This window comes from Rhizobium fabae, from assembly GCF_003985135.1.
GTDB classification, from domain to species: Bacteria; Pseudomonadota; Alphaproteobacteria; order Rhizobiales; family Rhizobiaceae; genus Rhizobium; species Rhizobium pisi.
In genome coordinates, this window is sequence record NZ_ML133657.1 from 1 (window position 1) to 228,299 (window position 228,299).

Genomic DNA, 228,299 nt, shown 5'->3' on the forward strand with positions numbered 1-228,299 from the left:
AGGCGCTTTACGCAGCCGCGACAAATCCCAACAGGATTTGCGCTGGACGCGGGGTGGAGCAGCCCGGTAGCTCGTCAGGCTCATAACCTGAAGGCCGCAGGTTCAAATCCTGCCCCCGCAACCAAATTCCAAATACACCATCATCGACACAAAAGCCCGCCTCGTGCGGGCTTTTGTATTTGGTAACGGGTCGAGGAGTTAACCCCTAATCAGGGACCCAAAAGAAGGCCAAGCCCACCAAGCGGCACACAGAACTTCGAAGCATGCCTTAGAAGCCAAAAGCCTAAAGAAACCCCGGGAAAATCAACACCTTCGAACCTGTTTTCTCAGCATCGATCAGGATCGGGAAACATCAGTCCTGCCTTACGGAGCCCATCGACGCGGCGGTTGAAGTCCTCGGGGTTTTGAAATGGGAGGACGCGGCGGCGGCGTTCGATGGAGAAATCGGGGTTTATCTGAAGCGCCTTCTCCCAGGCCTGCCGGCTCTCCTCCATTCGGCCGAGGTGGCCGTAACATGACGCAAGCAGCGCATAGGCTGTTTCCGATTGGGGATTTTGCTGGAGCCGTCGCTGAATGGCAACAATCGCTTGCTCATATTCGCCGAGAGAAAATCGCGCATCGGCGAGAAATTGGAGCAGAATTTCCGGATAGTGTGGGTCAAGCCGCATCGATGCGTCAAGTGTCTCAAGGGCATCTGCGGGATCGCCGGAGAATATCTGGATATGGGCCATCAGTATGAGGAGTTCGGCAGAGTTGGGCGAAAGCTCGAGGCCTCGCAGCACCTCTGCTCGCGCCCGGTCCAATTCGCGGTTCCACATGCAGGCCATGCCCAGTGCGAAGTGGCCGGTTGGCTGTTCCTCGGCCATTTCCACTGCTTGCTGCGCGAGGTCCATGCCCATCCGCAGCGAGGCTTCCGGATCGCTGCTCCAGGCGTTGACGTAGTCGAGCACGTGGGTGAAGGACATGAGCGCCAGGGCCGCTGCATATTCTGGATCGATGGCGATGGCATCCGCCGCCAGGCTGCGGGCCGCCATGTTTCCGGTTCGGGTGTGGGCCGATGCCTGCTCCCGGCCACGCAACAAGAACTCGTAAGCGCCGACATCGACCGGGCGCCCTTGTCCTAACCGGCCCTGGTCGCGGTGCGTGAGGTTCAGCCTGAGCGCCGCCACGATTTCCTGTGTGAGTTCGTCCTGAACCGCGAAAATGTCGGTGAGGTCGCGATCGAACCGGCTGGCCCAGATATGTCCGCCGTTGTTTGCGTCGATCAATTGGGCGGTGACACGCACCCGGTTACCGGCCTTGCGCACGCTGCCCTCAAGAACATAACGGACGCCAAGCGCCTTGGCCATGTCAGGCACGGAAGCTGTGACATTCTTGTAGACGAAAGACGAGTTGCGGGCGATCACATGCAACTCGGATAGTTTCGAGAGGTCGGTAATGATGTCCTCGCTGATGCCGTCGGAGAAATATTCCTGTTCGGCGTCACCGCTCATGTTGTTGAACGCCAGCACGGCGATGGAGGGTTTGTCAGGAACGACCCTAACCGAAGGCATTTCCGTTGCGACCGGCTGCGCTTTTACTGGCGGCACCAGGGTGCTTCCGATCCGAAGGGAATAGACCCGCATTGGTTCGGCGATATTCTTAAGACGGATCGGGCCGAGATCGGTCACCGCAAGATCAAGACGCGCCTTCACCTGGCGATAAGCATCTTCCGAGAGGCAGATGGCGCCAGGCTTGGCAACGCCCTCCAACCGGGCGGCAATATTGACGCCGTCACCCATCAAGTCGCCGTCGCTCTCCTCCACGACATCGCCGAGATGAATCCCGACCCGGAATTCGATGCGGTGCTCAGGCTGGACACCGGCATTGCGCTCGACCATGGCTGTCTGAACTTCGATCGCGCAACGGACGGCGTCCACAACGCTGCGGAACTCGATGAGGCTTCCGTCTCCGGTGCGCTTGACGACGCGGCCATTGTGCACCGCGATGGTCGGATCGATCAGATCACTGCGCAGTGTTCGCAGCCGCGCCAAGATGCGATCCTCATCCGCACCGGCGAGACGACTGTAGCCGACCACATCCGCGACCAGGATCGCCGCAAGTTTTCGCGCCAAGCTCATAGCTTTTGTTCCTTGTCGGACCAAAATAGCACAGAGTGGCCGTTAACGTCGCCGAATCCTACCGCGGCGGTGTAACGCGGTTTTGAGGACTTGAGCGGTTAATCTCCGTCTTTGAGAGAAAAGGCGAGCACATAGTCGCTGGTGTCCTTCGAATATGGCGCCCCGCCGACCGAAATCAGGACATATTGCTTGCCGGTCTTCGGCGAGATGTAGGTCATCGGCGTCGCACTCGAGCCGACAGGCAGGGGATATTTCCAGAGTTCGGTGCCGTTTTCGGCATCATAGGCGCGAATGTAATAGTCCTGGAAGCCGGCGAAGAAGACGACGCCGCCGGCGGTTGCCGACGTGCCGGCGTAACTCGGCAGGCCCATGGGCATCGGAAGATTGGTCTTGAACTTGAACGGTCCGAGCTCCTCGGCGGTTCCGGCCGGCACCTGCCATGCAATCTTACGGGTGTTCAGGTCGATTGCCGTGACGGTACCGAACGGCGGTTGCGTGCAGGGGACGCGGAGCCTCGAGGTCCACATCTCGGTGGTCATGCCGTAGGGCGTGCCCCGCTGCGGGGCTGATGGCCCGTGCGCGGTCGTCGTCAGGGCAAAATCGACATAGTCTTTGCGAAGAACGAGCGCAAAGAGGCTGGGCACGCGGATGTCATTCATAAAAACCCGGTTGTTGGGCAGGTCGACGGAGACGCTTCCCCAGTTGAGGCCGCCGAGATTTCCGGGTTGCTGGATCGCCTGCTGCGTTCCGATCGGCGTGAAATCGCCATCGTAGCGCATGTTTCGAAAGGCGATGCGGCAGGCCAGCTGATCGAACATCGTCAGGCCCCAGGCCGTCTGCTCGCTCACATGTTCCGCGCCGACCGTCGGCATGCCGACGGAATAGGGTTGGGTCGGAGACAATTTCTCTTCCGGCGCGCCTCCCTGCTGAGGCACCGGTTTTTCCTGAACCTCGGCAAGCGGCGTGCCGGTCTGGCGGTTGAGCAGGAAAAGTTGCCCATGTTTGGTGGTCTGCAGCAGAGCAGGCACGGTGGCGCCATTGCCGTCGGGCAGGTCGATCAGCGCCGGCTGGGACGGCAGGTCGTAGTCCCAGATGTCGTGGTGTACGGTCTGGAACTTCCATCTCTCGCGACCGGTCGTCACATCGAGCGCCACCAACGTCGCATTGTACTGGTCGGCGAAGGCGGGGCGGTTGGCGCCGTAGTAGTCCGGGGTGGTGTTGCCGAGCGGCGCATAGATGAGGCCGAGCTTGTCGTCGAATGCGGCTGTCGTCCACATGTTGGGCGTCGCCCGGGTATAGGTCTGGCCCGCCGGCGGAAGCTTGGTGATCTCAGGATTGCCGAGATCCCATGCCCATTCGAGCTCGCCGGTGATGACGTTGAAGGCGCGGATGACGCCCGAGGGCTCGCCTGTTTCCTGATTGTCGACGACCCAGCCGCCGATGACGATCAGATTGCGGGCAATCAGCGGCGCCGACGTCTGGAAATAATAGCCTGCCTTGACCTCGCCCATGCCCTGGGACAGCTGGACGGTGCCATTGTCTCCGAAGTCCTTACACGGTGCGCCGGTCTTGCTGTCGATCTCAAGGAGACGGGCATCGATCGTCGTCTGCACCAGACGCTCGTTGCAAAGGCCGTCGGCCGACTGAGCCTCTTTTGGAATCTTGTAATAGCCGAGGCCGCGACAACGTTGCCAATAAGGCGCGGTCGCCTTCGGATCGAAGGTCCAGCGGGGTTTCCCGGTATCGGCGTCGAGCGCTGCAATCACATCCGTCGGCGTGCAGGTGTAGACCGTATCACCGATCTGCAGGGGCGTGTTCTGATCGGCGCCCTCGCTCTTGCCGGTGCGATATGTCCAGGCGAGGTTCAGCCTGGAAACATTGCCGCGATTGATCTGATCGAAAGCTGAATAGCGATCCCCTGCCGTGCTGCGGCCATAGGATGTCCAGTCGGAGGGCGTGTTGTCGCCTTTGGCCGCTTTGTAGGCGCTGATGTCGGCCGACGGGCTAACAACCCCATGCGGCGTGAAAGTAAGGCTAAATCCCGCAGCGAACAGGACGGCGGCGAGCAAGGCGCCGCCATGGAAGATCCTGCGATTGGCGTTCGGCGAAAGCGACGGGGCAAAGAGAAGCGCGAAGCCCGCCAGCGCAAGCGGGGACATCACGCGGGCAAAGAGCGCCCAAAAATTGAGCCCCGACTCCCATAGCGCCCATGGAAGCGTGAAAACGGCGACGAGCAGAACGATAAGGCCGCCGGATGCCTTCCGGCGCCACAGCAGTAGCGCGGCAACCAGATAGGCAAGCCCGACGATCGCGTAATAGGGCGAGCCGCCGAGGCTGAGCAGCAAGGCGCCGGCACCCGCCAGCCCCAAGCCGATGAAGGCGAGAACAATTGAGAACAGGATAGCCAGAAATTTCATAGTCCCCTCATCCAATTCGCCGCCCGATCATCCTATTTCATCCCTGACCGTCGAATGGCCCCTCGGGAGGCACAGGGCCACTCGCTTGATGGTCGGGTATCCGTCTTCGGGAGAGCGGCGCTTTCCCGTTCAATTTTTTCCTGATGTACCTCTGGTCACTGACACGCGTCCTCGTTGCAGCAAGGATGCGACGGCCGCATTGCGGCGGCAGCTTGCCATTCCAAATTGCGTCAATACTTCTGAAAGGGGCACAGATGGTTCTCGGCGAAAAGCTTGATCTGGCGAACGGGAGGCCGTCAGGATTCGACTATATGCGATTATTGTTAGCTTTTTCAGTGCTTTGGATACATACGGCGCGCGTCACATATGGCGATGACCTCTTCCTCTGGGAGTCGCCCCTTCGTCCGCTCCTCAAGTCCGTGCTCCCGATGTTCTTTGTCTTGAGCGGGTTCCTGGTGGCGGGCAGTCTCGAGCGATCGAAGACATTGATCTCTTTCTTAGGTAACCGGTTTATCCGAATCTATCCTGCACTCACGGTAGAGGTATTGCTGGCTGCCTTTATACTCGGGGCGATCTATACAGAGTATGACCTGCGTGACTATTTTACCGATCCGCAGTTCTTTACATATCTAATGAATGTCACCGGACATATTCACTTCAATCTTCCCGGCGTGTTCCTGGATAATCCTGACGCGGCGATGGTGAACGGCCAGCTCTGGACAGTGCCCTTCGAGCTCGAATGCTACATGGTGATCGCCGCGCTCTTCGTGCTCGGCGTGGTCAGGCGGCGCGTCATCGCCCTCATCGCAACACCGGCATTGATCATAGGCTTCGCCATTGCGCGATACTGGAAACACGAAAGCGATTGGGGCGTCATGCCGACGACCGCATCGGGCAATCTTCTCATTTGTGCCTTTCTGGCGGGGGTGACTTTCTATCTCTACAAGGACAAGATTGTCTGGGATGTTCGAATATTGCTCGTCTCCGTGGCGGTCATAGTGGGCGCCTATTGGTTCACATCCTTCGGGGATTTCATTGCTATACCGGCAATGGGGTATGTCACCGTCTTCCTCGGTCTCACCTCGCCCCCCAAGCTCAGCATCCTGCGCGGCGCCGACTATTCCTACGGCGTCTTCCTCTACGGCTATCCGATCCAGCAGGCGTTCGTGGCACTCGGGCCCTGGGCGCATAATTGGTGGTTGAACGGCATTGTCTGCAGCATCGTCGCCACCTGCTTCGCCGCCTTTTCCTGGAGATTCATCGAAAAGCCGGCGTTGAAATTGCGCAAGCAAGTCACCTGGCTCGAAAATCTCAGCCTGCAGCGTGGTGCAAAACGGGAGTTGGCGGGCGCGGTCTCGAAATAGGCTTCCCGATGCGGCCGGAAACTCCGGCCGCACGAATTCCATCGCCGGTGCTTAACCGATACAAGATTCGCAGGGCTCGCCATCGTTGCGAGCCCTGTTTCGTTGATGCATGCCGGTCGCTCGGCGCGTCTCAGCGCTTACCGCGTAAGCCTATGCTCGCACTCACCTTTTCATAACCGTCAAATGAAGGTCCGGTTCGGCGGAAGAGGGCGGTGGTTGCATCTCCAGCTCTTGTATAATCCCGCAACAGGCAAATCTTTCCGGTCGCGACATCCCTAGATTTCCCGGTTTTGGACGGTCACGCTCCTTCGCCGGATGAATAGTCGAATATTCCCCGGCGTGGTTCGGTCGGTTTGTTCGCGACGTCTTAGCGATATTTTAACGATAACGGATAAAATACTTCGATCGAACTTCGTTTCGACTTTGAGTTTTGTCGTGTCATCGAAGCTGGCGGCGGCAGCTTGAAGGAGGTCTGAAGAGAGGAGTCGTAATGCTGAAGAGCGTGCTCGTCGTGATTGCCGTCTCCATCGCCGCCGGAGCGACCATTCGCGCCTGGGCCTTTGCGGCTTTTGCATTTCTGCTGGTCACGGCCTTGGGCATCGTGATCCTGCTGAAGGGTTCCTCTTGGACGGAAGCGGTCGTTTCCTGTCTCGAGGTACTTGTCCTGATGGAAATATGCTATCTGGCTGGCCTGTTCGCTTTTTCCTTGTGGGGGCATATTCAAAAGCGCCGGAAAAAGAACGCCATCGTCGACCGTTCGCCTGCGACCGGCAAGGGCCCTAACGGATGAGGCCATTGCTGTTAAACGCTGCTGAGCTGCGCGAGAGATGCCCAAGGCGCGGCGCGATCTTTTAGAGTTGCCTACCGCGCCTCAAGTCTTTCGTTTTCCTGCATGTCGTGATTGCGCGGCATACTCAGGAGTCCAGCCTGGGCAATAGCGCGTGCCGGGAAAGCAGGGCGGAGAGCGTCTTCGCCATGATCACGAAGTCCCATGCGAGCGTCCAGTTGGACAAATATTCGACGTCGAGGGCGAGCCTGTTCTGATAGCTAGCGTCCTTGCGCCCACCGGTCTGCCAATGGCCGGTCAGGCCGGGGCGGACGGCCATGTAGGCATAGGCATGCTCACCGTAACGCGGCAATTCTTCTCTGGTGATCGCGCGCGGCCCGACCAGGCTCATTTGACCGAGCAGCACGTTGATCAATTGCGGAAGCTTGTCGAGGCTCGATCGTCCCAGGATATCGCCGACGACGGTTGCCTGCTGGTTGGGCGTTGCATCGGCGCTTGCCGTGCGGAACCTGCGGCAACGGAACTCTTTTCCTTTGTAACCAACCCGAATATGGCAATTGAAGAGGGGACCCCGATCACTTAGCGTGATGATGGCTGCCACGGACAGAAGGAGCGGCGACAGCAAGAATAGGAGACCTGCGGCAACAATGATGTCCAATGCGCGCTTTAGAATTCTGCTGATTAGATGAGATTGAGATGAATTGAACGGACGCCTTTCCTGTCGAGCCCTGGCGAAATCCTGCCAAGGTTCGGTGAGGTTTATGCCCTGATTTTTTCCCGCCACCCGCGTCTCCATCGGCCATTCGCAGAAATCACAGCCAAAGCTTGTTTTAATGCAGGTTTGGTGTCTGTGACCGCGGTCATATCATAGAATAAATTCTTTACGCCTATAAGTAAATTTTATGATTATTTGAAATAATTCATCTTGCTTTCTTGTAGAGATAAGATACTTCCTGTTGCGTATTTTGTTACTCAACGTTGTTATTATGTTTTCTGGTTTATGCCTTTGGTTGTTGGCCGTATTTTATTGTATAAAAGTCGTCATTCACCCAAAAATGGTTTTCAATGTCAGAATTATGTATGATTTTTATTATATATAAATATGAGCAATCGTCACAATTATGTATAGTTTAAACACGAAATTTTTATATTATTATTATTTGACTTTCTAATTTAATATACTACGAATGCTGTCCGACGATAACAAGCCAGTTAGTCTTCGTGGGGTTTCGCGTATGGACGGGTTAATTAGCACCAGAGACAATAGAGCCGGAAGAGTCGCCGCCCGAATGGGCGAGGCGGTTACTTGTGGTTCTGGTGCTGAATACGGTGGCAGAGCGGATTTGGATCACGAGTTCCCGTTTTCCCGGTCGAGTGTTCGGAAATTTCGTCGTGGTGAAGTCATTGCCGGCGCCGGTGTCCTGATCGACATGTTTGCCCGCGTCCAGCGCGGGATGGTGAGTGCGAGCGCGCCCTTGCCCGATGGACGGGAGTTCATCGTCGAAATCATTCCGAAGGGCGGCTTGATCGGAGAGTTGGAGGTGTTGCGCAGGCAGTCTCTCAGTCTCGAATATCGGGCCTCGTCGGACTGCGAGCTGCATTTCTTCGACGGTCGCTTGCTGCGGGAGTTATGCGCAAACAATCCGCAATTTCAGGTGAATATCCTGTCGAAGGCGCTGGCGCGTGTTTCCGAACTCGAACTGCGCCTCATTTCCAACGCCGGGGCGAATCTGAAACAGAGGTTGGCCCGGACGCTGCTGCGCCTTTCCGCCCTGTATAGAATGGATGCGCAGAATAGCGGCGACGAACTCGTCATCTCCCAACACGATCTCGCCGCGACGCTGCCTGCCTCGCGCGAAAAGGTCAACCAGTGCCTGCGGCGCTTGCGCGAGGGCAAGGTGGTCGATGGGGCACAAGGCAAGATCCGCATTCTCAATCGAAAAGCGCTGGAAGCTTATGCCGAGGGCGTGTGATCCCAAGCTTGAGGCGCCGCCTCGATAAAGGCCAATGAAATAGCAAAATCTATTCGAAACCCGCCGCCTGGCGGGTTTCGTTGTTTAACGGCATGCGAGGGATAGCCGGTGGATGTGGGTTGAAGCCAAGCCGGCGCAGTGGAGCATATCGCCGAAACCGCTGTCGGATTCGGGCTGTATTCCTTAGACTTCGCTCTCCGAAGCATTCTTCCAGTATTGCCACCCTTCGCCCTGGATCAGTCCATGATCAGAGAGGTCCTTCCAGCCTTTGTAGGTGCCGGTGTCGTCATAGACGAAGTGATCGATCTCCTTACTCGAGGAATAAACGGCATATTCCTCCGTATGTTGGGCTCGGTGCGCCGCATCGGCGACCTTATGAACGAAGGTCGACAGGAACTTGAAGTGCAGGAGGGCGCCGGATACGCCGGGCGCTCCGCGCATCTCGCCCAAATTCAGGGAAAGCGGCCAGACCTGGTGCGACGACTTGAGGAACAGACGTTCGCCGGCCACATAGACCAGCGGTATCTTGTTGAGCGCGGGACCATCCCAGAGCCGGTCGTGGAAATAGACGCGCCCGCGAACGCCGCCCTTGATCCATATCGTCGAATTGCGTTTGTCGAAGTGCGCGACATAACCGGATCGGTCGAAGAGATTGCAGATCTCGAGCGGATTTCGACCGGGTTCGCAAATGTTTTCGACAACGGGAAGCGGGCTGTACATGTCGATCATGACCGAACGGAGGGAGCGGCCGCCCATGGATTCGATATAGCCAGTCAACTGATCGATCGGCCGGGTGTCGCAATGCGGATAGACCAGGAACTCGTCCGCATCGACGTAGAGGACCCATTTGTCCCGGCAATGACGGTTGATGACCTCGTTGATCCAATCGTTTCCGAATCTCGCCGCCTTGTAGGATCCGTGAGCGGAGATCAGGGAGACGTCATCGAAGCCGGACAGCAATTCGACGGTGCCGTCCGTCGAGCCGTTGTCGATGCAGATGAAGTGCTCGAAGCCGAGATCGCGATAATATTGCAGAAAGAATGCCAGCCGATGCCCTTCGTCGCGGATCACGCAGATGAGGACGTGGCGAGCCCGCTTGAGGTCGCTGCGCAGCAGGTCGTAGCGAAGCTGCCGGGCCTTGAGCGAGCGACGAAGGCGGGCTTTGACAAAATGGGAGATACTGGCGGCGGAAGCGCGATAGCTCATTTCAGGTCGAACCAACAATGCATCGTCATACGGCATAGTCGCCGACCAGCAGGCTCTGGACCCGCGGATTGGGTCCATGATTCTCAATCGCGTGGTGGATGCGTGCTCGTATCGACCGGTATTTATACAGCACCTTACGATCGAAGCTTATTCCGCGATACAGCGAGTTGTAAATCGGATGTGCTTTGCGCAGGTCGACATAGACTTGGCTTTCCGTGTCGGTCCACGGAAAGAAGGTTCCATGCCAGGGCTTCGGATGCGCCATATAATGGACGATCGACAAGGACGACATGTTCACGAGATGGAGGAACTGCTTGGGAAAATTCCAACGGTTCGATATGAGGATGAGCGAGGAGCCGCAGACGTAGTTCAATGCGCCCTGATCATGTTTGCCGTCACATGCTTCGGGATTTCTGGCAAAAAGCTCAAGCGCCTCCTGCCCGATCCAGCCGTTGCGATGGAACTTCAGCACTCCGGCGTTGAAATAGTGGCTGTCCTTTCCCGTGTCGAGAAAGTCGTGGATCGCCGTGTAATCGCGTGCCGCGAAAAATCTGCCCTCGGGAACGACAGCGCTTTCGAACGCGCCGAGATCGCTGACGATCTGGGTATCCCCATCGAGGTAGATGATCTGGGTATAGTTGGCAGGCAGGACTTCGCAGAGGACCAGTTTGGCCATCGTGCTGACGCTGATGCGGCCCTGAAAATGCGAACTGTCGAGCTTGCCGAGTGAGTCCTTCAGCGCTTCGGTCGCATCGATCAATTCGACCCTGCTTGCCGCAAGCAGTGCTTTCAGCTCTCCGAAATTGTCCAGATGCTCCGACATGAGGACGCAGACATCGGTTGCCGGGCTTGCGAATTTGCGAGCCTGAAGCGCCGAGAGGATAGTCGGAAACGAATACTCTACGTCCGTGACGTAGACGAGGCACTGATTGTTCATGTCATTACCCTTCCGGTTGCCTGCAACAGGAATGAACCGTTGTTGTCTTTCAGGTCGAGGGAACAGTTGTTGATTGAGCCGGCAGACCTGTCGTAAGACGGTCCGGTCCGGTATATATTGCGGGTGGCAGCCCTGCCTGTTGGATGGAGCAGCGTCTGGTTGCTGGCGGCTTTTGGGTGTTTCGTTGTTGAGATATTCGCCATGAAAAGTGCCTTGCCTGTCTCGAGGCAGTGTTTCGATATCTTGGCCCGCCGTAGGAGGATTTCTGCGCGGACCACTCTCGGGATGCAGAGGGAAGGAGGATTGTCATGCTGATCATCACACTCGTGGCCGCGCTGGTTTCGATCGCTGCGGGCGCTTTCATCCGGGCCTGGGCCTTCGCAATATTCGCATTCCTCGTGGCAATCGGCTTCGGCGGCGTGGCTTTCGCGGACGGGTCTTCGGTGATCGCGGCGACGCTTTCCGGCGTCGCCATCCTCGCTCTCATGGAAATCGGCTATGTCGCGGGTGTGTTCCTGTCGGGATTTGTACGGCGCAGCGCCAGATTGCGGGAAAACAGGTCCGCCCCAGACAATGTCGCTGCCACGAGTGAGCATCAGCAGAGCTGACGGCGGGATAAAAACTGCAGCGCATCCATCCAGAGACGGAGGGGCGCAGCTTTCAGACCGCTTGATTTCACCGGCAATCCTTGAAGGATGCATCGCCGCCGACCGGCCGGGCCGGCGCATGGCAGCGGCGCATTGCCGCCGTCTCTCGCCATGATGGAAGTTCGGGCCGGCCGTCATCGCGTTGCAAACGTCGGCGTTCTCGTAAGAGATGCCGATGCCTCCGGTGGACGCCGGGTTGCGAGTGTTCGAGTGGTTGGACGCCGCGCGATGTAGGGGCCAGTGAGGCAGCCCACCGCCAGACCGGCGGTGGTGCTGAACAGCAGGCCGAGATCGGTGCCGCTTCCTGAGATCGCCGCAGAGCCGATCTGCGCGATGGACGCCATGATGGCGGCGTTTCCGATCGCATGCGTCTCCCGATCGCCCGATATGCGCCGGCCGGACGACCTCACAAGACTATACAGGAAGGTGGCGAAGAGAAGGGTGCCTGATAATCCGACATTGGACAGCAATGCGGCGATGAAGCTTGAGGCTCGAACCGTGCCGAGCCCGGCGCCGAAGGTGGCGGTATCGACGAAGGCGATCAATGCCAGCGTGTTCCAGGCGGTGCGCTCTTCGCCGGATTGCGACTGAAGCTTGTCCGATACAGTGGTGTTGACGAGACCGGCGATGGAATCCCACGCATCGGGGACAAGGCTGAGCGCGACGATGGCGCAGGGGATCAGGAACAGCGTGATCACCAGGAACGTCACATGCGAGGCGGCGGTAGGGCCGCGGATCAGTCGTTTCAGGCAGAACAGCACGAACATGCAGACGGCGAAGATACCGGCAATATAGGCGGTGGTCGACGTGCACAGGACGATCGTCGGGCAGATGAGGAGAGTTGCAAGCCCCGCCATGCGGCTTTGAACGCGCTCCAACCAAAGCATGAGCGTGAAGGAGAAATAAGCCAATGCGATCGCGCCGTAGATGCTCGCCTCAGGAAAGGGGCCGACGATGCGCTTGAAGCCGTGGATCGCCTCGGCCGTATGCATCGTATAGTTCGCGTTCCTGATGATATCGAGCAGGTGCGACTGGCCGGTGAGGAAGGTTCCCCAATCGATGAGCGCGAAGGCAAAGCACACGATCGAGGCGATGATCAGCTGCTGCGCGATGAAACGGGCGTATCCGAGCCTTGCAAGCCCAGCTACGACGGCAAAGCAGGCGAGGTCGCCGAGCAGATAGACGGACTGGCTGAGATTAGACGAGCCTGGGGCGAGCGGAGCGGCCACCGTCGACATCATGCCTGATGGGTCTCGTGCGGAGGAATAGACGAGGGTCGCGCCGGCAAAGATGCGGGGCAGGAAGAAGGATGACACCACCGAAAACAGGATGTAGGCGGCAAACCAGAAACCGGGACCCGGATAGGCGAGGCTGGCGAGCGCGGCCTGCATCTGAACGGGGCGCAGCAGGACGGCCGCGACGAGAAAAAGCACCAGAAGATGGCTCGGCTGAATGCTGCTGCCGCCAAGCGCTGGCAGCTGGAGAGCCGCTGCGGCGCCCAGCAGCGTCAGCAGGCAAAGGATCACCATGGCGAAGCGCGCGCCGTTGACCATGCAGAGCACGCCAAGGAGCAAGGTCATGAAACCGATCGGTTCTATCGACATGCTTCCGATCCCGATCCTAGAGGTGAACCGCCGAAGCAGCGCTTTTGCCGAAGGCCGGCATCCATCTTTCGGCGTATCGCCCGGAGCGAAAGCCGCCAGCTGTTTTCGATGATCACAACAGCCTCCTAATTTGATCCCGTCTGGGATATCCAGCCGGGAGCCGGCCGGCTATCTCGCGCCACATCAGACAAAGGAGCTGTCGAGCTCTGTTTTTGCTGTGGGCTCTGCAGCTGCGGCTGGGAGGACGGCGTCTGAAGAGCAGAGTCCAGGCCGACCTCGACGAGATCATGCGGCAGCAAGGCGGTCTGCTCGTCCGCCACGATGTTGCGATAGGTTCCGTCGTCATTGCGACGGACGATCCTGTAGTTCTTCTGCGCCTTGCCGAGACCCGGCGCGTCTGTGCTGATCTGGGCGAGTTGAGCGTCGTAACCTGCCTGCTCGCTCAGAAGCTGGGCCACCTGGATATCGATCGCCGCCCTGCCGATTGCGAGATTGACCTGGTTCAGCAGTTCCTGGTTTTCGCTGTTCTGCCTATTGACGATGTTGATCTTGGAGCGGTCGGCTTCGCTGAGGCCCTGGCGAGCCGTGGTCAGGGCAACTTCGAGATCGATCAGGGTGCCTTGAGCGTCCGCGACCCAGCGGTCGACCGAAACCTGACGCGAGTTGCTGACCAGGCCTTTGCTCACAAGGCTGTTGACGTTGTCCAGCTCCTTCTGGGCAAGATCGATTTGCCGCTTTTGCGTGCTGATCTTGGCGGTAAGCGACTCGACCTGCTGCCCATAGAGACGGGTGAGGTCGTTTGCCGCTTCCACCTGGCTGTCGATATCGACGCGCCGCAGCCGCATCAGGTTCAACTCCTGTGCCTTCAGCTTGTCCACATCGGGTGTGCCGACGAGTTCGGCAGGGATCTCGAAACTCTGCTCGCCGGTGATCTCGGCGCGCAGGCGCGCTTGGCGCATCAGGAGATCGCGCCGGTTGAGAACGGCCGTTCGGTAGGCGCCGGCAGCCTGGATCCGGTCGCGCTCGAAGTAGGTGTTGTCCTCGCGTTCCCGCAGGAAGCCACCGGCGATGCTGACCGCCTTCATCACGGTCATGCCGGGTTCAAAAGGATAGCGCCCGGGCGTCTGGACGGTTCCGGTCAGGAAGATCGGCGCATGCTCGGCAATCTCCAGGGCGATATACGGCTTGACCGGAAGTTGAGCCTTCTCGGCCAGCGCGGTGGCAATGGCATCGGCAAGTTCTTCGGTCGTTTTTCCATTCGCCTGCACGTGACCGGCAATCGGGATCGAGAGATTGCCGGTATCGTCGATGGTATAGACACCGTCGAGAGCTTCCCAGCTGGCATAGCGGGAATCCGAGGACCGCCATTCCACGACGCGCAGCCTTACCTTGTCTTCCGGCACGAGGGAGAATGTCTGCGCGCGGGCGACGCTCCAGCCGGCCATGCAGGAGAATGCCAGCAAGGCAAGTGCCGCTGAGATGAGACGATCGGACAAGGAGGTGCGCTGCATTGGTCTATCTCCGTTTCGTTATGATCGACGGCGAAGGCATTTCGCGCGGGAGGGGGGTGGCGAATTCGAGAATGCGGGACGGAGAGGCACGGCCGATGAGAAGATCGGACAGCGCCAGCAGATTGCCGTTCAAACGTCCCCACCGGTCGATCAGGCGGTCGTTGGACAGAGCGCCCGAAACGTTGGCCAGAATGTTGCGGCCGATCTGCGCGATCGCGCGGCCCTTCGACATCGTGCCCTTGCGGATCAGGTAGGCGGGATTGGCAACCTGCGAATAGCCGAGCCTTCGGCCCGGCTGGCGCCCGGATCGGACGCCGAGATGCACTCCGCGGGCGCCTTCAACCCGCACGGACCTGCCGTAGCGGGCGAGGGACCTGCTGAAATCGACATCCTCGAGCCAGCCGTAGAGCGGCAACTGCTCGTCAAAGCTCACCGCATGCTCGATAACGGGCGAAAGGCGGACCGCCATGTTGCATCCATAGGCGTTATAGACATCCGTCAACTGTTCGGCCGCTTCACCGGCGGTTTCGAGAACCCGCAGCGCTTCCGACCTGTCGAGGCCGCCGTCGAGGATGCCGTCGGCGAGGACTTCGCCGGTGGCGATCACGATCTCGGGATTCGTCGCGAAGACGCTTGCCATCCGCGACAGGAAAGTCGCGGCCGGAATGAAGTCGTCGTCCAGGAAGATCAGGATATCCGTGTCAGCGGCGGCTGCCTTGATGATCCTGTTGCGCTGGGAGGTCAGGCCACGGCTGCCGACGATGATGTCCAGTCCGCGGCGGTCGCTGAGCCCGGCGGCATCGTCGATCGCGGGCACGCAGACGATAAGCCGTTCGGCCTGGTCCGGCAGGCCGGCGAGGTAGTCGACCGTCTCCCGCAGTGTCGAAGCGCGGCCCGCCGAAGCGATCCCTACGGCAATTCTCAAAGCACGCCCCGCCATGGCTTCGGGGCCGCAAGGAACCCGCGCCTGCCCGCTCGGGCCGTCCTGGCTGGCTTTTCCTGCCGAGGCTGAGGTCATGACTGCATTCTCTTCGGTGCATGGTTGATGATCGCGCCGAGGATTTCGGCGCCGACATTGCGCATGGTTTCGATGACGCGCGTGGTATCGTCGATCGAGGTGCGTCCATGCGAAGTGACCACGAGGACGCCATCCAGCTCCGGCGCAATGGCATTGGCATCAGGCGACGTGGAGAATGCGGAAATGTCGACGAATATCGCGTCGAATTCCTTCTTGAGGTCGGCGAAGCTCAACTGCGTGCGACGAGAACTCAGGCGAATGGCCGGCGTCACGGCTTCGACCTTGCCGAGGGGAAGGAACTTCAGCGTCGAGGTGAGCGGCAATGCGGCCGTCTGGATCAGCTCGCCATTGTCGAGAACATCGACAAGGCCGATGGAACTATGAGGGGCGATCGATTTGCTGAGCGAGGATTTCTGCGCGGCCGCATCGATCAGCAGCGTGTGCGCCCCTGATATCGACGACAGGACTGCGAGTTCGCGAGCGATGGTCGATGCTCCGTTGCCGGGATCGACGGCGACCACACCGATGACGACCCGGCGTTTGCGCCGAAGGCCGACGACCGTCGCGCTGAGTTCCGCCATGCCGGGAATGACGGGATAGGCGGCCGTGCTGCCGCTGCCCGTGCCGGCGGCGAGGAAACGCGTGGGGTGCCCATTGCGGGTCTTTGTCGACCTCGACAGCAAAGTGACGAAGGGCAGTCCATTCGCATCCGCGATCTGATGGGGGCGGATAATCCGGCGGTCACCGGCGTGCCGTATCATGGCAAGGGCCAGGCCGACGCCGAGGCCAACTGCGCCCGCAAAGGCGATGATGAGCGTGCTGCGCGGCCTTGCCTTCGAGAGGGGCAGCGTTGCCCGCGAGATGATCGTGGCGTCGGACACGGGATAGGTTATGCGCTGCTTGGCTTCGGTCAGCTGGGTCAAGGTGCTTTCATAAAGGGTGCGGCGGGCGTCCGTCGCGCTCTGCAGCTCCGCAAGCTTGAACTGATCGCGCGGAGCATTGGTGAAGGTGCTCAGGGCGCTGGCGGCATCGGCCAGCCCGCGCTGCTGTTCCCGGATGAATTTTTCCAGCCAGTCACTGTATTGCCGGGAGGCATCGGCCTTCATTGCAATATTCTTCTGGATATATTGCCTGGCGAGCGTATCAGCGATGTCAACGGCCTTCTGAGGTGTCGATGCCGCCGCCGATATCTCGATGATCGTCGAACTCCCGATCCGGCGTATTTCGACCATGTTCAGCAGCGTGGCGATCGCCCAGTCCTGGAGCCGTTCCTTCTCCGTCTGCGGCTGCGCGCCGCGCGTTCCCTTGCCTGTTGCGTCCTGCGGGGCCGTATCCGCCTGCAAAGAAATCCCCATCAGCCAATTCTTCGCCCTGTCCTGCAGCGAGGGCTCCTGATCGACGAACTCGGGATCGCTATCGAGATCGAGCAACCTTACCGTTCCGCCGATGACGTCGCTGGATTTGGCGATCTCAAGCTGTCCTTCTATGAAGGCGTCTTCCGCGAAGGCCCTCTGCGCTTCGGAACCGTTCACCTGGGGAAAGATCACAAGTTGCGTGCTGGCGACGAAACTCGGCACGGCGGTCAGCAGGTAGCCTGCTGCCATCGCGAGGAAGACGATGGTCGTCACCACGATCCACAGCCAGCGCATTCTGACAAAGAAGAGCATATCCCGCAGGGTCAGCGGCGAATTACCCCCGCCGTTGTTTGCCGGAGACAGGGATATCGGGGAGACGCCGCTGAAGATGGTGCTTGTGGTCATGTCGTCCTAATCCAAATGGCGAGATTACGGGATAACCCGGTGTCGAGTGACCAGGGATTGGCAGCTTGGAGGGGACGGGGGAGTAGCGTATCTTCCGATTTCCGGCATGATCGACAGCTCTCCCCTTGATGCTCAGTAAGAGCCGCGTTGTGAAAACAGAGCGGGAATGGTCTTCGCAAGGATGACGAAGTCCCGACCGAGCGACCAGTTGCTGACATAGTGAGCATCGAGGGAGACCCGGTACTCGTAGCTGACGTCGTTGCGTCCGCTGGTCTGCCAGTGACCGGTCAGGCCCGGGCGGACGGCCATGTAGGCCCACATATGCTCGCCGTAACGGGGCAATTCCTCGACGGTGACCGGCCGAGGGCCTACAAGGCTCATTTCGCCGCGCACGATATTGATCAGCTGAGGAAGCTCGTCGATGCTCGATCGCCTCAGGATATCACCGACGGCCGTGATCCTCGGATCGTCCTTCAACTTGCGCGTTTCCTCCCATTCGCTGCGCGCAGCCGGGTTGTTTCGCAGCAATTCGGCAAGCTGAGCGCTCGCATCGGTCTTCATCGTACGGAATTTGAGGCATCCGAACGGCGCTCCGCCGACGCCGATGCGGGTATGGGAATAGAAGACCGGGCCGCGATCGGAGAATTTCACGATCAAGGCGACGAGCAGCAGAAGGGGCGCAAGCAGGATCAGCGCGGTGATCGCGACAAAAAAGTCCATCGCACGCTTGAATGATCTGCCTGCCGCACGCGGCCGCGACGAATGGAGATCGCCGCCTTTCGCGGACCTTCCGATGCGCGACCAGCCCTCGAAACTATGTGCTTCCCATGTCATCGGTGGTCTCCAAAACGTTTAGTCAAGAACCGTGTAAAGTTTGCTGCGCCGCAACCTGGTTGTCTGTTACCAAGGTCATAATCCTTAAGAATTTCTTTATGCTACTAACCCGCATAAGAGAAATCTGATTACTCCTACTGGCCTTCTTTTCATTTCAATCAACGTTATAACCTACTCGGAGGTGATTAATCCGCGCGAATTCATTTATTATTTTGATGTCATCATTTTGATTATTGCTGCTTTTTAACTCACAAGGACATTTTAATGAGCAGCACTCTTCAATGAGCGATCATTATTTGGCTTCATCGAGGTTTTTAGCTATGAAAACAATGTATTTTTTTGTTTTTCACTAAATGTAGACTTCATCTTTACGCTTTCTTTCGGTGATGTTATTTGACTCCTATATTAATGCAATATAAATGATGCAGTGCAGCATAACCTATGGTCATTCCAGTACTGGGAGTCATGCGCATGGATGGGTTGACACACGTATCGGATCGTAGGTCCGGCATCGACAGGGTGGGGATTCCGGCCGGTGGGGGCATTCATCTCAACAGCCGCATCGTTCTCGATGACGAATTCCTTTCCTGCCGCTCGAGCATCCGGCGGTTTCGCCGCGGCGAGGTCATCGCCGGTGCCGGCGTCCTCGTCGATACTTTCGCACGCGTGCATTCGGGATTGGTCAGCGCAAGCACGATGCTGCCCGACGGCCGGGAATTCATCGTCGAGATCATTCCGAAATCGGGCCTCATCGGCGAGCTCGAGGTCTTGCGCAGGCAGACGTTGAACCTCGAATACCGGGCCAGTTCCAATTGCGAGTTGCATTTCTTCGAAGGCCGGCTGCTGCGCGACATGTATGCCAGCGATCCCTCTTTCCGGGAAAAGGTCTTCTCCAGGGCGCTGGCGCGTATTTCCGAGCTTGAGCTCCGGATCATTGCCAATGCCGCTTCGACCCTGCAGGCGAGGCTGGCCAGCACGCTGCTGCGGCTCTCCGCCGTCTACGCAAAAGATGCGGCCAACAACGTGGACGAACTGATCATCTCGCAAAACGACCTGGCCGCGACGCTGCCAGCGTCCCGCGAGAAGGTCAATCAGTGCCTGCGGCGGCTGCGGGAATGCAAGATCATCGACGGAGGGCAGGGTAAGATCCGCATTCTCAACCGCAAGGCGCTGGAGGCTTGTGCCAACGGCGTCTCGGTGAAGTGATGCGCCCGTCGTCGCCTGAGGCTCTGCGATCCGCCGCAAATGTCAGCCTTTTCCCCGGCCTCGGCAGGACAAAGATCGATCGCGTGGTCATCATCGACGACTACTCGACCGCAAGAGGCGGCGCGACGGCGCTGGCCGTATTATCGGCCAAGCTGTTTCGCGGCCTCGACATCCCCGTGACCTATATTTGCGGGGACGGCGCGGCCAATGCGGAGCTTGCCGCGCTCGGGGTCTCGATGGTCGGGCTGAACAGCCGCGACCTGCTCAGCGCCGAGCGCGCGAAAGCTTTCGTAACAGGCATCCATAATGGCGCCGCCATCCGCATGATGGCGAACTGGATCGCCGCAAACGATACGGCCAATACCGCCTATCACGTGCATGGCTGGCACCAGATCCTGTCTCCCGCGATTTTCAGGGCGCTGGCGCCGGTCGCCAGGCGATGCGTGGTCCACGCGCATGATTTCTTCACTGCCTGCCCGAATGGCGCTTTCTTCGATTATCAGGCGCAGCAGATCTGCCTTCGCCGCCCGCTCGGCGGAAGCTGCATTGCAACGGCCTGCGACAAGAGAAGCTATTCTCATAAATTGTGGCGGGCTGCGCGCGGCTCCAATATCCTCCGGCTTCTGAGGGATCGGGCCGATTTCGGCCGGATCATCCTGTTGCACGAGAAGATGGCGAGCTTTCTTGTCGGCGCCGGCTATAGCCCCGAACGGCTGACGACGATCCGCAACCCCGTTGCTCCCCTGTCGATAGAGCGCATCCAGGCGGAGGCCAACGACGAGTTTGTCTTCATCGGACGGCTGGACGAGGAGAAAGGCGTGGAGGACGCCGTGGGGGCCACGCGCAGGGCCGGCGTCAAGCTCTGCGTGATCGGAGACGGACCGCTGATGCCGCTGGTCGCGGCTTCAGGAGATCACGTCAGGGCCCTCGGCTGGCAATCGCACGCCGAGATCGGCCCGACCATCCGCAAGGCGCGCGCGCTGCTGATGCCGTCGCGCTATCCCGAGCCGTTCGGTCTCGTTGCCATCGAAGCGGCCCGGAGCGGCCTGCCCGTCATCATGTCGCGCAGCGCCTTCCTCGCCGAGGAGATGGAGAGGGCGGGCATGGCGCTTGCCTGCGATACGGCCGATGAAAAAGCCTTTGCCGATACTTTGACGCGATTCAGCCGAATGCCGGGGCATGAGGTCCGCGCCATGAGCGAGCGGGCCTTCCTGAGGTCGCCTGGTCTCGCCTCGACGCATGAGGAATGGCGCGACGCGCTTCTTGCCGAATATCACAACCTGCTTTTGACGAATGCGGTTCCCGAGCTGACAGACGGTGTGGCGATACAAGGAGTATTCAGTTGACCCTTAAAGCAACAGCCTCTCTTCCCGATGCGAGAGCCTTTCTCGCCGATGCGCCTGTCCTGGCGAAAAGACGTGTCGCCGAGGCCGGAAGCCAAAGCGACAGCAAGCAGCTTCGCGTCGCCATCGTGCATTATTGGCTCGTTTCGATGCGCGGCGGCGAGAAGGTCGTCGAAGAGCTGTGCCGCATGTTCCCGCAGGCGGACATCTTCACCCTCGTCTGCAATCGGGATCGCATCAGCGATTTCCTCAAAACGCGCAATATTCGCACCTCCTTCCTGCAGAAGATCCCCGGCGCGCAGCGCCACTATACCAAGATGCTGCCGCTGATGCCCTTCGCCCTCGAGCAGTTCGATCTGCAGGATTACGATCTAGTGCTGTCGAGCGAATCCGGCCCTGCCAAGGGCATCATCACGCGCGCCGACGCTCTTCATATCTGCTATTGCCATTCGCCGATGCGATACATCTGGGATCAGTTCCATGTCTACCGGCATGGCCTTCCCTGGGTGGGGCGCGCCCTGATGTCGATCACGGCGCCGATGCTGCGCGCCTGGGACGTTACGACAGCCTCCCGGGTCGACATGTTCGTTGCCAATTCCGACTATGTCGCAAGTCGTATCCGCCGCTTTTACGACCGGGAATCCGTCGTCATCCATCCGCCCGTTGCGACCGACGATTTTGTGGTGGGGAAGGGGAAAGGCGAATTCTATCTCTATGCGGGGCAGCTGACCGCCTACAAGCGGCCTGATATCGCCGTTCGCGCCTGCACCGAGGCCGGCCGGAAACTGGTCGTGATCGGCGAGGGAGAACAATTGCCCTATCTGAAGTCGATCGCTGGGCCGACCGTTGAGTTTCTCGGCCACCAGCCCTTCAACGTTCTGCGCGACCACCTGTCGCGGTGCCGCGCGCTGCTGTTTCCCGGCATCGAGGATTTCGGCATCCTGCCGGTGGAAGTCATGGCATCAGGACGTCCGGTTCTCGCTTTCGACGCCGGCGGCGCCAGAGAAACCGTTTCCTCGCCGCAGGTCGGCTTCCGCTTCGCCCAGCAGACCACGGAAGCCCTGCTGGAAACCATGGCAGCGTTTGAGGAGGTCGAGGACGATATCGATCCGCAGGCAATCCGCGCGCACTCGCTGAAATTTTCCTCCGCCGTGTTCCGCGACAGTCTGGCGGGCCTTATCGAGCAACAATTGTCCCATCATGGCGAGCGGTCGGCCGACGTCTTCAGAAGACGGCCGGGCTGAGGGGAAGGGACGGAGCCGCCTGCTGTGCTGCCGCGACCGAAACCGTCTCAAACCGCCGACGAGGAATGATAGCAGATCATGTCAAGCGTATCTCAGAGGACGGCGACGGCGAGCATCTGGACGATCAGCGGAAAATTCCTGGCGCGCCTGCTCGATTTTATCAGTCTCCTTGTCCTCGCAAGGCTTTTGAGCCCTGCGGATTTCGGCCTGGTCGCCATTGCGACCTCCGTCCTTGTCATCGTCGAGGCGGTCCTGGACCTGCCGCTGACGCAGGCGCTGATGCGCCAGCCGTCGCCCTCGGACGAGATGTTTGCCACCGCCTTTACCCTCAGCCTGCTTCGGGGGGCGGCCATCGGCCTGCTGATGATCGTCATCGCCTGGCCGATGGCCTTGATCTATCACGACACCCGGCTTTTTGCCCTTGTCGCCGTTCTCTCGATCGCGCCCGCCATGCGCAGCATGATCAGTCCGCGCATGGTCCTCTTCATGCAGCGTTTCGATTTCAAACGCGAGTTTGCGCTCGATCTCATCACCAAGGGATCGACGCTGCTGTTCGGCGTGGGAGTGGCGGTGACGACAGGCAGCTATTGGGGGCTGGCGATTGGAGCGGTTGCGGGACCCACCGCTGCGATGATCACCTCCTATGTCTTTGCGCCGATGCGGCCGGCGTTCAGCCTTTCCGAGTGGAAGCATTTCCAGGACATGATCAGCTGGAATACGGTGTCGCAGGTGCTGAGCTCGATCAACTGGCAGCTGGACCGGCTGCTTCTGCCGCGTTTCAGCGGGCTGTCGACCTTCGGCGCCTTCAGTGTCGCCGATAATATCGCGGGCATTCCGTACCAGACCTTCGTCGGGCCGCTGCTGCGCCCGCTGATGGCGGCATTCTCGGTCGTCGAGGATCGCCGCAATCTGGTGGCCGCCTATCTGAAGGCGACGAATGCGATCACCTTCGTCGCCGCGCCCGTTCTCATCGCGCTCGCCTTTCTCGCCGAGCCGACCGTGCGTCTCCTCGTCGGCGAGAAATGGGCATCGGCCGCGCCGATCCTGCAATGGCTGTGCCTCGTCAGCCTGCTGGGGCTTCCCACGAACATGATGCCGCCCCTGGCCATGGTCTTGAACAATACCCGTTATCTCGCTCTCAGAATGTTTATCGAGTTCGCCGTCAGGGTGCCGGTTACCATCCTGGGCATCGCCTATTTCCAGGTGGCCGGCGCGCTCGGTGCGCGGATCGTCGCGATTCTCGTCGCTTACGCCGCGTCGCTCATCATCACGCGGCGGCTGATCGGCGCGAGTTTTGCCGCGCAGCTGAGTTCCTTTTCCCGGCCGCTTATCGCGAGCCTGCCGATGATCGCTTTCCTGCTTTGGGTTGAGCCGACGCTCGCCGACATGCCGGCCGGCCTGAACCTTGTCGTCGGCCTGTCGTTTTGCGGTGGAGCGGCGGCAGCGATCTTCTGGGGCTTCGCGCTGCTGGTATGGCAGGTTGTCGGAAGGCCCGACGGTATCGAGACAATCGTCGTCCAAAGGCTCATGCCGCGGCGAAACGGAGTTCTCACCTCATGATCGAGACAGGTGCAGTCCAACGATTGGTTTGGCGTTTTCGGAGGAGTGGAATGCGTTACGGGATATCTTCCAAGGCATTGGGTTTGCTCATCGTTCTCGGTCTGGGGGCATTGCCCGGCCGGCCCAGCGTCGCCCAGGAACCGATCAACATGAATGCGTATCAGCTGACGTTCGAAGAGAATTTCGACAGTCTCGACGTCTCGGCCTGGGGAGAAAAAAGCTCGCGGTGGATCGCCCATACACCCTGGAACGGCGATTTCGGCGATGCCCGCTTCACCGACCCGGCCCCCGGCTTTCCGTTTACGACAGATCAGGGAATTCTGAAGATCGAAGCGCGCAAGGAGGCCGACGGAACCTGGCGCTCGGGCCTGTTGTCGGCGGTGAACCCGAAGGGCGAAGGGTTTTCTCAGCAATTCGGCTACTTTGAAGTGCGGATGAAGCTGCCGCCGGGCAAGGGCGTCTGGCCGGCCTTCTGGCTCATCGGGCTCGACCGGTCGAAATATACCTCCGAGATCGACGTGCTGGAATATTATGGACGCGCGCCCTATGAGTTCAGCATGGGCTTTCATATCTGGCGCCAAGCTCAGGGCGGCCAGAACTCGACCGGCGGCCATTGGCAAACGGTTCAGGACGGAATTTTGAACAGCGAATATCATACCTACGGCGTCGATATCCAACCCGACAAGACGAGCTTCTATTTCGACCGTCAGTTCATCTGGAGCTTCGACACGCCGAAGGAGTTCCACATGCCGTTTTATCCGCTGGTGAACCTGGCGCTCGGCTCGGGCTGGCCGATCGATGAAACGCCGAACCCTTCCATTCTGCTCGTCGACTATATCCACGTCTACCAGCGCAAGCCCGCCGTCGCGGCGAATTGACCGAGTGGCTCGCGGGCGTTCGACCGTTCTATTGCCCGCGACTGCAGCTGAGGCCGGTTTCCCGGTCGAACAGATGTATCGCCTCCTCGTCGAAGAAGAGGGTGAGTTTCTCGTTGTCGCGGATCGGCGTGCGCGGCGGCAGGCAGGCCATCAGGCGCTGGTTTCCTGTCAGGGCGGTGATGACGAGTTCCGGGCCGGTCAGCTCCGCGACCTCCGAGATCGCCTCGATCGACAGGCCGGCGCCATCGGTGCGAAACGCCTCGGGGCGGATGCCGAGGATGAGATCGCGGCCATTGCCGGCCGCCTCGCGGAAGCGGGAGGGCAGGGGCAGGCTGGTATCGGTGCCTGAAAGCACCAGCCGACCGTCACGCAGCGTCACGTCCAGCAGGTTCATCGGCGGCGCGCCGACGAAGGTGGCGACATAAAGCGTTGCTGGGTAATTGTAGATCTCCTCCGGCGTGCCGAGCTGCTCGATGCGGCCGTCGCGCATGACGGCGATGCGGCTTGCCAGCGTCATCGCTTCGATCTGGTCATGGGTGACATAGACGACCGTGGTTTTCAGCATCTGGTGCAGCCGCTTGATCTCGGTGCGCATCTCCATGCGCAGCTTGGCGTCGAGATTGGAGAGCGGCTCGTCGAAGAGGAATACCTCAGGCTTGCGCACCAGCGCGCGGCCGATGGCGACGCGTTGGCGCTGGCCGCCGGAAAGCTGGCTCGGTTTGCGGTCGAGGAGGTTTTCGATCTGCAGGAGCTTTGCGGCATCCCGCACGGCCTTGTCGCGCTCTGGCGTCGGCACCTTGCGCATTTCCAGGCCGAAGCCGATGTTCCGATGCACCGTCAGATTGGGATAGAGCGCGTAGGATTGGAAGACCATGGCGATGTCGCGGTCCTTCGGATGCACGCCGAGCACTGAACGCCCGCCGATCCTGACATCGCCGCTCGTCGCCTCGGCAAGGCCGGCGATGATGTTCAGGAGCGTGGACTTGCCGCAGCCGGAGGAGCCGAGCAGGACAAGGAACTCGCCGCTTTCCAGTGCGATGTCGATGCCCTTCAGCGTCTCGACCTCGCCATAGGTCTTGCGGATGTTCTCGATTTCGAGCGCGCTCATCGCACGGGCTCCTCAGGGGATGACGGACCATAATTGCGGGGAAGGGTGGAGATGGCGCGCGAGGCAACTTCGGTTCCTGCTGTCAGGCAGGAAGCCAGAGACTTTCCATCCGCGAGCGCGGCGAGGAAGGCGGCATTGAAGACGTCGCCGGCGCCGATCGTGTCGACCACCTTGACGAAGGGCGCGGCGACCGACACCGGCAGACCGTCCGACCCGATCGCGGTGGCTCCGTCCGACCCGCGCTTGACGACGACGATCGCGCCCTCCGGCATGTGCGACCGGATCTCGCGGGCGGCTTCGATCGGATCGGCGATGCCGGCAAGCGTCGTCGCCTCGACCTCGTTCAGCAGCGCGATGCCGCTGCGGGAAAGCCAGGCGCGTGTCGCCACACAATTCTCCTCCGTCCAGCCGTCGAGCGGCCAGCCCGTGTCGAGGGCGACGGTGATGTCATGGCGCTCGGCCCAGTCGAAGAAGGCGCCATATTCCTTTGTCAGATCATCGGTCAGGAACGCGCCGCAGAGAAGCGCGCAACCGCCACGGAGCCTTTCTCCGTCGATGACGGCGAAGACGTCCTCGAGGCTGAAGGGCGGCAGGTGGCCCGTCGTCGTGAAGAAGGTGCGTTCGCCGTCCGGATGGGTGATGCCGACGGAGAGCGTCGTTCTCTCAGGGCGCACCGACCACTTCTCGGACCGGTGGCCGAAGGCTTCGGCCAGCCACCGGCCGAACTGGTCGCTGCCGATATTGGCGGCGATCTCGAATTCGACCCCAAGGGCCTGCCAGGCGAGCGCGCTGTTGCCGGCGGATCCGCCGACCCGCAACTCGTCATGATCGACGATGATTTCGGTGCCGGCCTTCGGCCAGGGGGCGGCCGGTCCGAGGATCAGGTCGACGTTGACGTTGCCGATGACTGCAAGCGGCCGCATTCATTCGCTCCGGGTGATCTTGGTGGATCGAACCGGCGTTCCGGCATTCTCCACGCGGGCATCGGCAAAAGCGATCATCAGCCGCTGGGCAACCGGCAGCATGGCAAAGATTGCGGCAAGGCCCGTCGCCGGGGCGAAGCGGATCGTCACCGCGCCGGCGACCGGCGCCTGCCCGGATGCGTCGAACAGGATGACGGGGGCGCCGGTCTCGACGGCGGACAACGCCATAGCGGTCACGAGGCCGGCGGTCTCGTCCAGGCCGCGAAACAGCACGACGCCGATCTCCGGTCCCAGCATCTCCATGGGGCCGTGGCGCAGCTGACCGCCTTCGAGAGAAAAGCAGGGGCGGCGCGACAGCTCCGTCAATCCGAGCGCCAATGCCTCGGCAACTCCCTGCAGACGGCGGCCCGAGGTGACGACGGTCGCGACGTTTTGGAGGGCGGCGAGGGCGGCTGTGATGTCGGGATCTTCGGGATTCTCGAGGACGGCAAGTGCAGCTTGGGGGTCTTCGCCGAGAGCGGCAAGGATCGCGAGATGCAGAGCGAAGGTCACCGTCAGGCTGCGCGTGGCGGCAAAGGCGAGCTCCGTGCCGCCGGCGCCGACCAGCGACGGGGCGGTTCTTGCGAGGAAGGAGCTGCCTTCAAGCGTCAGGCCGAAGGTCTCCTGCGTGCCGCCGGTCTCGTCGAACCAGCGCACGACCTCGGCGCTTTCGCCGGATTGCGAAGTGACGAAGATCGTCCTGCCGGTCAACGGCAGCGGCTGACCGAGCTGCTCGGAGAGCGGCAAGGCGACCGCGTCGATGCCGAGCCTGCGATAGAGCGGCTCGACGGCGCGGTTGACGGCATGCGAGCCGCCCATGCCGATCAGCAGCAGCCGGCCGGTCCGCTTCAGCGATGCCGCGGCCTTTGCGGCCATCGGCCGGGCAGTCTCATAGGAGGCAATCGCATCGGCGTGCTGGCGCGCCATTTCCCGATCGATTGCCATCAGTCCAGACGGATGGATTCTTTCCTCGGTCATCTTCATCCCTTAACGCCGCCGCTGGTCAGCCCCGAAATCAGGGCGCGTTGCATGACGAGACCGATCAGCACCGGAGGCAGGGCGGCGAGCACGCCTGCCGTGGCGATCAGTCCGTAATCGGAAACGCGGCCGCCGGCGAGATCGGCAATGGCGACGGTCAGCGTCTTGGCGCGCTGGTCCGATGTGAAGAGCAGCGCATAGAAGAATTCATCCCAGGCCAACAGGAAGGCAAAAAGGCTCGAGGTCGCGACCACGGGGGCTGCGAGCGGCAGCGTGATGATCCTGAGCGTCTGGAACAGGCCGGCGCCGTCGATCATGGCGGCGGATTCGATCTCGCGCGGGATGGAATCGAAGCCCGACTTCATCAGCCAGGTGGTGAAGGGAGCGAGAATGGTGAGATAAACAAGGGCGAGGCCGAAGACGTTGTTCAGCATGCCGAGATGGGAGAGGCCCATATAGAGCGGCACGGCGAGCGCCACCGGCGGCAGCATGTAGGTCGCGATCACCATCGACAGCGACCATCCCACAGACGGCGTGCGCGACACGGCCCAGCCGGCCGGAATGGCGAGCGCAATGGCGGCGATCGTCGCCATGCCCGCCACCTCGATGCTGTTGCGCAGCGATGAGGTGAAGGCGGCGCCGGCACTGTTTTCGAGCGTCGAAAGCAGCACCTGGTATCGCGAGAAATCGACCGCCTGCGGCCACCAGCGCAGCGGCTTTGCGGCAAGGTCCGCGGCCGGCGAAATGCTCATGATGAACAGCCAGAGGATCGGCGCCAAGATGATGGCGGCAAGCAGAAGCGCGCAAAGGTGAATGAAGGCGGAAAAGAGCGGGCTCTGGCGTTCCATCAGGCGGCACTCCCGGCGGTCTTGCGCACGAGCGCCGCGTAGCCGGCGGCAAGCAGCGTCACCAGCAGCGTGACGATCAAGGCCAGCGATGCGCCCGATCCTGCGCGCTGGAAGGAGAAGGCTTCCTGATAGACCAGGACCGAGAGCGTTCGCGTGCTGTTGGCAGGGCCGCCGCGGGTCATGACCCAGATGATGTCGAACACCTTGAAGGCTTCGATAGTGCGCAGCACCAGGGCCACCATCAGGGGGCCTGCGAGATAGGGTAGGATGACGAAGCGGAACCGGGCGAAAGGGCCGGCGCCGTCGACGAGCGCGGCGGCAGTGATGTCGCGCGGCACGGCCTGGAGGGCTGCGAGCGCGATCAGCGCCACCAGCGGGAAATTCTTCCAGCAATCGGCGACGATGAGGGCCGCCAATGCGGTGCCCGGTTCGCCGAGCCAGGAGCGGTAGGCGTCGAGCAGGCCGAGCTGGGTCAGCGCGGCGTTCAGCGCGCCGTATTCCGGATTGTAGATCAGCCGCCAGAGCGTGGCGTTGACGACGGTCGGCAGCGCCCAGGGCAGGATCATCAGGGCGCGAAGCGCGGTGCGGCCGCGAAACTGCTGATTCAGCAGAAGGGCGGCAAGAACGCCGATCACCATTTCGGCGGCGACCGAGACGATCGCGAACCATGCGGTGGTGATGAGCGTGCGCTGGAAATTCGAGCCGGAGATCATCTTCACGTAATTGTCGATGCCGACGAAGCCGCCCTCGGTGCCGACGAGCTTGGCATCGGTGAAGGAGAGGCCGACGGTATCGATCAGGGGCCAGCCGATGACTGAGATCATTACCACGAGAAGCGGCAGCATCAAAAGCCACGCGCGGGTTGTCAGCCAAGTGCCCGACATCGAGGCGACCCTTCTTCATTCATAGGTTTTGGAGACCGGGCGGCTGGCGCCGCCCGGGGTTTCATGCCGGGCTCAGAGGCCGCTGTTTTCAGCCGCCGACTTCAGTGCGTCCTCGGGAGAGGACTGGCCGAGCAGCGATTCCTGGATCGCCTGCTGCAGCGCGGTCGAAAGCTCCTGATATTTCGGCGTCGTCGGGCGCGGATACATGGCGGCGAGGCCGACCTTGGCAGCGGAGATCAGTTCTTCCTGGCCCTTGGTGACGGCAGGGTCTTCGTACGAGGAGGCCCAGATCGGCAGGCTGAGTTTGGCATAGGCGTTCTGCGTCGCCTGCGAGGTCATGAAGGCGATGTATTTCCACGCTTCGTCGGGATGCTTGCTGGCCGAGGTGATGCCGAGACCCATCGAACCGTTTACGGCCGAGGCCTCGCTCTTGCCGGCAACACCAGGTGCCGGCACGACGCCGACCTTGCCTGCTACCTTGCTGTCCTTCGGGTCGTTGGCCATGTTGTACATGTAGGTCCAATTCAAAGCGAAGGCGGCATCGCCGTTTTCGAAGACCTTGCGCACGTCCTCTTCCAGGAATTCCTTGGAGTTCGGGTTGGTCAGGCCGGAGGTATAGCTGGAGACCATGTATTTCAGCGCATCGAGGCCGCCGCCGCTCTGGAAGGCCGGCTTGCCGTCCTTCAGGAAATCGCCGCCATAGGCGCTGACCAGGGTGGTGTAGTCGCAGATCGCAGCTTCGGCCTGTGACCAGCTCCAGGCGATCGGGGTGGCGAGCAGGCCCTTGTCCTTGATCGTCTTTGCCTGTTCGGTCAGCTCGTCCCAGGTCTTCGGCGGCGCCTTGATGCCGGCCTTTTCGAGGATTTCCTTGTTGTAGAACAGGTATTTGGTATCGAGGATCCACGGCATGCCGTAATATTTGCCGTCATACTGGACGGTGGTCCAGGCGCCCGGCAGCACGCCCTTCTTCATATCGTCGGTGACGCGCGAGGAGACATCGACTAGCACCTTGTTGGAGGCGTATTCGGCCGGCCAGATGACGTCGAAGAGGACGACGTCGTAGCCGCCGCCGGAACCCTGCGCCAGCACCGTCTTGTCGTGCAGGCCTTCATAGGGGACGAATTCGAGATTGACCTTGATATCGGGGTTCGCCTTGGCGAAGGCGTCGGTCATGGCGCGCACATCGGCCTCGCTGTAAGCGGCCTGCGCCATGAAAAGCGCGTTCAGCGTCGTTTCGGCGAAAGCATGCGGTGCAAGAGACGCGCCGATCAAGGCCGCGCCCAGAAGCGTCTTGTTAAAAGATTTCAGCATTGCAGCCTCCAGTTTTTGACATTCACCCATCGCCGAGGGCGGGCTTCGCCGCCATCGGTGTTCGAGAAGGCACGTGTTGAAAACGTGCCGGTCCATCATCTCGGAGCGTCGTCGGAGGCCTCACCGGGCTTCCTGCGTTCCCTGGGACTCTCCGGTCCCTTATTAAGTCAAATGTATTGACTTAATACTTCTTCAACATTCTAATGGAGTCAAGAGGCAATCGCACATGAATGACAGTCGCCCGATCCGGGCCAAGAGCGGCACCAATCACGAAGGCACCAGCGCGCATAACCGGCGCGTGATGATCGATGCTCTGAGGATCAACGGTGCGCTCTCTCGCGCCGATCTGGCACGGGCGACGCGGCTGACCAAGCAGACGGTGTCCAATATCATCGAAGAGCTCGAGCGCGACGGTCTCGTCGGTTCGAGGGACGCGGTGAAGAAGGGTCGGGGCCAGCCCTCGACGCCTTATGGGCTGGTGCCCCAAGGCGCTTTTGCGATCGGCCTGCAGATCGACCGGCATGTGACGCGGGCGGTTGCCGTCGATCTCGTCGGCAGCGTTCTCGTGCGTGCCGAGGCCGGCCTGCCGCCCGGAGGACCGTCCAGAGGGACGAAGGTCATCCTCGATCTCGTCGACGGCGTGCGTTCGAGGCTTGAAATCATTGCCCGGCAATCGGAAAGACGGCTCGTCGGCCTCGGTGTCGCCATGCCCGGGCCTTTCGGCGTTGACGGCAGCGGCGACGATCCATGGATGATGGCGGCCTGGCAACAGTTTCCGCTATTGGAAACGCTGGCTGCCGGCACCGGGCTCGATGTCGGCCTGCAGAACGATGCGGCAGCGGCCGCGACCGCCGAGCGCATGGTCGGAGCCGCCCATGGTCTCGACCATGCCGTCTGTCTCTTCGTCGGCTACGGCATCGGCGCGGGGCTCATTCTGAACGGAGAACTCTACGGCGGCGCCAACGGCAATGCCGGCGAGATCGGCATGGCGCTGCTGTTTGCCGACGGCAAATCGACACCGCTCGAACATCGCGCCTCGCTCGCGTCGCTCTACGAGCATCTCTCGGCCGATCCTGCGGATCCCGCACTTCATGCCCGCATCAACGACCTTGCCTTGAGGGGCGATCCAAGCATCCAGGCTTGGGTCAAGGCGGCAGCAGTGGACCTGCGCTGGAGTATCCATCTTATCGAAACGATCTTCGATCCACAGACGGTGATCCTCTGCGGCAGCGCGCCGGAGGCGCTGGTCAATAGCTTGATTGCGGCGGTCGGCCCGCTGCTGCCTTCGATCGCCGAACGGCGCGGCCGGACGCTGCCGCGCCTGCAGTCCGGCATGGCCGATCCCTGGTCGGTGGCGCTCGGTGCTGCCGCCGGACCGATCAGCCGAGCATTCGATCCGCGTTTTGCTGCAATTTTGAAGGATTCCCTCTGATTTTGCGCTGAAGCTGGGCGTTGCACAGCAGTGCAACGGCAAAAATGCGAATGTTTTCGCAAGTTTTCTCGCGACCGCTGCGCCAACAAAGGGGGCTTTGTTGCAATATAAGCAAATATTCTATATCTTCTAAAATTGCGGTTATTTGAATGGAGGCATATAGAATTGCCAATATATTTGGGAAGCTCGCAAAGCTTCTCCGAATATTTCTTGTGACGCTCCGAATAACGATTGTGTGTCAGTTTTGTGACAACTAGAATTCGAACGTTTCATGTCATGTAATATTCATTGGCCGTGGTAATTTGAACCAGCTAATAGGGCGTGCGCTGAAAGTGCGCGTCCATTTTACGTTCGAGGTTCTCATGCAAGCCAAGCTTCTCGGCGCCGTTGGCGCCCTTCTCGCTACAGCGTTTCTTGCCGGTCCCGCTGCCGCCGCCGATAAGACCAAGATTGACTTCTGGTTCGGCAATTCCGGTGACATTGCAAAGCGTGTCCAGGAACAGTGTGATCGCTTCAACCAGTCGCAGTCGGATTACGAAGTCGTCTGCACCAGCCAGGGCAGCTACGACGCTTCCCTGCAGAACACGATTGCAGCCTTCCGCGCCGGCAAGCAGCCGACCATCGCCCAGGTTTCCGACGCCGGCACGCTCGACATCATGCTCTCCGGCGCTTACTACCCGGCAAACAAGCTGATGACCGACACGGGCTATAACGTCGACTGGAAAGATTACTTCTCCGGCATCGCAAACTATTATGCGACGTCCAAGGGCGAGATGTATTCCTTCCCCTTCAACTCGTCGACCGCTCTCTTCTACTGGAACAAGGATGCCTTCGCCAAGATCGGCAAGGACCATGCTCCGACCACCTGGCAGGAAGCCGGTGAAGACTTCAAGGCTCTGAAGGACGCAGGTTATGCCTGCCCGCTCGGCTTCGACATCTCCAACAACGAAGTCTGGCAGTACATCGAGCAGTTTGAAGCCGTAAACGGCGAAGCGATCGCGACGAAGAAGAACGGCTTCGAAGGCCTCGACGCCGAGCTGGTGTTCAACAAGAACCCGCTTCTCGTCAGCTACGTCAAGGACCTCAAGTCCTGGTACGACAACAAGCTCGCCGTCATCAAGAACAAGGCCGTCGGCCAGACCTTCGTCGAAGCTTTCGCTGCCGGCGATTGCCAGGTCATCCTGACCTCGGTCGGCGATCACGGCAATATCGGCCGTACCGCCAAGCAGGGCATGAACTGGGGCGTTTCCATGCTCCCGACCTATGGCAATGCAACCCGTCACAGCTCCTTTGTCGGCGGCGCTTCGCTCTGGGTCCTGAAGGGTCATTCCGACGCCGAATACAAGGCTGCGGCTGCCTTCTTCAATTTCGTCGCAAAGCCGGAAGAAGCGCTGACCTGGTCGACCGTCACCGGCTATATCCCGGTTCGTAACTCCGGCTTCGAATATCTGAAGAAGCAGGGTTTCTACGACAAGGCCCCCTATGCCGGCCGCGAACTCGCCATTCAGAGCCTGACTGCTTCGCCTGCTGACGACACCGCTCCGCACGGCATCCGCCTCGGCGGCCTGCTGCAGGTCCGCACCGAAATCGCCAACAGCCTGCAGGCAATCTTCGTCAACAACGCCGATGTCCAGGCTTCGCTCGATGGCGCTGCCGAACGCGGCAACCAGCTCCTGCGCCGCTTCCAGCAGACCTACAAGAACGTTCAGCTTCCCTGATCGACTGACATGAGCCGCACCCGGCCCGCATTGCGCGAGCCGGGTGTGTCTTTGTACACTCCATGCCGGCCGCGGAGGCGACGTCGCCGCCCGGTCCTAAACCAGATCCGGACGAAAACGACCACTCATGGAAAAGCGCGTCACTTTCTCCTCGACGACGATCGGATTGCTCTTCGCGTTTCCGATGCTGCTGCTGATCTTTGTCTTCTTCTATTGGCCGAGTGCGCAGGCGCTGTATTGGGCGTTCACGCTCGAGCAGCCATGGGGTGGCGGCAATGCCTGGGTGGGTTTCGACAATTTCAAACAGCTGCTCGGCGATCCGATCTACTGGGACTCCGTCACCCGCAGCATGATATTCGGCTTCAGTTCGACCGCCATCGCCATGGGACTGGCGCTCATTCTGGCGCTGTTGACGGATCGTGAACTGCGCGGCCACAAAATCTACCGGTCGGTCTTCATCTGGCCCTACGCGATTGCGGCTCCCGCTCTCGGCCTCGCTTTCCGCTTCATCCTGGCGCCGGAGGCCGGCCTCCTGTCTGTTATCAATCACGTCTGGCCCGGCCTCTGGAACCCTGCGCTCGACGGCAAGGACGCAATGATCGCCGTTATCATCGCCTTTTCCTGGAAATATATCGGCTACAACTTCATCTTCTTCCTCTCGGCCCTTCAGGGCATTCCGCGCTCGCTGATCGAAGCGGCCGCCATGGACGGTTCCGGGCCGATGCGCCGCATCTGGGATATTCAGCTGCCGCTGTTGACGCCGACGCTGTTTTTCCTGCTCGTCATCAACATCACCGAAAGCTTCCAGGATTCCTTCGGTATCGTCGACGTCATGACGCAGGGCGGCCCGGCCCGCGCCACCGATCTCATGGTCTACAAGATCTATTTCGACGGCTTCAGAGGGCTCGACTATTCGGGCGCCGCAGCGCAGTCCATCATCCTGATGCTGCTGGTTATCCTGCTCACCATCTTCCAGTTCCGCTTCATCGAGCGGCGCGTGCATTACAAGTGAGGTCGCGGACATGATCGAACGCACGCCGATATTCAACTTCATCTGCTATACGCTTCTGGCGCTCGGCATGGTGATCGCGCTTCTGCCTTTCGTCATCGTCATCATCGCATCGACCCTCGATCTCGAGACGGTCAATCGCGTACCGCTACCGCTGACGCCAGGCTCGCATTTCTGGGAAAACATACAGACCGCCTGGGTTCGCGCCGATCTCGGCAACAAGCTGTTTCACAGCATCATCTTCGCCACGGCGGTCGGCGCGGGCAAGGTCATCCTTTCCTCGATGGCCGCCTTCTCGATCGTCTATTTCCGCTTCCGCGGCCGGTATGTGATTTTCTGGATCATCTTCATCACGCTGATGCTGCCGCTTGAGGTTCGCATCGTGCCGACCTATTCGATTGCGGCCAACGCGCTGCAGCCTTTCCAGGCGATCCTCGATATCACCGGCATAAGCTGGCTGGTCGCTGAGATCACCGGCATTCAGATCAAGCTCGAATGGGGGCTGCTGAATTCCTATCCCGGCCTCGTTCTACCGCTCGTCGCAACCGCAACCGGTACTTTCCTTTACCGGCAGTTCTACCTGACGGTTCCGGACGAGCTTGCCGAGGCCTCGAAGATGGACGGATCGGGCGCGGTCCGGTTCTTCTGGGACATTCTGCTGCCGCTTTCGCGCCCGAACATGATCGCGCTGTTCACGATCATGTTCGTCTGGGCCTGGAATCAGTATCTCTGGCCGTTGCTGATCACCACCGATCCGAATTTCGGCATTGCGGTGACGCAGCTCAAGACCCTCATTCCGTCCGAATTCGGTCTGCCCGACTGGAACGTCGCCATGGCCGGAACCCTTATCATCATGTTGCCGCCATTGGTGCTCGTCATTCTGATGCAGCGCTGGTTCGTACGCGGCCTTATCTCCACCGAGAAGTGAAGGAGTAGTCCTTTGGCACCGATCTCAATCCGCAATGTGAAGAAGAGCTACGGCAAGAATCCCGTCGTTCACGGCGTCGATCTCGAAATCCAGTCCGGCGAGTTCATCGTCATCCTCGGCCCGTCCGGCTGCGGCAAGTCCACGCTGCTGCGCATGATCGCCGGCCTCGAGGAAATCAGCGGCGGCGAAATCGCCATCGACGGGCGTGTCGTCAACCAGCTGGAGCCGCGCGAACGCGGCTGCGCCATGGTGTTCCAGAACTATGCGCTTTATCCGCACATGACCGTCGCCGAGAATATCGGCTACGCCTTGAAGGTAGCAGGCGTTGCGAAGGCGGAGCGCGCCCGGCGCATCAACGAGGTCGCCAAGGCGCTCAGCCTCGAACCGTTCCTCGAACGGCGGCCGGCCGCCCTTTCCGGTGGTCAGCGCCAGCGCGTCGCCATGGGCCGCGCGATGATCCGCGAGCCGAAGGTGTTCCTCTTCGACGAGCCGCTGTCGAACCTCGACGCCAAGCTGCGCATCGCCATGCGCGCCGAAATCCGTCGCCTGCACCGCCGCCTCGGCGCCACCTCGATCTTCGTCACGCACGACCAGACCGAGGCGATGACGCTGGCCGACCGGCTGGTGGTGATGAACGGCGGCAAGGTCGAGCAGGTCGGCACGCCGGAAGAAGTCTATCATCATCCGGTCTCGCGCTTCGTCGCCGGCTTCGTCGGCACGCCGGCAATGAACCTGCTCGAAGGCACGATCAACGATGAAGGCGTTTTCGTCTACGATCAGAGCCGCAAGATCGCGCTGCCGCGCGAACGCGCCGCGCCGCTGAAGGGCAAACGCGTCGTGCTCGGTATGCGCGCCGAGGCCGCCCGGCTGGTAGCTCCGGATGCGCCCGGCGCATTGGTGGCGACGGCCGATTTCATCGAAGAGCTTGGCGCGAGCCGCGTCGTCCACGCCGATTTCGACGGACTGCCCTTTGCCGTGGCGCTGACCGAGGCCGTGACCGTGAAATCGGGCGATCCGATCGGCATCGCGATCGATCACAACGCGATCCATCTCTATGCCGCCGATACCGGCCGGATCATCGAGAACCCCGCCGTGATCAGCGCCGGCGCCGTTCACGCCTGAGCGCGCCGCAGCCGCTCCTGCGTAGGCCCGATATCAGCGATGGATCGGGTCGATCCAGGGAACGTCTTCCGGCTTCTCGACCGGCTCGATATCGAGATTGACGACGACGGGTTCCTGGCCCGAACGGACGAGCACGCATTCCAGCGTCTCGTCGCGGCTGGCGTTGATCTCCTGGTGCGGCACGAAGGGCGGGACGTAGATGAAATCGCCAGGGCCGGCCTCGGCGGTATATTCCAGGTGCTCGCCCCAGCGCATGCGGGCCTTGCCCTTGACGACATAGATGATGCTTTCGAGATCGCCGTGATGATGGGCGCCGGTCTTGGCGTTGGCATGGATCGTCACCGTGCCCGCCCAGATCTTTTCGGCGCCGGCGCGGGCATTGTTGATCGCGGTCGCGCGGTTCATGCCCGGCGTCTGCGCGGTGTTCGGATCGAGCGAATTGCCGGGAATGACCTTGACGCCATGTTCGCGCCAGTCGACGTGATGATGCTCGGGGTCGTCGCTCATGCCTTGCCTCCATCTCGGATTTGGTCAGTCTAGGCGGGAGCTGTGCAGCCGCCAAGCAAAAGGAAAGAGCAGACCCGATGAGCCACCTTCCGCAGATCGACTACGACAGCGCTTCCGAAGAGGTTCGTGCGGCGCATGACGAGGAAATCAGGCTGCGCGGGCGCATGACCAACATGAAGCGGACGCTCCTGCATTCACCGGTCGCCCATCGCATCTATGCCGAATGGTTCACGCTGCGGGCTGAACTTGATCCCGCGATCAGCGACCGGGAGATCTGGATCTTTTCGCATGCGATCTCGAAGGCGGCAAAATCGAAGATCGCCATCACCTTCTTTCGCCGGGCATTGATCAGGAGGGGTTTCAATCCCGATGCTCTGGAGCTTTCACAGGAGGAAGTGCTGCTTGCCGCCTTCGGCAAGGCTGTCGTGGCCGATTCCAACGCCGTTCCGGCCGAACTCTGGGCGAAGCTGAAGGAGCGCTATCCAACCAAGGTGCTCGTCGATCTCGTTGCCTTTGCCGGCATCATGCTGGCGACCGCCGTCTTCAACAATGTCGTCGAAGTGGATTTCGACGCAGAGCTTGAAGTCTTTGCCGAAGGCGCGGGTTCACCCGCCTCCTGAATTTCAGCCGAGCGAAGCAATGGCGGTCCTGACCGCGTGCCCGCCAGGCTTGCGCGGCCGGTATTCGAGGCCGACGGCGCCGTCATAACCGTTGGCGAAGATCCAGCCGAGGCGGTGGGCGAGGTCGATGCTGCCGGAGCCAGGCTCGTTGCGGCCGGGATGATCGGCGACATGGACGTGGACGACACGGTCGAGACGGCCGTCCAGCACGTCTTCGGTCCGCTCGTCCATCACGGCGGAATGGTAGATATCGTAGACGATGCCGATCTCGGGGCGGGCGACATCGTCAATGATGTCGAGGCCTTCACGGGTCGAGTCGAGGAAATAACCGATATGATCGATGCGGATGTTGAGCGGCTCGAGGCCGAGGCGCACACCGCTGCCTTCAAGGACATCGGCGCCTGATTTCAGGGTTTCGGTGAGCGCCCGGCGCTGCTCTTTGCGGCTCAAACCAGGGAGATCGTCTCCTGCCTGGGCGATCAGCACGGGCGCGCCGAGGCGCCTGGCGACGGCAACGGAATCGGCAAGGCCCGCAAGCCAGGCCTGCCGGTTGGCGGCGTCGGTCAGCGCGATCATCGGTTCGGCGACGAGGCTGGTGACGGCAAGGCCGGTTTCTTTCAGCGCCGCCTCGATCGCGTCCAAATCCTTGTCGGTCCAGCGCCAGAATTCGACGGCGGTCAGGCCGCCGGCATGGGCGCGACGGATGCGATCGGCAAAGCTGTCGTCCTCTTCGGCAAACAGCCATTCTATGCAGGCGGAATAGCGTCGCATGAAACCTCCTCCAGGGGTGGCGCAGGCTGCGACAGATCGAAGCCTGCCGCAAGAGGCGTTCTTGTGCTTGACGCCCGGATTCATTGGCGGAACACTCCGCGCATCGTGCCGGATCACCGGCTGCTTCGGGAGGAACACATGGATCTGGGATTGAGGGGAAAGATTGCCGTGATAACCGGCGCGTCGGTCGGCATTGGGCTTGCGATCGCCGAGGGGCTGGCGGCTGAGGGCACCGACCTGGTGCTGGCGGCGCGTGGCGGCGAACGGCTGGAGGCGGAAGCCGCCCGCATTGCCGAGAAATATGGTGTCAGCGCCACCGCTGTTGTCGCCGACGTGGCGACAGCTGGCGGGACCGAGGCGATCATTGCGGCGGCGGCTGAAAAAGGCGGCGCCGATATCCTCATCAACAATGCCGGCACCGGATCGAACGAGACTGTCATGGAAGCGCCTGACGAGAAGTGGCAGGCCTATTGGGACCTGCATGTGATGGCCGCCGTTCGCCTCGCGAGGGGCATTGCGCCGCAGATGAAGAGACGCGGCGGCGGGGTGATCATGCACAATGCCTCGATCTGCGCCGTCCAGCCGCTCTGGTACGAGCCGATCTACAATGTCAGCAAGTCGGCGCTGATGATGTTTTCGAAGACGCTCTCGACCGAGCTTATCCAGGACAATATCCGCGTCAACTGCGTCAATGCCGGCCTGATCCTGACGCCCGACTGGATCAAGACCGCCAAGCAACTGACGGCCGAGACCGGTGGGAATTGGGAAGGCTATCTGCAGGCCGTCGCCAACGAACATGCCTCCTCCAAACGTTTCGGCACGCCGGAAGAACTGGCGAATGTCTTTGTCTTCCTGAGCTCGGAACGGGCAAGTTATTGCATCGGCTCGACCTATTTCGTCGACGGCGGTATGCTGAAAACGATCTGACCATAGCTGGTTGCCAAGATAAGCTATAAATAATAGCTATTTTGTTGTATGTTCACGCTTTTGGCGCTATTTGCCTGCTATTGGGCAGGATGAATACTGCGATTCCAAAAGGCGACGACGATGCTGACGAAAAAGGGAAAATACGGGCTGAAAGCACTGGTCGATCTGGCGCGGCTGGCGCCGGGTGAAACCGCCTTCATCAACGACGTCGCGGCCCGCAACAATATCCCGAAGAAGTTCCTCGATACGATCCTGCTCGAACTGCGCAACGTCGGCATCCTGCGCTCGAAGAAGGGGCCGGGCGGCGGATATTCCCTGTCGCGGCCGGCTTCTGAAATCCGCATCGGCCATGTCATCCGCACGCTGGACGGCCCCTTGGCGCCGATCCGCTGCGCCAGCCGCACGGCTTACGAGGCCTGCGACGACTGCGCCGATCCGGAAACCTGTCAGGTGCGGCGCTCGATGACCGATGTTCGGGACGCGATCGCCGACATTCTCGACAATATGACCCTCGAGCAATTCGTCGCAGACGGCGGCCGCATCGAGGCCGAGAAGGAAGAGTTCCCGATCTCCGCCGCCAGCTAAAGCGGCGGCAAGCGAACCTGAAAGATTACGGCGCGTCGGCCGGACCGCTTCAGGCCGCGCCGGGCTTCGACGTATATTCTCCGGCAGCATGCATCAGCTGATCCCGCGGCAGCGACAGTGCATGGATGCGGGCATTACGCCAATGCCGATCGAGATTGAGCCCGATGCCGGCCGATGTTTCCCCCGCAAGTTCGAACAGTGCGTTTGCGGTGCCGAGCGCCGTTTCCCCGGCAAGGATCGCCGCCGCCGAAGCGGAGAAATGCGCGTCCGCCATCGTTGCTCCTACAGGGTTGACCTGAGCGATGTCGAGCTTGCGGCCGGCCCGTTCAACGGCTGCCGCCGTCGTTTCGATGCGGATGGCGTGTTCGCCGAGCCGGGCAAAGACGGCGGTGCGGTCGCCGATCGCGGTCATCAGGTCGGTCCATGCCGCCCGCGCAATGCCGAGGCTCACGCCAGCCTTGAGCAGCAGGCCGAGCGAGATGCCGGTCGAATATCCCGAGGGGGCAGGTGCAATTGCATCGGCATTGACATGGAAACGGCCGACGATCGCCGTCGCCGATCCGTTCGTGCGCTGGCCGAAACCGTCCCAGTCGTCGACCACCTGGATGCTTTCGTCGCCGCGCGCGAGGTAGAGCGTCACCGGGCGGCTGGGCGGTGCGGTGGCGGCAGCGGCGATCCAGTCGGCGAAGAGAATGCCGGGCGCCTGGCGTGTGCGCCCGCTCAGCCGGTAGCCCGGGCCTTCGGCCGTCAGTTCGGTGCCGTCGATGAAGGTGGCGGCTGCGAAGCGGTCACCCTCCAGCACACGGGCAAACAGCGATGCCTTGAGATCCTCGGCGGCTTGCGTGCGGAGGGTTTCCAGCACGCAAAAATGGTTTTCCAGCGCCTCGCCGATCGAGGCATCGCCCTCGGCGATGATCGCAACGATTTCGGCAAGCAGGGCGTTCGAGACGTCGAGCCCCTGATGGTCGGGCGGAATGGTGATTGCCGTCAGGCCCGATGTCGATAGCGCGTCGAGCTCGGCATGGGGCAGGATGCGGTTGATGTCGCGTTCGCTCGCCTGCCGACGGAATGTGGCGGCAAGGTCACGTGCCGTCGAGATCGCCTCCTCTTCACTTTCGATGCGGTGCGCGGGAGGCCTCAGGCTGTCATGAAACTGCGATACCGTTCCCATCGGTCACTCTTTCCTCGACGCATACAGGAGTGAGGGATCGGCCCTCGAATGATAAGGTCGGTTTTTCTCCAAAACCGGCATGTGTTGAATTTTTTTACCCGCTTGATTGCCTTGTCCCACGCTCTACTTACGGTTAGTTCGGGTTATTCGATCGAGAGACATGATGAGCGACACTCTTGCTCGCAAAAGCGAGGTTTGGAAAATGGCACGCCAGCCGAGGCCGCGTCTGACGCTGGATATTGCCGAGACCCCGACCTATGCGATCGGCGACATTCACGGCCGGTACGACCTGCTCGTGAAAGCCGAGGAGGCAATCCTGCGCGACGGCGCGCAACTGCCCGGGCGCAAGCTGATCGTGACGCTCGGCGATTATGTCGACCGCGGCCCGGAATCGGCGCAGGTCATTTCCCATCTCATGGAGCCGCCGCCGGAGGGCTTCGATCGCATCTGCCTCGCCGGCAATCATGAAAACACCATGCTCGACTATATCGACGGCTGGGTCTCCTATGACGACTGGATGCGCATGGGATCGGCGGAGCTGCTCAAATCCTATGGCCTCGATCCGGAGCATCTGCCGCTGGTCTTTCCCTCCGGCGCGCAGCTCGACTCCTTCATCCGCCACTCGCTGCCGCGGACGCATATCGATTTCATGCGGGCGATGCCGGTCATGCTGGACACGCCCCACGTGCTGTTCGTGCATGCCGGCATAGATCCGGCACAGCCGCTCGCCGCGCAGACGGACGAAGATCTGGTCTTCATCCGCCATCGTTTTCTGGAAAGCCGGGTGCCCTTGCCGAAACTCGTCGTTCACGGTCACACGCCTAACGACGAGCCCGACATACGCTCGAGGCGGCTTAATCTCGATACCCGCGCCTTCCGCAGCGGCAAGCTCACCGTCGCCCGCTTCTGGCAGGGCCGGGTGCATCTTTTTTCCACCTGACTTCGCCGACCTAGACCATTTCCGTTTTTCTCCGAATCACGGAAATGCTCTATCTCTTTGTTTTCACGCAATTCCGGACGCAAAACCGCTATGCACTTTTGCTGGAATTGCTCTAAACCGTTTCCCTCTCGATCGGCACGGCTTCGACCGGCCTTTCAGCCGGCTGGCTGCGGCGCCAGCCGCGCAGCACGACGTAGAAGACCGGTGTCAGGAACAGACCGAAGAGCGTCACGCCGAGCATGCCCGAGAAGACGGCGGTGCCGAGCGACTGGCGCATTTCCGCGCCGGGGCCGGTGGCGATGGCAAGCGGCAGAACGCCGAAGATGAAGGCGAATGCCGTCATCAGGATCGGGCGCAGGCGAAGGTGGCTGGCCTCGATGGCGGCCTCCACCGGCGACTTGCCTTCCTCTTCCGCTTGTCTCGCGAACTCGACGATCAGAATGGCGTTCTTGGCGGCGAGGCCGATCAGTACGATGAGGCCGATCTGCGTCAGGACGTTGTTGTCCATTCCCCTCAGCGAGACGCCGATCAGTGCGGCAAGCACCGCAAGCGGCACGATGAGAATGATCGCCAGCGGCAGAACCCAGCTTTCATACTGCGCCGCCAGTGCCAGGAAGACGAAAACGACAGACAGGGCGAAGATGTAGATGGCCGTGTTGCCGGTGTGGGTCTCCTGATAGGCAAGCTCCGTCCATTCGAAGGTGGTGCCCTGCGGCAGGATCTTGGCCGCCAGCGCTTCCATCTTCTTGATCGCGTCGCCCGTTGATGTGCCCGGGGTCGGATTGCCCTGGAGTGGCACCGAGACGTACATGTTGTAGCGCTGGACAAGCGCCGGGCCGCTGGAATCCTGGATATCCATCAGGGTCCCGAGAGGCACGAGCGCGCCCGTCGCCGAGCGGACCTTCAGGGCGAGAATGTCCTCCTTGTCCATGCGGTACTGCCGGTCGGCCTGGGCGCGGACCTGGTAGACGCGACCGAACGCATTGAAATCGTTGACGTATGAGACGCCGAGATTGATGGAAAGCGCGTTGAAGATATTGGGGATCGGCACATTCAGGAAGCGCGCCTTGTCGCGGTCGATCGACAGGAAATATTGCGGGCTCGCATCCGAGAATGTCGTGAAGACGCCGGTCAGTCCCTCCGTGGTTGCCGCAGCCCCCATCATCTGGCGCGCGAGGCCGAGCACGCGTGTCATGTCGGCATTTTCAAGGTCGGAGATCTGCATCTTGAAGCCGCCGGAATTGCCGACACCGCGCACCGATGGCGGTGGGATGGCGATGATGAAGGCTTCCTGGATGCTCTGCAGCTTGCCGAAGAGCTCGCCGATGATCTTGTTGGCGTTCTCGCCGCCTTCTTCACGTTCGGCAAAGGATTTGAACGGCACGAAAACGACGCCCGCATTCGAGGCATTGGTGAACGTTGCCCCGCTGAAGCCGGCAAATTGCACGGCATTGCCGACGCCGGGCACGGTGCGGGCTATATCGCCCACCTTCTTGACGACGGCATCGGTGCGCGCAAGCGAGGCGCCGTCGGGAAGCTGCACGACGATGATCGCGTAACCCTGGTCCATGGTCGGGATGAAGCCCGAGGGAACTCTGGTGCCCATGTACCAGGTGGCTCCGAGCAGGCAGGCAAAGGCGACCATCGAGCAGGTCAAACCTATCCAACTGCTGACCAGATGCCGGACGATCCACGAATAGCCGGAACTCATCCGGTCGAAGCCGCGATTGAAGCCGTTTGCAAGACCAGTTCCGAGGCGTGAGGCGATACTCTTGCGCCGCGTTTCGTGATCATGGGCTTTGAGCAATATGCCTGCGAGCGCCGGCGAAAGCGTCAGGGAATTCAAAGCCGATATCGCTGTCGTGACCGAGATCGTAACGGCGAACTGCCTGTAGAACTGGCCTGAAATGCCGGGAATGAAGGCCGTCGGCACGAACACCGCGATCAGCACCAGGGAGATGGCGATGACGGCGGTCCCGACTTCGTCCATCGTGACATGGGACGCCTGTTTCGGCGTCATGCCGCGCGCCAGATTGCGCTCGACGTTTTCCACCACGACGATCGCATCGTCGACGACGATGCCGATTGCGAGCACGAGGCCGAAGAGCGTCAGCATGTTGAGGGAAAAGCCGAAGGCCAGCAGGATGGCGAAGGTCCCGATCAGCGAAACAGGGATGGCGACGATCGGTATGATCGCCGTCCGCCAGGATTGCAGGAAGACGAGAACGACGATCGCCACCAGGAGCGCCGCTTCGGCGATGGTTCTGTAGACCTCGTTAATCGAATCCGAAATGAATTCGGTCGTATCGTAGACGATGCGATATTCTAGGCCCTCCGGGAAATTCTGCGAAACCTCCTTCATGAGGGTCTGGACCTGATGCGCCGTATCCAGTGCATTGGTTCCCGGCCGGGCGAAAATGCCGAGGGCGACGGCGGGGTCGTTGTTGAGATAGCTGTTGGTGACGTAATCCTGCGCGCCGAGCTCGATGCGGGCGACATCCTGCAGCTGCACGAGCCGGCCCGATGCCGTCGATTTGACGATGACATATCGGAATTCGCGCGCGTCGGAGAAGCGTCCCTCCGTTCGCACCGTATATTCGAACGCGTTCTTGCCCGTTACGGGCGGCGCGCCAATCTTGCCGCCCGATACCTGGACGTTCTGGTCCCTCAAGGAGGAGACGACGTCGTCTGACGTCATGCCGTAGGCGGAAAGCTTTTCAGGATCCAGCCAGATGCGCATCGAATATTGGCGCTCGCCGAAGATCTGCACGTCGCCGACGCCGTCGAGGCGCACGAGCACGTCGCGGATACGGTTGCGGGCGTAGTTCGAGACGTAAAGCTGGTCATAACGATGCGAGGGCGACAGCAGATGCACTACCATCATCAGATCGGGCGAACTCTTGTCGGTGGTCACGCCGAGCCGCTGGACTTCCTCGGGAAGGCGCGGAAGCGCGATGGAAACGCGGTTCTGGACGAGCACCTGGACCTTGTCGAGATCGGTGCCGAGCTTGAAGGTGATCGTCAGCGACATGGCGCCGTCAGCGCTGGAGTAGGAGGACATGTAAAGCATGTCTTCGACGCCGTTGATCTGTTGTTCGAGCGGCGTCGAAACGGTGTCGGCGATGGTCTGCGGATCGGCGCCCGGATAGGAGGTGCGCACGACGATGGTGGGCGGCGCGATCTCCGGATATTGGGAGACCGGCAACTGCGTATAGGCAATGCCGCCGACGACGAGAAACAGGATCGAGATGACGGCCGCGAAGATCGGCCGGTCGACGAAGAAGTGCGCAAATCTCATTGTCCGCTCTCCGCGCCGGCAGTTTCGGGCGCAGTATCCTGCCGCTCTTTCGGCAGTTCGGTCATTTGAGGTGTGATCTTTGAACCCGGCCGAGCGCGGATCAGGCCATTGACGATGATCGTCTCGGTACCGTCGAGGCCTTCGCGGATGACACGGTAGCCGTAGAGACGCGGTCCCGGTCTCACGGGCTTGGTCGAAACCTTGCCCTCGGCGTCAACGACATAGACGACGCGTTCATTCTGGTCCGCGCCGATCGCCTCGTCGGGGACGAGAATGGCCTGGTATGTGTTGGAGGCTTCGACCTGGATGCGGCCGAAGAGGCCGGGCTGAAGGACGAGATCGGGGTTGGGGAAGCGGGCACGGAGACGAATGGTGCCGCTTTGATTGTCGACCCGGTTCTCGGCGAAATCGAGCTTTCCCTTGAACGGCTTGGCATTGGGATCCGAGATCGTGACGGATACATCCAGTCCGCCGCCGCCCTGCTGGAGCTCCTTGCCGAGCTTGCGCGCCGTGTCGGCGAAATTCAGCAGGCGGCGCTCGTCGACGTCGAAATAGAAATCGATCGGGTCGAGAGAAACGATCGTGGTGAGCACGGTCTGGTCGGTCTGTACGAGGTTGCCGGCCGAAACCAAGCGGCGGTCGATGCGGCCGCTGAGCGGGGCCTTGATCTCGGTATATTCCATGTCGAGAGACGCGCGATCGGCTGCGGCCTGCGCACCGCGGACATTGGCCTCGGCTGAATCGAATTCGCGGCGGCGATCGTCCAACGTCTGAGCCGACTGGCTGCCGCTCGAAGCGAGCGATTGCGTGCGCTTATACTGCGCATCGGCGTAGACCAGGGTGGATTGCGCCGATTCGAGCGCGGCCTTTGCCTGATTGAGCGCGGTTACGAACGGCCGCTGATCGATGACGAAGAGCAGGTCGCCCTGCTTGACCAGGGCGCCGTCCTGAAAATGGATTTCCTGCAGGTAACCGCCGACGCGTGAGCGAACGGAGACCTCGTCGACCGGCTCGAAACGGCCGATGAACTCGTCGCTGTCGATGACATCGCGCACAACAGGCTTGGCGACGGTGACGGGAGGAGGGGCGGCCGGTGCGCCCTGCGCCATTGCGGCGAGAGGCATGAAGGTTGCAACACAGCCAAGCACCAATATCCGTCGAAGCGCGTAAGTCATACCGGTCCCTCCAATCTCGACGGCCGATCGAACGCCGCCGAACCTAAGATGAAGTGATGCTATTCTTATCTTGCTGCTTTGAACGAAGGCCTTTGCCCCCGTGATTTCCCCCGGCGTCCAATCCTTGGAAAGGAAGGCCGGCACGCAATGCACATCGGAAAAATCGTAACGCTATCAAATTGGTTATAAACGGCAGCGGCGAAAAATAGCAAATGCCAATTGGGTGCTGTTCCTGAATCCATGCAAACGTCACGGGGCGGCGTGAGCTCTCGACGATCTCGTCGCAGCCGGCGACGGGACGGCGAACCCGGCCCGGTCAAGCTCCGGTTCCAGCCTGCGAAAGATATGATGGTCGATCTCATCGGCGTGGCGCAGGGCGCCAATCTGGGCGTTTTGCGACGATGACGTTGCAGCACTGCTTATCGAACGGACGATCGCACCAGCAGCAGCTGCAGCATGCTTTCGAAGAACATCATGAAGCCCTCCGATCTGGGGAAGGGAAGGCTGCAAGGCAACCCCGACCATAGCTGCGGCATTTTGGCCGCGATTGCTGAATCTGCCGCTCGCGCTCTTGTGCGATGCACATGCTCAATATATCTGCCGATATCATAAGTATGCTTATAAATAGCCAGCGCAGGTTTTCATGAACGCGACACCCACCCTCGGTTTCCTTCTCCACGACGTCGCACGGCTGCTGCGCAAGCGGTTCGAGCAACGGGCGAAGTGCCTTGGGCTGACCCGGTCGCAATGGCAGACGCTTGCGTATCTCTCGAACAACGAAGGCATTCATCAGGGCGGCCTTGCCGACATCCTCGAAGTCGAGCCGATCACGCTGGTGCGTATCCTCGATAAGCTGGCAGAGCGCGGGCTGATCGAGCGCCGCCAGCATCCGACCGACCGGCGCGTCTGGCTGCTCTATATGCGCGAGGAGGCGCATCCGCTGCTCGCCGAAATGCGCGAGCTCGGCGATGTTACCCGTGGGGAGGCGCTGGAAGGCGTTTCGACAGAGCAGCGCGAACAGCTTTTCCAGATTTTATCCACAATGAAGACGAACCTGGTCCAGGCATGCCGGACCCCGGTTGACGAGAACGAGCTGAACGATGGCTGATCACCCCCCCTTCCGCGTCGTCGCCGACGCCAAGTCCCCCGTCCAAGAAAACGAAGCGAAACAGCAGGAAACGGTAGCCGAAGCGCCTTCATCCAATTCAGCGCCGGCTGCCGCCGTGGCTGCGCCTGGCGGCATCAAGGTCCGCCGCCGGCGCAGTCTCACGCGGCCGATCCTGTTCGCCCTGCTGCCGGTGGCGCTCGTCGTCGGCGGTTATTACTACGTCAATGGCGGCCAGGTCATGTCGACCGACAACGCCTATATCCAGGCCGATATGGTCGGGCTCACCACCGACGTCTCGGGCATCGTCGATGAGATCAACGTGCATGAGAACGAGGCGGTCAAGGCGGGGCAAGTGCTCTTCAGCCTGCGGTCGGATTCCTTCAAGATTGCGCTCGATGGCGCCAAGGCTCAGCTCGGCGCGCAGCGCAACCAGATCATGAATACCAAGGCCAGCTATCAGCAGTCGCTCGCCGAGATCACGCAGGCGCAAGCCGATCTGCCCTATTATCAGGATCAGTTCGACCGGCAGCAAAACCTCGTCAACAACGGCAGCGCGACGCAGTCGGCCTATGACGAAGCCAAGCACAATCTGGAAGCCGCGCAGCAGAAGGTTACTGTTGCCAAGGCGGAAGCCGCAACGACGCTTGCCCAGCTCGGCGGCAATGCCGACCAGCCGGTCGAGGAAAATCCGCTCTACCTGCAGGCCAAGTCGCAGGTCGACAATGCCCAGCGCGAACTCGACCACAGCGTTGTCAGGGCGCCGTTCGACGGCATCGTCACCAATGTCAATGCGTTGCAGGTCGGCTCCTACCTGCAGGCTTCGCAGCAGGCCTTTTCGCTTGTTTCCACCAACCATCTGTGGATTGCCGCCAGCCCGAAGGAAACCGAGCTGACCTACGTCAAGCCCGGCCAGACGGCCGATATCTATGTCGACACCTATCCGGGTGTGATCTGGAAAGGCAAGGTCGAGAGCATCAGCCCGGCCTCCGGCTCCAGCTTTTCGCTGCTGCCGGCGCAGAACACCACGGGTAACTGGGTGAAGGTCGTCCAGCGCATTCCGATGCGCGTCAGCATCGAGGATACCGACGGCAAGCCGCCGCTTCGCGTCGGCATGAGCACGGTCGTCGATGTCGAGACTGGACATGCCCGCGGTCTGCCCGATTTCGTCAACAAGCTTCTGGGCCGGCCTCAGGGCAAGGACCATGAGTAACGCTTCCGCTTCCCCGGCGACGCCGGTCGCCAATCGCGGCGCGATCACCGCCTGCGTCATTCTCGCCGTCATCATGCAGGCACTGGACACGACGATCGCCAATGTCGCGCTGCCCTATATCCAGGGCAGCGTGTCGGCCTCCGCCGACCAGATCAATTGGGTGCTGACCTCCTATATCGTCGCGGCGGCAATCATGACGCCGCCCTCCGGCTTTCTTGCCGCCAAGTTCGGCCGCAAGCGGGTTCTGCTTGTCGCCATCGCGGGCTTCGTGGCCGCCTCCGTTCTCTGCGGCCTTGCGCAATCGCTGAACCAGATCGTCGCCTTCCGCCTGTTGCAGGGGCTGTTCGGCGCATCGCTGGTGCCGCTTTCCCAGGGCATCCTCCTCGACATCTATACGGTCGAGGAGCGCGGCTCGGCCATGGCCCTTTTCGGCGTCTCGGTCATGGTCGGGCCGGTCCTCGGGCCTGTCATTGGCGGCTGGCTGACCGACCATATCAGCTGGCGCTGGGTGTTCTATATCAACGTGCCGATCGGCGCGCTCGCCTTCATGGGTATCGTCGTCTTCGTCACCGAGACGAAAAGAGACCTGCTCGCCAAGCTGGACTGGTTCGGCTTCGGGATGATGAGCCTTGGCATCGGCGCGTTGCAGCTCTTCCTCGACCGCGGCGAACAGCTCGACTGGTTTTCCTCCGCCGAAATCATGCTCGAGGCGCTGATCTGCGCCTCCGCCTTCTACCTGCTGATCGTCCATACGCTGACGGCGGAGAAATCCTTCGTCAATCCGAAGCTGTTTCTCGACCAGAACTTCACGATCAGCATGATCTTCATCTTCGTGATCGGCATCACCTATCTCGCCTCGCTCGCGCTGATGACGCCCTATCTGCAGACGCTGATGGGCTATCCCGTGATCACCGCCGGGATCGTCATGGGACCGCGCGGGCTCGGCACCATGCTGTGCATGTTCATCGTCGGGCGGTTGATCGGCAAGGTCGATACGCGCTGGCTGCTGGTGCTCGGTCTCGGCCTCACCGCCTGGGCGATGTACGACATGACCAGCTGGACGCCCGATGTCTCGCAATGGACGATCGTTTCCGTCGGTTTCGTCCAGGGCGCCGGCCTCGGCTTCCTCTTCGTGCCGCTGACGACGATCGCTTTCGCGACATTGCCTGCTCATATGCGCGGCGACGGCACCGGCCTCTACAATCTGTCGCGAAACATCGGCTCGTCGGTCGGCATTTCGATCGTCTCGGCGCTGATCGTCGAGAACACGCAGAGCAATCATGAATCGATCGCCGCCTACGTGACGCCGTTCAACCACGCTTTCAACGCGGCGGCGGCGCAGGGCCTCAGCCCGCTGACGGCGGCCGGCCGCGCATCGCTCAACGAGATCATCACGCTGCAATCGACGATCATCGCCTATATGGACGATTTTAAGCTGCTGATGCTGATGTCGCTTGCGGTCATCCCGCTGGTGCTGCTGCTGCGCAAGCCGAAGGCAGCGCCCGCCGTCGACCACAGCGCAGTGATGGAATAATCAGCGGAACGGCTTGCTGAGATAACGCGATCCCTGAATGCCGAAGCGCCATGGTGCTTCGGCATTTTTGGTGATGCCGATGCGTTTTCCCGAGACGGTCGGCACCGGCGCCGACGGCGTGATCGCATAGGGCGGACGGTCGAGCAGCCTGTCGTTGATGGCGATATCGATGCCGAGCGCCTGGCAGAGCTTGCCGGGACCGCTGCAGAGCGCCGTCAGCATGTCGGTGCCGCGCCGCTCCATCATCGCGGGGATTCCTGTTTCCGGCTCCAGCGCACGGATGAGTGCCGCCGAGCCCGGATGACAGACGAAGTTCAGGCACCAGTACATGCCATAGATTCGGTAGATGTAGACGTTGCCCGGCTTGCCGTACATCGCGCCGTTGCGTTTTGTCGGGCCGCGGAAACTGTGCGAGGCCTCGTCATCGGGGTAATAGGCTTCGGTCTCGGTGATGCGACCGCCGACGCCATTGACGGTCAGGTGGCAGCCGAGCAGGTCGCGAGAGACGGCGATCGCGTCGCGTTCGAAAAACGCTCTGAGGCCTTCGCCGGCAAGTGCGCCAACGCCGATTGCACCTGATGTCGTTCCACCGTCGGTCATGGCCGAGGCAGATAACATTCGCCGTGCCCGTCGTCATCCCAAAACCGTTTCAAGCCATTGGGCAGCGGGATTAGCGGCCGGCATTCGGATCGCGCATCGGGATCGAGGATGAGGTGACCGAGACGGGGTCGCTTGCCGGGAAGGAATCTTCCAGACCCTCCTCCAGTTCCTCTTCGAGCAGGGCGGGATCCTTGTTGCGCGCGCCGTCGCCATGCAGGGGTTCGATTGCCGCGGCAAGCAGGGCCTTGGCCCGCGAGATGGCGTTCTCCGAGGTCAGCTCAGGCGTGCTTCGCAGCCTCACGGCGATGCTGTCTTCACCTTCCCAGCCGAATTCGACGACGAAGCCGTCTTCCGTCTGGTAGACGGTGATATCGTTGAGTGCCATGGCCGTTCTCCGAGGGCGCTCATATTAGCAAGGCGCGTTTTAGTGAAGCGCGTTTTCGGAATTTTGTCGAGCGAAGACCTTCACCAGCCAGTCGACGAAGACGCGCACACGCGGCGAAAGCTGGCGGTTGCGGGGGTAGAGCAGGGAGACCGGCGTCTGCGTCGGCGGAAAATCCGGCAGCACATGGACCAGAGTGCCCTCGGCAAGGTCCTTTTCGGCATGATAGCGCGGGATCTGGATCAGGCCGAGGCCCAGCCTCGCGGCTGAAACATAGCTTTCGGCGGCGTTGACGGCGACGGTTACGGGAATGGCGACGTTGCGTAGCGTGCCGTCGACGATGAATTCGAGTGGCAGCAGGCTGCCGGTGCTGCTGGAATGAAAGCCAACCATGCGATGGCCGGCAAGCCCGTCAGGATGCTGCGGCAGGCCATGGGCCGCGATATAGGCGGGGGAGGCGAGCGTGATCTCGTCCAGCATAGCGACACGCCTGATGATCATATCGCTATCCTCGGGCGTGCCGGCGCGCAGCACGCAGTCGATGCCTTCGCGCACCAGATCGACCAGCCGGTCGCCTTCGCTCATGTAGAATTCGATCTCGGGATAGGCCTCGAGGAAGGACGGCAGGCTCGGCAGCACGAAATGGCGTGCGAGCGTACCGTGTACATCGACGCGCAGCAGACCCTTTGGCCTGGCGCCGGCAAAGGCGCCCTCGGCATCCTCGATATCGGCAAGGATCGACAGGCAACGCCGGTAATGGGCCTCGCCGTCGAGCGTCGGGCTGACGTGGCGCGTCGTGCGCTGGAGCAGGCGTACGCCGAGGCGGGCTTCGAGCTGCTTGACCGCGTCGGTAACAGTCGAGCGCGGCAAGCCGGTGTCTTCCGCGGCAAGGGTAAAGCTGCGGCGTTCCACGATGCGGCAAAATACCCGCATGGCATCGAATCTGTCCATATTCTTTGTTCGCCATCGTCGGATAGTGATGCCGAAGAATGCCTGATTATCCGCCAAGAGAAAAGCGGCATCCTCCTCTCACGAAAACGCGCTGTGGCGCAGGTGAAGGAGAATGAAAATGGCCAGCGACGAAAACAAGGTAGCACTGGTGTCCGGCGCTTCACGCGGTATCGGCGCAGCAGTCGCCCGACGCCTTGCCCGGGACGGCTTCACCGTCGTCATCAATTATTCCGGCAGTGCCGCTCGGGCCGAGGAACTGGCGCGGGAGATCGAGCAGGCCGGCGGCAAGGCGCTGACGGCAAAGGCCGATGTCAGCGATGCGCAAGCCGTCCGCCACATGTTCGATGCGGCGGAAACCGCCTTCGGCGGCGTAGACGTGCTGGTCAACAATGCCGGCATCATGATGCTCTCCCCGCTCGCCGAGGCTGACGATGCCAACTTCGACCGCCAGGTCGCCGTCAACCTCAAGGGCACCTTCAATACGCTGCGGGAAGCAGCCAAGCGCCTGCGCGGCGGCGGCCGGATCATCAACTTCTCGACCTCGGTCGTTGGATTGAAGCTCGAAACCTACGGCGTCTACGCCGCCACCAAGGCTGCCGTCGAAACGCTGACGGCGATCATGGCCAAGGAGATGCGCGGCCGCAATATCACTGTCAACGCCGTCGCGCCCGGCCCCGTCGCGACCGAGCTTTTCCTCAACGGCAAGTCGGAGGAACTCGCCGCCCGCATGGCGAAGATGAACCCGTTGGAGCGCTTGGGCACGCCGGAGGACATCGCATCCGCAGTCGCCTTCCTCGCCGGGCCGGACGGCGGCTGGATCAACGGCCAGACGCTGCGCGCCAATGCCGGCATGATCTGACGGAGGCGGGCGGCTTCAGGCTACCGACGATCGTGGGAAGATGAGGAGCAAGCCGTCATCGCAATTATGTGAACGATGATTGCGGCGTTTCCATTTTACAATCTTTCGGAGAGTGCTTATAAAAGATTATCGCGAGAGAGTGGAATCCCTGCTGCTCTCTTTCGAACCTCCAGAGCCTGCCGTACCCTTCTGCGGGTGCGACAGGCCCGATGTTTAAAGTCATTGCGGCCCGCTGAAGGTTTCCCCTGCCTTCCGGGCCGTTTCTGTTTTGCCCTTAACGGTCGTTCAGTCTGGTCTCTGCCAGAAGTTTCACCAGCCAGTCGACGAAGACGCGCACCTTGTTGCTGAGGTGGCGGTTCGGAGGGTAGACGACGTAGAGCGGCAATGGATCGCGGCGCCAGTCCGGCAGGACCTCGACGAGTTCACCCCTGACGATCGGCTCGCGCGCCATGAAGATCGGCACCTGCGCGATGCCGAGCCCCGCCAGCGTCGCGGTAAGGTAGGTGCGGCTGTCGTTCACCGCGGCGATGTAGCGGGGGGTAATCTCGATCACCTCATTGTGCCGGCGGAACTCCAAAGGCACCGTGCGGTTGTTCTGGGCGCGGAAATAATTGACCGAATGGTGATCGGCCTCCAGATCCTCCGGCCGTTCCGGCATGCCGAAGCGCTCGATGTAGATCGGCGAGGCACAGGTGATCAGCTCGACCTCGGAGACGCGGCGCGCAATCAGCGACTGGTCGGCCGGTGTGCCGGCGCGCAGCGCGCAATCGACATTTTCCGCGAGGTAATCGACCGTGCGGTCACTGACGCCGAGGTCGATGCGGATATCGGGATAGCGCTGATAGAAATCGCAAAGGGCCGGAACGATGATCGAATCGGCAAAGGCGCCGGCCATTTCGACGCGTAGCCGCCCGCTCGGCAGGCTCTGCGAGTTGGAGAGACTGCCGTCGAGTTCCTCCAGTTCAGAAATGATCTGAGCAGCGCGCTCGTAATAAAGCGCGCCGTCCGTGGTCACCATGACCCGGCGCGTGGTACGGTTCAAAAGCTTGGTGCGCAGATGCGCCTCCAGGCCCTGGATAAGATTGGTCACCGTCGCCTTGGGCATTGCGAGCATGTCGGCGGCGCGGGTGAAATTGCCCGTCTCCACGACGCGGATGAAGACGCGCATTGCCGAAAGCTGATCCATCGGTTTTCAAATCCGCAGTTTGCATTGCACTATTATTCGAGAATTGGAACAGTGTTATCGCGATATCGCTTCTTATTCCCTGATCTGAATAACAATATCTTTTTTGTACAAAATGCAAGTGTCAGGCGTTGTCCGCTTATGGCTTGCACGCAAAAGAGACCGGGACCATGACGGTGGAATGGAAAGATGTGATGCTGGACAAGGTGGCCATCGGCCCCGTTTCCGCACGCATCTACCAGGGCGCCGATTACGGCAAGGGTCCGCCGATCGTGCTTTACCTGCACGGCGGTGCATTTCTAGACAGCGAGAAGAACGTCGACCGGCCGGTGGCAATCAGCCTCGCCAAATCAGGCGCCATCGTCGCCGCCGTCGATTACAGCACGCTCTCCGGCAATATGTTTCCGAAGGCGCTGGAAGTTTCCTTCTCGGTTTTCACCTATCTCGCCAACAAGCAGCGCGCCGGTCTCGGCGATCGCAAATCGCTGCTCTTCGTTGCGGGCGAAGAGGCAGGCGGCAACATTGCAGCCGGGGTGGCGCTGAAGGCGCGTGACCAGATGCCGGATGCGCTTGACGGTCAAATCCTGATTTCGCCGCTGCTCGATCCATTCATGGGCACCTCTTCCATCCGCAAGGCCGAAGCGATCGGCATGCGCCAGCGCTGGACGGAAGGCTGGAGCCATTATCTGAGCGGTGGCGGCTGCCATCCTTATGCGGCGCCCTGCCTCTGCTCGCGCATTTCAGGCGTTGCCCCCGCGCTGATATTTACAGCGGAGGACGATCCTCTGCATGACGAGACACTTGGTTACGGTGCCCGCCTGAAAAAGGCCGGCGTCGGCGTGCGCCAGCATGTCCTTCCCGCCGGGACGGGCTGGCCCTCGATTTATGGTGGGAAATCCGGGGAAGCGCCCGACTGGCAGGAACACGTCAGCCGTCATTTCGGAAGCTTCCTTCAGGACGTAAGCGTCCAACCGCAATTGCATTGAAGAAGACCTGATATTTCGGCGGTCTTGAGCCGCAAGGAGAGTACTGATGACGTCCAGAAGTAAACGCTGGGCCCTCGTGGGCGCCGGCTTAGGCCTTGTTGCGTCCGTTTCCGGCGCCGCATTGTTTTTCGAACTGCCGATGAGCGCGACCGCCACGGCCGCTTCCGCCCCCGCACAGGCTCCCGCTGTGCCGGTGACGGTCGCCGTCGTCGCCGCACGCGACGTGACAGCCTGGGAGAATTTCTCCGGCCGTCTCGAAGCGGTCGACCGCGTGCAGGTACGCTCCCGCGTCGCCGGCGCCATCCAGTCGGTGGCCTTCCGTGAAGGTGCGCTGGTGAAGCAGGGCGACCTGCTCTTCACCATCGACCCAGCTCCCTACCAGGCAAGCGTGGCGCAGGCTCAAGGCCAGGTCGCTTCGGCCGAAGCCAAGGTCAGCCTGGCGCAGACCGAACTCGACCGCGGCCATAGGCTTTCCGACAACCGCACCATCTCCCAGAGCGATCTCGATCAGCGCCAGAGCGCGTTGGCCGAGGCTCAGGCGGGGCTGCGTTCGGCGCAGGCCGCACTGCAATCGGCCCAGCTCGATCTCGATTATACGCAAGTGCGGGCTCCGGTTTCCGGCCGCATCGGCAAGATCGAGGTGACCGCCGGTAACCTCGTCGCAGCAGGTTCTGCCTCACCGGCGCTGACCACGCTCGTTTCGGTCGATCCGATCTATGCGAGCTTCAACGCCAGCGAAGAGATGGTGACGCGTGCCCTTGCCCAGCTTCCGCAGACGGACAGCGCCTTGCCTCCCGTCGAGCAGATTCCGGTCGAGGTCGGCACGCTGACGGACAGCGGCACGCCGATTAAGGGCAAGCTGCAACTGATCGGCAACGAGGTCGACGCCTCCAGCGGCACGATCGGCGTGCGCGCCGTCTTCGACAATCCCGGCGGGCGTCTCATCCCCGGCCAGTTCGTGCGGGTGCGCATGGGCCAGCCGAAGGCTGAGAACAAGATCGTCATCAGCGACCGTGCCGTCGGTACGGACCAGGACAAGCGGTTCGTCTTCGTCGTCGATGCCGAGAACAAGGTCGCCTACCGGCAGGTCCAGCTCGGCACACTGACCGACGGGCAGCGGGTGGTCGAAAGCGGCCTGAACGCCGGCGAGAAGATCGTCGTCAACGGCCTGCAGCGCATCCGTCCCGGTGCCGTCGTTGCACCGCAGATGGAAGAGAAGGTCGCGACCGCGCAGTAAAGACTTCGCCTTCCCCATCTCGGGGAGGGCCGATATCCGAAATGACATGACCCGCCGGCGGCTGACAAACCGCCGGAGAGGGACGTTGCATCCATGTTCACCCCGGAGAGGGCTTTGATATGAACATCTCCAGATTCTTTGTGGACCGCCCGGTCTTTGCCGGCGTTCTTTCGGTCCTCATCGTGGTTGCCGGCCTGATCGGCCTGCGCGCGCTGCCGATTTCCGAATATCCGGAAGTCGTGCCGCCGTCGATCGTCGTGCGCGCCACCTATCCCGGCGCCAACCCCTCCGTCATCGCCGAAACGGTGGCGACGCCGCTCGAAGAGCAGATCAACGGCGTCGAGGGCATGCTCTATATGTCCAGCCAGGCGACATCGGACGGCGTGCTCAACGTGACCGTCACCTTCACGCTCGGCACCGATCCCGATAAGGCGCAGCAGCTCGTCCAGAACCGCGTTTCGCAGGCCGAACCGCGCCTGCCGGCCGAAGTCCGCGCCCTCGGCATCACCACGGTCAAGAGTTCGCCCAACTTCATCATGGTCGTGAACCTCGTCTCCGACGGGGACAATCACGACATCACCTATCTTCGCAACTACGCGACCCTGAACATCAAGGATCGGCTCGCCCGCATCGCAGGCGTCGGTCAGGTGCAGGTCTTCGGCGCCGGCGATTACTCCATGCGTGTCTGGATCGACCCGCAGAAGGCTGCCGAGCACAATCTTGCCGCCAGCGACATCAGCAACGCGATCAGCTCCCAGAACGTTCAGGCCGCCGCCGGCATTATCGGCGCCTCGCCGAGCCAGCCGGGTGTGGATCTGCAGCTCAACGTGAATGCCCAGGGCCGCCTGCGCACGCCCGAGGAATTCGGCAGTATCATCGTCAAGACGGGCGCCAATGGCGAGATCACCCGCCTTCGCGATGTCGCCCGCATCGAACTCGGTGCCGCCGATTATACGCTGCGTTCGCTGCTCGACGGCAAGCCGGCCGTTGCCGTTGCCGTCCTCCAGGCGCCCGGTTCGAACGCCATCGAGATTGCCGACAATGTACGCGCGACCATGGATCAGCTGCAGCTCGCCATGCCCCAGGGCGTCAAGTACGAGATCGTCTACGATACGACGAAATTTGTACGCGCCTCGATCGAGAAGGTCATCGATACGCTGCTTGAGGCTATCGCGCTCGTCGTCCTCGTCGTCATCGTCTTCCTGCAGACGTGGCGCGCCTCGATCATTCCGCTGATCGCAGTTCCGGTCTCGATCATCGGCACCTTCGCGGTCATGTATGTCTTCGGCTTCTCGATCAACGCGCTCAGCCTGTTCGGCCTGGTGCTTGCGATCGGTATCGTCGTGGACGACGCGATCGTGGTGGTCGAAAACGTCGAGCGCAATATCGAGCAAGGCCTGTCGCCGCGGGCTGCCACTTACAAGGCCATGAAGGAAGTCTCCGGTCCGATCGTCGCGATCGCGCTGGTGCTCGTCGCGGTCTTCGTGCCGCTCGCCTTCATTTCCGGCTTGTCGGGCCAGTTCTATCGCCAGTTCGCGCTGACGATCGCCATCTCGACCGTGATTTCGGCCTTCAACTCGCTGACGCTCTCTCCGGCGCTGGCGGCCCTTCTGTTGAAGGGCCATCATCAGCCAAAGGATTGGCTGACGCGGTTCATGGACGCCATCTTCGGCTGGTTCTTCCGCGGCTTCAACCGCGTCTTCGGCGCGGGCTCGAATGCCTATGGCAAGGGTGTGGGCGGCTTGCTGTCGCGCAAGAGCATCGTCATGGTGATCTATCTGGCGCTGGTCGGTGCGACCTACAGCCTGTTCAGCACGGTCCCCGGCGGCTTCGTGCCGTCACAGGACAAGCAGTATCTGATCGGCTTCGCCCAGTTGCCGGATGCCGCAAGCCTCGACCGCACGGAAGACGTCATCAAGCGCATGACCGACATCGCGCTCGCGCAGCCGGGTGTCGCCAATGCGATCGCTTTTCCGGGGCTGTCGATCAACGGCTTCACCAACTCGTCCAATGCCGGCATCGTCTTCGTGACGCTGAAGGATTTCGAGGAGCGCAAGACGCCTGATCTCGCCGGTGGCGCCATCGCCATGGCGCTGAACCAGAAGTTTGGCGTCATCCAGGATGCCTTCATCGCCATGTTCCCGCCGCCGCCGGTCAACGGCCTCGGCACGACGGGCGGTTTCAAGCTGCAGATCGAGGATCGCGCCGGCTTGGGTAACCAGGCCCTCGACGAAGCAACCAAGGCAGTCCTTGCCAAGGCCTACCAGACGCCTGAGCTTGCCGGGCTGTTCTCCAGCTTCCAGATCAACGTGCCGCAGCTCTATGCCGATCTTGACCGCGCCAAGGCCGAGCAGCTCGGGGTTTCCGTTACCGACGTCTTCCAGACGCTGCAGATCTATCTCGGTTCGCTCTATGTGAACGACTTCAACGCCTTCGGCCGCACCTACAGCGTCCGTGTGCAGGCCGATGCGAAATTCCGCGCCCAGCCGGAAGACATCGGCCAGTTGAAGGTCCGTTCGGCATCGGGTCAGATGATCCCGCTTTCGGCCTTGCTGAAGGTCGAACCGAGCACTGGTCCGGAACGCGCGAACCGCTATAACGGCTTCCTCGCCGCCGATATCAACGGCGGCCCGGCGCCGGGCTTCTCTTCCGGTCAGGCACAGGCCGCCATCGAGAAGATCCTTCACGAGACCCTGCCCGCGGGCGTCGACTTCGAATGGACGGATCTGACCTATCAGCAGATCCTTGCCGGCAATTCGAGCATCGTCGTCTTCCCCCTGGCGCTGCTGCTGGTCTTCCTGGTGCTTGCCGCCCAGTATGAAAGCCTGACCCTGCCGCTTGCGATCATCATGATCGTTCCGATGGGTGTTCTGGCTGCGCTGACAGGCGTCTGGCTCACCGGTGGAGACAACAACATCTTCACCCAGATCGGTCTCGTGGTGCTTGTCGGTCTATCGGCGAAGAACGCGATCCTCATCGTGGAATTCGCCCGCGAACTGGAGTTCGAGGGCAGGACGCCGCGCGAGGCCGCGATCGAGGCCAGCCGCCTGCGTCTTCGCCCGATCCTCATGACCTCCATGGCTTTCATCATGGGCGTCGTGCCGCTCGTCGTCTCCACAGGCGCCGGCGCGGAGATGCGCGCGGCCATGGGTGTCGCGGTCTTCTCGGGCATGATCGGCGTGACCTTCTTCGGCATCTTCATGACGCCTGTCTTCTACGTGCTGCTGCGGCGGCTGACGGGCAACCGTCCGCTCGTCCAGCACAAGCCGGACGAACACAAGGAGGAAGAGGCGGAGGTCATCCGGCTCGCGGCGGAATAAACGGAATTCAACCTTCCTTTGTCGAGTAAATCGGGCGGGAACTTCGGTTCTCGCCCGTATCGTTTTCAAACCATTGGACAAAAATGCGCCACGTCCGTCAAAACGGTTTGCAACGCCTGATGAGGGGACTATCAAAGACGGGCAACAGTTGGAGGACTGAATGACAGCTTCGGGTAAAGGCCAGGACCGCAGGCGGATCGCCTTTCTCGGTGCCGGCCTGATGGGCGCGCCGATGGCTCGCCGGCTGATCGGCGTGGGTTTTGCCGTTACCGTCTGGAACCGCGATCCCGGCAAGGCCGCACCACTTGCGGCAGACGGTGCGGTCTGCGCGGAAACACCCGCAGATGCCGTTTCGGGCGCCGATGTCGTCATTACCATGCTGACCAATGCCGAGGCGGTGGGGAACGTGCTGTTCGAGCGGGGGGCTGCCGATGCGATCACGTCGGGTGCTACCGTGATCGACATGAGTTCGATCGCCCCGCATTTTGCCCGCGACCATGCGGCAAGGCTTGCCGAACGCGGCATCCATCATGTCGATGCGCCGGTTTCCGGCGGCGTCGTCGGGGCGGAAGCCGGTACGCTCGCGATCATGGCCGGCGGCGACAAGGACGTGATCGACGGACTTCAGGATATCTTTGCGCCGATGGGGCGCGTGATCCGGGTCGGCCCAAGCGGGGCAGGCCAGCTTGCCAAGCTTGCCAACCAGCAGATCGTCGCGGTGACGATCGGCGCCGTGGCCGAAGCGATGGTGCTGATCGAAGCGGGCGGCGGCTCGCCGGCGGCCTTCCGGGACGCCATCCGCGGCGGCTTTGCCGAGAGCCGGATCCTTGAGCTCCACGGCAAGCGCATGGTCGAGCGGCAGTTTGCGCCCGGCGGCTCCTCCAGCAACCAGCTGAAGGATCTGAACGCCGCCATGGAGACGGCGAAAGCTTTGGCGTTGACGCTGCCATTGACGGCGGCAGTGCACACAGAATTCGGTGCATTCGTCGCCAATGGCCATGGCGAGAAGGATCATAGCGGCCTGCTTCTTCATCTCGAAGAGAAGAACGGCCGGCCGGGAGGAAAGCAGTGACGGACAGCCAATCACCCAAACGGCGCCTTCGTTCGCAGGACTGGTTCGACAATCCCGATCACATCGACCTGGCGGCGCTCTATCTCGAGCGTTTCATGAATTACGGCATCACGCCGGAAGAGCTGCGCTCCGGCAAGCCGATCATCGGGATCGCCCAGAGTGGCAGCGACCTTACCCCCTGCAACAGGGTGCATGTCGAGCTCGCCAAGCGCGTGCGCGACGGCATCCGCGATGCGGGCGGCATTCCGATCGAGTTTCCGACGCATCCGATGTTCGAAAACTGCAAGCGCCCGACGGCGGCACTCGACCGCAATCTCGCCTATCTCGGCCTCGTCGAAATCCTTTATGGCTATCCGCTCGACGGCGTCGTGCTGACGACCGGCTGCGACAAGACCACGCCTTCTGCGATCATGGCGGCTTCGACGGTCGATATCCCGGCGATCGTGCTCTCCGGCGGACCGATGCTCGACGGCTGGCACGAGGGAGAACTTGTGGGCTCCGGCACGGTGATCTGGCGGATGCGGCGCAAATATGCGGCAGGCGAGATCGATCGAGAAGAGTTCCTGCAGGCAGCGCTTGATTCAGCACCTTCGGTCGGCCACTGCAACACAATGGGAACCGCCTCGACGATGAACGCGCTTGCCGAGGCGCTCGGCCTTTCGCTGACCGGGTGCGGCGCCATTCCGGCTGCTTATCGCGAGCGTGGCCAGATGGCCTATCGCACCGGGCGGCGCGCCGTCGAGATCGTGTTCGAGGACCTGAAGCCATCGGATATCCTGACGCGCGAGGCTTTCCTCAATGCGATCCGCACCAATTCGGCGATCGGCGGCTCGACCAATGCACAACCGCATCTGGCCGCCATGGCGAAGCATGCCGGCGTCGAACTCCATCCCGACGACTGGCAGGTCCACGGCTTCGATATCCCGCTGCTTGCGAATGTCCAGCCGGCCGGCGCCTATCTCGGCGAGCGTTATCATCGCGCCGGCGGCACGCCGGCGATCATGTGGGAGCTGCTGCAGGCCGGAAAGCTCGACGGCAACTGCCCTACGGTGACGGGAAGGTCAATGGCCGAGAACCTCGAAGGACGCGAGGCCAGCGACCGCGAGGTCATCCGGCCGTTCGGCGAGCCGCTGAAGGAGCGGGCGGGCTTCCTCGTTCTCAAGGGCAATCTCTTCGATTTCGCCATCATGAAAATGAGCGTGGTCTCGGAGGATTTTCGCCGGCGCTATCTCCAGGAGCCGGGGCGAGAAGGCGTCTTCGAGGGCAGGGCGGTGGTTTTCGACGGTTCGGAAGACTATCACAAGCGCATCAACGATCCTGAACTCGGCATCGACGAGAACACCATCCTCGTCATTCGCGGCGCGGGGCCGATCGGCTGGCCAGGTTCGGCCGAGGTCGTCAACATGCAGCCGCCGGACCATCTGCTCAGGAAGGGCATCCTCAGCCTGCCGACCATCGGCGACGGCCGCCAGTCAGGCACCGCCGACAGCCCCTCGATCCTCAACGCCTCGCCGGAGAGTGCCGCCGGCGGCGGCCTTGCCTGGCTTCTCAGCGGCGACCTCATCCGCATCGACTTCAATGAGGGGCGTTGCGATATGCTGGTCGAGGACGCCGAGATCGAGCGGCGCAAGGGCAACGGCATTCCGCCGGTGCCGGCGGATGCGACGCCCTGGCAGCGGATATATCGGCGCTCGGTCACGCAGTTGTCGGACGGCGCAGTGCTGGAAGGAGCAGCGGATTTCCGACAGATCGCCAAAACTCCGCCGCGGCACAACCACTGATCTGGAGGTTGGCGGCTTCAAGAGGTCGGACTGCAACCCCCTTGATCCAAAAGGGGAAAGCCGTAACGAACAGTTCACCTAGTAACTAGTTCGGCCCTTGAGACAAGGCTTCTTTAATGCCGGCTTGAGACCATATTGCCAGTATGGAAGTTGCCAAGGTTGAGACCGCGTTGCCAGAAAATAAGTCCACACGATCCGAACAAGAGTTTCAGGATCTTCTGCGCCGGCTCGAACTCGCCCTAGATGCATCCCAGATCGGTGTCTGGGAGCACAGCATCGCCAGGGACGGGATCCTATGGGATGCGCAGATGCACCGGCTCTACGAGACCGGCGAGACATGCCGGAATGTGCCGGCATGGTTCTGGTCGAAAGCGATCCATCCCGATGATCGAGAGCGGGCCGAGCGCGACTTCGAGCAGGCGATCGCGGCGCGCGGCGCTTATAATTCGCAATTCCGTATCGTGCTGCCGAGCGGCGAAATCCGTCATCTGCGCTCGCGCGCGCATTTCTACGTGGATGCGGAGGGCCTGCCCTCCTTCATCGGCGCCGAATGGGATGTGACCGCCGACGTGCAGCTCAATGCCGAACTTGCGCGGCAGAAGGTGGTGGCCGAGGCGCGAGCGCTGGCGCTCGAGGAAAGCAATGCGCGCATCGAACATGTCGCCGATCACGACTATCTCACCGGTTTGCCGAACCGGCGCCTTCTCGACAAACGGCTGGCGGAGCTGCCGTCCGACAGGGGCATCACGACGCTTGCCGTGCTGCATCTCGACCTCGACCAGTTCAAGCAGATCAACGACAGCCACGGCCATGCGGCGGGCGACGCGGTGCTGAAGGCGGCGGCTCTACGCATTACCGCCGCCATTCCTGGCAATGGCTTGGTCGCACGCGTCGGCGGCGACGAATTCGTCATCGTGCTGGTCAATTTCACCGATCTGGCCGAACTGAAGCTGATCACGGAGGACCTGCAGCGCCGGCTCAGGAAGAAGATCCGCTTCGGCGAGGAGATGTTGCAATCCGGCGCCTCGATCGGCGTTTCCTGGAGCGGCGATCGGCGGGCGCGCAACCTGCTTGCCGAATCCGACCTCGCGCTCTACCAGGCCAAAAAGCTCGGACGAAACCGCGTCGAATTCTTCACGCGGCAATTGCAGGAGGACCTGCGCGCCAAGCGCCGCCTTGCCGAGGAGCTGAAGCACGGGCTGGAGCGCGGCGAGATCGTTCCCTATTATCAGGTGCAGCTCGACGCCCGCACACGGCAGATTATCGGCTTCGAGGCGCTGGCGCGCTGGAAACATCCCGAGAAGGGCGTGCTCGCCCCCGGCATATTCCTGAAGATCGCCGATGAGCATGGGCTTTCGGCTGATATCGACGCGGCGATCCTGAAAAGTGTTCTCCAAGACCGGCTGTTCTGGCTGCTGCGCGGCGTTACGGTTCCCCGCATCGCCGTCAATATCTCGGCGTCGCGTCTTGCCGACCCGGCGCTGCTCGGCAAGCTCAGGAAACTCGACATTCCGCCCGGCGTGATTGCCTTCGAGCTGGTCGAGACGATCTTCCTCGACGACAGCGACGAGAAGCTGCTCGATCATATCGGCGATATCAAACAGATGGGCATCGACATCGAGATCGACGATTTCGGATCGGGCCATGCCTCGCTGATCGGCCTCGTCAAGCTGCGGCCGAAGCGGCTGAAGATCGACCGGCAGCTCGTCACCGAGGTCGTCAGTTCCGCCGAGCAGCGGCGTGTGGTGGGATCGATCGTGGAAATCGCCAAGGCGCTCGATGTCGAGGTGATCGCCGAGGGTGTCGAGACCGAGGCGCATGCCGTCGTGCTGGCGCAGCTCGGCTGCGATGGTCTGCAGGGTTATGCCTTCGGTTATCCGGCACCGGCGGCCGATATAGAGCGGCTCTATTCATCGATGACGGGCGGGATCGAAAAGCAGAAGACCGCGATGGGCGGCTGAAATGCTTTTCCCGCCGTTCAAACCGGATGAGACGGCATCTTTTCGGTGCGACGTTTTGTTCACATCGGCTGGAAGATAATTGGCGCGCAAGTAATTTTCTTGAGCTTGCAACGGCATTGTTTCATGGTAATGCGGAAACGAAGCTTTCTGCATTGCAACGAAAAATGATTATACGCGTCGTCAAGACCATGAGCGCGGGTTTTCTCCATCATTCGCAGGTGCAATCGGAGAGCTGGGGCCTGACAACTGCTTTGCTGTTGCCGGGATGGACTTGCGGGGCATTCAATCTGGGAAGGTCGCATGAATTCGGAATTTGCCGTTCGTTCAATGCGGCCCGGCGAACTGGAGCTCGTGCTCGAATGGGCGCGTCAGGAGGGTTGGAACCCGGGGCTCGATGATTCGCTCGCATTCATCGAAGCCGATCCGTCCGGATTTTTCGTCGGCTCCATCGGTGAGGTTCCCGTCGGCTCGATCTCGGTCGTCAAATATGGCGACAGTTTCGCCTTTCTTGGCCTCTACATCGTCCATCCCGATTTTCGCGGCAAGGGTTACGGCAAGGCGATCTGGGAGGCGGGCATCGCCACGGCGAAAGGCCGGACGATCGGCCTCGACGGCGTTGCCGAACAGCAGGACAACTACCGCAAAGCGGGCTTCGAGCCCGCCTATACCACCATTCGCTACGGCGGTGTCGCCACCTCCCAGCCCACCTCGACGCTCGCCGCGCAGCCGGTGCTGGATTCCCGCCTGGAGGGACTGCAGCGCTATGATTCGGCGATCTTTCCGCAGCCGCGGGACGCCTTCCTCGCCGCCTGGTGCACGGGCCGCAAGGGACGCCGTTCGGCGGTGGTGCGCAAGAGCCACAAGATCCGTGGTTACGGCACGATCCGCCGCTGTTACGAGGGCTACAAGATCGGTCCGCTTTTCGCCAACGATACCGACAGCGCCGCTGCGCTGCTTGCCGAATTGATCCCCGAAGCGAAGGGGGCTGCGATCTTCATCGACATCCCCACTGAAAACCGTGAGGCGGTAGAGCTTGCCGAAAGCCTCGGCCTTCAACCGGTGTTCGAGACCATGCGCATGTATCGCGGGCCGGCGCCGACGATCCCGCTGAAGCATGTCTTCGGCGTGACGACGCTGGAGCTCGGTTAGGCTCTAATCCACTGGTGAGGCGGGCACGGTCGGCGCGGAAGCTTTCGGCCGGCCCTTTTCGGCGATCGCGATGCCGCCGAGCGTCAATACCAGCGCGATCATGTGGAAAGACTGGAGCCGCTCGCCGATCAGGGCGACAGAAAGCAGCGTTCCGAATACCGGCACCAGATTGATGAAAAGGCCGGCCCGGTTGGCGCCGATCGCCTCGACGCCCTTGATATAAAGGATCTGGGCCAGCAGCGACGGGAAAATCGCGGTATAGAGGGTGATGCTCCAGCCGGCCTGGTCCGGCCATAGCGCGCTGCCCCGGCCGATCTCCCAGAGAAGCAGCGGCACCGAGGTCAGCATGGCGGCGAAGGCCGGGAATGCCATCAGCGTGCGCCAGTCGACCGGCGGTTTCCAGCGCAGAAAGATCGTGTAGAGCGAATAGGCGGCGATGGCGATCAGCATCAGCCCATCGCCACGGTTCAGCTGCAACTGCAGCAGCGTGGCGAGGTCGCCATGGGCCGCCGTGAGTGCGACACCCACCAGCGTCATGCCGAAGCCGAGACATTGCGCCAGCGAGATGCCGGTGCGGAAAAAGAAGAAATTCAGCAGGAAGATCAGCATGGGAATGCCGGCCTGCTCAATGGCGACGTTGATGGCCGTCGTATATTGCACCGCCGAGTAAAGCATGGCGTTGAAGAGGGTGTAGCCGATGGCGCCGTAGCAGAGGAGCAGCGGCAGGTTCTTCCTCGCGACCGGCCAGTCCTTCTTCAGCTGCGGCACCGAGATCAGGGCGATCAGCGAGACGGCGAGGAACCAGCGCAGGAAGGTCAGCATCATCGGGCTGATATGGCCGACCGCGAGCTTGCCGGCGACCGAGTTGCCGCCCCAGCAGAGGGTGGCGATGACGAGGCAGATATAGGCCGTGGCTTGCAAGAGCGTTTTCCCCGTCTTTTCGCGATCGCCGGGCAGCGTTTTCTCAGCGGCAATAGCCCGCCGGCTGCTGATTTGTCACGTAAAAAGCCCAATCGGCTGCGACAACAGGGTCGCTTTCCCAAAAACAAAGCTTTATAGATGCGCGGGTTTGGGCAGATGCGCGGTTCCGCGCCGGTAACAGGAAGAGTTTGATGACGAACGTAGTCGTGGTCGGTTCGCAATGGGGTGACGAAGGCAAGGGCAAGATTGTCGACTGGCTTTCCGAACGTGCGGATATCGTCGTGCGCTTTCAGGGCGGACACAATGCCGGCCATACGCTCGTCATCGACGGTACGAGCTACAAGCTCTCGCTGCTGCCATCCGGTGTCGTGCGTCCCGGCAAGATGGCGGTGATCGGCAACGGCGTCGTCGTCGATCCGCATGCCCTGATCGCCGAGATCGAAAAGCTCGCGGCCCAGGGTGTCACCATCACTCCCGATAATCTGCGCATCGCCGACAATGCGACGCTCATCCTATCGCTGCACCGCGAGCTCGACGCGATGCGCGAGGATGCGGCCTCAAACAGCGGCACCAAGATCGGCACCACGCGCCGGGGCATCGGCCCGGCCTATGAAGACAAGGTCGGCCGCCGCGCCATCCGCGTCATGGATCTTGCCGATCTCGACAGCCTTTCCGGCAAGGTCGACCGTATCCTGACCCATCACAACGCACTTCGCCGCGGCCTCGGCGTCGCCGAAGTCAGCCACCAGACAATCATGGACGAGCTGACCTCGATCGCCGATCGGGTGCTGCCCTTCCGCGATACCGTTTGGCTGCTGCTCGACAGGGAGCGCCGGAAGGGCGCCCGCATCCTGTTCGAAGGCGCACAGGGCAGCCTGCTCGACATCGATCACGGCACCTATCCTTTCGTGACTTCCTCGAACACGGTGGCCGGTCAGGCTGCCGCCGGTTCCGGCATGGGGCCGGGCTCGCTCGGCTATATCCTCGGCATCACCAAGGCCTATACAACACGCGTCGGCGAAGGCCCGTTCCCGACGGAACTGACCGATGAGGTCGGCCAGTTTCTCGGCGAAAAAGGCCATGAATTCGGGACCGTGACCGGGCGCAAGCGTCGCTGCGGCTGGTTCGACGCCGCGCTTGTGCGCCAGTCGGTCGCCACCAACGGCATCACCGGCATCGCGCTCACCAAGCTCGATGTGCTCGACGGCCTCGAAGAATTGAAGATTTGCGTCGGTTATATGCTCGACGGCGAACAGATTGATCATCTTCCCGCAAGCCAGGGAGCGCAAGCTAGGGTCGAACCGATCTATGTCACGCTGGAGGGATGGAAGGAATCGACCGTGGGCGCCCGCAGCTGGGCCGATCTTCCGGCACAGGCGATCAAGTATGTTCGCCAGGTCGAAGAACTGATCGGAGCGCCTGTCGCGCTCCTTTCCACCAGCCCGGAGCGGGATGACACGATACTTGTGACCGATCCGTTTGAGGATTAAGCTCACGGGTCACTATAGGGGATAGTTCGGGAGAGTGCCGGACTTCTTGAGAAAGTACTGATGGCGGATTTTATTGCAGTTATTCGGCGGGCCGTCGACGGCCTGGCTGAAAACACCCCAGAGATGCGGGTGAAAGTGTACGATCGTGCCCGCGGCGCAGTGCAGCGGCAGCTCGAGAACATGAAGCCGCGTCCGCCGGAAGCCATGCTGCAACGCCAGCTTGAAAAGCTCGAGGCCGCCATCCGCGAAGTGGAAGGCGAACATTCCGAGGCGCTGCCGCTCGACGAGCCGGTTGCCGCCGTCACGGAACCGGAATCCTCGGAGGAACAGGCGGTTCGCGCGGAAAGCGAACCGCTGCCTGCGCCTGTCGTCGAAGAACCGGCCTACGAAGCCGATGCGGAACCGCAGGCGGTGGAGGCTGCCGCCGAGCCCGATCACGTAGAAGCTGTCGCGCCGCAGGAAGCTCAAGAAGAGCTCACGGCCGAGGAGCATCTCTCCGAGGAAGCGCCGGGCATCCCTGAGACGGCGGTTGCGGCCGAGTCTGCGTCTCCCTCGGAGACGGAGACACCTGCTCCTGCCGAAACATACTGGCATCCCTCGCATGAAGAGGAAGCGCCGGCCGAGGAATGGCATGCGGGCGAGGCGCGCGACGTCGCTGCCGAAGCCGCGTCGGACGAGGGTGAGCGCTGGGAGCCGTCTGCCGAGCATCGCTCCGAGGAGGCCGGCGAATATCATCCCGACGAGCAGCATCCCGCAGAAGGCGAAGAGATTGCGGCCGAACCGGCGACGCTGGAAAGCGAGGAGCCGGCCGCCGAGAAGGCTTACGAGCCTGTCGAGTCGCTCCAACCTGTCACGCGCGGCCTCGACCATGCAGCCCATCGGTTGATGGAGCCGGTCGCTGAGTTCGATCGTCCGCAGGAATTCGTCGAGCACAGCCGCGAGGAGCCGCTGCAGGCCGATGCCGTAGCGCATTTCGATCCCATCTGGAGCGAGCCTGCCGCCGAAACGCCGGCTCCGGCGCCGAAGGATGCCGAGACCGAATGGGCCGAAGAGGAACTCCGGCAATATTCGGAAACGGCGCCGGTCACTGCCGACGCCTCGGCACGCGCCTTCGAAGAGGTGATATCGAGCCTCGAAAAAGTGGCGCCTGCGGCCGTCATGCCGGCCGCCAAGGAAAGTTTCTCCTGGGAGACGGCCGCCTTCGACGACCTGCCGCCGATCGAGGCTGGCAACAACAAGAAGACGCCGGTCGCTTCGCATTTCGACGATGTCGATATCTTCGCGGAAGTACACGACGGCAAGCCGGCGGCGCCTGCGGGCGGCGCGCCGAGCCAGGACTGGCGCGAGGCGAAGGCGCTGCGTGGCTACGATCGCCGTGGCTCGGTTGCCGCTGACGACGATGACACCAACCCGGGAATGGATATCGACCAGATGGTCGCTTCCAAACTGCAGGGCAAGAGTTTCCGCATGGAGCCGAAGCGCCGCCGCTTCGGCATCGGCACTGTGATCACGCTCCTCTTCGCTCTCATCCTGATCGGCGGCGGCGCCTATGCCGGCTGGACGAACAGGGAGGCGCTGGTGGCGATGGTCGACGGGCTTGTCAGCTCGGCCCCGACGCAGGCAACGAAGAACGAGGCGACGACGGCGCCGGCGAGATCCGAGACGCCGGTTGAGCCGAGTGCCACGACACCGGCCAAGCCGACGACTCCGCCGGGAGCGCAGAATACTCCGGCGCCGCCGGCACAGCCGAACCAGCAGGTGGCGTCATTGAACAATGACGGCGCGGCGGCCAATTCGAAGTTTACGCAGCGGCTGCTTGCCGACGGAACCGAAGTCGACAGTGGGCCGGCAACGGTGCCGGGAACGCCGACCGCGGAAGGCAAATCGGTCGCCGAACAGAATGTTGCCGCAGCCGATACGCCGCCTGCCAGCGCGCAGGGTGATGCAGCCCCTGCCGAAACGCCGACGCCGAACGGCCCGGCGGCATCGCCGCAGCAGACCGCACCGGTCGGCTCGTCGGAAAAGATGTTCCTCTACGAGGAGCGTATCGGCCAGAGCTCGCCGACGGCAATCGAAGGATCGGTCGTCTGGAGCGTGCAGCACGAGACAGGTCAGGACGGCCGGCAGGAGGCGACGGTGCAGGGTAATGTCACCGTTCCCGAGCGTAATCTCTCGGCTCTCGTCACCTTCAAGCGCAATTCCGATCCGTCGCTGCCGGCAAGCCATCTCGTCGAGATCGTCTTCTCGGTGCCGCCGAATTTCGAAGGCGGCAGCATCGAAAGCGTCCAGCGCATCTCGATGAAGCGCACCGAGCAGGATCGTGGTGACGCGCTGATCGCGGTTCCGGCCAAGATCACCGACGATTTCCACATGATCGCGCTCAACGACTATCCCGATGCGCGCAAGGCCAATCTCGACCTGATGTCGACCCGCAACTGGATCGATATCCCGATCACCTACCGCAACGGCCGCCGCGCGCTGCTGACGATGGAAAAGGGCGGCACGGGAACGGATGCGTTCAATACCGCGATCAAGGAATGGACAGCGCTCGGGGATGTCTCGACGAGCCAGTGATGGCTCTTCCGGAGATGCCGGCGTTGCCGGCAACGGACCGGGGTGCAGCAGAGATCGATCAAAAGAAAAGGCGGGCCGCAAGGACCCGCCTTCTTCAATTCTATGACGCGGCAGCTTATGCCGTGGCTTCGACGACGCGGACGGCCTTGGCGCGTTCCAGGGCTTCCTTGCGAACGGCATCCTGGACCTTTTCGAAGGCGCGGACCTCGATCTGGCGGACGCGTTCGCGGCTGATGTCGAATTCCGCCGAGAGGTCTTCCAGCGTCACCGGATCCTCGGCGAGGCGGCGAGCTTCGAAGATGCGGCGCTCGCGCTCGTTCAGCACGCTCATCGCTTTCGCCAGCATGCGCCGACGGGTGTCGAGCTCATCCTGTTCGATCAGCACGTCTTCCTGGCTGTCGTGATCGTCCACCAGCCAATCCTGCCACTGGCCGCTGTCGCCTTCGGCCGCCTTGATCGGCGCGTTCAGCGATGCGTCGCCGGAGAGGCGGCGGTTCATCGAAATGACCTCCTCCTCCGAGACCTTAAGCTTGGTGGCGATTTCCGAGACATGCTCCGGCTTCAGGTCGCCATCGTCAATTGCCTGGATGCGGCCTTTCAGCCGGCGCAGGTTGAAGAACAGGCGCTTCTGATTGGCGGTCGTGCCCATCTTCACCAGCGACCACGAGCGCAGGATATATTCCTGGATCGAGGCCTTGATCCACCACATGGCATAGGTGGCGAGGCGGAAGCCGCGCTCGGGATCGAACTTCTTGACGGCCTGCATCAGGCCGACGTTGCCCTCGGAGACGACTTCGCCGATCGGCAGGCCGTAGCCGCGATAACCCATGGCGATCTTCGCGACGAGGCGAAGATGGCTGGTGACGAGCTTGTGGGCGGCATCGCGGTCGCCGTGCTCGGCATAACGTTTCGCAAGCATGTATTCCTGCTGCGGCTCGAGCATCGGAAACTTGCGGATTTCGTCGAGATAACGATTGAGACCGGCTTCGCCGGCTGTAATGGACGGCAAGGTATTTCGGGCCATAGTGCACCCTCCTAAAGTGGATTCCGGTTCCCGATGAAAACGCGCCCCCGCGTTGAAAAGGCAAACCGGGACGTGCGGCTCTCTACCCAAGCCCGCACTAAGTCCATGTACAGATAAGTATGGCAAAACGGCGATTCAAGGTGCCACTCACGCAGGTGTGAGCGGGAAGAGCGGCGTCCGGAGCCGCCCTTTATCCCCGCAATGCCTCGACCAATTCCACCATGTCATCCGGCATCGGGACCTCGAAATGCATGACTTCGCCGGTGCGGGGGTGCTCGAATTGCAGCATGAAGGCATGCAGCGCCTGGCGGCCGAAACCGTTGACGACCTTGCGGATCTCTTCGGGCAGAAGATTGGCCTTGGTCTTGAAGCCGGCGCCATAGGCCGTGTCGCCGAGCAGCGGGTGACCGATATGGGCCATGTGGACGCGGATCTGGTGGGTGCGGCCGGTTTCGAGGTGGCATTCGACCAGCGAGGCGAGCGCAGTCGCGTCGGGTTTTTCCTGGAAGCGCTCGATCACCTCGTAGTGCGTGATCGCCTCGTCGGCGTCATGGCTGTCCGGGCGCTTGACGGCGCGGCGCGTGCGGTCGCCGGTGGCGCGGCCGAGCGGGGCGTCGACCGTGCCGGTCAACGTGCGCGGCCGGCCCCAGACGATCGCCTGGTAGGCGCGCTCCAGCGGCATGGTGCGGCCGTGATCGGCAAATTGGAGCGAGAGGTGGCGATGGGCGATATCGTTCTTGGCGACGACCATCACGCCCGTCGTATCCTTGTCGAGACGGTGGACGATGCCGGGGCGGCGCACGCCGCCGATGCCGGAGAGCGTATCGCCGCAATGATGGATCAGCGCATTGACCAGCGTTCCCGTCCAGTTGCCGGGACCGGGATGAACGACGAGGCCGGCGGGCTTCGATATGACGATGACGTCTTCGTCTTCGTGGAGGATATCGAGCGGGATATCCTCGCCCAGCGGCGTCGGGTCCTCCGGCTCGGGCAAAACGATCTCGAAACTGTCGCCGACGCGCACCTTGCGCTGCGGATCGGTGACGGGCGCGCCGCGCATGAAAACCTGGCCGTCCTTGATCAGCGCCTTGATGCGGCTGCGGGAAAATTCCTCGCCGACCTGCGCCGTCAGCCAGGCGTCGAGCCGGCCTTCGGCGGTTTCATCGGCGGTCAGGACTTTTCTAATGCCAGCTGCTTGTTTAAAGGGGTCGCTCAAGACGCTTCTTCTCCGAAGTATTTTTAGAACGGAACGCACAGATGACGACGATCGAGCCAGAAGACCAGGAAGAGAAGCCCCTTGATCCGGCGATGGAAAGTGTCCGGCGCAAGATGGTCCGCCTGCAGATCGTTTCCGGGGCCATCATGTTCGTGAGCCTTATGGCGGTCTTCGGCGCGGTTGTCTACAAGGCGATGCACAGCGACGCGAAGGATGCGGCCTCCGCTGTGACCGCCTCCGGCGTGCCTTCGGATGCGCCGCTTGCGGCAACCGTTTCCCTGCCGCTTGGCTTCACGGTGCGATCCACCTCGTTTTCGGCAGGGCAGATCCTGTTCTACGGCGAAACCGCCGAGGGCAAGAATAAGGCACTGGTTTTTGACCTCAGGACCGGCCGCACCGTCGCCGACGTCGCTGTCGTGGGCAATTGAGGCCGGCATGGCCGCTGTCCCGATCACAATCGATAGTGCCGACGATCCGCGCATCGCGGAATTTCGCGATATAAGAGAGCGCGACCTGACGGGCCGTGAGAACCGCTTCATCGCCGAAGGCACTGTCGTGCTCCGCATGCTTGCCGAGGCGCATGCGGAAGGCCGCGGCTTCTCAGCCGAGAAGATCCTGCTGCTGCGCAACCGCGTCGAGGGCGTGCGGCCCATCCTGGAGCGGTTTCCGGCCGATGTCCCGGTCTATGTCGCGGATGCCGATGTGCTCGACGGTGTGGTCGGTTTTCATCTGCATCGCGGTGTTCTCGCCGTCGGCCGGCGAGAAGACCGTGGCGAGGCAGCACTTCTCGATGCACTGCCGGAACGGGCGCTGGTGCTCGTCGGCTGCGGTATTTCCAACCACGACAATGCCGGCTCGATGTTCCGTAACGCGGCTGCCTTCCGGGCGGATGCGGTGCTCCTCGACGAAACTTCCTGTGATCCGCTTTATCGCAAGGCGCTGCGCGTCTCGGTCGGATCGGTGCTGAGCGTTGCCCATCGCAGGGGCGGCAAGGCATTGGATGTGCTTCTGGCGCTTGCCGAGCGGGGCTTTGCCATCTGGACGCTTTCTCCGAACGGCAAGACCGATATCCGCGCCATCCCGCCTTCGGCGCGCATGGCGCTGGTCGTCGGCACCGAGGGGGAGGGCCTGCCGGAAGCGTTGCTTGCGCGCTTCCAGAGCGCGCGCATTCCGCAGTCGGAAGAGCTCGACAGCCTTAACGCCGCGACGGCGACGGGGATCGCGCTGTTTTCCATGGCCTCCGCGATGGGGCGGATCTGAAGCGCACAGCTTCCATCAGGTCTGAACCCGCAAAACCTCTTAAAGCGGCGGATTGGCGATGATCGCGGCCGCCCTGTCGGCAAGGCTGACGCGATCGCTCGGGTTCTTTTCCGCAGCGTCCGGCAGAAGCGTGTGGATCGGCGACGAAGGGCCTTCGTTGATTGCGGTCAGCGCCACCATGTTGGCGGCGATTGAGGCAATCTCCTCGCGGATCGCGCCGTCGCGTCCGGTGACGGTCTTTGCCTTCTGCAGGCGCTCGGCAAGGGCGGCGCTGCGCTTGCGGACATCGTCGCCCATCTGCCCGGTGACAGCAGCGGTGTCGAGCGCGGAGTCGGCCGTCTCTTCGGCGGCCGTTTCCGCCGGCAGTTCCGCTGCCATTTTGGCAAGGCCGGCGTCGCGCAGCACCCGATTGACCTTGCGGATCTCGGCATTGGCAGCCTTCAACTGCTCCTTCAACTTGGCGATCTCCTGCTGGCGGCGGGCAAGCAGGTTTTCCTTCTCGGCGGCGGAAGCGCTCTCGCGCGCGGCCTTGTCCTCCAGGCGGATCACCATATGCTGCTGCTGCGTCAGTTGCTGTTCGGCATCTTTGGCGCGCTTCTGCAGCAGGACGACGTCCTGGCGCAGCGTGTCGCGTTCGTCGCGCAGCGCGTTGGCGCGGAATTTCAGGCTTTCGGCCTCGGTCTCGCGGGCGGCCAGGTCGATCCTCAGCCCGTCCGCCTGTTCGCCGAGCTTGTTCAGGCGCGTGCGCATCGTTGCCAGTTCGCTTTCCTTGTTGGCGGCGGACTGCTCGGCGATATGCAGATTGGTCTTCAACTGGCTGATATAGTTCTCGTCCTTGCGCAGATGCGATCGCTGCTCGGCCGCCTCGACCTGCATCTCGCCGATATGGGCCTGCAATTCACTGATCTCGGCGGCAAGCCTGCCGGCATCGACGGCGAGCGCATCGTGGCGCAGCTGGAGCGACAGGGATTTCTCGCGCTCACGCAGAAGGTCCTGGGTGGTGCGGGCATTTTCGGCGGCATAGAGCGCGCGCACCATATCCTTCTGGGCGCGGACCTCCTGCGGGCTCAGCGGCATCGTCGCCTTCAGCCGGTTCTCGGTATACCAGACAATGCGGCGGTGAACGGCGGGCGAGACCAGAAAGACGAGGAAGGCCGCGGTCAGGAAGCCCAATCCGAACAAGAGAGCATATTCGATCACGGCGCGGCCATCGATTCGCAGGTTGATACCAGAGCGGGATGATTTTAGCCCCGGTGGCCTGAAATCTAGATCCCGTTCTCAATTAAAGAGATGGAGCATGATGTCGTCCGAAAACCGCTCACGCTTTTCGGGCATTATGCTCCTGCTCAGCCATGATGATTAAGCATGCATGGCGCATATGGGCAAGGCCGCCGTTGGAACGGCGGCCGATTCCAGCGCCTTTGCGGCCTCAGAAGGGGTTCCAGGTCGGCGCCTGGGTGATCTTGAGATAGCCGACATTGATGCCGAGGCGGGCGCCGACGCCGGTGCGGATCGGCACAACAAGCACGTCGTTATTCTTGAGCAGCGTCATGCCGAAGCCGGCGATGACATAGGCCGAGCCGCTGACGCCGCCGAAACGGGCATAAATGCCGTTGATGGAGGGCAGGTCGTAGACTAGCATCATCACGCGCGAACCCTGGCCGCCATAGTCGATGCCGAGGGAAGGCCCTTGCCAGTAGAGCGGATGTTCGCCGGCGTTCTTGGTGTTCAGCTGGCCTTCGCCATAGGTGAGGCCGGCGATGAAGGCGCCGCCGCCTTCCTGTCCCAGGATATAGCCGTTCGGCAGGCCGTATTTCTGGAAGGCGCTTTCGACCACTTTGGCAAGTCCGCCACTGGTGGAGCCGAAGAAAGAGTGGCCGGCATCAACGATTTCCTGCATCGTATACTGGCCGTTATTCTGGGCGGCGGCGGGTCCGGCAATCATCAGCGAGGAGAAGACGATGGCCGAGAGCAGCCTGCAGAAATCGATGAATCGGTGCGGAAATCGAGTGCGCATGGTGTCATCCGTTCGTCGTTTGGCTGGGAGCGGGCAACCGCTCGCGGCGATTGGTGCATTTTGCGCCGATGATCTTAACAATCGGTTTACCAAATATGGTGTCATTATGGCGCCGAATACGATCGCAAACTTCGCGCAATTTTGATGAAGCATACTACCGGGCGCATGAGATTGCCGCCCCTCAGGAGACGATGATGTCCAACAACCCTAATCTCACCCTGTCCGGCCCGGATCTGGCCGCGCTTCTTTGCAGCCGCGTTTGCCACGATGTCATCTCGCCCGTCGGAGCGATCAACAACGGCCTGGAACTGCTGGATGAGGGCGGCGCCGATGCCGACGCGATGGATCTGATCCGCACCAGCGCGCTCAACGCGTCCGTCCGCTTGAAATTCGCGCGGCTCGCTTTCGGCGCATCCGGTTCGGTCGGCGCCTCGATCGATACCGGCGAGGCCGAGCGGGCGGCCAAGGATTTCGCTGTCGCCGAGAAGAAGACCGAAGTGATCTGGAACGGACCGCGCGCCATCGTCGCCAAGAACCGCGTCAAGCTGCTGCTCAATCTCTTCCTCGTCGCCTATTCCGCCATTCCGCGTGGCGGCGTGCTTGAGGTGACGCTCGAGAATCCTGAATTCGATGCCAGGTTCAAGCTCACGGCCAAAGGCAAGCTGATGCGCCTGCCGCCGAAATTCGTCGAGATCTCGACCGGCACGATCGAGGAGGCGATCGACGCCCATTCGATCCAGCCCTACTACACCGTGCTTCTGGCGCAGGAGTGCGGAATGACGCTCGATCACAGCGCCAGCGCCGAGGAACTGGTGTTTACGGCGGTGGCCGCCGCTGCCTGATTTTGGGGCGCAGACGGGGTCGGCGCCCGTCCGGTAACGATTCCTTAGCCAGATGGACCTATCATCCACGGTTGTAAGAGGCCCCTCGCTGCGACGAATGCGGGGGCAAAGGAGCGGCCATGCAAAGGTTCATGATCACCGATAATTCGGACATTGTCCGCAAGGTCGGCAAGCGCATTCTCTCCGAACTCGACTTTCTCGTCAGCGAAGCTTCCAACGCCAGCGAAGCTTTGCAGCGCTGCCAGGCGGAGTTGCCGGAATATCTGATCGTCGATTCCGGCATGGAAGGCGCGCTCGATCTCATCGCCGCCATCCGCGCCATGGAGGGCGGTAAAGAGGTCAAGATCTATTACTGCGTCGTCGAGGCGGATCTGAAGAAGCTGATGGCTGGCAAACGGGCCGGCGCCACCGACTTCCTGCTGAAGCCGTTCGATCGCAAGATCCTGACCGCCGTCTTCGGAAACCGCGCAATCGCGGCCTGAGAGCAGGCCTTTTCTCCTGGAGCAGGGTGCCGAAGTGCAAGCGCGCTCGGCTGCCGCAACCGTCCATTTTCTATCGAGATGCAGAGATTTCGGGCCGGTCCAGCCTCAAATCCTTCGTTATTCGGGCGGCGTCCTGTTGCGCCGGCAGAAACGAAAAATCCCGCCGGAAGGGCGGGATCTTCGTTATCCGATAAGGGGATCGGAAAATCAGGCGGTTTCGGCGTATTCGGCACCATCCGGCTCGCGAAGAACGTATCCGCGGCCCCAGACCGTCTCGATGTAGTTGGCGCCGCCTGCGGCGTTGGCCAGCTTCTTGCGCAGCTTGCAGATGAAGACGTCGATGATCTTCAGTTCGGGCTCGTCCATGCCGCCGTAAAGGTGGTTCAGGAACATTTCCTTGGTGAGGGTGGTGCCCTTGCGGAGCGAAAGCAGCTCCAGCATCTGGTATTCCTTGCCCGTCAGGTGAACGCGCTGGCCGCCGACTTCGACAGTCTTGGCATCGAGGTTGACGATCAGTTCGCCGGTCATGATGACCGACTGGGCGTGACCCTTGGAGCGGCGGACGATGGCGTGGATGCGGGCGACGAGCTCGTCCTTGTGGAAGGGCTTGGTCATGTAGTCGTCGGCGCCGAAACCGAGGCCGCGAACCTTGTCTTCGATGCCAGCCATGCCCGACAGAATGAGGATCGGTGTCTTGACCTTGGACAGCCGGAGAGTGCGGAGCACTTCATATCCGGACATGTCGGGCAGGTTCAGGTCGAGAAGGATGATGTCATAATCATACAGCTTGCCCAGATCGACGCCTTCTTCACCGAGATCGGTGGTATAAACATTAAAACTTTCTGATTTCAGCATCAACTCGATGCTCTGCGCCGTAGCGCTGTCATCCTCGATGAGAAGTACCCGCATAATTATCCCCTTTACCGCCGCCGAAAGGTGGTCTGGCCCCCTACACGATACCCGAACAAGCTACGTGATTTGGAAGCTGCCACGAAATGGTTAACAAATTCTAATTCACTCTGGCAAGGAGTATCGAATTTATTAAATAATTTTTCCATTTCTCTGTTTTCCAATAGGAATCTCAAAAAGGCTTTCCTTAAGTTTAACATTAGGAAACAGCGCTAAGTGATTCATCCGACTCGCCAATGAAAAGGTTCGAATTTCATGCCGCAGCATTTACCGACCCTTAAATCATCGGGCCTATCATTAACGATGCCCGTAAACGAAAGGTTACCAGCGGTAGGTTTTTGTTAATATCGCAGGAAATTTTTTAGCAAACCGTGTCAAAGCGGCGCGCAGGGCGGTTTCAAGTTGAGCCGGGGTCTCGCATCACGGGAGTAATGCGTATGAAGTCGCGAGAAAGTCTCGTTCGCCTGAAAGAGTTTCAGGTGAACGAAAAACGACGTCAGCTGCAGCAATTGCAGATGATGATGTCTGAATTCGAACGGATGACGAAGGATCTGGAGAGCCAGATCGTCGTCGAGGAAAAGAAGTCCGGTATATCAGACCCGAATCACTTTGCTTATCCGACCTTCGCCAAGGCTGCGCGTCAGCGGGCCGACAACCTGCAGGTTTCGATCAAGGAACTGAAGATGCAGGAAGAGACGCTGGAATTGGCGCTCGAAGAGATGCAGGCGGAATATGCAAGGGCGACGGCGCTGGAAGAGCGTGACGGCGGCGCCCGCGCTAGGGCGTAAGAGAAAAGGCGGGCGCCGGCCTCGGCGCCCTGGAGATCGCCACTGAGAAGCCATGTATGATGGGCGCGCTGTCCGTCATACATGGCTTTTGGTGTTTTCACCTTTTTGAGGTTCGCATGCCGCTGCCCAAAACCCGCAGCCGGTTTCAGGCGACGGGAATCAGTTCACGACATCCTTCCATTCGGGATGGTGCTGGGCCTGTGCCTTGAAGAAAGGGCAGAGCGGGATGATCTTCCAGCCGCCGGCGCGGGCTGCCTCCACAGCATGGAGCGCCAAGGCCTGGCCGACGCCCTTGCCGCGCAGCGCGTCGGGAACCGCCGTGTGATCGATGATGATGAGTTTCGGCGATGTTCTGGAATAGGTCATCTCCGCCTCGTGTCCTTCGAGTTCGGCGGCGTAGCGGCCACCAGAGGCGCCTTCTTCGTTTCGAATGTCCATTGTATTTCCTCATGAACGGATATCGTTGTCGCCGACCGTGACACGGTGGCGCAGTCGTGCCAAGTCGGTGAGGCAATTGCTAGAGGAAACGGAGTGTTCATGAAAAATGCTGGATCGACGCGGTTCGTCGTTATGGGAGCGCTTTCGATGATCCGCCCCGTTCTTCTCGTCGCTGCGCCCTTTCTCCTGGCGCTAGGCCTGATCTTGCCGCTGGTTCGTTTCGAGACGTTGTATTTCTTCAACAAGACGCCGTCGCTCATCGAAATCGTCCTGTCGCTCTGGCAGGGCGGGGACGGGCTGCTGGCGGCGATCGTCGCGCTGGTTTCGATCGTGCTTCCATTTCTGAAGATGATCAGCATCACCGCGGAGGCGATGGGGATCACCGCAGAAGCGACGGCTGCCGGCGGCGGGGCAGGCAGCCTGTTTTATCGTCGCGTCGTGCCGCATCTGTCCAAGTGGTCAATGATGGACGTGCTGCTGGTCGCGATCGTGATTGCGGCGGCGAAGACGACGGGTCTGGCAGATGCCTTCACGCAGCCTGGGCTCTGGTGCTACGCGGCCTCGTCAATGATTTCGGGCCTTCTTCATTCTCTTATGGGAGATGCGTCCGGCCCGAAATAAATGTCGGTGATGGCGGGTGATCAGTGGCGATATTGCTGGATGCGCGTGGTGCGCAAGCCGGCGAGGCCGTGACTGTTGATCGACGACTGCCAGGAGAGGAATTCTTCGACGGTGAGCGTGTAACGCTCGCAGGCCTCTTCCAAGCTCAACAGGCCACCGCGGACAGCCGCGACAACCTCTGCCTTCCGGCGGATCACCCAGCGCCGCGTGTTGGGCGGCGGAAGGTCCGCGATCGTCAGGGGGCTGCCATCGGGGCCGATGACATATTTTACTCGGGGACGTATCATTTCGGTCATTGGACTCTCTACACAACGCAAGACCACGAGCCCCACTCTAGCCTGCCACATTTAAAAATTGCCTAAGCCCATCGTAAGACTTTGATAACAAATTTAGATGCCCTCGCGCGCGACCGCTGATTTGGCAGGGCCGCCTGCCGCTACGTCAATTTGTGACGGTTGCATGGGAGCCATGCGGAATAAATATTACCTGGTTTGCCGGGAAAATTTTATAAGCACTTCAACATAAAACGGGCGCAAGACTTCGTCTCCGCTCTTCCCGCTGTATCGGTCCAGTTCGTGTTTTCGACGCTTCGTGTCCTCGAGATGCGGGCAAAAGCTGTCTTTGCCGATGCTTTGGCGCGAGCTTCTCGTCGCCGCCAGCGAGGCTGAGCCGAAGCGCGCCGTATGAGGATACGAAAATGAAAAGACGTGAGCGCGCAGTCGACGACTGCGCTGAAGATGCTGCGTTTTCGCCTTCGCGGGCCGATGCCGCCGGTATTACGTTCAAGGACTCCGGAGACCGGCTCGGCGAGATGGCGAAGCTTGCGGGCTTCGATTTCTATCTGCTCTCGGCCTTCCCGCGGGGCGACCGCACGGCCTTCGTCGAAAACCGGTTGAACAGCAACTGGCCGCAAAGCCTCGTCGGCTTCTACGAGGCGGCCGATCTCTTCTATTGCAGCAGGCTGGTGAGCGCGATGAAGCGGACGATCATGCCGATCTTCTGCGAGGATGGCCCCTTTGCGGGCAGTGCCGCCAACCAGGAAAACCGCCGGTTGAACACGCTATTCCAGATGCATGGGCTGAAGAACACCTATGCCTTCACGCTGCACGACGCTGACCTGAAACAATACATCTTCGCCTTCTCAGGCGGTTCTCCCATGCCCGCGCGGGAGCAGGCGACAGCGCTGCTTTATGGCTGCATGGAGCTTCTGGACAAGATCTCGCGCAGCGTCAGATCGGAGGAAGGGCCGTCGGAGGCGCTCACCCGGCGCGAAATCGAATGCCTGCGCTGGTCGGCTGCCGGCAAGAGCAGTGACGAGATCGCGATCATTCTCGATCTCTCGTCGCATACTGTTGCAGGGTATCTGAAGGGCGCGATGCGCAAGCTTGATTCGGTCAACCGGATGCAGGCGGTCGCCAGAGCATTTCGCTACCGGCTGCTCTGAAAGCCGCGTCGTAATCTTTCAGATTCGCTTCCCCCGCTTCGAATTCCCGCATCAATGCATATCGCCCAAAACCGCTGTGCAGTTTTGGGCGATATGGAGGAGAGCCGGTCTTTCTCGGAAAACTTAGAAGCCTTTTCCGCGGGTCAATTCGGACACGACGGTTCCGACGATGATGCGCATATCCATCCAGATCGAAAAATTCTGGACGTAGTAGAGGTCGCTGACGATACGGGCGCGCGCCTTGGCCGGACGATCGGTCGGGCCGCGCAGGCCGCGCATCTGGGCGAGACCCGTCATGCCGGGACGCATGGCGTGGCGCTGGTGGTATTCCGGTACGAGCTCTTCGTAAAGCATGTCGCTTGCGCGCATGCCGATGGCATGGCAGCGCGGACCGACGACCGACATGTCGCCCAGCAGCACGTTCAAAAGCTGTGGCAGCTCATCGATATTCGTGCGGCGCAGGATGGCGCCGATGCGGGTAATGCGCGGATCGTTCCTCACCGTCTGGGCGACACCTGAGGCATCGCAGAGGTCGGTGCGCATCGAGCGGAACTTGTAGACCTTGATGGTCTTGCAGTTCCTGCCCCAGCGAGTCTGCTTGAAGAGCACCGGTCCCGGGCTGTCGAGTTTGATCAGCAGGGCGACGAGGAGGAGAAAAGGAGCGAGGACGAGGAGGGCGCTCAACGACGAAACGATGTCGAACGCCCGCTTCAGGGCAAGATCCATCCACGGCGCCTGCGGCGCGTCGCTATGGATAACGGGAGTCTGCATCTTCAGGCTCGGCAGCTGGCGGCTGCTCGGCCGGAAGGAGTCAGTCGAAATGCTGTTGTTTAGTTCCGTGATGCTCAAGGATCGTACTCTGTTGTCTTCGAGGGGCGCGGCGGCAATAGGCGATCAATGGTTAACCCTGTCACCAGGGGTGCACTCAGGTCTTGGTAACCCTACTAAAACGGAAGAATGCGACAATTGTGTAATGCTGTCCAGAGAAATATCGCATCGCAACAAATCTTTCGCACTTGCGTTAAGTTGAGGCAACCTCATGATATTCCGTTAAGAATTGGAATTTCATCAAGGTTTTTAGGCCTTTGACGGGGGCTTCCAGGGGTGTGACGGCGTGCTGTTTCGACACCCGGTCGGTGCTCGTTAACCAATATTTTTAACCGGATCCGACACGAATTTTTTTTGGTGAGGGCGCTCGGTTGCCGTCAACCTGTGTCACAATGTGACAAAATCAAGGCAGGATCGGTGACCTCAGATGCAGAGAATCGGGTCGCGCCGAGAATCACTTGATCCGGCGCCGACCCTGCGAATCGCTCCGCGAGGGGCAGCGGCCTAAGCACGACAAGATGATATGAGGTGATCGCGCGGGAGTGATGCTGCGGCCAAGTGGCGGCAACGGAGCATCACGCGATAGAAGGATTGCGGCTTGGCTGCTTTCAGCGCTTGCTGCGGATGGTCACGCCGGCTCGAGAACGCGTTTCCTGCCGCCCCAGGAGATGAAGTTCGGGTTGGCGAAGTCGAAATCGGCCGCCGTTCCCGTCTTGCCATAAGTCAGCGGCGCGCCATCGAGCGTCACCGTTGAACCGCCGGCGGCGCGCAGCACCGCATCGCCGGCCGCCGTATCCCATTCCATCGTGCGGGTGAAACGTGGATAGACGTCCGCCTTGCCTTCGGCCAGCAGACAGAATTTCAGCGAGGAGCCGATATTGGTGCATTTGGAGATCGCATGGTGAGCAAGGAAGCTGCCGGTCTCCGGGCTGTTGTGGCGAAGGCTTGCGAGCGCCAGCCTGTCGTCCGGCTGTTCGCGCACGGTGATCGTGCTGCGCGAGCCGATCGTGAAATCGTCGGTGACGACAAGTCTTTCGGCGTGGCCGCGCTCTCCCGAGAAGGCAAGCCCGAGCGCCGGCGCGTAGACGACGCCGGCCACCGGGGCGCCGTTCTCGATATAGGCGATGTTGACGGTGAATTCCTGCCGTCCGTCGACGAATTCGCGCGTGCCGTCGAGAGGATCGACCAGGAAGAAGCCTCGGCCGCTGATATCGGGCACCTTGCCGGCTGCGACCGACTCTTCCGCCACGACGGGTATTTCGGGATAATCTCTGGCGAGATGGGCGAGGATGATGCGTTCGGCCTCCTCGTCGGCGGCCGTGACGGGACTTGCATCCGCCTTCATGGCGACGGGAAAGCCCTCGCGCAAGACCGTGATGATGGCCTTACCGGCTTCCAGTGCCGCCTTTTCAAATGTCCTCAGCATTGTCCTTTTGCCGTTCGCCGTGCGGCGAGCACCCCGCTGTCGCTCGTCCGCAAACCATCCCTGTCACGCCATATACCCGTCGAGAATTTATATGGTGTTTCCCGCCGCGCTTCGCACCCCTCATACATAATCCGGTGATGCTACCATAAGTTCCCAGCCTTGTCAGACGAGAGGCGAGCATTCAGTCGTGAAATGGCATTCGAAAAAGCATCCGCCCGAGGGTCTGAATTTGCGCCATCTTCCAATTCTGTGGAATAGCTTACGCGGCGAGCGGCGCAAGAAATCGGCGGCAATATCACCGGATGGTTAACCCGATGACGATTTCTGGCTAAAAATCCGCCTTTCGGTGCCGTTTTTCTGTGGATTTTGGTTCAAAACGAGCCATTTAGGCCTGTTCCACCAAGAATCTGTCGGAGTAAAGCCTTTTTGTCTTCACATTTTCAACGAAACCGCTATGCATGCGGCCTATGAGGTTCTCTGAAACGGAGAACCAATGAACCAAAAAGAGATGCAGCTTATTCGGCTCGCATCCAGGGGAAAACGACATATGGAGTATTTCGTCCAGCAGCTCTTCAATGGGCTGACGCTCGGATCCATCTATGGCCTTGTGGCTATCGGCTATACGATGGTTTATGGCATTATCGGCATGATCAACTTCGCCCATGGCGACATCTTCATGCTCGGTGGTTTCGCCGCTCTTATCGTCTTCCTCGTCCTCACATCCATCTTCGCAGGTCTCCCGGTGGCAGTTCTGCTGCTGGCGATGCTTGTCGTCGCGATGCTGATGACGAGTTTGTGGAATTGGACGATCGAGCGCATTGCATACCGTCCACTGCGCGGTTCCTTCCGCCTGGCGCCGCTGATCACCGCGATCGGCATGTCGATCGTGCTGTCCAACTTCATCCAGGTGACGCAGGGTCCGCGCAACAAGCCGATTCCGCCGCTGGTGAGCTCGGTCTATCAGTTCGGCAACATCTCCGTGTCGCTGAAGCAGATCGTCATCATCATCATCACGGCGGTGCTGCTCACGGTCTTCTGGTATATCGTCAACCATACCGCGCTCGGCCGCGCTCAGCGGGCCACGGAGCAGGACCGCAAGATGGCGGCGCTGCTCGGCGTCAATGTCGACCAGACCATCTCGATCACCTTCGTCATGGGTGCGGCGCTCGCTGCCGTCGCCGGCACGATGTATCTGATGTATTATGGCGTTGCCTCGTTCGCCGACGGCTTCACGCCGGGTGTGAAGGCATTTACCGCAGCCGTCCTCGGCGGCATCGGCTCGCTGCCGGGCGCCGTTCTCGGCGGGTTGATGATCGGCCTCATCGAATCTTTGTGGTCAGCCTATTTCACCATCGCGTACAAGGATGTCGCGACCTTCGCCATCCTCGCTTTCGTGCTGATCTTCAAGCCGACGGGCATTCTTGGGCGGCCGGAAGTCGAGAAGGTATAACGTCATGGCAAACATTGAGAATTCTGCAGGCAAGCCCGATGCCGGACTTGTCCGCAAGGGTCTTATCCAAGCCCTTTTCGCCGCCGTACTGGCGTTCGGCATGTTCGTTCTCTATGTCGGTCTCAAGACCGACCAGAATATCAGCAACGAGCTGGTCATCGTTCAGCGATGGGGACTGCTTGCGATTTTCGTCATAATCGCCGCAGTTGGCCGCTTCGCCGTCGTCATGTTTGCAGCAATACCCGGCCTGTTCGCCAGGACTATGCGAGTGGTGGTTCCTGTAGCGGTTCTGATGATCGTGGCCTACCTGGCTTACGTGTTCATTCGTGAACAGTTTTGGCTCGATCTGCTGATCCTGGGCGGCCTGGTTGTGCTGGCCGCATTGTTGGGTGTGCTGATCAAATACGTTCTTCTCCCGGCAGAAGAGAGGCGTCGGGAACGCAATGTAGAGGCCGAAAGACTTGGATTGCCGCTGGAAGCAAGCCCGTATGAGACCCATTTTCTGAAGGTCGTGCTGGCTCTGTTGCTGCTCTATCCTGTGATGGCTGTAGCGCTCAGAGGTCCTCAGGGTTCGTTGACGTTTGTCGACAATTTCGGCATTCAGATCCTGATTTACGTGATGCTCGCCTGGGGTCTTAACATCGTTGTCGGCCTTGCCGGTCTTCTCGACCTTGGTTATGTCGCCTTCTACGCCGTCGGCGCCTATTCCTATGCATTGCTGTCGAGCTATTTCGGCCTGTCTTTCTGGGTGCTGCTGCCGCTTTCCGGTATCTTCGCGGCACTCTGGGGTGTCATCCTCGGTTTCCCGGTATTGCGCTTGCGCGGCGACTACCTTGCCATCGTGACGCTCGCCTTCGGCGAAATCATACGCCTCGTGATCATCAATTGGACTGATCTGACGAAGGGCACCTTCGGCATCTCAGGCATTGCCAAGGCTTCGGTCTTCGGTATCTGGACCTTCGATGTCGGCAAGGTGAATAATTTCGCCAAGGTTTTCGGGCTGCCTTCGTCATCGGCCTATTACAAAATCTTCCTGTTCTACGTCATCCTGGCGCTCTGCATGCTGACCGCCTATGTGACGATCCGGCTACGCCGCATGCCGATCGGCCGAGCTTGGGAAGCGTTGCGTGAAGACGAGATCGCCTGCCGCTCACTTGGCATCAACACGGTGACGACTAAACTTACGGCGTTCGCTACCGGTGCGATGTTCGCGGGCTTTGCCGGCTCGTTCTTTGCAGCACGCCAGGGCTTCGTTTCGCCAGAATCCTTCGTCTTCCTGGAGTCAGCTGTCATCCTCGCCATCGTCGTGCTCGGCGGTATGGGCTCGCTGACCGGAATCGCGATTGCTGCGATCGTCATGGTCGGAGGTACCGAGGCGCTACGCAGTATGGACTTCCTGAAATACATCTTCGGTCCGACCTTCACGCCGGAACTTTACCGCATGCTTATCTTCGGCCTCGCCATGGTTGTGGTGATGCTATTCAAGCCGCGTGGTTTCGTAGGCTCGCGATCGCCGACGGCCTTCCTCAAGGCGCGTAAGGCAATCTCCGGAAGCTTCATCAAGGAGGGACACGGTTGATGAGCCCGGTCACCAATACGATGTCGAGCGACATTCTTCTCAAGGTCGAGCACCTGTCGATGAAGTTCGGCGGCCTGATGGCCATCAACGACTTCTCTTTCGAAGCCAAGCGCGGCGACATCACTGCGCTGATCGGCCCGAACGGCGCCGGCAAGACGACCGTCTTCAACTGCATCACCGGCTTCTACAAGCCGACGATGGGCATGATCACGCTCAACCAGAAGGGCGGCAAGCAATACCTATTGGAGCGTCTTCCGGACTTCCGGATCACCAAGGAAGCCAAGGTTGCGCGCACCTTCCAGAACATCCGGCTGTTTTCCGGCCTGACCGTTCTCGAAAATCTGCTCGTCGCCCAGCATAACAAACTGATGCAGGCCTCGGGTTATACGATCCTAGGCCTCATCGGCGTCGGTCCCTACAAGCGTGAAGCCGCCGCAGCAATCGAGCTCGCGCGTCATTGGCTTGAGAAGGCCGACCTGATCGATCGCGCCGACGATCCGGCGGGCGATCTACCCTATGGCGCCCAGCGCCGTCTCGAGATTGCGCGCGCCATGTGCACCGGACCGGAGCTGCTCTGCCTGGACGAACCGGCAGCAGGTCTTAACCCGCGGGAATCGGCGACGCTCAATGAGCTGTTGCAGAGCATCCGTGCCGAAACCGGAACGTCTATCCTTCTCATCGAGCATGACATGTCGGTGGTCATGGAAATCTCCGATCACGTCGTCGTCCTCGAATACGGCCAGAAGATTTCCGATGGCACGCCGGATCATGTGAAGAACGATCCGAAGGTCATCGCAGCCTATCTCGGCGTTGAGGATGAGGAAGTGGAAGAGGTGATCGCAACCGTCGAGCAGCTCGAAGGAGGCGCAAACTGATGAGCGCTGAAGTAATGACCGGTCAAACGCTCCTTCAGGTGAAGGGCGTCGAAACCTATTATGGCAATATCCGTGCGCTGGCCGGCATCGATGTTCATGTCAACAAGGGCGAGATCGTCAGCCTGATCGGCGCCAATGGCGCCGGCAAGTCGACGCTGATGATGACGATCTGTGGCAGTCCGCAGGCCCGTGTCGGTTCGGTCGTCTTCGAGGGCCGCGACATCACCAAGCTTCCGACCCATGAAATCGCCCGCCTGCGCATCGCGCAGTCGCCGGAAGGCCGCCGCATCTTCCCGCGCATGACGGTTCTGGAAAACCTCCAGATGGGTGCGGGCCTCGACAATCTCAAATATTTCGCCGAGGACGTCGAGAAGATCTTCACGCTCTTCCCGCGCCTCAAGGAACGCCACGCCCAGCGCGGTGGAACGCTTTCCGGCGGCGAGCAGCAGATGCTGTCGATCGGCCGCGCGCTGATGGCTCGTCCGAAGCTGCTTTTGCTCGACGAACCCTCGCTCGGCCTTGCGCCGCTGATCGTCAAGGGCATCTTCGAAGCGATCCGAAAGCTCAATGAACAGGAAGGGCTCACGGTTTTCCTCGTCGAGCAGAACGCATTCGCTGCGCTGAGGCTTTCGCACCGCGCTTACGTGATGGTGAACGGCAAGGTGACGATGAGCGGCTCCGGCAAGGAACTGCTCGCCAATCCCGAAGTCCGCGCCGCCTATCTCGAAGGCGGACGACACTAGTCGAAGGGAGAGTTTGACATGCAGGGACTTTTCTTCGAAAGCGATGACGGCGCCCGTCTGGTCATCCGCGCGATCGTCGCGCTCATCGGCTTCTGGACGGCCTGGCGAGCTGGCAAGGCGGTTGCGGACAGCTGGAGCAACTATCCGCGGGTGATCGTCTACACCTTCCTGCTTGCCTGGGCGATGCAGTTTCTCCACCACGCCCTGTTCAATGGGCCGATGCTCAGCACCCTCTATTACGCTATCGACTTCGTGACGCTGCTTGTCTTTTCGACGGCCGGCTTCCGCTTTCGCCGCACCAATCAGATGGTCAACAACTATTACTGGCTGTACGAAAAAACTTCCGCGTTCTCGTGGAAGGACAAACATTGACAGTCCGTTGAAACTAGGCATGAATTGCCTTCAGAGTGGAACAGCTTTCCTGGCGCAGTCAATGGTGGGTAGTGCGCCGGGCCTTGGACCGGAACCCGCCCAAAAATTGGGAGTAACAATATGAAGAAGTCTCTTCTGTCGGCAGTGGCTCTGACGGCGATGGTCGCCTTCAGCGGCAACGCTTGGGCCGACGTTCTTATCGCTGTCGCTGGTCCGCTGACCGGCCCGAACGCCGCATTCGGCGCTCAGCTCCAGAAGGGTGCCGAGCAGGCTGCTGCCGACATCAATGCTGCTGGCGGCATCAACGGCGAGCAGATCAAGATCGAGCTCGGTGACGACGTCTCCGACCCGAAGCAGGGCATTTCGGTCGCCAACAAGTTCGTTGCCGACGGCGTCAAGTTCGTCATCGGCCACTTCAACTCGGGCGTTTCGATCCCGGCTTCTGAAGTCTATGCCGAAAACGGCATTCTCGAAATCACCCCGGCTGCAACGAACCCGAAGTTTACGGAGCGCGGTCTCTGGAACACCTTCCGCACCTGCGGCCGTGACGACCAGCAGGGCGCCATCGCCGGCAAGTATCTTGCCGATCACTTCAAGGACGCCAAGATCGCCGTCGTTCACGACAAGACCCCTTACGGTCAGGGCCTTGCCGATGAAACCAAGAAGGCCATGAATGCCGCTGGTCTCACCGAAGTCATGTACGAAGGCATCAACGTTGGCGACAAGGACTTCTCGGCCCTCATCGCCAAGATGAAGGAAGCCGGCGTCTCGATCATCTATTGGGGCGGTCTGCACACCGAAGCCGGTCTCATCATCCGCCAGGCGGCCGACCAGGGCCTGAAGGCAACGCTCGTTTCGGGTGACGGTATCGTTTCCAACGAACTGGCCTCCATCGCTGGTGACGCCGTCGCCGGTACGCTGAACACCTTCGGTCCCGATCCGACACTGAACCCGGCCAACAAGGACCTCGTCGCGAAGTTCAAGGCCGCCGGTTTCAACCCGGAAGCCTATACGCTCTATTCCTACGCTGCGATGCAGGCGATTGCCGGTGCTGCCAAGGCTGCCGGTTCGCTCGATCCTGAAGCCGTTGCCACGGCCATGAAGGAAAAGGGTCCGTTCTCGACCGTTCTCGGCGACATCTCCTTCGACGAAAAGGGCGACCCGAAGATTCCTGGTTACATCATGTACGAATGGAAGAAGGGCGCGGACGGCAAGTACACCTACGTCCCGCAGGGCATGTAAGCTTAGCCGTCCTTTACGGGACAGGATTATCGAAGCCCGGTTTCGACCGGGCTTCTTTCGTTTTGTGGGCGTTTCAATTGCTCTCCGCCTGGGTTAACTCTTGCCATCGTTTTGCAGCATTGAGCGGAGCCGCCCATGTCCAAACCCCGTATTCTCGTCACCCGGCGCTGGCCAACCGCGGTGGAGACCGTCCTTGCCGAACGTTTCGACGTCACGCTCAATCGTGACGATATTCCGCTTGGTGAAAACGAGCTGCGGCTGGCGCTTTCGACCTATGACGCCGTGCTGCCAACGGTTTCCGACCGGTTGCCGGCCGCTGTCTTCGAGGGCGCGCCTGTCGTCACCAGGATCCTCGGCAATTTCGGCGTCGGCTATAATCACATCGATATAACAGCTGCTAAAGCAAGGGGCGTCGCGGTCACCAACACGCCGGGCGTGCTGACCGACTGCACCGCCGATATCGCCATGCTGCTGCTGCTTTCCGTTGCCCGGCGCGGCGGCGAGGGCGAGCGGCAGGTGCGCGCCGGTGACTGGAAAGGCTGGTGCCCGACGCATATGATCGGCACCAAGGTAACTGGCAAGACGGTCGGCATCATCGGCTTCGGCCGCATCGGCAAGGCCTTCGCGCAACGCTGCCATTTCGGCTTCGGCATGGATGTCGTGTTCTTCAACCGCTCGCCGGTCGATCCGTCCGAGGCGGCGCGTTATGGCGCGCGGCAGTTGGCTTCGGTGGAGGCGGTGCTGGCGATGGCCGATTTCGTCTCGCTGCATTGCCCTGGAGGAGCGGAGAACCGGCATCTGATGAATGCGGCGCGGTTTGCGGCGATGAAGCCGGGTGCTTTCCTCATCAATACCGCGCGCGGTGATGTGGTGGATGAGGCGGCGCTGATTTCAGCGCTGGAGAGCGGTACGATCCGCGGTGCGGGGCTCGACGTCTATGAGGCGGAGCCGAACGTGCCGGAGGCCCTGCGGCGGATGGAGAACGTTGTGGTGCTGCCACATCTTGGCAGTGCGACGGAAGAGACGCGGACAGCCATGGGCATGAAAGTGGTCGACAACGTGACGGCGTTTTTCGAGGGCAGGGATGTGCCGGATCGCGTGGTCTAGCGATCAGTCTTGGGTGACGTGAACGACACGCCACCCAAGATTTCGCTACATTTCATGCAGCACGTGCGTCGCCTTCACTGCCGCCGACGCCCGGTTTTCGACGCCGAGTTTCACGTAGATCTGTTCGAGGTGCTTGTTCACCGTGCGCGCCGACAGTCCCAATATCTCGCCGATATCGCGGTTGGCTTTGCCTTTGGCGATCCAGAGCAGCACTTCGGATTCGCGCTGCGTCAGCGAGAAGCGCTGGCGCAACACTTCGTCGTCGCTGCGCTGGCTGGCGGCGGTGAGGCGGAAGAGATATTCGTCAGGCCCGATCGCGCCGAGGAAGGCAAGCTGAAGGGCCGCCTGGCCGGCATGAGCGATCGAGATGATGCCGTCGCGCACCGCGGCCATGCGGTCGCGCATCCAGCCGGAAATATGGCGCACGACGATCTCCATGCCGTCGTCGCTGCCCATCGCGGCATTGACGAGCCGCGTTGCCTGCGGCGTCGACCAGTGGATCGCACCATCCCCTTTGACCGCCAGCAGATGGCGGCCGGCGGCGTCGAGGGCGACGCGGGCGCTCTGGGCCGAGCGGGCATTGCGCAAGTGGACGCGGATGCGGGCCCGCAGCTCGTCGATGTTGATCGGTTTGGTGAGATAATCGACGCCGCCGGATTCCAGCGCATGCACGACATGTTCGGTCTCGGTCAGTCCGGTCATGAAGATGACCGGCACCTGCGCCACGGCGGCATTCGCCTTCAGCCTGCTGCAGGTCTCGAAGCCGTCCATGGCAGGCATGACGGCGTCGAGCAGGATGAGATCGGGCGTGATGCGCTCGACGATACCAAGTGCTGCCGCGCCCGAGGTGGCGATCAGCACGGAGAAGCCGGATTGCTCGAGCGCGTCAGTCAAGAAGCCCAGCGCTTCGGCCGAGTCGTCGACGAGCAGAACGATGTCGCGGGGGAGGGCCGGCTCAGCCAATGGGTTCTACCTTTTCGTCGAAGTCGTGCAGGAAGGTCATGAAGCCGGCCAGGTCGAAGGCGGCGACATAGGCGCGAAGCGCCTCCGTGAATGGCCGATTTGCCTCTAGCTTGGCAAGATCCGAGAGCTTGGCTTCGATGCCCCTGATATAGCCGATTTCGCCGAGCCGAAGCAATTCCTGCACATGGGCAGCGCCCGGGCTCAGCATCGGCGCTTCAGTCTTTTCCACGATAACGGGGGCTGTGTCGGCATAGACCCATGTCAGACCGAGATGGAGGGCGAGCTTGTCGCGCAGCTGGCGGATGTCGACGGGCTTGCCGATTGCATCGTTGTGGCTGTCGTCGCTGTCGCTGAGAACCGCCGCGTCGCCGATATTGGCCGACAGCATCAGCACCGGGGCGGTCTGGCCGGCTTCGCGCAGGCGCGAGACGAGCTGCCAGCCGCTCATGCCGGGCATCAGGATATCGACGAGGAAAAGGTCAGGCATGATGCCTTCGATCAGCGTCAGGCATTCGCCGCCGCCTGCCGCCGTCAGAACGATGAAATCGAGCGGCGCCAGGATTTCGCGCATCATCTCGCGGTGATCCTCGTTGTCGTCGACGACAACGACCGTGCGGCGCGGGCCTTCATAACCGACGATGCGCTTTTCCTGCGGCGGAGCGGCGGGGCGCATGACGGCAGACAGCATCAGCCGCACGCGGAAGGTCGAGCCTTCGTCCTTGATGCTCGAAACAGCAATCTCGCCGCCGAGCGTGTTGGTGAGAAGCCGCGTGATGGTAAGGCCGAGGCCGAGGCCAGGCATCGGGCGCACGCTTTCGGCCTCGCCGCGCTGGAAGGGTTCGTAGATGCGTGTCAGGTCCTTCTCGGCGATGCCGCGGCCGGTGTCCGTGACGGTGAAAGTCGCAACCTGGCTGCGATAGCCGACATCGAAGGCGACGCTGCCCTCGTCGGTGAACTTGATGGCGTTGGAGAGCAGGTTGACGAGGATCTGGCGCAGGCGCTTTTCGTCGGTGCGGACGAATTGCGGCAAGGCCGGCGAACGCTCATGGGTGAAGGCGAACCCCTTTGCCTGCGCCTGCGGGCGGAACATGTCGACGATCTGATCGAGGAAATCCTGGATATTGATCTCGTTGGAATAGACCTGCAGGCGTCCGGCCTCGATCTTGGAAATATCCAGGAGGCCGTCGATCAGCCCGGAGAGATGTTCGGCGCTGCGGCGGATGACCTTGATCGAGGATTGGCGCGGCACCGGGATCGTCTCGTCGCGCTCGAGGATCTGGGCATAACCAAGCACGGCATTCAACGGCGTGCGCAGCTCGTGGCTGAGGCCGACGACATAGCGGCTCTTGGCGCGGTTGGCGGCCTCGGCGGTCTCTTTGGCGTTCTGCAAAGCCGCGTCGGTCTTCTTGTGGGCTGCGATTTCCTTGAGCAGCAGCGTATTCTGGCGCGAGGATTCCTCCTCGGCGACGACGCGGCTGTCATGGGCGAGCACATAGAACCAGCAGACGACGCCTGAGATCACCGAGAAGACGAAGAAGACGATCAGGATGGTGCGGTTGACGACCTCGGCCGTCTCCGGCGAGGCGGCGGCGACCTGATGGGCGATCATCGCGAGAATCGCGCCGATCGCAGTCAGCGCCAAGGCGACGGCGATGCCGTAGCGGCCGAGGCGCGTCGTCAGCTTGCCCAGAATGCCTTCCGGCAACAGCGTCTTGGCGACGGTGCCGACCTGCGCGTTGAAACGGGCGGCCGGTTTGCACATGTCGTGGCAGCGGCTGTCGAGCGAGCAGCAGAGCGAACAGATCGGCGCGGCATAGGCCGGGCACCAGGCCATGTCCTCCGGTTCGAAGGGGTGTTCGCAGACCGAGCAGGTGATGCTCGTCAGGTTCTTCCAGCTCTGGCGCGGCTTGCGGGCGAGATAGAACTTGCCTTTCGTCGCCCAGGCGAGCGCCGGCGTGGCGACCAGCGCGATGGCGAGAGTGATGTAGGGGGCGAGCGAGGCGGCAGTCCCGCCGAAGGCGCCGAAATGGGCGATCAGCGACACTGTCGCCGACAGCGTCATGGCGCCGAGGCCGACCGGGTTGATATCGTAGAGATGAGCGCGCTTGAACTCGATACCTGGAGGAGCAAGCCCCAGCGGCTTATTGATGAAGAGATCGGCGGAGATCGTGCAGAGCCAGGCCATGGCGATGATCGAGAAGATGCCGAGCGTCTCCTCCAGCAGCCTGTAGATGCCGAGCTCCATCAGGAGCAGGGCGATTGCGACGTTGAAGACCAGCCAGATGACGCGGCCGGGATGGCTGTGGGTCAGCCGCGAGAAGAAGTTCGACCAGGCGAGCGAGCCCGCATAGGCGTTCATTACGTTGATCTTCAGCTGCGAGACGACGACGAAGGCGGCCATCAACAGCAGCGCGGCATTGTGCCAGGGGACCATGTAGCCGAAGGCCGTCAGGTACATCTGCGCCGGGTCGGCGGCGCGGTCGAGCGGCACGCCTGACGTGAAGGTCAGCACGACGAGAAACGAACCGGCAAGCAGCTTCGGCGCGCCGATGATGACCCAGCCGGGACCGGCGAGGAAAATGGCGAGGCGATGGCGCCACTTGCGCTGCGGGTCGGGCGGCAGGAAGCGCAGGAAGTCCGCCTGTTCGCCGATCTGTGACATCAGCGCCAGGATGACGGCGGAGGCGGCGCCGAATTCGACGAGATTGAAATCCGCGACCGTGCCTGGAGGGCCGGAGGCGTGGCGGATGCCGGCGAAGGCGCGCCAGAGATCGAACTTTCCCCAGTCCATGAAGGCGATGAAGATGAAGGGCAGGATGTTCAGCACGATCCAGAAGGGCTGGGTCATCAGCTGGAACTTGCTGATCAGCCGCACGCCGTGCGTCACGAGCGGGATCACCATGACGGCGCTGATGATGTAACCGATCCAGAGCGGGATGCCGAGCGTCAGCTCCAGGGCGCCGGACATGATCGAGGCCTCGATTGCAAACAGCATGAAGGTGAAGCTTGCATAGATTAGCGAGGTGATGGTCGAGCCGATGTAGCCAAAGCCTGCGCCGCGCGTCAGAAGATCGATGTCGACGCCGTGGCGGATGGCGTAGCGGCTGATCGGCAGGCCGATCGCCAGCATGGCGATCGAAGCGACGATAATGGCGTAGAAGGCATTGGTGGTGCCGTAGGACAGCGTGATCGCGCCGCCAATCGCCTCCAGCGCCAGGAAGGAGATTGCGCCGATCGCCGTCTGCGAGATGCGCTGCGATGAGAAATGGCGGGCGCTCTTTGCGGTAAAGCGCAGCGCATAATCTTCCAGCGTCTGGTTGGCGACCCAGCGATTGTATTCGCGTCTTACCGGAATGATGCGTTGGCGTGCTGCCATGTCTTCCTTCCGGCATTCCGGTTGGGCCTATCGTCTCTCCGGCACTCTTGGCGGGACGGGCGGGAAAGGCAAGAGGCGGAGCGCCGGCAGATTCACAGAACAGCAATATTTTTGAAACCGGTCTGTCACATAAGGGCTCTAACTCTCCCGCCGTTCGTTCAATCATTTCGGGTATCATCATGTCTGCTTTAAGCCTTTTCCGCCTGAGCACCGCCCTTGTCTGCCTTGTTTCGATCGTGCCGTCGCTTGCCGCCGCCGAGCAGGCAACGGCGGCGAAAGCGCCTTATGCGCAGGCCGGAAACACGAACAGGCGTGGAGATGCCTGCTTCTCGACGGTGGACACCAATGCCGCCGTCCATCTTCTCTCCGGCTTCCTCGAAGTCTGGACCCCGCGCACGCCCTTCGTCGATGCCGGCGTTGAGGCACCGGCCAAGGACAATTGCCCTGCGGTGGCCAAGACGGATTGGGACGGCATTCCCTTCAGCAAGACCGATGGTCAGGTCGTCAACAAGCCAGTCCATGATGCGAACATCGCCTATGTCGTCAAGGCGACGAAGTCCCGGACGGCCGAGCAGGCGGTCGCCGCCTATCTCGACGATCGGCGCGGTAAGAATGCCAGCATCGTCGATGGCCTCGGCCCGCTGATGGATGCCTGGAAGGCGGGCTCCAAGCAGACCACCACGATTACCGAAGTGGCCGCCGATGCGACGACTGTCAAATACGACGACAAGGGGAACAATCGCGGCGCCGGCAGCAAGCCGGACACGGAAAACAAGACCGATGCCAATCCGGACATGGGCCTTGCCATCGATTTCATCAATGCCGCGAGCGGTGACGGCTCGACGGAGCCGGCCAAGCGCTATTTCAAATATGCCCGTCCCTATCGTTGGAGCCAGGATGTCTCGGTCGTCCCGACGCTCGAGCCCGCCAAGAACGGCAAGCCGGTCGAGGACGGCGGCTTCCCAAGCGGGCATACGGCAGAAGCCTGGCGCGATGCGCTCGCCATGGCCTATCTCGTGCCGCAGCGTTTTCAGGAAATGATCACGCGCGCCAGCGAAATGGGCGAAGACCGCATCCTTGCCGGCATGCATTCCCCCCTCGACGTGATGGGCGGCCGCATGCTCGGCACCGCCACGGTCGTCTACAATCTGAACAAGGCTGATAATTCAACGCTGAAGAGCGATGCTTACGCCCAGGCGCAATCCTGGCTCGTCGCCAAATCAGGCGTTGCGGATGCCGGGGCGCTTGAAGTCGCCGCCCATGCAGCGCCGCTTGCCGCGGACCGCTTCGCCGATCATGACGCCAACCGCGCTTACGTGCTGCAGCGCCTGAGCTATGGCCTGCCCACCATCCATGCGACCGATCAGCCGGCGCGCGTGCCGCAGGGCGCAGAAGCGCTTCTTGAAACGCGTCTGCCCTATCTCGACGGCGAGCAGCGCCGCGACGTGCTGAAGACGACGGAGATCGCCTCGGGCTATCCGCTGCTCGACGATGCGGAAGGCTACGGCCGCCTCAACCTGTTTGCCGCCGCCGACGGCTATGGCGCCTTCGAACAGGATGTGACGGTGACGATGGACGCTGCAAAGGGCGGCTTCAATGCGATCGATACCTGGCGCAACGATATTGGCGGCAAAGGCAAGCTGGTGAAGCGCGGTAGCGGCATTCTCGGCCTTTCCGGCGCCAACAGCTATGCCGGCGGCACCGTGCTGGAAGAAGGCGTGCTGGTGGCAGGCTCGCCCTCGGCCTTCGGCACCGGCGGACTGTCCGTGAACGGCGGTTCTCTCGTCATGGCGGCCGCTAAGCCCCTGACCGTAGGCGGTGATTACCAGCAGTTCGCCAATACCGCGGCGAAGCCGACGCTCGGTGCTGACGGCGCGGGCACGCTGGTCATCGCGGGCAAGGCGGCGCTCTCCGGTGACCTCGATGTGACGCTTGCCTCGGGCTACGCCCCGGCGCCCGGAACGAAGATCGAGATCCTGAAGGCCGGAGCCGTCAGCGGCATCTTCGACAGGTTCACCATCTCCGGCCACAGGGCGACCCTTTCCTACGGCCCGACATCGGTCACCCTGACGATCGGCGAATAGAACTAAAGGGCATCCCTTCCGTGGGGATGCCCTTCCTTGTCCTCGTCTGCCCGTTTGCCCCCTGCGCCTACGTCATTTGGCGTATGTGTTTTTGCGCTGCAGCACCCGATAGTCCCCTCGGCAACAGTTAATTTCCGTTTCCGGCCTGTTGCGGAACAAGAAGAGGGGAGTTCAATCAGATGAATCTCAAATCCACTATTACGGGCGCAGCGCTCGGCGCTGTTATGGCCGCATCGGCCGCCTTCCACGGTGCGGTAGCCGCCGACGACACGATCAAGGTCGGCGTGCTGCATTCGCTTTCGGGCACGATGGCGATTTCCGAAACGACACTCAAAGACGCCATGCTGATGCTCATCGACGAGCAGAACAAGAAGGGCGGCCTTCTCGGCAAGAAGCTTGAAGCCGTCGTCGTCGACCCGGCATCCGACTGGCCGCTGTTTGCCGAAAAGGCACGCGAGCTGATCCAGAAGGACAAGGTTGCCGCCGTCTTCGGTTGCTGGACGTCCTCGTCGCGCAAGTCCGTTCTGCCGGTTTTCGAAGAGCTGAATTCGCTGCTCTTCTATCCGGTCCAGTATGAAGGCGAAGAGTCTTCGCGCAACATCTTTTACACCGGTGCTGCTCCGAACCAGCAGGCCATTCCTGCTGTCGACTACCTGATGGAAAAAGAAGGCGTCAAGCGCTTCGTTCTCGAAGGTACGGACTACGTTTATCCGCGCACGACCAACAAGATTCTCGAGGCATACCTGATTTCGAAAGGTATTCCGAAAGAAGACATCATGACCAACTACACGCCGTTCGGCTTCTCCGACTGGCAGACCGAAGTTTCCAAGATCAAGGAATTCGGTTCGGCCGGCAAGAAGACCGCCGTCGTCTCGACGATCAACGGCGATGCCAACGTTCCCTTCTACAAGGAACTGGGTAACAAGGGCATCAAGGCAACCGACATTCCCGTCGTCGCTTTCTCGGTCGGCGAAGAAGAGCTTGCCGGTCTCGACACCAAGCCGCTCGTCGGCCATCTCGCCGCCTGGAACTACTTCGAGTCGGTCGAAAGCCCCGCCAATAAGAAGTTCATCAAGGACTGGCACGCTTTCACCAAGAACGACAAGCGCGTGACGAACGACCCGATGGAAGCCGCCTATATCGGCTTCAACGCATGGGTTAAGGCCGTCCAGGCCGCCGGCACGACCGACACCGACAAGGTTCTGGACACCATCATCGGCGTCAGCGTTCCGAACCTCTCCGGCGGCACTGCAACCGTCATGCCGAACCACCACATCACCAAGCCGGTGCTGATCGGTGAAATCCAGGCCAACGGCCAGTTCGAAATCGTCCAGCAGACACCTGCCGTCGTCGGTGACGAATGGTCAGATTTCCTGCCTGACTCCAAGGACCTGATCTCCGATTGGCGCAAGCCGATGTCCTGCGGCAACTTCAACGTTGCGACGGGCAAGTGCGGTGGCAAGGGTTCCTGAGTACGACCCCGATCCGATGATTGCCTGAAGGCTTCCGTCCGGGTTTGATCCCGGGCGGACGCTCTGTCCCAGCGATCGCGCCGCGAGGCCAACACTATCAAGGGCGAGAAAGCCGATGTATCGCGCCGTAAAGATTTTCCTCATCACGGTTTTCCTGACATTTCCGGGTCTGACGTTTTTGGGCCTGACAATCTCGAGCGAAGTCCAGGCCCAGGACGATATCCACGTGCTCATCGACGCGCTCGGCGTCGGCGACTTTCCGGAACGAGAAGCGGCCATCAAAGCGCTGGTCGCTTCCAAGGACCAGCATGTCAGCCAGATCCTGCAGCAGTTGAGCGACGGCCTTCTCTACGTCAATTCCGATGGCGGCCCGGTTCTCCTCCAGGGTGGTACGGATGACGAACCGACCTATTCCGATCCGATCACCGGCGAAGCCGCGGCCGATGTCGATCCGGATCTGATGACAAAGGTTAAGATCAACAACGCGCTTCGCGGCGTCATCAGCGCCGCCACCAGCCAGCTGACGCTGATGAGCCCGGACCGTTCCGCGCGGCTTGCCGCGGCGCAGGGTCTGCTGAAAGATGCTGATCCCGCCAATCTCGACCTGCTGAACTCGGCGCTTGCGGCCGAGAAGGACGCTGAGATCAAGAATACGATGGAAGCGGCGCGCGCTGTGCTGCTGCTCAAGACGGATGCGAGCGTCGAAGACAAGAAGGCTGCGATCGATACGATTGCGGCGCGCGGCAATCGCGATGCGCTGACCATCCTGACGACCACACTCGAAACCGCGCCAGAAGACCTGAAACCGGCGATCCAGGCGGATATCAGCTCCATCAATCGCAGTCTGGCGCTGTGGGATATCGTCCAGAACATCTGGTACGGATTGTCTCTCGGCTCGGTACTGCTGCTTGCCGCGATCGGCCTTGCCATCACCTTCGGCGTCATGGGCGTCATCAACATGGCGCATGGCGAAATGGTGATGATCGGCGCCTATACGACCTATGTCGTGCAGGAATACATAACCTCCGCCTTTCCGGAGCTTGCCGATTATTCGCTGGCCTTTGCCGTGCCTGCGGCCTTCGTCTTTACCGGCTTCGTCGGTCTGGTGATCGAGCGCGCGGTCATCCGCTATCTCTACGGCCGGCCGCTCGAAACGCTGCTCGCCACCTGGGGCGTGTCGCTGATCCTGCAGCAGGCAGTGCGCAGCATCTTCGGCCCGACCAACCGCGAGGTCCGCAACCCGACCTGGATGTCCGGCGTCTTCGATCTCGGCGGGCTCGCCATCACCTGGAACCGGCTCTGGATCATCGTCTTCTCGATGGTCGTGTTCCTGACGCTGCTGATGCTGCTCAAGCGCTCCGCCTTCGGCCTGCAGATGCGGGCAGTGACGCAGAACCGGCGCATGGCTTCCTCGATGGGCATCCGCACCGGTTGGGTCGATGCCTTCACCTTCGCGCTCGGCTCCGGCATTGCCGGCATCGCCGGCGTGGCGCTCAGCCAGATTGACAACGTCTCGCCGAACCTCGGCCAATCCTACATCATCGACAGCTTCATGGTCGTCGTCTTCGGCGGTGTCGGCAATCTCTGGGGCACGCTGGTGGGCGCACTCTCACTCGGCGTCGTCAACAAGTTCCTCGAGCCCTTCGCCGGCGCCGTGCTCGGCAAGATCCTGGTGCTCGTCCTCATCATTCTCTTCATCCAGAAGCGTCCGCGCGGGCTCTTCGCACTCAAAGGAAGGGCGGTGGAAGCATGATAACGGCCTTCCTTCTCCGGTCGCTCGATCGCAGGATCTCCATCGCCGTCGCCCTGTTGCTGGCGATCGCTATTCTCGTGCCGGTGCTGAATCTCGCAACCGGCCCGGCCCATCCGCTGCACATCCCGACCTATATCATGGCGCTGTTCGGCAAGTATCTGACCTACGCGCTGCTGGCGCTGGCGCTCGATCTCGTCTGGGGCTTCTGCGGCATCCTCTCGCTCGGCCATGGCGCTTTCTTCGCGCTCGGCGGTTATGCGATGGGCATGTACCTGATGCGCCAGATCGGCTCGCGCGGCGTCTATGGTGATCCGATCCTCCCTGACTTCATGGTGTTCCTGAACTGGAAGGAGCTGCCCTGGTTCTGGTACGGCTTCGACCATTTCTGGTTCGCGGCGCTGATGGTGCTCGTCGTGCCGGGCCTGCTCGCGTTCGTCTTCGGCTGGTTCGCCTTCCGCTCGCGTGTCAACGGCGTCTACCTCTCGATCATCACCCAGGCGATGACCTATGCGCTGCTGCTGGCCTTCTTCCGCAACGACATGGGCTTCGGCGGCAATAACGGCATGACCGATTTCAAGGACATCCTCGGCTTCAACATCCAGGCGGACGGCACGCGCGCAAGCCTCTTTGCCGCGACCGCGGTCTTCCTGGCGCTGTCGCTGGTGATCGCCTCGGCGATCGTGCGCTCGAAATTCGGCAAGGTGCTGGTCGGCGTGCGCGATGCGGAGAGCCGCACGCGCTTCCTCGGCTACCGCGTCGAGCATTTCAAGCTCTTCACCTTCGTCGTCTCGGCGATGATGGCGGGCATTGCCGGCGCGCTCTACGTGCCGCAGGTCGGCATCATCAATCCCGGCGAATTCGCACCGGCCAACTCGATCGAAGTCGTCATCTGGACGGCGGTCGGCGGACGGGCGACGCTGATCGGGCCGATCATCGGTGCGATCCTCGTCAACGGCGGCAAGACGATCTTCACCGGCCTCTTCCCGGAGATCTGGTTGTTTGCGCTGGGCGGCCTCTTCGTCGCCGTCACGCTGTTCCTGCCGAAGGGCGTCGTCGGCACGATCGCGCAATATCTCGGCAAACGGAAAGCCGTCTCCAATGCTGCCCCGCCCGCGGCGCAGGAAGACGATCTCGAGCCGAAAATCCAGGCAGCGGAGTGAGCGCCATGATTCCCGACGTCAAACCTAACAGCGTGCTCTATCTCAACGGCGTCTCGGTTTCCTTTGATGGCTTCAAGGCGCTGAATTCGCTCTCGATCGTCATCGAGCCCGGCGAACTCCGCGCCATCATCGGCCCGAACGGCGCCGGCAAGACAACGATGATGGACATCATCACCGGCAAGACCCGGCCCGATGAAGGCGAAGTCTTCTTCAACGGCACGATCGACCTGACCAAGAAGGACGAGGCCGACATCGCGCAGCTCGGCATCGGCCGCAAGTTCCAGAAACCGACGGTCTTCGAAAGCCATACGGTCTGGGACAATCTGGAACTGGCGTTGAACCGCCGTCGCGGCGTGTTCTCGACGTTGTTCTATCGGCTTTCGGGAGAAGACAAGGCGCGCATCGAGGAAATCCTCGAAACGGTGCGGCTGACCCACCGCCGCGACGAATTCGCCGCCAATCTCTCGCATGGGCAGAAGCAGTGGCTAGAGATCGGCATGCTGCTGGCGCAGGAGCCGAAACTGCTGCTGGTCGACGAGCCGGTGGCCGGTATGACGGATGCGGAAACGGCGGAGACGGCGATCCTGCTCAAGGATATCGCTAAGACCCGGTCGGTCGTCGTCGTCGAGCACGACATGGGCTTCATCCGCGACCTCGGCGTCAAGGTCACGTGCCTCGCGGAAGGCTCGGTGCTGGCGGAAGGATCGATCGATTTCGTCAGCTCCGATCCGAAGGTGATCGAGAACTATTTGGGGCGGTGAGGGATGATTGAACTCTTTGTTATCGCTGCGGGTTCGACCTCTCCCCAACCCCTCCCCACAAGGGGGAGGGGCTTAACCAAGCGGCTCGCTCACCGCTGCGATTGCCAGCTTTCTTATGATCTCCCGGGACGTGGGACGGTAGCTCCGAGTTTGTCCCTCCCCCCTGTGGGGAGGGGTTGGGGAGGGGTTTTTGCAGCTGCAACGCGCCAGGAGACGGCATCATGCTGACAGTCGAAAACGCAAACCTGCACTATGGCGCCGCCCAGGCGCTGCGTGGCATCTCCATCAAGGCGGAGATGGGCAAGATCACCTGCGTGCTGGGTCGCAACGGAGTCGGTAAGAGTTCGCTCCTGCGCGCTGTCACCGGCCAGCATCCGCTCTCGGCCGGCACCGTCACCTTCAACGACACCAGGCTCAACGGCCTGCCGCCCTTTGCCCGCGCCAAGCAGGGCATCGGCTATGTGCCGCAGGGGCGGGAGATCTTCCCGTTGCTGACTGTTAAGGAAAATCTCGAAACCGGCTTCGCGCCCCTTGGCCGCCGTGACCGCAACATTCCGGACGATATCTTCAGTCTCTTCCCGGTGCTGAAGTCGATGTTGTCGCGTCGCGGCGGCGATCTTTCCGGCGGGCAGCAGCAGCAATTGGCGATCGGACGCGCCATGGTGACAAGGCCGAAGATCCTCGTACTTGATGAGCCCACAGAAGGCATCCAGCCGTCGATCATCAAGGATATCGGCCGGGCGATCCGTTATCTCCGTGATTCCACAGGCATGGCGATCCTGCTCGTCGAACAGTATCTCGATTTCTGCCGTGAACTTGCCGACTACGTCTACATCATGGACCGCGGCGAGATCGTGCATGAAGGGCTTGCCGAAACGCTGGATACGCCGGAAGCGCGCCGTCATCTGACCGTCTGATCGGCAGATGCCGCTTTTTGCGGCAGAGGGTGCGGCGTCTGGCAAAACCTTCCGCCGCTGCCAAAGGTTTACCTGGACGGCATGGGAATTGCTTGCTTTCCGTCATCCGCGCGATTGAATGAAAACCGGTGGCGTGGCCGAAGAGGACGATATGACGATTGCGGCGGCGAGCACGAGACCGCAAAGAGCGGAAGGACGTGGGCATCTGGCGGCAAAGCTGTTCGATGGCCGCACGCGTATCCGCGAACTCTATCAGGAGGGCGCGGCAAAGATCCGCCTGCCCGATACCTTCGATGCTTCGATGGAAGCCGTGATCATCAATACCGCTGGTGGTTTGACAGGCGGTGACCGCATGGCCTGGAGCGTCGTTGCCGGCGCCGGTACGCGGATCGACGTCACCACCCAGGCCTGCGAGAAGATCTACAAGGCTTCGGCCGGCACGGCGGAGGTTTCGACCACGATCGAGGTCGGCGCGGGTGCCCGCGTCGACTGGCTGCCGCAGGAGACGATCCTTTTCGACCGCGCATCGCTGTCTCGCCGGCTGGATGTCGATCTTGACGAGAAAGCCGAATTTCTGGCCGTCGAAGCCGTGCTGCTCGGGCGCAAGGCGATGGGCGAGATGATGGAGACGGGGCTTTTCCGCGACCGCTGGCGTATCCGCCGGTCCGGCCGTCTGATCCATGCCGAGGAACTCAGGCTTTCCGATGGCGTGGCGGCCCTTGCCGCGCGCCAGGCCGTGCTCGGCGGGCAGGTGGCCTTTGCGACGCTGCTCTATGCGGGGCCGCTGGCGGAGGCCTATCTCGGCAAGGTGCGGCCGCTCGTCGAAGGGCCGATGGGCGGAGCGAGCGCCTGGAGCGACAAGCTCATCGTGCGCCTTGCCGCGCCTGACGGCTTCTCGCTCAGAAAAATCCTGATCCCGGTCATTTCCACCTTGCGCAACGGTGCGCCTGTGCCGAAAGTCTGGAATCTGTGAATTCAAGCACGCAGCAGATGGACAAGCGATGAACCTCACTCCGAGAGAAAAAGACAAGCTGTTGATTTCAATGGCGGCGATCGTGGCGCGCCGGCGGCTGGAGCGCGGCGTCAAGCTGAACTATCCCGAAGCGATCGCGCTGATCAGCGATTTCGTCGTCGAAGGCGCTCGCGACGGCCGCCCGGTCGCCGAACTGATGGAGGCCGGCGCCCATGTGATCGACCGCAGTCAGGTGATGGAGGGCGTTGCCGAGATGATCCATGACGTGCAGGTGGAGGCGACATTCCCCGATGGGACCAAGCTCGTCACCGTGCACGAACCGATCCGGTGAGGAGTTGATATGCTGGAACTCAGGCCCAATTGCGAGTGCTGCGACAAGGATTTGCCGCCGGATAGTGCTGAGGCGCGGATTTGCACCTATGAATGCACCTTCTGCGCCGATTGCGTGGACAACGTGCTGAAGGGTGTCTGCCCGAACTGCGGCGGCAATCTCGTCGCTAGGCCGGTTCGGCCGGTCGCGATGCTCGCCAAAAATCCGGCATCGACGAAGCGTGTGCTGAAAGCTGAGGGCTGCGCGCCCAAGGCGGCTTAAGGAGAATGAGATGATTCCGGGCGAGATCATTGCCGCAAGCGGCGACATCGAACTCAATGCCGGCGCGCCGACGGTGACGCTGGAGGTTTCCAATACGGGCGACCGGCCGGTGCAGGTCGGCAGCCATTACCATTTCGCCGAAACCAATGCCGGGCTTTCCTTCGACCGCGCGGCGGCTCACGGCAAAAGGCTCGATATTCCGGCCGGAACGGCCGTGCGCTTTGAGCCGGGGCAGACCCGCTCGGTGACGCTGATCCCGCTTTCCGGCAAGCGCGAGGTCTATGGTTTCCGTCAGCTGGTGATGGGCAAGCTCTAAACAAGCGGGAGGGACGCATGCGTTTGAATATCTGCCTCGTCGGGGTGGCGATGCTGCTGATTTCAGGCGCGGCTTCTGCCCAGGATATCGATTGCAAGAACCCCCAGACGCAATCGGACATGACCTCCTGCGAGGCGGCGCGCCACGAGACCGCCGACAAGGCGCTGAACGCGCAATATAAGAAAACGCGCGCCGCGATGGTGGCGATCGACAAGGATCTGGACGGCGATATGAAGGGCGCGGAGCAGGCGCTGGTCAAGGCGCAGCGCGCCTGGATCGATTATCGTGATGCCGAATGCGATGCCGCCGGCTTCCAGGCGCGCGGTGGCACGATGGAGCCCATGCTGGTCGCAGGATGCCTCGCCGATATCACGGACAAACGCACGAAAGAGCTGAAAGAGCTCGAAGATTCGATGAGCAACTGAGGTGGCGAGCAAGATCATGATCGTCGGCAATGGTGAGATCGGGGAAGGAGCGGCTGGCGTCATCGATGCTGCCGATTTCGTCATCCGCTTCAACGATTGCCGCTCCTATGGCGCCGGCGGCAGCTGTACCGATGCCGTCGCGGTCTGCAATACCGGCAGGCCGGCAAAGGCGATGCTCGGCTCTGAGCAATGGCGCGCCCATCCAGGCGTCGTCTCGGCCGCCGAGATCTGGAGCGTGCGCGACCCGGAAAAATTCGAGGCACTGCGGGCGCCGCTTGCCGTCTCGCATCCTGAACTCGACGATTTCTGCGACGATTATACAGATGCGTTCAGTGCATTTTGCGCCGAGACAGCTAAGACGCACCTCGTCATCGACAAGTCGGTACACGAGGCCGTGGATGCGGCGCTTTCGGCCTTTGATCCCGCACCTTACGTCGTGCCGAGCAGTGGCATGATCGTCATCGCCGAGGTGCTGAATAAATTTGCCGACGCCGAGGTAGTGTTGGCCGGCTTCGGTCACGCCGGCTGGGAATGGCACCCGTTCGGCGCCGAAAGGCAGCTTGTCGATACTTATGTTGCCGCCGGCCGCATAACGCGGCTTGACGGAAAAATGCTTGTTTCTTCCTCCTACGGAGCCTGATGGATGCCCTATAAGATCTCGCGCGCCGCCTATGCCGGCATGTTCGGACCGACCACCGGCGACAAGGTACGCCTTGCCGATACGGAGCTTTTCATCGAGATCGAGAAGGATTTCACGACCTATGGCGAGGAGGTGAAGTTCGGCGGCGGCAAGGTGATCCGCGACGGCATGGGCCAGAGCCAGGTGACGCGGGCGGATGGTGCGGTCGATACGGTCATCACCAATGCCGTCATCGTCGATCATTCGGGCATCTACAAGGCCGATATCGGGCTCAAGAGCGGGCGCATTGTTGCGATCGGCAAGGCCGGCAATCCCGACATGCAGCCCGGCGTCAACATTATCGTCGGCCCGGGCACGGAGGCGATCGCCGCCGAAGGAAAGATCGTGACAGCAGGCGGCATGGACAGCCACATCCACTTCATCGCGCCCCAGCAGATCGAGGAAGCGCTGATGTCAGGCATAACCTGCATGCTCGGCGGGGGCACAGGGCCGGCGCATGGCACGCTCGCCACCACGTGTACGCCCGGTCCCTGGCATCTCGCGCGCATGATCGAGGCCGCCGACGCCTTCCCGATGAACCTCGCCTTTGCCGGCAAGGGCAATGCCTCGCTGCCGGGTGCGTTACAGGAAATGGTGCTGGCCGGCGCCACCTCGCTGAAGCTGCATGAGGACTGGGGCACGACGCCGGGCGCCATCGACTGCTGCCTCTCGGTCGCCGACGAATACGACGTGCAGGTGATGATCCACACGGATACGCTGAACGAAAGCGGCTTCGTCGAGGATACGATCGGCGCCATCAAGGGCCGCACCATCCATGCCTTCCATACAGAAGGCGCAGGCGGCGGGCATGCGCCTGATATCATCAAGATCTGCGGCCAGCCGAACGTCATTCCCTCGTCGACCAATCCGACGCGGCCCTATACCGTCAATACGATTGCCGAGCATCTCGACATGCTGATGGTCTGCCATCACCTGTCGCCGTCGATCCCCGAGGATATCGCCTTTGCCGAAAGCCGTATCCGCAAGGAGACCATCGCAGCCGAAGACATCCTGCACGATATCGGCGCCTTCTCGATCATCTCGTCCGACAGCCAGGCCATGGGCCGTGTCGGCGAGGTGGCGATCCGCACCTGGCAGACGGCCGACAAGATGAAGCGCCAGCGCGGCCGGCTGAAGGAGGAAAAGGGCGACAACGACAATTTCCGCGTCCGCCGCTATATCGCCAAATACACGATCAACCCGGCGATCGCCCATGGTCTCAGCCATGAGATCGGCTCGGTCGAAGTCGGCAAACGCGCCGACCTCGTATTGTGGAACCCAGCCTTCTTCGGCGTGAAGCCCGATATGGTGCTGCTCGGCGGCTCGATCGCGGCAGCACCCATGGGTGATCCGAACGCCTCGATCCCGACGCCGCAGCCGGTCCACTACCGGCCGATGTTTGCCTCCTACGGCAAGAGTCTCACCAATTCCTCCGTCACTTTCGTCAGCCAGGCCTCGCTCGATGCCGGCCTGAAGGGCAGGCTCGGCGTCGCCAAGGAACTCGTGGCGGTGAAAAATACGCGCGGCGGCATCTCCAAGGCGTCGATGATCCACAACGACCTGACACCCGAGATCGAGGTCGATCCGGAGACTTACGAAGTCAGGGCAAACGGCGAATTGCTGACATGTGAGCCGGCGACGGTGCTGCCGATGGCGCAGCGCTATTTCCTGTTTTAGCCGGCCATTCCGTGCTGACCGGCATGCGCTGGCTAATGCGGATCATGGTCCTGCTCGTGGCTCTGGCTGCGGGCGGAACCTTCATTCCGCGGCCGCTGATTGCTCCTATCAAGGCGTCGTCCACGGAGGCGACGCAGCGGATTCTCCTGCTATCGGGACCGATTCATACCGATATCGCCATTCCGATCGACGAGGAGACGCGGGCGGCATTTTCCTTTCTGGACGATACCGGTTTTCCGCTCGGCCATCCGAATGCGGAATGGCTCGTCATCGGCTGGGGCGGCCGCGCCTTCTATCTGGAAACCCCGACCTGGGCGGAGCTGAAGCCGATGCCCGTGCTGCGGGCGCTGACAATCGACCGTTCGGTGCTGCATGTGGATCTCGCCGGTCATATCACCGAGCCGCAGCCGGCTGTCACGGCATTCGATATCAGCGACGATCAACTGGTGCGGCTGCGTCACTTCATGGTGGATAGCTTCGTCCGTGACACAGGCGAGATCGTACCGATCCCCGATGCGGGTTACGGCGAGATCGACCGGTTCTTCGAAGCCAAGGGATACTTCAACGCTCTCTTCGGCTGCAACACCTGGACCGCCGCAGCTTTGCGCTCGGCCGGGCTTCGAACCGGCTTATGGAACCCGCTTCCACAATCATTGCGTTTATCCGTCGGTGTCTACAATTGAAGCAACCGACGGCCATTCCGCTCTTAAACTAAATTGTGAATGGCACTCTCCATTCGGTTGTAAAAATCAGGGGAGAAACCAGTATTTTCCCCAGTTAAACCATTCTGGAACAGCCCCGCAGGACAGCGCAAAAAAGCGCTTTTATTTCAATTATCTAACTGTCTCTCTGTGCTGTCCGATTCAGGGATTGGACATCTGCATCCCCTGCTAGAAAAAATCTGTATACCGAATCGTCAGAAACCGTTCGAATTTTAACGAGTCGATTAAGACACCCGCAGCAATTGGGCTCTTATCAATGCCTTGCAACGCCGGGCAGGAAGGTTGATTCTCATGAGAAACTGGATGTCGCTGCAGGCCGATTTGGGCAACTTTCAATACCGCAGGAACGTCTATGTCTTCGCGCTGAAGATGAGCTTTCTCGCGGTCATTCTCTCCGGCGTCATCATCGCGCTGACGATACCGCCGCTCGGTTTTTTTGGGCTGTTGCCGATGACGCTGCCGCATGCGATCGGCTTCGCCGCCATTTTTTCCTGGCTCGTCGGCGGGACGGTCTCCGGCATGCTGTCGCTGGCCGCGGGGTTCACCATGCACGAGCTGACGCTGTCGCGGGCGGAGTTCGAAAAGCTCAGCCGTACGGACACACTCTCCGGCCTGTTGAACCGGCGCGCCTTCACGGAGGCGCTTGATGCCACCGAGGACAACGCCTCCCTTGTCATTTTCGACGTCGATCGCTTCAAGGCGATCAACGATCGCTTCGGCCATGCCTGCGGCGATGCGGTCATCATGGCGGTCTCGGCCGTGCTGACGTCGGCCTTCGACGAATTGTCCGTCGTCGCGCGGCTCGGCGGCGAGGAATTCGGCGTCATCGTTTCAGGCGAACCGCTGGAGGCACGGCTGGAACGGATTCAGGCCGTGCAAGCGCGCATCGCCGGCAGGCCGATCACGGCGGAAGGGCATAATATCGCCATCACCATTTCCGGCGGCGTCGCCGATCTCGTCGCCGGGCGCAGCAAACAGCAGGTCTATGCTTCGGCCGACCGGGCGCTCTATCTCGCCAAGGCGCTCGGGCGCAATCGCGTTGTGCACGAGCGGGAAGGTCTGCAGCATGCCTGGCACGGGCTTGCCGAAAACGGCTTCGGCACTGAGAGCCGGGGCACGGGCAGCGACAACGTGATGCAGGCCTACGGAATATAAAAGCCGAGACGCAAGCGAAAGGTCATTGGTGCTTGCATCGGGAAAGGCTATTTTGCATGGTCGTCGTCTCATCAAAACGGACATATCATGCAGCGCGTCACCTCATATCTTCCCGCCGGCACTCCTTCTTCCCATCCGACCGCCCAGGTCAAGCTGCCGCATGACCTGCGCCATCTTCGCCGCAAGCTCCTGCATCTGGAAAACGGCGAGATGGTCATGCTCGATCTCAAGGATCCGGTGCTTTTCGCCAATGGCGACCTGCTGGTGCGCGAGGACGGCGAACTGATCGAGATTCTTGCGGCCGACGAGAAGCTCTTCGAAATTCGCGGACGCGATCGCGTGCATCTCGTCGAGCTTGCCTGGCATCTTGGCAACCGTCATCTTGCCGCCCAGATCGAAGAAGACCGCATCGTCATCCTGCGCGATCATGTCATCCGCGCCATGCTGCAGGGACTGGGGGCCTCGGTGCTGGAGATCGACGAGCCCTTCCAGCCGGCGCGGGGAGCCTATCATTCCCAGGGCGGGCATTCGCATGATCATGGGCATGCCGCACATGGTCATGGACATAGCCATGCCCATGGGAACGAACACCACGATCACGTGCATGACCATGACCACAAACATGATCACAACTGCGACCATGACCACGACCATGGTCACGGGCATCACGGCCACAAGCACGACTGAGGCGCGATGACTGGGGATCGCGAGCTACAGGCATTGCTGCGCCTGACGGCATGGCTCTCGCCGGCCTTTCCGATCGGCGGCTTTGCCTATTCGGGCGGACTGGAGCGGGCGGTGGCCGATGGGCTGGTCACCGATGCGGCCTCGCTTGCGGCCTGGATCGGGACGCTGATCGGCCATGGTTCGGCCTGGAACGATGCCGTGCTGATGGCCGAAAGCCACAGGCGCCATGTGGATCCCGCGCTCCTTGCCGAAATCGCCGCACTCGCCGAGGCGCTTGCCGGATCGCGTGAACGCCATCAGGAAACGATGCTGCTCGGCGAGGCCTTCCTCGCGGCTGCGCGAGCCTGGCCGGACGGCGTGTTCGAAAGGTTGCCTCAGAAGGCTGCCTATCCCGTTGCTGTTGGGGCGGTGACGGGCGCGCATGGTATCTCGCCCGAGAAGGCGCTCGCCGCCTTCCTGCATGCCTATGCCTCACAGGCGGTTTCGGCGGGCATCCGTCTCGGCGTCACCGGACAGAAGGACGGTGTTGCGGTCCTTGCCGGTCTCGAAGAGCACATTGCGGAGATCGCCCGGCGGGCGACCGTCTCGACGCTCGACGATCTGGGGTCGGCGACGGTGCAGGCCGATATAGCGAGCCTGCGCCACGAAACCCAGGTGACGCGGCTGTTCCGCTCATAAGGGTCCAAAATTTCCGCGGGAGCTGCGTCATTTGACGGTGGCGCTCGCCGGCGGCGGCGCTATCATCGGGTTCGATTGGAGTGAGACACATGAAATCAAGAAACGGACCTCTGCGCGTCGGCATCGGCGGACCGGTCGGCTCGGGCAAGACGGCGCTGACGGAAAAGCTCTGCAAGGCGATGCGCGACGACTATTCCGTCGCCGTCGTCACCAACGACATCTATACGACCGAGGATGCCGAGGCGCTGGTGCGCATGCAGGCACTGCCTTCGGACCGCATCGTCGGCGTCGAGACGGGCGGCTGCCCGCATACCGCCATTCGCGAGGATGCGACGATTAATCTCCAGGCGATCGCCGGCCTCAACGAGCGTATCCCCGATCTCGACGTTGTTTTCATCGAATCCGGCGGCGACAATCTGGCGGCGACCTTTTCGCCTGACCTTGCCGATATCACTATCTATGTCATCTCCGTCTGCCAGGGCGAGGAAATCCCGCGCAAGGGCGGGCCGGGGATCACCCGCTCGGACCTGCTCGTCATCAACAAGAAGGATCTCGCACCCCATGTCGGCGCCGATCTCGAGGTGATGGACAGGGATGCGACGCGCATGCGCGCGAGCCGCCCGTTCGTGTTCTCAGACATGAAGCGCGGCGACGGTGTCAGCTCGATCGTCAGCTTCCTGAGAGAGCAAGGCGGGCTCTAGATTTAGCCCGAATTGACCTAGAGCGGTTCTCCGACGCGGGCGGCGGGCGTCCTTCTTTGACGAGCGCGTCAAGACGCGAGGCGCTTCCCTCCCCCGCCAGGGCGGAAAGCAGCATGGCGCAGCCGCGACATCCGCCGCGGCGCGGACACGCGGCCGGAATGCCGGCCTTGCCGTTCGGTTTGCACATGGTTCTTCTCCAGAAATGCTCGGCGATGCCACGGGCGGAGCCTCGATCCTCCGCCCGCAGCAATCCTTTCAGGCGGCCAGCTTCAGCGCGTCGGCAAGCATGGCGAAGTCGCCGGCCGAAAGCCCCGGACGGACGGCGAAGTCGATGACTGCCTGGAAGATTTCCGGCGGCGCATCCTTCTTCATGGCGCCCAGGAGTGCCGCACGCTCCGCCGGATTGATCGCCGGGATCATGAGGCGCATGAAGGCCATGCTCTTCTCCGGCGGCAGGGAGCCGATGATGCGCATTTCGATGCCGAATATTTCCTGGTCGGTGAAGTTGCGCCACAGCAGAGGGCCGGTCACCGCCTCCTCCTCATGCATATGCGCGAAGTCGTCGGCGATATAGGCGGCAAAGGCGAGATAAAGTTTGCGGCCGCAGGCGGACTTGTGCAGCGGCCAGGCGTTCTCCCAGGCGACAACAAGTTCTTCCAGCTCGCGGAAGGCGGTGCGGTGGTCGTCGTGCTGCTCGTCCAGCGTGACGGTCGAGACGCCTTTGGCGGCGAGCGCCACGTGGATATTGTCGTCCTCGTGACTGACGTGGGAGGCGGCAAGCATCAGATAATGGCGCAGATCGCCGATCAGGAAGACCGTCTCCTCGACATTCTGGAAATCGGCCGTGCCGAGGCGTCCGAGCAGGTCGCAGCCGGCCTTGCGCAGGCCTTTGTGTATCGCGCCGTAAATGTCGTAACGGCCGTTGAGATCGGGGATGCTGGTAAGCGAGAATTCGTGGCTCACGATGGTTTTCCTCTCGTTGGCCGGCGCCTCCTTATGTGCGCCGGGCTGATGGCCGTGAGATAACCGAGGCCTTTGCGAGACGCTTCCTAAAACCATCCTAAGCAATTGGAACGATTGCTAAGAATATCCTAACTAACTATCATCGCCTGACATCGGGGGGGAAAGCATTGTTGGGGCCGGAACTTGTGGAATTCATAGAGAGTCCCGTCATGATCCTGTTCGCGACGCGCGACGAGGCCGGCCGGCCGATGATTGGCCGCGGCTCCGGCGTACGCGTCGACCGGCAGAGCGGGCATCTGCACTTTCTCGCCTCCGGCAGCCAATGGCCTGATGCCGCGGGAGAGGCGCTGGCCGGCCGGCCGATTGCCACGACCTTTGTGCGGGCCGCCGACTACAAGGCCTACCAGATCAAGGGCCGGGTCCTGGAGGCGGGGCCGGCGGATGCCGCCTTCCGGGCACTGGGCCAGGCCTATGTCGCAGAACAGCTCGCGCGGATGCTGGCGCTCGGGGTCACCCGGATGCAGCTCTCGAGCACGCTCTCGGACCAGGAACTCGTCTGCATGACGATCGAGCCGCAGGAGATCTTCGAGCAGACGCCCGGACCGGGCGCCGGACGCAGGCTGACGCCGGAAGCCGTCGCATGATTCCGCTCGAAAGGCTACGGGACAGTTTCGAGGGTATCATTCCCTCCGTCATCGCCACCACCGATGCGGACGGAATGCCCAATATCTCCTATCTCTCGCACGTGCATTACGTAGACGAGACGCATGTCGCGCTCTCCAACCAGTTCTTCTCCAAAACCGCCACCAACGTGGCGCGCAACGGGCTCGCGACCGTGATGGTCGTCGACGGTTATAGCGGCCAGCAGCATGTGCTCGACCTGATGTTCGAGCGCTCCGAGACGGAGAGCGAGACCTTCGAGCGGGTGGCGATCCATCTGGCGATCCTGGAAAGCCGGATGACCGGAATCATGAAGCTGCGCGCCGTCGACATCTACCGGATGGAGGACTGTCGGGCCGTGCCGGCCGCCAATCCGCTGGTCGAGCCGGAGCCGCTCGTGCTGCCCGACCTGATGGGCAAGGTGGCGAGGCTGACGGCACGGATGTCAGCGTGCAGCGATCCGGAAACGCTGCTCGACGTGACGCTTGAGGGCCTCGGCAAGCTCTTCGGCTACAACCATTCCATGGTGCTGGTGCCGGACGGCGAACGCGGCGGGCTGACGACGATCGCCAGCCGCGGCTACGACCAATTCGGCTTCGGCGCCGAGGTTCCTCCCGGGCGCGGCATTATCGGCGTTGCGGCCGAGCGGCGGCGCAATGTGCGGATCACCGACTTGAGCCGCGGCCAGCGCTACATCCAGGCGGTGCGGACCATGGCGGGCGTCGAGGATGAGACGCCGATCCCGCTTCCGGCGCTTGACAAGCCGCTCAGCCAGATCGCGCTGCCGCTTGTCGCGCGGGGAAGGCTCGTCGGCGTGCTGTTTTCGGAATCGATCGAGCGCTTTACCTTCCGCCATCGTGACGAGGAGGCGCTGGTCGTGATCGCGGCGCATCTGGCCACCGCGCTCTCCTTCCTTTCCGAGGAACGCGAGCGGGGGGAGACGAACGGGCGCGAAAAGGCCGATGCGCCGGCCGACCCTTCCGGCAGCGTGCCCGCCGGCCGGCGCATCGCCGTGCGCTTCTACCCACGCGACGGTTCGCTGTTCGTCGATGACGATTATCTCATCCGCGGCGTGCCGGGGCGGCTGCTCCTGCATTTCCTCGAAGACTATGCGCGCACCGGCAAGCAGGACTTCCTGAACCGCGAGATCCGCCGCGACCGGCGCCTGCAGCTGCCTGATTTCAAGGACAATCTGGAGACCCGGCTGATCTTGCTGCGCCGGCGACTGGAGGAAAAGGCGGGCTCGATCATGCTCGAGCGCGTTGACCGCGGCCGCCTGCGGCTCATCCTCGCCGGCAGTCCCGAGATTGAGGTGGTGGAAGACTGACCGCGACGGGTTTCCCCTCCTGGCGACAAGGACGGTCAGACCTGCCGCAGCACATCGACGTTGCTGATTGCGATGGCCCGGCCGCGCACCGTCACACCTGCCGTCTTCAGCGTCGAGAAGGCGCGCGAGAGCGCTTCCGGCGCGAGACCCAGCTTGCGGGCAAGCAGGCCTTTCGGAAAAGGCAGCCGCAGCGAGGCGGCCGCACCGTTTTCGGTGCAGTGGGTCAGCAGATAATGGGCGACGCGCTGCGGCGCGGTCTGCATGCGGTCGCCCGCCGGACATTCCATCGTCGAGATTAGATGTAGCGACAGGCTGCGCATGATCGCCTTGCCGATCCGCGGGCGCTCCTCAAGCAAGGGTCGTATCTTGGCAAGGTCGAAGCACGCCAGCACGCTATGGTCCACTGCCTGTGCGCCGTAGCGATAGATCGCTTCGGCATGGATCAGGCATTCGGCGAAGCTGTCGCCGGGCTCGCAGATGCGGATATCGGCAAACCTGTTGTCGCCGTTGCTGCGATAGAGCCTGATATAACCGCTGAGCACGCAGTAGAAATAGGCGGCTTTCTCGCCCTCCTCGAAAAGGATCTCGTGCGGATCGCAGAGGCGGACGGTGGCGCAGGCGCGCAGCGCCGCGGCTTCGTCATGGTCGAGCCCGGTCATGATGTCGGCCTCGGCAAGCATGGTCATTTCATGCCCGCCGGATGTCGGCGTTCGCTCCATCTCCCAGCCTCCGGCAACAGCCTGTCTTTCCGATTTCCCGTGCATGCCGGCCAAGATAAAGGAGGGAGACGGCGGTGGAATTGATTTCGCTCAAATGCGAAAACGATCGGCAAAACGAAACGGGCCGGGAGATCGTCCCGGCCCGTCCGCTTTCTGGCGTTTGTTCACTCCGCCGCGAAGGGCGGCAAGCGAAGCACGTTGGTGTCGTTGGCGCTCTTGCGCTTGCTGTCCGGCTTTTCGATCGCAGTCAGGCGCTCGTCCAGCGCGTCGATGTCGCTCTGGTTTTCGCGGGTAACGCGGGAGAGATCCTCGCGCGAGAGCGGCAGGTCCTCCTCGTCCTTCCTGCCGACCAGGCGGCCGAACATCCAGCCGAGCAGGCGGGAGAGATCGTCCATGATCAGGAAGAAGGAGGGCACGACGACAAGCGAGAGCACCGTCGAGACGATGATGCCGCCGATCACCGCGATCGCCATCGGCGCGCGGAAGGAGCCGCCCTCGCCAACGCCGAGCGCGGAAGGCAGCATGCCCGCCGACATGGCGATCGAGGTCATGATGATCGGCCGGGCACGTTTGCGGCCGGCTTCGACCATGGCTTCGACGCGGGCCATGCCCTGGTGGCGCATCTCGATCGCAAAATCGACGAGCAGGATGGCGTTCTTGGTGACGACACCCATCAGCATCAGGATGCCGATCATGACAGGCATGGACAGCGGATTGCTGGTGAGAATCAGGGCGGCTGCGACGCCGCCAATGGCGAGCGGCAGTGAGAACAGGATGGTGAAGGGCTGGATCACGTCCTTGAAGAGCAGGATCAGCACGGTCAACACCAGCAGGAGGCCCATCAACATGGCGTTGACGAAGCTCTGCTGCATCTCGGACTGCACCTTGGTGTCGCCACTTTCGGCAAGATGCACCGTGGCCGGGATCTTGGCCTCGTCGACGATCTGGCGGAACCGGGCCGAAGCAGTGTCGAGCGCCACGCCCTGCGGCAGGTCGGAGCCGATCGAGACGACGCGGTAGCGGTTGTTGCGCTTGATCGAGCTGACGCCTTCCGAATAGTCGATATTGGCGACGCTCGAGAGCGGAACGGTGCCGCCGCTGGCGGTCTGGATCTTCAATGCCCGGAGGGCCGCAAGGTCGCGGCGCATATCGAGCGCAGCCTGGACGCGGATCGGGATCTGGCGATCGTCAAGCGAGATCTTGGCAAGGGCCGCATCAACATCGCCAATGGTGGCAACGCGGATCGTCTCGGAGATCTGTTGCGGAGTGATCCCGAGGCGGGCGGCCTCGTTCTTGCGCGGGTAGACCTGCAGTTCCGGGCGGGGCAGGGCGCCGTCGGCGCTGACATTGGCCAGCAGCGGGTCGGCGCGAAGCTTGGATTCCAGAATGCCGACGGCGTCGTTCAGGTCCTTCTCGTTCTTGGAGAGGAAGTTGAAGGAGAGGTCGCGTTCGCCGCGGTCGTTGAGCTTCAAGATACGAACGTCTGGAATATCGTGCAGCTTGGCGAAGACTTCCTTTTCGATACTCCATTGCGGACGTTCGCGGCCGTGGACTTCCACCTTCGGCAGCATCGGACCGATGACCGGGATATGGCCGAGCCCGTCGTTGACCATCTTCTTGATCAGCGATTGGTCGAGCTTGTGAAGTGCCAGCGTGATGGTCGCACGGCGCAGTTCGAGTTCCCCCTTCGGCGATGCGCCGCCGAGGACGAAGACGCTTTCGACGCCGTTGATGTCCTTGACCCTGTCGTAGATCGCATCCGTCGTCTTCTCGGTATCGTCGAGCCGTGCATTGGGCGGCAGCTCTACGGAGAGAACGATGCGCGAGGCATCTTCCGGCGGCAAAAAGCTGCCGGGAACCTGCATTAGCAGCAAAATGGAACCGGCCAGGAAACCGAATGCCACAAGCAGCGTCGCATAACGCGTGTACCAGCGCCCGGTCGTGCCGCGTATGAGGCGCGTGTATCCACGCATCAGCAGGCTGTCATTGTCGTGATGGTCATCGACGCCGTCTTCGGCGCGCATCAGATAGGCGGCCATCATCGGAGTGATGAGGCGCGCGACCAGCAGAGAGAAGAAGACGGAGAAGGCAACGGTCAGGCCGAACTGGATGAAATACTGGCCCGGAATGCCCGGCATGAAGGAAACGGGCACGAAGACGGCGATGATGGTGAAGGTGGTGGCGATGACGGCGAGGCCGATTTCATCAGCCGCCTCGATCGCCGCCCGATAGGGCGTCTTGCCCATCTTGATATGGCGGGCGATGTTCTCGATTTCCACGATCGCGTCGTCGACGAGGATACCTGTCGCCAGCGTCAGGGCGAGGAAGCTGACGAGGTTCAGCGAGAAGCCCATCATGTGCATGACCCAGAAGGTCGGGATCGCGGAGAGCGGAAGGGCGATGGCCGAGATCAGGGTCGCGCGCCAGTTCCTGAGGAACAGAAGGACGACGATGACGGCGAGCAGCGCGCCTTCGAGCAGTGTATGAATGGCGGCTTCGTAGTTGCCGTAGGTGAAATAGACCGAATCGTCGATCATCTCGATCTTGACGTTCGGGTTTTCGCTCCGAACCTTGTCGAGACTCTTGCCCACGGTTTCGGCGACGCTGACCTCGCTTGCGCCCTTCGAACGGAAGACGCCGAAGGTGACAACAGGTGTATCGTTGAAGCGCGAGAAGGATTTTGGTTCCTCGTAGGTATCCTTGATGGCGCCGAGTTCGGACAGCTTGACGAAGCGGCCGCTCGGCAGCGCAATCGTCGTGTCTGCAAGCTCGGCGACGTTGCGGGCATCGCCGAGAACGCGGATCGCCTGTTCGCTGCCCGCCACCTGGCCGCGGCCCGAGCCGAGGTCGACGTTGGTGCCGCGCAGCTGCTGGTTCACGCTTGCGGCGGTGATGCCGTAGGCGTTCAGTTTGTCGGGAGTGAGCTCGATGCGCACTTCGCGCTCGGCGCCGCCGTAACGGTCGACGCGGCCGATGCCGGCCTGGCCCTGCAGTGCACGCTTGATCGTATCGTCGACGAACCAGGAGAGTTCTTCCAGCGACATGTCGGGCGAGGAAACGGCGAAGGTCTGGATTGCCTGGCCCTCGACATCGACCTTGGTGACGATCGGTGCTTCGGCTGTGGCCGGCAGATCGCTGCGAATGCGGTCGATCGCGTCCTTGACGTCCTGTACGGCCTGTTCCGTCGGGACTTCCATCCGGAACATCACGTTGGTCTGTGAGCTGCCGTCAGTCACCGTCGACTGGATTTCATCGATGCCGGTGATGGAGGCGATCGCGTCTTCGATCTCCTTCGTCACCTGCATTTCGAGCTCGGCCGGCGAGGCGCCGCTCTGCGTCACGCTGATCGAAACGAGCGGCACGTCGATGTTGGGGAAGCGCGTGATCGGCAGCGAGTTGAAAGACTGCATGCCGATGAAGATCAGCAGGCAGAAGGCCAGAAGCGGCGCGATGGGATTTCGAATGGACCAGGCTGAAAAATTCATCGGATGGTCTCTTTAGTTGGAAGCCGAGGGCTGCTCATGCACCGGCGTGATGTGGTCGCCGTCGCGGACATAAGCGCCCGCCTTGGCGACGACCTCGTCGCCGGTCTTCAATCCACTGATGATCTCGACATAGGGGCCGTCTTGAATGCCGGTTTCGATCTTCGCAAATTTTACCACGCCGCCCTCGACCTTGCGGGCGGAAGATCCCTCGCTGCCGGTGAGAACCGCGGTCAGGGGAAGCGATACACCCTCGGCCTCGCGCACGATGATCTCGGCGCTGCCGTACATGCCGGAACGCGCCTTGCTGTCGTCGTCGATGGAGATGTGGACGAGACCAAGGCGGGTCACTGGATCGACGGTCGGCGACACCAGGCGCACGGCGCCGGAAAGTTTTTCACGGCTGCCGGAGAGCGAAACCGTCGCCTTCTGACCCGGCATGACCCTGACGATATCGCTTTCGGCGACTTCGGCGACAAGCTCGACATCACCGTCGCGAATGATGGTGAACAGCGGATTTCCGTTGCCGGCGGCAATGGCGCCGACCTTGGCATTCTTTGCCGCGACCGTGCCGGCGACCGGCGTCCTGACGGCGGTGCGGGCCAGCTTCAGATCCGCATCTGCGATCTGGCTGTCGAAGACTTTGAGATCGGCTTCGGCGACCTCTATCGCCTGTTCGGCGGAGACGACGCGGGCATTGGCGGCGGCGGCGGTCGCATCGGCCTGCTCGACCTGGGCGGTGGAAACCGTGCCCTTCTTGCCCATTTCCTGGGCGCGGGCCTGCTGCTGCCTTGCCTGTTCCGCATTGGCCTGCGCCTCGATGAGCTGGGCGCGCAGCTGGGCAAGGGTCGCCTCGCCCTTGGCCTTCGTCGCCATCATCTGGCTTTTCCCCAGCACCAGCGCGTCGTCGTTGAGTGTCGCCAGTGTGCTTTCCGCCTGGACCTTGTCGCCGACATCGGCCTTGAGCGTGCGGATCGAGAGTCCCTCGACCTGCGGCTGGATATAGACTTCCTCGACGGGCTTGACCGTTCCCGTGCCGATGACACGGTCGACGAGGGTGCGGTTCACCGCGGTGGTGACGACGATTGCCGGCAGGTTCTGCTGCGGCTTTGCGACCGGGGCTTCCTGCGAAAATGCGACGGATGCAGCGAGAGCCGCTGCAAAAAAAGTGGATGTTCCTAGAATTCCAAACGGCTTAAGTACCATGCGTCTTGGTCCAATCTTGTCACAAGGTTAGCCGAACTCGCGCGTCTGCCATTTCAGCTCGCGACCAGGCCACCGCCTTTCCTGCATTCTCAGGGGTATCCACACATCGTTTGCCGTCTTCATCCCTCGCCGGCAAATCGGCTTCTAGTTGGTATCGATTTGCTCGATATGCAAGCCCGGTGGAAAACAATTCCCCATGAGGCGATAATAATTACCATCATAACCTGAATCAATCATCGCAGGGTTATGCGAACATTACGATGATTGATCGAGCTTCTCCCCCAATGACGTTTGACTTGGGATAAATGCGACAGCTGCAAGGCGTTTTTATCATCTAAATGGGAAAAATAAAAAACGCGCGGAAATTTCTCCGCGCGTTTCGCTTCGCATCCTGGCGTAATTACTTGGCGGCGGCGTCGGTGACGTCGTGCGTCCAGGCGCCCGAGGGTTCCTTGCTGATGATCTTCTGGTCGAGTAGCGCCTTTGCCGTGCGGGCATAAAGCGCCTCGTCCAGCTTGCCGGAGCCGTCGCCGACGAGCTTGGCGACTTCGCCCATCATGCGCTTCTGGTGGTTCTCGTCCTGGCCACCATTGTCCATGACGATCTCGGCGGCTTCATCGGGGTTCTCGGTCGCATATTTCCAGCCCTTCAACGAAGCGCGGACGAACTTGACCATTTTCTCCTTGAAGGCCGGATCCTTCAGCTTGTCTTCCATCGCATAGAGGCCATCTTCCAGCAGGTCGTTGCCCATCTGGGTATAGTTGAAGACCGTCAGCTCTTCCGGCTTGAAGCCGGCATCGATCGCCTGCCAGTATTCGTTATAGGTCATGACGGAGATGCAGTCGGCCTGCTTCTGGACGAGCGGCTGTACGTCGAAGCTCTGCTTCAGCACGGTGACGCCGTTCGGCCCGCCTTCTGTGGACAGGCCCAGCTTGTTCATCCAGGCGAAGAAGGGATATTCGTTGCCGAAGAACCAGACGCCGAGCGTGTGGCCCTTGAAATCGGCCTCGGTTTTGACAGGCCCGTCCTTGCGGCAGATCATTTCCAGGCCGGACTTCTGGTAGGGCTGGGCGATGTTGACGAGCGGAACACCCTTTTCGCGGGCAACGAGCGCGCCGCCCATCCAGTCGACGATGACATCGGCGCCGCCGCCGGCGATCACCTGCTCGGGGGCGATATCGGGGCCGCCCGGCTTGATCTCGACGTCGAGGCCTTCTTCCTTGTAGAAGCCCTTGTCCTTGGCGACGTAGTAACCGCCGAACTGGCCCTGCGTGACCCATTTCAGCTGCAGCACCACCTTGTCGGCGGCCATCGCATGGGCTGCCGCAAGCGACATTGCGCTTGCCATCATTGCGACCATCAACTTTTTCATTTTCTTGTCCTTACCCTCTGAAGTTATGCCCGAGCCCTTTGCAAAGCCCGTGCGCGCCTAGCCACCACGGATAGACGGATGCCAGAAAGTCACCGCCCGTTCCGTCAGGGCGATGACGCCATAGAAGATCGAGCCGGCCAGCGCCGCAACGGCGATTTCCGCCCAGACCATGTCGACATTCATGCGGCCGATCTCGGTGGAGATGCGGAAGCCCATGCCGACGATCGGCGTTCCGAAGAATTCCGCAACGATGGCACCAATCAGCGCCAGCGTCGAGTTGATCTTCAGTGCGTTGAAAATGAAGGGCATCGCCGCCGGAAGCTTGAGTTTCAGCAGCGTCTGCCAGTCGCTCGAGGCATAGGTGCGCATCAGGTCGCGCTCCATGCTGCCGGAGGCGGCAAGGCCGGCGACCGTGTTCACCAGCATCGGGAAGAAGGTCATGATGATGACGACAGCGGCCTTCGACGGCCAGTCGAAGCCGAACCACATGACCATGACGGGGGCGATGCCGATGATCGGCAGCGCCGACACCATATTGCCTATCGGCAGCAGGCCGCGGCGCAGGAAGGCAATGCGGTCGGCCAGCACCGCCGCGACGAAGCCGCTGAGGCAGCCGACGACATAGCCGATCAGCACCGCCTTGAAGATCGTCTGCCTGACGTCGTCGCGGAGGATCGGCAGCGAGGCCATGATGCGTGTGCCGATGGCGCTCGGCGGCGGCAGCAGAATGAAGGGGACGCCGCCGCCGCGCGTGACCGCCTCCCAGAGAATGAGGATCCAGGCGCCGAAGATCGCCGGAATCAGGAGCTGGAGCGCCGACTTGCCGACAGCGGTAATGGGTTGCAGTTTCGAGAGCTCCGTGACGCATCGCCAGGCCAGCAGCCAGGAGGCGAAAAGCAACAGGAAGAAAGCCCGCGTTGCCGTCGCCTCGTTGCCGGAAAGAGCCGAAAGCAGCATCCAGGCGGCGCCATGCGCGCCGATGAACAGCACGGTGGCGCGATAGGCCGTCGGCTGCGGCGCAAAAGACAGGAGAGCGGCCGCGGCGACGATGATGAAGATGAGGCTCGCCGCGCCGTCGCTCACGGGTCGCGTCGCGCCCTCGCCCAGAAGGGGCAGGCTCGTCAGCGCCGCGACGCAGAGAAGGAGGGCGGTCACGCCCTGCCAGGAGAAGGTCAGATGTCTCATGCCGGCCTCCCTCCCATGGCGCGGTCGACGATCTTTCCCGCAAGGCCGACGATCGCGACGAGAACGCCGGCAAGCAGCGAGCCGACGACGAGCGCTGCCCAGATATCGATGGTCTGGCTGTAATAGGAACCGGCAAGCAGCTTCGAGCCGATGCCGGCGACAGCACCCGTCGGCAGTTCGCCGACGATGGCGCCGACGAGGCTCGCGGCGATCGCGACCTTCATCGAGGTGAAGAGGAAGGGGATCGACGCCGGAACGCGCAGCTTCCAGAAGGTTTGCATCGGGCTCGCATAATAGGTGCGCATCAGGTCGAGATAGATGATTTCAGGCGAACGCAATCCCTTCACCATGCCGACGGCGACGGGAAAGAAGGAGAGGTACGTGGAGATCAGCGCCTTGGAGACGAGGCGGGAGGCGTCGGAATCGAGGTTCAGGAGATGCGCCAGCGCATTGTCTCCGGTCAGCACATTGTAGGAGATGATGACGATCATCGGCGCGATGGCAAGGATCGGTATGGTCTGGCTCGCCACCAGCCAAGGCATCAGCGAGCGGTCCATGGCGCGGTTGTGCACGATCAGGACGGCGAGAAGAATGCCGAGCAACATGCCGAAGCCGAAGCCGAGCAGGGTGGAGGAGAGCGTTACCCAGCCGTGGTAGACGAGGCTGCGATTGCTCGAAAGGCTGCGCAGGACGGTATTCTCGTAGACGTTCTGCGCCACCTGATGCGGCGCCGGCAGGATCGGCTTCGGCTGCGCCAGCGTCTTGCCGATGAATTCGAAGGTCGTGGGCGTGGCGCCGGCGCGGCTGTCCATGTCGCGCTGGAACGGCGCATTCATGAGAACGGCGGCGATATACCAGATGGCTATGAGAGCGAGCAGGATGGTGGTGACGGGGACGATCTTGTTTTTGAAGGTGTCTGACTTCATGGGATTCGCCCCCATGTGGTGTCGAGAGGGTGCAATCGCCTAAACCTCATGGCTATGCCCCGTCCTCAGCCCCTCGCGAACGCGGTGAGCGATTTCCAGGAATTCGGGAGTGTCGCGGATGTCGAGCGGCCGTTCGGCGGGCAGCGTCGAGTCGATCACATCGGTGACGCGGCCCGGGCGCGGCGACATGACCACGATCTTGGTCGAGAGGTAGACGGCCTCGGGGATAGAGTGGGTAACGAAGCAGATCGTCTTGTTGGTGCGGGCCCAGAGCTTCAGCAGCTCTTCGTTCAGATGGTCGCGGACGATTTCATCCAGCGCGCCGAAGGGTTCGTCCATCAACAGCAGGTCTGCGTCGAAGGCGAGGGCGCGGGCGATCGAGGCGCGCTGCTGCATGCCGCCGGAAAGCTGCCAGGGGAATTTCTTCTCGAAGCCGGAAAGGCTGACGAGATCGAGCGCCTCGGCGATGCGCCTCGTCCGGTCGGCGCCACCATAACCCATGATTTCCAGGGGCAGGGCGATGTTGTTTTCGATGGTGCGCCAGGGATAGAGCGCCGGCGCCTGGAAGACGTAGCCGTAGGCGCGGGCCTTGCGGGCCTCCTCCGGTGTCATGCCGTTGATCGAGATCTCGCCCGAAGTGCTCTTTTCGAGATCGGCGATGACGCGCAGGAACGTCGTCTTGCCGCAGCCGGACGGGCCGATGAAAGAGACGAAATCGCCCTTGCGCACATCGAGATTGACATCGCTCAGCGCCCGCACCGGGCCGTCATTCGCCTGGTAGGTGAGACAGAGATCCTTGGCGGATACGACGGAGGGTGCTTGCATCAATGCGACCGATCTTGTTTTCGCCGCGGAAACGCGGTTTGCGTGCTATCATTACCGCCGGTTTTATCGACGATACATTCCATGGAGGATGAGGATGGACGTGACATCAAAGCCCACCTGCCACATCGTTCGCCCCAACCATGCCTATGACGGCAAGCAGGGGCTCAGCTATTTCCAGGGGATCGCGGCCGAGACGGTCGGCGCCAAGGGCATCTGCATGCACCTCCTGACGATCCCGCCCGGCGTCCGCGCCAAGGCGCATCTGCACGAGGCGCACGAGACGGCGATATACATGCTCTCCGGCGAGGCCCACACCTGGTACGGCGACCGGCTGGAACAGCACGTCGTCGTTCATGCCGGCGAACTGTTCTATATCCCGGCCGGTGTGCCGCATATGCCGGCAAACCTCAGCAGCACGCCGTGCACGGCGATCATCGCCCGCACCGATCCGAACGAGCAGGAAAGCGTCGTGCTTCTGCCGGAACTGGACGTGCTGGTGCCGGCGTGAGGTCATCGGCATGGAGGCGTCGATCCCCGGTTGATGGCCGTATCGTCATAGGGCATCGTCATACGCCGGTTGCCGGAATGCCTGTGCGTTCCACCTTGCGCGGAGAGGTGATCTCCTTCCAGGTGGACAATGCCTTGCTGACGGCCGTGACCGGCTCGCGCCTGACGAACTCGCCATGGCCCTCGCGGGTCTTGATGGTGCCTTCCTCGATCGCGACCACGCCGCGCGTCAGCGTGTAGCGCGGCAGGCCGGTCACTTCCTTGCCTTCGAAGACGTTGTAGTCGATCGCCGACTGCTGGGCCTTGGAGGAGATGGTCTTGGAGCGCTTCGGATCCCAGACGACGATATCGGCATCGGCGCCGACGAGGATCGCGCCCTTCTTCGGATAGATGTTGAGGATCTTGGCGATGTTGGTCGAGGTGACGGCGACGAATTCGTTCATCGTCAGCCGGCCGGTGTTGACGCCGTGCGTCCAGAGCATCGGCATGCGGTCTTCGAGGCCGCCGGTGCCGTTCGGGATCTTGGTGAAGTCGCCGACGCCGAAACGCTTCTGCGCCGTGGTGAAGGCGCAATGGTCGGTGGCGACCACCTGCAGCGAGCCGGAGGCGAGGCCAGCCCAGAGGCTATCCTGATGCTGCTTGTTGCGGAAGGGCGGGGACATGACGCGGCGAGCGGCGTGATCCCAATCCGGATTGGAATATTCGCTCTCGTCGAGCGTCAGGTGCTGGATCAGCGGTTCGCCATAGACGCGCATGCCCTTGGCGCGGGCACGGCGGATCGCCTCGTGCGCCTGTTCGCAGGAGGTGTGGACGATATAGACGGGGCAGCCGGCCATGTCGGCGATCATGATGGCGCGGTTGGTGGCTTCGCCTTCCACCTCGGCGGGCCGCGAATAGGCATGCGCCTCGGGGCCGTTATTGCCGTCGGCAAGCAGCTTTGCCGACATCGAGGCGACGACGTCGCCGTTTTCCGCATGCACCAGCGGCAGGGCGCCGAGCTCGGCGCAGCGCTGGAAGGAGGCGAACATCTCGTCGTCATCGACCATCAGCGCACCCTTATAGGCCATGAAGTGCTTGAAGGTGTTGATGCCCTTGTCGCGGACGATGGTCTCCATCTCCTTGAAGACCTGCTCGCTCCACCAGGTGACCGCCATGTGGAAGGAATAGTCGCAATTGGCCCGGGTCGACTTGTTGTCCCACATGGTCAACGCCTCGAGCAGCGACTGGCCGGGGGCGGGCAGGGCGAAATCGACCACCATCGTCGTGCCGCCGGAAAGGGCCGCGCGCGTGCCGCTCTCGAAATCGTCGGAGGAATAGGTGCCCATGAAGGGCATTTCGAGATGGGTGTGCGGATCGATGCCGCCGGGCATGATGTAACAGCCGGAGGCATCGAGCGTTTCATCGCCCGACAGGTTCGGGCCGATCTCGACGATCTTGCCGCCGTCGATTTTCACGTCAGCCTTGTAGGTGAGGTCTGCCGTGACGATGGTGCCGTTTTTGATGACTGTGGTCATGGCTGCTGTTCCTTTTCCCCGCGATCTTGTTGCTCTTATGGCTCGATTGCCATCGTGGGCGTGCCGTTTCTAAGGAGTTCCGCACCCTTGGCGATAAGGCTGTAGACGTCCGCCTCGCTCAACTCATCTGGCGCGTCATGCTCTTCCTCATAATACCAGTCGGGCTGCTCGACGGCATCGGTGCCGCCGACTGACAAGGACCAAAAACCATCGCTTTCGCGAAAGTAAAAATCCTTGCCGTCGATCAGTCCGGTTGACTGTACGGGTTGGCTGCCTTTGGGGCGTTCGATCAGTATGCCGGGCATGGAAGGGCCGAGTTTGATCCGAACGATGCCAGGCCCAGGCCCCGAGATATAATAGGTCTGGTGGGGCGCATCTGGGTCGCGGTCATCTGAATCGGCCAATTGAACACCAGAAGGTTTATATCGCCAGAAGCTCGATATCTGCGGAAGCTTGGTTCGCTCGCCTGCCATGTTGATGCCAATGTAGAAAACTGGCGCACCAGGGATATCGCTCCACGGCCCTTCGTTCACCGGCGTCACATTGGCATTGGCCCATGCAAGGTCTTCAGCAGTTCGCCGACTTCCGAACTTGAAGGCATCGGCATAATCGAGATAGGTCGTTGGCAAGTCCGACGCCATCACACCACAATCTCCGCCGTCTCCACAACCGCATGGAACAGCACATCGGCACCCGCCGTCGCCCATTCCTTGGAAATCTCCTCTGCCTCGTTGTGGCTGAGGCCGCCGACGCAGGGGCACATGACCATGGTGGCAGGCGCGACCTTGGCGGCCCAGCAGGCGTCGTGGCCGGCGCCGGAGATGAGGTTCATGTGGCTGTAGCCGAGGCGTTCGGCGGCTGATCGAACGGAGGTGACGAGCTTTTCGTCGAAGGTGACCGGCGCGAAATGGCCGATCGCTTCGATGGAGCAGCCAACACCCAGTGCGTTGCAGATGCCAGGCGCTTCCGCCTCGATCTTTGCCCGCATTCGATCGAGCTTGGCCTTGTCGGGCGAGCGGATGTCGACGGTGAAGACCACTTTGCCCGGCAGGACGTTGCGGGAGTTCGGCGAGAAGAACACCTGACCGACGCCGCCGACGGCGCCCGGCTGTTCGCCCATTGCGACACCCTGAACCATTTCCAGGATGCGCGACATGGCAAGGCCGGCATTGACGCGCATGTTCATCGGCGTGGAGCCGGTATGAGCTTCCTTGCCGGTCAGCGTGAATTCCAGCCACCACAGGCCCTGACAGTGGGTGACGACGCCGATCTGCTTCTCCTCGGCCTCGAGGATCGGCCCCTGCTCGATGTGGTACTCGAAATAGGCGTGCATCTTGCGCGCGCCGACCTCTTCGTCGCCGACCCAGCCGATGCGCTTCAGCTCGTCGCCGAAGAGATTACCTTCGGGATCCCTGCGATTATAGGCAAAGTCCAGGCTGTGCACGCCGGCGAAGACGCCTGAGGCGAGCATGGCCGGAGCAAAACGCGCGCCTTCCTCGTTCGTCCAGTTGGTGACGACGATCGGATGTTTCGTCTTGATGCCGAGATCGTTCATGGTGCGCACGACTTCGAGGCCCGCAAGCACGCCGAGCACGCCGTCATATTTGCCGCCGGTCGGCTGAGTGTCGAGATGCGAGCCGACATAGACCGGCAGGGCATCGGGATCGGTGCCGGGGCGGGTGGCGAACATCGTGCCCATGCGGTCGACGCCGATGGTGAGGCCCGCCTCGTCGCACCATGTCTTGAAAAGGCTGCGGCCTTCGGCATCCGAATCCGTCAGCGTCTGGCGGTTGTTGCCGCCAGCAATGCCGGGGCCGATTTTCGCCATGTCCATGAGACTGTCCCAGAGACGGTCGCCATTGACGCGCATGTTCTCGCCTGGTGCTGCCACCATTCTTATGCCCTCACCTGTTTGCGGCAGTCATGCGAAGTGGCATGCCCGCCTGTTCCCGTGGTCTCTTCCCGCGCCTCTTATTGGTTTTGTCGAGCGCCGGAAAATCGCCAGTTGCCTTTGTTTTTCATCTGGCGGATAATTTGACCGATTGGTAAACATTACAACTTCCACCGCCGGGCTCAAGACGAAAATCACGAAAATTGCCGATAAAAATGCGGGCAGTTGCTCAAGAAAGCGGCGGGAGCCTCCCTCAGCCGAAACTTGAGCGAAGAAGTTGAATTTCAAGGGGAAACAATAGCCGATGGCTATTCCGAGAGCAGCGAAGACCCTGAGGCGGACGCGAATCCAGGAGGAGAAGGAAGAGCAGATTCTGGAAGCGGCGCTCGACGTGTTTTCGGCACGCGGCTTTCGCGGCTCGACCATCGATCAGATCGCCGAAGTGGCCGGCATGTCGAAACCCAACCTGCTCTATTATTTCCGCACCAAGGAAGCCATGCACCGGGCGCTGATCGACCGGGTGCTCTACACCTGGCTGGAGCCGCTGCGCGCTTTCGATGCCGAGGGCAATCCGGAAGAGGAAATCCGCAGCTACATCAGACGCAAGCTGGAGATGGCGCGCGATTTTCCGCGCGAAAGCAGGCTCTTCGCCAACGAGGTGCTGCAGGGCGCGCCGCATATCGAGGACGAGCTGAAGGGGCCGCTGAAGCAACTGGTCGACGAGAAGGCGGAGGTCATCCGGGCCTGGGCGAAATCCGGCAAGATCGCCAAATGCGATCCCTACCACCTGATCTTCTCGATCTGGTCGACGACACAGCATTATGCGGATTTCGATGTCCAGGTGCGCGCCGTGCTGGGGCAGGAGCATTCCGGCGAAGGGCGCTTCGAAGATGCCGCGCGCTTTCTCGAACAGCTCTTCATCGGCGGGCTGCGGCCGGATCCTCGAGGAAGCTGACCGATTATCCTCTCTTGGAAAGCTGCATCACTTCTCGGCAGCAGCCCGCCATTGAACGAGCAGCGCCGAACGGTTCAGTCCATCATCGCCGGCAATCTGGCCACGAGGGTATCGATCGCAAGTCTCACCTTCGGCAGCATGACCGGGGAGCGCGGCCAGACGGCATGGGCATCGAAGACATTGGCCGTTTCAGGCTTCAGCACCTGAATGAGCCGGCCCGCCAGCACCTCCTCGCGGACCAGCCAGCAGGGCAGCCAAGCAAGGCCGCGCCCGGCGACGGCCGCATCGGAAATCGCAGCGAGATCGTCGAGCCGCAGACGCGCCTTCGGCGGTATCCGCCGCTGGGGATCGGCTGCCGTGGGAAAGATCCAGCCCCTGTCGTCATCGCCCCGCCTGTAGACGATGCCTTCATGCAGCGGAATGTCGAAGACCGTCTGCGGCGCACCATGTTTTTCCAGATAGGCAGGCGATGCGCAGACAGTCAGGCGGTGGCGGGCGATCGCCCGGCCCATCAGATCCGGGTTGTCCTTCAGAGGGCTGTTGCGGATGGCAAGATCGAAACCATCCTCGAGCAGATCGACGATACGGTCGTTGAAGGAGAGGTCGAGTTCGAGATCCGGATGTTCGTCGAGCAGGGTCTCTAGGATCGGCGCGATGCAGCGGCGGCCGAAAAGCACGGGCATGGAGATGCGCAATCGGCCACGCACGTCACGCCGGCCGGATTCCAGCATAGCTTCTCCGAGGCGAATTTCCTCGACCGCTCGCAGGCAGCGCTCGTAGAAGAAGCGGCCTTCCTCGGTGAGGCTCTGCATGCGTGTCGTACGGTTGAAAAGGCGCACGCCGAGGCGCTGTTCCAGACGTGCGATGGTCTTGCCGACCGCCGATCGAGTGAGATGGAGCCGGTCGGCGGCAGCCGAAAAGCCGCCGGCCTCGACGGTTTCGACGAAGATTGAGATACCCTTCAGCTGCTCCATTTTGTTTCCTTCATGGAACCATTCTGACGAATTAATATCGCAACTGGTGCGAAATATTCAACGATATGTTCTTGCTCCCTGCAATGGACAAGGAGCACTGCAATGCAGACCACACGGGAATGGCAGATCGACACGGTCGGACCGGATCGCCGGCTGACGATCGGCGAGCGCAGGCTTGAGCCTCTTTCGGGAAACAAGGTTCTGGTCCGCACGGAAGCCGTCTCGCTCAATTTTCGCGACAGGTTGGTGATGGAAAGCGGCATGGGGTTGCCGCTGCAATTTCCCTTCGTGCCGGCTTCCGATATGGCCGGCGTCGTGGAGGCCGTCGGTCCCGACGTTACCCGTTTCAAGGCGGGTGATCGGGTCATCTCGACCTTTTCGCCTGACTGGATCGATGGACGCGGATTGGGCGATGCGCGCACGCCGCCTTACAAGACGCGCGGCGGCTTTTATCCGGGCGTTCTCTCCCAATACACCGTGCTTTCCGAAGAATGGTATTCGCGCGCGCCTGACACGCTCGACGCGGCCCAGGCGAGCACCTTGCCCTGTGCCGGCCTGACGGCCTGGTTCGCGTTGATCGAACGCGGCGGCCTGAAGGCCAGCGACAAGGTATTGGTGGAGGGGACCGGCGGCGTGGCGCTCTTCGGCCTACAGATCGCCAAGGCGCATGGCGCGGAGGTCTTCATCACGTCAGGCAGCGCGGAGAAGCTCGAGCGTGCCCTTGCCCTCGGCGCCGATCATGCGATCAACCGTCATGAGGGTGACTGGGTCGATCAGCTCTATCAGTTGACCGGCGGCTACGGCGCCGACCACGTGCTCGAAATCGTCGGCGGCCCGCATCTCGGCCAGGCGCTGAAGGCGGTGGCGATCAATGGCCGTATTTCCGTCATCGGCGTGCTCGAAGGGTTCGAGGTCTCCGGCCCGGCCGGCCCGCTGCTGCTCAAGACGCCTGTCGTGCAGGGCATTTCCGTCGGCCATCGCCGCGCACTTGAAGATCTTGTGCGAGCAATCGACCAGACCTGGCTGAAGCCGGTCATCGACAAACGCTATGCCTTCGAAGAATTCCCGCAGGCACTCGACCATCTCTATCGCGGACCTTTCGGCAAGGTGGTCGTCGAGTTCTGACGATCGCGATTTCCCTTCTCCCCGGTCGGGGAGAAGGGAGGGCTGATCAGGCTGCTACGGGAACGCCCTGTTCGAAGGCAAAGCCTTCGTCGGCCCAGCCGGTCATGCCGCCGATCATCAGCTTGGCCTTGAGGCCGAGCTTGGCGAGGCGGAGGGCGGCCTTGTCGGCGCCGTTGCAATGCGGGCCGGCGCAATAGACAACGAAGAGCGTATCCCTTGCCCATTCCGACATGCGATGCGCGGTCATCTTGCCGTGCGGCAGGTTGATGGCGCCCGGAAGGTGGGACTGGGCAAACAGCGCCGGCGAGCGCACGTCGAGGAGAACGAAATCGCTCTTGCCGGCGGCAAAGGCGGCGTGGACATCCGAACAATCGGTCTCGAAGGCGAGCTTGGCGGCATAGTGGGCGGCGGCGATATCGGGTTCGGCGGCTGGGATTTCGGCAACGGGGCTTGGCATCGGTCTTTCCTTTGAGTGTTGGAATTGCCGCCTGGTATCGCCGATGCTAGAGCTTTCTGAAATTGGCCATCATGACGGACAGCGTAAAGATCATGCCAAACGTATCGCTACAGCAAACGAGAGGACCGCTGGTCGCAGCCCTTGCCTATGACGGGCTCTGCACCTTCGAATTTGGCATCGCCTATGAGGTCTTCGGACTGCCGCGTCCTGAGATGGGCGAAGGCTGGTATCGCTTCTCGGTCTGCGGCATCGAGCCGGGGCCGCTTCGCGCCGCCGGCGGATTGACCGTCGCCGTCGACAAGGGCCTGGAGGTGCTCGACGAGGCGGACCTGATCGTCGTGCCCGGCTGGCGGGGGATCGATGCGCCGGTGCCGGAGCCGCTCGCCGCGGCACTCAGGGCCGCGCATCGGCGCGGTGTGCGCATCATGTCGCTCTGCTCCGGCGTTGCGGTTCTTGCTGGCACCGGATTGCTCGCCAACCGCAGGGCGACGACACATTGGCGCTATGTCGCCTCGATTGCAGCCCGCTATCCCGATATCGCGCTCGATGCCGGTGTTCTCTATATCGACGAGGGCAGCTTGCTGACAGCGGCCGGCAGTGCGGCCGGCATCGATCTCTGCCTGCATGTGGTGCGCGGCGATTTCGGCTCGGAGGCTGCAAACAGCGTCGCTCGCCGCCTCGTCGTCCCACCGCATCGAGAGGGTGGCCAGGCGCAATTCATCAGCGCGCCGGTTCCCGAGGAGCGCGAAGGTATTCGCTTGGGCCCGCTGATCGAATGGATGCGTGAAAGCCTTTCCGAGGAGCAGCCGATCAGCCTGCTTGCCAGGAGGGCCGGCATGAGCATGCGCACCTTCCAGCGCCGCTTCGAGGCGACGACGGGTCTCAGCGTCGGCGAATGGCTGCTGAAGGAGCGGCTGCGCCATGCGCGCGACCTTCTCGAAAAGCAGCTTGCGGTACCGCTCGACGACATCGCGATATCAAGCGGCTTCGGCACGCTGGCGACGATGCGGCATCATTTCCGCAGGCGGCTCGGGACGAGCCCGAGCGCCTACAGGAAGTCGTTCGGCAATTGACACGCCTCAGGCTTGCATTTGTTTTTCGCTTCGCCTAAAGGGGCGGCATCATTTGTTTCTGGAAAGGGAGCGCACGATGACAAAAATCTCAGCACGCCCCGCGAGGGTTTCGGCTTAAGTCAGCCACGGGCTGATGCATGCCGGTTGAACATCGCTGTTTGTGGCGATGAAAGACCACTCATATCCAGAGTTCACTATCATGGGCAATCCTATCGGGAGCGGAAGCTCCCCGATGACGTCGGCGGCTCGTCCGGCGGTCATCAATCGTTTCTTTTCCGGTTCTGCCTGGATCGAAGGCGCGGCCTTGAACCAGCTCGACGAAATGTCCCGCCTGCCGGGCGTATTGGAAATCGCAGCCTTTCCGGACCTGCACCCCGGCAAATACGGTGCGACCGGCGTGGCGCTGTTGTCGTCCCGGCTGCACCCGCTGCTGATCGGCAACGACATCGGCTGCGGCATGTCGCTCTTCGCTCTCGATCTGCCGCTGCGCAAATTGAAGATCGACAGGGCCGTGGAACGACTCCGCCGGCTTGAAACGCAAGCAATCGGAGAAGCTGGCGACTTGCTCGCCGAGGCGGGTCTGCCCGTAGACCTCGCACCAGACGCCTTGGGCACGATTGGCGGCGGCAACCATTTCTGCGAGTTGCAGGCCGTGGAAACTCTTGCCGAAGGCGCAGGTGCAGCCGGTCTCGACGATCAGGGGCTATATCTGCTCGTTCGTTCCGGCTCACGCGCCCTTGGCGCTGCGGTCTTCTCGGAGACCGTGGCTGCTCATTCGGGGCTTGCAGCCGGTCTTGATCCCGGTTCGGAGACGGGTTCTGCCTGGCTTGCGAGCCATGATCGCTGCGTTGCCTGGGCATCGCTGAACCGGCGGCTCATTGCCGCGCGGGCCGCTGCGGCCCTTCGCGCCGATCTCAGCCTCATCGCCGATATCCCGCACAATCTCGTTCGTCGCAGCGATCGCGGGTTTGTGCATTATAAGGGCGCGGCGGCGGTCACAACAGGCGAACTCGCGCCAATTGCGGGATCGCGCGCCAGCCTCAGCCACCTAGTTGTCGCGGGCGCCGGCATCAGCCGCTCGCTCGGCGGCATCTCTCATGGCGCCGGCCGCAAATATGACCGCGCCACCATGCATGGACGCGTCGGCCGCAATCGGTCAGAACGCGAACAGCTGTTGCGCAATTCCTGGGGCGGTATCGCCATCTGCGACGATCGTGCTCTCGTCGTCGAGGAAGCGGCGTCGGCCTACAAGGATGCCGGGCAGGTGGTGAGCGATCTCGAAAATGAAGGTCTGATCGTCGGACTTGCCAGCTTACGGCCGCTTGTCACCTTCAAGAAGGCGGTTGACGAAGCGGAGGTCGAACAGCGCCGGCGAAAGCCCGACTATCGCAGGGAAGGAGGGCGCGGTCATGAGCGCTATTGATCTTCTCGTGACGTCGGGCAACGGGCCGGTGGAGTGCCGGATCGCGCTTTCTGCCCTTCTGGGCATCCTCGAACGCGAGACGATCGGGCTTGGCTGCTCTTTCGAGGCCAGCCTTGGTCCGATGCCGGACCAGCACGGTGCGAAGTCGGCGATCGTCAGCATTGATGGTCCAGGGGCGGAGCAGATCGCCGCCGGCTATTGCGGCACGATCCGGTTCACCTTCAAGAGCCCGACGCGTCCCGGTCACAAGCGGCAGAACTGGTACGTGGCGGTTCAGCGTATCGATTCCAGATCGGAGGGCGGCGAGGTGACGATCGATCCGGCCGATCTGCGTTTCGAGACGCTGAGAGCCGGCGGGCCGGGCGGGCAGCACCAGAATACGACTGACAGCGCGGTTCGCGTCCTGCATCGGCCGACCGGTCTCGTGGTGACGGCGCGTGACGAGCGCTCCCAGCACCGCAACAAAGCGCTGGCGCTCCGGCGTCTCGAAGCGATGCTGCACCAAATCGAGGCTGAGAAGCAGGAGGCGGCCAAATCCGGACGCTTCGTCGCCAACCGGACCATCGAGCGGGGCAACGAGGTCAAGACGTTCAAGCTGTGATCCGGCATATCGGTCTGACCACAATAACCGACGGCGCCCTTCTACAAGGGGCGCCGTCATCCTCAGTCACGGTCTCTAAAAATAGTGATCCCGCTCGATGCCGTCATAGCGGCCGGATTGCAGGCAGCAATTCTTGAAACCGCCTCCTGGAACCGCAGGGGCAGGGGTCGTTGCGCCCGAGTTTTTCGATGAGTTCGACGTTCCCATGAACGGTTTGCGAACCGGTCTTGACCCGGGCTTCGGATGGGAAGGATTTACGCCGTTTCGACGTGACCTCAAAAGCTGAGGTCGGTGAGGTGTTTGCGAGCCATGGCTGCCTCCTCTTCGTTGACACGCTGCGACGATGCAGCATGGTCGCGATAAATCCATTGCGAGTTCAGCGCAACGCCGCGGAGAGATCTTTTCCGCGGCGTTGCAAAGCCGTCACTCCGCCGCCTGGCGGGCCATCGGGTTGTTCGGGTGGGTCGTCCAGTTGGCGTAGTTCGGGTCGACGACCTTGCCGGTGCGCTTGTCGAGGGAGCCGGCGGGGAGCTGCTCCATGGTGATGCAGTTTTCGACCGGGCAGACGCTGACGCAGAGATTGCAGCCGACGCATTCCTCGTCCATCACCTCGAAATGGCGTACGCCATCGACGAAGTTGGTGATCGCCTGGTGCGAGGTGTCCTCGCAGGCGATGTAGCAACGGCCGCATTTGATGCAGGCGTCCTGGTCGATCTTCGCCTTGGCGATGTAGTTGAGGTTGAGATACTGCCAGTCGGTGACGTTGGGCACAGCGCGGCCGGTGATGTCGTCGAGGGCCTTGTGGCCCTTTTCGTCCATCCAGTCGGAAAGGCCCGATATCATTTCCTGCACGATTTTGAAGCCGTAGGTCATGGCCGCCGTGCAGACCTGGACGTTGCCGGCGCCGAGGACGAGGAATTCGGCAGCGTCGCGCCAGGTGGTGATGCCGCCGATGCCCGAGATCGGCAGGCCGTAGGTTTCCGGATCGCGGGCGATCTCGGCCACCATGTTGAGCGCGATCGGCTTCACTGCCGGGCCGCAATAACCGCCATGGCTGCCCTTGCCGCCGACCGTCGGGTTCGGCGCGAAGTTGTCGAGATCGACGGAGACGATCGAATTGATCGTGTTGATCAGCGAGACGGCATCCGTGCCGCCAGCCTTGGCGGCGCGGGCAGGGCGGCGGACATCGGTGATATTGGGCGTCAGCTTGGTGATGACGGGCATGCGGGTGTACTGCTTGCACCAGCGCACGACCATCTCGATATATTCCGGCACCTGGCCGACCGCCGAGCCCATGCCGCGCTCCGACATGCCGTGCGGACAGCCGAAATTGAGCTCGATGCCGTCGGCGCCGGTCTCTTCCACCAGCGGCAGGATGGCCTTCCAGGCCTGTTCCTCGCAGGGGACCATGATCGAGGCGATGAGCGCGCGGTCCGGCCAGTTCATCTTCACCTGCTTCATTTCGCGCAGGTTGGTCTGCAGGTCGCGGTCGGTGATGAGTTCGATATTGTTCAGACCGAGCAGGCGGCGATCGGCACCCCAAATTGCGCCGTAGCGCGGGCCGTTGACGTTGACGACCGGCGGGCCTTCCTCGCCGAGCGTCTTCCAGACGACGCCGCCCCAGCCGGCCTTGAAGGCGCGCTCGACATTATAGGCCTTGTCGGTCGGCGGCGCCGAGGCCAGCCAGAACGGGTTCGGGGATTTGATGCCGACGAAATTATTGCGGAGATCAGCCATTGTTCATTCTCCCCTTCAGGCAACCGCGACAGCCGGAGCGGCGGCTGCGGTGAGGGCGCGATGGATGGATTCGGCCGCGTCGCGACCATGGGCGACGGCAGAAACCGTGAGATCATCACCGCCGAAGACGCAGTCGCCGCCGGCCCAGACGCGGTCCAGCGAGGTATGTCCTTCGGCATCGACGGCGATACGGCCGGATTCCATCCGCAACGCGCCGAGGCTGGAGGCTTCGAAGGTCTGGCCGATGGCTTTCAGGATATGATCGGCGGTGATGACGCCGGTCTCGCCGGTGCCGGTGAGGCGGCCATCGACGAGCGCGGTATATTCCACCTCAATTGCAGCGACCTTGCCATCCTGAGAGAGGATGGATTTCGGGGCCAGCCAGTGACGGATGATGACGCCCTTGGAGGTGGCGAGATCCTGCTCGTATTCGGAGGCGTTCATATGCTCCTTGCCGCGGCGGTAGCAGATCGTCACTTCCTCGGCCCCGAGAAGCTTTGCCTGAACGGCGGCGTCGATGGCCGTCATGCCGCCGCCGAGAACGACGACGCGGCGGCCGACGGCGATATTGCCCTTGTCGTCGGCCTGGCGCAGGGCGGCGATGAAATCGACAGCATCATCGACACCCGGAAGGTTTTCATTGTCGACGCGCAGCGCATTGACGCCGGCGAGGCCGAGGCCGAGGAAGACGGCGTCGTACTGGCCCTGCAGGTCGGCGAGGGAGAAATCGCGGCCGAGCTGCTCACCGTGCTTTACCTCGATACCGCCGATGGAAAGGACGTAGTCCACTTCCATCTGCGCGAAGTTATCGACCGTCTTGTAGGTGGCGATGCCATATTCGTTGAGGCCGCCCGACTTGGGCTTTGCGTCGTAGATCACGACGTCATTGCCTTTGACGGCGAGGCGGTGGGCGGCTGCAAGGCCGGCGGGGCCGGCGCCGACAACGGCGATCTTCTTGCCGGTCGGTTCCGCGCGCTGGTAGAACTGCTTGTCGGCGGCCATTGCCGCATCCGTCGCATAGCGCTGCAGGCGGCCGATCTCGACCGGGCGCTCTTCGGCGGTGTTGCGCACACACGCCTGCTCACAGAGCTCTTCGGTGGGACAGACGCGGGCGCACATGCCGCCGAGGATGTTCTGATCGAAGATCGTCTTTGCCGAGCCGATCGGGTTGCCGGTCGAAATCTGGCGGATGAAGAGCGGAATGTCGATCGAGGTGGGACAGGCCGTCATGCACGGCGCGTCATAGCAGAAATAACAGCGATCGGCGGCGACCAGCGCCTCATGATTGTCGAGGCGCGGATGAAGATCGGAAAAATTAGCCTCATACTCGGCGGACGAAAGCCGGCCGGCATGAATCCCGGTTTCCAGTCGTTCCATTGAAGTTCCCTCATTATTGGTAAACGGCCTGTGAGGGGAAGCGTAACTCAGGTTTAAAAATTTATCAAACGGTAAAATTTTGACGAAATGCGCTTGCGGTACGGCATGTAAGCCCATGTTTTCATAGAGGGAAATTACCCGGTTCGGTTCGATGGGATAGCCAGGGATGCGGCGGGGGATGGGCATCGGAAAAAAGATTCAAAAAAGTCGAATTTTTTTTCGATGCGAGGGAACCAAAATAAGGCGTCGTCGTTATTGCGATATCCGGATGGTGATCGCATCGACCCAACATGCGCGCCCCCAACCCACCATCCGGACGTACTCACGGTCCCCTCCCGGTGAGTGAAGACAGCCGGTGCGCCGCCCTCGCACCGGCTGTTTTTCGTTCTCAGTCTTCTCTTCCGCCGGCCTTCACGCCCGCTTGAGAATCTCGAACTCGGTTTCCGGAATGGTCAGGCGATAGTCGATCCGGCCGGGAACAAGACTGAGTTCCGCCTTGCCGTTGACCGACGAGGGCACGACGCGCTCCAGCACGGTGCGGCCGAAGCTGTTGTCGCTGAATTCGTGAACTTCCAACTGATCCCGCAGCACTTCCGCCCAGGCGACTTCGATCGCCCTCCTGTCACCGAGCATGGCTTGGCGGCAATTCAGCGTGATAGAGGCCGCACCGCCTGATATCGCACCATAGGAGGCCGAGTTGACGATGAGCTCGTGGAGGGCGAGCCCGAGATGCACGGCGGCATTCGGCGTCAGATGGGCATTGATGCCGTAGATCGGCATGGAGCCGGCCGTTTCAGGCCAATAGGGGGCGAACTGCTTTTCGGCGAGTTCGAAGAGGAAGGCGCCGCGCCAGCTCGAATCCGTGATCAGATCCTGCGAGTTGGAAAGCGATTGCAGCCGTCCACGGAACTTGAGGAGGAAGCTGTCGAGAGAAAGCGTGTTGCGCGCCGTCTGGGTGGCGATGCCCTGGATGATGGCGAGAAGGTTCTTCGAACGGTGCGAAAGCTCGCGCAACAGCGATTTCAGCACTTTCTCGCGATGCCGGCTTTCGGTGATCTCAGTCATGACGGACAGGAGTCCGTAGGTGCTTCGTCCCCCGGTGCGCTGGATCTTCAGCTCATAGGTGCGTCTTTCGCCATCGACGTCGATCTCGACCTCGGCATTGTTGGGGATGCCGGTGTCCAGCACCTTATGTTTCAGCGCCGTCAGATATCGCCCATGGGCATCGCCAAAAAGGGCAGCGTCGCTGCCGCCGGGCACAAAGAGCGCTGCGAAATGCGGTGGCAGATTTTCGGCGTAGAAGATCGAAAGCCGGGCATCCTGGCAGAGGATGGAAATCCCGGCGCTGCCGAGTGCACGCTCCATCATTGCCGCTTTGCCTTCGAACGCGAGGGGCATGCCGGACAACGGTTCAGTCGTATTCACTCGGCCGCCTTTCCTTGTGACATCTCGAACGCCGCTGAAGGGAGCGCCCTTCCAGAAACCGCCTGCCAACTCTAGAACAAAGCGCTGCAAAAACCGTTAAAGAGGCCTACGCGTCCCGGTAGAACCGGAACGCCTGCTTGGTGATTTGGTTCCGAAGCCCGGAAAATTGCGTTTCAGGCGGCTACCTTGGTCGATTCATTGAAGAAAAGAGCCTGACTGATCAGCGCCTTGACCATGTCGGGATTGAAGGGCTTGGTAACAAGGAAAGTCGGTTCGGGGCGCTCGCCGGTCAGAAGCCGTTCCGGGAAAGCAGTGATGAAGATCACCGGCACGCTCGACGTCTTGAGGATGTCGTTGACGGCATCGATACCGGAGCTGCCGTCGGCAAGCTGAATGTCGGCCAGCACCATGCTCGGCTTGGTCTTGTTGTAGAGTGCGACGGCCTCGGCATGTGTGCGCGCAATGCCGGTGACGCGATGGCCGAGGCTTTCCACCATCTGCTCGATATCCATGGCGATCAGCGGCTCGTCTTCGATGATCATGATATCGGTTGCGACCTGACGGGAAATTTCCTGCGAGGCCTTGTCGAGCAGACGCATGACATCCTGTTCGTCGAGTTCCAGGATTTCCGCGATTTCGGCCACGCGGAAATTCTCCACGGCGGCGAGCAGGAAGGCCTGGCGTGCGCCCGGCGAAACCTTGGAAAGGTTGAGCGTGGCGCGCTGCTCCCAGGCATAGGGCGAGGTCGGCTCTGGAATCTGGACGGCGGTGGAACCAAACAGTTGTGTAAACAGTTTGTAGAGTGCGACCCGGTCATTCGCCGTATCCGGGAAAATAGACAGATCGGCGATGATGGCTTCAAGAACGGCAGCGACATATGCGTCGCCCGATGTCTGAGTGCCGGTAAGGGCCCGGGAATAGCGACGCAGATAAGGAAGGTGCGGCGCAATTCGAGTAGAAAGTGTCATAAATGGCTCCCGTATGCAGGCCGGTCTTGACTTCAATGAGCGGTTAACGCCGCCTTGATAAAAAAGTTCCGGAACAGCAGGAACTTTTTTTGTCGCGCCGCATTATCCCAGCCGACATAGAAAGGGCGTAGCATTTCGATCCATGCAGCGGTAGATGCCAGCGACATCGATAGTAATACACTCAGTATCGATGGCGTTAGTGGTTGCTGATATCATAATTATTCCATGCGCGCCCCTGGCAAAGACAACGGTGAGAAGACGAGTTGATGATTACACGCAATAAAGAGGCAGCGGATCAGCGGAAGCTGGAGCTGCGGGCAAGCGACATCCTGGACCCGAACAACCAGATCGGCGTGAAGCTGCGCTCGCTCTATGCCGCGGTACAGGAAGAGGCGATCCCCGACCGTTTTCTCGATCTTCTCGAAAAGCTCGACCATGCCGAGATGATGGCTTCCGCCAAGATGGCCGAATAGGACTCGTCGCATGGATGAAAAAGAGCAACCCAGCTTCAAGCGGGAATTGCTGGCGGCCCTCCCCAGCCTTCGCGCCTTTGCTATTTCGCTGATCGGCCGACACGACCGCGCCGACGATCTCGTTCAAGACACCATCATGAAGGCCTGGGCCAAGCAGGACCATTTCGAGATGGGCACCAACATGAAGGCCTGGCTCTTCACGATCCTGCGCAACGAACTCTACAGCCAGATGCGCAAGAGCGGCCGCGAGGTGCAGGACAGCGACGGGCTGTTCACGGAATCGATGGCGATGCATCCCGCGCAATACGGCGCGCTCGACCTGCAGGATTTCAAGAAGGCGCTGGACCAGTTGCCGCCGGACCAGCGCGAAGCGATCATCCTCGTCGGAGCCTCGGGCTTTTCTTACGAGGAAGCCGCCGAAATCTGCGGCTGCGCCGTCGGCACCATCAAAAGCCGCGTCAACCGCGCCCGCCAAAGACTGCAGGAATTGCTGCAGATTTCAGGCGAAGCCGATTTCGGCCCGGACGCGACGTCTGCGCCGCTGACGTCGAAGGCTTTTGCATTCTGAGGAGAGTTATATTTAGGAGGAGCGCACTACTTCTCCTCCCTCATTCCTGTGCTCGTCACAGGAATCCAGTGCGCCCAAGTCCTTGGGCGCGAAAGACTTTTCCCTTTGAGGTATTGTGGTTCATTCACGGCGCAGACGCGCCGTGGCTGGATTCCTGTGACAGACACAGGAATGAGGTGGGTGGGGTAGGCGTACCTGCCAAATCTTCCGCAGGTAATGTGAAGGGGAATATTCACCCCTCTCCGTTCTCGTGAAAAGTACGCGATAGTAGGAGAGCGAGTCCCATATCAATCATCCCGCTTCGACCCCACCAGATTAGCAGCAACAATCGCCGCAAGCACGCCGGCGGTGAGTAGCGGCTGGGCGCGGATGAGGCCGAGGCCGACGGTGGCCAGAGATTCGAGGGCTGCGCGGCGTTCACGGACGCGCCGCGCCTCCTGGGCGTTGATGACTGCCATCACCACCAGCACGATGATGCCGATGAGGAGCGCGCAGGCGGCAAGAAACAGGGCGGCGCCGATCGGGCCGTAGATGCCGGCGAGCCAGATGGCGCCGGCGGTGACGGCCAGCGCATAGGCGGTGAGGAGGAAGAGCACGGCAAGCGCGATGAAGATGCCGTTGCGCTTGGCGCGCGCAACGGTTCGATGCACGCTTGAGCCCGTCAACAGGCTGAGGATCGAAAAGAGCATTGCGCTTCCTCAGCGGCGAGCGAGAAAGGCGATGGCGAGGCCGACAGCGGCTGCCGCGCCGATCGTCGCCAAGGGATGCTTGCGCACGGTCTCGCGCATTTCGGTTGCACCGCGCTCATAACCTTGTTGCAATTCGCGCAGCAGATCCTCGCTGCGGCCGAGCAGTTCCTCGTAGCCGGCGCTTGCCTGGCCGCGGATCTTGTCGCCCTGATGGCGCGAGCTCTTGCTGACGAGGCGCGTCAGTTCCGCGAGTTCGTCGCGCAGAGCCTCGATCTGCTCCTCGATGCCGGATTCGAGATTGTGGAAAGTGCCGTTGCGGCGGCTGCGGCTGGACTGGAAAAGGGAATAGGTCATGGCTGTCTCCATTGGCTGGGGCGCGCGCAAGCCCGCCTGTTCTCTACGGGGGTCACGACCGTTCGTTGCATGTATGAGACCGCCCGGCATTGATCCAAATCACTGCCGAAAACGTGCCGGACGATCAAAAGTTCCGCCGGAGCGGCGGTCAGAGCCGGGAAACCGCGCTATGGGCGAGCACGAAAGGCGTGCCGGCGGCCGGTGCACGGTTGACGCGCAACGCGCAACCGAACACCGAGAGCATGGTCTCGTCGGTCAGCACGTCAGCGACGTTGCCGGCGGCGGCAAGGCGGCCGGATTTCATCAGCACGATGTGGTCGGCAAAGAGTGCCGTCAGGTTGAGGTCGTGCATGACGGCGATGACGCCGCCGCCCCGTTCGCAGAAATTCCGGGCAAGCGACATGATGGTCAGCTGATGGCTGATGTCGAGGCTCGAAACCGGTTCGTCGAGCAGCAGCCAGCAGGGCTTGCCGTCGACAACAGGCTCGGCGATCTGGCAGAGCACGCGGGCAAGCTGCACGCGCTGCTGCTCGCCGCCTGACAGTTCCTGGTAGAAGCGGCCTTCGAAGCCAGTCAGGTCGACGGCGGCAAGGGCGGCGGCTGCCGTCTGCTCGGCCTTATCGGGATGCAGGTTGAGACCCGATGTGAGGCCCATGCGGACGATCTCGCGCACGGTGAAGGGAAAGGAGATGGTGCTTGCCTGCGGCAGCACGCCGCGAATGGCGGCAAGCTGCCAGGGTTTCAGCCCGTTCACCTCGCTGCCGCCGATGCGCACCGAGCCCTGATAGGCAAGCTCGCCAGATATTGCCTTCATCGTCGTCGTCTTGCCGGAGCCGTTCGGTCCGGCGATTGCCGTCAGCTCGCCGGCTTTTGCCGTGAAGGCGACGTCGCTGACGATGGCTTTGCCGGAAAGGCGCACTGAGACGCCGGACACTTCGATCATTTCAGTCGCTCACAGGGCGAGGCGCGAACGCTGCCGTAGCAGGATCCACAGGAAGAACGGTCCACCGACCGCGGCGGTGATGATGCCGATCGGCAGCTCGGCCGGGGCGACCAGGATGCGGGCGAGCACATCGGCGAAGATCAGCATCGAGCCGCCGAGAAGGGCTGCGGCCGGCAGCAGGAAACGGTGGTCCGGACCGATTGCCATGCGCAGGATATGCGGCACGACGATGCCGACGAAGCCGATGCCGCCGCTGACGGCAACGGAGGCGCCGGTCGCCGCGGCGACGCCGACGATCGCGACGTTCTTCAGCCGCTGCACCGGCACGCCCATGTGAAAGGCAGCGGCCTCGCCGAGGGTGATGGCGTTGAGGCCGCGGGCCATGAAGGGCAGGGCGGTGAAGGACAGGAGGATGATCGGCCCGGCGGCGGCGATCTTCATCCATGTGGCGCCGGCAAGCGAGCCCATGCTCCAGAAGGTGAGGTCGCGCAGCTGCTGGTCGTTCGCCATGGTGATCAGCAGACCGGTCAGAGCGAGGGTGAGCGCGCCGAGCGCGATGCCGGCAAGCAGCATCGTCGCCACCGAGGTCTGACCGTGACGGGTGGCGATCCTGTAGAGCAGCAGCGTCGTGGCGAGGCCACCGCCGAAGGCGGCGGCCGGCAGGGCATAGATGCCGAAAAATGCGACGAGCGGGGCTGCGAGACCGCCGCCGAGGACGATCATGGTGACCGCGCCGAAGCTTGCGCCAGAGGAGACGCCGACGAGGCCTGGATCGGCCAGCGGATTGCGGAACAGGCCCTGCATCACCGTGCCTGAAACGGCAAGCGAGGCGCCGATCAGGAAGCCGAGGATCGCGCGAGGCAGGCGGATGTCGAGGATAATGATCCGGTCACGGGCGCTGAGCGCCGTCTCCGAGCCGGTCATGTTGGCGATGACGTCGAGGATCGAGGCATCGGAGGCGCCCGTCGTCACCGAAAACAGCAGCGAGAATACCGAGCCTGCGACGAGCAGGGCGATCGCCAGTAAGGCGAGCCGCCTCCTGTCGCCCGCCTGCCTGTTTTGGCGGATGTCTGCCATCGGGAAGTGTCGCCTTCGCTCCGGCATGGCTTGCGGCAGGGCCATGATCAGCCCCCGTAGATCGCCGTGTTCAGGTCACGCACGGCGGCTGCGGTGCGCGGGCCGAAGCCGAGCAGGTAGATGCCGTCCATCCGGATGATTGCCTTCTTCTCGCCAGCCGGCGTCAGCGCGATCGCCGGCTGCGCCAGCAGGTCCTCGTTTCTGGTGCCGGCGCCGCCGCCGCGGTCCATCATCAGGATGAGGTCGGGCTTGGCTTCGATGATTGCTTCGTCCGTCAGGGGCTTATAGCCGGGAAATGCGCCGACGGCGTTGACGGCGCCGGCAAGCTTGATGACGCCGTCGGCTGCCGTGCCGGTGCCTGATGCCATGATCCGGCCGTTCTGGGCGCTGAGGATGAAGAGAACGCGCTTGCGCTCGGCCTCCGGGCGCTTTTCCGCATCGGTGATCGCCGCGTCGAGATCGGCCGCGACCTTTTCTTCGAGCGCCTTCGCCTTGTCTTGCACGCCGAGCAGCGCGCCTACGCGGTTGATCTTGGCGATGATGCCGTCACGGGTGAAGGGGCTCGGCACGGTCTCGAATGGCACGCTGGCGTTCTTCAGCACGGTTAGCGCCTCCTGCGGACCGGAACCCTCGACGGCGATGATCGCCGTCGGGTTCATGGCGAGGATGCCTTCCGGCGAAAGCGCGCGCATGTAACCGACATCAGGCAGCTTCAGCGCTGCCTGTGGATAGGTGCTCGTCGTGTCGCGGGCGATCAGCCGGCTTTCCTCGCCGAGCGCATAGATGATCTCGGTGACGTCGCCGCCGACCGAAACCAGGCGCGACGTATCGAACCTTTTCTCCTCGGCATGGGCGGCCTGGACGAAGGCGAAGCTTTTGCCGGCCGGCGCCGTCGGGATCAGCGGCAGCGCCATGATGGCTGCGGTCAGGGCCAGTTCCCACGGGCGGATTCGGCGCAGTTTGTTACGCGTCGTCATCGTTGCGATCCTTATGCGGCCACGTTTGCCGCCCGCGGCAGGTTTTCCATGATCTCGCGCCACTCGGCGCGCTCGTCGGAGCCTTCCTGCCGCTTGCCGAAGAACTGGATGATCATCTCGCCGTCGGCATTGTAGGCCTCCAGCGAGGTGACGTGGCCGTCCTTGGTCGGCTTGCGCACGGCCCAGGTCTCGGCGATGTGATCCTGGCGCAGATGCAGGTGGAAGGTCGGGTCCATGATGTTGATCCACGGACCCATCGACTGCACGTTAAAGATCGGGCCGGAATGGATCTGGACGATGCCGTTATTGGCGACGAAGCACATGATCGGCAGGCCGGATTTTACCGAGGCATGCATCGTCTCAGCGGTCGCGGTGTTATCGAGCTTCCAGGCATAGTCGTCGCCGACGCTGCGCACGGCCGCCTGCCGGCCGATCTTCAGGCGCTTCAGCATGCCGAAGAACTCGTGGGTATCTGTGAGCTTGCTCCAGTTGTCGCGCAGCTCGTCGCGGCTGACGTCGGCGGTCTCGTCTGCGGTATTCGAGGTCTCGGCCTCGAGGAATTCCTGCGACTGGTCTTCGAGCTTCAGCTCGGCGACGATCGCGTGATAGGCCTCGACATTCGAATTCGGGCGCAGGTGCACCTTGTGCACGGCGTTACCTGCCTTGTCGAAATATTGCAGGCTGAGGCGCGCCTGGTCGCCATCCTTCTTGGAGACGGCGAAGCCATGCTCCCAGCGGCTTGGGAAGATGCGCAGGTCGATGTTCTCGCCGAGGACGATCGCGGCCTGCGCGCCGCTCTTGATGTTTTCGAAGACACCGATCTTTTCGTGCACGGCGCTTTCGTTGCGCGACAGCGCCATGACTTCGCCGAGGCGTTCCACGCGCTCGAGAAGCTTCAACGCGCTGCCGTCGATGCGGGTCACGCTGATGCCGGTTTCGGCGGCGACGAGGGCTGCCTCGGAAATCTTCAGCTGGGCGGCGATATCGCGCTCGCGCATCTTCGGATTCTCGGCGCGAAACGCACGGATTTCGGCCGGTGCCGGTCTTTTTTGTTCGGTCATATCATACCCTACTTATTGAGAATGAGCTTGCCCTGGCGGGTGATTTTCAGGCGGTAAACCAGCCCGTCGTGTCGAATCATGATCTCGTTCGTGCCGCGGAAAAGATCCACGCTTTCGACGATCCGGTGTTGCGCCGCCGGCTCCCCCGGCAGTGGTGCATGCTTAAAGGTATCTGGCTTTTCAACCATCATTTCGGCTGGCAATTCCGTGAGGCCGGGGTTTCCCGGTTGCGGTTACAATTAACTTGACTTTCTTACTCATAGTTTTTTAAAGACGCAATAGGAGACTAATACAGTCATGTTTTAAGATTGCTGATATCGCGACGATGCGGAGAAGGTTATGGCGGTTAGGTTTGCGGCTGTTGCGGCCGGCTTGGTGATGGCTGTTGCGAGCGTGTGCCAGGCGCAGGAGGCGGCATTCGCCACGTCTCTCGATGTCGAACTCAACGCGCTGGCACCCTCGCAGAAGGGCTGCATGATGACCTTTGTGGCGCTCAACAACCTTCCCGCGGCCATCAACAAGATCTCCTTCGAGCTCGCCTTCTTCAACGACAGGAATGCCGTTGACCGCATCACCGTTCTCGACTTCCGCGATCTGCCGCAGGGCAAGAAGCGTGTGCGCCAGTTCGACATGCCGAATGTCAAATGCGAGAGCGTGACCCGCATCCTCATCAACGACACGCCGGTCTGCGACGGGCCGGCAGCCGGTGAATGCATGAAGGGTCTCGTCACCCGCTCGCAGATATCCGTTCCCTTTGAGGGCTAAGAAGACGCCGGGGGGGCGAACCCCGGCGGACATGTTTCAGGCTGTCCGAGGCATCAACAATGGCGATTTCAGCGAAGTCCGGATCGAGACAGGTGCTCATCGGGGAGGCGGACGCCGGCAGCAGTCTGAACGATAATATTCCCGGCATGCATCCCGGCCACGAGCTTTCCGAGTTGCGCAACGCGCAGCGGCAGCCGGCCGGCGAAACGGTGATCCACTACGCGCGTTTTTCGCAGATATCCTCCTTTCCCGACCATCCGGAAACTGCACCTGTTGTTTCGGTTTCCGCGCCGCCGATGGATGCGGCGGTGGAAAAGCAGGAAGACGACAAGCAGCCGGTGCGGCGACGGGTGGCGCTGACCTGCGTTTGCTCGCTGATTTTTCACGCGGCATTTGCTGTAGTGTTGCTCAATGCCCTCCCGAACATGCGCGAGGAGGCGATCGAGGAAGCCGGCGATGCCGTAAGCGTTGTCATGTATGGCAACTCCGACGTCGACCAGACTGCCGTCGGCGAGACCGAGGTGACCGTGCAGGAAGAGATCATTCCGGAGGCTGTCGAGCCGGATGTGATCCAGCCGACCGAAACGGCCAGCATTCAACCGGAAGCCGTTCAACCGACCGAGGTTCCGCCGGTCGAGACGCAGGATCCGATACGGCAGGCTCCGGCTCCCGACGTGACGCGCGTTTCGCCGGAAACCATGGCGGCCGTCGAACCGGAGGTTCTGGTTTCCGAAATGCCTGCCGAGACTGCCGTCGCGCAGCCGATGTCGACGGTCGTTCCGGAGGAGCGGAAGCCCGCTGATGAAATTCCCCCGGAAGTTCAGCCTGTCGCCGCAGTCGAGCCCGAAGAGGTGAGTCTCGTCGAGACGGCAGAGGTCCAGCCAGAGCCGGACATGCTGCAGGAATTCGTGACGCCGATGCCGAAGCCGAAAGCGGTGGTGCAGGAAAAGCCGAAACCGGTTGAAAAGAAGCGTCCGCCGAAAAAAGCCTCGGGTTCGCAGGGCGAGGCGCAGCAGGATTCCGAGCGCGGTGTTGCCGAGGGTGACCGGTCGGCTCAATCCGATCGCAATTCGCGCACCGCCGGCAACAATGATGGAATCGGAACTGCAGCCTTTGCCAATTACGACGGGAAGGTCCGCAGCCGCATTCGCCGTGCGATCAGAAGTCCCCGCGGGGTCAAGGGAACTGTGGTCGTCACGTTTTCCGTGAATGGCAGCGGTGGCCTGACGTCCGTTCGCGTCGTCAACGGATCCGGCGTTCCCGAAATCGATCAGCTTGCCGTCAACGCGGTCCGGCGCGCAGCGCCATTCGGTCCAACGCCCGGTGGAAATGGACGGAATTTTACCTCCCTGCCGATCGCGATCGAATAAGATGATAAAAATAATCAACTTTATACTTTACTCCAAAAATCAAGTTTAATAAGGTCCGCTCGCACACGCAGGAATCGTGTGACGATCAACGAGCGAACGGGTGGCATATGGCTCGCAAGGGCAAGAAGGGTTCGAACCGGGAGGTCCGCGACAGCGCGGGTGAGGAGGCTGGCCAGCTATCCCTCGGGCGGTCCAAACTGGACGGCCGCAGTTTCCTCTATGTCGGCGGCCGTGACTGCCAGGTGGCGCATCTTCGCCAGATCGCCAGCAATTTCGGCGCCGAGCTCATTCATCACGACGGTGGCCTGCGCGAAGCGGTTTCGCGCATCGATACGTTGCTTCCCTCGGTCGACTGCGTGTTCTGCCCGATCGACTGTATCAGCCACGATGCCTGCCTGCGTGTGAAGACCGGCTGCAAGAAGTTCAGCAAGGCCTTCATCCCGCTTCGAAACGGCAGCAAATCCAGCCTGGAGCGTGCGCTGCAGACGATGAACGAACGAGACAATGCCCGATGAACGACCAGCGCCCCGACGGCTTCACCATGATCGGCCTGCACAAGCTTGCCGCGCAGACAGGCGAGGGCCTCGTGCCCGAGCTCTACGAACTTTTCCGGCAGCATGCCGACCGCCAGCGGATCTACCCGAATGTGACGCTGTTCCCGACCTGGGAAGCGCGCATGCCCGGAGAAGCCGCAACAAGACCGCTTGGCCCGGCGGCAGCAAACGGCAATAATATTCTTGCCTTTCCCTCGCGTGCGGCCAGGAGGAAGGCGTAAGGAGATTTCATGTATATCGCAATGAACCGCTTCAAGGTTGTGACCGGGACCGAGGGCGATTTCGAGACGGTCTGGCGCAATCGCGATTCCAGCCTGGCCGAGGTGCCGGGTTTCGTCGAATTCCGATTGCTGCGCGGCAAGGTCAACGAGGAGGAAGGCTATACGCTCTATTCCTCGCACACGGTCTGGAGCAGCGAAGAGGATTTTCAGAACTGGACGAAGTCCGAGAATTTTCGCGCGGCGCACCGCAATGCCGGCGACCGCAAGGCGATGTACAAGGGCCCGCCGGTTTTCGAAGGCTTCAATGTGGTTGATGGCATTTGATTGCCCTTTTTGCTCTTCTGTTGAGGATGAAGGACAAGTGAGGCTTGCTCCCTCTTCTCCCCAGCGGGGAGAAGGTGGCCCGAAGGGTCGGATGAGGGGGCACACGGCACGCCGTTCATTGTTGCCCTTCGCTCACGCTCAGTGCATTCGCAGCTTTGCCGCTCACCCCCTCATCGCCTCGCTATCGCTCCGGCACTTCTCCCCGCTGGGTAGAAGAGATTCGCAACGGCGCTTTGCTCCCTCTCCTTGGCCGGAGCTAGTGAGATCGTGCGAAGTTGCTGTTTGCTCACTCATTCCTGTGGCAGACAACGGAATGAGGGAAGAGAGGTAGGGCTCTCAAGGCCGGACGCGAAAGACGGCGCCGGCGGCAACGGCCAGCCAGCCAAACATCATGGCGAAGCCGCCAGTCGGGGCGGCCATCGGGAACAGGCCGGAACCGGCAAAACGCAGCGAGACGAGATCTGCTGAAAAGAGCAGTGTGCCGATGCCGATCAGTAAACCGGCCAGCCAGGCGGTTTTGATCTTATCAATACCAAACGCCAATGCCAGCAGGGCAGGCGCGTGGGCCAGGCACATGGCCGATGCCGAAGCGAGCAGGTGGGCGTCGCCACCACCATGCGCGGCCGCTGCCGCGAGCGCCACGCCGGCAAAACCGAACAGACCTGACAACAGGTAAAACAGCGGCACGAAACGGTCGTTGAGGCGCATCGGTCATTCCTTGTTCTGCATGTGATAGGCGAGCCGCTCGACCGGCGCCCAGATGAGATCGCGCAGCGCCTGACTTGGTATGGTCTCGTCCATGGCTCGGCGGAAACAGAGCAGCCATTCGTCGCGCTCGACAGGGCCGATCTCGGCGACGAAATGACGGCTGCGCAGGCGCGGATGGCCGCGCTTGTCGGTATAGAGCGGCGGACCGCCGAGATAACCGCTCATATATTCGTAGAATTTCTCTTCGCTGCCCTCAAGGCTCGGCGGGTGCACGGCGCGCACGTTTTTCGCCTCCGGCAGGCTGTCCATCAATTTGTAGAAGCGGTGCGTCAGCGCCCGCACGATGGGATCGCCACCGATCGCCTCGTAGAGTGTGGTGACTTTCTCCGTCACGAAACCATCCCTGAACACATCTATCCCCGCCTCTTCATGCACCTCTGGGAAAACGATCGCAACTGTCATCAAGATGCCGCGGCATTTCGCGCATAATCCCGGCGCCACAGGGATTCCCATCGATTCTCCTTGACAAAACCGTCCGGACGGTATCTTTATTTCATATGTCGAACGCTCATCATCGCAAGAAACAACCTGCTCTCGTGCGCCAGCAACTGCTGGAGGTCGCCGCGCGCCTTGTGGCCAGCGATGGCATGGCCGCCGTCACGCTCGATGCGGTTTCCGCCGCCTCCAGCGTCAGCAAAGGCGGGCTGCTGCATCACTTCCCGACGAAGAATGCGCTGCTCGATGCCTTGTTCGAGAGCCTGCTTGAAAAGTTCGACGCCGATATGGAGGAGCTGATGCGCGGCGATCCGTTGCCGCACGGACGCTTCACCCGCGCCTATCTCAGGGCGGTGTCCGGCCTCAAGGATCGTCCCGATGATTCCAGGAGCTGGACGCAGGTGACGATCGCCCTTCTTGCCGAACCGCGGCTGCGCCTGCGTTGGCGCCAATGGGTGCAGGAGCGGGCGGAGGAATATGTCGGCACCGACTCCTCGCTCGATGCGCAGATCGTGCGTTTCGCCGCCGATGGGCTGTGGTTCGCAGATACGTTGGAGAGCCATGATATCAACGACGCTCTGAGGCGGGATCTCATCCATCGCCTTGTCGAGCTGACCGGGAAGTCTTCCGAAGGGAATTCGCCATGAGCCAGGCCGCCATCTATGGGCTGCTCGTCGCAGCCATCGTGCTCGAGGTGATCGGCACGACCGCACTGCAATTATCCCAGCAGTTCACCCGCATCGGGCCGACGGCCCTCGTCGTCGCCTGTTATGCGGCAGCCTTCTATTGCCTGTCGCTGACGCTGAAGAGCATTCCTGTGGGAATCGCCTACGCCATTTGGAGCGCTTTGGGAATCGTGCTGATTTCGTCGGTCGGCTTGATCTTCTTCAAGCAGCGCCTCGACCTGCCGGCAATCGTCGGTCTCGGACTGATCATATCGGGCGTTGTCGTGGTCAACCTGTTCTCAAAGTCAATTTCCCATTGATTTTGCATGGATATTTGAGGGAAATTCCTCCGGCTTTGGCCGGAGAATTTTCCCCTTTGTCAAATTCCTGACAAAGGTCTATGAGTTCCTCTGACGTGGAGGAGACGAGGCGCAGCTAGCGCCATCTTCCAAAGCGCTTTGAATCCTGCTTTCCCGCCTATCGATACTTCCAGCTTCCAGAGGAGCACGCATCATGGCCATACGCACCGTCGTCTGGGGAGAGAATATCCACGAGAATACCAATGAAATCGTTCGAGGCATCTATCCCGAGGGCATGCACACCACGATCGCCAATGCGCTGAATACCGACCCCGACATTTCCGCGACAACGGCGACGCTGCAGGAACCGGAACACGGCCTCAGCGAAGCCCGCCTTGCCGAAACCGACGTGCTCACCTGGTGGGGCCACAAGGATCATGGCGCGGTGTCCGACATCGTCGTCGAGCGTGTCGCCAAGCGCGTCTGGGAAGGCATGGGCCTCCTCGTCCTGCATTCCGGCCATTTCTCCAAGATCTTCAAGCGGCTGATGGGCACGCCCTGTGCGTTGAAATGGCGCGAGGCGGGCGAGCGCGAGCGTCTGTGGACGATCAACCAGCGCCATCCGATCGCCGCCGGCATCGGCGAGCATTTCGAGCTCGAGAACGAGGAAATGTACGGCGAGCAGTTTTCCGTACCGGAGCCGCTCGAAACGGTGTTCATCTCCTGGTTCCAGGGCGGTGAAGTGTTCCGCTCGGGTCTGACCTGGCGTCGCGGCGCCGGCAACATCTTCTATTTCCGTCCCGGCCACGAGACCTACCCGACCTATCACGACGCCAATGTCCAGAGGGTGCTGATCAACGGCGTGAAGTGGGCCTATAACCCGCAGGGGTCGTTGACTGGCATCACCGACGCTCCAAATGTGCCGGTAGAAAAGGCACTGGAGCCGATCGTCGAACGCGGCCCGAAACTGCACCAGACCGGCGAAGCCGGTTACCGCTGAGGAGCATTCATGCGACTACTCGTTCTTGGCACGGGCGTGATGGCGAAAAACCAGCTCACCCACTTCAGCAAAATCGACGGCGTGACGGTGGTCGGCGCCGTCGATACCGATGCCGATCGGCTTTCCGCCTTCGCCGACAAGTTCAACGTCGAAAAGCGGTTTCTTTCCCTGGATGAGGCGATCGCCTGGGGCGAGTTCGATGCGGCGACCAACATCACGCCCGATCGCATTCATCACCCGACGACGATGGCGCTGATCGCCGCCGGCAAACATGTGCTCTGCGAGAAGCCGCTGGCGGAAAACTATCCGAAGGCGCTTGAGATGACGGAAGCGGCCGAAAAGGCAGGCGTCATCAACATGGTGAACCTCACCTATCGCAATGTCGCGCCGCTGCAGCGTGCCCGCGAGATGGTGCTCGCGGGCGAGCTCGGCACGATCAAGCATGTCGAAGCCTCCTATCTCCAGAGCTGGCTCGTTTCGCGTGCCTGGGGCGATTGGCGCACGGAATCGACCTGGCTGTGGCGGCTTTCCACCGGCCACGGCTCGAACGGCGTGCTCGGCGACATCGGCATCCACATTCTCGATTTTGCCGCCTATGGCGCCGCGACCGACATCGATCATGTCTTTGCGCGGCTGAAGACCTTCAACAAGGCGCCGGGCGGCCAGATCGGCGAATATATGCTCGACGCCAATGACAGCTTCACCATGTCGGTCGATTTCGCCAACGGCGCCCTCGGCGTCATCCATGCCAGCCGCTGGGCCACAGGCCACCTGAACGAGCTGAAGCTGCGCATCTATGGGGAACGGGGCAGCCTCGAAGTCATCCATCGTCCGGACGGCTCCGAACTGCGCGGCTGCCTCGGCGACGATGCCGAGACCGCCACCTGGAAGGACATCGAGGTGCCACCGGTGCCGACCAATTACCAGCGCTTCGCCGAGGCGGTGGCAAGCGGCATCCAGCCCGACCCGAACTTCCGCCACGCCGCCAACCTGCAGAAGGTGCTCGATCTCGCCATGGAGACCGAGCGCGAGCGGCGCGAACTGAAGGTTTGATCCGGCGTTTCAGACAACGAAGCCTCCGCTCCTAACTGGCATGCGGAAGTAAAGTATGATGATGTTGAACCGCCTGCGGCACTGATGTCGTGGGCGGTTTTCTTTGAGTGGCGAGGTGGTTCCCATGATTTGGATGGCGGATGTGGTTGGATTGGCGATCGCTTATCTCATCGGTTCCATCCCCACGGGCTATCTGGCGGGGAAGCTGCTCAAGGGCATCGATATCAGGGAACATGGCTCCAAATCCACGGGCGCAACGAATGTGTTGCGAACCCTGGGAAAATGGCCCGCGTTGGTCGTGCTGTTGGTGGATGTGCTGAAGGGTGCGGCCGCCGTCGTCTTTGCCCGCTGGTTTTATCCTTGGTCCTATGCACGGTGGCATGACGCACAACCGACAGCGCTTGATTTGACGACTTGGATCCCTTGGGTCGCTTGCATTGCAGGACTTGCCGTATTGTTAGGTCACGGCCGTTCGATTTGGTTGAATTTTACCGGCGGCAAATCCGCTGCGACGGGGCTAGGCGTGTTGATTGCAGTATCCTGGCCAGTTGGTCTAGGTGCGGCGACAGCTTTTGGCATAGGGCTGGCTGCGTTTCGGATTGTTTCGCTTAGTTCGATGCTGGCGGCGTTGGCTGCGATCATCCTCATCTGCAGTACGGAGCAATCGTTACCTTATCGGTTTCTGGTGATTGCCGGCGGTCTTTATGTAATTGTGCGCCATCGTGCCAATATTCAGCGGCTGCTGGCAGGGATAGAGCCGTGGTTGGGTCAAAGTAGCGCGGCATCGAAAACGGGTTCTCAAATTTAATAGCGCGCTCGGGCCTCTAGAGATTCAGCGCGTTGGCCCAAGCGCACGAAAAAGGCCCCGCCAAAGCGGGGCCGGAGGTGGCCGGGCCGCAGCAGACGGCCTCGGCGGGTTGATTATTCAATCACCTGCACGACGCGGTGCGTGCGGGGTTCGACGATCACATGGCGGTTGTTGATGACCGTATAGGCATATTTCGGGTTGTCGGGGACCGGCGTCACAACGACATCAGCCGGAAGCGGCTTGCCGACGACGATCGGTTCCTGGACAACCACGGAGGCGGTCGGGGCCGGCTGCTGCTGGACATAGGTCACGACTTCGCGCGGCGGCGGATCGATAACGGCACCGGCGACACCGCCGGCCACGCCGCCAATGGCAGCACCCACAGGACCACCGACGATCGCGCCGGTGATGGCGCCACCGGCTGCACCCGTCACGGCTCCGTCAGCGAGCGCATTTGATGCAAGCGACGACAGCGCAAGGGCGCTGGAGACAAGTAGGATCTTGTACATTTTGCTTCTCCTTTACTGGGGTTGCGTTTGGGTAACGACCGCGCCAGTCCGAGGTTCCGGCAGGAGAATCACGCTTTGGAAGCCCGGTTCACATTATGTGAGGCGGCCGAAGCATGGGTTGGGAGGCATTATTCCAGCCGCCGGCGGAAGAGCCAGGCGGCGGCAGTGAGCGTGACGGCGGCAATCAGCGCCAGGGGGATCGTCTGGTTCACCACCTCGCTCAAGGGGATATCCTTCAAGAAAACGCCTTTGACGATCACAAGAAAATAGCGCAGCGGATTGATGAGGGTTATCGGCTGCAGCCATCCCGGCATGTTCTCGATCGGCGTCGCAAAGCCAGAGAGCAGCATGGCCGGGACCATGAACAGGAAGGCGCCGAGGATCGCCTGCTGCTGCGTCATCGACAGCGCCGAAATGAAGAGGCCGAGGCCGGCAACCGAGCCCAGATAGAAGATCGCACTGCCGTAAAGCAGGAAGAGCGAGCCGCGCAGCGGCACCTCGAAGAGGAAGACGGCGGCCAGAATATAGACGGTGATGTGGAAGAGGCCGATCATCATCGGCGGGATCAGCTTGCCGATCAGGATTTCGTGCATGCGCAGCGGCGAGACCATCAACTGGTCGAAGGTGCCGAGCTCGCGCTCGCGGGCGATCGACAGAGCGGTCACGATCAGGCCGATCAGCAGCGCGATGCTGGCGATGAGGTTCGGCACCATGAACCATTGGTAGGTGAGGTTCGGGTTGAACCAATTACGCGGCACCGAGGACACCATGCCGCCACCGGCGCGCCTGCCTGCCGGCGTCTCTGCGGCAAGGGCGCCGCCGATCTGCGAGAGATAGCCCGCGACGATCTGCGAAGCGTTCGAGCGGCGGCCGTCGAGCACGACCTGCAGATCAGCCGGCGTTCCCGCTTCGATATTGCGCGAGAAATCCGGGCCGATCTCGACCGCGGCGATGACGGCCTGGTTATCGATCGCCACTTGGACTTCCGCCTGACTGGCCGCGATCTCGATGTTGCGAAAGGTCGGCGAGCCGTCGATGCGCTGGATCAGTTCCTGGCCCCAATGGCCGCTGTCGCGGTTGAGGATCATGACGTCGACATTGCGCACTTCGAGCGTTGCGGCATAGGAGAAGACGAGAAGCTGGACGATCGGCGGCCCGATCAGGATGGCGCGGCCCTTGGGGTCGCGCAGCACGGCGAGCAGTTCCTTGACGATCAGGGCGTAGAGCCTCGTCCACATCTCAGCCGATCCTTTTTCTGGTACTGCGGGCGGCAAGCACGAACATGATGGCGCCGATCGTCAGCATGACGGAGATGGCCCGTCCGAACATCGGCCAGATGTCGCCGGCGAGGAACACCGTCTGCAGGCTGGGGATCAGATAACGCGCCGGCACGATGAAGGTGATCCACTGGATGACGGTGGGCATGGAATTGATCTCGAAAAGAAAGCCCGACAGCAGGAAGGCCGGCAGGAAGGCAGAGATCAGCGCCAGTTGCGAGGCGAGAAACTGGTTCTTCGTTGCCGTGGAGATCAGCAGACCCTGGCCGAGCGCCGGGATCAGGAAGGCGGCCGACAAGGCGTAAAGGGCCGCGACGGAGCCGCGGAACGGCACGCCGAAGAGAAAGACCGCAAGCAGCACGCAAAGCGTCATCGAGGTGAGGCCGAGCAGGAAATAGGGCAGGATCTTGCCGGCAAGCAGTTCGACCGCCGTCACCGGCGTCGCCATCATCGCTTCCATGGTGCCGCGCTCCCACTCCCGGGCGACGACGAGTGAGGTCAGGAGCGTGCCGACCAGGGTCATGACGATGGCGATCGAGCCGGGCACGAGGAAATTGCGGCTGGTGAGCTCCGGATTGAACCAGAAGCGCTGCTCGACCGAGATGGCCGGGCTATGGGAGGCGACATCAGCCTGCCTCTGCTGCTCCCAGTTGGCAACGGCGCCTTGGGCATAGTTCTGCACGAAATTCGCCGTGTTCGGGTCGGAGCCGTCGACGATCACCTGGAGAGAGGGACTGTTGCCGGCGGTGTAGCGGGTGGTGAAATCGGCGGAAATGACGACGATGCCGCGCACCCTGCCGAGCACGAGATCTTCCTCGAACAGGCGCCGGTCGCGGCCGATCACCACGTCGAAATAACGCGAGGCCTGGAAACTGGCCGCGAGGTCCTGCGTCAGCGGCGTCATCTCCTCGGTCACAAGGCCGATGCGGGTGCGGGTGGTATCGAGCGAAACGCCGTAGCCGAAGAGAAAGAGCAGGATCAGCGGCAGCACGAAGGCAATGAGGATGCTGCTCGGATCGCGGATCGCCTGAAAGCTTTCCTTGCGCACCAGGGCTGAAAGACGCCGCAATCGGTTGGAGGAGGCGCTCATGCGGCATTCTCCGCTTCCGATTTCTGGACGAGCGCGATGAAGGCATCCTCCATCGTCGGGTCCGGCTGCTCTTTGGTCGCGACCCGGGCTTTCAACTCATCGGGAGAGCCCAGCGCGATCGAGCGGCCGCGATAGATCAGCGAGATGCGGTCGCAATATTCCGCCTCGTCCATGAAGTGGGTGGTGACGAGCACGGTGACGCCTTTTTCCACAAGCGCGTTGATATGCGTCCAGAATTCGCGGCGGGTGATCGGATCGACGCCTGATGTCGGCTCGTCCAGGAAGAGGGCGCGCGGCTCGTGCATGACAGCGCAGGCAAGCGCCAGTCGCTGCTTGAGGCCGAGCGGCAGATCCTTGGCGGGCTTGCGGGCGTGGTGGCCGAAATCGAAAATGCCGGCCATCAGTTCGATGCGCTCGCGCTTGCGCTGCCCACGAAGTCCATAGACCCCGGCGAAGAATTCGAGGTTCTGCATGACTGTGAGATCGCCGTAGAGCGAGAATTTCTGTGCCATGTAGCCGAGCTGGTTGCGGGCTTCGGCGGCATCGCGGCGCAGGTCGAAACCGGCGACGCGGCCTTCGCCGCCGGTCGGCTTCAACAGGCCGCAGAGCATCTTGAAGGTGGTGGACTTGCCGGCGCCGTTCGGGCCGAGCAGGCCGAAGATCTCGCCTCGGCGGATATCGAAGCTGATGTCGTCGGCGGCGGTGAAATCGCCGAAGCGCTTGGTCAGGCCCTTCGCCTCGATCACCGGCCGGTCGCCCTCGGCCTTCAGAGGCGCCTGCGCCTCGGCAAGCCTGGAGCGGCCGCCGGGGCCGCCGCCCAGCATGTCGACGAAGGCGTCCTCGAAGCGGGGTGGGGCAGGGGCAAGTGCGGCGCCGTCACCGGCCTTGGCAATATCAGGCTTCTTGTCCCTGGCTGCGACGAGGCGGATCGCCTCGCCCTGGATCACGCCGTCGATGACGCCATCGGCCGCAAGGAGTTCGGCAAGCACCTGGCGGCGGCGACCGGTGACGCCGGATACCCTGAAGACGCGGTCGTTGACGCGCTCTGTCATCTCCTCCGGTTTTCCCGAGAAGAGCAGCTTTCCCTGGTTGAGCAGGAGAACGTGGTCGCAGGCTTCCGCTTCGTCCAGATAGGCGGTCGACCAGAGCACGCCGATGCCTTCCCTGGTCAGGTTCTCGACCATCTTCCAGAGATCGCGGCGCGAGATCGGATCGACGCCGACGCCCGGCTCGTCGAGCAGCAGCAGGCGCGGCTTTTTCAGAAGCGCACAGGCAAGGCCGAGCTTCTGCTTCATGCCGCCGGAAAGTTTGCCGGCCAGGCGCCCGGTGAAGCGTTTAAGGTCGGTGAAGGTGAGCAGTTCGTCGAAGGCGCTTGCGCGTTCACTCTTTGGCAGACCGCGCAGATCGGCATAAAGATCGAGGTTTTCCTGCACCGAGAGGTCCTCATAGAGGCCGAAGCGCTGCGGCATGTAGCCGATCGCCGCTTGGATGCCGGCGGCATTCTTCCTGGTATCGAAGCCCAGAACCTCCACCGTTCCGGTGTCAGGTAGCATCAGGCCGGTCATCAGGCGGATCAGCGTCGTCTTGCCGGCGCCGTCAGGGCCGACGAGGCCGGTGATCGCGCCACCGCCGATCGTGCCCGAGACGGCGTCAAGTGCTGCGGGTGCATCGCCGAAGCGTTTGGTCACGCCGTCGATCCGGACGAGCGGCCTGTCGTCCCAACCTGTTTGCGGGGTGGTTTCGGCGGTGTTCATCGTCCGTCTGCCGTCGGCGCGGAGAGACGCACGGTGACCGGCATGCCCTGGCGCAGGTCGGGGCCGGGTCTGTCGATGACGATCCGGAGGCGATAGACGAGGTCGGTCCTGAGTTCCGGCGTCTCCACCGATTTCGGGGTGAATTCGGCAACCGGCGAGATGAAGCCGATCGTGCCTTCATAGGGCTTGTCGGGCGCCGTATCGGAGACGACGAAAACCTTCATGCCGGGATGGATGCGGCCGAGGTCTGGCTCGGCGACATAGCTGCGCACCCAGACGGGCTCGGTCAGGGACAGCACGAAGACGGTGTCGGCCGGTGAGACGATCGCGCCGTTTTCCCGCACACGCGAGAGGATGACGCCGTCGTTCGGCGCGCGCAGCTCGGTGTCGGCGAGCGAGGTGCGGGCCGAGGCGAGCGTCGCTTCGGCTGCCTTCACCTGCGCATCGGCGGCTGCGATATCCTCGACGCGCGAACCCTCCTCAAGCAGTTTCAGCGCCTCGTTGGCGGATTGGGAGCGCGCGGCGGCCATCGCCTTTGCGGCGGTCGCCTGATCGAGGCTCGCCTCGGATATCGTGCCCTGCGGGCGAAGCTGGCGGGCGCGGTCATAGGCGAGGTTGGCATTCTGGAGATCGGCGAGGCTTTCGTCGTAGGCGGCGCGCGCCTGGGCGATCTCGGTCGGGCGCGGGCCGGCCTTCAGCTTGTCGAGCGTCGCCCGAAGGGCCGCCGCATTGGCCTCTCCGGAGCGGACGGCGAATTCATAGGGTGCGGCGTCGAGCTTGGCCAGGACCGTGCCGCTCTTGACCACATCGCCCTCGTCGACGCGGAGTTCGGAGAGGCGGCCGCTGACGCGAAAGCCGAGCGAGACCTGACGGATATCGACATTGCCGTAAAGGACGAATTCGCGGCGGGCCTCCGGCAGCCAGCCGAGCTTTTCGGGCAGGCCGTACCACCAGGCGGCGGCACCTGCCGCAGCGAGGAGAAGGACGGCGAGGGGAAGGATGCGTTTCATGCCGCACCGCCTTTCGACGGGCCGATGACGTCGACCAGTTCGGCGGCAAGGCCGCGCAATATTTCCAGCTGTTTCGGGCCGAAGGTGTCCCATTCCATCTGGGCGAGAACGGTTGCACGGGCGAAGCGGAAGACGAGAATGCTGCCGATAAGGTTGAAGGCGCGCAGGCGCACATGCTCCGAAGCGGGATCTTCGCCGAGGATGGCGCCGATTAGCCGCCGGCCCATCTCGATCATCGGCCGCATGATGCCCTGATAGACCCGCTGGAAGGCCTCGGTCGGTTCCATCTGCTCGCGGATCAGGAAGCGCGCCCAGGATTCGGATTCCTTGGCGACGAAAAGCGTCACCATGGTCTGCAGGATTTCGGTGAGGAAGAGGCGCGCCTGCTTCTCATCGAGCGGTTCGCCGGCCCTGTCGAGCGCCATGAGATGTGTGCCGATGCGCATCCTCATGCCGCTGATATGCGTGTCAACCTGCAGCATCAGATATTCGGCGGCGGCGATGTAGAGGCCTTCCTTGCTGCCGAAATAATAAGGGATCGCCTGAAGGTTGACGCCGGCGGCTTCGGTCAGTTGGCGTGTCGAGGCGCCGTCGAAGCCGTAGCGTCCGAAGACGTCGAGGGCGGCGCTCAACATCTTCTGCCGCGCGGCTTCGGCGCGGGCGGAGGCTGGTGGTGTCTGGTTGTCACGTTCCTGGATCATGACAGCTTTATAACATCAATCGCAAAATCAGTCAATCGATTGATATATTCTGCTGCGAGAGCAACGGCGAACGAAAAGAGGGCATCCGTTGGCCGGATGCCCTCCTTTCAATCGGCCGATGCCGCAGCTCAGATGCCGAGGAAATAGTTCCGGCTCGACGGGCCTTGGGCGGGCGCAAACCACCGGCCCTGCCAGCTGGGCTTGGTGTTGAGGAAGCCCCCACCCGAATCTGCCTTCGGCGGCAGGCCTGTCTTAATCAGCGACTGACGCAGCTCCTCCTGCAGCTTGGCGCGCAGGACATAGTGGTCGTAGACGTCGAGAATATGGATCGCATAGGCAACAGCGAGCGACTGGTTGCCGCGAACGATCAACAGGTTCTCGTCGTTCTGGTAGGATGCCTTGTAACCGAGATTGTGGCTGCCGGTGATGACGGTGCAATTGTCGGGGTGGAGCGGATCGATGACGATGATCTTGTCATGGATGATCGCATGGCCGGCGCTCAGTAATTCGGGACGGAGATCGCCAAACTGGGTGTTGATTGCCGCCGCCCGCACCATGACGATGCGGCCGGCATCGCCGCCCGGCCACCAGATCGCCCGCTCGGGCAGGTCCCTGGTCGTGCCGTCGGGCCGCGTATAGGTGGTAAGTTCATCGGGCTTTGCCGGCGGCAGGGCTGCCGGATTGCTGATCGCGCCCTGGATAAGCAGATCCGGCCGCTTGGCGGCGGCCTCCGCGGCCTGGCCGATGACGTTCTGTTCGCCGCGCACCCCGGGATAGAAGGTGAGAAACAGGATGGCGCTGTCGGCATGTTCCATCAGTGAATAGACGCGGCTCAAATCGACAGGTGTCGGCGAGGTCTTGTTCTTGGTCGGCGCCTTGGTATTGGGCGAAAACAGGATTTCGACGGTCGTTTTTCCATCCTCGAGCGTCACCGGACCGGTCGGCTCGGCGTTGGCCTGGCGTAGCACTGCGCCCTGCACGCCCTTGCTCGGTGCAAAGCCCTCGGCGGTCTCGCCGTGGTTGGAGACGATCAAAGGGACGCCCACCGGCTGCGGGTCGTCGCGCAACAGCTTCCAATAGGCGAGGAAGCGGGCGGCAACCTTCTTGTCGTCGATCAGGATGACGTTGTTCGACTGGGTGCAAAGGCCGGTTTCCGTCCAGTTGGTGCTGCCGGTCATCACGGTGCGGGCGACGCCGCCCTCGACATAGACGGCGAATTTATTGTGGCCGATATGGCTGTTGTTGTTGAAGAGGCGGTCCTGCACGCGCTCTGCCGAGGGTGCTGCGGCATGAAGGCCGACGCGGGCGTCGTGATTGCCGGTGTCCCAGACAACAGGTTTCCTCGGCGACGGGTCGCCGTCCTTGTTGAGATCGGTCGAGCCTGAGGTGGAGAGGATCACATGCGCCTTGCCTGTTTTGACGAGCGCCGTCAGCCGCTCGATCAATTCGGGGTCGTGCAATTCGTAGAGCGCGAGATAAAGCTCGCCGTTGCCCTTCTCGGCGCGATCGATCAGCATCGTCAGGAAGCTCAGCACATCGGCGGTCAGGAACAGGCGAATCGGATCGTTCTTTTCGGGAATGTGCGCCTTCAGCGTTTTCAGCAGGCCTTCGGTCATGCGCGTCGCCGGACCGGGCGTGACATTCTTCGGCTTTGCGCCCTGGACCTTTTCCAGCTGGCGCACCAGGTTCTGCGTCGAGAGGATGCCGTTGGTATAGGTCGCCTTGATGGCACCACCGCTCGGGAAATCATGGGTGACGTCGATGCTCTCGGTCTTGAAGGGGTTGTCCAGGATGAAAAGCGGCCGCTGTGCCCCCTCGTAACGCGGCTTGCCGTTTTCGTCGCGATAAGGGGCGGTGTCGGAGGCGGGAACCTGCGCGCGGCCTGGGCCTGCGAGGCCGACCGGCGTGATTTCGTAGTGGATACTGAAATCGATCGGCCGGACTTTCGCTTCGTCACGGAAGCGGCGCAGCGTCAGGTCGCGCCACTGATATTGCTGGATCGGCCAGACCGAGCTGTCCTGCTCCAGCCAGTCGGGATTCGACTGGTCCGTAAAGGCGATCCAGGTCGGAAGAATGCGCCGGGCGCCGACTTCCGGTCCGGTTTCGTGCACGCGGGTAATCATGAAGCCGAGACAATCGGCAATCGGGCCGTCAGCCGTCCAGGCGAGGTAGGCGACCTCGCCATTGCACCATGCGCCTGCCTTGGTAATCCTTCCCATGCACGCCTCCCATTTGTTGATGCCTGATCATGATTGCGTGCGCCGTGAGGCTTTCATGCGCGGTCATGCCGTCGTTGCGGGCGGCAATTGCCTTGCGGGCATGCTGGCCTCGACCAAACTCTATCGTCGGTTGCGCGTCTCTCAATACATATAGGCGGACGATACTAAAGTAACGTGACATCGGTCACCGCCAGTGCGTGATTTCACGCGGCTTGGCGGAGATCGGCCGCCCGGCGGCTTGATGGAGATGGAAAACAAGGCAAAGAGGCCTGTGGGGACGGACCTCTCAGGGTTCTTAAGGTGGGGAGATGCACCAAGCCTTGGGGTCGGCTGTTAACAGGTAGCGAGGCATTATCGCTAATTTTGACGACGCTCATATGTCCGGCGGCGATCACCGCGAGGCAGAAAACCTCGCCATCTTTTCTCGTTTTACGGTCATTTTTTGACACAAAACTGCCTTGCTCTTTTTTTATCGCAAGGGAGATGCGTATCCAAATCTATATCATTGCGTTCCTGCTGAGCGCTATTATGTGGTCGATCTCCTTCGATGCGGCCCGAGAATCCTATCATGCCGCGCAAAGCGCGGGATTGATGCCGAACCTGCACATCAACAAGAAGCTGGATCGCATTCTCTAGAGTGCGGTGCGGCATCCAGGCATCATCAAACGTCGCCGATCGTGCGCTCCGAGCCGCCGATCCGGCGAGGATCTTCGTATTTCCCGAACGTCCTCCGGACAGAAAGTCAAATTTCGTAAAATTTGACCGATCTGCTTAAAAGCCCTGCAAATACTGACGTGTAGAGTGTTCTCATGAAAGCGACCGAAGCGTGGACAGACGCATCGATCGCCTGGAGCCGGGCAAACCGAAAGCCCGCCGATCCGAGAACGGGGACTTCGACATGCAGAAAACTCTTGCCGCCATCGCCTTGGGCCTGACCATCACCGCGGCTGCCGGTCCGGCCTTCGCCATCGGCCCTGCGAGCCTTGGGCGGGACCTGATGTACACCTCCGCCATCGGCCATTCGCCCGAGGTTCCCTTGGCGACGAGCGCCGGGTTCGTTCGCCCAGGCGTTCCCTTCGTGCTGCGCAGCCCGACTGCGGTCGAGGGTGAGGGCGAGATCAATGCCTATTCGAAGAGCCTGACCGTTGCGATCGACTACCTGTTTTCGAAAGCGGTCGGCGCAGTACAGGCGGTCGCGTTTCTCCGCTAAAGCGCATCGCGATCTTTCAGCTTCGCTTGCCAGACTTTAGGTCTTTGGTCTTCCGCATGTCGTGATCACAAACCGCTGCGCAGTTTTGTCGGCCTATTCTAGGCGTCCAGTTCGCCGCGCACGTCCAGATACCACTCGACGAAGGCCTTGACGCCGACATCCAACGTCGTATCCGGCTTGTATCCCGTCAGTGCGACAAGCAGATCGGGGGCCGCGAAGGTGCGTGGCACGTCACCCTTCTGCATCGCCAGCATCTTGCGGATGGCAGGACGGCCGAGCGCCTTTTCCACCGTTTCGACGAAATCCATCAGGCTGACCGGCTGGCCGCCGCCTATATTGACGATGCGGAAGGGCGCCTGGCGCGACAGCGTTTCGACAGCCACGTTATCGAGACGATTTTCCTCGCTCGGGGCGATGGCCGACAGCCGGACGATCGCTTCGACGAGATCGTCGATATAGGTGAAGTCACGGCTCATATTGCCTTCGCCGTAGATCTCGATCGGCTGGCCTTCGAGCATGTTCTTGGTGAATTTGAACAGCGCCATGTCAGGCCGGCCCCAGGGACCGTAAACGGTGAAGAAGCGAAAGGCCGTGGTCGGAATCTTGTGGAGATGGGAATAGCTGTGCGCCATCAGCTCCATCGACTTCTTCGTCGCGGCATAGATGGTCAGCGGCTCGTCGGCGCGGTCGGTCTCGTGAAAGGGGACGGTCGCATTGGCGCCGTAGATCGAGGATGTCGAGGCGAGCATCAGGTGGCGGATTTCGACGCGCCGCGCGATTTCCATGATGTTCCACGAGCCTTCGACGTTCGAATGAAGATAGGCTTCGGGATTTTCCAGGCTGTAGCGCACGCCGGCCTGTGCGGCGAGGTGGATCAGGACGTCGGGCTTGGCCGCGATCACAGCCTTTTCCAGCGCCGGCCGGTCCTCGAGCATAGCGATGACAGGTTTGAAGGCCGGAAACTGGGAGAGTGCTGCATGGCGCATCTCCTTGAGTTTGACGTTGTAGTAGGGAGTGAGGCCGTCAAAGCCCGTCACCTCATGCCCTTCCTGCAGCAGGCGCCTGGCCAGATGAAAACCGATGAAGCCGGCGGTCCCTGTAATGAAGTAGCGCATTCCCACCTTTTCTCGGCTGCTGCCGACGGCAAAGAGCCGATTCAGTATCACGTGCCCCCACTTACAAGATAAGAAGAGGCCGAGTCGATAGGCCTTTGAAAGAGAAGGCCCGCAGCGCAGGAACTGCCGCCACCCGCCCGTCCGGCGCCGCTTTCCCCGATGACGGCAAGGTCCACGCTTGCGGACATTATGCTGCATTGCACCATGGCGGCTTGCATGTTATGGCCGGCCAGTCGTCTGCAAGCGGAACCGGGATCGATGAGAAACATAATTTATTGGATTCTCTCGGCCTTTCTGACCCTTGCCATTGCGATCGTGTCGCTGCGCTATGTCACGAACTTCTGGCTGCTGTCCTTCGTCTACAGCTTCCAGATCCATCTCGGCGTACTGTTCGTCGCGGTCAGCCTCGTCATTCTCGCCGTCAGAAGGCATGTCTACGGCTTTATCCTGCTGCTTGCCTCAGTTTTTCTCATCGCTCACGGGGTCGTCATGCTGCGTGAGTTTTCGGAAGACGACAGAGTGGCGGACGCGGCGCCGATCTTTCGTCTGATGTCGTTCAACGTCGCGATCGACAACTGGAAAAACTCGACTGCCATCACCGACATGGTACTCGCTTCGAATGCCGATGTCGTCAATCTGCTCGAAGCCAAGCCGCTGACGTTCCATCTGCAGCAATTGTTCAAGGTCTATCCCTACCATATCGGCTGTGACCACGGCAAAGATAGCTGCGATACGCTGCTGCTGTCCAAACGCCCGTTCGTGACCCGGCAGGTCGCCAGCATCGGTAGCCTGCGGAAAGACAGGCTGGTCATATCAAGCGTCGATTTCGGCGGGCAAACCGTCAATCTGGTGTCGGCGCATCTGTCCAAACCCTATTTCGACGATTACCAGATGGGCGAATTGGAAGATCTCGGCAAGGCGCTTCGTTCGATCTCCGGTCCTATGGTGCTGGCGGGCGATTTCAATTCGTCGGCGATTGCCCCGAGCATTCAGGGCTTCCTGCGTGAACAGAAGCTGAAGACGATCGCACCCGAGCCAGCCACATGGCCGAGCGGCGCAGGTGCGCTCGGCATCGCCATCGACCACATATTTGCGCGCGCACCGCTCCGCCCGACATCGCTGAAACGCTTTGAAGACAGTCTCGGCTCGAACCATTCAGGGCTGATCGCCGAATTTGCTCTCGACGGCGGCGATCAATCGTCAGCGGCAAGATAATCCGGGCAAATCAGAATCTGGTCCGGCCGCCTTTCCGGTCGATCATCTGAAACTTCTTGCCGTCGGTTTTCACGCTGATGCAGTCGGTCGACTTGTTGGGAAACAGGACGCAGACCTGGCCATTGCTGATCTTATAGCCATTCTTGTTACCCTCGCGATATTCGTAGCCGTTCTTGCCCTCTTTGAGCTCCGCCGTGCCCGGCAGGTGGCTGCGAATTTCCGCCTCGCTTGCGGCGCGCATGCTCGCCGTTTCGGCAAACGCCATTGCCGGCAGCATGAGTGAAAGAAATCCGGCGAGGGCGGGCAGGGTACGCATCAGGGGACATCTCCTGTCAGGTCTGTCGGAGCGTTCATTCTATGAGAAACCCGATAGGGAATTCAACAGGGATGGGGGTGGTCATGCCGGAGAGGCGGCGGACTGTCTGAGCCCGCCGACCGTTCCGGCCGCCTGCTTCAGGTTCTTCCGAACTCGTCGACGATGCGGATGATGTCGTCTTCGCCGAGATAGGAGCCCGTCTGCACCTCGATAAGCTCGAGGAGAATCTTGCCGGGATTGGCGAGGCGATGGACTTCGCCGAGCGGGATATAGACGCTTTCGTTCTCGCGCAGCATCCGCACGCTGTCGCCAACCGTCACCTCGGCCGTTCCCTTGACGACGACCCAGTGCTCGGAGCGATGATGGTGTTTCTGCAGCGAGAGCTTCTTGCCCGGCGTGACGAAAATGCGCTTCACCTGGAAGCGGTCGCCGTTGAAGATTGAGGTATAACCGCCCCAGGGGCGATAGGATGTCGGATGGGTTTCGGTGAATTTCGCGGTGGCGGAAGAAGAGGCCAGCATCTTGACCAATTGCCCGACATTCTGGCTGTCTTTCAGCGGCCCGACATAGACGGCGTCCTCGCTGGCGATGACGGCGACATCATCCATGCCCTGAACGGCAAGATGCACGCCATGCGTCATGACCAGCGAATTGCGAGTATTGACGACGGTGGTGTTTGCAGCGGCGACATTGCCGCTGTCGTCGCGTGCGCCTGATTTCCAGACAGCATCCCAGCTTCCCATGTCGGACCATTTGAAGGGCGAGGGGACGACGGCGGCCTTGGAGGTCTTTTCCATGATCGCATAGTCGATCGAGATATCGGGGCTCTTGGCGAAATGGTCGGCGTCGAGGCGCGTGAAATCGAGGTCGCGGCTTGCCTTCGAAACAGCCTTGCTTGCCGCCTTGAGAACGTCGGGCGCATATTCCTGCAGTTCGGCGATGAGTTCCGTCACCGGGAACATGAAGATGCCCGAGTTCCAGTAGAAGCCGCCGGTGGCAAGCATCTGCTCGGCTTTTTCAAGCGCCGGCTTTTCGACGAAGCGCTTGACCTTGTGAGCGCCGTTTTTGAGCGCATCGCCGATCTCGATATAGCCGTAACCCGTTGCAGGCTCGGTCGGGTTGATGCCGAAGGTGACGAGCTTGCCGTCGGCTGCAGCATCGCGGGCGGTGCGGATGCAATCGAAATAGGTCTCATCGGCCAGGATCTCGTGATCCGAAGCGAGCATCTGGATGATGGTGCCCTTGCCGAAAAGCTCGGCGGCAAGCGTTGCGGCAGCGGCCACCGCCGCCGCGGTGTTGCGGGCGACCGGTTCGAGCAGCACAGCGGCGAGCGGGATGGCGAGCGCGCGGGCCTGCTCGGCCACCAGGAAGCGGAATTCCTCATTGGTGACGACGATCGGGGCTTCATAGATCTCCGGATTGGAAACGCGTTCGAGGGTTGCCTGAAACAGCGTCTTGTCGCCGACGAACTGGATGAACTGTTTCGGTGCGGTGGCCCGGGAAAGCGGCCAGAGCCGAGTGCCTTTGCCGCCGGCCATGATCACGGGAACGATTTTCTGCGTCATAGGCGGGTTCCTTGAAAAAAGCGTGTTCGTCGCATGTTTGGCGGGCTCCGCCCAGTCTCTGATACGGGTCAGCCCGGCGGTCAGCAGATTGAGGGCAGCGGTCTCGCTCCCGGCTTCCACGTAGCAGCGCATCTCGGGCGCATTGCCGGACGGGCGGAAATGGATGATCCTGCCGTCCTTCAGCGTCACGCGAAGTCCGTCGATGTCGGACTTCGCAGCCACTTCGCCGATCGGCTGCAGGAAGGCAGAAAGATTGTCGTCCCCAGCGCGCAGATACAGCATCAGCGCCGCACTCGTCTCCACCGGAAAATTCTCCAGGCGGTCGGCGGCGGCAAAGGGCAGGTGATAGGAGGCTGCAAGGGCAGAAAGCGGCTGCCTGCGGATGGCGGCGAGCGACAGAATCGCCAGCACGGGCACAAAACAATCACGCGTCGGCAAGGCGCGCACGTTCTGGCCGTTGATATCGAAGGCCGTTGCGGTCAGCAGCCCGCCATTGGCCTCGAAGCCCATGACGAGGCCCTGGCCGGCCGCGACAGCCTCTTCCATGCCAGCGATGACGAAGGGCGAGCCGACGCGGGTGCGCCTGACGGCGAAGGAGCCTGCTGCCTCGATGCCCGAATTGGAGGTGACGGGCGTCACGACCGTGCCGGCGCCGAGGAAATTGGCGGCTACGAGGCCAAGAAGGTCGCCACGCAGCGGCATGCCGGTTTCGTCTGCCACCAGCGGGCGGTCGCCGTCGCCATCGGTGGAGACGATCGCATCGAACGTGTGATCAGACGTCCAACGCTTCATCAGCGTGATCGTTTCTTCGGAAACGGCTTCGGTGTCGACGGGAATGAAGCTCTCCGAGCGACCGAGAGCGGTGATCTCGGCGCCGTAATGGGCGAGAACGTCCACCAGCAGGTCGCGGGCGACGGTGCTGTGCTGATAAACGCCGATCTTCAGGCCGGAAAGCGCGCCTTGCGGAAGCAGTGCGGCATTGCGTTCGAAAAAGAGTTGCCGGCAGGCGGCCTCGTGGTCTTCCGTGTCGGCACGCGCTTGTATCACCGTTTCGCCGCTTCGCTCGATCTCGGCGGCCAAGGCGGTGATCGCTGCCTCGTCCGCCTTGTCGATCTCGCCATCCGGGCGATAGAATTTGATGCCGTTGCGGTCCGCCGGAATGTGCGAGCCCGTGATCATCAGGCAGGCGGCGTTTCGTTCAAGGCCATAAAGCGCAAGTGCCGGTGTCGGGACATTGCCGCAATCGAATATCCGGAAGCCGAGTTCTGCGAGCGCATCGGCGCAGTTTCCCGAGATTTCAGGGCTCGAATCACGAAAATCGCGGCCGATCAGAATGGCATCTCCGGCTTTGGCCCTGCCGGTTCCAAGCAGATATCTGCCGAACGCCGTGGCATAAAGGGCGGAAACATGCCCCTTGAGATCCACTGAAAGTCCGCGAAGGCCACTCGTGCCGAATTTCATTTGAAGAGATGCTCCGATTTTACGATCAAGTTCTACTCAGGCCGCCCGCCGGCGTAAATACCGAAGCCATCATATAGTTAAACTGGAGCGATGCCCCGGACAGTTTTCTGCAATCTTCGCCTGCCGAGTTCGTAAGGCATGGCGCCTTCGCCGAGCCGACGGGCATTGCGGTGCGAAGCGATTTTGCTAGAACCGTGTGACCGTTGTTTCGTCATATGCGAGAAGGGTTTGCCGATGAGCGATACATCCGTCAGTCTCGAAGAGAGCTGGAAGGCCGCGCTGGCGGGGGAATTTTCAAGCCCCTACATGCAGCAGCTCAAATCCTTTCTTGTCGAGCAGAAGCAGGTCGGCAAGCGGATTTTCCCGAAGGGGAGCGAATATTTCCGCGCCCTTGATCTGACGCCGGTTACCCAGGTCAAGGCCGTCATTCTCGGCCAGGATCCTTATCACGGTCTTGGGCAAGCCCATGGGCTATGCTTCAGCGTCCGGCCGGGCGTGCGCATACCGCCCTCGCTCGTCAATATCTATAAGGAGATGGAGACGGATCTCGGCATCGCGCCGGCGCGTCATGGTTTTCTCGAACATTGGGCAAGGCAGGGTGTGCTGCTCTTGAACAGCGTCCTGACCGTCGAGGAGGGCCAGGCGGCGGCCCATCAGGGGAAGGGCTGGGAACGCTTCACCGATGCCGTCATCCGCAAGGTCAACGACGAATGCGAGTCCGTCGTCTTCATGCTCTGGGGATCCTATGCCCAGCGCAAGGCGGCCTTCGTCGACACCGCGCGGCATCTGGTTCTCAAGGCGCCGCATCCCTCGCCGCTTTCGGCTCATAACGGCTTTTTCGGCTGCAAGCATTTTTCGAAGGCGAATGCCTTCCTGCAGTCACGTGGGCGCGAGCCGATCGACTGGCAATTGCCGGCCGATCCTCATGGCGGCTAATGTGAACGCGGAATGATCTTCGTTCACTAAAAGGAGACAATGCGTTTTGGTCTCCGGGGCTATTCCCAAGAGCTGCGAGCGCGCATTTATGATCCATCGAAAGCCCGCAAGCGGCGGGCATGAAAGGGGTCTCACATGCTCAGTCAGATCAAGGGGCTGCACCACGTCACGTCGATGGCGGAGGACGCCCGCACCAACAATCAGTTCTTCACCAATGCGCTCGGCCTGCGTCGCGTCAAGAAGACGGTCAATTTCGATGCGCCTGATGTCTATCACCTCTATTATGGTGACGAGACCGGCGCGCCCGGCACGATCATGACCTATTTCCCGTTCCCGAAGATGGCGCAGGGCCGTCCTGGTACCGGCGAGGTCGGCACGACGGTATTTTCCGTTCCGCAGGGCTCACTCGGCTTCTGGAGCGATCGCTTCGCCACGCTCGGCGTCGGTGGCCTGAAGACCGAGGAAAGCTTTGGCGAAAAGCGCTTGAACTTCTCCGGCCCGGATGGCGACGGTTTCGCACTCGTCGAGGTCAAGGATGATGCCCGCCTGCCCTGGACGCATGGCGGCATCAGCGAGGACCATGCCATTCGCGGCTTCCACTCCGTCGCCATGCGGCTGAGAGACGAGGGCGCCACGGCCGAACTCCTGAAGTTCATGGGTTACGAGATCGCCGAGGAAAGGGACGGCGTCAAGCGGCTGATCAGACCTGACGGCAATGGTGCGCATCTCATCGATCTCGAGACCATGCCGAACATTACCCGCGCGCTTCCCGGCGCCGGCTCAGTCCACCATGTCGCCTTCGCCGTCGAAAACCGCGAAAAGCAGCTCGAGGTGCGCAAGGCGCTGATGGACACTGGCTACCAGGTCACGCCGGTCATCGACCGCGATTATTTCTGGGCGATCTATTTCCGCACGCCGGGCGGCGTACTGTTCGAGGTCGCGACCAACGAGCCCGGCTTCGACCGCGACGAGGATACCGCCCATCTCGGTGAAGCCCTGAAGCTGCCGCAGCAGCATACCCACCTTCGCGCCCTGCTCGAGCAGCATCTGCAGCCGCTTGAAGGTTGAGGAGAAACGACATGACAGAGACTGGATACGTGCACCGGCTGCATGCCGGTGCACCTGGCAAACCGATACTGCTTGTGCTGCACGGCACCGGCGGCGATGAAAACCAGTTCTTCGACTTCGGCCGGCGCCTGCTGCCCGACGCGACGATCCTCTCGCCGCGCGGCGACGTTTCCGAATATGGGGCCGCGCGATTCTTCCGCCGCACCGGGGAGGGGGTTTACGATATGCCTGACCTTTCACGCGCGACGGAGAAGATGGCAGCTTATGTCAAGGCATTCGCTGGGGAATACCGGGCTTCCGAGATTTTCGGCCTCGGCTTTTCGAACGGTGCGAACATCCTCGCCAATGTGCTGATCGAAAAGGGCATCTTCGACGCTGCGGTGCTAATGCATCCGCTCATTCCGTTTCAACCCGAGGCCCAGTCGACGCTTGTGGGACGAAGGGTGCTGATAACGGCCGGGCAGCGGGATCCGATTGCACCCGTTCCGATGACCGAGGCATTGTCGGAACATTTGAAAAAGCGAGGAGCCGAGGTCAAGACGGTCTGGCACCCCGGCGGCCACGATATTGCGCCGCTCGAGATCAACGCGATTCGCGATTTCTTCGGTGAATAGCTAAGCTGATCTGCGGGACCGGCAAATGCCGATCCCGCATCCTTGCTGAAATGATGCCCCACAGTATGCGCCGAAGGCGCTCTTGCGCGGCATGCTTTAGGGGCGGGGAGGATATTTGCCCCTGATTGCCTTCATGTAAAAAACCCCTGGTGATTCCGCCATCGTCAAGCCGACGACAACCCCCTTGGGAACGCCTTCATATTCTCGTCTCTGACCGTTCGTCAGGTAGACCCGCAGATGCCGGCTGTCTTCGTCGTAGGCGAAGGCCTCGATCATTTTCGAATCAACCGCAGTTTCCACTTTGCACCCCGCAATTTTGGATCTGAGATTTCAGCTCGCGAACCTCGTTCACGATCGCAACGCACCATCATTATGCGGTGCCGCAGGAGCGTCAAGCATCATATTCTTAAACGTTCATTTTTTTGTGATCGCTATCGTTATAGTTGATTTTTACAGCTTTCTCGAAAGTTCAATCTGTGGAAATCCGACATAGGCGGATCTCCCGCCAGTAGCCGACATGGCCGTGGATCAATCGAACACTGCAATATGCCGGTGGTTTAACGCCGGATTAACCGCCCTATATCAAAATATAGCGTCATATTAACCGTGGCGCCCTCGAAAGTATGAATAAATACAAAATGCCGAATCTCGCGGCAGTAACTTTACTATCGCCGTTGAGTTGTCTGGGGGAGCCTGACCATGTGGCTCGGAAAACCAGTCCGGCTGCAGAATTTCGCAGATACTCGAACGAATCAACGCAGCTTCCGCCAATGTCATCACCGCCACGAGCCAGGCGAGCTGAGTGCGGCAGATGACGAAGGTCTATGTCGGCCGAGATAAGGCAGTCGGTTCGGGTTATAACTTCGATGAAGCTGCGACGAGGTCAATTTCCGGTGAGGGCCTTGCCTTCTGCCTTTTCAATGACAAACAAGAGATGGATCGTTCCGACAACCGGCATTCGGTCGGTTCTCATAAATGGATTACATGTTCAACTATCTAGGGCCATTGCGACAACAGATACCGATGCTGGCAGGCAACCGTAGCAGGCGCGCGCGACTGACCTTTGCCGAAGGTGACTTTGCTGCGGTTTACGCGATGAGCGATATTCATGGATGTTATAACGAACTCGTCGAGGCGCATCGCCGCATTGAGGAGGATGGTGCGCGCATCCCCGGGCCGAAACTCATCCTCATGCTCGGCGACTATGTCGATCGCGGGCCGGATTCGAGCGCGGTGCTGGAATTCCTGTGCAAGGCCCCGCCAGCGGGATTCCAGCGTTTCGCCCTTTGCGGCAATCACGATGCGGAGCTGGTGAAGCTCTATCGCAAGCCGGCGCGCATTCTCGAATGGCTCGGTTTTGCCGGGCCGGAGACGCTAAACTCCTACGGCATCGACATCGAGCATCTGCTGCAGTCGGCGGCTGGAAACGAAATGATCACGCGCGTCATTCGCAACATGATACCCGAGCGGCATATTCAACTCCTGGAATCGTTGCCGATCATGCTGCGGATGGGGAGGGTAGTCTTTGTCCATGCGGGCGTCAGGCCAGGCATCGATCTCAACAAACAGAAAGACAACGATCTCATGTGGATTCGCCAGCCCTTTCTGGACGAAGGACCGCAGCTTCCCGTCCTCGTGATTCACGGGCACACACCCGCTCGCACCCCGACATTCGGTCCGCAACGCATCGGTATCGACACGGCAGTTTCGGCGACGGGCCGCCTGACCGTGCTGACGATCAAGGGGACGCGGGTCGGGATCCTTTAGAGCATGTCGCGCAAAACTGTGCAGCGATTCTGCGATCACGACATGCGGGAAACCAAAGGTCTGAAGTGCGACAAGCGAATCTGAAAGGTCGCTTCAGGGCGCACCCAAAATAAAACGCCGCGGATTTATCTCCGCGGCGTCTGGTGATCACAGGTTCACACGTCTATTTCAGGCGTGGGTGACGTCCTGATAGAGGTTGGTGCCGATGCCGGAATAGGCAAAGCCGTGTTTGCGGACCTCGTCGCTGCGGTAGATATTGCGCAGGTCGACCAGCACCGGAGCACGCATCGACTGCTTCAGGCGGTTGAAATCGAGCGCGCGGAACTGGTTCCATTCGGTGACGATGACAATTGCATCGGCGCCGGCGGCGGCTTCGTAAGGCCCGCTCGCATATTCGATGTTCTCGATCACCTTGCGGGCGTTTTCCATGCCTTCAGGATCATAGCCGACCACTTGTGCGCCGTTGTCCTGCAGGGTCTGGATGATGGCGATCGCCGGGCTGTCGCGCATGTCGTCGGTGTTCGGCTTGAAGGTCAATCCGAGGATGGCGATCTTCTTGCCGCGAATGTCTCCGCCGACAGCCGAAATGACCTTGCGTCCCATCGCCCGCTTGCGGTTGTCGTTGATCGAGATCGTCGTCTCGATCAGACGGACCGGCGCGTCGAAATCCTGCGCGGTCTTGGCAAGCGCAAGCGTATCCTTGGGGAAGCAAGAGCCGCCGTAACCCGGACCGGCATGCAGGAACTTCGAGCCGATGCGGCCGTCGAGGCCGATGCCGCGCGAAACGTCCTGGACATTTGCGTCGACGCGTTCGCAGAGGTCGGCGATCTCGTTGATGAAGGTGATCTTCATCGCGAGGAAAGCGTTGGCCGCATATTTGATCAGTTCGGAGGTGCGGCGGGTCGTGAAGACCAGCGGCGCCTGGTTGAGGTAAAGCGGGCGATAGACCTCGGTCATGGTTTCGCGCGCGCGGTCGTCATTCAGGCCGACGACGATGCGGTCAGGGCGCTTGAAGTCCTCGATCGCAGCGCCTTCACGCAGGAACTCCGGATTGGAGACCACGGCGACATCCGCCGAAGGATTGGTTTCGCGGATGATGCGCTCGACCTCGTCTCCCGTGCCGACCGGCACCGTCGACTTGGTGACAACAACGGTGAAGCCTTCCACATAGGTGGCAATCTCGCGGGCAGCCGCATAGACATAGGAGAGATCGGCGTGGCCGTCGCCGCGGCGGGACGGCGTGCCGACTGCGATGAATACAACATCGGCGCTGCGGACGCTTTCGCCGACATCCGTCGAAAAGGACAGCCGGCCGGTGCTGGTGTTTTCGGCGACCAATTGCTCCAGACCCGGTTCGTAGATCGGAATGCGGCCTTCGCGAAGGGCTTCGATCTTGCTCAGATCCTTGTCGACGCAGATGACGTCGTGGCCGAAATCCGCAAAGCAAACGCCTGAAACGAGGCCGACATAGCCTGATCCAATCATCGTGATGCGCATAATTCCCTCAAATCATTAGAGTAGAACGTCATGCTGCGTCGCAGCATGGGGTCCGTCATACTGAATCTGGGCGAAAAGACAATATCGAAGATCGCTTGATACCCATATCGGAAGTCGAACTTGGGGCGCCACAGTTCGCTGCGGGTCATCCCAGGTTGCAGCAAAAACCATAGGTTTGTGTGGGCGATATGACAAGTCGAGCCGTTCGTCAGAACCGGCTCGACTTCAATGTCAAAAACTGGTGGATGGGTTTAGCAGGCTGCGCCAGCCGCTACAGCCGGTACCAGACATAAGGGTCAGTTCCCGACTGAATCTTGTCCCAGCGCAGATCGGTGTCCCGCCAGTTCTTGATGCTGCTCAGCCTGTTGTCGAGCACGAGGTCGCCCTTGTCGGTCCTGACCACCAGGACCGCGTGCCCTTCGCCGGAGGGGGTATACGCCGTGGCGATCCGCAAGGCGCGCGACGACCAGCCCATCGCTATCAGCCGGCTGCGCTTGGTCAGCGCGAAATCTTCGCAGTCGCCGCTGCGGACATTCACCTTCCAGACATCGCCGTTCAGTTCGTTGCTGGGGTCGTTCCGGCCGATCATCGTGCGATTGACCGTGCTGTTCACATCCTTCAGCTGAAGCATCTGCTTGTCATCAAGCGCAACGACCGACAGGCCATTATTGTCGCGGCATTCGGCCGGGTTCTGCGCGCAGAACAGCACCTGGGCGAAGGGCGGAATGATCTTGTCTTTTTCAGAGATATAGCTGACCGCCGGACTGCCGGGCAGGCCGCGGGCAAGACCTGCGGGACCGGCGGCAAATGCCGAACAAGCATTACCCGCCGTAAAGGCCAGCGCCAGAAGTGTAACGAATGTCTTCTTCATCTCTTAAATCCCCGTTCAGGGCAACCGATTGAGATCAGGCTTGCCTTTTGTCCCAGTCAATGGCATGGCGATTTAGTGATCTGCCAAGTATTAGCTGCAGAACGTCTGTCCCGTTCTTGCTGCTTGAAGGAGCATAGCCGGGGCTTGTCTCGATTGGTTTAAACCTTTCGCGACAATTTTAAGCGATACGGAATTCTGTCACACGCTAGCATGCAACCGCTTGATATGCAACTTAGATTAGTATGAGTCGATGGATTGCCGCGGTTGCCTCAGGGGTTTGATCGCCGCCTGCTTTGGTAAACGGAATCTGATGTTGTCCAATCTCATCAACAGGCGGGTCTTGCGAGAGGTTCTTCTCGTTGCCTATATCGGCATGGTTATACTGACACTCATTCCGTTCGGCAGCGTCACGCCCTTTCCCTTCACCTTCGCCGCGATCGGAATGTTCGCCCTCGCCATCATTTCGGCATTGCTGTTCGGAGAGCCGAGGCAAAGCAGATGGGTTTTCAGCATCGCCCTGTTTCTGCTTGTCATACTGACGGGCTGGGCGTTCATCCAGGCGATCGAATTGCCATTCAATTGGCTGGCGCATCCCGCCTGGAATGCCGCTCACGACCTCGCAGACGTCCGATACGCTGCGATCTCGGTCGAGCCGGCCGACACGCTGGCGTCGATCCTCTTGATCGCCCTGCCTTTCGTCACCTTCCTGACCGGGCTTCTCTTATGCGACACCGATCAGCGCGCGAGAAAAGTGCTTTCCCGGCTCGGGCTTTCGGCGGGCGTCATCGCCGTGTTCGGCCTGCTGCAGTTTTCGATGTTTCCCAACATCCTGATCGTCGTGGAGAAACATGCCTATCTCGACAGCCTGACGGCGGTCTTCGTCAACCGCAACACGGCTGCGACCTTCCTCGGGCTTGGGACGCTGCTGATGCTAACTCAGGTCAGGGAGATCACGCGTTCTTATTCGAAATATCCGCCGGGCGAGCCGGGCCGGAACGTTCTTCTGCTGAAATCGTGGATCTATATCCTGCTCCTGTGCGCATGTTTCACCGCGCTGATGCTCAGCCGTTCGCGCGCCGGGATATTCGCAACCTTTGTCGGCGCTCTCATCTATTTCCCCTGGCTTGTCGTCAATTGGAACAGCTCGAGACGGTTTCTCACGCCGGGGCCGAGATGGCGCTCGATGCTGAAGTTCCTCGCGGGCGGTGTCTTCGTCGTCGTGTTGCTGGCGCTATTTGCGGGTCAGGCGATCTTGCGTGCGCAAGAGCGGCGGCTCGAAGACGATGATCGGTTCTGCATCCTGCCGGGCATATGGCGTGCCATTTTGGATCATTGGCTGACGGGAACCGGTCTCGGGACATTCCGGACGGTATTTTCCGCCTATCGCGATCCCGCATGCGGAATTTTCGGCATCTTCGATCGCGCACACAATTTCTATCTCGAAGGATTTCTGGGCTTGGGGATCATTTTTCCGCTTGCGGCGGTCCTCGTCTTCTCGGTCCTTGTCAAGGTGTTCTGGCGCGGCCTCACCGAAAGGCGGCGCCTGAGACATTATGTCCTTCTCGGCATTGCGGCGACGGTTTTGGTCGCTCTTCACGCGGCGGTCGACTTCTCCCTGCAAATACCGGGTTTCGCTATGTTTTTCTCGGCTTTTCTCAGTGCGGTCGTTGCGATTAGTCTGGGGCGCAGCCACCCCGAAACAGACCGGCAATATGTATGATTACTAGCTAATTAATGGCCTAAATGGATGGTTTTTATGAAGGTTTTTCGAAAATGGGAATTGTATTGATGCCGCGGTGTTGACTCTCAATCGCAAGAGATTTTATAGCGGGTATAGCCTTTAGATTGTTGCCGGCGCCAGAAGGGTCGGTTGAGACCGTATTTGCTTCCTGAAGAGCTCGGCGTTGCCGAGCGGCCACAGTTAGAGAATGTTAAACGGCTTTCAGTGATTATTGATCGGGGATTGTCTTGTATTTTGTCAGATTGCGGGGCAGTAGCTCAAAGTGCGTCAACACGGGTTATTCTATGGGTTGTTTTCCTGTCAGTAGTACACGCGTCGCCATTGTTGTAGCGCTAATGAGTATATTGGCAAGCTGCACGTCCTTGCCAAGATCAGGTCCCGATCACAAAGATGTCGATCGAGATGCAACGGTGAAAGTGACAACGAAGGAGCGTCGCGTCGGCATCGATTACGCCCTCGTCGATCTCAGCAAAAACGTCCTGCCGTATTTTACCTCTCCCCAGCCGACTTCCTTCAAGGGTTTTGGCGGCGGTCGAGGCGGAGCGCCCGAAATTCCGCTCGGTTACGGCGACGTCGTTCAGGTTGCCATCTTCGAAGCACAGTCCGGCGGTCTCTTCATTCCGTCCGATGCCGGCAGCCGACCCGGCAATTACATCTCGCTGCCAAGCCAGACCATCGACAGAAACGGGACGATCACGATTCCCTATGCGGGACGGGTTCCCGCCGCAGGTCGCCTGAAGGAAGTCGTCGAGCAGGATATCGAGGATCGCCTGGCGAGCCGCGCGATCGAGCCGCAGGTGGTCATTACGACGACGACAAGCCGCTCCAGTCAGGTGGCGGTGCTTGGTGACGTGAACAATCCGCAGCGCGTCGAGATCAGCCCGGCCGGCGAGCGCGTTCTCGACGTCATCTCTGCCGCCGGCGGTTTGACGACCAACAATATCGAAACGAATGTGACGCTGCAGCGCCGCGGCAAGACGGCGACCGTCGCCTACAACACGCTGTTGAAAACCCCGGCGGAAAATATCTATGTCGCGCCGGATGATACGATCTCGGTCGATCATGAGCGCCGCACCTATCTCGCGCTCGGTGCCGCCGGCATCAGCGGTCGCTTCGATTTCGAAGAGTCCGACATCAGCCTCGGGGAGGCAATCGCCAAGGCTGGCGGACTGCGTGACGACCGCGCGGATCCGGCTCAGGTCCTGCTCTATCGCCTCGCGCCGAAGAAGACGCTTGCCGCAATGCACGTGGATACGTCGAGATTTGCCGGTGAAACGGTTCCGATGATCATTCGCGCGAATCTTCGCGATCCGGCGACCCTGTTCGCCGTCCAGCAATTCAAGATGGAAGACAAGGATATTATCTATATTTCCAATTCGGACTCTGTCGAATTGGTCAAGTTCCTTGACATCGTGAACTCCGTATCGTCCACTATTTCCGGAGTTGCCGACGATGCGAAAGATACTCGCAACGCGGTCGAAGATCTTGGAAATTGATTGAAATAGGCTGGCCGGCACTGGTTGAGAACAATCGGAGCCGGCCGTCTATGCCACGGATTTCATGAAGGAAAGCATCGTTATGGCAAGGTCAGGTGTTTATCGTAAGCTTGCATATAGCGGGATCGTAGTGGCAATGTTTGCCGGCATGACTACGAGCGCCTTTGCTGCCGCTTGCGTGAAGCTTTCAAGTCTGAATACCGTTGATATCAGTGGCTTTACGGCCAACCCCGCCGCTCTGCTTGAGGTGTCGGATCCGCTGGTTTTGTCATCGCGCGTCCGCGCGCTGGTTGGCAGCAGCGATGACGCGCTGGCGCCGGTGATCGAGCAGGCCAAGAAGGCCGATGCCGCACAGATGGCCGCTATCGGTTCCGGCCTTGGGCGGGCCGCAAACAGCTGCCAGGTAACAGATCCGCTCTTCAAACTGGCCATCGAAAAGGCCGTCGCCGAGGCGGCGAGCGCCGATCCGAACCTTGCGCCGCTCCTTGCCGCCTTTGCGAAGGTCCTCGCCGAAGGCGGAACCGCGGCGCTCGGCCCGGGTGGACGTGCTGCAGCTTCTGCATCCGGCATCGGTAATGACGGGCAAATCGGCCCGACAGGGCCCGGAGCGGATGACGGTACGCCGTTCGACGGCGCCGCCACGACTGCCGGTACGCTGAGGGTTTCGAACGTCGGCGACCGCTCGTCCTCGAGCTCGACGACCACCACGACAATCGTCAGCGTAAATGGGGCAGGGCAATCGTCCTCTGACTCGACGCAATCGACGAGTCAGAGTATCCCGGTCATACAATAGCTGGAATTGCCCGTAGATCTTAGCGCTTGACGCCTTTGTTGGAGATCGAAATTGCTGTCACCAGATAAACTTACGCCACGTATCGACCCTTCCCGCGATACGGGAAACGAAGCTGATTTCATCGATTTTGATAAGCTCATCGCAATTGCCCGCCGCCAGTGGCGGATCGTTGCGGCGTGCGCCGTTGCCTTCGGCATTCTGGGCGTCGTGTACGTCATCACGGCGGTTCCGGTTTACACGGCCGATACGAGCGTCCTGATCGATCGCAGCGACAACCAGGTGATCAACCAGCTGGCGGCTTTCGGCCAGTTGGATGATGACGAAGGCACGGTCCTCAGCCAGGTCGAGCTGCTGAAGTCCGACACGATCGCCTACGCCGTGGTTGATAAGCTGAAACTTGTCGACAACCCGCTGTTCATGGCGCCGAAGAACTCGCTTTTTTCCGTCGCATCGTTGAAATCCCTGGTGGATTTCAAATCATGGTTCGCCGATGATGGCGCCGATGCGCCCGATGTAGACATGAAGCGGCGCGGCGCGGCTGAGACCGTGGTGGCCAATATCGATGTCGAACGTGTTGGCAAGTCCTACGTTCTCGATGTCAGCTATACCTCGCAATCCCCCGATCTGGCGCGTCAAATCGCGTCGGCGATTGCCGACGTCTATATGGTCGACAAGCTCAATTCGAAATACGAGGCAACGCGCCGGGCCGGCGAATGGCTGCAGGAGCGCATCGAAGAACTCCGGCAGCAGGCGCTCGATACCGACCTTGCGGTCCAGAAGTTCCGCAGCGAGCATGGACTGGTCGAGGCAGCCGCCGGAACGCTTCTCAGCGATCAGCAGCTATCCGAGCTGAACAGCCAGTTGATCAGCGCCCAGGCCGCGACGGCGCAGGCTGAAGCAAAATATACCCGCATCAAGTCGATCATCGACGCCAAGCAGACCGACGCGATCGTCACCGACGTCCTCGACAGCTCGATTGCGAATGATCTCCGCAAGAAATATCTGGAGGCTTCGAAGCTCGACACTGAGATCGAGGCGCGGCTTGGCCCTGATCACGTGCAGGCGGTTCGCCTTCGCGCGGAGATGGCGGAATATCAACGGCTCATGTTCGACGAGTTGAATCGTATCGCCGAGAGCTATCAGAGCGAACTGCAAGTGGCGAAGTCGCGGGAGACCTCCCTGCGCGATAGCGTGACACAGGCGACGGGCGTGGCCGCGACGGCTGGCGAAACCCAGGTGCAGCTTCGCGAGCTCGAGCGGACGCGCGATACCTACAGGAATCTCTACCAGAACTTCCTGACGCGCTACCAGGAAGCCATTCAGCAGCAGAGCTTCCCGATTACCGCCGCGCGTATCATCACGACCGCTGAGACCCCGACGAAGCCGAGCGCCCCGAAGAGAAGCCTTGTCGTCGCTTTTGCGATGTTCCTGGGATGTGCATTCGGAAGCGGTATCGCAGCATTCCGTGAATTCCGAGACCGGTTCTTCCGCACCGGCGATGATGTCAAGGACATGCTCGACGTGGAATCTCTTGGCGTCATGCCGTTGGTTGAGGATAACGTCGACGATCCGACGCTGGTCGATCCAGGCAATCCGCGAAGCATAGCCAGGGGCAGCAAGACCACGACCTATGCCGAGGAACATCCGCTTTCGGCATTCGCCGAGACGCTTCGAAGCGCGAAAATCGCCATCGACATCAGTGCGGCCGATCAGCGCTGCAAGGTCATCGGCGTCGTTTCGAGCCTGCCTGGCGAGGGCAAGTCGACGACATCCATCAATTTTGCCAAGCTTTTGGCAATGCAGGGGGCACGTTGCCTGCTGATCGATGGCGATATGAGAAATCCGGGGGCGACCCGCGCAATCGGCCGCCATGCTGAGGCCGGCCTGCTTGAAGCGATCGTCGACAACCGCCCGCTCAAGGATCTCATCCTCCTCGATCCCAAAACAAAGCTCGCATTTCTGCCGACGGTGGCGCGCTATCGCGTTCCACACTCTTCGGAACTGCTTGCTTCGCGCGGCATGGATCAGCTGCTTGAAACGGCGCGCCAGAGCTTTGATTACATCATCATCGACTTGCCTCCTCTGGCTCCGGTGGTGGATGCGCGCGCCATCAATCCGAAGCTCGACGCAGTCGTCTTCGTGATCGAGTGGGGCAAGACGTCGCGGAAGGTGGTTCAGTCGACCCTGTTGTCCGAGCCGGATCTCTATAACAAATGCGTGGGTGTGATCCTGACCAAGGTCGATCCGTCGCAGATGAAGCTCTACCGGACGTTCGGCTCAAGCGAATATTATTATAAGCGCTATTCGCGGTACTATACCGAAAGCTGATGGCCAGCGGTCGGTTCGTCTCGGTCACCAGGATCGTTTTCGTAATCGTCACCGCCATTTTCGCAGCGTTAGCCGGTCGAGAGCTGTACGCTTCAATAAGGGCGGCCAGCATCTCGATCGTCGCCGAAAGGATCGAGCGCGGCGAGACCGTCGCGGATGATGTGACGGCCAAATACGCCTCTCGAACCGTCGATATGATTGCCAGAGATTATTGCCGGTCCGATATCACAGCGGCTGGAGTTACGCTTGTTCTGGCACAGCTCGATCGGCAGAATATCAATAGCAATTACGACGCCTGGGTTGTTGCCGCCTCGAACGCCCGCCGTTATCTGCAATATGCTCTTTCCTGCATGCCGACGAACAGCAATTTCTGGCTGCGCCTGGCGGCCGTTCAGTCGGCCATTGCGGAAGAGCCGCTGTCGATTGCAGGGATGATGAAGCGTTCTGTTGCGCTCGCGCCCTATGACCAGTCAATGATTCTGAGCCGGTTTTATTTTTGGAACGGTTTCACCGATGCGACGCTTTCGGCGGCAAATAGTGCGCTCGATAGCGATCTCACGACGATGCTGAAACTCGGCGACCGGTGCATGGTCAACGCCACCATAAAGAGGCAGATCAGCCCGCAACTCCGTCCAATCTTTGATAGAACCTGGACAAGCGTCGGAACGGCGGCGACGGCACGCTTCCAACAGCGCTGCAGCAAATAACCGTTTTCGCGGGTTGTTAAAGGCTGCTCCAAAATTCAAACGAGCCTGTGATCGTGCCAGCAAACAGGCTGCCAACATGGGCCGTCAAAATTCCGGCAAATCAAACTTGATATGCAACAACGCCCGCCGCTTGCGCGGCAGGCGTTGCTTTTTGATTGGCTGATCGGTGATCAGACGACGGCGCCGGAGACGACGTCGGTGCCGGTAATGTTGAGTGTCAGAACGCCGACATCCGTATGGCCGTCGCCGTCAGAGATCTTGTAGTACTGGACGGTTTCCGTGACGTGATCGCCGTTAGCGATATCCGACGTCAGTTCATAGCTGAATGAGCCATCCACTTTGACATGGAACGTGCCGTAAGTGCCGGCGATGTCGGTGGTTGCGCTAGGATTGCCGTTTACGTTCGTGCCGTCGAACACACGAAGGAAGAGCTTGCCGTTGTCGCCCGGAATGTCGTTGGTGAGAACGTTGCCGCCGATGGCATCGCCTTCGTTGAAGCTCAAGTGATCATCGACAGCGACCGGCTTGACCTGGGTTACGCCCTGGATGTTCAAGGTGAACACGCCGACGTCGGTGTGGCCGGCGCCGTCGGAGATCTTGTAGGAGACGCGTTCGGTCAGCGTTTCGCCGTTGGTGAAGCCGATCTTGGCAGCGGCGCTCAGGACGTAGGTATAGCTGCCGTCCGGCTTGACGAAGAAGGTGCCGAAGTCGCCCTGGATTTCGGTGACCTGGTTGATGCCCTGTTTGGCGCCGACGCTCTGTTGATCGAAGGCGCGCAGGAAAAGGTTGCCGTCTGATGTATCGTTAGACAGTATATTGCCTGAGATGGCATCGGTTTCCAGGAATGTTGCAGTATCATCGGTTGCGTGAATAGCCATTATTGTCTCTCCTTGAATTAATATTCGCGGATCAGGTCTGACCTTCGCGAGCTGCCCGATTAAGTATGTCTTAATATAGCGAGTCAAGAGCATAATTAACGACTAATTAACGTTTTTGGGCAAGCTGTGCAATAATGACACACGCAAAATGTGCATAAGTTGATGAAACACTTGGGTATTATTGCGTTAATGATAAGTGAAGGCGCTGATGCCAAATTGGCTATGATTTTTTCTTCAGGAGATAAGAATGTTTATTCCTGGGCAATTAGTAAGAATACGAGGATCTATGAATGCGAAGATGACATTTTCCTATAATCCCTTCGGGTTAGCGGCGTAACATTGACGTTTGTTTCCGTGCTCTGGCTAACAACTTTGATAATCGGGCGTCTCCGATATAAATGTCATATTTGTGTATTTTTCTAAGTAAATCTGTCCGCAATATCAAGAAATGCATTCCGAATTACCTGCGGGAATTCTGGATGTTCGACGCGGATCCAAGGTAAACGAAACTTTCCGTTGTGCGGTGCAACCTTGTTGCGGCGCAACAATACATGCTCCCGGAAGTTGTTTATCCTCAGAAAGCAAGAATTATCACGAGATACACAGCATTTTAGTGTTTCATTTTAGCAACCGGAGAGAGGTCAGCGGTTACAAGATTTCCAATATCTAGGGAGATTTGCCGCATGACCGTCTACTATGTGAATTCAGTCATAGGATCCGACAAGAACAGCGGAACCAGCGATGGTTCGGCTTTTGCTACATTGTCTGCCGTTGAATCCTTGAAGCTGAAGCCAGGCGACAGCGTGCTCCTTGCCGCCGGAAGCGTGTTCAATGAACAGTTCGACCTGAAATATTCAGGCAGCGTCAGCGCTCCGATCACGATCGGCAGCTATGGCGCCGGCGATGCGCCGGTCATTCGCGGCGGCACTAACGGTATCCATGGTTCGAGTGCTTCGAATATCGTGGTGGAGAATATCAAGATCGCGGATACCGGGGCGAACGCGATATATGCAGGAAGTGTTTCGAACTGGACGGTCCGAAATGTCGAGGTGACGAATGCGGGGCTCTCCGGAAAGGCAGGCTCCGTCAGCTTCCAATTCAGCCAAAACATCACGATCGAGAACAGCACGATTACCGGTGTCCGTGCCGACGGTATTTGGATGGATAAGGTAAACGGCGTCACTCTGGTTAACAACGTCGTCTCCCACAATCAGGGCAGTGTGGCAGACGCGATCCAGCTCAATGATAGCAGCAATATCCTGATCAAAGGCAATTATCTGGATCAGACGGCCGCCAACAGCAACAAGGGTGTGCTGGTGCTGATCCGGGCCGAAAATGCCGTGGTTGAGGACAATACGCTGGTCGGCGGCGGCTTTGGGGTGAGCGCGCAAGCAGGCAAAAATATTGCCATCCACGACAATGATATCTCGGGATTTGGCGGTTACAGCTGGTCGTATGGCATCGGTCTTGGCGATTCCGGTGATGCGAAAAACTACGACATCAGCGGAAATTACGTGCATGGCGGCGTGTATGGTGTTTTGGTCAGCGCTGTCGGCTATCCAAATTATGTCCGCGAGAACATCAATATCCACGACAATGTCTTTGAAGGGCTGTCCTCGTCGGCGTTAAAGGTCGACAGGACGGCATCAGGTTCTTTCCACGACAATATCATAGACAGCCTGGTGACGACGCTGACGATGCCAGCCGCAATTGCCGCCCAGAACACGTTCTCCGTTGGCGAAAACAAGACGCTGGAGCAGGCGCAGGCCGAACTCGACAGTCACGCGAGCGGCGGCACGACCAGCAATTCGGGTTCGCCAATCGAGCAAACGCCTGCCGCACCAGTCGTCGAGCCGCATGTCGAGGCTCCCGCGCAGCCGCAGGCAGGCACTCCGGTGCCGACTGGCGAGACGCACACCACGCCTCTTCCTCCGGTTCCCGTTCCGACGATCGCCGCAGTCCATGACAGTCTGAATATCTCGACCAATACCGGCAGCGCCTATCATGGCAATCTTCTCGAAAATGACAGTGCGGCCAATGGCATCTTGCTGCTGCGCCGCTTCGGTGACAGCGGGGTGGACAAGCACGGCCTGACGCTGACCGGGAAATACGGCGTCATCCATGTGGAAAGTGATGGCGACTACACCTACACGGTCGACGCGGCGAAACTCCACGGTCTGAGCGGCAAGGTCAGCGAGTCCTTCCAGTACAAGATCTCCGATGGCGCTTCGCATACCGACTCGGATAGCTTGAGCATCGCCATCAATGTGGATGCATTCCACAGCAGCCACGCCTCGCACGCCTTGGTCTGATGCGCGTCACGGCAGCATCAGTCGGCCGTTCGTCGGCCGGCTTCCTGCGACTGCGAAGCTCGGTTAATGAAATATCGGCAGTGATCGAACCGGCGAGAGGGGCTGGCGAGCAGTCACAAACTATGTTTGCCGTTCACAGTCAAAGAAACTATAGATTGCATATATAGTTAATCCCCCAGTAAATATCGTGTCTATGCGCGCGAAGCGGTCGCTGCTCTGATCCGTTATTGGGCGTTTTGCAATTTTCACTTGCTTCGATCGGTATATTTAGCGTAGCGTTAACCTGGAGCCGCTGAAATCGTTCGCTATAAATTGGAATTTTCGGTCATCTTTCGGTACGATTCTTATAATAAGTCGTGGCTTGCAAGCGGAAGTTCGGCGTCGGCGCCGGGATCCAAGTAGTCATCATTGATCGGGCCTCACAGCCCGTAGCTGCAACGTGTGCGGGCGTATTTGTTTGTGTGCGGTGCGGCAGAAGAGGGATTAATATTGGTGTTTCAGAGTTCAGCAGCTGATGTCAGCGAGCCATCCAAAGCCTTGCGGAAGTGCAAGGGCGGCCTTGTCTTTATCGGTATAGCAAGCGCGCTTATCAATATCCTTTATCTCACAAGCTCGTTTTTCATGCTTGAGGTGTATGACCGCGTCATTCCGAGCAAAAGCATTCCGACGCTGGCTGCCTTGGCAATACTTGCGCTCACTCTCTACGCCTTCCAGGGCGCGTTCGAAGTCCTGCGCAGCAGGATGCTCGTGCGTGTTGCCGGCTCGCTTGATGAGATGATGCACGGACGTGTATTCCGGGCGATCATCAAGGCGCCGTTGAAGGTCAAGATCGGCGGCGACGGGCTTCAGCCGCTGCGCGACTTCGACCAGATCAGGACTTTCCTCTCCGGCATGGGCCCGACGGCGATGTTCGATCTGCCCTGGCTGCCCTTCTATATCGTGATCTGTTTCCTGTTTCATCCGGCGATCGGATATATCGCCATCGGCGGCTCTCTGGTTCTCGCTATCCTGACGTTCCTGACCAATCAGGGAACGCGGACGCTCTCGAAAAAGCAATCCGACGCCGCCAATATGCGGAATGGCTTTGCCCAGACCTCGATCCGCAACTCCGAAGTCATCCATGCGATGGGCATGGCCGGCACGATGGCGGAAATCTGGGATCGGAAGAATGAGGAGTACCGCACCATCACCCGGCAGGCCTCGGATGTCGGCAACGGATATGCGACCCTGTCGAAGATCTTCCGTATTGCCCTGCAATCGGGAACGCTCGCGACCGGCGCCATCCTGGTCATTCAAGGGCAGGCTTCCTCGGGCATAATCATTGCCGGTTCCATCCTGACGTCCCGCGCTCTGGCGCCTGTGGAAGCTGCGATCGGAAACTGGCGCGGTTTCGTTTCCGCACAGCAAAGCTGGGCGCGGCTTTCCAATCTCCTGAAAACCATTCCGGAAATTCCGGCCCCGCTCGCGCTTGCGGCTCCGTCCAAGCAGGTCACAGTCGAGGGGCTGGCAAGCGGCCCGCCGGCAGGCCAGCGCCTGGTCATTTCCGACGTCAGCTTCGGCTTGAGGGCAGGGAGCGCGCTCGGGGTCATCGGTTACAGCGCCTCGGGCAAGTCGTCATTGGCGCGTGCGATGATGGGCATCTGGCCGACCGTCCGAGGATCCATTCGTCTCGATGGCGCAGCACTCGACCAGTGGGATACGGACGCGCTCGGCCGGCACATCGGCTATCTCCCGCAGGACGTCGAGCTTTTCTCCGGCACCGTCGCGCAGAATATCTGCCGCTTCGCCAAGGACATGTCGCCCGAGGCCGTGGTCGCCGCGGCAAGGGCGGCGCGTGTTCACGATCTCATTCTTCGTCTGCCGAACGGCTATGAAACGGAAATCGGTGAGGGCGGGGCATCGCTCTCGGCCGGCCAGAGACAGCGTATCGCGCTTGCAAGGGCGCTCTACGGCGAGCCCTTCCTCGTCGTGCTCGACGAACCGAACTCCAATCTCGATGAGGAGGGCGAACGGGCACTGAGCGCGGCGATCATGAGCGTGCGCGCGCGCGGCGGCATCGTCGTCGTCATCGCGCATCGGTCAGGCGTTCTGGCGGTGTGCGATTTCGTCCTGATGATGCAGGACGGCCGGATGATCGCGTTCGGTCCCAAGGAAGAAGTCATGGCCCGCGTCAGCCGCCCGGAAGCGGCGCGCGCGCCAATTGCTGAGCGCGTGGCTCAGCTCAAAGTCGTCGTCGACGGCATGAATGCGGCCGAATAGGCCGGAGGACGTATTGTGAGCAAGATCATCAGTGAATCGAAGCGCTCGCTCAATCGCCATGTCATGGTTGTCGGCGCTTTGTCGATCGCCCTCGTTTGCGGCATTGGCGGCTGGGCAGCAACGACGGAACTTTCGAGCGCCGTCATCGGCGAGGGCGTGGTCGTCGTCAACGGCGATGTGAAGAAGATCCAGCACCTGACGGGCGGTATCGTGTCGCAGCTCCTAGTCGCGGAAAATGACCATGTGACGGCTGGACAGGTCCTCATACGGCTCGATGGAACGACGACAAAAGCCCAGCTCTCGATCGTCGAGAGCACGCTCGCCCAGCTTTATGCGCGCCGTGCCCGTCTGAAAGCGGAACGGATCGGCGCCGAGTCGTTCGAGGTCGAGGAAAATATCAGCGATCTGACGTCCAGCACCTCGGCGCAGAAGCTGCTCGACGGCGAGCAGAAGCTGTTCGATAGCCGCAGGTCAGCGCTTGTGGGAATGAAGAGCCAGCTGGAGTCGCGCAAGGATCAGTTGGGCGAGCAGATCAAAGGGTTGGTCGTCCAGATCAACGCGACCAATGATTCCCTCGGCCTGATCGAAGAGGAGCTGGAAGGCGTCGACACCCTCTACAAAAAGGGTCTCGTCACGCTTCAGCGTTTGAATCAGCTGAAGCGCGCGCGCGCCGATCTCCAGGGCAATAGCGGCCAGGAAATCGCGGCGAAGGCGGAGGCCGAGGGCAAGGCGATCGAGATCGATCGCCAGTCGATCCAGCTGGATGAAGATCGTCGTTCGGAGATCGCCAAGGATCTGACCGATGTCGAAGCACAGATCGCCGAATATGAAGAGCGCCGCGGAACTGCGCTCGATCAACTCCACCGTCTCGAGATTACCGCGCCGCTGAGCGGGCGGGTTCACGAGCTTGCTGTTCACACCGTCAATGGCGTCATTGATCCCGGTCAGACGCTGATGCTCGTCGTTCCCGAAAATGACGATCTCACGGTCGAGGCGAAGGTCGCGACCCGCGACATCGACCAGATTCACGTCAGCCAATCCGTCGATGTCAGGTTCAGCGCCTTCGATCAGCGCACGACGCCTGATGTGAGCGGCGAGATCACCTCCATCGCGCCCGATATCGTCAGGGACGAGCGGACAGGGATCAGCTACTATCCCATCCGTGTCAAGCCGAAGGCTGAAAGCCTGGCGAAGCTGAAGTCGATAAAGCTCTATCCGGGCATGCCCGCCGAAGTCTTTATCAAGATCGGCGACAGGACCGTTATCTCCTATCTCACGAAGCCGCTGAGCGATCAGATGCAGCACGTATTTCGCGAGGAGTGATTGGCGGCCGCCGCGCCGTTTTGAGGCGCGGCGAAAGATGGTTGCCACTATCCGCTGGACTGGAGTTGGGGCTCATTCCTGTCGTCTTGGGCGGGCATGAGTGATCGTTTCGATGACATTGTCTCGCGGTGCTCCAGGTCGGCGTTGGGAAGGATGTAGCAATTCTCCCAAATGACCGGCTGCCCGCGTGACGTATCGTTTCCGCCGGGATATGGTCTCTCCATGACAGGTTTGCGGCTTTGGCGAGCGATGCCAATTGAGAGACGACTGGCGTATGGACTGGTTCTGTTTTTGGTGTCCCTCGTGACGGTCTCGGCACCGAAAAGCGGTTATGCCGAAAACCTTCCGCCGTTGAAAATCGTGGCTTTCGGGACGTCCTTGACCGCCCGTGGCGGCTGGCAGCCGGCCCTCGAGAAAGATCTGGCAGCCTGCCTGCAGCGGCCGGTGAACGTCGTCAGCGTTGCGAAAAGTGGTGAGACGACCATATGGGCCCTGACCCAAATCGATCGCGTCGTCGCCGAGCAGCCGGATGTCATCCTGATCGAGCTCTACGCCAATGACGCAACATTGCAGAGGTTCGTATCGCTTTCGCGAAGCCGGCAGGATATCGGCGAGATCCTCGATCAGCTCCGGCAGCGCGTGCCGCGGGCGCGGATTATCGTCATGGCGATGAATCCGTTTTCAGGCCTGCGCGGCCTGATCCGGCCTTTCGTCGAAAGCTACATCTCGGCCCATGAGGCGGAAGCCCGGAAACGTGGCCTGGAGTTCGTCGACCACCGGCCCAACTGGGAGCGTCTGGCGCCGGGAGACCTCTGGGCAGCAATTCCCGACGGTGCGCATCCCCTGCCTGACATTGCGTCCAAAATCATCGTGCCGGAACTTGTCAAACATATTGCCGGCCGCAATTGCGGAGGATAAAAATCTCTCCTTTGCCGGGGCGGCCCGCGGCTGTTCTCGCGCTCAGGCTGTCGCGAGATAGCCTTTCAGGTAATTGACCAGCGATGTCCGTCCGACCTCAGACGGATCTTCGTGAGAAGGACTGTCCAGCTCGTCGAGAAGATAGTTTTTGAGTTCGTCATCGTTATGCGCGACATAGATGCCGGGCCGGCCCGCGAGCTGGCTCACCGTGGCAAGCTGATGATCGTTTCGGTGCTCGCCGAGGGCTGCCTTTCTCGGAACGAGAATGATCGGTTTCCCAAAACGTTTTGCCGTGAGGACAGTGCCGATCCCCGCATGAGAGACGATAACGGTCGCATCGCGAAAGACGCTATCGAAATCCGCAGGTTCGATATTCTTGATCCATTTCATGTTCGCGGGCGTGTAGGTGCCCTTGCCGATCTGGGCCAGAACCGGTCTGGTCAAATCTTTTGCGAAGGTGTCGACGGCCTTGACGAGGCGATCGAACGGCAGCTGCGTTCCGACGGTAACGAGGATCAAAGGACAGCTCCTGCGTAATGCGGGCCATCAGGCCGCGAGAGATGTTGCCATTGTGTGAGCCAGAGCGTTGCAATATGGCCGGCCAGTTTTCCCGATAGGGACAACTTCTCGACGTTGGCAACGCTATCGATCCAGATCGTTCGCTTGCCCGTCAATTTGCCGGCAAGCAGGCAAAAGAGCCCGGGCGCGGCACCGGTCGAGATAACGACGTCGGGTCTGTGCTTGAGGACGATATAGAAGGCGCTGAAAAAACACCGGATCGACATGGTGATCGAGTCACGGCTGCAATCGGGAAGGACCAGGCCGTCCCGAATGTCGTATTTTTTCAAGAGGCCGGGGATCGTGGTCGCGAAAATAACCTCGCTGCCGTCGAAGGCAGCACGCATTGCCATCAGCTGTTCCCAGTGGCCACCGCCCGACGACGCGGCGAGAATTTTCCGGCGTTTTCCGTCAGTCATAGTCCATGCCTCACACTGTCTTGGGCTGCTGTCGGTCTATCGAAACTTTCAATCGACTTCCCAGGGTTGAACTTCAATTTATGTTTGCTACGCAATACGATAAACTGGGCCTTAGCCTCGGCGAGGATGCCCGAACATCAGCAGGATACCCACTATTCACAGCATCGCAATATTCGTATCGATTCGCATTGCGATGCGCCAACCTGTTCGATTCGCTCAAATTTGAGAAGTGTTAAACTTCCCTATTGCAATGCATCATTTTAGGATGCATTGCAATACAACTCCGTTAGCATCGACGCCGCCAGCCAAGCTGGGCATCGCTTCGAAGGGATATCCGGATGCATAACAACTCCGCACGGGCCTATCGTCCTGATGTAGATGGTCTTCGTTCGATCGCCATCATTTCCGTTGTGTTATTTCACGCAGGTCTGAGGCCATTTTCGGGCGGTTTCGTCGGCGTCGACATTTTCTTTGTCATCTCCGGATATCTCATTACGGGGCATATCTATAGCGACGTCCTCAAATCCGAATTTAGCTTCGCAAAATTTTACGTCCGGCGAGCAAGACGGATATTGCCGGCATTGTTTTTCGTCCTGAGCGCTTCCTTTCTAATCGGTTTCCTCCTGCTCTCCCCCGGGGAGTTCAAGAAATTTTCGCTCAGCGCCGTCGCGGCGATGTTCGGTATTTCCAACATCTATTATTGGTTTTCCAGCGATTATTTCTCGCCCGCAGCCGATCAGATGCCGATGCTGATGACCTGGAGCCTCGGTGTCGAAGAACAGTTTTATATGGTCTTCCCCTGGATCATTCTGTTCCTGAACCGCTTCTTCAAGCGGGGAATTCTTCCAGCAATCGTGACGCTCGTCGTTCTCTCATTCATATTTTCCGTCGTGGCGCTGAAGATCGACCCGGCTTTCACCTTCTACCTACTCCCCAGCCGTGCATGGGAACTGGGAATTGGCGGCAGTCTCGCTGTCATGGAGATCAAAGGCGTGCGTTTCGATCAAGGGAGGAAAGCCGTCGTCAATGGGATTGCTTTCATCGGCGCGATATTGATTGCCGCACCCATCTTTATCTACAACGATTCCACGCCTTTTCCCGGTGCTTCGGCGCTGCTGCCGGTTCTCGGCTCGGCGCTGATCATTGCCAGCCCCGGCTCGTTTGTTGCCCTGGCGCTTGGTTCGCGGCCACTCGTTTTCATCGGGCTTGTCTCCTATTCCTGGTATCTTTGGCATTGGCCGCTCTTAAGTTTCGCCAGCGTTTCGTCCGTCTGGCCATTGCAGCAGTCGGCCGCTCTGATCATCGTCTCGATCTCATTTATCCTGGCGGTTTTGACATATTACCTCGTGGAGAAGCCGTTTCGGCGCCCGGGCATTTCCAATGGCCGCACACTTTGGCGTTACGCAACTGCCTTGGTCATTTTCACTCTTCCTTTTGCGCTGGCCGTGGTGATGGCCGGAGTTCCGCAGAGATTTGGTCCACAGGTTGCGATGATCGAAAAGGTCATATCCACCCGTGAGTCATGCCTCGTCTCCTATGGTGCGGCCTCTCCCGCCAATGGCGCAGGGTGCCAGCCCGGAGGCGATGCCGGGCCTGCAATAGCGCTGATCGGCGACAGCCATGCAGCTGCGCTTGCGCCCGGATTGAGGGCGGTTGCGCAAGAGCGCGGCTACCAGCTTTATGTCTTCACCAAATCATCCTGCCCGCCGCTGACGGGCGCAACGCGCTATATGCCAAATCATCCGGCTCATGCCGCGGAATGCGCGGCTTACAATGCCAGGGTGATGGATTTGCTGCGCGGGAACGGCGCCATCAAGAAAGTGATCCTGGCCGGATACTGGTCTGCTCCAATGCGGGAGGCAGAAACCGGCTCGCGTTACATTCATCCGGGCGCCAACGGCGCGGCGCAGCCCGAGGAGGCAAATGGGCCCACCCTTGAGTCGGCGCTTGCCTCGCAGATCTCGCAATTGCGGGAAATGAACAAGGATGTCGTTCTTCTGCAGGACGTTCCCTTGTTCAATTTCAACCCGGTCCGTTTTGGGCTCCAGCGCGCGATACCCTTGAGATCGACATTCGGGACATGGCTTGATGGCGACCGCGATTTGACACCTCACGACGCCCCGATGAAAGCCGTCGTCAATTTCAATGATCCGGTAAGGGATATCGTGACGCGCGTCGCGGAGAAATCACCCCCCGGCGTCACGCTGGTCGATCCTTTTGGGGCGCTTTGCCCGCAAGCCCGGTGCCGCTTTTCCACGGCCGACGGCGCGCCATTGTTCACCGACAACCAACATCTGTCGACTGTCGGCTCGGCGCTCACGGCAAGGGCAGTGCTTTCGGCGGACAACGAGAACAAGATGCGGACGACGTCTTTCGAGACCCAGCCTGTGGTGACGGGTGCAGCTGAATCCAACCACGCGCCGGTGCGCTGAAGCGCATCGCGATCTTTCAGATACGCTGACCGCGCTTTAGATCTTTGGTTTTCCGCGATCTCGTGATCGCAAACCGCTGAGCGCTTGCACGACATGCGCGTCCTCTCAGACGCACATCGGACGCTCTGACACCTAAATCAACGCATCGGCCCGAAAATCAATTCCGATTTTCGGGCCGATGTGTGCGCCAGGCGGTCAGACTGATTTCGTGCGGTAAGGTTTCGTGGAAACTGTCTTATGCGGCGACGACCTTGCCGCGGAAGCGCATTGACTTGAGATAGCGTCCTACCGGCTTCTCGATGAACATGTAAATCAGCGCGCCGCCACCGGCAGCAATCACCACATCCATCGGGCGCCAAAACAAGAGATACTGGAAATTTATCCCTGAAAGCTGGGTCAAGGCCGCGAACAGGTTCCCGCTCAATGTGAAGAACAGTTGCTGGAATATGTAGATCGAAAAAGAAGCGGCGCCCAGAAATTTCAACCACGGCATATTAGGTACCCAGCCAAGCCTCTCACTCGTCAACGCTGAGGCGACGATCAAAACGGCCAAGCCACCCCATGCAAGCCTGCCGAAAAAATACGAGCATGCAAACAAACCTGCGGCGAGAAGACCGGCTATCATGAGGGCACGCAACACCGACACATTTCGCAGCGTCAGACCGTATATCCGTCCTAAAATCGTGCCGGCCAAGAACTCAAGGAGGAGCGGGCTGGTGTAGGTCGTGGAAATAGCGCCTTGTGACGGAATGGCTTCTCCCAGAGCGACCAATACACAAAAGCATGCTGCCAGTGCCCAAACGCGGAGGCTTTGGGGAGCGAACAGAATAAGAGAGAATATGGCATAGAAGTACATTTCGTAATTCAGGGTCCAGCCCTGGAGGATCACGGGCCAAGCCTCCCCATGCGCGTTCAGGTATGGAATAAACAACATGGACGAAATCAGCGAGACCACATCGGTCTCGTATCGGTGGACCGGAATCCCGACGAGAACCAAAAGTCCGCCCGCAAGGATCGCCAGCCAATACATGGGGACGACGCGAATAATCCGATCAACCAGAAAAGCAGATGGTGTTTTTTCTTTCGCGTCGGTCGTGGCGATCATGACGAAGCCGCTGATCACGAAGAACAAGTCAACCCCATGCGTCCCAATCGAAAATATTTCTATCCGGTGGTAAAGCAAGACTCCGATGGCCGCCAAAGCTCGAAGATATTGAAGTGATAAAATCTCTTGCGGCTTTTGTATCGTTGTCATTATTTTTCCCTCTTCGCGCGCAGCCCAGCGCGATTTGCGGACGGCAAGACTGCCGCAGCTCGTGATTTCCGACGAGAATTAATTGCAGTCGGATTTGCTACTGTGGCGTCGCATGCCGGCTATCGGCAATAAGATCGCGCATCGATCTACCAGTGTTTTTTGGCTTGCTCACGGGAAGCGACACGACCAGATAGGGCCAAAGGATGACCGGGGCCAGCATCATTCCCGCTTCCATCATTGAACCAACGACGATGAGGAGAATGATAGCAACTTCTTTGGAGTGCGTGTCGCGAAGATCCCCGGAACGTTGGGTCGCGGTCAGGCGGCCACCGAGGCGCTGAAGAACAAAAACTGTCCAGGCAATCATGCCGGGAACGCCGATGTTGAGGGCAAGTTCCAGGTAAGTATTATGTGTCGAGCGCGCATCAAAGGTCAGCTCGACATATTGCTCCATAACTTCGGGTTGGCGGAAAGCCGCAAAGCCGTAACCAAAGATCGGGCGGTCGTAGACCAGCGGCAGCAACTGGTCCCAGATATTGGTACGTCCGGAAAATGTAAGGTCTTTTCCAAATGCGTCCGCAATCATCTGGGCTACACCGAGATAGGCGAAGGACGCGGCGACCCCGAGAAGAAGGCAGAAGAAGAAGACAAAGAAGGAGCGCGCCAGCGAGTTTCTCACGGACTGCATCATGTGCGAGCCGATCAAGGCAGATATACCGATAGCCACCATGACAACGGCGGTCGAGGACTTGGAGACAACGATGAGCAGGAGGGTGCAAAGCAATGCCGCCCAGCGCAGAAGCTGGCTGTAGCGCAGCCGGCCCTTCGGTATTCCCACCGATAGCATGGCGATGAAACTGACAGCGCAAAACTGACCCAGGCCGTTCTTGTGGTAGAACAAGCCTTTTATCATGCCGGCATAGGAGCCGCTCATGATAGCGTATCGCGGGAAGGCGACGGTATATAGAATATTCGCAAACGCCGCGAATATGCCGAAATTGATCAGGACCTGGAAGGTGGCAACACTGCCGTAGCGAAACCTGTAGAGCAGCGGTGCCACCGTCAGTATCGCCACCGCGGCAATACCGCGGACGGATGCGCCAAAGCTGATCGAGACCCCAAGTGATATAATTGAAAATGCGCTAACGACGATGAGCAGAACCGGTATTCTACGAAAATAGGAGACAAAACGGTTTGGCTCCAGCCAGATGTAAAGTCCGATCAACGGAATGAGGCTGTACAGCATCAATTTCTGCGCGAACGGATCGACAGGCGCGTCCTCGATGAAATTTGACGGATAGCCATACCACATTCCTGTTGTTCGCAGGAGCGTCAGATAAAGCATTCCGGTGAGGAGCCCACGGACGAATGTCTCTTTCTTAATGCCGCGACGTGGCCGCGACCGGGCGAGCGGCCGTAGCCTTATTGCTTCGTCCGAAACATAAGAAGGGCTGTAACTCATCCGAGGTCGCTCCCGCAAATATTACTAAAGGGCGGCATTGGGCTTATATTCCTGGTATGCGTGACCGAGAATGCCGTTGACCATGCCGGCGCCGCGCAGAACATGGGTGAGCGCCCGCATCCCCCAGTAGGGTGAAATCAGGATCGCCGGCAGCATGGCCAGACCGAGCACGACTCTCGTGGCGCCATAGGCTGCGCGGTAGATCCGGCGCTTGAGGTTGCCATGCAGCACCTCACTGACCGCGAAGGTATTGCCGAGCCGGTATTGTCTCTGCAGCACCCATTTCCAAGTCATCCGGTTTGCCGGAACGATATCATAGACGAGCGCCTTGTCAGCCCAGAAAACCTTCATGCCGCGGCGGATGGCCTGATTGAAGAAAAGATAGTCGGTGCCCCCGGTGTAGCGCATCTTTTCTTCAAAACGCAGGTTCCACGAGCGGATCAGGGGATAATCGAACATGACGTTGTTCGAAGCTGCGTAATTGATGCGTTGACCGTCCTGGTTCTTCTTGCGTTCGAAGACCCTCGCCTTGATGAAATATTCCGGCGGATTCTCCGGATAGACCGGCTGGACCGGACCGTAGACGCAATCGGCGCCGTTCTTCTCGCGGGTCTCCAGCATCGCATCGAGCCAGCCGTCAACCGGCCATTCGTCATCGTCGAGAAAGCAGAAAAGATCAGTGCCGGGAGGGGCAGAATCCAGTGCGCGGTTGCGCGCAAAGGGTATGCCCTGGTTGGTTTCGATGACGTAGATCAGGTCATAGGCGCCGGTTTGGCCGAAGCCCTCCACCGTAGCCTTTGCGCTGCCGCTGGCATCATTGTCCACGATCACCATGGTGAGATGATAGGGACGGGCCGGGTGCCGGACCTGGCGCGTCATCACGTCGAGCAGCTTGGCGATCCCGTCCAGACGCCGATAGGTCAGAACGCCGACGGCAATGTTCAACGGCGCCGTGCCTGTCTCACCGGCGCGGGCAGATGGCTGCGGGAAGGTGTCTTGCTGATTCATGACTGTCCTCTCCGCAACATTTTGCCCAAACGCTTGCGCGCGGCCATCAAGGCCACTTCGGTTGCGGCGTCGCCGAACGGACCGCCGGCCACCGTATTTCGTGCTTCGCTCCGAAGCTTCAGCAGCGATGTGGTTTCGGCGATGCCGCCGGCCACCAGGCTCTTGCCGAGCGTCTGCAATTCATCATAGCGGCGCGCCAGTTCCAGCCCGGTCGCGATCATGATCCGCGGGCGCAGGGTCTTTGCCCTGTTCGTGCCGGTATAGCGGTTCGAGGCATGAATGCGCTGAAACGTCAGCGGGGTCTCGATGATGGCGCCGCGGCCAAGATAGGCAGCGGCAAACTTGATATAGTTGTCGCTGAGAACGACGTCGGTCGCGACGGACATCGGCAGGATCTGGGAGAGCAGGCTGCGGCGGAAGCTCAAGCCTGAGGTCGGTACCGGAAGCGAGGGGAAGCCGCCTTTGCGCAATGTTTCCCGCTTGTCGAAAAGCGTCACCTGCAGCTCTGCAGGAGGCGGATCGCTTTCGTTGGTCGTTACCCGGTCGAAACACCAATCGATCTCGTTGCGGTCGTAGATTTCGGCAATTCGCGTGAGCTTGCCGGGCAGAAACGCATCGTCGGCATCGAGAAGAAAGAGGATATCGCCGCTTGCAGCCGCAAAACCCGCATTGAAGCTCGAAGCCTGACCGCCGTTTTCCTTCAATACGGAGACGATCCGATCGCCATAGGCGGTGATGATCTGGCGGGAATCATCCGTCGATCCGTCGTCGACGACGACAATTTCAAAGTCGGGATAATCCTGGGAAAGAACGCTGTCGATGCATTGGCCGAGATAGCGGGCATAGTTGAAGTTGTTGATCAGCACAGAAAGTTTCAATGCGCAATCTCCTGCGTCATTTGCTGAGAACCATGTCCCGTCGGCATATATCGGCGAATCCCCGCACGGTAGCCACGCATGTAGTAATATTTCCAGATCGCCCAGAACCGCTTCTTCGACCTTGGCAGAGGATAGAGAAAAGCTGCCCGCACTGTCCAGTTGGCGCTCTCAATCCAGGTTCTTAAGGGAATTCCGCCGATTCTCACACCTCTGGGAACGTCCTCCGCAAAAAGCGCCGGCATTCCATAACCCAGACGTTCCCCGCGTTTCTGCACCCAGGTTTCCGTAACGCTCGAGGCCGGGATCCAATGATGAACAATGGCCTCGGCGCACCGATATGTTTTCACGCCGGTGCGGGAAAGGCGGCTGACGATTTCCGTATCTTCTCCCATCGCAAAAAGGCCGCCTGGGAGAGGGCCGATATCTTCGCGGAACCGGACATTGCTGCCGAGCAATTCCCGGCGGACGGCGGTGTTCGGACCCCAAATTTTTGTCGGGTCGCAAGGGCCGCTCGGCTCCTCGTCTGCGATGGCGAAGGTTGATCCCATGGGGATCCAATCCAACAGCGGATTGCCTTGCGGATAGTGCTCCCAGTTTGGAAGAATTCCGCCGCCGAAGACGCCAAAATCCGGGTTGGCCTCCGCGCAGGCGGCAAGCGTGCTCAACCAGTTGACGTCTGCTTCGACGTCGTCGTCGGTAAAGACGACCAGTGCTCCCCGCGCTTTCGCCAAAGCCGCGTTCATGGCTCCGGATTTTCCAGGGCGCGGATGACGAATGACCGTCATCGGCAGCTTCTGCGCATACCGCTCGAGAAGCTCCTGCGTTCCGTCGCTGCTGTTGTTGTTGACGGCAATCAGTTCCCATTGTTCGAGGGGAAAGTTCTGCGTCAACATGGAATCCAGCATTTGCTGGAGGCGACGTCCGGCACCGTTGAAGGACGAGAAGACGACACTGATTTTGGGATCCGTCATCAAATTCTCCTGCCTATCGAAGCGCGAAAAATAGGGGTCTTGCCGGAGCATTTTCCGGCGACGTCAACGCGATGCAATGCGCTCATTTGTCGGCACCGATGCGAGAACAGATCAAGCTGTTCATCGTCGTCCGCTGCTTGAGGAATTGACGCAGGATTCCTTGCCTGACCGATTGTGCCCAGAGCAATTTGAAGCGAAGGCCGCTTTGGGGAAGGCTCTTCAGGATGAAGCTCGCCGGCGCCATGACAAGCCAGCTCAAGGCGCTGCCAATGGGAAGGCCACCAATCTTTGCCTTTCTGTCGAACAGGTTCGGCCGGATGATAACCAGCCCCATGCCGTAGCGTTCTCCGCGCCGCAAAACCCAACCTTCCTCTACATAGCCCTTCCTGACCATGTGGCGGACCTTCGGCCTCTGCGAATGAAAGGCTTTGGCGCCGTTCCTTTCCAGCCTCATGGCGAATGCGGTGTCTTCGCCCATCGGAAACTGTGCAACGGTGGCGTCCGGACCGAGATCGTCATGAACGATGTAGCCGGGGCCCAATATGGAACGGCGGAAGGCCGAATTCGGCCCTGAAATCAAAGCCGCGGATATCGGTCCTTCCCGAAGGTCGTCGTTGAGAGCGTAGAGGATGCCCATATGCCCGTACTTCATCAACAACGGACCAGGCTTTTCCTCCCATTCGGGCATGATCAGGCCGCCGAATATGGCAAATTCCTGCTGTTCGTTTGCCAAAGCGAGGAACTGCTCGATCCAATCCGGCTCGGGAATCACGTCGTCATCGGTCAAGATGACCAGCTCGCCTTCCAGATGGCGGAAGCCCTGTGTCAGCGCATGTTGCTTGCCTTGTTTGGGCTCGAAATAAACTTCCAGCGGCAGCCGATCTTGATAGGACTTCAAGACTTTTGAAGTCTCATCATTGCTGTTGTTGTCGACGGCAACGATTTTCCACTCGTCATGTGGCAATGTGGAGGCGCACAACGCATCCAGCATGGTGGGCAGGGTTTTGGCGCCATTATAAGTCGAGAAGAGTATTGTTACTTTGACTTTGCTCATCTGAGCCCTCCGAACGACGCTGTGTTCGATCAGCAACCACGTTTTCGGCCGGATCGTTTCCTGGGCCGAGTTCTCTCAGCTATTGGCTTAGGCCGACTTTGGCACGGCGATAAGTTTGGCCTTTGACAGTGTCTTGACAACGATACGCTGAACTTCGGTTTCCGGGCCGTTCGGCTTCTTCATCGCGAGCCAAAGGACAAAGCTGGAGCCGATATAGAGAACGGCGCCGGCAACGACCAATATGGCCAGATGAGTGGCCAGAGCCAGCTTGTCGGTCGGCGCGCTCAGAAGATGCGACAGGCCCCATACTCCGGCAGCCATCACGGCGACACTGGCAATCGCGCGGAAGTTGGCCGCCAGCTGCTGGAAGAAAGGCAAGCCGATCAACCGTTTAACGAGAAGCATATTGACGACTGTTGAAATCAATCCCGACAATATGCGCGCATAGATAACGCCCGGAAGTCCGAAATACACGAGACCGGCGACGATGATGGGAACGCGAAGCACCAGCATCTGGGCATCGCGGATGAACAGCAACTTGGTTTGCCCCTTTGCCATTCCCAACGGCTGGACCAACGAACCGAGCGTCTGTATTCCAAACACCGCCGAAAGCGCTTGCACGATAAAGATGGCGGGAACCCATTTCTCGCCCATGGCAAGCCGCATCATCGGATCCGCTACGACCGCCATGCCGATGCCTGCAGGGAGGGCCACGGCTGCCAGAAGCGCCTGAGCGCGCTGGTAGGCCGCGACGAGCCGGACAGGGTCGTTGCGCACCTTCGAGAAACCGGGATAGATCGTCTGGTTCAACGGAGCCGTCGCTTCACGGGTGGGCAGCATCGCAAGCGTGTTGCCGACCGTGTAATGGCCAAGCTGGGTTGAACCCATCCACTTGCCGATCAGAAGATATTCGATCCGCCAGTTCAGCGTGCCGACGATCTGTCCGGCCGTAAGCCACACAGAAAACGAAAACAATTCCCGTGCGTGCCGGAAGGTTATGCGTGGCCAGAACGGCAGGACGGTGTAGGAAACGACGAGATTGGTCAGCTGGTAGGCGAGGAGGCCGAGAACCAGCGCCCAATAACTCTGGTAGAGCGCGGCGACCGCAACGGTGACGATAAAGCCGGCGAGCTTCTGCGATACGTTCAGCACGAAATCCTGCCAGAATATCAGATCGCGCTGAAGCATGATGCGGCGTGGATTGGCGAGACCGCTCAGGAACAGGCTCAAACTCAAGGCGAACATGACGTTCGTCAGCCGAGGATCACCGTAAAAATCTGCAACGGGATAAGCCGCGGCGGCAAACAACAGTGCCAATACCAAGCTTCTCGCCGCGCTCAACGTCCATACCGCGCTGAAATGTTCCTCGGTTGGAGCCTCGTGGCGGATGAGCGCCTGATTGAGAGAGAGTTCGGTGACGGAACTCAGAATGAGCTGAAGGGTGGTTGCAATAGCAACGAGGCCGAAATCAGCGGGGCCGAGATACCAGGCCAGAACAAAGGTGCTGAGCGCCGAAAGCCCGTTAACGATGGCGCGGGACAAACTCAGCCAGATGCTGCCCCGGATCAGTCGATCGGTAACGTTATTCATGGTCTAACGACTCCTGAGGTCAAGAACACTGACCGTTTCAGTGGGTATATCCATCCCGAACGATTGGCCCCCGTCGTCGTTCGGGATGATGGAATGAGAGTTACGCCGCATTGCCTGCAGCGATGTGTGGATGCTGCCCTCACAGGGCGCTGGCCGTTTTCCTGGAAAAATCCTGCTTCAGCCGGTCCAGTTCCCGCAGCATCCTGTTATGCGCATTGACAGTCGCCTCTTCGCTGCTGAGCTGGCCGGGCTTTTCCGCGACCCGCTGCAACGTCTTGACCGTCGATCCGAAGACATAGTTGCCGGTGAGCTGCAGAATGCGGCGGCGGCGGAACGTTATGTTCTTCCAGAGATAGCTGTTCTTCGGTACCCACGCCGCACCTGCTTCGACGAGGTTCGACGGGCCGATCGGATCGAAGTCGATCTCCAGATCAAGGGCGCTCGCCCAATCATACCACTTGGCTCGATTTTCCAAAGCAATCGGGCGGATCGCCCGCCACGGAACCCGCAATGCGTCTGAGATAATGCAGCCATGCATCGCCTCCGAGACGATTTTATGCGATGCGCTGATTTCTGTCAGGACCTTTTCCACCGACCAGCGCGGATCGATATAATGGATGCCCGCGAGATCGCAGGCCTTGTCCCAGCTGCCGTGCATGGCGCTTTCGTAGTGTGGGATAAAGGAGACAGGATAACGCTTCTCGACGCTTTTCGCATCCCAGCAGCTGCGCGTGAGGATGCCCGAATCGCCGATGGCGTAGCTCGGGTCAATGCCGAGGATTTCGGCGGTCTTCTTCCCGCGCACGAAATAGAACGTCCAGTTGCCGTCGACCTTCGGCGGGTTGGTGTAGCCGCCATAACCCGAGCCGAAGACGATCTTCTGCATGTTCGGATCGAAATTGTCATAGAGGATCGAGCCGATGCCGAGAAAGAGCTGGCTTTCGTCGTCGTCGAAGAAGCCGGGCAGCAGGCGCTCCCAAAGCCAATGGTTCAGCTCGTCGCCGAAATTCTCGTGTTTCCCCCGGTAGGCAAACATCTTCATCGTGCTTCTCCTGTCGGCAAGTGCGTCACGATCTGCGAGACCGCTTCGTCCTCGCGTTCCATGCGTCCGTAACGTGAAATGATCTTGATGTCGCTGCGGATGATCTTTGCCGGATTGCCGGCCACGAGCGAGCGCGGCGGCACGCTTTTGGTCACCACCGAGCCGGAGCCGATGACGCATTCGTCGCCGATTTCGACGCCCGGCAGAATGATGCTGCGCGCGCCGATGAAGCAGCGCTTGCCGATCCGCGTGTGAAGATAGAGCCCGCGCGTCAGGTCGTGGGTCAGGATCGCAGCTTCAAAGGCAACATAGGTTTCAGCGCCGATGTGCAATCCCTTCGGGTTGGTCTTGTCGAACCGTACGCTCAGGGAAAAGCTCGCCGTGGGATCGATGTCCATTCCCCAGAATTTCGTATAGTAGAGCCACTTGGCCCGTACGATTCCGTCCCGCAGCGGCCGAAACACGTTCAGTCCCCACTTCGGCTTCTTTCCTGTTTGCACCATCAAGTCCGACCCCGGCTGGAAAATTGGTCAAGCACGGAACTGTAATAGTCCTCGAGCATCCCCGTTTGGCGACGTATGTCGAAACGCTCGGCCACCAGAAGCGGTGCCCGCGCGCTGAAGGCTGTCCACAGGGCCTGGTCGTTGAGCAGTCTTCCGACCGCTTCCGCCATTCCTGCGACATCCCGCTCCTCCACGAGATAACCAGTTTTCCCCTCTTCGATCGCTTCGCCCACGCCTCCCGAGCGGAATGCGACGACCGGAGTACCGACGGCTTCGGCCTCAAGATTGGCGAGGCCGAACGCTTCTGCGTGCCCATTATCGAGGGTCACGCTGCCATGAAGATAGAGTTCCGCACTGGCGAGCAGATCCCTGATCTCAGTCTGCGACAGATTTTCATGGATCGTGACGCTTGGCAAGGAACGACGCGCCAGCGCCTCGATTTCCTGCTTCAACGGACCCTGGCCGACCATGACGAATTCGACCGGGGTGCCTGCGGCCGCCACGCGTGAAAGCGCGTCGATCATGAAGCGGTGGCCCTTATAGTCGACGAAACGGGCGATGGAAACCACCAATCCCTTTTTTCGTGGACGCGGCTCCATTTTGAAGAGATCGAGATCGATGCCGATATGATGGCGATAGACACGGTCGGCGTGGAACCCGAGCGCCAGCAGCCGGTCGCGGATGAAATCGGAAACCGCGATATTCCAGCTGTTCCAGCCGGCCATTTCCCGGCGGCCCTTGGCGAAGAAACGCACCTGATTGAAGCCGCCCGGCTTTTTCGGATCGCCGCCATAGGTCGCGTCGAAGCCGTGGAACGTCGTGACCAGCGGCTTGCCGGCGGCGCGCGCCAGGGGACCGATGACATAACCGTTCTTGCCGAAATGCGCGTGAACGAGATCGGCCTTGCCGATCGCCGGAAAGAGCGAGGGCAGACCGATCTGTGGAATTTTCAGAAGCAGTTCGCCTGCGCGCGCCACGGGAGACCGACGGATGTCGTGAACCGGGACGGTGGACTTTTTCGTATGGGCGGAAGAAATTCGCGATCCGGCAAGAATTTCAGCTTCGAAGGAACGAAATGCCACTGCCTGGTTCAGAACAAATGCCTGGCTGGCAGGCAAAAATTTCTCGACATAAATAACGGCTTTTCTCATGAATCTATTCGCGTCCCCATTGTGTTGCGCGATCACATCGCCTCTATCGCCCGCTTGATTCCATCGACCGAACTTCTCGGATCGTTGTTTTCATCATAAAGATTAACGCGTTTCGTGCATGCGGCATTGGGATCGGTGTCCTTCTCGTCACGCGCGCTGTATTTTTCCGACATGCCCCATACGGTCGCGCCTTTCAAGTCACCACGTTCGGCGGCGACGGTGATGACCTCGCCGAAGATCTCGGCATAGGACGCCGGCGTAAAGCTCTTCTCGCGTTTGAGGAAGTGGCAGGACGCATCGAGTTCCGTGATGAAAACGCCGACACCCATGTCTTTCAATGCTGCGCAGAAACGTCCCATTCCTTCCGGATCGATCTGGTCGAAACCCGGGCGGAAGTGCGACTGCAGTCCGACGGCGCCGATCGGCGTTTTCTTGGCGACGAGATCCTCGACAATCTTCAGGATTCGCGCGCGCTTCTTTTCGAACACGTCGGATTTTTTCTCCAGATGCGTTTCGTTGAGGACCAGCGTCGCCTCGGGATTGGCCTCGTGCGCCATATCGAAACTCATACGAATATAGTCGTCGCCAAGAAGGCGTCGGAAAACACAATCCCGCAGATCCGGCGCATCATATTCCAACGGCTCGTTCACCACGTCCCAGGCATCGATCGACCTCTTATAGCGAGTGACAACCTGTTTTATATGACGGTTCATCGCTGCCTGAATGGTCTGCGCATCGGTGATTCCGGACACCCAATCCGGGACTCGATACCAGATCAGCGTATGTCCATAAACCCGCATGTTGTTTTTTCGTGCGAATGCAACCATGCGATCCGCATCGGCGAAGGAGAAAACGCCGGGACGCTTTTCCGTTGCATTCCACTTCAACTCGTTTCGCGGCGTTATCGAATTGACGTTGTCGATGTAGATCTGGGCCGCGGCCGGATCGGCGATGTCCCGTGGGTCGATCGCCGAGCCGAATCGGAACGATTTCCTGTCGGCAAGGGCGCGCAGGTCGGCGGCAGGCGGCGTTTGCGCCAGGGCTGCGCCCGCGCGGGCATATAACAGCGCAAGCGGAACGGAGGCGAGGAAACGTCTTCTATTCATTCTTTCTCTCACTGTTGGTTTCAGGCCTACGACCGAAGTGAACGACCGGGCTCGCCGGCGGCGATCCACGGTAGATTCGATTTCAAATCAATAGAGTAACGCAGCTTCAAACATACTTTCCGTGAGCGCGGTGCTGTGAGTATCGTCTAGACTTTTCAGCATATTCCAAGATATAGATCGCTGCGGAGGAAGCTCGTGATGCAAGATTGGTTTGGCTATCTGATGAGCTATTTTTATATGGCATTTCATAATGCCGTTTTTTTTATGGCGACTGTTCGAAACGACCTATCCCTTCTCGATGACCGGCTGTTCGGAGCCATCGTTTTCGCCGTCGTGAGCGTCATTCTCCTCCTGCTCATCGCGCTCGTCAGGGCGTGGCGGCGGTTGCGGCAGTCGGAGAGTGTCATTCGCTCGCTGAACAACGAGCTCGCCCAGGTCACGCAGGACCTCAACGTCGAGCGTGTCTGGCGGCTGGCCGGCGGTGACAGCGCCGAACGGCTGACCCCCGACAGTTTGACGGAACTCTACAAGGTTCTGTCCGAGCACCAGAACGGTGCGAGTCACATGGCCTGATCGGTCGGGGCATTCGGCCCGATGCGGGGAATGTCCGGGAGCATGCAAGGCTCTTTAAGGTTGCTGTTCCTGACTTGCTGCCGGCGCTTCGGCGCCGGGAGACTCGGGTTTTGATTCCGGCGGCTCACGCTCGATCTCGAGCATGGGATCCGGCGCGCGGAGCCATCGCCTGTCGGAAAAATAACTTCTCGTTCTTTTCTGGGGTCCCGAGGTCGCATCCAGCGAGAGGGTAAAATTGTAATGCCCGGCATTGAGCCCTTCATGGGTGAAGCTGATGCTCGCCCCAAAGCCGTCTTCCTTAACGTCCCTCAGGTTCTTGATCGCACTCAGCGCCTCGTGGAAATCGAGCCATTGCGGTTGCTGCAGCATGATTTCGAAAATTCGCAGGATGCCGGGATCGAGCTGGCCATTTTGGTCGGTCTGCGGATTGATGATTTTCACGCGCATATTGTTGATCGTACCGGCGGCGTCGCCGCGAACGATGACGAAGACGGAGTTCGGAAGCTGATCCTTCTCCCGCTTGCCGCTATGCTCGAAAAAACATTCGTATGTGTCGGCGTTGAAGCTTGTCGCTGCCCAATCGCCGGTTTGAATGCCGGCATCGCGCAGCGCCGCACACATTGCAGGCCCGGATATCCGCCATGTGCGCAGAAAAGACGACGCTGCCTGCACCACGGGCGCTTCGACGGCGTGCAGGGGCAGCTTGAAGGTGGCCGGAGGCATCGGGCGGGGAAGGGCCTTGGGTGGAGGCGGTTTCACCTCTTCCGGAAAGAGATCGAAGCCGAAGTAATGGCCGACCGCCTTCAAGTGTTTCATGTCGTTGGAAAGAAGTACCGTGCCCATGACCAGCGAGAGGGACATCGTCAGCAACAGCCAGAAGGCCACGGGGATCCGCGGCCTTTTCACCGGCTGTTTCGCAGATGCGGGCGATGAATCGGGCAAGCTTGTCTTCTCCGGTACGCGAGAAGGATTTCGATCGGGCTGTCTAAATTCAGCAGTATACATTCATCCGTTAAATATCCTTGGCTTTATGTCGGCATCGGGCACCTTCCGCCTCGTTATCAGGTAGGGCTGTCTATAGATTTCGGCGGAGGCGCTTTAGCACCATTTCAATCGAGAATCTCCAATACAGCGGCCGACAATTGCTGCGAGGAATGGCGGGCGATCTTGCCATTCGGTTCATCAGTCGGCCGATGCGAGTTCGATCTGTTCAGGTCGAGATGTAGATGTTTTTTTGTGATTGTTATGATTTCGTTCGATGCTTTTATGTTGTTTCTGAAGTCCCGTAGACTTGTTATCCGGGTTTGTTGATTTCAATTTCCGGAAGAACTTATTTTTCGCGTAAAACGATTATGCGCCAGCCGTAAAACCATAGGTCACGCTTCGGATATCCTTTGCGCTGAATGGATTTTGGCGATTTTCATCAAATTTTCGACGTATTCTTCGATAGGGTTTGGCCTGCAACCGGAAAGGAGAGAACATGTCTGTCGAGCTAGACGCAACCACCTACGTTCACGCCAAACCGACAACCGCACACTCCTACATCCTGCCTACCGTATTCGACGTGCTGGGGAACCATCTGGATGGTTCTGCCCAAAATGACGTCTTTGATTTGGGATGTGGTACCGGCGGAGCGGCGGCCGCCCTTGCAGAAAAGGGATATTCCGTCGTCGGGGTCGATCCTTCGAGTGATGGCATCAACAAGGCAAAAATCAATTATCCCGAACTGCCGCTGAACGTCGGTTCGGCCTATGACGATCTTTCCAAGGAATATGGCACGTTCGATGCCGTCATCAGCCTTGAGGTCGTCGAGCATGTCTATGATCCGAAGACGTTCACTTCGACGATGTACGATCTCGTCAAGCCGGGCGGCATCGCGGTGATGTCGACGCCTTATCATGGTTATCTGAAGAACCTCGCTTTGGCCGCCGTGGGAAAGATGGACGATCACTTCATGCCGTTGAGGGATCATGGACATATCAAGTTCTGGTCGAAAAGCACGTTGAGCACGCTGCTGCTGGATACTGGTTTCGACAATATCCACTTTGAGTATGTCGGAAGGATTCCGGCTTTCGCCAAATCGATGATCGCCGTCGCTCAGAAGCCCGCATAAAGGGCTTCTGAGCGTCCGCTGGTTTCGGGCGGCATCTCCCGCCCGCGGCTATGCTGCAGCCGGTATCCTTATCGAGCCGCACGCCTATAATAATCCACAGGTTGTTTTTGCCGGGCGCAATGGCGAAAAAAATCGTTAAGAAATATTTACTTTTAGTTGCATTCTTGCTTAAACTCTCCATTATACAGCTGGGCGTGCTGATAAAGTGGGAGACTGACTCATATGAAGGCTAAATCGCCTAATTCGATTGACGTCTATGTTGGCAACCGTGTGAGAGTTCGACGCAAGACGCTCGGGATGACCCAGCACGGTTTGGCCGAGCTTCTCGGGATCACCTTCCAGCAGATCCAGAAATATGAGAAGGGAACGAACCGCATCGGCGCCAGCCGGCTTCAGCGCATATCCGAGATTCTCCGCGTGCCCGTCGGCTTCTTCTTCGAAAATGGGGGGGGCGGACCGATCGAAGGCGAGACAAGCGAGTTGAACAAGTTTTTGTCCTCGAAAGAGGGGCTTGCGCTCAACAAGGCTTTCATTGCCATCGAGGATCCGAATATCAGGCAAAAACTGGTGGCCTTGGCCAAAAGCCTGGCTGTGACGGGATTGCCCGACCTCGACGCTGAATTGCAGGATACGGTCGCGAACGGTTGAGGACGGATTGTGCTTCATCTGCAGACATTCGGCGATCTGCGGTTGATCGAAACGAATGGCGACCCGGTTCGCTATCCGATCAAGGGCCTGTTGATGATGGCCCATCTCTATATTGGTGCGAGCCACGAACTCAGCCGTTATGAACTGGCGCAGTTCCTGTGGAGTGACGTCGAGCCCGAGCAGGCGCGGCTCAATCTGCGCAAACTGTTGTCCCGCATCCGCGAGATGGATGGCGCCCGCGCCGACATTCCCTTCGATTTCACGGCCACCTCCGTTCGGCTCAACAAGCAGGCGGTTTCCAGCGATCTCGATATCTTTAGCGCCGACGGTCCGCCGCTGGAGCGGCTGAACGCGATTGCCGAACTGACCCAGCGCGGGTTCATCGGAAATATCAAACCGGCAACCAAGCCGATAGACGCGTGGATGAGGGCGCAGCGGGACGCCCAGGCGCTGCAATTGCGCCAGGCACTGCTGGACGCGTTGCCCGCTGTGCAAAGTCCCGGGGATGCACGCATTATTTCCACCACAGCCCTGCAGATCCTCGAACGGGATCCGAACGACGAGCAGGTCAGGGCTTTGTTGCACCAACTATCGGGTGGATCGTCGTTCAGCGAGAAGCTGCCGAACGGCGATGGCCGCACAAGGGTGGAGGTGAAGCCTTCCGAGGTCGACGGTCAGGCGCCTTCCGATATCGGCCGCGTATCGGCGATGCCGGTGATCCTGCCTCGTCTGGTGCTGCTTCCCCCGACATCGAAACATGCCGATGCGGGGCTTGCGCTGGCGAACGCCCTGATCGAAGACGTGACGATCGAACTCTGCGCGCTTCGAAACATTTCCATCGTCGCGCCGCATACGGCAGGACAGATCCGTCGCGATTCCGAAAAGGCGGCCGTCGTCGCCCGGCACTCGATTTCCTATCTTCTGGATACGAGGCTCTCCGAAGAGGGACTATTTGCCCAGCTGGTCTATTTCCCCAGCGACGAGATCATCTGGGCCAATCGCTTCGTGATGACGCCCGATATATTGCCGCGCCAGCGGCGGCTGATCGCGCAGCAACTGACCCTGGCGGTGGCAAGTGAACTCGCTGAAAACGAGGAAGAGCGGCTACGCTTTGAAGCCAATCCGCAGGCCTATCACGCCTATCTCGTCGGCTCGAGCCTGATGAGCAAATTGACCTTGCCGCATATCCGCCGGGCGAGGAAGGCGTTCAAGCAGTCGCTGTCGCACAAGGCGGATTTCTCTCCTTCTTTTACGGGGCTCGCAAGGACCTTCACCAGCGAATGGCTGGTAACGGCGCAAGGCGATAATGAGCTGCTGCATCTGGCCGAGCAGAATGCGCTTCGCGCCATCGAGCGGGACCCGTCATCGGCGGCGGGACATCGCGAACTCGGCGTCACCAAACTCTATCTCGGCGATGTCGATGCCAGCGTCGCGGCGCTGCATCTGGCCGAGGAGCTCAGCCCGCATTTTGCCGATGTCATCTACAGCCATGCCGATACGCTGGTGCATGCGTCGCGCCCCGGCGATGCGCTCGCCAAGATCACAAAGGCGATCGCGCTCAATCCAATCGCGCCTGACGCCTATCTCTGGTGTGCCGCGGGAGCGAGCTTCTTCCTGGAACAGTACGAGCAGGCCATCGCCTATGTCGAGGCGATGAAAGACAAAGCGCCGGCCCATCGCATTGCGGCGGCCAGTTGCGCAATGATCGGCGATCGAAAGCGGGCGCTATTCCATCGGCAACGCGCCGAGAGCATCAACCCGGTGTTCGACGTCGAGAAGTGGCTCGCCATCGTTCCCTTCAAGGAGCACTGGCAAAAAGAGCTTTATCGGGAGGGCCTGTTAAGGGCTGGTTTTTAACAATCATTTAGGGGCATTACATGGCAAAGGCAGTCATTATAGGAATACCCGGCGAAACAGGTCTTTGGCTTGCCGATCTCGGTACGGGCACGGTCAAGCCGCTCAATCCAACGGGCGATCTGGCGACCGCGAACGACCTGCGCAAAGTCGGCGGCACGTTCGTGAAGGACGTCGATCTCGCCGTCGCCGTTTCGTCGGCGCAGGTTGCCCTTTCCGGTCACGTCGACGGCTGAGCCGCCGTTCTGACGGACCGGTCGCCCAACATATATTCCGACAGGATCATGTCGCCGCGGGAAACCCTTTCCCGCGTCGAGCCTTTTTTGGCCGGGTTCGGCATAACCCGGGTTGCGCGCCACACCGGACTTGACGATATCGGAATCCCCGTCTGGTGCGCATATGCCCCGAATTCGCGGTCGATCGTGATCGCCCAGGGAAAGGGCCTGACCGATCTCGACGCCAGGGTATCGACTGTCATGGAAGCCCTCGAACGGGCGGTTGCCGGCGAACCTTCCGTCACGCTCATCCATGGTTCCGCATCCAGCCTGCAGGCGGTGGGTTATGAGACCGACACATTGAACTGCCTGACGGCTGTTCACAAAGCGGATCTCGGGCCGGACGAGGAGACGGAATGGGTTGCCGGCATCAATATTCTCACCGGCGACACGATCCATATTCCCTTCGAGGCGGTGGTGCTCGACCGCACACGCGACGCCCGATACTGGATGTCGTCGGATGGTCTGGCATCGGGAAACAATGTCGAGGAGGCGATCCTTCACGGCGTGCTGGAACGCATCGAGCGCGACGCCCATGTGCTGTGGCAGGTGGGCGTGGAGAAAGATCGCTATGCCTGTTGTGTCGATCCACGCGGTTTTGAGGACGCCGCGCTCACCGGGCTGATCGACAAGATCGAGGCGTCGGGTCTGGCGCTACGGCTCTTCGATATCACCAGCGATATCGGGATCCCGTGTTTCACCGCCATGTTGGGGCCTGGGGACCTCATTCCGAGCCAGCGGGATTCTGACGGCGGCAGAGATATCCGCTTGGTCGAGGTGACGGGCGGCACGGGAGCCCATCCATCTGCCGTCCGCGCTGCCCTCCGGGCGGTGACGGAGGCCGTGCAATCCCGGCTGACCTATATCAGCGGCGCCAGGGACGATATATCTCCGGCAACCTTTTCGAGATCCCTGCCGCCGCTGATGCGACGGGCCTTCGATGCGGTTGCCGCGCCTCCCGCGGCCGCCCTTTGCGGTGAGGGGGTGGCAGGGGATCTCTCGCTCCTATTGCAGCATGTGCTCGATGCCCTCAGAAACCGGCGGATCGCTTCGGTCATCGTCGTGCGCCTGAGTGAAGACACGCTTCCCTTCAGCGTCGTCAAGGTCGTCATTCCCGAACTCGAAAATCCGGAGGGCGAACGAGCCCGGAGATTTGGAACGAGGGCGCTTGCGAGGGCGATCGGGTTTTGAAGATCGTTTTCGCAGGTCCCAGTCTTCCCGATGCGGCGTCGCTTGTCGGCGAGGGGATACGCGTACTGCCGCCTGCAACGCAAGGCGATGTGCTGGCTGCGGTCGCAGGGGGCGCCAACGTCATCGGCCTGATCGATGGCGGCTTCGAATATGCAGCACCCGTGTGGCACAAGGAAATTCTTCATGCCCTCTCGCTGGGCGTCGCGGTTCTGGGGGCGGCAAGCATGGGCGCGCTGCGCGCTGCCGAATGCCATCCGTTCGGCATGATCGGGATCGGCCGGATTTTTGAAGACTATCGCACTGGCCGTTTGGTCGACGACGCTGCCGTCGCTCTCACGCATGCGCCGAGCGCGCTTGGCAGCAAGCCGCTGACGGTGCCGCTCGTCAACGTCAGCGCAACGCTTGATGCGATGGAGGGCAGGGGGTTGCTCGCACACGGCCAACGCGAGCAGATCGAACAGGCCGCAGGCGCGATATTCTTCAAGAAACGGACGTGGCGGGCGATCGTCGAACGATGCGCCGGCATGGCCGAGCCGGACCGCCGATCGCTGCTTGCAGCACTTCTTGCGAATTCCATTGATCAAAAGCGCATCGATGCCCTGGAATTGCTGAAGGCCGTACAGGAAGCAGGCGACATGCGCGCCGATGTCGATCTGCCCTGGAAGCTCCACGAAACCTCGTTCCGGACGCGACCTGCGCTGTGAACTGAATGTGACAACCGTCACCGAGGGTTGTGTCACGCTTTTTTCACGGGCTCGCTCACATTTACACGCGTATCATTCCTTCAATTTGTTGGAGAAATGGGCATGGGCGTGACATCGGCTGCCAGGATAAACACAGACCACGGGGCGGAAGACGGTCTGGACGAACTCGTCGCACTTGCGCGGATGATCGCCTATGCGCGGCATGTCGCTCAGGATGTCAACCTGCAGTTCGCGACGCATTGCCTCGATCTTGCGCTCGAGGCGGTGAAGCAGGAAGTGGGGGAGGGCTTGACCAGCGAGATGGCCGAATTGAGCTCCCCAGTTCCGCAAATGAGCGTGAGAAGCCACTAGACGTCCGACAGGACGCATCACCACTTCAAATCCACACATGGCTCCGAAGATCTGAGATTTTCGGAGCCATGCGTGCGTTAGGGCCTAAGCAAGACATTACCGGCCGAACCGGCCTACGATCGAGCCGCCGGAACCATTGCCGGTAAATGGTTCATGCCGAGGGTGCTGAAAGCGGATCACATCGAATAAGGGAAGGGATCGACCGAGCAGCGAAGCCTGGCGTGGGCTTCTTCCTTGACGGCTTTTTCTTGCTGGCTGGTGGGGTAGGTTGGAGCAGCCCCGATTGATGAGGTCGTCGGGTGAGCGGTGCTCCATTCAGTTGCTATGCGGCATCCATCTTGCAAAGCAGCTTTGACGGTTTCGTCGGCTTTGCCTTTGTCTGGGAGGTAGTTGCGAAATCACCATCCGCGCGCCGTGGGCGTCGGCTGCTGTGCCGCCGATCAGGGGCCTCAGTGGGTCAAATTGCGCTTCTGGGCCAGCAGCAAAATGTAATCGTCGGCAATATCCGCGATCGCCATTGCGACTTCCGCCGGGTCGCATCCGTCGACTTTCGTGTTCGCAATGAACTGATAGACCGCCTTCTCGATCTGCTTGCGGCAGATCATGACGCGCTCATCGTAACCAAATTCCGGGACATGCGATGCTAAATCACTCATCGGTCGGCTCCTCGCTACTTATAGTGACCATGACACAAATTATAAGTTGAGCAAGCAAATGCTTTATGAAGGGTTAATTCGCAGGGCGAGTGCGGCCATTTCGACACAGGTCGGAGCATGCGGCGACGCCTTTCGGCATCTTGAATCGGGACGGTGAGGATTCCGCAAAAATATCATCGGGTTGAAGTGTGAGAGCTGTCAAAGAGGGCGGGCTGCATCGGGCCTTTCGTTGAAATCTGTTGGCGCCGCATGCCGAGATTTCGTCGGTGCACCGGGCATTATCGCATGGATTGGTGGTGTCAGTTGATGTAAGCGTTTGATTTCAATATTTATTACAGACAGTCATATTTCCGGCGCCTTGCCAACCTGCATTAGTAATCCTTCCGCGCGGTGCCTCTTCAGGTTGGTTGAGCGTGCGGTGCTATGCCATCGTCAGTGATGCTGATCGGCCGCCGGTCATTCGGAAAGTCTGACATGAAGAGGAGCTTTTTCGGCCTTCCGAGAAAAATAGAGCGGCTCCTTCGGGCCGGTGGAATCGAGGATTAATTAGGCTTAAAAAACCGGGCAACCTCAGCAAATTTTATCAAAAGGCAAAATTAAAGATTTCGTATAGAGGTTGTATTTAAATCTCAATTATAAGATGGTGATAATTTAGCAGATTGTTGATCTATGGATGTATTTCAGTCCTCAATTCTATGTATATTCACGAATGTGTACCCACAAATAATATCGACATGGGGACAGTGACTTCAGTCACAACGCCAGTTTTGATGTTTGGCTCTCTGATAAGTTGATTGCGTTTTCGAAATATTGAAGACAGAAGGCGGTGTTTCCATCTTTACCTTCTACTGGCGATGGCTTTTTTGATCGCTTCGATCCGAACGAAATTCCTACGTCGAAGCGGCGATAGGGGACCGCAATTGCCGGGATCTGTCTTCAAGCGCAATTTGGAGGACCCGCCGGGGTGGTTGACGGGTCCTCCAGTAGGAATGTCTGCACAGTGCCCATGTATGATTACAGTTAAATTTCATATTGTCACATGTCATTATTGGGTTAATTGATTTTTATTGTGAGTAACCTGTGTATTTCCTATTTTTATGTCGTCGTCATAGTCAATCTTCCATAAGAATCCTTGGATATTCATGATGATAATCATGGGCCGCAGCTCCACGCTCGAATTTTCGTCCAGCGCGCTCTCTAAAATCAGGGTCTAGGGAATTGCTCTTCTCGGGCGCGATCGTGCAGCCCTTTGCCATCGCCACATAGCTCGGAAATTGCCAGCTCCCGCGACTGCAATCGAAGCCGGTCACGGCGGTCATGCGCTCTCTTCGAAGGCGTGATTTGCGTGATGGTTCGGAGCGCCCGCTTGCGTGAGCGCTCCGATCGCGCGCTATTTCTGAATGCAGGTGTCGACCGTATCTTTGGTGCACTCGTCAAGTCCGGTAAAGACGGGATCTTCGACCGGCTTTCCTGCGATCAGGTCCATCATGACGGATGGAGCCTTATATCCCATTTCGAATGGCCGCTGGCCGACAAGCGCGGTTACGAGGCCTTCCTTGGCGATCGCCACTTCGTCGCCGATCGTGTCGGCGGCGCCGACGACGAATTCGTTCTTGCCGATCTTATCTGCCATCGGTTTGAACAGATCGCGATAGGGTTGGGGAGCACCGAATAGCGGCCAGCCGCCCATGATGCCGAAGGCATCGAGTTTGGGATTGGCGGCGAGGATATCGGTCATCGCCTGAACGCCCTTGGCCCCGTCGTCATTGGTGAAGACGGGGCAACCGGCGACCTCAGTCCAGCCGCCTTCGCCCTTCAATGCGGCAAGCCCCTTCTTGCCGCTCAGCGTGTCGCGCATGCCCTGCGCACGCCGCAGGATGTTGTCGGCGCCCGGATTGCCTTCGATGGTGCAGATCGTGCCGCCCTTCGGCTTGGCCTTCTTGATGTATTCGCCGATCCGTGCGCCCATCAGGTAGTTGTCCGTGCCGAGATAGGTCTTGCGCAGGGCGGCGTCGTCGGCTGCAAGGTCGGCATCGAGCGTCATGACAGGAACGCTCGGCTTGGCCGTCTTCAGCGTCTGGGCGATCAGCTTGGCGTTCGACGGCGAGATGGCGATGGCCGCCGTATCCGCCTTGCCCAGCATATCCTGGACGATCTGCGCTTCGCCGGCTTCATCGGAGGTCGATGCCGGGCCGGTGTAGAAGCATTCATATTCGGCGGATGCGTTTTCCTTGTTCCACTTCTGGCAACCCTGGTTAATCGCCTCGAAGAACGGGTTGTCGAGGCCTTTGACGACGATGACGAGCTGCTTTTTGGCGGCCAAGGCTTGTCCGGCCGTCAGCGCCAGTACAGCTGCTGTAAGCAATAATGCCTTCCTCATAGCTTCCTCCCTTTGAGAAGACGGGCGCCATCGCCCGCCCAGTAATCAACCGGGATACCAGACGATACGAGGCTCCTCCCCTGAACGCCGGTATTCCCAGGCTGAATCAATGAGCTTTCCCAGATCGTAGGCGGGACGCCAGTCCAGCAGGTATCTGGCCTTGCTGTTGTCCATCCAGTTCGAGTGGAACTGGCTTTCTATGTCGACGGAGCCGAGCCCGCGCGTGCGGGCGAGATAGGCGGCGACTTCCCCATAATCCACGGGGCGATCCATCGAGATGTTGAAGAGCTGCCCCTTTGCGCGCGGGTTGTCGATCGCGGCCAGTATTGCCGAGACGAGATCGTCGACATGGACGAAATTGCGCTTCAACGGGCGCCCGTCGGCATCGCGCAGCAGCGGCACGGTGCCTTCGCGGGCAAACCGCTCGGCATCATCAGGCGGGACGAGCGTTTTCCAGTCAGGCCCGCCGAAGACATCGTCGCCGAAGGACAGTGTGAATTTGAAATCGTCCTTGTCCATGATCCAGGGCGCGCGCAGGCAGCAGGTGTTGATGCCGTATTGGATTGTGAATTGCTCGAGCATCACCTCTTCGAGAACCTTGGAGAGCGCATAGCACCCTGGATAGGCGCTGTGCGGCGTCTTCTCGGTCACCGGCCCGTCATGGCGATAAAAGAAATGCCCGATGCCGGCGTCGCCTCCAATGAGGATGAACTGCCGAGCCGTGGGGCTCTCCCGGAACGCTTCGAGCAGCCAGAAAAGGCCCTTGACCGTGACATCCATGATATCGGTGGGCGTTTCCTTGCAGGTGGCGAGATGCAGGACGTGGGTCACGCCTTCCATCGCCGCGGCCACGACATTGGCGTCGGCGATCGACCCCCTGACCACATCGATGCGGTCGGTCTCATCGAGCATACGATTATGACAAAGCGCGCGAATGCGTGCTTTGGAAAATGCCGGCGTGTCAAGCAGCCCAGCGATAAAGCGCCGCCCGACCTTGCCCATAGCCCCGGTGACAAGGATCAGCATGCTCGTTCTCCCAGTAACAGCTAATATCCCGGCGTTTGCGGCGTCAATCTGTATTTGCACGAATAAGTAGGATTTTTGCATTGACGGCCCGATCGCGCGGACAATTGATTGACGGTTCTTCACGCTTTTGCATAAATGAACGTAATTGCTTTTCCGGGAGGAGATCGGCGGAGCGAGATCGCAGGCGTCTGGCTGGCGACGGCATGCCTGCAGGTTCCGGGGAGGATGGTCGGCTGGCAGCGGTTCTCGAACTCACCAATATTTCGAAGCATTTCGGCGCCATCCAGGCGGTGAACGACGTGTCGTTTTCGCTGGAAGCCGGGCAGGTCGTCGGCCTGATGGGCGATAACGGCGCTGGAAAGAGCACGCTGGTCAAGATGATCGCCGGAAACTTCCGGCCGAGCGAAGGCACGATGCGCCTCGAAGGCAAGGAGATCGTGATGCACCGCCCGGTCGAGGCGCGTCAGCACGGCATCGAGATCGTCCATCAGGACCTGGCGCTCTGCAACAATCTGACGGCGGCGGCCAACGTCTTCCTCGGGCGCGAGCTGCGCCGCGGCATCGGCCCTCTGAAGGTTCTTGACTACAAGACGATGTACAGGCGCGCCGGCGAAATCTTCAAGGAACTGAAATCGGAAACGCGCCCGCGCGACCTCGTCAAGCAGATGTCGGGTGGCCAGCGGCAGGCGGTGGCGATCGGGCGCACCATGCTGTCGGAGGCGAAGATCGTGCTGATGGACGAGCCGACCGCGGCCATTTCGGTCCGCCAGGTGGCGGAGGTCCTCAACCTGATCCGCGAGCTGCGCGACCGGGGCATTGCGGTCGTCCTGATCAGCCACCGCATGCCCGACGTTTTCACCGTCGCCGACCGCGTGATCGTCATGCGGCGGGGCCGAAAGGTTGCCGACAAATCGATCGCGGCGAGTTCGCCGGAGGAAGTTACGGGTCTTATCACCGGCGCCATCGAACAGGTTTGATCGGTGCTGTCTAACCCTGCGGGGCAAAGCCCCGCTCGGGAGAAATGCCCCACTCGGGAAAAGCGAAGGTCGAAGATGGCAATTACCCTGGACCAGACAATTGAGCAGAGGCAGCGGAACTGGCTTTCGGAAGTGATCAGCGGCCAGACCTTCTGGGTTCTGATCGCCGTCGTCCTTGCCTGCATCTTCCTGTCCTTTGCCACCGACTCCTTTGCAACGGCGAAGAACCTCTACAACATCACCCGCAACGTCACCTTCGTCGCGATCATCGCGCTCGGCATGACGCTTGTCATCATCACGGGCGGCATCGATTTGTCGGTCGGCTCGGTGCTCTGCCTCTGCAGCATGGTGCTCGCAATTACCATGAACGCCGGCTACAGCATCGAAATCGGCATAGCCGCCGCGGTCGGCACGGCGCTTCTGGTCGGGGCCTTCAACGGTGTGTTGATCGCCTATCTCGACTTTCCGCCTTTCGTGGTGACGCTCGGCATGCTGTCGATAGCGCGCAGCCTGGCGATGGTCGCCTCGAACAATACCGTCGTCTTCCAGTTCGGCCCCGACCATGACAAGCTTCTGGCGCTCGGCGGCGGCGCCTGGTTTTTCGGGATCGCCAACCCGGTTCTCTACATGGTCGTCCTGGCGCTTCTGACAGGTTTCGTGCTGCGCTGGACGCGGTTCGGCCGCTATGTCTTTGCGATCGGCGGTAACGAGCACGCCGCAACGCTGACCGGCGTTCCCGTGCGTCGCATCAAGGTCGCCGTCTATATGGTCTCGGCCTTGTCCGCGGGCATTGCCGGCATCGTCCAAACCGGCTGGCTCGGCGCCGTCACCACCAATATCGGCGCCGGCATGGAACTCCAGGTCATCGCGGCAGCCGTTATCGGTGGCGCCAATCTTGCCGGCGGCGTCGGCACCGCCTTCGGCGCCCTGGTTGGAGCGGCACTCATCGAAGTGATCCGAAACAGCCTCGGCCTGCTCGGCATCAACGCCTTCTGGCAGGGAACGTTCATTGGCGGGGCGATCGTGCTTGCGGTGCTGTTTGATCGGATCCGCAATCTGCGGCAGAGCGAGTAGCCTTGATCAGATGTTCGACATGGCCGGTCGCTCTGGAACTCCCTGAGCGACCGAGCGAAAACCGCCGTTACATCGACGCCGACGACGGGCGTTTCGGCCGACGGGCGTCAAGCCCCCGTCGTGAGGTGGCAACAGCGCATTCGCCGGACCGATCGATCTCCGACAGGCGCCGGAGCAACGACCTGCTTCTGAAGTGCGACCAGCCGCCGACCAGTGGGAGCAACGGGTCGATTTCCGCGAATTTCTGGAGATTGTTTTCCTTTGGCTCCCCGGCCGGCAAGGCTTTCGAGAAGGCTCTGCGTGCGCCTCTGCGGGCCTTCGAGTAGATCAGATTGGCGACGACGCCGAGAGCAAGCATTGGGCTGTGCTGATAAATATACGTCAGCGAACTCGCGGCGCTGTGCCAATCCTTCAACGCCGCAAATCTCGAAAATGCATAAAGGTGCGCTGACGCGCGGGCGCAGCTGACGACGAAAGCCGGAAGTTCCGGGTTGCGGCCAATACATTGCTCACTCACTGCGACAAGCGACCGGGCCATGCGCGATTTGTCCGAGGACATGGCTTCCGAATGAACACGATATCCCACCAGGCCGAGCGGCACCGTCTCGATCTTGAAATGCTCGGCGGTACGGAGTTCGAAATCGAAATCCTCGCATCCTCCGATCCCATGGCGGGCATAGCTCGGATCATAGCCGCCGATCCTGTCGACGACGGCACGACGGATCATGAAGCCGCTGCCGTTGCCAACGAAGCGGAAGACGAGATGACGGGCGAGAATGGAGTCCCGCGCGCTAAGGGACGAGCCGGATCTCAGGCAATTGCCTTCGGGGTCGATGAAGCGGTGAAGCGCATAGACCGCGCCCCAGGCGCGGGGCAGGGGATGGAGAGCCGAGAGCATTCTTTCGACATAGGTCGGATGCCATAGATCGTCGGCGTCCAGGAAGGCGATATAGCCTGACGTGGTTGCCCCGATTCCCGTATTGCGGGCCGCGGCGACGCCGCGGTTTTCCGTCGAGAGAACCCGGATCCTTGCATCGCCCGCGGCGAAACGGCGACAGATCGAGGCGGTGTCATCCGTCGAACCGTCCTCGACGACGACGATCTCCAGCGCCTTGTGGGTCTGATCGATGACGCACTGGAGCGTCTGCGCGAGATAGCGGCCGGCATTATAGGCCGGGATTATGACGGCCACGGAAATATCGGATACGGCTGATATCTTCATTGTCGTCACCTGAGCTTGGATATGGCCGCGGGCGGGCGAAGATCGATCTGGTTTTTCATCAATCTGGCAACACCGGGCCGATGGCTGACGACGATCAGCGTTCTGCCGGCATCCTGCTTGATGGCTGAAAACACCCGCATCTCGGTCTCTTCGTCGAGCGCGCTCGTCGCTTCGTCCAGAACCAGGATTTGCGGCCGGCTCGCCAGCGCGCGCGCCAGGCCTATCCGCTGCCTTTGTCCGCCCGAAAGCCGGATTGCCTCGTCGCCCAGCCATTCATCGAAGCCATAGGGCAGATCTTCGATGAACTCCGTGGCGCAGGCGACATCGGCGGCCCAGCGGATATCCTCATCCGGGATGTCGCGACGAAATCGAATATTGTCGAGAACTGTTCCTTCCATCAGCTCCACGTCCTGGCCCGACACGGAGAGCAGTTGCAGCCAGCTGGAGTGGTCGATGGTTGCGAGATCCCGGCCGTCGACCGTAATCGTGCCTTGGGTCGGCCGGTTGAGATCGAGGATCATGTTGAGAATTGTCGTCTTGCCGGAGCCGCTCGGTCCCGTCAGAGCCGTCGTCTCGCCCGCCCGGATCGAGAAGCTGAGGCCGCGAACCGCCGGTGCGTTCGTGCGCTCGTAGGCGAACGAGACATTGTGGAAGACGATCGCTTCCGCGAGGCGCGTAATCGGCTCCCCTTGGGATGCCTGTTTGATGTCGTCGCTTTCGGACAGCAGCGCCAGGACGTTCTGCAGAGACGCTTCCATTTCGTAAAGGCGCAGGATCTGGGAGTCGAATTCCTTGATATGCGGCTGAAGCCTGTAGAGAAGGATCGTGGCCGAGAGCGCAGCCTTGAAATCGACCGGCAGGAATTCCGAGGACAGGATGATCGTCAGGATGACGGCGAAGGTCAGCGTTTCGCTCAGAAGCGAGGTTGTCGCCCCCATCCGGTCCGACCTGCGCCAGGTCTGGCCGACTTCCCTGGAAAGCGTCTCGAAAAGTTGCTGGTGGCGCGTTTCGAGGCCGAAGCTTTTGACGGCCTTCAAAGTCTGCAGGGTTGTCCAGCTCAGTTGCGTCAACGCTTCCACGGCTGCCAGTGCCGAGACGCCGAGGCGCCGGTAGGCGCCGGCAAAGAACCCCAAAGCGAAATTGTGGATGAAACCGAAGGCGAGCCCGAGCAGGGCGATCGGCCAGGCCATCACCAGCATGCCGATGCCGAAGATGACGATCGTGCCGAGGTTGATGCCCAAACGCACCAGGCTGGCATGCGCCGAGGACACCGCGTAGGATTCGGTGGCGATGACATTGATCAGGTCGCTGCGCTCATAGTCCTGAAAGCGCTGGAAGGGGATGGTCAGGATCTTGGCGTAGAGGCGATCCCGCATGCGGTCGCTAATTCGATGGTTGACGGTGCTCGCAATGAGGGAATTGGCGCATCCCAGAAAAATCCGGAAGAGGATGGAGCCGATGAGAATGCCGATCAGGACAGGCTTCGAAAGGCTGAGGTCGATGCTGCCGAAAAACGCTGGAAGCCACGGAACGGCGGAGCCGGAAACCGGGCCTTGCTGCCCGAGAAGAAAGACCAGGCTGACCAGGAAGGTGATGCCGACCATTTCGGAGAGGCCGGTGAGGATACCGAGGACGATCATGACAGACATCTTGAACCGCAGCGCCGGCACGAGTCGCCGAAGCTCGCGGAACCGCGCCGCCACGATCAGATTGTAGGCGACGGCCGGCTTGGCGGAAGCGGGTTTTCGAAACCTGTTCATTTCAGGCCACCCGTGAAGAGATCGGGGCCGGTCGTTTCCCTGGCCGGCAGGCTTGCGAAACGATCGCTGAAAGCCGTTCCGGCTTGCGGAACGGCCGCGGTGAAGCGGATCCTGGGCTGGGCCGGAGGCTTGCCCAGGACGCGCTTTGCGATCCGGATGCCCTGGCGTTTCACCTGGCGCCAGCTCTGGCGCAGGCCGTGGACGATCAGCCGCGAGGGGTATTTTCTCGCCATCATCGGCGCCAGCTTTTTGAGCTGGGCATAATCGTCGTCGTGAAATGCCTTCTTGAAATACCAACACGCCGTGTTGAACTGCGATGCCTCGATATCGCGCGCCAGATGCGGGTAGCGGTCGGCGATCGGCGCCATCACCAGGGCGTAGGATTTCAGCATCCGATGGGCATTGCTGGACATGTTTCCCCTGGTAAACCGATAGCCGGTGAGGAAATCAGGGATCAAAGCGAAGGGCAGGGTCTCGGCGAGCGCCAGATAAAGCTTCAGATCCTCACAGCCCTCGGCGCCGCTGTCACGCAGGCCGGCGTCGTAACCGCCGCAGCGAAGAATCTCCGCCCGCGGCATCAAGGGCGTGCTGCCGTTGCCGATGAAGTTTTCCCTCAGCAGCGGTTCGAAGATGTTGCCTTGATGCATGACCGGGCGGGAATGGCCGAAAATGATGCCGTTTTCGTCGATCGACGCGTACCAGTTATAGGCAACTCCGTTTCCGCCGGGGAATTTCAGCACGGCCTCAAGCTGGCGCTCGATCTTGCTGGGGTGCCACACATCATCGGCATCGACGGGGGCTATGTAGAGGCCGCGCGCCTCCCTGACGCCGTGGTTGCGCGCCCGCGCAACGCCGCCATTGTGCTGGCTGAGAACACGGACACGGGCGTCGCTCAGGCCATAATCGCGCGCAAGATCGAAGGTTCGATCCCGCGATCCGTCGTCGACCACCAGGATTTCAAGCTTATCGTAGGACTGGTCGGAAACGCTTCTCAATGTTTCGACAAGCGTCTTCTCGGCATTGTAAGCCGGTATGACGACGGTGACCAAGGGGCGTGCTGCAGCTGTCATCCGATAAAGGCTCCCGGCAGGCCCATGAGTTCAGGGAAGGCTTCAAGCGGACGATCGCCGCGCACTTCGAGGCGCGGCAGGGCGAAGAGATTGTCGGAAAGCGTGGCTTTCTCAGGCCGCGTCGTAAAGCCGACGCCGTAGCCGGCAAGCGCCAGAATGCCTGGCACCCTGAAGTCCGTCGCGCCATAGGGGAGGGCGATGGATTCCACAGGGGCGCCCAGCCGGTTCCGCAGCGTATTGCGCGACGACATGGCCTCGGCCAGCAGGGCTTGATTGTCCATCGCGCTGGCTGCCGCGTGGGATGCGAGATGGGAGCCGAAGCTGATGCCCTTTTTGTGCAGGTCCTGAATATCCGCCCACGACATCAGCGGTGCCGGTTCTCCATAGGCGCAATCCCAATCCGACCGGCCGCCGACTTTATCGGTCACCACGAACACTTCGGCGCTGAAATCGTTCTCGGCAAGGATCGGGAAGGCGTTCGTCCGGAAATCCAGATAAGCGTCGTCGAAGGTCAGCATGACGGGGCGGCCCTGGATCGGCTTGCCGCTGCGCAGAAGATTCGCCAGGGTCTGCGCCGTCAGGGTGTAATAACCCTGGCGCCTCAGGAACTGCATCTGCTTGCGGAAGATCTCCGGCGAGGTGCGGAAGCGCCGCAGTGCTGCCGGTCCGTCCTCCGTAATGCCGTGATACATCAGAATAGGAACTGAGCTCGTGACCTCCGTCGTCCATGCCAGTTCGCGCTCGACGCCAGCCGGGCCCCAGATGACGTGCTTTGCGACATCCGTCTCCAATGGCGTCCCATGGCTCTCGATCCGCAGCACGGGATCGGCCGTGGGGCCTTTCCTGAACCGGTGGATGGCGTAGAGCTCGGTTTCGATCGTCTCTTCCAGGGCGAGCCCGGCTTGTTCGGCAAAAATCCGCTTGATCGTCCCGACACCGAAAGGATTGCCCCAATCGAAACCCGTCCGGTCGGGTTCGTCCCGGCGGATATGCGCATGGGCGGTCACCAGACAGCCGTTCGGCTTCAATGCTGCCGCCATCTTGCGGCAGGCGGCGGCCAGCATTTCCTCATCCTTCATGTAATAAAGGACTTCGGAGCAGACGATCAGATCCTGTTCGGGCGGAAGATCCTGCCTGACGAAGTCGAGAACGCGAAGCTCGATGTTGCGATCGTCGCGGCACCGCTCGATCGCCCTGTCGATCGCCCGCTGGGAAATGTCGGTGGCGGTCAGCCGAGTGACTTTTGGCGCCAGCTTCCTGGTGAAAATCCCCTCGGCGCAGGCAAGCTCCAAAGCCTTCTCGATCCCTTCCGGGATCAGGCTCAACGTCTGCTCATATTTGACCTGCTCGTAGACCGAGACGTAATTCCATGGATCCGGGTGTTCGAAGATATGGTCCCAGTACGCTTCCTCGGACTGAATGGCCGGAATTTCCTTTCTTTCCTTCGGCCGCGGATCGGAGGGTTCGGGAATCTGCGGGCTCAGCTCATGTTCGATCTTTCGCAGAATGCCGGAGAGCCTGATGTCGTTGTCGTGCTTGTCGCTTGGCGCCGTGGCAAGGACGGCGTTGCGGCCGATGCGCGCCAGCAGTCTTTTCAGACGTCCTCGCCGCCGGCCGTTCTTCAAGATGAGGCCACCGAAGGCTCGGTATCCCTTCAGCGCCTCCGTCGTCCAGGAACTGATATAGGCGAGTGCGGGCGGCGTTTGCAGATGCTCTTCCACATGCATCTCATGCATGATCAGCCGGAGCTGCGCCCGGATCGAAAGATCGCCCCAGAGTGGCCCGACAAAGGAGCCGACATGCTTTTCGCCGGAGAAGGCGTGCATGATGAGCGTATCGGCCTCAACGGCCTTGGGGATCCTGGAAAGCCTGCCGAGTTCGACGCTGACCACCTGGACATTGCCAAGCGTGAAGGACCGCAAAGGATTTGCGGCGGATATATGCCAGGAAACGGCATCAATGATCTTGCGCCCGGTGCCAGGCGAGGAATGGCTCTCAATCAGCTTGATGAGCGAAAGGAATGTCGGCAGCCATTTATCGAGCACATCGATGAGATCGCCGGCCTGATCGATGGAGAGCCCGGTCTGCAAGCCATGCAGGATGACACCGGCAAGAAGGTTTTCATAGCCCGCGGCATCCGGCATCTCTGGCAGAAGCGCTGCAAGGGCTGCAACA

Annotated in this window: 210 protein-coding genes, 1 tRNA gene and 1 pseudogene (1 of these 212 running past the window's edge); 111 read left to right on the top strand and 101 right to left on the bottom strand. The window is 60.7% G+C overall.

Annotated features, from left to right (window positions below; translation table 11 throughout):
* Positions 1–47: 47 nt before the first annotated feature.
* Positions 48–124, top strand: a tRNA-Met gene (locus EFB14_RS24415).
* Positions 125–326: 202 nt separating this feature from the next.
* Here the strand turns inward: EFB14_RS24415 and EFB14_RS24420 are convergent.
* Positions 327–2,120, bottom strand: coding sequence for a tetratricopeptide repeat protein (locus EFB14_RS24420; protein ID WP_164737580.1), 1,794 nt, complete (start codon positions 2,118–2,120; stop codon positions 327–329).
* A 98-nt stretch (positions 2,121–2,218) separates the two neighbouring features.
* Positions 2,219–4,537, bottom strand: coding sequence for a membrane-bound PQQ-dependent dehydrogenase, glucose/quinate/shikimate family (locus tag EFB14_RS24425; protein WP_126829210.1), 2,319 nt, complete (start codon positions 4,535–4,537; stop codon positions 2,219–2,221).
* 254 nt (positions 4,538–4,791) lie between these two features.
* On the opposite strand from EFB14_RS24425, the gene EFB14_RS24430 reads away from it, so the two are divergent.
* Positions 4,792–5,901 carry an acyltransferase family protein gene (locus tag EFB14_RS24430; protein ID WP_126829211.1) on the top strand — a complete coding sequence of 370 codons (1,110 nt, stop codon included), beginning with the start codon at positions 4,792–4,794 and terminating at the stop codon, positions 5,899–5,901.
* Positions 5,902–6,391: 490 nt separating this feature from the next.
* Positions 6,392–6,691 (top strand): hypothetical protein, encoded by a 300-nt coding sequence (locus EFB14_RS24435; protein ID WP_126829212.1) that lies wholly within the window; start codon positions 6,392–6,394, stop codon positions 6,689–6,691.
* Positions 6,692–6,815: 124 nt separating this feature from the next.
* Here EFB14_RS24435 and EFB14_RS24440 read toward each other — a convergent pair whose 3' ends face one another.
* A complete protein-coding gene (locus EFB14_RS24440; RefSeq protein ID WP_126829380.1) occupies positions 6,816–7,472 on the bottom strand; it encodes a sugar transferase in 657 nt (218 codons plus the stop codon).
* Positions 7,473–7,923: 451 nt separating this feature from the next.
* Here EFB14_RS24440 and EFB14_RS24445 point away from each other — a divergent pair, with 451 nt between their 5' ends.
* Positions 7,924–8,661: a Crp/Fnr family transcriptional regulator gene (locus EFB14_RS24445; RefSeq protein ID WP_126829213.1), complete on the top strand. Its 738-nt coding sequence runs from the start codon at positions 7,924–7,926 to the stop codon at positions 8,659–8,661.
* A gap of 183 nt (positions 8,662–8,844) precedes the next feature.
* Here EFB14_RS24445 and EFB14_RS24450 read toward each other — a convergent pair whose 3' ends face one another.
* Positions 8,845–9,867: a glycosyltransferase family 2 protein gene (locus EFB14_RS24450; protein ID WP_126829381.1), complete on the bottom strand. Its 1,023-nt coding sequence runs from the start codon at positions 9,865–9,867 to the stop codon at positions 8,845–8,847.
* Between the two features lie 25 nt (positions 9,868–9,892).
* Positions 9,893–10,804 (bottom strand): glycosyltransferase family 8 protein, encoded by a 912-nt coding sequence (locus EFB14_RS24455; protein WP_126829214.1) that lies wholly within the window; start codon positions 10,802–10,804, stop codon positions 9,893–9,895.
* A 308-nt stretch (positions 10,805–11,112) separates the two neighbouring features.
* Here EFB14_RS24455 and EFB14_RS24465 point away from each other — a divergent pair, with 308 nt between their 5' ends.
* Entirely contained in the window at positions 11,113–11,412 is a 300-nt protein-coding gene (locus tag EFB14_RS24465; protein ID WP_126829216.1) for a hypothetical protein, read from the top strand.
* A 173-nt stretch (positions 11,413–11,585) separates the two neighbouring features.
* Here the strand turns inward: EFB14_RS24465 and EFB14_RS24470 are convergent, their stop codons facing one another.
* The 5 genes from EFB14_RS24470 to EFB14_RS24490 all read right to left on the bottom strand — a co-directional run bounded on the left by EFB14_RS24470 (position 11,586) and on the right by EFB14_RS24490 (position 18,178).
* The gene (locus EFB14_RS24470) at positions 11,586–13,055 is read right to left on the bottom strand and encodes a hypothetical protein (protein ID WP_126829217.1); all 1,470 of its coding nucleotides are present in this window, start codon (positions 13,053–13,055) and stop codon (positions 11,586–11,588) included.
* 125 nt (positions 13,056–13,180) lie between these two features.
* A complete protein-coding gene (locus EFB14_RS24475; RefSeq protein WP_126829218.1) occupies positions 13,181–14,566 on the bottom strand; it encodes a polysaccharide biosynthesis/export family protein in 1,386 nt (461 codons plus the stop codon).
* 4 nt (positions 14,567–14,570) lie between these two features.
* Positions 14,571–15,584 (bottom strand): glycosyltransferase family 2 protein, encoded by a 1,014-nt coding sequence (locus EFB14_RS24480; RefSeq protein WP_126829219.1) that lies wholly within the window; start codon positions 15,582–15,584, stop codon positions 14,571–14,573.
* Positions 15,581–17,344, bottom strand: a complete 1,764-nt coding sequence (locus EFB14_RS24485) for a GumC family protein (RefSeq protein WP_126829220.1) — start codon at positions 17,342–17,344, stop codon at positions 15,581–15,583. The genes EFB14_RS24480 and EFB14_RS24485 overlap by 4 nt, the downstream gene beginning before the upstream one ends.
* A 132-nt stretch (positions 17,345–17,476) precedes the next feature.
* Complete coding sequence (locus tag EFB14_RS24490; protein ID WP_125845151.1) at positions 17,477–18,178, bottom strand: sugar transferase; 702 nt, start codon at positions 18,176–18,178, stop codon at positions 17,477–17,479.
* 471 nt (positions 18,179–18,649) lie between these two features.
* Here EFB14_RS24490 and EFB14_RS24495 point away from each other — a divergent pair, with 471 nt between their 5' ends.
* The 5 genes from EFB14_RS24495 to EFB14_RS24515 all read left to right on the top strand — a co-directional run bounded on the left by EFB14_RS24495 (position 18,650) and on the right by EFB14_RS24515 (position 24,409).
* Positions 18,650–19,384: a Crp/Fnr family transcriptional regulator gene (locus EFB14_RS24495; RefSeq protein ID WP_125845152.1), complete on the top strand. Its 735-nt coding sequence runs from the start codon at positions 18,650–18,652 to the stop codon at positions 19,382–19,384.
* Positions 19,384–20,730, top strand: a complete 1,347-nt coding sequence (locus tag EFB14_RS24500; protein ID WP_126829221.1) for a glycosyltransferase family 4 protein — start codon at positions 19,384–19,386, stop codon at positions 20,728–20,730. Before EFB14_RS24495 ends, EFB14_RS24500 begins: the two co-directional genes overlap by 1 nt.
* The gene (locus tag EFB14_RS24505) at positions 20,727–21,971 is read left to right on the top strand and encodes a glycosyltransferase family 4 protein (protein WP_126829222.1); all 1,245 of its coding nucleotides are present in this window, start codon (positions 20,727–20,729) and stop codon (positions 21,969–21,971) included. The genes EFB14_RS24500 and EFB14_RS24505 overlap by 4 nt, the downstream gene beginning before the upstream one ends.
* 78 nt (positions 21,972–22,049) lie before the next feature.
* Positions 22,050–23,531, top strand: coding sequence for a lipopolysaccharide biosynthesis protein (locus EFB14_RS24510; RefSeq protein ID WP_126829223.1), 1,482 nt, complete (start codon positions 22,050–22,052; stop codon positions 23,529–23,531).
* Positions 23,532–23,581: 50 nt separating this feature from the next.
* Positions 23,582–24,409, top strand: coding sequence for a glycoside hydrolase family 16 protein (locus EFB14_RS24515; RefSeq protein WP_126829224.1), 828 nt, complete (start codon positions 23,582–23,584; stop codon positions 24,407–24,409).
* Positions 24,410–24,437: 28 nt separating this feature from the next.
* Here EFB14_RS24515 and EFB14_RS24520 read toward each other — a convergent pair whose 3' ends face one another.
* From EFB14_RS24520 to EFB14_RS24545, 6 genes are all read right to left on the bottom strand, one after another.
* Positions 24,438–25,517, bottom strand: a complete 1,080-nt coding sequence (locus EFB14_RS24520; protein ID WP_126829225.1) for an ABC transporter ATP-binding protein — start codon at positions 25,515–25,517, stop codon at positions 24,438–24,440.
* Entirely contained in the window at positions 25,514–26,440 is a 927-nt protein-coding gene (locus tag EFB14_RS24525; RefSeq protein ID WP_126829226.1) for a PfkB family carbohydrate kinase, read from the bottom strand. Before EFB14_RS24525 ends, EFB14_RS24520 begins: the two co-directional genes overlap by 4 nt.
* Positions 26,441–27,463 carry an SIS domain-containing protein gene (locus EFB14_RS24530; RefSeq protein ID WP_126829227.1) on the bottom strand — a complete coding sequence of 341 codons (1,023 nt, stop codon included), beginning with the start codon at positions 27,461–27,463 and terminating at the stop codon, positions 26,441–26,443. It lies immediately after the preceding gene.
* On the bottom strand, positions 27,460–28,305 hold the full coding sequence (locus tag EFB14_RS24535) for a carbohydrate ABC transporter permease (RefSeq protein WP_126829228.1): 846 nt from the start codon (positions 28,303–28,305) through the stop codon (positions 27,460–27,462). The genes EFB14_RS24530 and EFB14_RS24535 overlap by 4 nt, the downstream gene beginning before the upstream one ends.
* The gene (locus EFB14_RS24540) at positions 28,305–29,189 is read right to left on the bottom strand and encodes a carbohydrate ABC transporter permease (protein WP_126829229.1); all 885 of its coding nucleotides are present in this window, start codon (positions 29,187–29,189) and stop codon (positions 28,305–28,307) included. The genes EFB14_RS24535 and EFB14_RS24540 overlap by 1 nt, the downstream gene beginning before the upstream one ends.
* Positions 29,190–29,261: 72 nt before the next feature.
* The gene (locus tag EFB14_RS24545; RefSeq protein WP_126829230.1) at positions 29,262–30,500 is read right to left on the bottom strand and encodes an extracellular solute-binding protein; all 1,239 of its coding nucleotides are present in this window, start codon (positions 30,498–30,500) and stop codon (positions 29,262–29,264) included.
* A gap of 226 nt (positions 30,501–30,726) precedes the next feature.
* Here EFB14_RS24545 and EFB14_RS24550 point away from each other — a divergent pair, with 226 nt between their 5' ends.
* The 5 genes from EFB14_RS24550 to EFB14_RS24570 all read left to right on the top strand — a co-directional run bounded on the left by EFB14_RS24550 (position 30,727) and on the right by EFB14_RS24570 (position 36,709).
* Positions 30,727–31,932, top strand: a complete 1,206-nt coding sequence (locus EFB14_RS24550; protein WP_126829231.1) for an ROK family transcriptional regulator — start codon at positions 30,727–30,729, stop codon at positions 31,930–31,932.
* A 362-nt stretch (positions 31,933–32,294) separates the two neighbouring features.
* Positions 32,295–33,650 (top strand): extracellular solute-binding protein, encoded by a 1,356-nt coding sequence (locus EFB14_RS24555; protein WP_126829232.1) that lies wholly within the window; start codon positions 32,295–32,297, stop codon positions 33,648–33,650.
* A gap of 127 nt (positions 33,651–33,777) precedes the next feature.
* Positions 33,778–34,662 carry a carbohydrate ABC transporter permease gene (locus EFB14_RS24560; RefSeq protein WP_125845165.1) on the top strand — a complete coding sequence of 295 codons (885 nt, stop codon included), beginning with the start codon at positions 33,778–33,780 and terminating at the stop codon, positions 34,660–34,662.
* 10 nt (positions 34,663–34,672) lie between these two features.
* The gene (locus EFB14_RS24565) at positions 34,673–35,587 is read left to right on the top strand and encodes an ABC transporter permease subunit (RefSeq protein WP_125845166.1); all 915 of its coding nucleotides are present in this window, start codon (positions 34,673–34,675) and stop codon (positions 35,585–35,587) included.
* 12 nt (positions 35,588–35,599) lie between these two features.
* The gene (locus EFB14_RS24570) at positions 35,600–36,709 is read left to right on the top strand and encodes a sn-glycerol-3-phosphate import ATP-binding protein UgpC (RefSeq protein WP_126829233.1); all 1,110 of its coding nucleotides are present in this window, start codon (positions 35,600–35,602) and stop codon (positions 36,707–36,709) included.
* Positions 36,710–36,742: 33 nt separating this feature from the next.
* Here the strand turns inward: EFB14_RS24570 and EFB14_RS24575 are convergent, their stop codons facing one another.
* Positions 36,743–37,216, bottom strand: a complete 474-nt coding sequence (locus tag EFB14_RS24575; protein WP_126829234.1) for a cupin domain-containing protein — start codon at positions 37,214–37,216, stop codon at positions 36,743–36,745.
* A 77-nt stretch (positions 37,217–37,293) separates the two neighbouring features.
* On the opposite strand from EFB14_RS24575, the gene EFB14_RS24580 reads away from it, so the two are divergent.
* Positions 37,294–37,836: a carboxymuconolactone decarboxylase family protein gene (locus EFB14_RS24580; RefSeq protein ID WP_126829235.1), complete on the top strand. Its 543-nt coding sequence runs from the start codon at positions 37,294–37,296 to the stop codon at positions 37,834–37,836.
* A gap of 3 nt (positions 37,837–37,839) precedes the next feature.
* Here the strand turns inward: EFB14_RS24580 and EFB14_RS24585 are convergent, their stop codons facing one another.
* Positions 37,840–38,607, bottom strand: coding sequence for a TIM barrel protein (locus EFB14_RS24585; RefSeq protein WP_126829236.1), 768 nt, complete (start codon positions 38,605–38,607; stop codon positions 37,840–37,842).
* Between the two features lie 138 nt (positions 38,608–38,745).
* Here EFB14_RS24585 and EFB14_RS24590 point away from each other — a divergent pair, with 138 nt between their 5' ends.
* Positions 38,746–39,534, top strand: coding sequence for an SDR family NAD(P)-dependent oxidoreductase (locus tag EFB14_RS24590; RefSeq protein WP_126829237.1), 789 nt, complete (start codon positions 38,746–38,748; stop codon positions 39,532–39,534).
* Positions 39,535–39,654: 120 nt separating this feature from the next.
* On the top strand, positions 39,655–40,119 hold the full coding sequence (locus EFB14_RS24595) for an RrF2 family transcriptional regulator (protein WP_126829238.1): 465 nt from the start codon (positions 39,655–39,657) through the stop codon (positions 40,117–40,119).
* Positions 40,120–40,168: 49 nt separating this feature from the next.
* On the opposite strand, the gene EFB14_RS24600 is transcribed toward EFB14_RS24595, so the two are convergent.
* Positions 40,169–41,290: an acyl-CoA dehydrogenase family protein gene (locus tag EFB14_RS24600; RefSeq protein ID WP_126829239.1), complete on the bottom strand. Its 1,122-nt coding sequence runs from the start codon at positions 41,288–41,290 to the stop codon at positions 40,169–40,171.
* Between the two features lie 163 nt (positions 41,291–41,453).
* Between EFB14_RS24600 and EFB14_RS24605 the strand changes: the two genes are divergently transcribed.
* On the top strand, positions 41,454–42,230 hold the full coding sequence (locus EFB14_RS24605) for a metallophosphoesterase family protein (RefSeq protein ID WP_183604909.1): 777 nt from the start codon (positions 41,454–41,456) through the stop codon (positions 42,228–42,230).
* Between the two features lie 112 nt (positions 42,231–42,342).
* On the opposite strand, the gene EFB14_RS24610 is transcribed toward EFB14_RS24605, so the two are convergent.
* The gene (locus EFB14_RS24610; RefSeq protein ID WP_126829241.1) at positions 42,343–45,528 is read right to left on the bottom strand and encodes an efflux RND transporter permease subunit; all 3,186 of its coding nucleotides are present in this window, start codon (positions 45,526–45,528) and stop codon (positions 42,343–42,345) included.
* Positions 45,525–46,703, bottom strand: a complete 1,179-nt coding sequence (locus EFB14_RS24615; protein ID WP_126829242.1) for an efflux RND transporter periplasmic adaptor subunit — start codon at positions 46,701–46,703, stop codon at positions 45,525–45,527. The genes EFB14_RS24610 and EFB14_RS24615 overlap by 4 nt, the downstream gene beginning before the upstream one ends.
* A 643-nt stretch (positions 46,704–47,346) precedes the next feature.
* Here EFB14_RS24615 and EFB14_RS24620 point away from each other — a divergent pair.
* Genes EFB14_RS24620 through EFB14_RS24630 form a run of 3 tightly spaced genes read left to right on the top strand, consistent with a single transcriptional unit; the run spans position 47,347 to position 50,555 of the window.
* Complete coding sequence (locus EFB14_RS24620) at positions 47,347–47,811, top strand: MarR family winged helix-turn-helix transcriptional regulator (RefSeq protein ID WP_126829243.1); 465 nt, start codon at positions 47,347–47,349, stop codon at positions 47,809–47,811.
* The gene (locus EFB14_RS24625) at positions 47,804–49,021 is read left to right on the top strand and encodes an HlyD family secretion protein (protein WP_126829244.1); all 1,218 of its coding nucleotides are present in this window, start codon (positions 47,804–47,806) and stop codon (positions 49,019–49,021) included. Before EFB14_RS24620 ends, EFB14_RS24625 begins: the two co-directional genes overlap by 8 nt.
* Entirely contained in the window at positions 49,014–50,555 is a 1,542-nt protein-coding gene (locus EFB14_RS24630) for a DHA2 family efflux MFS transporter permease subunit (RefSeq protein WP_126829245.1), read from the top strand. The genes EFB14_RS24625 and EFB14_RS24630 overlap by 8 nt, the downstream gene beginning before the upstream one ends.
* On the opposite strand, the gene EFB14_RS24635 is transcribed toward EFB14_RS24630, so the two are convergent.
* Genes EFB14_RS24635 through EFB14_RS24645 form a run of 3 tightly spaced genes read right to left on the bottom strand, consistent with a single transcriptional unit; the run spans position 50,556 to position 52,488 of the window.
* Positions 50,556–51,173 carry a DNA-3-methyladenine glycosylase gene (locus EFB14_RS24635; protein ID WP_126829246.1) on the bottom strand — a complete coding sequence of 206 codons (618 nt, stop codon included), beginning with the start codon at positions 51,171–51,173 and terminating at the stop codon, positions 50,556–50,558. It abuts the gene before it with no gap.
* Between the two features lie 52 nt (positions 51,174–51,225).
* Positions 51,226–51,540, bottom strand: a complete 315-nt coding sequence (locus tag EFB14_RS24640) for a hypothetical protein (RefSeq protein WP_126829247.1) — start codon at positions 51,538–51,540, stop codon at positions 51,226–51,228.
* Positions 51,541–51,579: 39 nt separating this feature from the next.
* Positions 51,580–52,488, bottom strand: coding sequence for a LysR family transcriptional regulator (locus EFB14_RS24645; protein WP_126829248.1), 909 nt, complete (start codon positions 52,486–52,488; stop codon positions 51,580–51,582).
* 118 nt (positions 52,489–52,606) lie between these two features.
* Between EFB14_RS24645 and EFB14_RS24650 the strand changes: the two genes are divergently transcribed.
* On the top strand, positions 52,607–53,347 hold the full coding sequence (locus EFB14_RS24650) for an SDR family oxidoreductase (protein ID WP_126829249.1): 741 nt from the start codon (positions 52,607–52,609) through the stop codon (positions 53,345–53,347).
* A gap of 274 nt (positions 53,348–53,621) precedes the next feature.
* On the opposite strand, the gene EFB14_RS24655 is transcribed toward EFB14_RS24650, so the two are convergent.
* Positions 53,622–54,533 (bottom strand): LysR family transcriptional regulator, encoded by a 912-nt coding sequence (locus EFB14_RS24655; protein ID WP_126829250.1) that lies wholly within the window; start codon positions 54,531–54,533, stop codon positions 53,622–53,624.
* A gap of 167 nt (positions 54,534–54,700) precedes the next feature.
* Between EFB14_RS24655 and EFB14_RS24660 the strand changes: the two genes are divergently transcribed.
* The 7 genes from EFB14_RS24660 (at position 54,701) to EFB14_RS24690 (ending at position 66,036) form a co-directional block, all read left to right on the top strand.
* Positions 54,701–55,516, top strand: coding sequence for an alpha/beta hydrolase fold domain-containing protein (locus EFB14_RS24660; protein WP_126829251.1), 816 nt, complete (start codon positions 54,701–54,703; stop codon positions 55,514–55,516).
* A 46-nt stretch (positions 55,517–55,562) separates the two neighbouring features.
* A complete protein-coding gene (locus EFB14_RS24665) occupies positions 55,563–56,753 on the top strand; it encodes an efflux RND transporter periplasmic adaptor subunit (protein WP_126829252.1) in 1,191 nt (396 codons plus the stop codon).
* A gap of 119 nt (positions 56,754–56,872) precedes the next feature.
* The gene (locus EFB14_RS24670) at positions 56,873–60,073 is read left to right on the top strand and encodes an efflux RND transporter permease subunit (RefSeq protein WP_126829253.1); all 3,201 of its coding nucleotides are present in this window, start codon (positions 56,873–56,875) and stop codon (positions 60,071–60,073) included.
* Between the two features lie 160 nt (positions 60,074–60,233).
* Positions 60,234–61,145 (top strand): NAD(P)-dependent oxidoreductase, encoded by a 912-nt coding sequence (locus EFB14_RS24675; protein WP_126829254.1) that lies wholly within the window; start codon positions 60,234–60,236, stop codon positions 61,143–61,145.
* Positions 61,142–62,926 carry an IlvD/Edd family dehydratase gene (locus EFB14_RS24680; RefSeq protein ID WP_126829255.1) on the top strand — a complete coding sequence of 595 codons (1,785 nt, stop codon included), beginning with the start codon at positions 61,142–61,144 and terminating at the stop codon, positions 62,924–62,926. Before EFB14_RS24675 ends, EFB14_RS24680 begins: the two co-directional genes overlap by 4 nt.
* A gap of 143 nt (positions 62,927–63,069) precedes the next feature.
* Positions 63,070–64,887 (top strand): putative bifunctional diguanylate cyclase/phosphodiesterase, encoded by a 1,818-nt coding sequence (locus EFB14_RS24685; protein WP_126829256.1) that lies wholly within the window; start codon positions 63,070–63,072, stop codon positions 64,885–64,887.
* 300 nt (positions 64,888–65,187) lie between these two features.
* Positions 65,188–66,036 (top strand): GNAT family N-acetyltransferase, encoded by an 849-nt coding sequence (locus EFB14_RS24690; protein ID WP_126829257.1) that lies wholly within the window; start codon positions 65,188–65,190, stop codon positions 66,034–66,036.
* 3 nt (positions 66,037–66,039) lie between these two features.
* On the opposite strand, the gene EFB14_RS24695 is transcribed toward EFB14_RS24690, so the two are convergent.
* Complete coding sequence (locus EFB14_RS24695; protein WP_126829258.1) at positions 66,040–66,957, bottom strand: DMT family transporter; 918 nt, start codon at positions 66,955–66,957, stop codon at positions 66,040–66,042.
* A 191-nt stretch (positions 66,958–67,148) separates the two neighbouring features.
* Between EFB14_RS24695 and EFB14_RS24700 the strand changes: the two genes are divergently transcribed.
* Together EFB14_RS24700 and EFB14_RS24705 are read left to right on the top strand one after the other, a co-directional pair.
* On the top strand, positions 67,149–68,447 hold the full coding sequence (locus EFB14_RS24700) for an adenylosuccinate synthase (protein ID WP_126829259.1): 1,299 nt from the start codon (positions 67,149–67,151) through the stop codon (positions 68,445–68,447).
* Positions 68,448–68,507: 60 nt separating this feature from the next.
* Positions 68,508–71,021, top strand: a complete 2,514-nt coding sequence (locus EFB14_RS24705; protein ID WP_126829260.1) for a hypothetical protein — start codon at positions 68,508–68,510, stop codon at positions 71,019–71,021.
* Between the two features lie 115 nt (positions 71,022–71,136).
* Here the strand turns inward: EFB14_RS24705 and rpoH are convergent, their stop codons facing one another.
* Both rpoH and EFB14_RS24715 read right to left on the bottom strand, forming a co-directional pair.
* The gene (rpoH, locus tag EFB14_RS24710; protein ID WP_125845194.1) at positions 71,137–72,045 is read right to left on the bottom strand and encodes an RNA polymerase sigma factor RpoH; all 909 of its coding nucleotides are present in this window, start codon (positions 72,043–72,045) and stop codon (positions 71,137–71,139) included.
* A gap of 190 nt (positions 72,046–72,235) precedes the next feature.
* The gene (locus EFB14_RS24715) at positions 72,236–73,261 is read right to left on the bottom strand and encodes an RluA family pseudouridine synthase (protein ID WP_126829261.1); all 1,026 of its coding nucleotides are present in this window, start codon (positions 73,259–73,261) and stop codon (positions 72,236–72,238) included.
* Between the two features lie 41 nt (positions 73,262–73,302).
* Between EFB14_RS24715 and EFB14_RS24720 the strand changes: the two genes are divergently transcribed.
* Both EFB14_RS24720 and EFB14_RS24725 read left to right on the top strand, forming a co-directional pair.
* Positions 73,303–73,689, top strand: coding sequence for a hypothetical protein (locus tag EFB14_RS24720; protein ID WP_126829262.1), 387 nt, complete (start codon positions 73,303–73,305; stop codon positions 73,687–73,689).
* 7 nt (positions 73,690–73,696) lie between these two features.
* A complete protein-coding gene (locus EFB14_RS24725) occupies positions 73,697–74,521 on the top strand; it encodes a TrmH family RNA methyltransferase (protein ID WP_126829263.1) in 825 nt (274 codons plus the stop codon).
* Positions 74,522–74,560: 39 nt separating this feature from the next.
* Here EFB14_RS24725 and EFB14_RS24730 read toward each other — a convergent pair whose 3' ends face one another.
* Positions 74,561–75,721: a coiled-coil domain-containing protein gene (locus tag EFB14_RS24730; RefSeq protein WP_126829264.1), complete on the bottom strand. Its 1,161-nt coding sequence runs from the start codon at positions 75,719–75,721 to the stop codon at positions 74,561–74,563.
* 229 nt (positions 75,722–75,950) lie between these two features.
* On the bottom strand, positions 75,951–76,538 hold the full coding sequence (locus EFB14_RS24735) for a DUF1134 domain-containing protein (RefSeq protein WP_126829265.1): 588 nt from the start codon (positions 76,536–76,538) through the stop codon (positions 75,951–75,953).
* 194 nt (positions 76,539–76,732) lie between these two features.
* On the opposite strand from EFB14_RS24735, the gene chpT reads away from it, so the two are divergent.
* Complete coding sequence (gene chpT, locus EFB14_RS24740; RefSeq protein WP_126829382.1) at positions 76,733–77,380, top strand: histidine phosphotransferase ChpT; 648 nt, start codon at positions 76,733–76,735, stop codon at positions 77,378–77,380.
* A gap of 119 nt (positions 77,381–77,499) precedes the next feature.
* Positions 77,500–77,862 carry a response regulator gene (locus tag EFB14_RS24745; RefSeq protein ID WP_126829266.1) on the top strand — a complete coding sequence of 121 codons (363 nt, stop codon included), beginning with the start codon at positions 77,500–77,502 and terminating at the stop codon, positions 77,860–77,862.
* Between the two features lie 207 nt (positions 77,863–78,069).
* On the opposite strand, the gene ctrA is transcribed toward EFB14_RS24745, so the two are convergent.
* Positions 78,070–78,771 carry a response regulator transcription factor CtrA gene (gene ctrA, locus EFB14_RS24750; protein ID WP_003542362.1) on the bottom strand — a complete coding sequence of 234 codons (702 nt, stop codon included), beginning with the start codon at positions 78,769–78,771 and terminating at the stop codon, positions 78,070–78,072.
* 437 nt (positions 78,772–79,208) lie between these two features.
* On the opposite strand from ctrA, the gene EFB14_RS24755 reads away from it, so the two are divergent.
* Complete coding sequence (locus EFB14_RS24755) at positions 79,209–79,559, top strand: flagellar export protein FliJ (protein ID WP_125845202.1); 351 nt, start codon at positions 79,209–79,211, stop codon at positions 79,557–79,559.
* A 159-nt stretch (positions 79,560–79,718) separates the two neighbouring features.
* Here the strand turns inward: EFB14_RS24755 and EFB14_RS24760 are convergent, their stop codons facing one another.
* Positions 79,719–79,997 carry a GNAT family N-acetyltransferase gene (locus tag EFB14_RS24760; RefSeq protein ID WP_126829267.1) on the bottom strand — a complete coding sequence of 93 codons (279 nt, stop codon included), beginning with the start codon at positions 79,995–79,997 and terminating at the stop codon, positions 79,719–79,721.
* Between the two features lie 132 nt (positions 79,998–80,129).
* On the opposite strand from EFB14_RS24760, the gene EFB14_RS24765 reads away from it, so the two are divergent.
* Positions 80,130–80,618 (top strand): paraquat-inducible protein A, encoded by a 489-nt coding sequence (locus tag EFB14_RS24765; protein WP_126829383.1) that lies wholly within the window; start codon positions 80,130–80,132, stop codon positions 80,616–80,618.
* 20 nt (positions 80,619–80,638) lie between these two features.
* On the opposite strand, the gene sciP is transcribed toward EFB14_RS24765, so the two are convergent.
* Positions 80,639–80,914 carry a CtrA inhibitor SciP gene (sciP, locus tag EFB14_RS24770; protein WP_007533628.1) on the bottom strand — a complete coding sequence of 92 codons (276 nt, stop codon included), beginning with the start codon at positions 80,912–80,914 and terminating at the stop codon, positions 80,639–80,641.
* A 401-nt stretch (positions 80,915–81,315) separates the two neighbouring features.
* On the opposite strand from sciP, the gene EFB14_RS24775 reads away from it, so the two are divergent.
* The gene (locus EFB14_RS24775; protein ID WP_126829268.1) at positions 81,316–82,062 is read left to right on the top strand and encodes a helix-turn-helix transcriptional regulator; all 747 of its coding nucleotides are present in this window, start codon (positions 81,316–81,318) and stop codon (positions 82,060–82,062) included.
* A gap of 123 nt (positions 82,063–82,185) precedes the next feature.
* Here the strand turns inward: EFB14_RS24775 and EFB14_RS24780 are convergent, their stop codons facing one another.
* Entirely contained in the window at positions 82,186–82,911 is a 726-nt protein-coding gene (locus EFB14_RS24780) for a sugar transferase (protein ID WP_126829269.1), read from the bottom strand.
* Positions 82,912–83,518: 607 nt separating this feature from the next.
* Positions 83,519–84,316, bottom strand: a complete 798-nt coding sequence (gene cysQ / locus EFB14_RS24785; RefSeq protein WP_126829270.1) for a 3'(2'),5'-bisphosphate nucleotidase CysQ — start codon at positions 84,314–84,316, stop codon at positions 83,519–83,521.
* A gap of 547 nt (positions 84,317–84,863) precedes the next feature.
* Between cysQ and EFB14_RS24795 the strand changes: the two genes are divergently transcribed.
* From EFB14_RS24795 to EFB14_RS24825, 7 genes are all read left to right on the top strand, one after another.
* A complete protein-coding gene (locus tag EFB14_RS24795; protein ID WP_126829271.1) occupies positions 84,864–85,766 on the top strand; it encodes a branched-chain amino acid ABC transporter permease in 903 nt (300 codons plus the stop codon).
* A 4-nt stretch (positions 85,767–85,770) separates the two neighbouring features.
* Complete coding sequence (gene livM, locus EFB14_RS24800; protein WP_126829272.1) at positions 85,771–87,345, top strand: high-affinity branched-chain amino acid ABC transporter permease LivM; 1,575 nt, start codon at positions 85,771–85,773, stop codon at positions 87,343–87,345.
* Entirely contained in the window at positions 87,345–88,220 is an 876-nt protein-coding gene (locus EFB14_RS24805; RefSeq protein WP_126829273.1) for an ABC transporter ATP-binding protein, read from the top strand. Before livM ends, EFB14_RS24805 begins: the two co-directional genes overlap by 1 nt.
* Positions 88,220–88,963: an ABC transporter ATP-binding protein gene (locus EFB14_RS24810; protein WP_183604908.1), complete on the top strand. Its 744-nt coding sequence runs from the start codon at positions 88,220–88,222 to the stop codon at positions 88,961–88,963. Before EFB14_RS24805 ends, EFB14_RS24810 begins: the two co-directional genes overlap by 1 nt.
* 18 nt (positions 88,964–88,981) lie before the next feature.
* Positions 88,982–89,335 (top strand): DUF6867 family protein, encoded by a 354-nt coding sequence (locus EFB14_RS24815; protein WP_125845209.1) that lies wholly within the window; start codon positions 88,982–88,984, stop codon positions 89,333–89,335.
* Between the two features lie 120 nt (positions 89,336–89,455).
* A complete protein-coding gene (locus EFB14_RS24820; RefSeq protein ID WP_126829274.1) occupies positions 89,456–90,577 on the top strand; it encodes a branched-chain amino acid ABC transporter substrate-binding protein in 1,122 nt (373 codons plus the stop codon).
* 135 nt (positions 90,578–90,712) lie between these two features.
* Positions 90,713–91,684, top strand: a complete 972-nt coding sequence (locus EFB14_RS24825) for a 2-hydroxyacid dehydrogenase (RefSeq protein ID WP_126829275.1) — start codon at positions 90,713–90,715, stop codon at positions 91,682–91,684.
* Positions 91,685–91,729: 45 nt separating this feature from the next.
* Here EFB14_RS24825 and EFB14_RS24830 read toward each other — a convergent pair whose 3' ends face one another.
* Complete coding sequence (locus EFB14_RS24830; RefSeq protein WP_126829276.1) at positions 91,730–92,647, bottom strand: response regulator transcription factor; 918 nt, start codon at positions 92,645–92,647, stop codon at positions 91,730–91,732.
* Entirely contained in the window at positions 92,640–96,023 is a 3,384-nt protein-coding gene (locus EFB14_RS24835; RefSeq protein ID WP_126829277.1) for a hybrid sensor histidine kinase/response regulator, read from the bottom strand. Before EFB14_RS24835 ends, EFB14_RS24830 begins: the two co-directional genes overlap by 8 nt.
* A 179-nt stretch (positions 96,024–96,202) precedes the next feature.
* Here EFB14_RS24835 and EFB14_RS24840 point away from each other — a divergent pair, with 179 nt between their 5' ends.
* The 18 genes from EFB14_RS24840 to ureG all read left to right on the top strand — a co-directional run bounded on the left by EFB14_RS24840 (position 96,203) and on the right by ureG (position 112,775).
* Positions 96,203–98,107 (top strand): acid phosphatase, encoded by a 1,905-nt coding sequence (locus tag EFB14_RS24840; RefSeq protein ID WP_126829278.1) that lies wholly within the window; start codon positions 96,203–96,205, stop codon positions 98,105–98,107.
* Between the two features lie 179 nt (positions 98,108–98,286).
* Entirely contained in the window at positions 98,287–99,579 is a 1,293-nt protein-coding gene (gene urtA, locus EFB14_RS24845; RefSeq protein ID WP_126829279.1) for an urea ABC transporter substrate-binding protein, read from the top strand.
* Positions 99,580–99,694: 115 nt separating this feature from the next.
* Entirely contained in the window at positions 99,695–101,332 is a 1,638-nt protein-coding gene (urtB, locus tag EFB14_RS24850) for an urea ABC transporter permease subunit UrtB (protein WP_126829280.1), read from the top strand.
* Positions 101,329–102,492, top strand: a complete 1,164-nt coding sequence (urtC, locus tag EFB14_RS24855; protein ID WP_126829281.1) for an urea ABC transporter permease subunit UrtC — start codon at positions 101,329–101,331, stop codon at positions 102,490–102,492. The genes urtB and urtC overlap by 4 nt, the downstream gene beginning before the upstream one ends.
* 5 nt (positions 102,493–102,497) lie before the next feature.
* Positions 102,498–103,253 carry an urea ABC transporter ATP-binding protein UrtD gene (gene urtD / locus EFB14_RS24860; protein ID WP_020397630.1) on the top strand — a complete coding sequence of 252 codons (756 nt, stop codon included), beginning with the start codon at positions 102,498–102,500 and terminating at the stop codon, positions 103,251–103,253.
* Positions 103,254–103,474: 221 nt separating this feature from the next.
* Entirely contained in the window at positions 103,475–104,170 is a 696-nt protein-coding gene (urtE, locus tag EFB14_RS24865; protein ID WP_027683363.1) for an urea ABC transporter ATP-binding subunit UrtE, read from the top strand.
* Positions 104,171–104,321: 151 nt separating this feature from the next.
* Complete coding sequence (locus EFB14_RS24870) at positions 104,322–105,143, top strand: urease accessory protein UreD (protein ID WP_126829385.1); 822 nt, start codon at positions 104,322–104,324, stop codon at positions 105,141–105,143.
* A 28-nt stretch (positions 105,144–105,171) separates the two neighbouring features.
* The gene (locus tag EFB14_RS24875) at positions 105,172–105,474 is read left to right on the top strand and encodes an urease subunit gamma (protein ID WP_126829282.1); all 303 of its coding nucleotides are present in this window, start codon (positions 105,172–105,174) and stop codon (positions 105,472–105,474) included.
* A 9-nt stretch (positions 105,475–105,483) separates the two neighbouring features.
* On the top strand, positions 105,484–105,735 hold the full coding sequence (locus EFB14_RS24880) for a DUF1272 domain-containing protein (RefSeq protein WP_126829283.1): 252 nt from the start codon (positions 105,484–105,486) through the stop codon (positions 105,733–105,735).
* Between the two features lie 10 nt (positions 105,736–105,745).
* On the top strand, positions 105,746–106,051 hold the full coding sequence (locus EFB14_RS24885; protein ID WP_003542314.1) for an urease subunit beta: 306 nt from the start codon (positions 105,746–105,748) through the stop codon (positions 106,049–106,051).
* Positions 106,052–106,068: 17 nt separating this feature from the next.
* Positions 106,069–106,476, top strand: a complete 408-nt coding sequence (locus tag EFB14_RS24890) for a lysozyme inhibitor LprI family protein (RefSeq protein ID WP_126829284.1) — start codon at positions 106,069–106,071, stop codon at positions 106,474–106,476.
* A 16-nt stretch (positions 106,477–106,492) separates the two neighbouring features.
* A complete protein-coding gene (locus EFB14_RS24895) occupies positions 106,493–107,116 on the top strand; it encodes a Urease operon accessory protein (RefSeq protein ID WP_126829386.1) in 624 nt (207 codons plus the stop codon).
* A gap of 3 nt (positions 107,117–107,119) precedes the next feature.
* The gene (ureC, locus tag EFB14_RS24900; protein ID WP_126829285.1) at positions 107,120–108,832 is read left to right on the top strand and encodes an urease subunit alpha; all 1,713 of its coding nucleotides are present in this window, start codon (positions 107,120–107,122) and stop codon (positions 108,830–108,832) included.
* Positions 108,833–108,843: 11 nt separating this feature from the next.
* Positions 108,844–109,515: a TIGR02117 family protein gene (locus EFB14_RS24905; protein WP_126829286.1), complete on the top strand. Its 672-nt coding sequence runs from the start codon at positions 108,844–108,846 to the stop codon at positions 109,513–109,515.
* A gap of 330 nt (positions 109,516–109,845) precedes the next feature.
* Entirely contained in the window at positions 109,846–110,709 is an 864-nt protein-coding gene (locus tag EFB14_RS24910; RefSeq protein WP_126829287.1) for a GGDEF domain-containing protein, read from the top strand.
* A gap of 87 nt (positions 110,710–110,796) precedes the next feature.
* On the top strand, positions 110,797–111,396 hold the full coding sequence (locus EFB14_RS24915) for an urease accessory protein UreE (RefSeq protein ID WP_126829288.1): 600 nt from the start codon (positions 110,797–110,799) through the stop codon (positions 111,394–111,396).
* Positions 111,397–111,402: 6 nt separating this feature from the next.
* A complete protein-coding gene (locus tag EFB14_RS24920) occupies positions 111,403–112,074 on the top strand; it encodes an urease accessory protein UreF (protein ID WP_126829289.1) in 672 nt (223 codons plus the stop codon).
* 89 nt (positions 112,075–112,163) lie between these two features.
* Complete coding sequence (gene ureG, locus EFB14_RS24925) at positions 112,164–112,775, top strand: urease accessory protein UreG (RefSeq protein ID WP_008534592.1); 612 nt, start codon at positions 112,164–112,166, stop codon at positions 112,773–112,775.
* Between the two features lie 255 nt (positions 112,776–113,030).
* On the opposite strand, the gene EFB14_RS24930 is transcribed toward ureG, so the two are convergent.
* Positions 113,031–113,738, bottom strand: coding sequence for a hemerythrin domain-containing protein (locus tag EFB14_RS24930; RefSeq protein ID WP_126829290.1), 708 nt, complete (start codon positions 113,736–113,738; stop codon positions 113,031–113,033).
* A 170-nt stretch (positions 113,739–113,908) separates the two neighbouring features.
* On the opposite strand from EFB14_RS24930, the gene EFB14_RS24935 reads away from it, so the two are divergent.
* The gene (locus EFB14_RS24935; RefSeq protein ID WP_245438304.1) at positions 113,909–114,382 is read left to right on the top strand and encodes a hypothetical protein; all 474 of its coding nucleotides are present in this window, start codon (positions 113,909–113,911) and stop codon (positions 114,380–114,382) included.
* A complete protein-coding gene (locus EFB14_RS24940) occupies positions 114,379–115,725 on the top strand; it encodes a GAF domain-containing protein (protein WP_126829291.1) in 1,347 nt (448 codons plus the stop codon). The genes EFB14_RS24935 and EFB14_RS24940 overlap by 4 nt, the downstream gene beginning before the upstream one ends.
* A gap of 35 nt (positions 115,726–115,760) precedes the next feature.
* Here EFB14_RS24940 and EFB14_RS24945 read toward each other — a convergent pair whose 3' ends face one another.
* The 7 genes from EFB14_RS24945 to EFB14_RS24975 all read right to left on the bottom strand — a co-directional run bounded on the left by EFB14_RS24945 (position 115,761) and on the right by EFB14_RS24975 (position 125,440).
* Positions 115,761–116,444: a Crp/Fnr family transcriptional regulator gene (locus tag EFB14_RS24945; protein WP_126829292.1), complete on the bottom strand. Its 684-nt coding sequence runs from the start codon at positions 116,442–116,444 to the stop codon at positions 115,761–115,763.
* 164 nt (positions 116,445–116,608) lie between these two features.
* Positions 116,609–119,929, bottom strand: coding sequence for an efflux RND transporter permease subunit (locus EFB14_RS24950; RefSeq protein ID WP_126829293.1), 3,321 nt, complete (start codon positions 119,927–119,929; stop codon positions 116,609–116,611).
* A 12-nt stretch (positions 119,930–119,941) separates the two neighbouring features.
* Complete coding sequence (locus tag EFB14_RS24955) at positions 119,942–121,132, bottom strand: efflux RND transporter periplasmic adaptor subunit (RefSeq protein ID WP_126829294.1); 1,191 nt, start codon at positions 121,130–121,132, stop codon at positions 119,942–119,944.
* A 400-nt stretch (positions 121,133–121,532) separates the two neighbouring features.
* A complete protein-coding gene (locus EFB14_RS24960) occupies positions 121,533–122,504 on the bottom strand; it encodes an ABC transporter substrate-binding protein (protein WP_125845233.1) in 972 nt (323 codons plus the stop codon).
* Between the two features lie 57 nt (positions 122,505–122,561).
* Positions 122,562–123,689: an ABC transporter permease gene (locus EFB14_RS24965; protein ID WP_126829295.1), complete on the bottom strand. Its 1,128-nt coding sequence runs from the start codon at positions 123,687–123,689 to the stop codon at positions 122,562–122,564.
* Positions 123,686–124,615, bottom strand: a complete 930-nt coding sequence (locus tag EFB14_RS24970) for an ABC transporter permease (RefSeq protein ID WP_126829296.1) — start codon at positions 124,613–124,615, stop codon at positions 123,686–123,688. Before EFB14_RS24970 ends, EFB14_RS24965 begins: the two co-directional genes overlap by 4 nt.
* 39 nt (positions 124,616–124,654) lie before the next feature.
* Positions 124,655–125,440, bottom strand: a complete 786-nt coding sequence (locus tag EFB14_RS24975) for an ABC transporter ATP-binding protein (RefSeq protein ID WP_092752951.1) — start codon at positions 125,438–125,440, stop codon at positions 124,655–124,657.
* A gap of 94 nt (positions 125,441–125,534) precedes the next feature.
* Here EFB14_RS24975 and EFB14_RS24980 point away from each other — a divergent pair, with 94 nt between their 5' ends.
* On the top strand, positions 125,535–125,948 hold the full coding sequence (locus EFB14_RS24980; RefSeq protein WP_125845237.1) for a cupin domain-containing protein: 414 nt from the start codon (positions 125,535–125,537) through the stop codon (positions 125,946–125,948).
* 58 nt (positions 125,949–126,006) lie between these two features.
* Here the strand turns inward: EFB14_RS24980 and hydA are convergent, their stop codons facing one another.
* Genes hydA through EFB14_RS24995 form a run of 3 tightly spaced genes read right to left on the bottom strand, consistent with a single transcriptional unit; the run spans position 126,007 to position 129,355 of the window.
* Positions 126,007–127,461, bottom strand: coding sequence for a dihydropyrimidinase (gene hydA / locus EFB14_RS24985; protein ID WP_126829297.1), 1,455 nt, complete (start codon positions 127,459–127,461; stop codon positions 126,007–126,009).
* A gap of 35 nt (positions 127,462–127,496) precedes the next feature.
* Positions 127,497–128,102, bottom strand: coding sequence for a hypothetical protein (locus EFB14_RS24990; RefSeq protein ID WP_126829298.1), 606 nt, complete (start codon positions 128,100–128,102; stop codon positions 127,497–127,499).
* Positions 128,102–129,355: a Zn-dependent hydrolase gene (locus tag EFB14_RS24995; RefSeq protein ID WP_126829299.1), complete on the bottom strand. Its 1,254-nt coding sequence runs from the start codon at positions 129,353–129,355 to the stop codon at positions 128,102–128,104. Before EFB14_RS24995 ends, EFB14_RS24990 begins: the two co-directional genes overlap by 1 nt.
* A gap of 301 nt (positions 129,356–129,656) precedes the next feature.
* Between EFB14_RS24995 and EFB14_RS25000 the strand changes: the two genes are divergently transcribed.
* Positions 129,657–130,307 carry a TetR family transcriptional regulator C-terminal domain-containing protein gene (locus tag EFB14_RS25000; RefSeq protein WP_125845241.1) on the top strand — a complete coding sequence of 217 codons (651 nt, stop codon included), beginning with the start codon at positions 129,657–129,659 and terminating at the stop codon, positions 130,305–130,307.
* Between the two features lie 74 nt (positions 130,308–130,381).
* Here EFB14_RS25000 and EFB14_RS25005 read toward each other — a convergent pair whose 3' ends face one another.
* Positions 130,382–131,281, bottom strand: a complete 900-nt coding sequence (locus EFB14_RS25005) for a LysR family transcriptional regulator (RefSeq protein WP_126829300.1) — start codon at positions 131,279–131,281, stop codon at positions 130,382–130,384.
* Between the two features lie 102 nt (positions 131,282–131,383).
* Between EFB14_RS25005 and EFB14_RS25010 the strand changes: the two genes are divergently transcribed.
* Positions 131,384–132,406 carry a zinc-dependent alcohol dehydrogenase family protein gene (locus EFB14_RS25010; RefSeq protein WP_126829301.1) on the top strand — a complete coding sequence of 341 codons (1,023 nt, stop codon included), beginning with the start codon at positions 131,384–131,386 and terminating at the stop codon, positions 132,404–132,406.
* Between the two features lie 46 nt (positions 132,407–132,452).
* On the opposite strand, the gene EFB14_RS25015 is transcribed toward EFB14_RS25010, so the two are convergent.
* On the bottom strand, positions 132,453–132,863 hold the full coding sequence (locus EFB14_RS25015) for a rhodanese-like domain-containing protein (protein ID WP_126829302.1): 411 nt from the start codon (positions 132,861–132,863) through the stop codon (positions 132,453–132,455).
* Positions 132,864–132,934: 71 nt separating this feature from the next.
* Between EFB14_RS25015 and ftrA the strand changes: the two genes are divergently transcribed.
* From ftrA to prfH, 3 genes are all read left to right on the top strand, one after another.
* Positions 132,935–133,936 carry a transcriptional regulator FtrA gene (ftrA, locus tag EFB14_RS25020; RefSeq protein ID WP_126829303.1) on the top strand — a complete coding sequence of 334 codons (1,002 nt, stop codon included), beginning with the start codon at positions 132,935–132,937 and terminating at the stop codon, positions 133,934–133,936.
* Positions 133,937–134,168: 232 nt separating this feature from the next.
* The gene (locus EFB14_RS25025) at positions 134,169–135,359 is read left to right on the top strand and encodes an RNA ligase RtcB family protein (protein WP_245438305.1); all 1,191 of its coding nucleotides are present in this window, start codon (positions 134,169–134,171) and stop codon (positions 135,357–135,359) included.
* A complete protein-coding gene (gene prfH / locus EFB14_RS25030) occupies positions 135,346–135,960 on the top strand; it encodes a peptide chain release factor H (RefSeq protein ID WP_126829305.1) in 615 nt (204 codons plus the stop codon). The genes EFB14_RS25025 and prfH overlap by 14 nt, the downstream gene beginning before the upstream one ends.
* Before the next feature lie 103 nt (positions 135,961–136,063).
* On the opposite strand, the gene EFB14_RS25035 is transcribed toward prfH, so the two are convergent.
* From EFB14_RS25035 to EFB14_RS25055, 5 genes are all read right to left on the bottom strand, one after another.
* Entirely contained in the window at positions 136,064–136,312 is a 249-nt protein-coding gene (locus EFB14_RS25035) for an SEC-C metal-binding domain-containing protein (protein WP_126829306.1), read from the bottom strand.
* A gap of 71 nt (positions 136,313–136,383) precedes the next feature.
* Complete coding sequence (gene preA, locus EFB14_RS25040; protein ID WP_126829307.1) at positions 136,384–137,697, bottom strand: NAD-dependent dihydropyrimidine dehydrogenase subunit PreA; 1,314 nt, start codon at positions 137,695–137,697, stop codon at positions 136,384–136,386.
* Between the two features lie 15 nt (positions 137,698–137,712).
* Positions 137,713–139,074, bottom strand: a complete 1,362-nt coding sequence (locus EFB14_RS25045; protein WP_126829308.1) for an NAD(P)-dependent oxidoreductase — start codon at positions 139,072–139,074, stop codon at positions 137,713–137,715.
* A gap of 411 nt (positions 139,075–139,485) precedes the next feature.
* Positions 139,486–140,481 (bottom strand): sensor histidine kinase, encoded by a 996-nt coding sequence (locus tag EFB14_RS25050; protein WP_183604913.1) that lies wholly within the window; start codon positions 140,479–140,481, stop codon positions 139,486–139,488.
* Between the two features lie 191 nt (positions 140,482–140,672).
* Complete coding sequence (locus tag EFB14_RS25055; RefSeq protein WP_125845251.1) at positions 140,673–141,467, bottom strand: response regulator; 795 nt, start codon at positions 141,465–141,467, stop codon at positions 140,673–140,675.
* Between the two features lie 266 nt (positions 141,468–141,733).
* Between EFB14_RS25055 and EFB14_RS25060 the strand changes: the two genes are divergently transcribed.
* Both EFB14_RS25060 and EFB14_RS25065 read left to right on the top strand, forming a co-directional pair.
* Positions 141,734–141,940, top strand: coding sequence for a NepR family anti-sigma factor (locus tag EFB14_RS25060; protein ID WP_125845252.1), 207 nt, complete (start codon positions 141,734–141,736; stop codon positions 141,938–141,940).
* Positions 141,941–141,950: 10 nt separating this feature from the next.
* Positions 141,951–142,508 carry an RNA polymerase sigma factor gene (locus EFB14_RS25065; protein WP_125845253.1) on the top strand — a complete coding sequence of 186 codons (558 nt, stop codon included), beginning with the start codon at positions 141,951–141,953 and terminating at the stop codon, positions 142,506–142,508.
* A gap of 287 nt (positions 142,509–142,795) precedes the next feature.
* Here EFB14_RS25065 and EFB14_RS25070 read toward each other — a convergent pair whose 3' ends face one another.
* From EFB14_RS25070 to hemP, 7 genes are all read right to left on the bottom strand, one after another.
* A complete protein-coding gene (locus tag EFB14_RS25070; protein WP_126829309.1) occupies positions 142,796–143,197 on the bottom strand; it encodes a hypothetical protein in 402 nt (133 codons plus the stop codon).
* A gap of 9 nt (positions 143,198–143,206) precedes the next feature.
* On the bottom strand, positions 143,207–143,551 hold the full coding sequence (locus EFB14_RS25075) for a glycine zipper domain-containing protein (protein WP_126829310.1): 345 nt from the start codon (positions 143,549–143,551) through the stop codon (positions 143,207–143,209).
* Between the two features lie 148 nt (positions 143,552–143,699).
* The gene (locus tag EFB14_RS25080; protein ID WP_126829311.1) at positions 143,700–144,494 is read right to left on the bottom strand and encodes a heme ABC transporter ATP-binding protein; all 795 of its coding nucleotides are present in this window, start codon (positions 144,492–144,494) and stop codon (positions 143,700–143,702) included.
* A 9-nt stretch (positions 144,495–144,503) separates the two neighbouring features.
* Entirely contained in the window at positions 144,504–145,616 is a 1,113-nt protein-coding gene (locus tag EFB14_RS25085) for a FecCD family ABC transporter permease (RefSeq protein WP_126829312.1), read from the bottom strand.
* Positions 145,617–145,618: 2 nt separating this feature from the next.
* Positions 145,619–146,548 (bottom strand): heme/hemin ABC transporter substrate-binding protein, encoded by a 930-nt coding sequence (locus EFB14_RS25090; RefSeq protein ID WP_126829313.1) that lies wholly within the window; start codon positions 146,546–146,548, stop codon positions 145,619–145,621.
* A gap of 11 nt (positions 146,549–146,559) precedes the next feature.
* Positions 146,560–147,609, bottom strand: coding sequence for a hemin-degrading factor (locus EFB14_RS25095; protein ID WP_126829314.1), 1,050 nt, complete (start codon positions 147,607–147,609; stop codon positions 146,560–146,562).
* 8 nt (positions 147,610–147,617) lie between these two features.
* On the bottom strand, positions 147,618–147,800 hold the full coding sequence (hemP, locus tag EFB14_RS25100) for a hemin uptake protein HemP (RefSeq protein ID WP_125845260.1): 183 nt from the start codon (positions 147,798–147,800) through the stop codon (positions 147,618–147,620).
* Between the two features lie 148 nt (positions 147,801–147,948).
* On the opposite strand from hemP, the gene EFB14_RS25105 reads away from it, so the two are divergent.
* The 5 genes from EFB14_RS25105 (at position 147,949) to hmuQ (ending at position 150,843) form a co-directional block, all read left to right on the top strand.
* Positions 147,949–148,374, top strand: a complete 426-nt coding sequence (locus EFB14_RS25105; RefSeq protein WP_126829315.1) for a hypothetical protein — start codon at positions 147,949–147,951, stop codon at positions 148,372–148,374.
* 59 nt (positions 148,375–148,433) lie between these two features.
* A complete protein-coding gene (locus EFB14_RS25110) occupies positions 148,434–149,744 on the top strand; it encodes an energy transducer TonB family protein (protein WP_126829316.1) in 1,311 nt (436 codons plus the stop codon).
* 107 nt (positions 149,745–149,851) lie between these two features.
* On the top strand, positions 149,852–150,259 hold the full coding sequence (locus tag EFB14_RS25115) for a DUF2325 domain-containing protein (protein ID WP_125845262.1): 408 nt from the start codon (positions 149,852–149,854) through the stop codon (positions 150,257–150,259).
* Positions 150,256–150,519 carry a hypothetical protein gene (locus EFB14_RS25120; RefSeq protein WP_125845263.1) on the top strand — a complete coding sequence of 88 codons (264 nt, stop codon included), beginning with the start codon at positions 150,256–150,258 and terminating at the stop codon, positions 150,517–150,519. Before EFB14_RS25115 ends, EFB14_RS25120 begins: the two co-directional genes overlap by 4 nt.
* A gap of 9 nt (positions 150,520–150,528) precedes the next feature.
* Positions 150,529–150,843: a heme-degrading protein HmuQ gene (hmuQ, locus tag EFB14_RS25125; protein WP_126829317.1), complete on the top strand. Its 315-nt coding sequence runs from the start codon at positions 150,529–150,531 to the stop codon at positions 150,841–150,843.
* Positions 150,844–151,179: 336 nt separating this feature from the next.
* Here hmuQ and EFB14_RS25130 read toward each other — a convergent pair whose 3' ends face one another.
* The gene (locus tag EFB14_RS25130) at positions 151,180–151,551 is read right to left on the bottom strand and encodes a DUF423 domain-containing protein (RefSeq protein ID WP_125845265.1); all 372 of its coding nucleotides are present in this window, start codon (positions 151,549–151,551) and stop codon (positions 151,180–151,182) included.
* 3 nt (positions 151,552–151,554) lie between these two features.
* Positions 151,555–151,944 carry a group II truncated hemoglobin gene (locus EFB14_RS25135; protein WP_126829318.1) on the bottom strand — a complete coding sequence of 130 codons (390 nt, stop codon included), beginning with the start codon at positions 151,942–151,944 and terminating at the stop codon, positions 151,555–151,557.
* 164 nt (positions 151,945–152,108) lie between these two features.
* Between EFB14_RS25135 and EFB14_RS25140 the strand changes: the two genes are divergently transcribed.
* The 5 genes from EFB14_RS25140 to plsY all read left to right on the top strand — a co-directional run bounded on the left by EFB14_RS25140 (position 152,109) and on the right by plsY (position 155,871).
* The gene (locus EFB14_RS25140; protein WP_126829319.1) at positions 152,109–152,693 is read left to right on the top strand and encodes a TetR/AcrR family transcriptional regulator; all 585 of its coding nucleotides are present in this window, start codon (positions 152,109–152,111) and stop codon (positions 152,691–152,693) included.
* The gene (locus EFB14_RS25145; protein ID WP_126829320.1) at positions 152,690–153,031 is read left to right on the top strand and encodes a DMT family transporter; all 342 of its coding nucleotides are present in this window, start codon (positions 152,690–152,692) and stop codon (positions 153,029–153,031) included. Before EFB14_RS25140 ends, EFB14_RS25145 begins: the two co-directional genes overlap by 4 nt.
* 193 nt (positions 153,032–153,224) lie before the next feature.
* A complete protein-coding gene (locus EFB14_RS25150) occupies positions 153,225–154,010 on the top strand; it encodes a ThuA domain-containing protein (RefSeq protein ID WP_126829321.1) in 786 nt (261 codons plus the stop codon).
* A gap of 9 nt (positions 154,011–154,019) precedes the next feature.
* A complete protein-coding gene (locus EFB14_RS25155) occupies positions 154,020–155,063 on the top strand; it encodes a Gfo/Idh/MocA family protein (RefSeq protein ID WP_125845270.1) in 1,044 nt (347 codons plus the stop codon).
* Between the two features lie 124 nt (positions 155,064–155,187).
* Positions 155,188–155,871, top strand: coding sequence for a glycerol-3-phosphate 1-O-acyltransferase PlsY (plsY, locus tag EFB14_RS25160; RefSeq protein WP_126829322.1), 684 nt, complete (start codon positions 155,188–155,190; stop codon positions 155,869–155,871).
* A gap of 113 nt (positions 155,872–155,984) precedes the next feature.
* Here the strand turns inward: plsY and EFB14_RS25165 are convergent, their stop codons facing one another.
* The 7 genes from EFB14_RS25165 to EFB14_RS25195 all read right to left on the bottom strand — a co-directional run bounded on the left by EFB14_RS25165 (position 155,985) and on the right by EFB14_RS25195 (position 164,431).
* Entirely contained in the window at positions 155,985–156,380 is a 396-nt protein-coding gene (locus EFB14_RS25165) for a DUF1236 domain-containing protein (RefSeq protein WP_125845272.1), read from the bottom strand.
* A 128-nt stretch (positions 156,381–156,508) separates the two neighbouring features.
* On the bottom strand, positions 156,509–157,618 hold the full coding sequence (locus tag EFB14_RS25170; RefSeq protein WP_126829323.1) for an ABC transporter permease: 1,110 nt from the start codon (positions 157,616–157,618) through the stop codon (positions 156,509–156,511).
* Between the two features lies 1 nt (position 157,619).
* Entirely contained in the window at positions 157,620–158,747 is a 1,128-nt protein-coding gene (locus EFB14_RS25175; protein WP_126829324.1) for an ABC transporter permease, read from the bottom strand.
* On the bottom strand, positions 158,744–160,501 hold the full coding sequence (locus tag EFB14_RS25180) for an ATP-binding cassette domain-containing protein (protein WP_126829325.1): 1,758 nt from the start codon (positions 160,499–160,501) through the stop codon (positions 158,744–158,746). The genes EFB14_RS25175 and EFB14_RS25180 overlap by 4 nt, the downstream gene beginning before the upstream one ends.
* Entirely contained in the window at positions 160,498–161,511 is a 1,014-nt protein-coding gene (gene hlyD, locus EFB14_RS25185; protein ID WP_126829326.1) for a secretion protein HlyD, read from the bottom strand. The genes EFB14_RS25180 and hlyD overlap by 4 nt, the downstream gene beginning before the upstream one ends.
* Positions 161,508–162,212, bottom strand: coding sequence for a CerR family C-terminal domain-containing protein (locus EFB14_RS25190; protein WP_126829327.1), 705 nt, complete (start codon positions 162,210–162,212; stop codon positions 161,508–161,510). Before EFB14_RS25190 ends, hlyD begins: the two co-directional genes overlap by 4 nt.
* Before the next feature lie 128 nt (positions 162,213–162,340).
* Positions 162,341–164,431 carry a phospholipase D-like domain-containing protein gene (locus tag EFB14_RS25195; protein ID WP_126829328.1) on the bottom strand — a complete coding sequence of 697 codons (2,091 nt, stop codon included), beginning with the start codon at positions 164,429–164,431 and terminating at the stop codon, positions 162,341–162,343.
* 483 nt (positions 164,432–164,914) lie between these two features.
* Here EFB14_RS25195 and EFB14_RS33025 point away from each other — a divergent pair, with 483 nt between their 5' ends.
* Both EFB14_RS33025 and EFB14_RS25200 read left to right on the top strand, forming a co-directional pair.
* Entirely contained in the window at positions 164,915–165,067 is a 153-nt protein-coding gene (locus tag EFB14_RS33025; RefSeq protein ID WP_008535956.1) for a hypothetical protein, read from the top strand.
* A 262-nt stretch (positions 165,068–165,329) separates the two neighbouring features.
* Positions 165,330–165,641: a hypothetical protein gene (locus EFB14_RS25200; protein WP_210302933.1), complete on the top strand. Its 312-nt coding sequence runs from the start codon at positions 165,330–165,332 to the stop codon at positions 165,639–165,641.
* A 98-nt stretch (positions 165,642–165,739) separates the two neighbouring features.
* On the opposite strand, the gene EFB14_RS25205 is transcribed toward EFB14_RS25200, so the two are convergent.
* Complete coding sequence (locus EFB14_RS25205; protein WP_126829330.1) at positions 165,740–166,756, bottom strand: NAD-dependent epimerase; 1,017 nt, start codon at positions 166,754–166,756, stop codon at positions 165,740–165,742.
* 258 nt (positions 166,757–167,014) lie between these two features.
* Here EFB14_RS25205 and EFB14_RS25210 point away from each other — a divergent pair, with 258 nt between their 5' ends.
* Complete coding sequence (locus EFB14_RS25210; protein ID WP_126829331.1) at positions 167,015–167,971, top strand: endonuclease/exonuclease/phosphatase family protein; 957 nt, start codon at positions 167,015–167,017, stop codon at positions 167,969–167,971.
* A gap of 10 nt (positions 167,972–167,981) precedes the next feature.
* On the opposite strand, the gene EFB14_RS25215 is transcribed toward EFB14_RS25210, so the two are convergent.
* From EFB14_RS25215 to EFB14_RS33260, 3 genes and pseudogenes are all read right to left on the bottom strand, one after another.
* The gene (locus EFB14_RS25215; RefSeq protein WP_126829332.1) at positions 167,982–168,287 is read right to left on the bottom strand and encodes a hypothetical protein; all 306 of its coding nucleotides are present in this window, start codon (positions 168,285–168,287) and stop codon (positions 167,982–167,984) included.
* A gap of 137 nt (positions 168,288–168,424) precedes the next feature.
* Positions 168,425–169,852, bottom strand: coding sequence for a mannose-1-phosphate guanylyltransferase/mannose-6-phosphate isomerase (locus tag EFB14_RS33255; RefSeq protein ID WP_183604912.1), 1,428 nt, complete (start codon positions 169,850–169,852; stop codon positions 168,425–168,427).
* Between the two features lie 48 nt (positions 169,853–169,900).
* Positions 169,901–171,313, bottom strand: a pseudogene (locus EFB14_RS33260) (phosphomannomutase); the annotation flags it as partial.
* A 234-nt stretch (positions 171,314–171,547) separates the two neighbouring features.
* On the opposite strand from EFB14_RS33260, the gene ung reads away from it, so the two are divergent.
* From ung to EFB14_RS25235, 3 genes are all read left to right on the top strand, one after another.
* The gene (ung, locus tag EFB14_RS25225) at positions 171,548–172,249 is read left to right on the top strand and encodes a uracil-DNA glycosylase (protein WP_126829334.1); all 702 of its coding nucleotides are present in this window, start codon (positions 171,548–171,550) and stop codon (positions 172,247–172,249) included.
* A gap of 135 nt (positions 172,250–172,384) precedes the next feature.
* On the top strand, positions 172,385–173,317 hold the full coding sequence (locus tag EFB14_RS25230; RefSeq protein ID WP_126829335.1) for a VOC family protein: 933 nt from the start codon (positions 172,385–172,387) through the stop codon (positions 173,315–173,317).
* Positions 173,318–173,328: 11 nt separating this feature from the next.
* Positions 173,329–173,931 carry an alpha/beta hydrolase gene (locus EFB14_RS25235; protein WP_126829336.1) on the top strand — a complete coding sequence of 201 codons (603 nt, stop codon included), beginning with the start codon at positions 173,329–173,331 and terminating at the stop codon, positions 173,929–173,931.
* Between the two features lie 96 nt (positions 173,932–174,027).
* Here the strand turns inward: EFB14_RS25235 and EFB14_RS25240 are convergent, their stop codons facing one another.
* Positions 174,028–174,207 carry a KTSC domain-containing protein gene (locus EFB14_RS25240; RefSeq protein ID WP_210276160.1) on the bottom strand — a complete coding sequence of 60 codons (180 nt, stop codon included), beginning with the start codon at positions 174,205–174,207 and terminating at the stop codon, positions 174,028–174,030.
* A gap of 699 nt (positions 174,208–174,906) precedes the next feature.
* Between EFB14_RS25240 and EFB14_RS25250 the strand changes: the two genes are divergently transcribed.
* Positions 174,907–175,698: a metallophosphoesterase gene (locus EFB14_RS25250; RefSeq protein WP_126829337.1), complete on the top strand. Its 792-nt coding sequence runs from the start codon at positions 174,907–174,909 to the stop codon at positions 175,696–175,698.
* 168 nt (positions 175,699–175,866) lie between these two features.
* Here EFB14_RS25250 and EFB14_RS25255 read toward each other — a convergent pair whose 3' ends face one another.
* Complete coding sequence (locus EFB14_RS25255) at positions 175,867–177,195, bottom strand: UDP-glucose dehydrogenase family protein (protein ID WP_125845290.1); 1,329 nt, start codon at positions 177,193–177,195, stop codon at positions 175,867–175,869.
* Between the two features lie 271 nt (positions 177,196–177,466).
* The gene (locus EFB14_RS25260; protein ID WP_126829338.1) at positions 177,467–178,066 is read right to left on the bottom strand and encodes a transglutaminase-like cysteine peptidase; all 600 of its coding nucleotides are present in this window, start codon (positions 178,064–178,066) and stop codon (positions 177,467–177,469) included.
* A 310-nt stretch (positions 178,067–178,376) separates the two neighbouring features.
* Between EFB14_RS25260 and EFB14_RS25265 the strand changes: the two genes are divergently transcribed.
* The 5 genes from EFB14_RS25265 to EFB14_RS25285 all read left to right on the top strand — a co-directional run bounded on the left by EFB14_RS25265 (position 178,377) and on the right by EFB14_RS25285 (position 185,131).
* Positions 178,377–179,786: an O-antigen ligase family protein gene (locus EFB14_RS25265; protein WP_126829339.1), complete on the top strand. Its 1,410-nt coding sequence runs from the start codon at positions 178,377–178,379 to the stop codon at positions 179,784–179,786.
* Between the two features lie 305 nt (positions 179,787–180,091).
* Positions 180,092–181,303, top strand: a complete 1,212-nt coding sequence (locus tag EFB14_RS25270; protein WP_126829340.1) for a polysaccharide biosynthesis/export family protein — start codon at positions 180,092–180,094, stop codon at positions 181,301–181,303.
* An 82-nt stretch (positions 181,304–181,385) separates the two neighbouring features.
* Positions 181,386–182,096 (top strand): sugar transporter, encoded by a 711-nt coding sequence (locus EFB14_RS25275; protein WP_126829388.1) that lies wholly within the window; start codon positions 181,386–181,388, stop codon positions 182,094–182,096.
* A 51-nt stretch (positions 182,097–182,147) separates the two neighbouring features.
* Positions 182,148–184,424 carry a polysaccharide biosynthesis tyrosine autokinase gene (locus tag EFB14_RS25280; RefSeq protein ID WP_126829341.1) on the top strand — a complete coding sequence of 759 codons (2,277 nt, stop codon included), beginning with the start codon at positions 182,148–182,150 and terminating at the stop codon, positions 184,422–184,424.
* Positions 184,424–185,131 (top strand): hypothetical protein, encoded by a 708-nt coding sequence (locus EFB14_RS25285; protein ID WP_126829342.1) that lies wholly within the window; start codon positions 184,424–184,426, stop codon positions 185,129–185,131. Before EFB14_RS25280 ends, EFB14_RS25285 begins: the two co-directional genes overlap by 1 nt.
* 170 nt (positions 185,132–185,301) lie before the next feature.
* Here EFB14_RS25285 and rapA2 read toward each other — a convergent pair whose 3' ends face one another.
* Complete coding sequence (gene rapA2, locus EFB14_RS25290) at positions 185,302–186,009, bottom strand: calcium-binding lectin RapA2 (protein ID WP_126829343.1); 708 nt, start codon at positions 186,007–186,009, stop codon at positions 185,302–185,304.
* 683 nt (positions 186,010–186,692) lie between these two features.
* Here rapA2 and EFB14_RS25295 point away from each other — a divergent pair.
* From EFB14_RS25295 to EFB14_RS25310, 4 genes are all read left to right on the top strand, one after another.
* Complete coding sequence (locus EFB14_RS25295) at positions 186,693–188,321, top strand: right-handed parallel beta-helix repeat-containing protein (protein ID WP_126829344.1); 1,629 nt, start codon at positions 186,693–186,695, stop codon at positions 188,319–188,321.
* Between the two features lie 492 nt (positions 188,322–188,813).
* Complete coding sequence (locus EFB14_RS25300) at positions 188,814–190,580, top strand: type I secretion system permease/ATPase (RefSeq protein WP_126829345.1); 1,767 nt, start codon at positions 188,814–188,816, stop codon at positions 190,578–190,580.
* Positions 190,581–190,595: 15 nt separating this feature from the next.
* Positions 190,596–191,903 carry an HlyD family type I secretion periplasmic adaptor subunit gene (locus EFB14_RS25305; protein ID WP_126829346.1) on the top strand — a complete coding sequence of 436 codons (1,308 nt, stop codon included), beginning with the start codon at positions 190,596–190,598 and terminating at the stop codon, positions 191,901–191,903.
* 222 nt (positions 191,904–192,125) lie between these two features.
* Positions 192,126–192,821: an SGNH/GDSL hydrolase family protein gene (locus EFB14_RS25310; RefSeq protein ID WP_126829347.1), complete on the top strand. Its 696-nt coding sequence runs from the start codon at positions 192,126–192,128 to the stop codon at positions 192,819–192,821.
* A 42-nt stretch (positions 192,822–192,863) separates the two neighbouring features.
* Here EFB14_RS25310 and EFB14_RS25315 read toward each other — a convergent pair whose 3' ends face one another.
* Both EFB14_RS25315 and EFB14_RS25320 read right to left on the bottom strand, forming a co-directional pair.
* Entirely contained in the window at positions 192,864–193,340 is a 477-nt protein-coding gene (locus EFB14_RS25315) for a glycosyltransferase (RefSeq protein WP_125845302.1), read from the bottom strand.
* A complete protein-coding gene (locus EFB14_RS25320) occupies positions 193,337–193,798 on the bottom strand; it encodes a glycosyltransferase family protein (RefSeq protein WP_125845303.1) in 462 nt (153 codons plus the stop codon). Before EFB14_RS25320 ends, EFB14_RS25315 begins: the two co-directional genes overlap by 4 nt.
* 338 nt (positions 193,799–194,136) lie before the next feature.
* Between EFB14_RS25320 and EFB14_RS25325 the strand changes: the two genes are divergently transcribed.
* Positions 194,137–196,230, top strand: coding sequence for an acyltransferase family protein (locus EFB14_RS25325; RefSeq protein ID WP_126829348.1), 2,094 nt, complete (start codon positions 194,137–194,139; stop codon positions 196,228–196,230).
* 235 nt (positions 196,231–196,465) lie between these two features.
* Here EFB14_RS25325 and EFB14_RS25330 read toward each other — a convergent pair whose 3' ends face one another.
* From EFB14_RS25330 to EFB14_RS25380, 11 genes are all read right to left on the bottom strand, one after another.
* Positions 196,466–197,485 carry an acyltransferase family protein gene (locus tag EFB14_RS25330; protein ID WP_126829349.1) on the bottom strand — a complete coding sequence of 340 codons (1,020 nt, stop codon included), beginning with the start codon at positions 197,483–197,485 and terminating at the stop codon, positions 196,466–196,468.
* 97 nt (positions 197,486–197,582) lie between these two features.
* Positions 197,583–198,947 (bottom strand): O-antigen ligase family protein, encoded by a 1,365-nt coding sequence (locus EFB14_RS25335; protein ID WP_126829350.1) that lies wholly within the window; start codon positions 198,945–198,947, stop codon positions 197,583–197,585.
* 24 nt (positions 198,948–198,971) lie between these two features.
* On the bottom strand, positions 198,972–199,955 hold the full coding sequence (locus EFB14_RS25340; RefSeq protein ID WP_126829351.1) for a glycosyltransferase family 2 protein: 984 nt from the start codon (positions 199,953–199,955) through the stop codon (positions 198,972–198,974).
* Positions 199,952–200,833 (bottom strand): glycosyltransferase family 2 protein, encoded by an 882-nt coding sequence (locus tag EFB14_RS25345; RefSeq protein ID WP_126829352.1) that lies wholly within the window; start codon positions 200,831–200,833, stop codon positions 199,952–199,954. Before EFB14_RS25345 ends, EFB14_RS25340 begins: the two co-directional genes overlap by 4 nt.
* Entirely contained in the window at positions 200,830–201,804 is a 975-nt protein-coding gene (locus EFB14_RS25350) for a glycosyltransferase family 2 protein (RefSeq protein WP_126829353.1), read from the bottom strand. The genes EFB14_RS25345 and EFB14_RS25350 overlap by 4 nt, the downstream gene beginning before the upstream one ends.
* Positions 201,805–201,886: 82 nt before the next feature.
* Positions 201,887–202,858, bottom strand: a complete 972-nt coding sequence (locus EFB14_RS25355; protein ID WP_126829354.1) for a glycosyltransferase family 2 protein — start codon at positions 202,856–202,858, stop codon at positions 201,887–201,889.
* Between the two features lie 87 nt (positions 202,859–202,945).
* Positions 202,946–204,448 (bottom strand): lipopolysaccharide biosynthesis protein, encoded by a 1,503-nt coding sequence (locus tag EFB14_RS25360; RefSeq protein WP_126829355.1) that lies wholly within the window; start codon positions 204,446–204,448, stop codon positions 202,946–202,948.
* A gap of 139 nt (positions 204,449–204,587) precedes the next feature.
* A complete protein-coding gene (gene pssM, locus EFB14_RS25365) occupies positions 204,588–205,490 on the bottom strand; it encodes an exopolysaccharide glucosyl ketal-pyruvate-transferase (protein WP_125845312.1) in 903 nt (300 codons plus the stop codon).
* Positions 205,487–205,993, bottom strand: coding sequence for an acyltransferase (locus EFB14_RS25370; protein ID WP_125845313.1), 507 nt, complete (start codon positions 205,991–205,993; stop codon positions 205,487–205,489). The genes pssM and EFB14_RS25370 overlap by 4 nt, the downstream gene beginning before the upstream one ends.
* On the bottom strand, positions 205,993–207,144 hold the full coding sequence (locus tag EFB14_RS25375) for a glycosyltransferase (protein ID WP_125845314.1): 1,152 nt from the start codon (positions 207,142–207,144) through the stop codon (positions 205,993–205,995). Before EFB14_RS25375 ends, EFB14_RS25370 begins: the two co-directional genes overlap by 1 nt.
* A 32-nt stretch (positions 207,145–207,176) precedes the next feature.
* Entirely contained in the window at positions 207,177–208,250 is a 1,074-nt protein-coding gene (locus tag EFB14_RS25380; protein ID WP_126829356.1) for an endo-1,4-beta-xylanase, read from the bottom strand.
* 198 nt (positions 208,251–208,448) lie between these two features.
* Between EFB14_RS25380 and EFB14_RS25385 the strand changes: the two genes are divergently transcribed.
* Positions 208,449–208,823, top strand: a complete 375-nt coding sequence (locus tag EFB14_RS25385) for a hypothetical protein (RefSeq protein ID WP_126829357.1) — start codon at positions 208,449–208,451, stop codon at positions 208,821–208,823.
* Positions 208,824–208,877: 54 nt separating this feature from the next.
* Here EFB14_RS25385 and EFB14_RS25390 read toward each other — a convergent pair whose 3' ends face one another.
* Positions 208,878–209,765: a DUF6030 family protein gene (locus EFB14_RS25390; RefSeq protein WP_126829358.1), complete on the bottom strand. Its 888-nt coding sequence runs from the start codon at positions 209,763–209,765 to the stop codon at positions 208,878–208,880.
* Positions 209,766–210,303: 538 nt separating this feature from the next.
* Here EFB14_RS25390 and EFB14_RS25395 point away from each other — a divergent pair.
* The 7 genes from EFB14_RS25395 to EFB14_RS25425 all read left to right on the top strand — a co-directional run bounded on the left by EFB14_RS25395 (position 210,304) and on the right by EFB14_RS25425 (position 215,959).
* A complete protein-coding gene (locus EFB14_RS25395; protein ID WP_125845317.1) occupies positions 210,304–210,936 on the top strand; it encodes a class I SAM-dependent methyltransferase in 633 nt (210 codons plus the stop codon).
* 222 nt (positions 210,937–211,158) lie between these two features.
* On the top strand, positions 211,159–211,584 hold the full coding sequence (locus tag EFB14_RS25400) for a helix-turn-helix domain-containing protein (protein WP_125845318.1): 426 nt from the start codon (positions 211,159–211,161) through the stop codon (positions 211,582–211,584).
* 9 nt (positions 211,585–211,593) lie between these two features.
* Positions 211,594–213,441: a peptide antibiotic resistance protein gene (locus EFB14_RS25405; protein ID WP_126829359.1), complete on the top strand. Its 1,848-nt coding sequence runs from the start codon at positions 211,594–211,596 to the stop codon at positions 213,439–213,441.
* 20 nt (positions 213,442–213,461) lie between these two features.
* Positions 213,462–213,674, top strand: coding sequence for a hypothetical protein (locus EFB14_RS25410; protein WP_126829360.1), 213 nt, complete (start codon positions 213,462–213,464; stop codon positions 213,672–213,674).
* A gap of 48 nt (positions 213,675–213,722) precedes the next feature.
* Positions 213,723–214,904: a YcaO-like family protein gene (locus tag EFB14_RS25415; RefSeq protein WP_126829361.1), complete on the top strand. Its 1,182-nt coding sequence runs from the start codon at positions 213,723–213,725 to the stop codon at positions 214,902–214,904.
* On the top strand, positions 214,901–215,608 hold the full coding sequence (locus EFB14_RS25420; RefSeq protein WP_126829362.1) for a TfuA-like protein: 708 nt from the start codon (positions 214,901–214,903) through the stop codon (positions 215,606–215,608). The genes EFB14_RS25415 and EFB14_RS25420 overlap by 4 nt, the downstream gene beginning before the upstream one ends.
* Before the next feature lie 102 nt (positions 215,609–215,710).
* Positions 215,711–215,959: a hypothetical protein gene (locus EFB14_RS25425; protein WP_126829363.1), complete on the top strand. Its 249-nt coding sequence runs from the start codon at positions 215,711–215,713 to the stop codon at positions 215,957–215,959.
* 449 nt (positions 215,960–216,408) lie between these two features.
* Here the strand turns inward: EFB14_RS25425 and EFB14_RS25430 are convergent, their stop codons facing one another.
* From EFB14_RS25430 to EFB14_RS25445, 4 genes are all read right to left on the bottom strand, one after another.
* Entirely contained in the window at positions 216,409–216,615 is a 207-nt protein-coding gene (locus tag EFB14_RS25430; protein ID WP_125845324.1) for a hypothetical protein, read from the bottom strand.
* 1,112 nt (positions 216,616–217,727) lie between these two features.
* On the bottom strand, positions 217,728–217,934 hold the full coding sequence (locus tag EFB14_RS25435) for a hypothetical protein (RefSeq protein ID WP_126829364.1): 207 nt from the start codon (positions 217,932–217,934) through the stop codon (positions 217,728–217,730).
* Between the two features lie 71 nt (positions 217,935–218,005).
* A complete protein-coding gene (locus EFB14_RS25440) occupies positions 218,006–218,995 on the bottom strand; it encodes a substrate-binding domain-containing protein (RefSeq protein ID WP_126829365.1) in 990 nt (329 codons plus the stop codon).
* Between the two features lie 45 nt (positions 218,996–219,040).
* Positions 219,041–220,021 (bottom strand): NAD-dependent epimerase/dehydratase family protein, encoded by a 981-nt coding sequence (locus EFB14_RS25445; RefSeq protein ID WP_126829366.1) that lies wholly within the window; start codon positions 220,019–220,021, stop codon positions 219,041–219,043.
* Positions 220,022–220,224: 203 nt separating this feature from the next.
* Here EFB14_RS25445 and EFB14_RS25450 point away from each other — a divergent pair, with 203 nt between their 5' ends.
* Positions 220,225–220,998, top strand: a complete 774-nt coding sequence (locus EFB14_RS25450; RefSeq protein WP_245438307.1) for an ATP-binding cassette domain-containing protein — start codon at positions 220,225–220,227, stop codon at positions 220,996–220,998.
* 75 nt (positions 220,999–221,073) lie between these two features.
* Positions 221,074–222,072 (top strand): ABC transporter permease, encoded by a 999-nt coding sequence (locus EFB14_RS25455; protein ID WP_125845328.1) that lies wholly within the window; start codon positions 221,074–221,076, stop codon positions 222,070–222,072.
* Positions 222,073–222,139: 67 nt separating this feature from the next.
* On the opposite strand, the gene EFB14_RS25460 is transcribed toward EFB14_RS25455, so the two are convergent.
* The 4 genes in view from EFB14_RS25460 to EFB14_RS25475 are tightly spaced (at most 5 nt apart) and all read right to left on the bottom strand, a layout consistent with a single transcriptional unit that may run on beyond the window.
* Positions 222,140–223,294 (bottom strand): glycosyltransferase family 2 protein, encoded by a 1,155-nt coding sequence (locus tag EFB14_RS25460; RefSeq protein ID WP_183604907.1) that lies wholly within the window; start codon positions 223,292–223,294, stop codon positions 222,140–222,142.
* Between the two features lie 5 nt (positions 223,295–223,299).
* Positions 223,300–225,054: an ABC transporter ATP-binding protein gene (locus tag EFB14_RS25465; protein WP_126829369.1), complete on the bottom strand. Its 1,755-nt coding sequence runs from the start codon at positions 225,052–225,054 to the stop codon at positions 223,300–223,302.
* A complete protein-coding gene (locus tag EFB14_RS25470; RefSeq protein ID WP_126829370.1) occupies positions 225,051–226,124 on the bottom strand; it encodes a glycosyltransferase family 2 protein in 1,074 nt (357 codons plus the stop codon). Before EFB14_RS25470 ends, EFB14_RS25465 begins: the two co-directional genes overlap by 4 nt.
* Positions 226,121–228,299: the 3' portion of a trifunctional glycosyltransferase/class I SAM-dependent methyltransferase/polysaccharide deacetylase gene (locus EFB14_RS25475; RefSeq protein WP_126829371.1), read on the bottom strand. 824 nt of this gene lie beyond the right edge of the window; 2,179 of the gene's 3,003 nt are visible here — the last part of the coding sequence; its start codon lies off the right edge, out of view; its stop codon occupies positions 226,121–226,123. Before EFB14_RS25475 ends, EFB14_RS25470 begins: the two co-directional genes overlap by 4 nt.

Excerpts from the sequence above, each read along its gene's own strand:
- EFB14_RS24420 (WP_164737580.1), bottom strand. The coding sequence starts at position 2,120 with ATGAGCTTGGCGCGAAAACTTGCGGCGATCCTGGTCGCGGATGTGGTC.
- EFB14_RS24425 (WP_126829210.1), bottom strand. The coding sequence starts at position 4,537 with ATGAAATTTCTGGCTATCCTGTTCTCAATTGTTCTCGCCTTCATCGGC.
- EFB14_RS24430 (WP_126829211.1), top strand. The coding sequence starts at position 4,792 with ATGGTTCTCGGCGAAAAGCTTGATCTGGCGAACGGGAGGCCGTCAGGA.
- EFB14_RS24435 (WP_126829212.1), top strand. The coding sequence starts at position 6,392 with ATGCTGAAGAGCGTGCTCGTCGTGATTGCCGTCTCCATCGCCGCCGGA.
- EFB14_RS24445 (WP_126829213.1), top strand. The coding sequence starts at position 7,924 with ATGGACGGGTTAATTAGCACCAGAGACAATAGAGCCGGAAGAGTCGCC.
- EFB14_RS24450 (WP_126829381.1), bottom strand. The coding sequence starts at position 9,867 with ATGAGCTATCGCGCTTCCGCCGCCAGTATCTCCCATTTTGTCAAAGCC.
- EFB14_RS24455 (WP_126829214.1), bottom strand. The coding sequence starts at position 10,804 with ATGAACAATCAGTGCCTCGTCTACGTCACGGACGTAGAGTATTCGTTT.
- EFB14_RS24465 (WP_126829216.1), top strand. The coding sequence starts at position 11,113 with ATGCTGATCATCACACTCGTGGCCGCGCTGGTTTCGATCGCTGCGGGC.
- EFB14_RS24470 (WP_126829217.1), bottom strand. The coding sequence starts at position 13,055 with ATGTCGATAGAACCGATCGGTTTCATGACCTTGCTCCTTGGCGTGCTC.
- EFB14_RS24475 (WP_126829218.1), bottom strand. The coding sequence starts at position 14,566 with ATGCAGCGCACCTCCTTGTCCGATCGTCTCATCTCAGCGGCACTTGCC.
- EFB14_RS24480 (WP_126829219.1), bottom strand. The coding sequence starts at position 15,584 with ATGACCTCAGCCTCGGCAGGAAAAGCCAGCCAGGACGGCCCGAGCGGG.
- EFB14_RS24485 (WP_126829220.1), bottom strand. The coding sequence starts at position 17,344 with ATGACCACAAGCACCATCTTCAGCGGCGTCTCCCCGATATCCCTGTCT.
- EFB14_RS24490 (WP_125845151.1), bottom strand. The coding sequence starts at position 18,178 with ATGACATGGGAAGCACATAGTTTCGAGGGCTGGTCGCGCATCGGAAGG.
- EFB14_RS24495 (WP_125845152.1), top strand. The coding sequence starts at position 18,650 with ATGGATGGGTTGACACACGTATCGGATCGTAGGTCCGGCATCGACAGG.
- EFB14_RS24500 (WP_126829221.1), top strand. The coding sequence starts at position 19,384 with ATGCGCCCGTCGTCGCCTGAGGCTCTGCGATCCGCCGCAAATGTCAGC.
- EFB14_RS24510 (WP_126829223.1), top strand. The coding sequence starts at position 22,050 with ATGTCAAGCGTATCTCAGAGGACGGCGACGGCGAGCATCTGGACGATC.
- EFB14_RS24515 (WP_126829224.1), top strand. The coding sequence starts at position 23,582 with ATGCGTTACGGGATATCTTCCAAGGCATTGGGTTTGCTCATCGTTCTC.
- EFB14_RS24520 (WP_126829225.1), bottom strand. The coding sequence starts at position 25,517 with ATGAGCGCGCTCGAAATCGAGAACATCCGCAAGACCTATGGCGAGGTC.
- EFB14_RS24525 (WP_126829226.1), bottom strand. The coding sequence starts at position 26,440 with ATGCGGCCGCTTGCAGTCATCGGCAACGTCAACGTCGACCTGATCCTC.
- EFB14_RS24530 (WP_126829227.1), bottom strand. The coding sequence starts at position 27,463 with ATGAAGATGACCGAGGAAAGAATCCATCCGTCTGGACTGATGGCAATC.
- EFB14_RS24535 (WP_126829228.1), bottom strand. The coding sequence starts at position 28,305 with ATGGAACGCCAGAGCCCGCTCTTTTCCGCCTTCATTCACCTTTGCGCG.
- EFB14_RS24540 (WP_126829229.1), bottom strand. The coding sequence starts at position 29,189 with ATGTCGGGCACTTGGCTGACAACCCGCGCGTGGCTTTTGATGCTGCCG.
- EFB14_RS24545 (WP_126829230.1), bottom strand. The coding sequence starts at position 30,500 with ATGCTGAAATCTTTTAACAAGACGCTTCTGGGCGCGGCCTTGATCGGC.
- EFB14_RS24550 (WP_126829231.1), top strand. The coding sequence starts at position 30,727 with ATGAATGACAGTCGCCCGATCCGGGCCAAGAGCGGCACCAATCACGAA.
- EFB14_RS24555 (WP_126829232.1), top strand. The coding sequence starts at position 32,295 with ATGCAAGCCAAGCTTCTCGGCGCCGTTGGCGCCCTTCTCGCTACAGCG.
- EFB14_RS24560 (WP_125845165.1), top strand. The coding sequence starts at position 33,778 with ATGGAAAAGCGCGTCACTTTCTCCTCGACGACGATCGGATTGCTCTTC.
- EFB14_RS24565 (WP_125845166.1), top strand. The coding sequence starts at position 34,673 with ATGATCGAACGCACGCCGATATTCAACTTCATCTGCTATACGCTTCTG.
- EFB14_RS24575 (WP_126829234.1), bottom strand. The coding sequence starts at position 37,216 with ATGAGCGACGACCCCGAGCATCATCACGTCGACTGGCGCGAACATGGC.
- EFB14_RS24580 (WP_126829235.1), top strand. The coding sequence starts at position 37,294 with ATGAGCCACCTTCCGCAGATCGACTACGACAGCGCTTCCGAAGAGGTT.
- EFB14_RS24585 (WP_126829236.1), bottom strand. The coding sequence starts at position 38,607 with ATGCGACGCTATTCCGCCTGCATAGAATGGCTGTTTGCCGAAGAGGAC.
- EFB14_RS24590 (WP_126829237.1), top strand. The coding sequence starts at position 38,746 with ATGGATCTGGGATTGAGGGGAAAGATTGCCGTGATAACCGGCGCGTCG.
- EFB14_RS24595 (WP_126829238.1), top strand. The coding sequence starts at position 39,655 with ATGCTGACGAAAAAGGGAAAATACGGGCTGAAAGCACTGGTCGATCTG.
- EFB14_RS24600 (WP_126829239.1), bottom strand. The coding sequence starts at position 41,290 with ATGGGAACGGTATCGCAGTTTCATGACAGCCTGAGGCCTCCCGCGCAC.
- EFB14_RS24605 (WP_183604909.1), top strand. The coding sequence starts at position 41,454 with ATGAGCGACACTCTTGCTCGCAAAAGCGAGGTTTGGAAAATGGCACGC.
- EFB14_RS24610 (WP_126829241.1), bottom strand. The coding sequence starts at position 45,528 with ATGAGATTTGCGCACTTCTTCGTCGACCGGCCGATCTTCGCGGCCGTC.
- EFB14_RS24615 (WP_126829242.1), bottom strand. The coding sequence starts at position 46,703 with ATGACTTACGCGCTTCGACGGATATTGGTGCTTGGCTGTGTTGCAACC.
- EFB14_RS24620 (WP_126829243.1), top strand. The coding sequence starts at position 47,347 with ATGAACGCGACACCCACCCTCGGTTTCCTTCTCCACGACGTCGCACGG.
- EFB14_RS24625 (WP_126829244.1), top strand. The coding sequence starts at position 47,804 with ATGGCTGATCACCCCCCCTTCCGCGTCGTCGCCGACGCCAAGTCCCCC.
- EFB14_RS24630 (WP_126829245.1), top strand. The coding sequence starts at position 49,014 with ATGAGTAACGCTTCCGCTTCCCCGGCGACGCCGGTCGCCAATCGCGGC.
- EFB14_RS24635 (WP_126829246.1), bottom strand. The coding sequence starts at position 51,173 with ATGTTATCTGCCTCGGCCATGACCGACGGTGGAACGACATCAGGTGCA.
- EFB14_RS24640 (WP_126829247.1), bottom strand. The coding sequence starts at position 51,540 with ATGGCACTCAACGATATCACCGTCTACCAGACGGAAGACGGCTTCGTC.
- EFB14_RS24645 (WP_126829248.1), bottom strand. The coding sequence starts at position 52,488 with ATGGACAGATTCGATGCCATGCGGGTATTTTGCCGCATCGTGGAACGC.
- EFB14_RS24650 (WP_126829249.1), top strand. The coding sequence starts at position 52,607 with ATGGCCAGCGACGAAAACAAGGTAGCACTGGTGTCCGGCGCTTCACGC.
- EFB14_RS24655 (WP_126829250.1), bottom strand. The coding sequence starts at position 54,533 with ATGGATCAGCTTTCGGCAATGCGCGTCTTCATCCGCGTCGTGGAGACG.
- EFB14_RS24660 (WP_126829251.1), top strand. The coding sequence starts at position 54,701 with ATGACGGTGGAATGGAAAGATGTGATGCTGGACAAGGTGGCCATCGGC.
- EFB14_RS24665 (WP_126829252.1), top strand. The coding sequence starts at position 55,563 with ATGACGTCCAGAAGTAAACGCTGGGCCCTCGTGGGCGCCGGCTTAGGC.
- EFB14_RS24670 (WP_126829253.1), top strand. The coding sequence starts at position 56,873 with ATGAACATCTCCAGATTCTTTGTGGACCGCCCGGTCTTTGCCGGCGTT.
- EFB14_RS24675 (WP_126829254.1), top strand. The coding sequence starts at position 60,234 with ATGACAGCTTCGGGTAAAGGCCAGGACCGCAGGCGGATCGCCTTTCTC.
- EFB14_RS24685 (WP_126829256.1), top strand. The coding sequence starts at position 63,070 with ATGGAAGTTGCCAAGGTTGAGACCGCGTTGCCAGAAAATAAGTCCACA.
- EFB14_RS24690 (WP_126829257.1), top strand. The coding sequence starts at position 65,188 with ATGAATTCGGAATTTGCCGTTCGTTCAATGCGGCCCGGCGAACTGGAG.
- EFB14_RS24700 (WP_126829259.1), top strand. The coding sequence starts at position 67,149 with ATGACGAACGTAGTCGTGGTCGGTTCGCAATGGGGTGACGAAGGCAAG.
- EFB14_RS24705 (WP_126829260.1), top strand. The coding sequence starts at position 68,508 with ATGGCGGATTTTATTGCAGTTATTCGGCGGGCCGTCGACGGCCTGGCT.
- rpoH (WP_125845194.1), bottom strand. The coding sequence starts at position 72,045 with ATGGCCCGAAATACCTTGCCGTCCATTACAGCCGGCGAAGCCGGTCTC.
- EFB14_RS24720 (WP_126829262.1), top strand. The coding sequence starts at position 73,303 with ATGACGACGATCGAGCCAGAAGACCAGGAAGAGAAGCCCCTTGATCCG.
- EFB14_RS24725 (WP_126829263.1), top strand. The coding sequence starts at position 73,697 with ATGGCCGCTGTCCCGATCACAATCGATAGTGCCGACGATCCGCGCATC.
- EFB14_RS24735 (WP_126829265.1), bottom strand. The coding sequence starts at position 76,538 with ATGCGCACTCGATTTCCGCACCGATTCATCGATTTCTGCAGGCTGCTC.
- chpT (WP_126829382.1), top strand. The coding sequence starts at position 76,733 with ATGTCCAACAACCCTAATCTCACCCTGTCCGGCCCGGATCTGGCCGCG.
- EFB14_RS24745 (WP_126829266.1), top strand. The coding sequence starts at position 77,500 with ATGCAAAGGTTCATGATCACCGATAATTCGGACATTGTCCGCAAGGTC.
- ctrA (WP_003542362.1), bottom strand. The coding sequence starts at position 78,771 with ATGCGGGTACTTCTCATCGAGGATGACAGCGCTACGGCGCAGAGCATC.
- EFB14_RS24755 (WP_125845202.1), top strand. The coding sequence starts at position 79,209 with ATGAAGTCGCGAGAAAGTCTCGTTCGCCTGAAAGAGTTTCAGGTGAAC.
- EFB14_RS24760 (WP_126829267.1), bottom strand. The coding sequence starts at position 79,997 with ATGGACATTCGAAACGAAGAAGGCGCCTCTGGTGGCCGCTACGCCGCC.
- EFB14_RS24765 (WP_126829383.1), top strand. The coding sequence starts at position 80,130 with ATGGGAGCGCTTTCGATGATCCGCCCCGTTCTTCTCGTCGCTGCGCCC.
- sciP (WP_007533628.1), bottom strand. The coding sequence starts at position 80,914 with ATGACCGAAATGATACGTCCCCGAGTAAAATATGTCATCGGCCCCGAT.
- EFB14_RS24775 (WP_126829268.1), top strand. The coding sequence starts at position 81,316 with ATGAAAAGACGTGAGCGCGCAGTCGACGACTGCGCTGAAGATGCTGCG.
- cysQ (WP_126829270.1), bottom strand. The coding sequence starts at position 84,316 with ATGCTGAGGACATTTGAAAAGGCGGCACTGGAAGCCGGTAAGGCCATC.
- EFB14_RS24795 (WP_126829271.1), top strand. The coding sequence starts at position 84,864 with ATGGAGTATTTCGTCCAGCAGCTCTTCAATGGGCTGACGCTCGGATCC.
- livM (WP_126829272.1), top strand. The coding sequence starts at position 85,771 with ATGGCAAACATTGAGAATTCTGCAGGCAAGCCCGATGCCGGACTTGTC.
- EFB14_RS24805 (WP_126829273.1), top strand. The coding sequence starts at position 87,345 with ATGAGCCCGGTCACCAATACGATGTCGAGCGACATTCTTCTCAAGGTC.
- EFB14_RS24810 (WP_183604908.1), top strand. The coding sequence starts at position 88,220 with ATGAGCGCTGAAGTAATGACCGGTCAAACGCTCCTTCAGGTGAAGGGC.
- EFB14_RS24815 (WP_125845209.1), top strand. The coding sequence starts at position 88,982 with ATGCAGGGACTTTTCTTCGAAAGCGATGACGGCGCCCGTCTGGTCATC.
- EFB14_RS24820 (WP_126829274.1), top strand. The coding sequence starts at position 89,456 with ATGAAGAAGTCTCTTCTGTCGGCAGTGGCTCTGACGGCGATGGTCGCC.
- EFB14_RS24825 (WP_126829275.1), top strand. The coding sequence starts at position 90,713 with ATGTCCAAACCCCGTATTCTCGTCACCCGGCGCTGGCCAACCGCGGTG.
- EFB14_RS24835 (WP_126829277.1), bottom strand. The coding sequence starts at position 96,023 with ATGGCAGCACGCCAACGCATCATTCCGGTAAGACGCGAATACAATCGC.
- EFB14_RS24840 (WP_126829278.1), top strand. The coding sequence starts at position 96,203 with ATGTCTGCTTTAAGCCTTTTCCGCCTGAGCACCGCCCTTGTCTGCCTT.
- urtA (WP_126829279.1), top strand. The coding sequence starts at position 98,287 with ATGAATCTCAAATCCACTATTACGGGCGCAGCGCTCGGCGCTGTTATG.
- urtB (WP_126829280.1), top strand. The coding sequence starts at position 99,695 with ATGTATCGCGCCGTAAAGATTTTCCTCATCACGGTTTTCCTGACATTT.
- urtC (WP_126829281.1), top strand. The coding sequence starts at position 101,329 with ATGATAACGGCCTTCCTTCTCCGGTCGCTCGATCGCAGGATCTCCATC.
- urtD (WP_020397630.1), top strand. The coding sequence starts at position 102,498 with ATGATTCCCGACGTCAAACCTAACAGCGTGCTCTATCTCAACGGCGTC.
- urtE (WP_027683363.1), top strand. The coding sequence starts at position 103,475 with ATGCTGACAGTCGAAAACGCAAACCTGCACTATGGCGCCGCCCAGGCG.
- EFB14_RS24870 (WP_126829385.1), top strand. The coding sequence starts at position 104,322 with ATGACGATTGCGGCGGCGAGCACGAGACCGCAAAGAGCGGAAGGACGT.
- EFB14_RS24875 (WP_126829282.1), top strand. The coding sequence starts at position 105,172 with ATGAACCTCACTCCGAGAGAAAAAGACAAGCTGTTGATTTCAATGGCG.
- EFB14_RS24880 (WP_126829283.1), top strand. The coding sequence starts at position 105,484 with ATGCTGGAACTCAGGCCCAATTGCGAGTGCTGCGACAAGGATTTGCCG.
- EFB14_RS24885 (WP_003542314.1), top strand. The coding sequence starts at position 105,746 with ATGATTCCGGGCGAGATCATTGCCGCAAGCGGCGACATCGAACTCAAT.
- EFB14_RS24890 (WP_126829284.1), top strand. The coding sequence starts at position 106,069 with ATGCGTTTGAATATCTGCCTCGTCGGGGTGGCGATGCTGCTGATTTCA.
- EFB14_RS24895 (WP_126829386.1), top strand. The coding sequence starts at position 106,493 with ATGATCGTCGGCAATGGTGAGATCGGGGAAGGAGCGGCTGGCGTCATC.
- ureC (WP_126829285.1), top strand. The coding sequence starts at position 107,120 with ATGCCCTATAAGATCTCGCGCGCCGCCTATGCCGGCATGTTCGGACCG.
- EFB14_RS24910 (WP_126829287.1), top strand. The coding sequence starts at position 109,846 with ATGAGAAACTGGATGTCGCTGCAGGCCGATTTGGGCAACTTTCAATAC.
- EFB14_RS24915 (WP_126829288.1), top strand. The coding sequence starts at position 110,797 with ATGCAGCGCGTCACCTCATATCTTCCCGCCGGCACTCCTTCTTCCCAT.
- EFB14_RS24920 (WP_126829289.1), top strand. The coding sequence starts at position 111,403 with ATGACTGGGGATCGCGAGCTACAGGCATTGCTGCGCCTGACGGCATGG.
- ureG (WP_008534592.1), top strand. The coding sequence starts at position 112,164 with ATGAAATCAAGAAACGGACCTCTGCGCGTCGGCATCGGCGGACCGGTC.
- EFB14_RS24940 (WP_126829291.1), top strand. The coding sequence starts at position 114,379 with ATGATTCCGCTCGAAAGGCTACGGGACAGTTTCGAGGGTATCATTCCC.
- EFB14_RS24945 (WP_126829292.1), bottom strand. The coding sequence starts at position 116,444 with ATGGAGCGAACGCCGACATCCGGCGGGCATGAAATGACCATGCTTGCC.
- EFB14_RS24950 (WP_126829293.1), bottom strand. The coding sequence starts at position 119,929 with ATGAATTTTTCAGCCTGGTCCATTCGAAATCCCATCGCGCCGCTTCTG.
- EFB14_RS24955 (WP_126829294.1), bottom strand. The coding sequence starts at position 121,132 with ATGGTACTTAAGCCGTTTGGAATTCTAGGAACATCCACTTTTTTTGCA.
- EFB14_RS24960 (WP_125845233.1), bottom strand. The coding sequence starts at position 122,504 with ATGAAAAAGTTGATGGTCGCAATGATGGCAAGCGCAATGTCGCTTGCG.
- EFB14_RS24965 (WP_126829295.1), bottom strand. The coding sequence starts at position 123,689 with ATGAGACATCTGACCTTCTCCTGGCAGGGCGTGACCGCCCTCCTTCTC.
- EFB14_RS24970 (WP_126829296.1), bottom strand. The coding sequence starts at position 124,615 with ATGAAGTCAGACACCTTCAAAAACAAGATCGTCCCCGTCACCACCATC.
- EFB14_RS24975 (WP_092752951.1), bottom strand. The coding sequence starts at position 125,440 with ATGCAAGCACCCTCCGTCGTATCCGCCAAGGATCTCTGTCTCACCTAC.
- EFB14_RS24980 (WP_125845237.1), top strand. The coding sequence starts at position 125,535 with ATGGACGTGACATCAAAGCCCACCTGCCACATCGTTCGCCCCAACCAT.
- hydA (WP_126829297.1), bottom strand. The coding sequence starts at position 127,461 with ATGACCACAGTCATCAAAAACGGCACCATCGTCACGGCAGACCTCACC.
- EFB14_RS24990 (WP_126829298.1), bottom strand. The coding sequence starts at position 128,102 with ATGGCGTCGGACTTGCCAACGACCTATCTCGATTATGCCGATGCCTTC.
- EFB14_RS24995 (WP_126829299.1), bottom strand. The coding sequence starts at position 129,355 with ATGGTGGCAGCACCAGGCGAGAACATGCGCGTCAATGGCGACCGTCTC.
- EFB14_RS25000 (WP_125845241.1), top strand. The coding sequence starts at position 129,657 with ATGGCTATTCCGAGAGCAGCGAAGACCCTGAGGCGGACGCGAATCCAG.
- EFB14_RS25005 (WP_126829300.1), bottom strand. The coding sequence starts at position 131,281 with ATGGAGCAGCTGAAGGGTATCTCAATCTTCGTCGAAACCGTCGAGGCC.
- EFB14_RS25010 (WP_126829301.1), top strand. The coding sequence starts at position 131,384 with ATGCAGACCACACGGGAATGGCAGATCGACACGGTCGGACCGGATCGC.
- EFB14_RS25015 (WP_126829302.1), bottom strand. The coding sequence starts at position 132,863 with ATGCCAAGCCCCGTTGCCGAAATCCCAGCCGCCGAACCCGATATCGCC.
- ftrA (WP_126829303.1), top strand. The coding sequence starts at position 132,935 with ATGACGGACAGCGTAAAGATCATGCCAAACGTATCGCTACAGCAAACG.
- EFB14_RS25025 (WP_245438305.1), top strand. The coding sequence starts at position 134,169 with ATGACGTCGGCGGCTCGTCCGGCGGTCATCAATCGTTTCTTTTCCGGT.
- prfH (WP_126829305.1), top strand. The coding sequence starts at position 135,346 with ATGAGCGCTATTGATCTTCTCGTGACGTCGGGCAACGGGCCGGTGGAG.
- EFB14_RS25035 (WP_126829306.1), bottom strand. The coding sequence starts at position 136,312 with ATGCTGCATCGTCGCAGCGTGTCAACGAAGAGGAGGCAGCCATGGCTC.
- preA (WP_126829307.1), bottom strand. The coding sequence starts at position 137,697 with ATGGCTGATCTCCGCAATAATTTCGTCGGCATCAAATCCCCGAACCCG.
- EFB14_RS25045 (WP_126829308.1), bottom strand. The coding sequence starts at position 139,074 with ATGGAACGACTGGAAACCGGGATTCATGCCGGCCGGCTTTCGTCCGCC.
- EFB14_RS25055 (WP_125845251.1), bottom strand. The coding sequence starts at position 141,467 with ATGACACTTTCTACTCGAATTGCGCCGCACCTTCCTTATCTGCGTCGC.
- EFB14_RS25060 (WP_125845252.1), top strand. The coding sequence starts at position 141,734 with ATGATTACACGCAATAAAGAGGCAGCGGATCAGCGGAAGCTGGAGCTG.
- EFB14_RS25065 (WP_125845253.1), top strand. The coding sequence starts at position 141,951 with ATGGATGAAAAAGAGCAACCCAGCTTCAAGCGGGAATTGCTGGCGGCC.
- EFB14_RS25070 (WP_126829309.1), bottom strand. The coding sequence starts at position 143,197 with ATGCTCTTTTCGATCCTCAGCCTGTTGACGGGCTCAAGCGTGCATCGA.
- EFB14_RS25075 (WP_126829310.1), bottom strand. The coding sequence starts at position 143,551 with ATGACCTATTCCCTTTTCCAGTCCAGCCGCAGCCGCCGCAACGGCACT.
- EFB14_RS25080 (WP_126829311.1), bottom strand. The coding sequence starts at position 144,494 with ATGATCGAAGTGTCCGGCGTCTCAGTGCGCCTTTCCGGCAAAGCCATC.
- EFB14_RS25085 (WP_126829312.1), bottom strand. The coding sequence starts at position 145,616 with ATGGCCCTGCCGCAAGCCATGCCGGAGCGAAGGCGACACTTCCCGATG.
- EFB14_RS25090 (WP_126829313.1), bottom strand. The coding sequence starts at position 146,548 with ATGACGACGCGTAACAAACTGCGCCGAATCCGCCCGTGGGAACTGGCC.
- EFB14_RS25095 (WP_126829314.1), bottom strand. The coding sequence starts at position 147,609 with ATGACCGAACAAAAAAGACCGGCACCGGCCGAAATCCGTGCGTTTCGC.
- hemP (WP_125845260.1), bottom strand. The coding sequence starts at position 147,800 with ATGATGGTTGAAAAGCCAGATACCTTTAAGCATGCACCACTGCCGGGG.
- EFB14_RS25105 (WP_126829315.1), top strand. The coding sequence starts at position 147,949 with ATGGCGGTTAGGTTTGCGGCTGTTGCGGCCGGCTTGGTGATGGCTGTT.
- EFB14_RS25110 (WP_126829316.1), top strand. The coding sequence starts at position 148,434 with ATGGCGATTTCAGCGAAGTCCGGATCGAGACAGGTGCTCATCGGGGAG.
- EFB14_RS25115 (WP_125845262.1), top strand. The coding sequence starts at position 149,852 with ATGGCTCGCAAGGGCAAGAAGGGTTCGAACCGGGAGGTCCGCGACAGC.
- EFB14_RS25120 (WP_125845263.1), top strand. The coding sequence starts at position 150,256 with ATGAACGACCAGCGCCCCGACGGCTTCACCATGATCGGCCTGCACAAG.
- hmuQ (WP_126829317.1), top strand. The coding sequence starts at position 150,529 with ATGTATATCGCAATGAACCGCTTCAAGGTTGTGACCGGGACCGAGGGC.
- EFB14_RS25130 (WP_125845265.1), bottom strand. The coding sequence starts at position 151,551 with ATGCGCCTCAACGACCGTTTCGTGCCGCTGTTTTACCTGTTGTCAGGT.
- EFB14_RS25140 (WP_126829319.1), top strand. The coding sequence starts at position 152,109 with ATGTCGAACGCTCATCATCGCAAGAAACAACCTGCTCTCGTGCGCCAG.
- EFB14_RS25145 (WP_126829320.1), top strand. The coding sequence starts at position 152,690 with ATGAGCCAGGCCGCCATCTATGGGCTGCTCGTCGCAGCCATCGTGCTC.
- EFB14_RS25150 (WP_126829321.1), top strand. The coding sequence starts at position 153,225 with ATGGCCATACGCACCGTCGTCTGGGGAGAGAATATCCACGAGAATACC.
- EFB14_RS25155 (WP_125845270.1), top strand. The coding sequence starts at position 154,020 with ATGCGACTACTCGTTCTTGGCACGGGCGTGATGGCGAAAAACCAGCTC.
- plsY (WP_126829322.1), top strand. The coding sequence starts at position 155,188 with ATGATTTGGATGGCGGATGTGGTTGGATTGGCGATCGCTTATCTCATC.
- EFB14_RS25165 (WP_125845272.1), bottom strand. The coding sequence starts at position 156,380 with ATGTACAAGATCCTACTTGTCTCCAGCGCCCTTGCGCTGTCGTCGCTT.
- EFB14_RS25170 (WP_126829323.1), bottom strand. The coding sequence starts at position 157,618 with ATGTGGACGAGGCTCTACGCCCTGATCGTCAAGGAACTGCTCGCCGTG.
- EFB14_RS25175 (WP_126829324.1), bottom strand. The coding sequence starts at position 158,747 with ATGAGCGCCTCCTCCAACCGATTGCGGCGTCTTTCAGCCCTGGTGCGC.
- EFB14_RS25180 (WP_126829325.1), bottom strand. The coding sequence starts at position 160,501 with ATGAACACCGCCGAAACCACCCCGCAAACAGGTTGGGACGACAGGCCG.
- hlyD (WP_126829326.1), bottom strand. The coding sequence starts at position 161,511 with ATGAAACGCATCCTTCCCCTCGCCGTCCTTCTCCTCGCTGCGGCAGGT.
- EFB14_RS25190 (WP_126829327.1), bottom strand. The coding sequence starts at position 162,212 with ATGATCCAGGAACGTGACAACCAGACACCACCAGCCTCCGCCCGCGCC.
- EFB14_RS25195 (WP_126829328.1), bottom strand. The coding sequence starts at position 164,431 with ATGGGAAGGATTACCAAGGCAGGCGCATGGTGCAATGGCGAGGTCGCC.
- EFB14_RS33025 (WP_008535956.1), top strand. The coding sequence starts at position 164,915 with ATGCGTATCCAAATCTATATCATTGCGTTCCTGCTGAGCGCTATTATG.
- EFB14_RS25200 (WP_210302933.1), top strand. The coding sequence starts at position 165,330 with ATGCAGAAAACTCTTGCCGCCATCGCCTTGGGCCTGACCATCACCGCG.
- EFB14_RS25205 (WP_126829330.1), bottom strand. The coding sequence starts at position 166,756 with ATGCGCTACTTCATTACAGGGACCGCCGGCTTCATCGGTTTTCATCTG.
- EFB14_RS25210 (WP_126829331.1), top strand. The coding sequence starts at position 167,015 with ATGAGAAACATAATTTATTGGATTCTCTCGGCCTTTCTGACCCTTGCC.
- EFB14_RS25215 (WP_126829332.1), bottom strand. The coding sequence starts at position 168,287 with ATGCGTACCCTGCCCGCCCTCGCCGGATTTCTTTCACTCATGCTGCCG.
- EFB14_RS33255 (WP_183604912.1), bottom strand. The coding sequence starts at position 169,852 with ATGACGCAGAAAATCGTTCCCGTGATCATGGCCGGCGGCAAAGGCACT.
- ung (WP_126829334.1), top strand. The coding sequence starts at position 171,548 with ATGAGCGATACATCCGTCAGTCTCGAAGAGAGCTGGAAGGCCGCGCTG.
- EFB14_RS25230 (WP_126829335.1), top strand. The coding sequence starts at position 172,385 with ATGCTCAGTCAGATCAAGGGGCTGCACCACGTCACGTCGATGGCGGAG.
- EFB14_RS25235 (WP_126829336.1), top strand. The coding sequence starts at position 173,329 with ATGACAGAGACTGGATACGTGCACCGGCTGCATGCCGGTGCACCTGGC.
- EFB14_RS25240 (WP_210276160.1), bottom strand. The coding sequence starts at position 174,207 with ATGATCGAGGCCTTCGCCTACGACGAAGACAGCCGGCATCTGCGGGTC.
- EFB14_RS25250 (WP_126829337.1), top strand. The coding sequence starts at position 174,907 with ATGGATTACATGTTCAACTATCTAGGGCCATTGCGACAACAGATACCG.
- EFB14_RS25255 (WP_125845290.1), bottom strand. The coding sequence starts at position 177,195 with ATGCGCATCACGATGATTGGATCAGGCTATGTCGGCCTCGTTTCAGGC.
- EFB14_RS25260 (WP_126829338.1), bottom strand. The coding sequence starts at position 178,066 with ATGAAGAAGACATTCGTTACACTTCTGGCGCTGGCCTTTACGGCGGGT.
- EFB14_RS25265 (WP_126829339.1), top strand. The coding sequence starts at position 178,377 with ATGTTGTCCAATCTCATCAACAGGCGGGTCTTGCGAGAGGTTCTTCTC.
- EFB14_RS25270 (WP_126829340.1), top strand. The coding sequence starts at position 180,092 with ATGGGTTGTTTTCCTGTCAGTAGTACACGCGTCGCCATTGTTGTAGCG.
- EFB14_RS25275 (WP_126829388.1), top strand. The coding sequence starts at position 181,386 with ATGGCAAGGTCAGGTGTTTATCGTAAGCTTGCATATAGCGGGATCGTA.
- EFB14_RS25285 (WP_126829342.1), top strand. The coding sequence starts at position 184,424 with ATGGCCAGCGGTCGGTTCGTCTCGGTCACCAGGATCGTTTTCGTAATC.
- rapA2 (WP_126829343.1), bottom strand. The coding sequence starts at position 186,009 with ATGGCTATTCACGCAACCGATGATACTGCAACATTCCTGGAAACCGAT.
- EFB14_RS25295 (WP_126829344.1), top strand. The coding sequence starts at position 186,693 with ATGACCGTCTACTATGTGAATTCAGTCATAGGATCCGACAAGAACAGC.
- EFB14_RS25310 (WP_126829347.1), top strand. The coding sequence starts at position 192,126 with ATGACAGGTTTGCGGCTTTGGCGAGCGATGCCAATTGAGAGACGACTG.
- EFB14_RS25320 (WP_125845303.1), bottom strand. The coding sequence starts at position 193,798 with ATGACTGACGGAAAACGCCGGAAAATTCTCGCCGCGTCGTCGGGCGGT.
- EFB14_RS25325 (WP_126829348.1), top strand. The coding sequence starts at position 194,137 with ATGCATAACAACTCCGCACGGGCCTATCGTCCTGATGTAGATGGTCTT.
- EFB14_RS25330 (WP_126829349.1), bottom strand. The coding sequence starts at position 197,485 with ATGACAACGATACAAAAGCCGCAAGAGATTTTATCACTTCAATATCTT.
- EFB14_RS25335 (WP_126829350.1), bottom strand. The coding sequence starts at position 198,947 with ATGAGTTACAGCCCTTCTTATGTTTCGGACGAAGCAATAAGGCTACGG.
- EFB14_RS25340 (WP_126829351.1), bottom strand. The coding sequence starts at position 199,955 with ATGAATCAGCAAGACACCTTCCCGCAGCCATCTGCCCGCGCCGGTGAG.
- EFB14_RS25350 (WP_126829353.1), bottom strand. The coding sequence starts at position 201,804 with ATGACGGATCCCAAAATCAGTGTCGTCTTCTCGTCCTTCAACGGTGCC.
- EFB14_RS25355 (WP_126829354.1), bottom strand. The coding sequence starts at position 202,858 with ATGAGCAAAGTCAAAGTAACAATACTCTTCTCGACTTATAATGGCGCC.
- EFB14_RS25360 (WP_126829355.1), bottom strand. The coding sequence starts at position 204,448 with ATGAATAACGTTACCGATCGACTGATCCGGGGCAGCATCTGGCTGAGT.
- pssM (WP_125845312.1), bottom strand. The coding sequence starts at position 205,490 with ATGAAGATGTTTGCCTACCGGGGGAAACACGAGAATTTCGGCGACGAG.
- EFB14_RS25370 (WP_125845313.1), bottom strand. The coding sequence starts at position 205,993 with ATGGTGCAAACAGGAAAGAAGCCGAAGTGGGGACTGAACGTGTTTCGG.
- EFB14_RS25375 (WP_125845314.1), bottom strand. The coding sequence starts at position 207,144 with ATGAGAAAAGCCGTTATTTATGTCGAGAAATTTTTGCCTGCCAGCCAG.
- EFB14_RS25380 (WP_126829356.1), bottom strand. The coding sequence starts at position 208,250 with ATGAATAGAAGACGTTTCCTCGCCTCCGTTCCGCTTGCGCTGTTATAT.
- EFB14_RS25385 (WP_126829357.1), top strand. The coding sequence starts at position 208,449 with ATGCAAGATTGGTTTGGCTATCTGATGAGCTATTTTTATATGGCATTT.
- EFB14_RS25395 (WP_125845317.1), top strand. The coding sequence starts at position 210,304 with ATGTCTGTCGAGCTAGACGCAACCACCTACGTTCACGCCAAACCGACA.
- EFB14_RS25400 (WP_125845318.1), top strand. The coding sequence starts at position 211,159 with ATGAAGGCTAAATCGCCTAATTCGATTGACGTCTATGTTGGCAACCGT.
- EFB14_RS25410 (WP_126829360.1), top strand. The coding sequence starts at position 213,462 with ATGGCAAAGGCAGTCATTATAGGAATACCCGGCGAAACAGGTCTTTGG.
- EFB14_RS25415 (WP_126829361.1), top strand. The coding sequence starts at position 213,723 with ATGTCGCCGCGGGAAACCCTTTCCCGCGTCGAGCCTTTTTTGGCCGGG.
- EFB14_RS25425 (WP_126829363.1), top strand. The coding sequence starts at position 215,711 with ATGGGCGTGACATCGGCTGCCAGGATAAACACAGACCACGGGGCGGAA.
- EFB14_RS25430 (WP_125845324.1), bottom strand. The coding sequence starts at position 216,615 with ATGAGTGATTTAGCATCGCATGTCCCGGAATTTGGTTACGATGAGCGC.
- EFB14_RS25435 (WP_126829364.1), bottom strand. The coding sequence starts at position 217,934 with ATGACCGCCGTGACCGGCTTCGATTGCAGTCGCGGGAGCTGGCAATTT.
- EFB14_RS25440 (WP_126829365.1), bottom strand. The coding sequence starts at position 218,995 with ATGAGGAAGGCATTATTGCTTACAGCAGCTGTACTGGCGCTGACGGCC.
- EFB14_RS25445 (WP_126829366.1), bottom strand. The coding sequence starts at position 220,021 with ATGCTGATCCTTGTCACCGGGGCTATGGGCAAGGTCGGGCGGCGCTTT.
- EFB14_RS25450 (WP_245438307.1), top strand. The coding sequence starts at position 220,225 with ATGCCTGCAGGTTCCGGGGAGGATGGTCGGCTGGCAGCGGTTCTCGAA.
- EFB14_RS25455 (WP_125845328.1), top strand. The coding sequence starts at position 221,074 with ATGGCAATTACCCTGGACCAGACAATTGAGCAGAGGCAGCGGAACTGG.
- EFB14_RS25460 (WP_183604907.1), bottom strand. The coding sequence starts at position 223,294 with ATGAAGATATCAGCCGTATCCGATATTTCCGTGGCCGTCATAATCCCG.
- EFB14_RS25465 (WP_126829369.1), bottom strand. The coding sequence starts at position 225,054 with ATGAACAGGTTTCGAAAACCCGCTTCCGCCAAGCCGGCCGTCGCCTAC.
- EFB14_RS25470 (WP_126829370.1), bottom strand. The coding sequence starts at position 226,124 with ATGACAGCTGCAGCACGCCCCTTGGTCACCGTCGTCATACCGGCTTAC.